Annotated in this window: 216 protein-coding genes (2 of these 216 running past the window's edge); 94 read left to right on the plus strand and 122 right to left on the minus strand. The window is 68.6% G+C overall.

Annotation, left to right across the window (positions count from 1 at the left end; all coding sequences use genetic code 11):
• A protein-coding gene (locus VHAB30_RS14175) for a long-chain-fatty-acid--CoA ligase (protein ID WP_159277443.1) crosses the window boundary here: on the minus strand, positions 1–556 show its 5' portion. The gene continues 1,004 nt to the left of window position 1, outside the view; 556 of the gene's 1,560 nt are visible here — the first part of the coding sequence; its start codon is at positions 554–556; its stop codon lies off the left edge, out of view.
• 139 nt (positions 557–695) lie between these two features.
• On the opposite strand from VHAB30_RS14175, the gene VHAB30_RS14180 reads away from it, so the two are divergent.
• Complete coding sequence (locus VHAB30_RS14180) at positions 696–1,742, plus strand: AraC family transcriptional regulator (protein WP_159277444.1); 1,047 nt, start codon at positions 696–698, stop codon at positions 1,740–1,742.
• Between the two features lie 10 nt (positions 1,743–1,752).
• On the opposite strand, the gene VHAB30_RS14185 is transcribed toward VHAB30_RS14180, so the two are convergent.
• Positions 1,753–8,499: an autotransporter-associated beta strand repeat-containing protein gene (locus VHAB30_RS14185; RefSeq protein WP_159277445.1), complete on the minus strand. Its 6,747-nt coding sequence runs from the start codon at positions 8,497–8,499 to the stop codon at positions 1,753–1,755.
• Between the two features lie 186 nt (positions 8,500–8,685).
• Between VHAB30_RS14185 and VHAB30_RS14190 the strand changes: the two genes are divergently transcribed.
• The gene (locus tag VHAB30_RS14190; RefSeq protein WP_159277446.1) at positions 8,686–9,276 is read left to right on the plus strand and encodes a GbsR/MarR family transcriptional regulator; all 591 of its coding nucleotides are present in this window, start codon (positions 8,686–8,688) and stop codon (positions 9,274–9,276) included.
• Between the two features lie 40 nt (positions 9,277–9,316).
• On the opposite strand, the gene cydX is transcribed toward VHAB30_RS14190, so the two are convergent.
• From cydX to VHAB30_RS14250, 12 genes are all read right to left on the minus strand, one after another.
• Complete coding sequence (cydX, locus tag VHAB30_RS14195) at positions 9,317–9,466, minus strand: cytochrome bd-I oxidase subunit CydX (RefSeq protein ID WP_159277447.1); 150 nt, start codon at positions 9,464–9,466, stop codon at positions 9,317–9,319.
• 18 nt (positions 9,467–9,484) lie between these two features.
• A complete protein-coding gene (cydB, locus tag VHAB30_RS14200; RefSeq protein WP_159277448.1) occupies positions 9,485–10,639 on the minus strand; it encodes a cytochrome d ubiquinol oxidase subunit II in 1,155 nt (384 codons plus the stop codon).
• Positions 10,636–12,255 carry a cytochrome ubiquinol oxidase subunit I gene (locus VHAB30_RS14205; protein ID WP_095947372.1) on the minus strand — a complete coding sequence of 540 codons (1,620 nt, stop codon included), beginning with the start codon at positions 12,253–12,255 and terminating at the stop codon, positions 10,636–10,638. Before VHAB30_RS14205 ends, cydB begins: the two co-directional genes overlap by 4 nt.
• Before the next feature lie 56 nt (positions 12,256–12,311).
• Positions 12,312–14,024: a thiol reductant ABC exporter subunit CydC gene (gene cydC / locus VHAB30_RS14210; protein WP_159277449.1), complete on the minus strand. Its 1,713-nt coding sequence runs from the start codon at positions 14,022–14,024 to the stop codon at positions 12,312–12,314.
• Entirely contained in the window at positions 14,021–15,718 is a 1,698-nt protein-coding gene (gene cydD, locus VHAB30_RS14215; protein WP_159277450.1) for a thiol reductant ABC exporter subunit CydD, read from the minus strand. Before cydD ends, cydC begins: the two co-directional genes overlap by 4 nt.
• A 156-nt stretch (positions 15,719–15,874) precedes the next feature.
• Positions 15,875–16,969: an acyltransferase family protein gene (locus tag VHAB30_RS14220; RefSeq protein WP_062482677.1), complete on the minus strand. Its 1,095-nt coding sequence runs from the start codon at positions 16,967–16,969 to the stop codon at positions 15,875–15,877.
• Positions 16,970–17,043: 74 nt separating this feature from the next.
• Complete coding sequence (locus tag VHAB30_RS14225; protein WP_062482679.1) at positions 17,044–18,006, minus strand: NAD(P)H-dependent flavin oxidoreductase; 963 nt, start codon at positions 18,004–18,006, stop codon at positions 17,044–17,046.
• A gap of 80 nt (positions 18,007–18,086) precedes the next feature.
• Positions 18,087–19,877, minus strand: a complete 1,791-nt coding sequence (locus VHAB30_RS14230) for an acyl-CoA dehydrogenase (RefSeq protein WP_070059450.1) — start codon at positions 19,875–19,877, stop codon at positions 18,087–18,089.
• 86 nt (positions 19,878–19,963) lie between these two features.
• On the minus strand, positions 19,964–20,896 hold the full coding sequence (locus VHAB30_RS14235) for an electron transfer flavoprotein subunit alpha/FixB family protein (protein ID WP_159277451.1): 933 nt from the start codon (positions 20,894–20,896) through the stop codon (positions 19,964–19,966).
• Positions 20,897–20,909: 13 nt separating this feature from the next.
• A complete protein-coding gene (locus tag VHAB30_RS14240) occupies positions 20,910–21,659 on the minus strand; it encodes an electron transfer flavoprotein subunit beta/FixA family protein (protein WP_159277452.1) in 750 nt (249 codons plus the stop codon).
• Positions 21,660–21,796: 137 nt separating this feature from the next.
• Positions 21,797–23,086 (minus strand): mechanosensitive ion channel family protein, encoded by a 1,290-nt coding sequence (locus VHAB30_RS14245; protein WP_159277453.1) that lies wholly within the window; start codon positions 23,084–23,086, stop codon positions 21,797–21,799.
• A gap of 39 nt (positions 23,087–23,125) precedes the next feature.
• Positions 23,126–24,079: a histone deacetylase family protein gene (locus tag VHAB30_RS14250; protein WP_056583365.1), complete on the minus strand. Its 954-nt coding sequence runs from the start codon at positions 24,077–24,079 to the stop codon at positions 23,126–23,128.
• A gap of 89 nt (positions 24,080–24,168) precedes the next feature.
• On the opposite strand from VHAB30_RS14250, the gene VHAB30_RS14255 reads away from it, so the two are divergent.
• From VHAB30_RS14255 to VHAB30_RS14275, 5 genes are all read left to right on the plus strand, one after another.
• Complete coding sequence (locus VHAB30_RS14255) at positions 24,169–25,089, plus strand: AAA family ATPase (protein ID WP_159277454.1); 921 nt, start codon at positions 24,169–24,171, stop codon at positions 25,087–25,089.
• Positions 25,086–26,066 (plus strand): DUF58 domain-containing protein, encoded by a 981-nt coding sequence (locus tag VHAB30_RS14260; RefSeq protein ID WP_159277455.1) that lies wholly within the window; start codon positions 25,086–25,088, stop codon positions 26,064–26,066. Before VHAB30_RS14255 ends, VHAB30_RS14260 begins: the two co-directional genes overlap by 4 nt.
• A 13-nt stretch (positions 26,067–26,079) precedes the next feature.
• A complete protein-coding gene (locus tag VHAB30_RS14265; protein WP_159277456.1) occupies positions 26,080–28,110 on the plus strand; it encodes a transglutaminase family protein in 2,031 nt (676 codons plus the stop codon).
• Positions 28,111–28,175: 65 nt separating this feature from the next.
• Complete coding sequence (gene mltB / locus VHAB30_RS14270) at positions 28,176–29,279, plus strand: lytic murein transglycosylase B (RefSeq protein ID WP_159277457.1); 1,104 nt, start codon at positions 28,176–28,178, stop codon at positions 29,277–29,279.
• A gap of 5 nt (positions 29,280–29,284) precedes the next feature.
• Positions 29,285–29,905 carry an HD domain-containing protein gene (locus tag VHAB30_RS14275; protein WP_159277458.1) on the plus strand — a complete coding sequence of 207 codons (621 nt, stop codon included), beginning with the start codon at positions 29,285–29,287 and terminating at the stop codon, positions 29,903–29,905.
• Here VHAB30_RS14275 and VHAB30_RS14280 read toward each other — a convergent pair.
• From VHAB30_RS14280 to glpD, 16 genes are all read right to left on the minus strand, one after another.
• On the minus strand, positions 29,884–30,399 hold the full coding sequence (locus VHAB30_RS14280) for a hypothetical protein (protein ID WP_159277459.1): 516 nt from the start codon (positions 30,397–30,399) through the stop codon (positions 29,884–29,886). The genes VHAB30_RS14275 and VHAB30_RS14280 overlap by 22 nt on opposite strands.
• Entirely contained in the window at positions 30,396–31,469 is a 1,074-nt protein-coding gene (locus VHAB30_RS14285) for a beta-ketoacyl synthase N-terminal-like domain-containing protein (RefSeq protein ID WP_159277460.1), read from the minus strand. The genes VHAB30_RS14280 and VHAB30_RS14285 overlap by 4 nt, the downstream gene beginning before the upstream one ends.
• Positions 31,466–31,744 (minus strand): acyl carrier protein, encoded by a 279-nt coding sequence (locus VHAB30_RS14290; RefSeq protein ID WP_159277461.1) that lies wholly within the window; start codon positions 31,742–31,744, stop codon positions 31,466–31,468. Before VHAB30_RS14290 ends, VHAB30_RS14285 begins: the two co-directional genes overlap by 4 nt.
• The gene (locus VHAB30_RS14295; RefSeq protein WP_159277462.1) at positions 31,741–32,898 is read right to left on the minus strand and encodes an ABC transporter permease; all 1,158 of its coding nucleotides are present in this window, start codon (positions 32,896–32,898) and stop codon (positions 31,741–31,743) included. Before VHAB30_RS14295 ends, VHAB30_RS14290 begins: the two co-directional genes overlap by 4 nt.
• A gap of 9 nt (positions 32,899–32,907) precedes the next feature.
• Positions 32,908–33,816 carry an ABC transporter ATP-binding protein gene (locus VHAB30_RS14300; protein WP_159277463.1) on the minus strand — a complete coding sequence of 303 codons (909 nt, stop codon included), beginning with the start codon at positions 33,814–33,816 and terminating at the stop codon, positions 32,908–32,910.
• Complete coding sequence (locus VHAB30_RS14305; protein ID WP_159277464.1) at positions 33,816–34,796, minus strand: BtrH N-terminal domain-containing protein; 981 nt, start codon at positions 34,794–34,796, stop codon at positions 33,816–33,818. Before VHAB30_RS14305 ends, VHAB30_RS14300 begins: the two co-directional genes overlap by 1 nt.
• A complete protein-coding gene (locus VHAB30_RS14310; RefSeq protein WP_062476723.1) occupies positions 34,793–35,188 on the minus strand; it encodes a hypothetical protein in 396 nt (131 codons plus the stop codon). The genes VHAB30_RS14305 and VHAB30_RS14310 overlap by 4 nt, the downstream gene beginning before the upstream one ends.
• Positions 35,189–35,190: 2 nt before the next feature.
• Positions 35,191–36,327, minus strand: a complete 1,137-nt coding sequence (locus VHAB30_RS14315; RefSeq protein WP_062476726.1) for a beta-ketoacyl-ACP synthase III — start codon at positions 36,325–36,327, stop codon at positions 35,191–35,193.
• Positions 36,317–37,321: a dialkylrecorsinol condensing enzyme gene (locus VHAB30_RS14320; protein WP_235926656.1), complete on the minus strand. Its 1,005-nt coding sequence runs from the start codon at positions 37,319–37,321 to the stop codon at positions 36,317–36,319. Before VHAB30_RS14320 ends, VHAB30_RS14315 begins: the two co-directional genes overlap by 11 nt.
• Positions 37,322–37,489: 168 nt before the next feature.
• Positions 37,490–39,220, minus strand: a complete 1,731-nt coding sequence (locus tag VHAB30_RS14325) for an ABC transporter substrate-binding protein (RefSeq protein ID WP_062476729.1) — start codon at positions 39,218–39,220, stop codon at positions 37,490–37,492.
• Between the two features lie 88 nt (positions 39,221–39,308).
• Complete coding sequence (locus VHAB30_RS14330; RefSeq protein ID WP_062476731.1) at positions 39,309–39,617, minus strand: DUF2160 domain-containing protein; 309 nt, start codon at positions 39,615–39,617, stop codon at positions 39,309–39,311.
• A gap of 12 nt (positions 39,618–39,629) precedes the next feature.
• Entirely contained in the window at positions 39,630–40,442 is an 813-nt protein-coding gene (locus tag VHAB30_RS14335; protein WP_062476734.1) for a carbohydrate ABC transporter permease, read from the minus strand.
• The gene (locus VHAB30_RS14340; protein WP_062476737.1) at positions 40,439–41,329 is read right to left on the minus strand and encodes a carbohydrate ABC transporter permease; all 891 of its coding nucleotides are present in this window, start codon (positions 41,327–41,329) and stop codon (positions 40,439–40,441) included. Before VHAB30_RS14340 ends, VHAB30_RS14335 begins: the two co-directional genes overlap by 4 nt.
• Positions 41,326–42,396 carry an ABC transporter ATP-binding protein gene (locus VHAB30_RS14345; protein WP_062476739.1) on the minus strand — a complete coding sequence of 357 codons (1,071 nt, stop codon included), beginning with the start codon at positions 42,394–42,396 and terminating at the stop codon, positions 41,326–41,328. The genes VHAB30_RS14340 and VHAB30_RS14345 overlap by 4 nt, the downstream gene beginning before the upstream one ends.
• Positions 42,397–42,398: 2 nt before the next feature.
• Positions 42,399–43,472 (minus strand): ABC transporter ATP-binding protein, encoded by a 1,074-nt coding sequence (locus tag VHAB30_RS14350; RefSeq protein ID WP_159277465.1) that lies wholly within the window; start codon positions 43,470–43,472, stop codon positions 42,399–42,401.
• Complete coding sequence (gene glpD, locus VHAB30_RS14355) at positions 43,472–45,148, minus strand: glycerol-3-phosphate dehydrogenase (RefSeq protein WP_159277466.1); 1,677 nt, start codon at positions 45,146–45,148, stop codon at positions 43,472–43,474. Before glpD ends, VHAB30_RS14350 begins: the two co-directional genes overlap by 1 nt.
• A 122-nt stretch (positions 45,149–45,270) precedes the next feature.
• Here glpD and VHAB30_RS14360 point away from each other — a divergent pair, with 122 nt between their 5' ends.
• Both VHAB30_RS14360 and glpK read left to right on the plus strand, forming a co-directional pair.
• Positions 45,271–46,041, plus strand: coding sequence for a DeoR/GlpR family DNA-binding transcription regulator (locus tag VHAB30_RS14360; protein WP_159277467.1), 771 nt, complete (start codon positions 45,271–45,273; stop codon positions 46,039–46,041).
• Positions 46,042–46,060: 19 nt separating this feature from the next.
• On the plus strand, positions 46,061–47,557 hold the full coding sequence (gene glpK, locus VHAB30_RS14365) for a glycerol kinase GlpK (RefSeq protein WP_159272363.1): 1,497 nt from the start codon (positions 46,061–46,063) through the stop codon (positions 47,555–47,557).
• 12 nt (positions 47,558–47,569) lie between these two features.
• Here the strand turns inward: glpK and VHAB30_RS14370 are convergent, their stop codons facing one another.
• Positions 47,570–48,034, minus strand: a complete 465-nt coding sequence (locus tag VHAB30_RS14370) for an SH3 domain-containing protein (RefSeq protein ID WP_095744792.1) — start codon at positions 48,032–48,034, stop codon at positions 47,570–47,572.
• Positions 48,035–48,076: 42 nt separating this feature from the next.
• On the opposite strand from VHAB30_RS14370, the gene VHAB30_RS14375 reads away from it, so the two are divergent.
• Positions 48,077–49,897, plus strand: a complete 1,821-nt coding sequence (locus VHAB30_RS14375) for a sulfatase-like hydrolase/transferase (protein WP_159277468.1) — start codon at positions 48,077–48,079, stop codon at positions 49,895–49,897.
• A 13-nt stretch (positions 49,898–49,910) separates the two neighbouring features.
• Here VHAB30_RS14375 and VHAB30_RS14380 read toward each other — a convergent pair whose 3' ends face one another.
• The 4 genes from VHAB30_RS14380 to VHAB30_RS14395 all read right to left on the minus strand — a co-directional run bounded on the left by VHAB30_RS14380 (position 49,911) and on the right by VHAB30_RS14395 (position 55,663).
• On the minus strand, positions 49,911–50,519 hold the full coding sequence (locus tag VHAB30_RS14380) for an Lcl C-terminal domain-containing protein (RefSeq protein ID WP_082818172.1): 609 nt from the start codon (positions 50,517–50,519) through the stop codon (positions 49,911–49,913).
• Between the two features lie 112 nt (positions 50,520–50,631).
• A complete protein-coding gene (locus VHAB30_RS14385) occupies positions 50,632–51,588 on the minus strand; it encodes an alpha-E domain-containing protein (protein WP_062476763.1) in 957 nt (318 codons plus the stop codon).
• 11 nt (positions 51,589–51,599) lie between these two features.
• Positions 51,600–53,096, minus strand: coding sequence for a circularly permuted type 2 ATP-grasp protein (locus VHAB30_RS14390; RefSeq protein WP_062476766.1), 1,497 nt, complete (start codon positions 53,094–53,096; stop codon positions 51,600–51,602).
• A 98-nt stretch (positions 53,097–53,194) separates the two neighbouring features.
• Complete coding sequence (locus VHAB30_RS14395; RefSeq protein ID WP_159277469.1) at positions 53,195–55,663, minus strand: DNA internalization-related competence protein ComEC/Rec2; 2,469 nt, start codon at positions 55,661–55,663, stop codon at positions 53,195–53,197.
• A 121-nt stretch (positions 55,664–55,784) separates the two neighbouring features.
• Here VHAB30_RS14395 and VHAB30_RS14400 point away from each other — a divergent pair, with 121 nt between their 5' ends.
• Positions 55,785–59,285, plus strand: a complete 3,501-nt coding sequence (locus tag VHAB30_RS14400) for a transglutaminase family protein (RefSeq protein ID WP_159277470.1) — start codon at positions 55,785–55,787, stop codon at positions 59,283–59,285.
• Between the two features lie 32 nt (positions 59,286–59,317).
• Here VHAB30_RS14400 and VHAB30_RS14405 read toward each other — a convergent pair whose 3' ends face one another.
• A complete protein-coding gene (locus VHAB30_RS14405; protein WP_095947346.1) occupies positions 59,318–59,917 on the minus strand; it encodes an ORF6N domain-containing protein in 600 nt (199 codons plus the stop codon).
• Between the two features lie 129 nt (positions 59,918–60,046).
• Here VHAB30_RS14405 and VHAB30_RS14410 point away from each other — a divergent pair, with 129 nt between their 5' ends.
• The 4 genes from VHAB30_RS14410 to VHAB30_RS14425 are packed head-to-tail and all read left to right on the plus strand — an operon-like array spanning position 60,047 to position 65,116.
• Positions 60,047–62,791 carry a circularly permuted type 2 ATP-grasp protein gene (locus tag VHAB30_RS14410; protein ID WP_159277471.1) on the plus strand — a complete coding sequence of 915 codons (2,745 nt, stop codon included), beginning with the start codon at positions 60,047–60,049 and terminating at the stop codon, positions 62,789–62,791.
• Between the two features lie 40 nt (positions 62,792–62,831).
• Entirely contained in the window at positions 62,832–63,653 is an 822-nt protein-coding gene (locus VHAB30_RS14415) for a basic amino acid ABC transporter substrate-binding protein (protein WP_062476778.1), read from the plus strand.
• 15 nt (positions 63,654–63,668) lie between these two features.
• Positions 63,669–64,661 (plus strand): transglutaminase family protein, encoded by a 993-nt coding sequence (locus tag VHAB30_RS14420; protein WP_159277472.1) that lies wholly within the window; start codon positions 63,669–63,671, stop codon positions 64,659–64,661.
• Positions 64,658–65,116: a RidA family protein gene (locus tag VHAB30_RS14425; protein ID WP_062476784.1), complete on the plus strand. Its 459-nt coding sequence runs from the start codon at positions 64,658–64,660 to the stop codon at positions 65,114–65,116. The genes VHAB30_RS14420 and VHAB30_RS14425 overlap by 4 nt, the downstream gene beginning before the upstream one ends.
• Before the next feature lie 22 nt (positions 65,117–65,138).
• Here VHAB30_RS14425 and VHAB30_RS14430 read toward each other — a convergent pair whose 3' ends face one another.
• Positions 65,139–66,332, minus strand: coding sequence for an ABC transporter substrate-binding protein (locus VHAB30_RS14430; RefSeq protein WP_159277473.1), 1,194 nt, complete (start codon positions 66,330–66,332; stop codon positions 65,139–65,141).
• Between the two features lie 125 nt (positions 66,333–66,457).
• On the opposite strand from VHAB30_RS14430, the gene VHAB30_RS14435 reads away from it, so the two are divergent.
• Positions 66,458–67,519, plus strand: a complete 1,062-nt coding sequence (locus VHAB30_RS14435) for a sensor histidine kinase (protein ID WP_159277474.1) — start codon at positions 66,458–66,460, stop codon at positions 67,517–67,519.
• Positions 67,516–68,148: a response regulator gene (locus VHAB30_RS14440; protein WP_062476788.1), complete on the plus strand. Its 633-nt coding sequence runs from the start codon at positions 67,516–67,518 to the stop codon at positions 68,146–68,148. Before VHAB30_RS14435 ends, VHAB30_RS14440 begins: the two co-directional genes overlap by 4 nt.
• Positions 68,149–68,165: 17 nt before the next feature.
• Here the strand turns inward: VHAB30_RS14440 and VHAB30_RS14445 are convergent, their stop codons facing one another.
• The 6 genes from VHAB30_RS14445 to VHAB30_RS14470 form a co-directional block, all read right to left on the minus strand.
• On the minus strand, positions 68,166–69,920 hold the full coding sequence (locus tag VHAB30_RS14445) for a carboxylesterase/lipase family protein (RefSeq protein WP_159277475.1): 1,755 nt from the start codon (positions 69,918–69,920) through the stop codon (positions 68,166–68,168).
• A 166-nt stretch (positions 69,921–70,086) separates the two neighbouring features.
• Positions 70,087–71,091 carry a hypothetical protein gene (locus tag VHAB30_RS14450; RefSeq protein ID WP_159277476.1) on the minus strand — a complete coding sequence of 335 codons (1,005 nt, stop codon included), beginning with the start codon at positions 71,089–71,091 and terminating at the stop codon, positions 70,087–70,089.
• The gene (locus tag VHAB30_RS14455; protein WP_159277477.1) at positions 71,088–71,840 is read right to left on the minus strand and encodes a hypothetical protein; all 753 of its coding nucleotides are present in this window, start codon (positions 71,838–71,840) and stop codon (positions 71,088–71,090) included. Before VHAB30_RS14455 ends, VHAB30_RS14450 begins: the two co-directional genes overlap by 4 nt.
• 269 nt (positions 71,841–72,109) lie before the next feature.
• Positions 72,110–72,769, minus strand: a complete 660-nt coding sequence (locus VHAB30_RS14460) for an aspartate/glutamate racemase family protein (RefSeq protein WP_159277478.1) — start codon at positions 72,767–72,769, stop codon at positions 72,110–72,112.
• A gap of 40 nt (positions 72,770–72,809) precedes the next feature.
• Entirely contained in the window at positions 72,810–74,264 is a 1,455-nt protein-coding gene (locus tag VHAB30_RS14465; protein ID WP_139703123.1) for an MFS transporter, read from the minus strand.
• A gap of 273 nt (positions 74,265–74,537) precedes the next feature.
• Positions 74,538–75,074 carry a peroxiredoxin-like family protein gene (locus tag VHAB30_RS14470; protein WP_070059485.1) on the minus strand — a complete coding sequence of 179 codons (537 nt, stop codon included), beginning with the start codon at positions 75,072–75,074 and terminating at the stop codon, positions 74,538–74,540.
• Between the two features lie 119 nt (positions 75,075–75,193).
• Between VHAB30_RS14470 and VHAB30_RS14475 the strand changes: the two genes are divergently transcribed.
• Positions 75,194–75,847: a TetR/AcrR family transcriptional regulator gene (locus tag VHAB30_RS14475; protein ID WP_159277479.1), complete on the plus strand. Its 654-nt coding sequence runs from the start codon at positions 75,194–75,196 to the stop codon at positions 75,845–75,847.
• Between the two features lie 6 nt (positions 75,848–75,853).
• Here the strand turns inward: VHAB30_RS14475 and VHAB30_RS14480 are convergent, their stop codons facing one another.
• The 5 genes from VHAB30_RS14480 to VHAB30_RS14500 are packed head-to-tail and all read right to left on the minus strand — an operon-like array spanning position 75,854 to position 82,037.
• Entirely contained in the window at positions 75,854–76,885 is a 1,032-nt protein-coding gene (locus VHAB30_RS14480; protein WP_159277480.1) for an acyl-CoA dehydrogenase family protein, read from the minus strand.
• Positions 76,886–76,906: 21 nt separating this feature from the next.
• Positions 76,907–78,097 (minus strand): acyl-CoA dehydrogenase family protein, encoded by a 1,191-nt coding sequence (locus tag VHAB30_RS14485; RefSeq protein WP_159277481.1) that lies wholly within the window; start codon positions 78,095–78,097, stop codon positions 76,907–76,909.
• A 40-nt stretch (positions 78,098–78,137) separates the two neighbouring features.
• Complete coding sequence (locus VHAB30_RS14490; RefSeq protein ID WP_159277482.1) at positions 78,138–79,106, minus strand: tripartite tricarboxylate transporter substrate binding protein; 969 nt, start codon at positions 79,104–79,106, stop codon at positions 78,138–78,140.
• 39 nt (positions 79,107–79,145) lie between these two features.
• Positions 79,146–81,233, minus strand: a complete 2,088-nt coding sequence (locus VHAB30_RS14495) for an acetate--CoA ligase family protein (protein ID WP_159277483.1) — start codon at positions 81,231–81,233, stop codon at positions 79,146–79,148.
• Between the two features lie 6 nt (positions 81,234–81,239).
• On the minus strand, positions 81,240–82,037 hold the full coding sequence (locus VHAB30_RS14500) for an enoyl-CoA hydratase (RefSeq protein ID WP_070059491.1): 798 nt from the start codon (positions 82,035–82,037) through the stop codon (positions 81,240–81,242).
• A gap of 90 nt (positions 82,038–82,127) precedes the next feature.
• Between VHAB30_RS14500 and VHAB30_RS14505 the strand changes: the two genes are divergently transcribed.
• On the plus strand, positions 82,128–82,889 hold the full coding sequence (locus VHAB30_RS14505; protein ID WP_159277484.1) for an IclR family transcriptional regulator: 762 nt from the start codon (positions 82,128–82,130) through the stop codon (positions 82,887–82,889).
• 24 nt (positions 82,890–82,913) lie between these two features.
• Here the strand turns inward: VHAB30_RS14505 and VHAB30_RS14510 are convergent, their stop codons facing one another.
• Positions 82,914–83,750, minus strand: coding sequence for a MurR/RpiR family transcriptional regulator (locus VHAB30_RS14510; protein WP_062480494.1), 837 nt, complete (start codon positions 83,748–83,750; stop codon positions 82,914–82,916).
• A 160-nt stretch (positions 83,751–83,910) separates the two neighbouring features.
• On the opposite strand from VHAB30_RS14510, the gene VHAB30_RS14515 reads away from it, so the two are divergent.
• Positions 83,911–85,656 carry an ATP-binding response regulator gene (locus VHAB30_RS14515; RefSeq protein ID WP_159277485.1) on the plus strand — a complete coding sequence of 582 codons (1,746 nt, stop codon included), beginning with the start codon at positions 83,911–83,913 and terminating at the stop codon, positions 85,654–85,656.
• Here the strand turns inward: VHAB30_RS14515 and VHAB30_RS14520 are convergent.
• Complete coding sequence (locus VHAB30_RS14520) at positions 85,653–86,720, minus strand: agmatine deiminase family protein (protein ID WP_235926660.1); 1,068 nt, start codon at positions 86,718–86,720, stop codon at positions 85,653–85,655. The two genes, VHAB30_RS14515 and VHAB30_RS14520, sit on opposite strands and share 4 nt — an antisense overlap.
• A 98-nt stretch (positions 86,721–86,818) precedes the next feature.
• On the opposite strand from VHAB30_RS14520, the gene VHAB30_RS14525 reads away from it, so the two are divergent.
• From VHAB30_RS14525 to VHAB30_RS14535, 3 genes are all read left to right on the plus strand, one after another.
• A complete protein-coding gene (locus VHAB30_RS14525; protein WP_159277486.1) occupies positions 86,819–87,712 on the plus strand; it encodes a LysR family transcriptional regulator in 894 nt (297 codons plus the stop codon).
• A 77-nt stretch (positions 87,713–87,789) separates the two neighbouring features.
• A complete protein-coding gene (locus VHAB30_RS14530; protein WP_235926662.1) occupies positions 87,790–88,953 on the plus strand; it encodes an agmatine deiminase family protein in 1,164 nt (387 codons plus the stop codon).
• Between the two features lie 34 nt (positions 88,954–88,987).
• Entirely contained in the window at positions 88,988–90,085 is a 1,098-nt protein-coding gene (locus VHAB30_RS14535) for an agmatine deiminase family protein (protein ID WP_159277487.1), read from the plus strand.
• Positions 90,086–90,097: 12 nt separating this feature from the next.
• On the opposite strand, the gene VHAB30_RS14540 is transcribed toward VHAB30_RS14535, so the two are convergent.
• Positions 90,098–90,745: a response regulator transcription factor gene (locus VHAB30_RS14540; protein WP_139703137.1), complete on the minus strand. Its 648-nt coding sequence runs from the start codon at positions 90,743–90,745 to the stop codon at positions 90,098–90,100.
• Positions 90,746–90,823: 78 nt separating this feature from the next.
• Entirely contained in the window at positions 90,824–91,324 is a 501-nt protein-coding gene (locus VHAB30_RS14545; protein WP_235926663.1) for a hypothetical protein, read from the minus strand.
• A 230-nt stretch (positions 91,325–91,554) separates the two neighbouring features.
• On the opposite strand from VHAB30_RS14545, the gene VHAB30_RS14550 reads away from it, so the two are divergent.
• Complete coding sequence (locus tag VHAB30_RS14550; RefSeq protein WP_159277488.1) at positions 91,555–93,216, plus strand: GMC family oxidoreductase; 1,662 nt, start codon at positions 91,555–91,557, stop codon at positions 93,214–93,216.
• Here the strand turns inward: VHAB30_RS14550 and VHAB30_RS14555 are convergent.
• The 8 genes from VHAB30_RS14555 to VHAB30_RS14590 are packed head-to-tail and all read right to left on the minus strand — an operon-like array spanning position 93,182 to position 99,890.
• Complete coding sequence (locus VHAB30_RS14555) at positions 93,182–94,210, minus strand: LacI family DNA-binding transcriptional regulator (protein WP_159272412.1); 1,029 nt, start codon at positions 94,208–94,210, stop codon at positions 93,182–93,184. The genes VHAB30_RS14550 and VHAB30_RS14555 overlap by 35 nt on opposite strands.
• A 1-nt stretch (position 94,211) precedes the next feature.
• On the minus strand, positions 94,212–95,192 hold the full coding sequence (locus VHAB30_RS14560) for a 2-hydroxyacid dehydrogenase (RefSeq protein ID WP_159277489.1): 981 nt from the start codon (positions 95,190–95,192) through the stop codon (positions 94,212–94,214).
• Complete coding sequence (locus tag VHAB30_RS14565) at positions 95,192–96,145, minus strand: sugar kinase (protein WP_062474731.1); 954 nt, start codon at positions 96,143–96,145, stop codon at positions 95,192–95,194. The genes VHAB30_RS14560 and VHAB30_RS14565 overlap by 1 nt, the downstream gene beginning before the upstream one ends.
• A 10-nt stretch (positions 96,146–96,155) precedes the next feature.
• The gene (locus VHAB30_RS14570; RefSeq protein ID WP_159277490.1) at positions 96,156–96,899 is read right to left on the minus strand and encodes a sugar phosphate isomerase/epimerase family protein; all 744 of its coding nucleotides are present in this window, start codon (positions 96,897–96,899) and stop codon (positions 96,156–96,158) included.
• Positions 96,899–97,654, minus strand: coding sequence for an amino acid ABC transporter ATP-binding protein (locus VHAB30_RS14575; RefSeq protein ID WP_056583293.1), 756 nt, complete (start codon positions 97,652–97,654; stop codon positions 96,899–96,901). Before VHAB30_RS14575 ends, VHAB30_RS14570 begins: the two co-directional genes overlap by 1 nt.
• A gap of 29 nt (positions 97,655–97,683) precedes the next feature.
• Positions 97,684–98,481 carry a transporter substrate-binding domain-containing protein gene (locus VHAB30_RS14580; protein ID WP_159277491.1) on the minus strand — a complete coding sequence of 266 codons (798 nt, stop codon included), beginning with the start codon at positions 98,479–98,481 and terminating at the stop codon, positions 97,684–97,686.
• A 56-nt stretch (positions 98,482–98,537) separates the two neighbouring features.
• Positions 98,538–99,191 carry an amino acid ABC transporter permease gene (locus VHAB30_RS14585; RefSeq protein WP_062474720.1) on the minus strand — a complete coding sequence of 218 codons (654 nt, stop codon included), beginning with the start codon at positions 99,189–99,191 and terminating at the stop codon, positions 98,538–98,540.
• A gap of 27 nt (positions 99,192–99,218) precedes the next feature.
• Positions 99,219–99,890 carry an amino acid ABC transporter permease gene (locus VHAB30_RS14590; protein WP_062474717.1) on the minus strand — a complete coding sequence of 224 codons (672 nt, stop codon included), beginning with the start codon at positions 99,888–99,890 and terminating at the stop codon, positions 99,219–99,221.
• A 135-nt stretch (positions 99,891–100,025) separates the two neighbouring features.
• On the opposite strand from VHAB30_RS14590, the gene VHAB30_RS14595 reads away from it, so the two are divergent.
• Positions 100,026–101,720 (plus strand): magnesium transporter CorA family protein, encoded by a 1,695-nt coding sequence (locus tag VHAB30_RS14595; RefSeq protein WP_159277492.1) that lies wholly within the window; start codon positions 100,026–100,028, stop codon positions 101,718–101,720.
• 300 nt (positions 101,721–102,020) lie between these two features.
• Entirely contained in the window at positions 102,021–102,767 is a 747-nt protein-coding gene (locus VHAB30_RS14600; RefSeq protein ID WP_159277493.1) for a metallophosphoesterase family protein, read from the plus strand.
• Positions 102,768–102,774: 7 nt separating this feature from the next.
• Here the strand turns inward: VHAB30_RS14600 and VHAB30_RS14605 are convergent, their stop codons facing one another.
• Entirely contained in the window at positions 102,775–103,311 is a 537-nt protein-coding gene (locus VHAB30_RS14605) for a cysteine hydrolase family protein (RefSeq protein ID WP_159277494.1), read from the minus strand.
• Positions 103,312–103,465: 154 nt separating this feature from the next.
• Here VHAB30_RS14605 and VHAB30_RS14610 point away from each other — a divergent pair, with 154 nt between their 5' ends.
• On the plus strand, positions 103,466–104,593 hold the full coding sequence (locus VHAB30_RS14610) for an MBL fold metallo-hydrolase (protein ID WP_159277495.1): 1,128 nt from the start codon (positions 103,466–103,468) through the stop codon (positions 104,591–104,593).
• A gap of 115 nt (positions 104,594–104,708) precedes the next feature.
• Here VHAB30_RS14610 and VHAB30_RS14615 read toward each other — a convergent pair whose 3' ends face one another.
• Positions 104,709–104,984: a hypothetical protein gene (locus VHAB30_RS14615; RefSeq protein WP_159277496.1), complete on the minus strand. Its 276-nt coding sequence runs from the start codon at positions 104,982–104,984 to the stop codon at positions 104,709–104,711.
• 175 nt (positions 104,985–105,159) lie between these two features.
• On the opposite strand from VHAB30_RS14615, the gene VHAB30_RS14620 reads away from it, so the two are divergent.
• Positions 105,160–106,107, plus strand: a complete 948-nt coding sequence (locus VHAB30_RS14620) for an ABC transporter substrate-binding protein (protein ID WP_216850718.1) — start codon at positions 105,160–105,162, stop codon at positions 106,105–106,107.
• 22 nt (positions 106,108–106,129) lie between these two features.
• On the opposite strand, the gene VHAB30_RS14625 is transcribed toward VHAB30_RS14620, so the two are convergent.
• The 5 genes from VHAB30_RS14625 to VHAB30_RS14645 form a co-directional block, all read right to left on the minus strand.
• Positions 106,130–106,327 carry a hypothetical protein gene (locus VHAB30_RS14625; protein WP_225617000.1) on the minus strand — a complete coding sequence of 66 codons (198 nt, stop codon included), beginning with the start codon at positions 106,325–106,327 and terminating at the stop codon, positions 106,130–106,132.
• Positions 106,327–108,723, minus strand: coding sequence for a DNA topoisomerase IV subunit A (gene parC / locus VHAB30_RS14630; protein WP_095744758.1), 2,397 nt, complete (start codon positions 108,721–108,723; stop codon positions 106,327–106,329). The genes VHAB30_RS14625 and parC overlap by 1 nt, the downstream gene beginning before the upstream one ends.
• A gap of 87 nt (positions 108,724–108,810) precedes the next feature.
• The gene (locus tag VHAB30_RS14635; protein ID WP_159277498.1) at positions 108,811–109,746 is read right to left on the minus strand and encodes a lytic transglycosylase domain-containing protein; all 936 of its coding nucleotides are present in this window, start codon (positions 109,744–109,746) and stop codon (positions 108,811–108,813) included.
• A 33-nt stretch (positions 109,747–109,779) separates the two neighbouring features.
• Entirely contained in the window at positions 109,780–111,768 is a 1,989-nt protein-coding gene (locus tag VHAB30_RS14640; RefSeq protein WP_062474697.1) for a DNA topoisomerase IV subunit B, read from the minus strand.
• Positions 111,769–111,842: 74 nt separating this feature from the next.
• Positions 111,843–112,754 (minus strand): LysR family transcriptional regulator, encoded by a 912-nt coding sequence (locus tag VHAB30_RS14645; protein ID WP_159277499.1) that lies wholly within the window; start codon positions 112,752–112,754, stop codon positions 111,843–111,845.
• Between the two features lie 90 nt (positions 112,755–112,844).
• On the opposite strand from VHAB30_RS14645, the gene VHAB30_RS14650 reads away from it, so the two are divergent.
• The 8 genes from VHAB30_RS14650 (at position 112,845) to VHAB30_RS14680 (ending at position 120,373) form a co-directional block, all read left to right on the plus strand.
• Positions 112,845–114,038, plus strand: coding sequence for a serine hydrolase domain-containing protein (locus VHAB30_RS14650; protein ID WP_159277500.1), 1,194 nt, complete (start codon positions 112,845–112,847; stop codon positions 114,036–114,038).
• The gene (locus VHAB30_RS14655) at positions 114,031–115,227 is read left to right on the plus strand and encodes an MFS transporter (protein ID WP_159277501.1); all 1,197 of its coding nucleotides are present in this window, start codon (positions 114,031–114,033) and stop codon (positions 115,225–115,227) included. Before VHAB30_RS14650 ends, VHAB30_RS14655 begins: the two co-directional genes overlap by 8 nt.
• Positions 115,228–115,358: 131 nt before the next feature.
• Positions 115,359–116,585 (plus strand): MFS transporter, encoded by a 1,227-nt coding sequence (locus tag VHAB30_RS14660; RefSeq protein WP_159277502.1) that lies wholly within the window; start codon positions 115,359–115,361, stop codon positions 116,583–116,585.
• Between the two features lie 41 nt (positions 116,586–116,626).
• Positions 116,627–116,770, plus strand: coding sequence for a hypothetical protein (locus VHAB30_RS30960; protein WP_167395003.1), 144 nt, complete (start codon positions 116,627–116,629; stop codon positions 116,768–116,770).
• A gap of 43 nt (positions 116,771–116,813) precedes the next feature.
• Positions 116,814–117,386, plus strand: coding sequence for a class I SAM-dependent methyltransferase (locus VHAB30_RS14665; RefSeq protein ID WP_159277503.1), 573 nt, complete (start codon positions 116,814–116,816; stop codon positions 117,384–117,386).
• Positions 117,387–117,457: 71 nt separating this feature from the next.
• Positions 117,458–118,354, plus strand: coding sequence for a 4-hydroxy-tetrahydrodipicolinate synthase (gene dapA, locus VHAB30_RS14670; protein ID WP_370869904.1), 897 nt, complete (start codon positions 117,458–117,460; stop codon positions 118,352–118,354).
• A 157-nt stretch (positions 118,355–118,511) separates the two neighbouring features.
• A complete protein-coding gene (gene bamC / locus VHAB30_RS14675; RefSeq protein ID WP_062474681.1) occupies positions 118,512–119,588 on the plus strand; it encodes an outer membrane protein assembly factor BamC in 1,077 nt (358 codons plus the stop codon).
• Positions 119,589–119,593: 5 nt separating this feature from the next.
• Positions 119,594–120,373: an MBL fold metallo-hydrolase gene (locus VHAB30_RS14680; protein ID WP_159277504.1), complete on the plus strand. Its 780-nt coding sequence runs from the start codon at positions 119,594–119,596 to the stop codon at positions 120,371–120,373.
• A gap of 79 nt (positions 120,374–120,452) precedes the next feature.
• Here VHAB30_RS14680 and VHAB30_RS14685 read toward each other — a convergent pair whose 3' ends face one another.
• The 3 genes from VHAB30_RS14685 to VHAB30_RS14695 all read right to left on the minus strand — a co-directional run bounded on the left by VHAB30_RS14685 (position 120,453) and on the right by VHAB30_RS14695 (position 122,434).
• On the minus strand, positions 120,453–120,701 hold the full coding sequence (locus tag VHAB30_RS14685) for a hypothetical protein (protein WP_056583267.1): 249 nt from the start codon (positions 120,699–120,701) through the stop codon (positions 120,453–120,455).
• 94 nt (positions 120,702–120,795) lie between these two features.
• The gene (locus VHAB30_RS14690) at positions 120,796–121,302 is read right to left on the minus strand and encodes a hypothetical protein (RefSeq protein WP_159277505.1); all 507 of its coding nucleotides are present in this window, start codon (positions 121,300–121,302) and stop codon (positions 120,796–120,798) included.
• On the minus strand, positions 121,292–122,434 hold the full coding sequence (locus VHAB30_RS14695) for a JmjC domain-containing protein (RefSeq protein ID WP_159277506.1): 1,143 nt from the start codon (positions 122,432–122,434) through the stop codon (positions 121,292–121,294). Before VHAB30_RS14695 ends, VHAB30_RS14690 begins: the two co-directional genes overlap by 11 nt.
• A 14-nt stretch (positions 122,435–122,448) precedes the next feature.
• Between VHAB30_RS14695 and VHAB30_RS14700 the strand changes: the two genes are divergently transcribed.
• On the plus strand, positions 122,449–122,973 hold the full coding sequence (locus VHAB30_RS14700) for an FKBP-type peptidyl-prolyl cis-trans isomerase (RefSeq protein WP_095947302.1): 525 nt from the start codon (positions 122,449–122,451) through the stop codon (positions 122,971–122,973).
• Positions 122,974–123,043: 70 nt separating this feature from the next.
• Here the strand turns inward: VHAB30_RS14700 and VHAB30_RS14705 are convergent, their stop codons facing one another.
• The 4 genes from VHAB30_RS14705 to coaBC form a co-directional block, all read right to left on the minus strand.
• Entirely contained in the window at positions 123,044–123,544 is a 501-nt protein-coding gene (locus VHAB30_RS14705; RefSeq protein ID WP_062474665.1) for a glycine zipper 2TM domain-containing protein, read from the minus strand.
• A 189-nt stretch (positions 123,545–123,733) separates the two neighbouring features.
• On the minus strand, positions 123,734–124,180 hold the full coding sequence (dut, locus tag VHAB30_RS14710; RefSeq protein WP_070059522.1) for a dUTP diphosphatase: 447 nt from the start codon (positions 124,178–124,180) through the stop codon (positions 123,734–123,736).
• A gap of 16 nt (positions 124,181–124,196) precedes the next feature.
• Complete coding sequence (locus VHAB30_RS14715) at positions 124,197–124,637, minus strand: hypothetical protein (protein ID WP_159277507.1); 441 nt, start codon at positions 124,635–124,637, stop codon at positions 124,197–124,199.
• Positions 124,637–125,860, minus strand: a complete 1,224-nt coding sequence (gene coaBC, locus VHAB30_RS14720) for a bifunctional phosphopantothenoylcysteine decarboxylase/phosphopantothenate--cysteine ligase CoaBC (RefSeq protein WP_095947300.1) — start codon at positions 125,858–125,860, stop codon at positions 124,637–124,639. The genes VHAB30_RS14715 and coaBC overlap by 1 nt, the downstream gene beginning before the upstream one ends.
• 124 nt (positions 125,861–125,984) lie before the next feature.
• Between coaBC and VHAB30_RS14725 the strand changes: the two genes are divergently transcribed.
• From VHAB30_RS14725 to VHAB30_RS14760, 8 genes are all read left to right on the plus strand, one after another.
• On the plus strand, positions 125,985–127,667 hold the full coding sequence (locus tag VHAB30_RS14725) for a CTP synthase (protein ID WP_139705616.1): 1,683 nt from the start codon (positions 125,985–125,987) through the stop codon (positions 127,665–127,667).
• Positions 127,664–128,521 (plus strand): 3-deoxy-8-phosphooctulonate synthase, encoded by an 858-nt coding sequence (gene kdsA / locus VHAB30_RS14730; protein WP_159277508.1) that lies wholly within the window; start codon positions 127,664–127,666, stop codon positions 128,519–128,521. The genes VHAB30_RS14725 and kdsA overlap by 4 nt, the downstream gene beginning before the upstream one ends.
• On the plus strand, positions 128,518–128,808 hold the full coding sequence (locus VHAB30_RS14735) for a DUF1330 domain-containing protein (RefSeq protein WP_062474654.1): 291 nt from the start codon (positions 128,518–128,520) through the stop codon (positions 128,806–128,808). Before kdsA ends, VHAB30_RS14735 begins: the two co-directional genes overlap by 4 nt.
• Positions 128,809–128,860: 52 nt before the next feature.
• Positions 128,861–130,144, plus strand: a complete 1,284-nt coding sequence (gene eno, locus VHAB30_RS14740) for a phosphopyruvate hydratase (protein WP_062474653.1) — start codon at positions 128,861–128,863, stop codon at positions 130,142–130,144.
• A gap of 15 nt (positions 130,145–130,159) precedes the next feature.
• A complete protein-coding gene (ftsB, locus tag VHAB30_RS14745; RefSeq protein WP_159277509.1) occupies positions 130,160–130,438 on the plus strand; it encodes a cell division protein FtsB in 279 nt (92 codons plus the stop codon).
• A 153-nt stretch (positions 130,439–130,591) separates the two neighbouring features.
• Positions 130,592–131,233 carry a nicotinamide riboside transporter PnuC gene (pnuC, locus tag VHAB30_RS14750; RefSeq protein ID WP_159277510.1) on the plus strand — a complete coding sequence of 214 codons (642 nt, stop codon included), beginning with the start codon at positions 130,592–130,594 and terminating at the stop codon, positions 131,231–131,233.
• Entirely contained in the window at positions 131,230–131,907 is a 678-nt protein-coding gene (locus VHAB30_RS14755; RefSeq protein ID WP_159278357.1) for an AAA family ATPase, read from the plus strand. The genes pnuC and VHAB30_RS14755 overlap by 4 nt, the downstream gene beginning before the upstream one ends.
• Before the next feature lie 52 nt (positions 131,908–131,959).
• Positions 131,960–132,943: a hypothetical protein gene (locus VHAB30_RS14760; RefSeq protein WP_159277511.1), complete on the plus strand. Its 984-nt coding sequence runs from the start codon at positions 131,960–131,962 to the stop codon at positions 132,941–132,943.
• Positions 132,944–132,945: 2 nt separating this feature from the next.
• Here the strand turns inward: VHAB30_RS14760 and VHAB30_RS14765 are convergent, their stop codons facing one another.
• Positions 132,946–133,821, minus strand: a complete 876-nt coding sequence (locus VHAB30_RS14765) for an AraC family transcriptional regulator (RefSeq protein ID WP_159277512.1) — start codon at positions 133,819–133,821, stop codon at positions 132,946–132,948.
• 106 nt (positions 133,822–133,927) lie between these two features.
• On the opposite strand from VHAB30_RS14765, the gene VHAB30_RS14770 reads away from it, so the two are divergent.
• Both VHAB30_RS14770 and VHAB30_RS14775 read left to right on the plus strand, forming a co-directional pair.
• Complete coding sequence (locus VHAB30_RS14770; RefSeq protein WP_159277513.1) at positions 133,928–134,716, plus strand: SDR family oxidoreductase; 789 nt, start codon at positions 133,928–133,930, stop codon at positions 134,714–134,716.
• Between the two features lie 25 nt (positions 134,717–134,741).
• Positions 134,742–135,617, plus strand: coding sequence for an NAD(P)-dependent oxidoreductase (locus tag VHAB30_RS14775; protein ID WP_159277514.1), 876 nt, complete (start codon positions 134,742–134,744; stop codon positions 135,615–135,617).
• 12 nt (positions 135,618–135,629) lie between these two features.
• Here the strand turns inward: VHAB30_RS14775 and hslO are convergent, their stop codons facing one another.
• Both hslO and VHAB30_RS14785 read right to left on the minus strand, forming a co-directional pair.
• Positions 135,630–136,628 (minus strand): Hsp33 family molecular chaperone HslO, encoded by a 999-nt coding sequence (gene hslO / locus VHAB30_RS14780; protein WP_070059530.1) that lies wholly within the window; start codon positions 136,626–136,628, stop codon positions 135,630–135,632.
• A gap of 32 nt (positions 136,629–136,660) precedes the next feature.
• Positions 136,661–137,185, minus strand: coding sequence for a gamma carbonic anhydrase family protein (locus VHAB30_RS14785; RefSeq protein WP_070059531.1), 525 nt, complete (start codon positions 137,183–137,185; stop codon positions 136,661–136,663).
• A gap of 39 nt (positions 137,186–137,224) precedes the next feature.
• Between VHAB30_RS14785 and VHAB30_RS14790 the strand changes: the two genes are divergently transcribed.
• Together VHAB30_RS14790 and VHAB30_RS14795 are read left to right on the plus strand one after the other, a co-directional pair.
• Positions 137,225–138,037, plus strand: coding sequence for a ferritin-like domain-containing protein (locus VHAB30_RS14790; RefSeq protein WP_159277515.1), 813 nt, complete (start codon positions 137,225–137,227; stop codon positions 138,035–138,037).
• Positions 138,034–138,714, plus strand: coding sequence for a pentapeptide repeat-containing protein (locus VHAB30_RS14795; RefSeq protein ID WP_159277516.1), 681 nt, complete (start codon positions 138,034–138,036; stop codon positions 138,712–138,714). The genes VHAB30_RS14790 and VHAB30_RS14795 overlap by 4 nt, the downstream gene beginning before the upstream one ends.
• 9 nt (positions 138,715–138,723) lie before the next feature.
• Here VHAB30_RS14795 and VHAB30_RS14800 read toward each other — a convergent pair whose 3' ends face one another.
• The 9 genes from VHAB30_RS14800 to phnD all read right to left on the minus strand — a co-directional run bounded on the left by VHAB30_RS14800 (position 138,724) and on the right by phnD (position 146,849).
• On the minus strand, positions 138,724–139,176 hold the full coding sequence (locus tag VHAB30_RS14800) for a MaoC family dehydratase (protein ID WP_159277517.1): 453 nt from the start codon (positions 139,174–139,176) through the stop codon (positions 138,724–138,726).
• 39 nt (positions 139,177–139,215) lie between these two features.
• Positions 139,216–140,349, minus strand: a complete 1,134-nt coding sequence (locus VHAB30_RS14805) for a thiolase family protein (RefSeq protein WP_159277518.1) — start codon at positions 140,347–140,349, stop codon at positions 139,216–139,218.
• A 94-nt stretch (positions 140,350–140,443) separates the two neighbouring features.
• Entirely contained in the window at positions 140,444–141,025 is a 582-nt protein-coding gene (locus tag VHAB30_RS14810; protein WP_095947288.1) for a TetR/AcrR family transcriptional regulator, read from the minus strand.
• A gap of 45 nt (positions 141,026–141,070) precedes the next feature.
• Positions 141,071–142,063, minus strand: coding sequence for a Bug family tripartite tricarboxylate transporter substrate binding protein (locus tag VHAB30_RS14815; RefSeq protein ID WP_159278358.1), 993 nt, complete (start codon positions 142,061–142,063; stop codon positions 141,071–141,073).
• 44 nt (positions 142,064–142,107) lie between these two features.
• Positions 142,108–143,076 carry a Bug family tripartite tricarboxylate transporter substrate binding protein gene (locus VHAB30_RS14820; protein ID WP_062482231.1) on the minus strand — a complete coding sequence of 323 codons (969 nt, stop codon included), beginning with the start codon at positions 143,074–143,076 and terminating at the stop codon, positions 142,108–142,110.
• A gap of 74 nt (positions 143,077–143,150) precedes the next feature.
• Positions 143,151–144,254: an iron-containing alcohol dehydrogenase PsrA gene (psrA, locus tag VHAB30_RS14825; protein ID WP_095947286.1), complete on the minus strand. Its 1,104-nt coding sequence runs from the start codon at positions 144,252–144,254 to the stop codon at positions 143,151–143,153.
• Between the two features lie 62 nt (positions 144,255–144,316).
• Positions 144,317–145,135 (minus strand): phosphonate ABC transporter, permease protein PhnE, encoded by an 819-nt coding sequence (gene phnE / locus VHAB30_RS14830; protein ID WP_139705634.1) that lies wholly within the window; start codon positions 145,133–145,135, stop codon positions 144,317–144,319.
• The gene (gene phnC, locus VHAB30_RS14835) at positions 145,132–145,989 is read right to left on the minus strand and encodes a phosphonate ABC transporter ATP-binding protein (protein WP_159277519.1); all 858 of its coding nucleotides are present in this window, start codon (positions 145,987–145,989) and stop codon (positions 145,132–145,134) included. The genes phnE and phnC overlap by 4 nt, the downstream gene beginning before the upstream one ends.
• Positions 145,986–146,849, minus strand: a complete 864-nt coding sequence (gene phnD / locus VHAB30_RS14840; protein WP_062482233.1) for a phosphonate ABC transporter substrate-binding protein — start codon at positions 146,847–146,849, stop codon at positions 145,986–145,988. Before phnD ends, phnC begins: the two co-directional genes overlap by 4 nt.
• Before the next feature lie 250 nt (positions 146,850–147,099).
• On the opposite strand from phnD, the gene VHAB30_RS14845 reads away from it, so the two are divergent.
• A complete protein-coding gene (locus VHAB30_RS14845) occupies positions 147,100–147,984 on the plus strand; it encodes a LysR substrate-binding domain-containing protein (RefSeq protein ID WP_062482221.1) in 885 nt (294 codons plus the stop codon).
• Between the two features lie 14 nt (positions 147,985–147,998).
• Here the strand turns inward: VHAB30_RS14845 and xerD are convergent, their stop codons facing one another.
• Positions 147,999–148,913, minus strand: a complete 915-nt coding sequence (gene xerD, locus VHAB30_RS14850; RefSeq protein ID WP_070059540.1) for a site-specific tyrosine recombinase XerD — start codon at positions 148,911–148,913, stop codon at positions 147,999–148,001.
• A 67-nt stretch (positions 148,914–148,980) separates the two neighbouring features.
• Positions 148,981–149,955: a tripartite tricarboxylate transporter substrate binding protein BugE gene (locus VHAB30_RS14855; RefSeq protein ID WP_070059541.1), complete on the minus strand. Its 975-nt coding sequence runs from the start codon at positions 149,953–149,955 to the stop codon at positions 148,981–148,983.
• Positions 149,956–150,071: 116 nt separating this feature from the next.
• Between VHAB30_RS14855 and VHAB30_RS14860 the strand changes: the two genes are divergently transcribed.
• The gene (locus VHAB30_RS14860) at positions 150,072–150,989 is read left to right on the plus strand and encodes an AEC family transporter (RefSeq protein ID WP_070059542.1); all 918 of its coding nucleotides are present in this window, start codon (positions 150,072–150,074) and stop codon (positions 150,987–150,989) included.
• Between the two features lie 678 nt (positions 150,990–151,667).
• Here the strand turns inward: VHAB30_RS14860 and VHAB30_RS14865 are convergent.
• Both VHAB30_RS14865 and VHAB30_RS14870 read right to left on the minus strand, forming a co-directional pair.
• Complete coding sequence (locus VHAB30_RS14865) at positions 151,668–152,417, minus strand: sulfite exporter TauE/SafE family protein (RefSeq protein WP_062472938.1); 750 nt, start codon at positions 152,415–152,417, stop codon at positions 151,668–151,670.
• Positions 152,418–152,457: 40 nt separating this feature from the next.
• A complete protein-coding gene (locus tag VHAB30_RS14870; protein ID WP_159277520.1) occupies positions 152,458–153,708 on the minus strand; it encodes an MFS transporter in 1,251 nt (416 codons plus the stop codon).
• An 89-nt stretch (positions 153,709–153,797) separates the two neighbouring features.
• Between VHAB30_RS14870 and VHAB30_RS14875 the strand changes: the two genes are divergently transcribed.
• From VHAB30_RS14875 to VHAB30_RS14905, 7 genes are all read left to right on the plus strand, one after another.
• On the plus strand, positions 153,798–154,691 hold the full coding sequence (locus tag VHAB30_RS14875; protein ID WP_235926665.1) for an AraC family transcriptional regulator: 894 nt from the start codon (positions 153,798–153,800) through the stop codon (positions 154,689–154,691).
• A 65-nt stretch (positions 154,692–154,756) separates the two neighbouring features.
• Positions 154,757–155,443, plus strand: a complete 687-nt coding sequence (locus VHAB30_RS14880; RefSeq protein ID WP_159277521.1) for a phosphatase PAP2 family protein — start codon at positions 154,757–154,759, stop codon at positions 155,441–155,443.
• A gap of 165 nt (positions 155,444–155,608) precedes the next feature.
• Positions 155,609–155,851 carry an acyl carrier protein gene (locus VHAB30_RS14885; protein WP_062472943.1) on the plus strand — a complete coding sequence of 81 codons (243 nt, stop codon included), beginning with the start codon at positions 155,609–155,611 and terminating at the stop codon, positions 155,849–155,851.
• On the plus strand, positions 155,848–157,065 hold the full coding sequence (locus VHAB30_RS14890) for a beta-ketoacyl-[acyl-carrier-protein] synthase family protein (RefSeq protein ID WP_159277522.1): 1,218 nt from the start codon (positions 155,848–155,850) through the stop codon (positions 157,063–157,065). Before VHAB30_RS14885 ends, VHAB30_RS14890 begins: the two co-directional genes overlap by 4 nt.
• Positions 157,066–157,187: 122 nt before the next feature.
• The gene (locus VHAB30_RS14895) at positions 157,188–157,640 is read left to right on the plus strand and encodes a DUF2501 domain-containing protein (RefSeq protein WP_159277523.1); all 453 of its coding nucleotides are present in this window, start codon (positions 157,188–157,190) and stop codon (positions 157,638–157,640) included.
• A gap of 59 nt (positions 157,641–157,699) precedes the next feature.
• The gene (locus VHAB30_RS14900; protein ID WP_159277524.1) at positions 157,700–159,430 is read left to right on the plus strand and encodes a SulP family inorganic anion transporter; all 1,731 of its coding nucleotides are present in this window, start codon (positions 157,700–157,702) and stop codon (positions 159,428–159,430) included.
• 31 nt (positions 159,431–159,461) lie between these two features.
• Positions 159,462–160,346: a LysR family transcriptional regulator gene (locus VHAB30_RS14905; RefSeq protein WP_070059579.1), complete on the plus strand. Its 885-nt coding sequence runs from the start codon at positions 159,462–159,464 to the stop codon at positions 160,344–160,346.
• A gap of 10 nt (positions 160,347–160,356) precedes the next feature.
• Here the strand turns inward: VHAB30_RS14905 and VHAB30_RS14910 are convergent, their stop codons facing one another.
• A complete protein-coding gene (locus tag VHAB30_RS14910; RefSeq protein WP_159277525.1) occupies positions 160,357–160,770 on the minus strand; it encodes a GFA family protein in 414 nt (137 codons plus the stop codon).
• A 132-nt stretch (positions 160,771–160,902) separates the two neighbouring features.
• Between VHAB30_RS14910 and VHAB30_RS14915 the strand changes: the two genes are divergently transcribed.
• Positions 160,903–161,409: a GNAT family N-acetyltransferase gene (locus VHAB30_RS14915; protein ID WP_159277526.1), complete on the plus strand. Its 507-nt coding sequence runs from the start codon at positions 160,903–160,905 to the stop codon at positions 161,407–161,409.
• Here the strand turns inward: VHAB30_RS14915 and VHAB30_RS14920 are convergent.
• Positions 161,393–161,974 (minus strand): DUF3299 domain-containing protein, encoded by a 582-nt coding sequence (locus tag VHAB30_RS14920; RefSeq protein WP_159277527.1) that lies wholly within the window; start codon positions 161,972–161,974, stop codon positions 161,393–161,395. The genes VHAB30_RS14915 and VHAB30_RS14920 overlap by 17 nt on opposite strands.
• A gap of 136 nt (positions 161,975–162,110) precedes the next feature.
• On the opposite strand from VHAB30_RS14920, the gene VHAB30_RS14925 reads away from it, so the two are divergent.
• The gene (locus VHAB30_RS14925; RefSeq protein ID WP_159277528.1) at positions 162,111–162,638 is read left to right on the plus strand and encodes a DUF2306 domain-containing protein; all 528 of its coding nucleotides are present in this window, start codon (positions 162,111–162,113) and stop codon (positions 162,636–162,638) included.
• Here VHAB30_RS14925 and arfB read toward each other — a convergent pair.
• The 4 genes from arfB to VHAB30_RS14945 are packed head-to-tail and all read right to left on the minus strand — an operon-like array spanning position 162,607 to position 165,703.
• Positions 162,607–163,014, minus strand: a complete 408-nt coding sequence (arfB, locus tag VHAB30_RS14930) for an alternative ribosome rescue aminoacyl-tRNA hydrolase ArfB (RefSeq protein WP_095744721.1) — start codon at positions 163,012–163,014, stop codon at positions 162,607–162,609. The genes VHAB30_RS14925 and arfB overlap by 32 nt on opposite strands.
• A gap of 16 nt (positions 163,015–163,030) precedes the next feature.
• The gene (locus VHAB30_RS14935) at positions 163,031–164,215 is read right to left on the minus strand and encodes an acetyl-CoA C-acyltransferase family protein (RefSeq protein WP_159277529.1); all 1,185 of its coding nucleotides are present in this window, start codon (positions 164,213–164,215) and stop codon (positions 163,031–163,033) included.
• A 43-nt stretch (positions 164,216–164,258) separates the two neighbouring features.
• Positions 164,259–165,050, minus strand: a complete 792-nt coding sequence (locus tag VHAB30_RS14940) for an enoyl-CoA hydratase/isomerase family protein (protein WP_159277530.1) — start codon at positions 165,048–165,050, stop codon at positions 164,259–164,261.
• Positions 165,047–165,703 (minus strand): TetR/AcrR family transcriptional regulator, encoded by a 657-nt coding sequence (locus VHAB30_RS14945; RefSeq protein WP_235926668.1) that lies wholly within the window; start codon positions 165,701–165,703, stop codon positions 165,047–165,049. The genes VHAB30_RS14940 and VHAB30_RS14945 overlap by 4 nt, the downstream gene beginning before the upstream one ends.
• A 168-nt stretch (positions 165,704–165,871) precedes the next feature.
• Here VHAB30_RS14945 and VHAB30_RS14950 point away from each other — a divergent pair, with 168 nt between their 5' ends.
• From VHAB30_RS14950 to VHAB30_RS14975, 6 genes are read left to right on the plus strand one after another with little or no spacing between them, the layout of a single operon-like run.
• The gene (locus tag VHAB30_RS14950) at positions 165,872–166,711 is read left to right on the plus strand and encodes an ABC transporter ATP-binding protein (RefSeq protein ID WP_159277531.1); all 840 of its coding nucleotides are present in this window, start codon (positions 165,872–165,874) and stop codon (positions 166,709–166,711) included.
• Entirely contained in the window at positions 166,711–167,589 is an 879-nt protein-coding gene (locus tag VHAB30_RS14955; protein ID WP_062472963.1) for a branched-chain amino acid ABC transporter permease, read from the plus strand. The genes VHAB30_RS14950 and VHAB30_RS14955 overlap by 1 nt, the downstream gene beginning before the upstream one ends.
• A 2-nt stretch (positions 167,590–167,591) precedes the next feature.
• Positions 167,592–168,629 (plus strand): branched-chain amino acid ABC transporter permease, encoded by a 1,038-nt coding sequence (locus VHAB30_RS14960; RefSeq protein ID WP_070059585.1) that lies wholly within the window; start codon positions 167,592–167,594, stop codon positions 168,627–168,629.
• 15 nt (positions 168,630–168,644) lie between these two features.
• Entirely contained in the window at positions 168,645–169,832 is a 1,188-nt protein-coding gene (locus VHAB30_RS14965; RefSeq protein ID WP_062472967.1) for an ABC transporter substrate-binding protein, read from the plus strand.
• Between the two features lie 8 nt (positions 169,833–169,840).
• On the plus strand, positions 169,841–170,674 hold the full coding sequence (locus VHAB30_RS14970; RefSeq protein ID WP_095744716.1) for an ABC transporter ATP-binding protein: 834 nt from the start codon (positions 169,841–169,843) through the stop codon (positions 170,672–170,674).
• Positions 170,671–172,494 carry an AMP-dependent synthetase/ligase gene (locus VHAB30_RS14975; protein ID WP_159277532.1) on the plus strand — a complete coding sequence of 608 codons (1,824 nt, stop codon included), beginning with the start codon at positions 170,671–170,673 and terminating at the stop codon, positions 172,492–172,494. Before VHAB30_RS14970 ends, VHAB30_RS14975 begins: the two co-directional genes overlap by 4 nt.
• 17 nt (positions 172,495–172,511) lie before the next feature.
• On the opposite strand, the gene VHAB30_RS14980 is transcribed toward VHAB30_RS14975, so the two are convergent.
• Together VHAB30_RS14980 and clpB are read right to left on the minus strand one after the other, a co-directional pair.
• Positions 172,512–172,841 (minus strand): hypothetical protein, encoded by a 330-nt coding sequence (locus tag VHAB30_RS14980; RefSeq protein WP_228121805.1) that lies wholly within the window; start codon positions 172,839–172,841, stop codon positions 172,512–172,514.
• Between the two features lie 9 nt (positions 172,842–172,850).
• Positions 172,851–175,472, minus strand: coding sequence for an ATP-dependent chaperone ClpB (clpB, locus tag VHAB30_RS14985; protein WP_159277533.1), 2,622 nt, complete (start codon positions 175,470–175,472; stop codon positions 172,851–172,853).
• Between the two features lie 148 nt (positions 175,473–175,620).
• Between clpB and VHAB30_RS14990 the strand changes: the two genes are divergently transcribed.
• Positions 175,621–176,613, plus strand: coding sequence for a Bug family tripartite tricarboxylate transporter substrate binding protein (locus VHAB30_RS14990; protein ID WP_159277534.1), 993 nt, complete (start codon positions 175,621–175,623; stop codon positions 176,611–176,613).
• Positions 176,614–176,718: 105 nt separating this feature from the next.
• Entirely contained in the window at positions 176,719–177,555 is an 837-nt protein-coding gene (locus VHAB30_RS14995) for an acid phosphatase (protein WP_159277535.1), read from the plus strand.
• A gap of 16 nt (positions 177,556–177,571) precedes the next feature.
• Here VHAB30_RS14995 and VHAB30_RS15000 read toward each other — a convergent pair whose 3' ends face one another.
• Positions 177,572–178,057 (minus strand): molybdenum cofactor biosynthesis protein MoaE, encoded by a 486-nt coding sequence (locus VHAB30_RS15000; protein WP_159277536.1) that lies wholly within the window; start codon positions 178,055–178,057, stop codon positions 177,572–177,574.
• A gap of 36 nt (positions 178,058–178,093) precedes the next feature.
• Here VHAB30_RS15000 and VHAB30_RS15005 point away from each other — a divergent pair, with 36 nt between their 5' ends.
• Together VHAB30_RS15005 and dapA (VHAB30_RS15010) are read left to right on the plus strand one after the other, a co-directional pair.
• Complete coding sequence (locus tag VHAB30_RS15005) at positions 178,094–179,119, plus strand: hypothetical protein (protein ID WP_159277537.1); 1,026 nt, start codon at positions 178,094–178,096, stop codon at positions 179,117–179,119.
• Positions 179,120–179,357: 238 nt separating this feature from the next.
• A complete protein-coding gene (dapA, locus tag VHAB30_RS15010) occupies positions 179,358–180,257 on the plus strand; it encodes a 4-hydroxy-tetrahydrodipicolinate synthase (protein WP_159277538.1) in 900 nt (299 codons plus the stop codon).
• On the opposite strand, the gene VHAB30_RS15015 is transcribed toward dapA (VHAB30_RS15010), so the two are convergent.
• From VHAB30_RS15015 to VHAB30_RS15045, 7 genes are read right to left on the minus strand one after another with little or no spacing between them, the layout of a single operon-like run.
• Positions 180,244–180,495: a MoaD/ThiS family protein gene (locus VHAB30_RS15015; RefSeq protein WP_159277539.1), complete on the minus strand. Its 252-nt coding sequence runs from the start codon at positions 180,493–180,495 to the stop codon at positions 180,244–180,246. The two genes, dapA (VHAB30_RS15010) and VHAB30_RS15015, sit on opposite strands and share 14 nt — an antisense overlap.
• An 8-nt stretch (positions 180,496–180,503) precedes the next feature.
• Positions 180,504–181,793, minus strand: a complete 1,290-nt coding sequence (locus VHAB30_RS15020; RefSeq protein WP_159277540.1) for a molybdopterin molybdotransferase MoeA — start codon at positions 181,791–181,793, stop codon at positions 180,504–180,506.
• The gene (gene mobB, locus VHAB30_RS15025) at positions 181,786–182,331 is read right to left on the minus strand and encodes a molybdopterin-guanine dinucleotide biosynthesis protein B (protein ID WP_159277541.1); all 546 of its coding nucleotides are present in this window, start codon (positions 182,329–182,331) and stop codon (positions 181,786–181,788) included. Before mobB ends, VHAB30_RS15020 begins: the two co-directional genes overlap by 8 nt.
• Before the next feature lie 16 nt (positions 182,332–182,347).
• Positions 182,348–183,763, minus strand: coding sequence for a threonine synthase (gene thrC, locus VHAB30_RS15030; RefSeq protein WP_159277542.1), 1,416 nt, complete (start codon positions 183,761–183,763; stop codon positions 182,348–182,350).
• Positions 183,760–185,082, minus strand: coding sequence for a homoserine dehydrogenase (locus VHAB30_RS15035; protein ID WP_159277543.1), 1,323 nt, complete (start codon positions 185,080–185,082; stop codon positions 183,760–183,762). The genes thrC and VHAB30_RS15035 overlap by 4 nt, the downstream gene beginning before the upstream one ends.
• A gap of 14 nt (positions 185,083–185,096) precedes the next feature.
• Positions 185,097–186,134 carry a DUF1176 domain-containing protein gene (locus VHAB30_RS15040; protein WP_159277544.1) on the minus strand — a complete coding sequence of 346 codons (1,038 nt, stop codon included), beginning with the start codon at positions 186,132–186,134 and terminating at the stop codon, positions 185,097–185,099.
• Positions 186,131–187,363, minus strand: a complete 1,233-nt coding sequence (locus VHAB30_RS15045; protein ID WP_070059597.1) for a pyridoxal phosphate-dependent aminotransferase — start codon at positions 187,361–187,363, stop codon at positions 186,131–186,133. The genes VHAB30_RS15040 and VHAB30_RS15045 overlap by 4 nt, the downstream gene beginning before the upstream one ends.
• 100 nt (positions 187,364–187,463) lie before the next feature.
• On the opposite strand from VHAB30_RS15045, the gene VHAB30_RS15050 reads away from it, so the two are divergent.
• The 8 genes from VHAB30_RS15050 (at position 187,464) to VHAB30_RS15085 (ending at position 193,192) form a co-directional block, all read left to right on the plus strand.
• Complete coding sequence (locus VHAB30_RS15050; protein WP_062472996.1) at positions 187,464–187,847, plus strand: Mth938-like domain-containing protein; 384 nt, start codon at positions 187,464–187,466, stop codon at positions 187,845–187,847.
• A gap of 144 nt (positions 187,848–187,991) precedes the next feature.
• Positions 187,992–188,468, plus strand: coding sequence for a peroxiredoxin (locus tag VHAB30_RS15055; protein ID WP_062472998.1), 477 nt, complete (start codon positions 187,992–187,994; stop codon positions 188,466–188,468).
• Positions 188,469–188,685: 217 nt separating this feature from the next.
• Positions 188,686–190,488, plus strand: a complete 1,803-nt coding sequence (locus VHAB30_RS15060; RefSeq protein WP_159277545.1) for a PhoH family protein — start codon at positions 188,686–188,688, stop codon at positions 190,486–190,488.
• Between the two features lie 155 nt (positions 190,489–190,643).
• The gene (locus VHAB30_RS15065; protein WP_159277546.1) at positions 190,644–191,018 is read left to right on the plus strand and encodes a VOC family protein; all 375 of its coding nucleotides are present in this window, start codon (positions 190,644–190,646) and stop codon (positions 191,016–191,018) included.
• A gap of 6 nt (positions 191,019–191,024) precedes the next feature.
• On the plus strand, positions 191,025–191,474 hold the full coding sequence (locus VHAB30_RS15070; RefSeq protein WP_070059600.1) for an EVE domain-containing protein: 450 nt from the start codon (positions 191,025–191,027) through the stop codon (positions 191,472–191,474).
• A 43-nt stretch (positions 191,475–191,517) separates the two neighbouring features.
• Positions 191,518–191,967 (plus strand): GyrI-like domain-containing protein, encoded by a 450-nt coding sequence (locus tag VHAB30_RS15075; RefSeq protein WP_159277547.1) that lies wholly within the window; start codon positions 191,518–191,520, stop codon positions 191,965–191,967.
• Positions 191,964–192,443, plus strand: coding sequence for an MGMT family protein (locus tag VHAB30_RS15080; protein WP_139706141.1), 480 nt, complete (start codon positions 191,964–191,966; stop codon positions 192,441–192,443). The genes VHAB30_RS15075 and VHAB30_RS15080 overlap by 4 nt, the downstream gene beginning before the upstream one ends.
• Entirely contained in the window at positions 192,443–193,192 is a 750-nt protein-coding gene (locus VHAB30_RS15085; protein WP_070059603.1) for a helix-turn-helix transcriptional regulator, read from the plus strand. The genes VHAB30_RS15080 and VHAB30_RS15085 overlap by 1 nt, the downstream gene beginning before the upstream one ends.
• Positions 193,193–193,207: 15 nt before the next feature.
• Here the strand turns inward: VHAB30_RS15085 and dnaB are convergent, their stop codons facing one another.
• The 7 genes from dnaB to ppsA form a co-directional block, all read right to left on the minus strand.
• On the minus strand, positions 193,208–194,614 hold the full coding sequence (gene dnaB / locus VHAB30_RS15090; RefSeq protein ID WP_062473012.1) for a replicative DNA helicase: 1,407 nt from the start codon (positions 194,612–194,614) through the stop codon (positions 193,208–193,210).
• A 172-nt stretch (positions 194,615–194,786) separates the two neighbouring features.
• Positions 194,787–195,239 (minus strand): 50S ribosomal protein L9, encoded by a 453-nt coding sequence (rplI, locus tag VHAB30_RS15095; protein WP_056583114.1) that lies wholly within the window; start codon positions 195,237–195,239, stop codon positions 194,787–194,789.
• A gap of 15 nt (positions 195,240–195,254) precedes the next feature.
• Positions 195,255–195,536, minus strand: coding sequence for a 30S ribosomal protein S18 (rpsR, locus tag VHAB30_RS15100; RefSeq protein ID WP_007830781.1), 282 nt, complete (start codon positions 195,534–195,536; stop codon positions 195,255–195,257).
• Between the two features lie 21 nt (positions 195,537–195,557).
• Positions 195,558–195,872: a primosomal replication protein N gene (priB, locus tag VHAB30_RS15105; protein WP_062473014.1), complete on the minus strand. Its 315-nt coding sequence runs from the start codon at positions 195,870–195,872 to the stop codon at positions 195,558–195,560.
• Positions 195,873–195,876: 4 nt separating this feature from the next.
• Positions 195,877–196,251 carry a 30S ribosomal protein S6 gene (gene rpsF / locus VHAB30_RS15110; RefSeq protein WP_062473016.1) on the minus strand — a complete coding sequence of 125 codons (375 nt, stop codon included), beginning with the start codon at positions 196,249–196,251 and terminating at the stop codon, positions 195,877–195,879.
• Between the two features lie 116 nt (positions 196,252–196,367).
• Positions 196,368–196,826 carry a hypothetical protein gene (locus VHAB30_RS15115; RefSeq protein WP_159277548.1) on the minus strand — a complete coding sequence of 153 codons (459 nt, stop codon included), beginning with the start codon at positions 196,824–196,826 and terminating at the stop codon, positions 196,368–196,370.
• Positions 196,827–197,040: 214 nt separating this feature from the next.
• Positions 197,041–199,437: a phosphoenolpyruvate synthase gene (gene ppsA, locus VHAB30_RS15120; protein ID WP_159277549.1), complete on the minus strand. Its 2,397-nt coding sequence runs from the start codon at positions 199,435–199,437 to the stop codon at positions 197,041–197,043.
• Positions 199,438–199,630: 193 nt separating this feature from the next.
• Here ppsA and ppsR point away from each other — a divergent pair, with 193 nt between their 5' ends.
• The gene (gene ppsR, locus VHAB30_RS15125; protein ID WP_062473023.1) at positions 199,631–200,452 is read left to right on the plus strand and encodes a posphoenolpyruvate synthetase regulatory kinase/phosphorylase PpsR; all 822 of its coding nucleotides are present in this window, start codon (positions 199,631–199,633) and stop codon (positions 200,450–200,452) included.
• Positions 200,453–200,532: 80 nt separating this feature from the next.
• Here ppsR and ahpF read toward each other — a convergent pair whose 3' ends face one another.
• On the minus strand, positions 200,533–202,089 hold the full coding sequence (gene ahpF, locus VHAB30_RS15130) for an alkyl hydroperoxide reductase subunit F (RefSeq protein ID WP_159277550.1): 1,557 nt from the start codon (positions 202,087–202,089) through the stop codon (positions 200,533–200,535).
• Between the two features lie 88 nt (positions 202,090–202,177).
• Positions 202,178–202,741, minus strand: coding sequence for an alkyl hydroperoxide reductase subunit C (gene ahpC / locus VHAB30_RS15135; protein WP_062473036.1), 564 nt, complete (start codon positions 202,739–202,741; stop codon positions 202,178–202,180).
• A 259-nt stretch (positions 202,742–203,000) separates the two neighbouring features.
• On the opposite strand from ahpC, the gene bfr reads away from it, so the two are divergent.
• The 6 genes from bfr (at position 203,001) to VHAB30_RS15165 (ending at position 208,092) form a co-directional block, all read left to right on the plus strand.
• Entirely contained in the window at positions 203,001–203,477 is a 477-nt protein-coding gene (gene bfr, locus VHAB30_RS15140) for a bacterioferritin (protein ID WP_062473038.1), read from the plus strand.
• A gap of 131 nt (positions 203,478–203,608) precedes the next feature.
• Positions 203,609–204,256, plus strand: coding sequence for a PepSY-associated TM helix domain-containing protein (locus VHAB30_RS15145; protein ID WP_095950793.1), 648 nt, complete (start codon positions 203,609–203,611; stop codon positions 204,254–204,256).
• Between the two features lie 98 nt (positions 204,257–204,354).
• On the plus strand, positions 204,355–204,855 hold the full coding sequence (locus VHAB30_RS15150; protein WP_174250258.1) for a DUF2271 domain-containing protein: 501 nt from the start codon (positions 204,355–204,357) through the stop codon (positions 204,853–204,855).
• Between the two features lie 41 nt (positions 204,856–204,896).
• Positions 204,897–205,706: a DUF4198 domain-containing protein gene (locus tag VHAB30_RS15155; protein ID WP_095950795.1), complete on the plus strand. Its 810-nt coding sequence runs from the start codon at positions 204,897–204,899 to the stop codon at positions 205,704–205,706.
• Positions 205,707–205,720: 14 nt separating this feature from the next.
• A complete protein-coding gene (locus VHAB30_RS15160) occupies positions 205,721–206,731 on the plus strand; it encodes an FAD:protein FMN transferase (RefSeq protein WP_159277552.1) in 1,011 nt (336 codons plus the stop codon).
• Positions 206,728–208,092 carry a sulfite reductase subunit alpha gene (locus VHAB30_RS15165; protein ID WP_159277553.1) on the plus strand — a complete coding sequence of 455 codons (1,365 nt, stop codon included), beginning with the start codon at positions 206,728–206,730 and terminating at the stop codon, positions 208,090–208,092. The genes VHAB30_RS15160 and VHAB30_RS15165 overlap by 4 nt, the downstream gene beginning before the upstream one ends.
• A gap of 18 nt (positions 208,093–208,110) precedes the next feature.
• Here VHAB30_RS15165 and VHAB30_RS15170 read toward each other — a convergent pair whose 3' ends face one another.
• A complete protein-coding gene (locus tag VHAB30_RS15170) occupies positions 208,111–208,332 on the minus strand; it encodes a hypothetical protein (protein WP_139140281.1) in 222 nt (73 codons plus the stop codon).
• Between VHAB30_RS15170 and VHAB30_RS15175 the strand changes: the two genes are divergently transcribed.
• The 7 genes from VHAB30_RS15175 (at position 208,331) to hemP (ending at position 214,151) form a co-directional block, all read left to right on the plus strand.
• Positions 208,331–210,712, plus strand: coding sequence for a catecholate siderophore receptor Fiu (locus VHAB30_RS15175; protein ID WP_159277554.1), 2,382 nt, complete (start codon positions 208,331–208,333; stop codon positions 210,710–210,712). The two genes, VHAB30_RS15170 and VHAB30_RS15175, sit on opposite strands and share 2 nt — an antisense overlap.
• A 103-nt stretch (positions 210,713–210,815) precedes the next feature.
• Positions 210,816–211,496: a Fe2+-dependent dioxygenase gene (locus VHAB30_RS15180; protein ID WP_159277555.1), complete on the plus strand. Its 681-nt coding sequence runs from the start codon at positions 210,816–210,818 to the stop codon at positions 211,494–211,496.
• Between the two features lie 111 nt (positions 211,497–211,607).
• A complete protein-coding gene (locus tag VHAB30_RS15185; protein ID WP_062473051.1) occupies positions 211,608–211,880 on the plus strand; it encodes a (2Fe-2S)-binding protein in 273 nt (90 codons plus the stop codon).
• A 104-nt stretch (positions 211,881–211,984) separates the two neighbouring features.
• Positions 211,985–212,674 (plus strand): energy transducer TonB, encoded by a 690-nt coding sequence (locus VHAB30_RS15190; RefSeq protein ID WP_070059744.1) that lies wholly within the window; start codon positions 211,985–211,987, stop codon positions 212,672–212,674.
• 22 nt (positions 212,675–212,696) lie between these two features.
• Positions 212,697–213,413: a MotA/TolQ/ExbB proton channel family protein gene (locus tag VHAB30_RS15195; protein ID WP_062479023.1), complete on the plus strand. Its 717-nt coding sequence runs from the start codon at positions 212,697–212,699 to the stop codon at positions 213,411–213,413.
• An 8-nt stretch (positions 213,414–213,421) separates the two neighbouring features.
• Positions 213,422–213,835 carry an ExbD/TolR family protein gene (locus VHAB30_RS15200; RefSeq protein WP_062479026.1) on the plus strand — a complete coding sequence of 138 codons (414 nt, stop codon included), beginning with the start codon at positions 213,422–213,424 and terminating at the stop codon, positions 213,833–213,835.
• A 103-nt stretch (positions 213,836–213,938) separates the two neighbouring features.
• Positions 213,939–214,151: a hemin uptake protein HemP gene (hemP, locus tag VHAB30_RS15205; RefSeq protein WP_062479029.1), complete on the plus strand. Its 213-nt coding sequence runs from the start codon at positions 213,939–213,941 to the stop codon at positions 214,149–214,151.
• 183 nt (positions 214,152–214,334) lie between these two features.
• Here hemP and VHAB30_RS15210 read toward each other — a convergent pair whose 3' ends face one another.
• Positions 214,335–214,742 (minus strand): GlcG/HbpS family heme-binding protein, encoded by a 408-nt coding sequence (locus VHAB30_RS15210; protein WP_056583078.1) that lies wholly within the window; start codon positions 214,740–214,742, stop codon positions 214,335–214,337.
• Positions 214,743–214,913: 171 nt separating this feature from the next.
• Here VHAB30_RS15210 and VHAB30_RS15215 point away from each other — a divergent pair, with 171 nt between their 5' ends.
• On the plus strand, positions 214,914–215,615 hold the full coding sequence (locus VHAB30_RS15215) for a Bax inhibitor-1/YccA family protein (protein ID WP_062479032.1): 702 nt from the start codon (positions 214,914–214,916) through the stop codon (positions 215,613–215,615).
• A gap of 46 nt (positions 215,616–215,661) precedes the next feature.
• On the opposite strand, the gene rlmD is transcribed toward VHAB30_RS15215, so the two are convergent.
• The 5 genes from rlmD to surE form a co-directional block, all read right to left on the minus strand.
• Positions 215,662–217,098 (minus strand): 23S rRNA (uracil(1939)-C(5))-methyltransferase RlmD, encoded by a 1,437-nt coding sequence (rlmD, locus tag VHAB30_RS15220; RefSeq protein WP_159277556.1) that lies wholly within the window; start codon positions 217,096–217,098, stop codon positions 215,662–215,664.
• A 67-nt stretch (positions 217,099–217,165) separates the two neighbouring features.
• On the minus strand, positions 217,166–218,242 hold the full coding sequence (locus VHAB30_RS15225; protein WP_159277557.1) for a sigma-70 family RNA polymerase sigma factor: 1,077 nt from the start codon (positions 218,240–218,242) through the stop codon (positions 217,166–217,168).
• Positions 218,243–218,246: 4 nt separating this feature from the next.
• Entirely contained in the window at positions 218,247–219,158 is a 912-nt protein-coding gene (locus VHAB30_RS15230) for a peptidoglycan DD-metalloendopeptidase family protein (RefSeq protein ID WP_159277558.1), read from the minus strand.
• A gap of 11 nt (positions 219,159–219,169) precedes the next feature.
• Entirely contained in the window at positions 219,170–219,946 is a 777-nt protein-coding gene (locus tag VHAB30_RS15235; RefSeq protein WP_159277559.1) for a protein-L-isoaspartate(D-aspartate) O-methyltransferase, read from the minus strand.
• 4 nt (positions 219,947–219,950) lie between these two features.
• Positions 219,951–220,709: a 5'/3'-nucleotidase SurE gene (gene surE, locus VHAB30_RS15240; protein WP_159277560.1), complete on the minus strand. Its 759-nt coding sequence runs from the start codon at positions 220,707–220,709 to the stop codon at positions 219,951–219,953.
• Positions 220,710–220,837: 128 nt separating this feature from the next.
• Here surE and VHAB30_RS15245 point away from each other — a divergent pair, with 128 nt between their 5' ends.
• Positions 220,838–221,093, plus strand: partial view of an NADPH:quinone oxidoreductase family protein gene (locus tag VHAB30_RS15245; protein ID WP_070059621.1) — the beginning only. Its footprint extends 731 nt past the window's final position; 256 of the gene's 987 nt are visible here — the first part of the coding sequence; the start codon lies at positions 220,838–220,840; its stop codon lies off the right edge, out of view.

Raw genomic sequence — 221,093 nt, forward strand, 5'->3', positions numbered from 1 at the left:
AGCTGCCCATGTTGGTGTGGCTCAGCATCACGCCCTTGGGAAAGCCCGTGGTGCCGCCGGTGTAGAAGATGCCGGCCAGGTCGTCGTCGCAGCGGCCCGCGTCGGGCACGGGCGAAGCGGCCTCCAGCAGCGCCTCGTAGCCGAGCATGCCGGGCGGCGTCGGGCCGTCGCCGCAATAGATCACCTCGCGCAGGCTGGTCGCCTGCCCGCGCATCTGCTCGACCACCGGGCGGAAGGTGTCGTCCACCAACAGCAGCGTGGAACCCGAGTCGTCCAGCGAGTACAGGATTTCGGCCGCCGACCAGCGGATGTTGCAGGGGTTGAGCACACCGCCGCCCCAGGGCACGGCCATCTGGTATTCGAGGTAGCGCGCCGAGTTGAGCGCCAGCATGGCGACGCGGTCGCCCGGCTGCATGCCGAGGCCCTGCAGGGCGCCCGCCAGGCGCGCGACGCGTTCGGCATAGGCGCGAAAGCTCAGGGTGCGGCCGGCGGCGCGCACGGCGATCCGGTCGGGGTGCTGCTGCACGCTGCGGTGCAGCGACTGGGTCAGGTACATGGCGGTTGTCTCCGTTCGGTTCTTGTGTAGGCGCATGGTAGAAACCGCGCCGTGCCGCGGCGATTGCGCATCGCATCGCCCGCATGGCAGAAAACCTCAATCGACACCCGCGCCGCCGTCGGGTCTGATCCGCTCACGCATGCTGCAACCGCCCGTCACCATCCCGATCGTGTTCGTCCAGGGCATGCTCTCGGGCGTGCGCGCGCGTGGCGACGACGCCCCCATCTGCATCGACACCGCGCTGCAGGACGCCGGCATCGCCCCCGCCCTGCTCGACGCGCCGGGCGCGCGCGTCACGGCCGAGCAGTACGTGGCGCTGTTCGCGCTGCTGATGGAGCGGCTGGACGACGAGGCCCTGTGCTTCCTGTCGCGCCGCCTGCGCCGGGGCAGCTTCGCGCTCATGACGCGCGCCACGCTGGGCGCGCCCACGCTCGAGGTGGCGCTGCGGCGCGTGGCCCGCGCCTTCAGCCTGTTGCAGGACGACCTCGAGATGGTGCTGCTGCGCGAGGGGCCGCTCGCGGGCTTCGGCCTGCGGGTGCAGCAGCTGCCGCGCACGCCACTGAACTTCTTGCACGAACTGATGCTGCGCGTGTACTGGCGGCTCTTCGCCTGGCTGCACGGCGGGCGGCTGACGGCGCGCCGCTTCGACTTCGGCTTTGCGCAGCCGCCCTACGCGGCCGGCTACACCAAGGTGTTCCCCGCGCCGCTGCAGTTCGGCCAGCCGCTGTCGGCCGTGTGGTTCGACGCGAGTGCGCTGGCCACGCCGATCCACCGCGACGCGCGGGCCATGCGCGACTTTCTGGCCGCCGCGCCGGCCCATGTGATCCTGCCGCCGCTGGGCGAACTGGCCGTGAGCGCGCGCGTGCGCACCGTGCTGCAACAGCACCGCCCGGCCTGGGCCGACCTGGCCACGGCCGCGCGCAGCCTGCACATGTCGGTGAGCACGCTGCAGCGCCACCTGGCGACCGAGGGCACTTCGTTCCAGTCGCTCAAGGACCAACTGCGGCGCGACGTGGCCATCGTGCGCCTGAACACCAGCACCGTGCCACTGGCGGCACTGGCCGAGGAGCTGGGCTTCTCGGACAGCGCGGCATTCCAGCGCGCGTTCAAGACCTGGACCGGTGGGGCGCCGGGGTCGTATCGAAGGCGACCCAATCCGGAGCCGGACTCGGACCCCGAGGCTTGAAGCTACCCGCCTACCACTTGACCCGCACGCCGAGCGAGCCGTTGATCGAGCTCTTCACCTTGGCATCGCCACCCGACGACCACAGCTTGCCGATTTCGCCGTACAGGCTGGTCGCCTGGCTCAACGCCAGCGTGAAGCCGCCCGCGAGTTCGGTGCTGGTACCGCCGGTCGGTGCCGCGATGTCGGTCGTGGTCGCGCCGTTCACGAAGCGCGCGATGTCGGTGCCGCTCGAGGTCTTGTAGATGTTGACGCGGCCGTAGGGCTGCAGCACGCCCAGGCCGGTGTCGATCTGGCCCTTGACCCGCACGCCCGCGCGGGCGATCCAGCCGCTGTCGGCTTGGGGTTGCGCGATGGCACCGACGATGGCCGAGTTGCCCAGGTCCATGTGGTGGTGGATCAGCTGCAGCTGAGGCTCGACGCTCCAGCCGCTGCCACCGATCGCAAAGGACTGGCCCACTTCGATCGAGCCCAGCAAGCTGTTCCCCTTGCCGCCCACGCCCGCGCCAAGCATCGGCTCGACCGTGTAGCGGTGACGGCCCGACTGCACCACGGCATCGGCATAGAAGCCGCTGTCGGCGGTGTAGGTGCCGTACACGCCGACGTACTGGCTGCGCAGGTCGTTGCGGCCCACCGCGAGGTTGCGGATGCCGCTGGCAAAGCCGCTCACGCGGGCATCGCCGTCGAGCTGGCCCACGTACAGGCCGGCGCGCCAGTTCGGCGTGCCGAGCAGGTCGGTGCCGGCCTGGAAGCCGGTGAGGCGCCCCTTGCTGGTGGGCGAGACGGTGCCGCCCTGCTGGATGTCGATGTCGGTGGAGAGCACGCGGGCCCAGGCGCGGCGGTCCGATCCGGTCGATGTGCCCTTCACATCGTCGTCGCCCACGCGCTTGCGCACGTCGCCCAGCATCGCGAGGTTGCCCTGGCGAAGCTGGCCCGGCAACGCGGCGTACAGCGCGGCTTCCGGGCGGTAGGTGACGACGGGCAGGCCCACCGGCTGACCCGGCGCCACCGCGTCGGTGGTGGAGCGCAGGTACCAGTTCTCGCCCGCGCCGCTCGCATCGGCGGCGTGCAGGCGGTACTCGTAGGCGCCTGCGTCGACGTGGCCGCCGGCCAGCGAGAAGGCGTCCTTGCTCGTCTGCGCGGTGGTGGTCGCGCCGTTCTGTGCAGTGATGACCTCGATGCCGTTGCCGCTCGTGAGTGCGCCCAGGCCGCCGAGGTTGCTGATCTGCACCTGGGTCTTGCCGCTGGCAATTGCCGTGGGGCCGTCGAGCACGAGGCGGTCGGAGGGGCCGGTGCCGTTGAGCGTCGTGCTCAGCTTGAGCACGCCGTTGTTGCCAACGTAGGCGCCCTTGACGGTCAGCGTCGTACCTGCGGTCACACCGGCCAGGGACACGGTGCCGCTGTTCGTCAGCGACGCGACGGTCTGATTGAAGCCCGCGAGATCGAGCGTGGCACCTGTGGCCACGCTGTGCGCCGAAGCAGCGCTCAGCGTGTTCACCGCGCCCGCCTTCAACGTGCCCTGCGCCACGTTCGTCGCGCCGGTGTAGGTGTTGGCGCCCGACAGCGTCAGCGTGCCCGTGCCCTGCTTGGTGATGAAGCCACCACCGCTGATCGCGCCGCTCAGCGTGCCGCTGAACGCCCCGGTGTCGATGACGGGGTCGTTGTTGCCCGTCAGCTTGATCGTGTTGGCGATCGTCAGTCCGTTCGCGCTGAAGCCCAGCGTGGTGTCGTCGTCCATCGAGAGCGTGCCGGTGCCCAGCGCCTGGTTGTGGCCCACGTTCAGGCGGCCCTGGCGCAGGGCCGTGCCGCCGGTGTGGGTGTTCTCGCCCGACAACGTGAGCGCGCCCGTGCCGACCTTGACGAGCGAGCCGCCGACGCCGGAGATCACGCCCGAGATTTCCGTGTCGGTGTTGAGAGCGCCCGTTGTCAACGCCTTGGCGCCAAGCAGCACGCGGCCCGCCCCGTCCAATGCGCCGATGCTCGTACCAGCACCAGAGAGTCGGGCGATGCGAACCGTGCCGCCCGCCTTGTTCACCACGCGCGCCTGAGCGGCCGTCGCGTCATGCTGCATGTCCAACGTGCCGCGGTCCTCGTTGACGATCGTCGCCTGCCCGGCCGAGCCCTTGTCCCAGAGGTTGGTCCAGCCGCCGGCGAAGTTGGTGATGTGGGCCTTGCCTGCGGTGGCATCGGACGAGACGGTGACTTCGCCACCGCGGTTCTCGATGGTGGCGTTGGCGGCGGTCGCGTTGCCGCGGAATTCGATCGAGCCGGTGGCGCCCGCAACGAGCATCGCGCTGCCGGCCGAGGCGTTGTCCTGGAACTGGACGAAGCCGCCGCTGGCCTGCGGAACATTGCCCGCCGTGATCTGCAGGCTTTCCGCCTGCGCACTGCCGCTGAAGATCAAACCAGCACCGCCGCTCACCGACACCGGGCCGGTTCCGACCGCGCCGGTGGCGCCCACGTTCAAACTGCCGCCATCGACCTGCGTGCCCCCCTTGTAGCTGTTGGCCGCCGTGAGCAGCAGCTCGCCGCTGCCGATCTTGCGCAGGCTGCCCGCGCCGCTCATCGTGCCCGCGAAGCTGCCGCTGGCCACCTGGTCGAAGGCCACCCGGGCGTCGTTGACGATGGGGCCGCGCAAGCTGGTGGTGTCGCCCTGCAGCGTGCCGGCGCGCACGAGCGTCCCGCCCGTGTAGGTGTTGGCGCCCTGGAGGACCAGCGTGCCCAGGTCGTCCTTCGTGAGGCCGCCCGCGCCGCTCAGCACCGACGCGATGGTGGCCTGCATCTGCGCCCCCGAGGCCGTGCCGTCGCCGACCTTGATGACGGTGCTGGCATTGCCCAGCGTCAGTGCGTCGCCGTTGACGACATAGCCGCTGGTGGAGAACTGCGCGCCATCGATGCTGATCGCGCCGCCCTTGTTGTCCACGGTGACCGTGCCGGCCGCGCCGCCGAACAGCGCGAACTGGTTCTGCTGCCAGCCGGTGTTGGTCTTGCCGTTGGCGCCGGTCCAGCTGTCGGACGGGTCATTGAGCTTGGAGTTGCCGATGCGCCAGGTGCCGGAGCCGCCGCTGATCTTGCCGTCGTTGTACTGGGTGGCGTCGCCGCCCGCGCCGTCCCAGAAGCTGAGCGACACGCCCTTGCTGTTGATCAGGTTGATCTCGCCCAGCACCGACGACTGCACGTGCAGGTCGCCGGCCGCCGTGCCCGCGGGCGCCGTACCGATGTTCAAGCCGTTGTCGATCAGCGAGCCGGAGTAGCTGATCAGGCGGTACAGGCCGGGCCCGAAGGTGCCGCCGGCCGATTGCGCCACGTTGAGCGTGCCGTCGAGCACGAGGCCGCCGTTGACCTTGACGAGGTCGTTGAGCGGGCCGCCTACCGTGCCCGCCTGGCCCAGCTCGTAGCTCAGGAAGGCACCGGGGTCGAAGCGCAGCATGCCGGTGGTCAGCGTGCCGAGGTTGCTGCCCGGTGCGAGCGTCGCGCCGTTGGCGATGGTGACCTGGCCCGCGATGCTGCCGCCGCCGCTGAGCGTGGCGCCGTTCTTGACCTGCACCGTGCTCGTGCCCGTGGCGCTGCCGGTGGTGTTGTTCACGCGCAGCGTGCCGGCGTTGACCTCGGTCGCGCCGGTGTAGGTGCTGGCGCCCGTCAGTTCCAGCACACCCGTGCCGTTCTTGGACAGGGTGCCGGAGCCGCTGATGACGCCTGCGTAGCTCAGCTCGCCCGCGCGGTCGAAGACCAGGTCGCCGTCGTTGCTGATGTTCCCCGTGATGCTGCCGGTGGTGCCACCCGCGCCGATCTGCAGGATGTTGCCGACCACGACGGTGGTGGTGCCCGTGAAGGTGTTGTCGCCGGTCAGGGTCAGCTTGCGCGCGCCTTTCTGCAGAAGGCTGCCGGAGCCGCTGATGTTGCCGGCGAAGGTGGTGTCGGCGCTGCGGTTGAACACCAGCGCGGCGTTGTTGGCAATGCTGCCGAGGATGCTGCCGCTGTCGCGGATCTCCAGGGTGCCGCTGTCGATGGTCGTGCCGCCGGTGTGCGAGGCATTGCCGGTGTAGACCAGCGCGCCCGCGCCGGTCTTCGTCACGTTGCCGCTGCCGGTGATGTTGCCCGCGAAGGCCGCATCGTTCGATCGGTTGAAGACCAGTGCCGCGTTGTTGGTGACGTTGCCGGCGATGCTGCCGACGGTGCCGCCATCGCCGATCTGCAGGGTGCCGCCGTCGATGGTGGTGCCACCGGCGTGCGTGGCGCTGCCGGTGTAGACCAGCGTGCCCGCGCCGGTCTTCGTCACGTTGCCGACGCCGCTGATGTTGCCCGCGAAAGCGATGCCGTTGGCGCGGTTGAAGACCAGCGCCGCGTGGTTGGTGACGTCGCCGGTGATGCTGCCGTTGTTGCCGCCGCTGCCGATCTGCAAGGTGCCCGCGCTGACCGTCGTGCCGCCGGTGTAGGTGTTCGAGCCCGAGAGCGTCAAGGTGCCCGAGCCCTCCTTGACCAGCGAGCCCGTGCCGTCGATGCTGCCTGCAAACGTGGTACTGGCGTTGGCCGACCCGACGGTCAGGGTGGCGCTGCCCAGCTGAACGGCGCCTGCGGTGCCCGACAGGCTCGAGGCACGCAGGTTGAAGCTGCCCAGGTCCAGCACGCCGCCAAGCACGGTGTACGCCGTGTTCTGCGACAGGGCCGATGCGGCGCCGGACCGCAGCGTGCCGCCGCGAACGGTGGTGCCGCCCTGGTAGGTGTTGTTGCCCGAGAGCGTGACCGCGCCGGTGCCCCATTTCGTCACGTCGCCCGAGCCGCTGATGGCGCCGGAGAAGGTGCTGCTGTCGGTGCGGTCGAAAGCCAGCGTGCCGTGGTTGACCACGTTGCCGATGAGGCTGCCGCCGTCGCCGATCTGCAGCGTCCCCGCGCTGATGGTCGTGCCGCCGGTGTAGGTGCTGGCGCCCGTCAGGGTCAGCGTGGACGCCGTTGTCTTCACGAGCTGACCCGTGCCGGTGATCGCGCCGGAGAAGTTGCCGGACTGCACCGTCGTGGCCTGGGCCGCGCCGGCGCCGGTCCGGGTGTTCAGCGTGCCGGCGCCCTGCAGGTTGCCGATGGTGATGGTGTAGCCGTTCAGGTCGAGCGTGGCCCCCGCCTCCACGGTGGTCGACGCCACGTTGGCGAGGATCGTGCCGGCGCGCGCCGTGTCCGACACCTGCAGCGTGCCGCCGGCCACGACGACCGCCGCATTGCTGGTGACGGTGGTGGTGCCGCTGCCCAGGCGCACCGTACCGTTCTCGGCGGCGCTGCCGAAGACGGCGGTCGCCCCGGCGCCCAGCCACAGACTGCCACCGATCCCGAGTGATTTGCCGCCTGCGGCGGCTACCGTGCTGCGCTGGCCGGTCGCGAAGGTCAGGTTGTTGGTCAGGTCGAGGCTCGAGGTGGCGGCCAGCGTGCCGCCGTCGAGCGTGACCGTGCCGGCGCCGAGCGCGCCGGCCGTGCCGATCTGCACCGTGGTGCCTGTCTTGATCGTGGTTCCGCCGAGGTACGCGTTGGGACTGCCCAGCGCCAGTGTGCCGCCGCCGTCGACCGTAAGGCTGCCGATGCCGGAGATGAAGCCGTTCATCGCCAACTGCGCGGGCGTCGCGCCGCTGCCGTCGACGGTGACCGCGAGATTGCCCGCGGGCAGGAATCTGCCGGCCAGCCTCCAGTTGCTGCCGCTGGCGGCATGGATGCGCGAGAAGCCCTGGAACGCGTCGTCCTCGATGTTCGTACCTTCCAGGCGCAGCGTGTTGCCCGTGCCCTGGGCGACCACGCCGCCGTTGAGCACGGAGCCTGCCTGGAGCGTGAGCGAGTTGTTGCTGCCGCCCAGCTGGAGCGAATTGGCGCGGGTCACCCCGTCGCCTGCGAGTCCACCGGAAATGATGCCGCTGTTGACGATGGTGAGATTGCTGCCGACGATGCCCGCGCCGCCCTGCGCATACGCACCCAGTTGCGTGCCGCCCTGCGCGCCGCCTTCACCGTTGCCGCCGGCACCGCCATAGACCGTCACGTTCACAATCGGATGGGTTCCTCGGGCGGCCAGGCCCTTGCCGCCGTTGCCGCCCGCGATTGAGCCGGCGTTGGTGATCGTCACGCCGCCCACAGGCACCACCAGCACGCCTGCGCCGCCGCCGCCGCCAGTCCCCTTCAGGGACGAAGTGCCTGTGAACGCATCGCCGCCGTTGCCGCCATCGCCGCCGAGGAGCGCCCCCGTCGTCTTGACTTCGAATGATTGGGTGGCGAGCACACTGCCACCACCGCCGCCGCCGCCTGCACCGCCAGGGTCTATTGAGCCGGCGTAGCCGCCGGTCCCCCCGTTGCCGCCGCTACCGGCCTTGATCAAGGTGGTGACAGGCGCGGCGCCGGTCCGGGCGGAACCGCCGCCGCCGCCGCCACTGCCGTCGAGCCTGTCCGGGTTGTTGCCGCTCGACGCCGCAGCCCCGTTCGTTCCGTTGGCACCGAGGGCGCCCCCGGCGGCACCCGCGGCGGACTGATCGCCCTGCCCCCCATGACCGCCTTCACCGGTCGTGCTGTTGCCCGCCGTGTGCCCCGCGCCATAGCTGCCGTTGATAAGGAAACCCCCTCCGCCCCCATCGCCCCCCGCGAACGACGCCGCGGCCAGCATCAGCAGAAACGCCGCGCCCGCCGCCCGCGCCACCGCCCGGCGGCTCTTCTTGCCGCGGGCGTGGGTGTTCTCGGAAACAGCCACCCAGGCCCCCAACGACGAGTTCCAGAGGCTGCGATGTGCTTTGTTCATGGGGAGAAAAACCTTGAAATAAGAGGCCGGACGCACCAGAAATGGGCAAACCGTCAGGAAACGTTTATTTTTGTAAATAATTTGTTTCTCACCCATCACCGAAACTAGTTATTCATGCACCCCGCCGCCTTGCTGGGTTTTCGGAAACTTCCGTACGTCCAGCAATCCGGCGCGACAATCCGCCGCATGGCTTCCGCACCCGACCTCCCTCCCCTCAACCGCCAGTTCGTCGCCCACTTCGGCGAGATGGGCAGCAAGTGGGGCATCAACCGCACCGTCGGCCAGATCTACGCGCTGATCTTCCTGTCGGAGCGCGCGCTCAATGCCGACGAGATCGCCGAGATGCTGGAGTTCTCGCGCTCCAACGTGAGCATGGGTTTGAAGGAGCTGCAGGCCTGGCGCCTCGTGCACCTGCGCCACCACGCGGGCGACCGGCGCGAGTATTTCGAAGCGCCGAAGGACGTGTGGGAAATCTTCCGCGTGCTGGCCGAGGAGCGCCGGCGCCGCGAGATCGAGCCCACGCTCTCGATGCTGCGCAACGCCCTGCTCGAATCGCCCACCAGCGACGCCGAGCGCCATGCGCAGGCCCGCATGCGCGAGATGCACGACCTGATCGACCGACTGATGAAGTGGTTCGACGACGTGCAGCGCCTGGCGCCCGAGACCGCCATGCAGCTCATGGGCATGGGCGCGACGGTGACGAAGGTGCTGACGCTCAAGGACCGCCTCACGGGCGGTGCGTCGAAGAAGAGCAAGGGCCCCGCGGGCGAAAGCTGAATCGCGCCGCGGGGCTGGATGAACGGCTATCCGCTGCGCGTCAGAGCCGTTCCTTCCCCTGCGGGGCTTCCGGCGTGCCGAGCTTTTCCTTGCGGATGGCCTCGTCGTCCATCAGCTCGTACCACATGGCGTTGAGCACGGCGAAGGCGGCGGCCAGCGGCAGGCCGAGGATCCAGGCGAAGTACCACATGTCTTTTTCCTTCCCGTTTCAGTAGGCGTGTCCGCTCTCGTCGCGGATGGCTTGTTCGTCGACCTTGCCCCACAGCACGTGGTAGACCCAGGTGGTGTAGGCCACGATGATCGGGATGAAGATCGCGGTGACCACCAGCATGATGAACAGCGTCAGGTGGCTCGAGGACGAATCCCACACCGTGAGGCTGGCGCGCGGGTCGATCGACGAGGGCAGGATGAACGGGAACATCGATGCGCCCACGCTCAGGATGATGCCGGCGATGCCCAGCGCCGCGGCCAGCAGCGCGAACCCCGGCCGGCGCAGCACCAGCCCGAGCAATGCACCCAGCGTGCCGACGAAGCCCGCCGCCGGCGCGGCGATGGTCCAGGGGTGCGCCGCGTAGTTGCCCATCCAGGCGCCGGCATGCAGCTCGACGGTCTTGAGCATCGGGTTCGACGGGCCCACCGCGTCGACCACGCTGCTGATGCGAAAGCCCCCGATGCCCATGGCCAGCCACACACCGGCCAGCGCGTAGAACACGAGCGTGAGCACCGCCGCGACCATGCCGTAGCTGCGCGCACGCTCGGCCACCGGCCCGGCGGTCTTGAGCAGCAGCCAGGCCGCGCCGTGCATCACCAGCATCGCCACCGACACCAGTCCGCAGAGGATGGCGAAGGGGTTCAGCAGGCCGAAGAAGCTGCCGTCGTAGAAGATGTGCATGTCGGCGCCGAAGCGGAACGGCACGCCCTGCAGCACGTTGCCCACGGCCACACCGCAGATCAGCGCGGGCACGAAGCCGCTGAAGAACAGCACGCCGTCCCAGCGCGCGCGCCACTGCGGCGACTCGCGCTTGCTGCGGAACTTGAAGGCCACCGGCCGCAAGATCAGCGCCGACAGGATCACGAACATCGCCAGGTAGAAGCCCGAGAACGACACGGCGTACAGCTGCGGCCAGGCCGCGAAGACGGCGCCGCCGCCCAGGATGAGCCACACCTGGTTGCCCTCCCACACCGGGCCCACGCTGTTGATGACCACGCGCCGTTCGATGTCGTTGCGCGCCGCAAAGGGCAGCAGCATGCCGGCGCCCAGGTCGAACCCGTCGGTCACCGCGAAGCCGACCAGCAGCACGCCGATCAGCAGCCACCAGATGAAGCGCAGGGTGTCGTAGTCGAGGAGTGTGTGGAGGATCATGCGGCGCTCCCGGTCGAGGCAGAAGAGGAAGACGTGGCGGCACGCGCCGGCGGAATGTGCGAGCGTGCATCGCCCTCGGTGGGCGCATGCTCGACCTCGGGGCCCTTGCGGATGGCCTTGAGCATCAGCTTCATCTCGATGATGAGCAGCGTGGTGTAGATCGCGATGAAGCCCGCGAGCGTGATCAGCAGCGTCGTCACGCCCAGGTTCGACACGGCCACCGCGGTCGGCAGCACGCCCTCGATCACCCAGGGCTGGCGGCCGAACTCCGCCACCAGCCAGCCGGACTCGATGGCGATCCACGGCAGCGGAATCGCCCACACCGCGACCTTCAGCAGCCAACGGTGGCGGTCGAGCGCACGGCGCGCCGACAGCACGAAGAAGGTGCCCGTCAGCAGGATCAGCAGCATGCCGATGCCCACCATCACGCGGAACAGCCAGAACAGCGGCGCCACCTGCGGCACGGTGTCCCACGCGGCCTTGGCGATCTGTTCGTCGGTGGCCTGGCGCGGATCGTCCACGTAGCGCTTGAGCAGCAGCGCGTAGCCCATGTTGATGCCGTTGTCCTCGAAGTCGCCGCGCACGCCCTGCGTGACCTTGTCGGCGCCGCCGGCCTCGCGGATCTTCTGCAGCGCGTCGTAGGCCTTCAGGCCCTCGCGGATGCGGGCTTCGGCGCGCTTCACGAGCTCGTCGATGCCGGGCATCACGGTGTTGAGCGAGCGCGTGCCGATCAGGCCCATCACCGCCGGGATGTGGATCGCGTAGTGCGTCTCGCGCGCCTTCTGGTCGGGGAAGCCGATCACGGTGAAGGCGGCGGGCGCGGGCTGCGTCTCCCACATGCCTTCGATGGCGGCCAGCTTCATCTTCTGGTGTTCGCCCGAGAGGTAGCCGCTCTCGTCGCCGAGCACCGCCACCGACAGCGCGGCGGCCAGGCCGAACGACGCGGCCACGGTCATCGAGCGCTTGGCCAGTTCGATGTGGCGGCCCTTGAGCAGGTACCACGCCGACACGCCGAGCACGAACACCGCGGCGCACACATAGCCGGCCGACACGGTGTGCACGAACTTGGCCTGCGCCACCGGGTTGGTCAGCACGGCGGCGAAGTCGGTCACCTCCATGCGCATGGTCGCGGGGTTGAAGGCCGCGCCCACGGGGTTCTGCATCCAGCCGTTGGCAATGAGGATCCACAGCGCCGAGAAGTTGGAGCCGATGGCCACGGCCCAGGTGGCCGTGAGGTGGCCCACCTTCGAGAGCTTGTCCCAGCCGAAGAAGAACAGGCCCACGAAGGTCGCTTCCATGAAGAAGGCCATGAGCCCTTCGATGGCCAGCGGCGCGCCGAAGATGTCGCCGACGTAGTGGCTGTAGTAGCTCCAGTTCATGCCGAACTGGAACTCCATCACGATGCCGGTGGCCACGCCCATCGCGAAGTTGATGCCGAACAGCACGCCCCAGAACTTGGTCATGTCGCGCCAGATGACGCGCCCGGTCATCACGTAGACCGTCTCCATGATGGCCAGGATGATCGACAGTCCGAGCGTGAGCGGCACGAACAGGAAGTGGTACAGCGCCGTCACGGCGAACTGCAGGCGCGAGAGCGCGACGATGTCAAGGTCCATGGGGGCTTCCTTTATGTGTTCTGTTCGTTCGTTCGGTCGGTCGGTACGGGCTCGGGTCAATCGGGGCGCAGGCTGCGCAGTGCGGCCTCGAAGGCATCGGTGCCACGGCGCAGGTCGGCGACGATGCGGCCCTGCGCCATGCACACGAAGCGGTCGGCCAGCTCGGCTTCGCGGCGCAGGTGCGTGGCGATCAGCAGCGTGCGCGGGCCGGCCTCTTGCGCCAGCCGCTGCAGCACGTCGTGCGCGGTGGCGGCGTCGAGCGCCTCGGTCGGTTCGTCGAGCAGCCACAGCGGCACCGGGCGCAGCAGCAGCCGCGCGAGCGCGAGCCGGCGCGACTGCCCGCCCGAGAGGCCCAGGCCGCCTTCGCCCAGGCGCGTGTCGAGGCCGGTGGCCAACGCGCGCACATCGGCGTCGAGGCCGGCGGCGTGCAGCACGGCCCACAGGCGCTCGTCGCTGGCTTGGGGATCAGCAAGGCGCAGGTTGTCGCGCAGGCTGTCCTGGAAGAGTTCGGTGCGCTGGGTCAGCAGGCAGGCCGGTTGCGCCTGCACCTGGCCGGCGCGCGGCGTGAGGTCGCCGGCAATCACGGAGAGCAGCGTGGACTTTCCCGCGCCGCTGGCGCCGACCAGCGCGACGCGTTCGCCGGCGTTCAGGTGCAGCGACACGCCGCCGAGCACTTCGACCAGGCTGCCGGGGTGCATGACGGTGAGATGGTCGACTTGCACCGCCGCCGTCTGCCCGGTGCGAGCGGGGTGCGCGCCCTCTTCCACCGAAGGATCGAGCCGCGGTGCCAGCCGGCGCACGGCCAGCCAGGTGCGTCCTGCATCGAGCGCGCCACGCCGCAGTGCCACGAACGGTTCGGTGGCAGTGAGCGCGATCAGCAACGCGAGCGCCGCGCCGGGGGCGCCGATGACGCCTTCGCTCACCAGCGCGCCGACAGCCAGCAGCACGCCGACCAACGTCAGGGTGCCCGCGCTGCCGTAGGCGAAACCAGCAGCGGCTTCTAGCTTGTTCAGCGCCAGGTCGGCCTGCGCGAGGTGCGCGTCGGCATTCATCAGCGCGGCGCGCTGGGCGTCGAGCCGGCCCGCCATCGCGAGGTCGGCCTGGCCCGCGACCAGGTCGACAGCCCGCGCGCGCAGCGCCTCCACGGCATGGGCGCGCTGCCGCGCCGGTTGCCGCGCACGCCGCGCGATGAGGTACGCCAGCCCCCAGCCGATGGCGCAGAGCCAGAGCGCGATCGCCACGCCCATCCCCACATGCATGAAGCCGAGCACGATGCCCGCCAGCAGCGCCGCGCCCAGCGCCGCCGCAGCGGGCACGAACAGGCGCAGGTAGAGCGACTCGAGCGCGTCGATGTCGGCCGTGAGGCGGAACAGCAGCCGCGCCGGTCGCATGAGCAGGTCGCGTGCGGCCTCGGGACGGGCCCAGCCGCGGAACAGCCGCACGCGCAGTTCGGCAAGCACGGCGAAGGTGGCGTCGTGCGTGACCAGCCGCTCGCCGTAGCGCGACCCCGTGCGCCCGAGCGCCAGCAACCGGATACCGGCCGAGGGCATGAAGACATCGAAGGTGAAGGCCGTGGCCGCATGCAGGCCCGCGAGTGCGGTCGCGGTGATGAACCAGCCCGACAGGCCCATCAGCGCCATGCCCGCGAGCACGGTGACAGCGGCCAGCAGGCAGCCCAGCAACAAGGCGCGCGGCTGGGTCGCGAGGAAGGGACGCAGCACGAGGCGCAGGTCGCGCCAGCGGGGGGAACGGGTCGCGTGGTGGCTCATGCGGCCTTCTCCACCGGCGGTTCGGGGCCGAGGCTCACCGTGCGGTCCATGCGCGCGGCCAGCACCGGGTCGTGGGTCGAGACGATCAAGGTCCGGCCACGGGCGAGCGCCACCAGGGCGTCGGCGACGCGCGCGGCGGTGGCGGTGTCGAGGTGGGCCGTGGGCTCGTCGGCCAGGATCAGGTCGGCATGCGGATGCACCGCGACGCGCGCCAGCGCCAGCCGCACGGCCTCGCCGCCCGACAGGCCGCTGCCGCCCTCGCCCAGCGCGGTGCCGGGGTGGGCCTGCGCCACGTCCTCGAGCGCCGCGAAACGCATCGCCTCGGCGACCTCGGGCGCGCCGATGTCGGCACGGCCCAGCGCCACGTTGGCTTCGACCGATCCGGCGAAGACGTGCGGCCTCTGCCCCATCCACGCCGTGCGCTGGCGCAATGCGGCGGCTGTGTGTTCGGTGAGCGGCACGCCGCCGATGGCGATCTCGCCGCGTGCGGCCGGCATCAGCCCGGCCAGTAGCGAGAGCAGCGCGGTCTTGCCCGATCCGCTCGGGCCGGCCAACGCGACATGCTCGCCGGCGCCGATGCGCAATTCATAGCCATCGAAGAGCGGCGTCGACTCGCCGGGCCAGGAGAAATGCAGCCCGTGGACCGTCACCGCCGGCGCGGCCCCTGCCCCAGCAGCGCCGGTCGCTGCGCGCGCGACCGCGACGCCCGCGCCGGGCAACGGCAGCGCGCCGCCTTGCAGGTCGTCGAGCGCCTGCAGCGCCGCCTCGCCCGCCGCGCGGTCGTGCCAGACCGCCGACAGCTCGCGCAGCGGCTCGAAGAAGGCCGGCGCCAGCAACAGCACAAACAGGCCTTCGCCCAGGCTGAGCTGCTGGCCCCAGGCGCCAAACCCGAGCGAGCCCAGCAGATGAAAGCCGATGTAGACCGCGACCAGCGCCACGCCCAGCGCGGAGAACAGCTCCAGCACGGCGGACGACAGGAACGCGATGCGCAGCACCGCCATCGTGCGCTGGCGCAGTGACTGGGCGGAGGCGCCGAGCCGGTCGGCCGTGGCATCGACCGCGTCGAGCGCACGCAGCGTGGCCAGGCCGCGCAGGCGGTCGAGCAGGAAGGCGTTCATGCCGCCCATCTCGACCATCTGCGCCTCGCTGGCCGCCTTGGCGCGCCAGCCGACGATGGCCATGAAGATCGGGATCAGCGGCGCCGCCACCAGCAGCACCAGCGCCGCGGCCCACGAGAACCAGGCCACCGCGGCGAGCAGGAAGAGCGGCACCACCGTCGCGCGCCAGCGCGCGGGCTGGTAGCGCACGAGGTACGGCACCAGCGCCTCGGCCTGTTCGGCGAGCACGCTGGCCGCAAGGCCGGAGGGCGCGCGTTCGCGGTCCAGCGGCGAACCGGCCGCCAATGCGGACGCGGTCTGTGCACGCAAAGCCGTCAGCTGCGCCCGCGCGCGCCCGAAGGTGCGGCGCACGCCCCAGGCTTCGCAGCCCGCGCGCAGCAGGCCGAGCAAGAGGATGCCCACCGCCGGCCACAGCACGGCGGCCATGCCCTCGCCGCTGGCCAGGCCCTGCACCGCCATCGCCAGCAGCGCCGCCTGCGGCAGCCACGCGAGCGCCGCGACGCCTTGCACCACGCTGCCGATGTCGGGCGACGTGAAAGCCTTCAACGGCGATCGTGGCGGCGATGGTTCTGTCATTCCTTGAGTTTGTGTATTTTCAGTATTTACTGAAAGATTCACAATCATACACAACAGGGGCAGTTCGCGCAGACTGCCCGCTCTGAAGCCCGAAGGCAACAGATTTGCAAAGGAATGGGAAGAAAAAGGGCCGCACCGCAGCGGGTGCGGCGCGCTTCAGTACGACACGATGAGGCCGCTGACGAGCAATGCGGCAAAAAGTGTGCAGACGCTGCGCAGCGACGCCGGCCGGGCTTCGACCCCGCGGTACAGCAGCACCGCCGCGCCCACCGACAGGCCGAAGGTCGCGACCATGCCCAGCAGGTCGACCCATGGCCCGTGCGGCCCCAGGCCCGCCACCAGCGCGTTCACGGCGAGCAGCACCGGGAAATGGATCAGGAACAGCGAATACGAAATGCGCCCCAGCTGCTGCAGCGGCACGGCCGCCGCGGGCCAGTGGGCGGGCGACAGCCACTGCCGGCGCTGCGCCACCGCGATCAGCAGCGCGGTCACCAGCGCGATGGCGATGCGGCTGCGCCAGTCGATGGCGAGCGCACCCGCCCCCACCAGCGCCAGCAGCGCGACGGCGCTGCACCAGGTGCTGGTGCGCGTGGCGCGGCCGACCCAGAAGGCCAGCATGCCGAGCCCGTAGGCACCGAAGAAATAGAACGCCGTTTCGTCCAGCCGCGCCTGCCGGTTGAACAGCGCGAGCGACGCCACGGCCACGATGAACACCAGCGCCACCGGCGCCCAGCGCGCGGCCGAAGTGGGTTGTCGCAGCACGGCGGGCAGCCCGACCAGTGCGAGCGCCAGCGCGAAGAGCTGGAAGTCGATCGCCACATACCAGACGCCGGTCGACAGCGACTCGTAGTTCAGCAGGTCCTGCAGCAGCAGGCCGTGCGCCAGCAGCTGACCGAGGCTCGGCTCGGCCGGCACCACCTCTTCACCCAGCCATGGCCGCGCCACCTCGGCCACCAGCACGCAGACCGTGAGCGCCGCCAGGTACGGCATGACGAGCCGGCCATAGCGCTGGAAGATCCGCGAGAGCGGCCGGTCCACGCGCAGCACGCCGTCGGGCGCCAGGCTCGCCGTGGCCAGGAAGCCGGCGATCACGAGAAAGACCTGCACCGCGAGCCGGCCGTCGTTCGCCAGCCAGCCGAAGAAATCGGGCGCCAGCACCTGCGCGCCGGCCGGCATCGGGCCGTAGCGCGCGAGGTGGTGCCCGACGATCAGCGCACAGGCCAGGCCCTTGACCACGTCGAGCAGCGGCATGCGCCCCTGCCGCGCAGGCACGGCCCCGCCGCCACCGCTCGCAGCGGAGGTCGATGCCGGTGCGTGCGAACCGTTCAAAGTGCCAATCGCTGTCGTGCTTCCTGGTACTCGCGCTTGAGCTTCTCGATGAAGGCGCCCGCGCTCGCCACTTCGGTGATCGCTCCGATGCCCTGGCCCGAGCCCCAGATGTCTTTCCAGGCCTTGGCCTTGCTGCCTTCGCCGCCGCCGAAGTTCATGGTCGTCACGTCGCCTTCGGGCAGGTTGGCCGGGTCCATGCCGGCCTTGACGATGCTGGGTGCCAGGTAGTTGCCGTGCACGCCGGTGAACAGGCTCGAATAGACGATGTCGTCCGAGTTGCCGTCCACGATGGCCTGCTTGTACTCCTCGCTCGCGCGCGCCTCTTCGGTCGCGATGAAGGCCGTGCCGATGTAGGCGAAGTCGGCGCCCATGGCCTGCGCCGCGAGCACCGCGCCGCCGGAGGCGATGGAGCCCGACAGCGCGATCGGGCCGTCGAACCACTGACGGATTTCCTGCACCAGCGCGAACGGGCTCTTCACGCCCGCGTGGCCGCCGGCCCCGGCCGCCACGGCGATGATGCCGTCGGCGCCCTTCTCGATCGCCTTCTGCGCGAACTTGTTGTTGATGATGTCGTGCAAGGTCACGCCGCCGTAGCTGTGCACCGCGTCGTTCACGTCGGTGCGCGCGCCCAGCGAGGTGATCACGATCGGCACCTTGTACTTCACGACCATCTCCATGTCGTGCTCCAGGCGGTCGTTGCTCTTGTGCACGATCTGGTTGATGGCGAAGGGCGCGGCGGGCTTGTCCGGGTTGGCCTTGTTGTAGGCCGCCAGCTCCTCGGTGATCTCGATCAGCCACTCTTCGAGCTGGGCGGCCGGGCGGGCGTTGAGCGCCGGCATCGAGCCGACCACGCCGGCCTTGCATTGCGCGATCACGAGCTTGGGGTTGCTGATGATGAACAGCGGCGAGCCGATGATCGGCAGCGGCAGGTTCGCGAGAACAGAAGGCAGCTTGGACATGTCGTCTCCGGGAAGGGGTTCGGTTTTATAAGAGCAAGGGGCCGCTGCCGCCCGTCAGATGGGCGACAGCAGCAGGTGCGTCAGAACGCTTCGAGCGCCAGCGCCGTGACGCTCTCGGCGCCTTCCACGATGCTGTCGCGGATGCCCGGCACCTTGTTCAGGATGTGCTCGGCGTAGAAGCGCGCGGTTGCGATCTTGGCCTGCATGAAGGCAACGTCGACGTTGTGCGAGGCCTGGTCCTGCGCCACGATCAGCGAGCGCGCGAGCTGCCAGCCGGCCACGAGGTTGCCCGCGAGCATCAGGTACGGCACGCTGCCCGAGAACACGGCGTTGGGCGAGGCCTTGGTCTGGCCGGCGACGAAGTCGACCACGTCGATGAACGCGAGGCGCGCGGCGGTCAGGCGCTTGAGAACGGCTGCGGCTGCAGCGCTGTCGCTCTTGGCGAGCTCGGCCTCGGTCTTCTCGATCTGCGCGGCGATCGCCTTGGCGGTCTGGCCGCCGTCGCGTGCGGTCTTGCGGCCCACGAGGTCATTGGCCTGGATCGCGGTGGTGCCTTCGTAGATCGTGAGGATCTTCGCGTCGCGGTAGTACTGCGCCGCGCCCGTCTCTTCGATGAAGCCCATGCCGCCGTGTACCTGCACGCCCAGCGAGGTCACTTCGAGGCTCATCTCGGTGCTGTAGCCCTTCACGAGCGGCACCATGAATTCGTAGAAGGCCTGGTTCTGCTTGCGCGCGTCGGCATCGGGATGGTGGTGCGCGGCGTCATACGCGGCGGCGGCCACAGAGGCCATCGCGCGGCAGCCTTCGGTGTAGGCGCGCATCGTCATCAGCATGCGCTTCACGTCCGGGTGGTGAATGATGGGCGCGCTGGCGTTGATGGAGCCATCGACCGGGCGGCTCTGCACGCGGTCCTTGGCGTAGGCCACGGCGTGCTGGTAGGCACGCTCGGCGATCGCGATGCCCTGCATGCCCACGGCGTAGCGGGCCGAGTTCATCATGATGAACATGTACTCGAGGCCACGGTTTTCCTGGCCCACGAGGTAGCCGACGGCGCCGCCGTGGTCGCCGTACTGCAGCACGGCGGTGGGCGAAGCCTTGATGCCCATCTTGTGCTCGATGCTCACGCAGTGCACGTCGTTGCGCGCACCGAGCGAACCGTCGGCGTTGACCATGAACTTCGGCACCACGAACAGGCTGATGCCCTTCACGCCTTCGGGCGCGCCGCTCACGCGGGCCAGCACGAGGTGCACGATGTTCTCGGCCATGTCGTGCTCACCATAGGTGATGAAGATCTTGGTGCCGAACACCTTGTAGGTGCCGTCGGGCTGCGGCTCGGCGCGGCTGCGCACCATGGCCAGGTCGCTGCCGGCCTGCGGCTCGGTGAGGTTCATCGTGCCGGTCCACTGGCCGCTCACGAGCTTCTCGAGGTACACGGCCTTGAGCTCGTCGGAGCCGGCGGTGAGCAGCGCCTCGATGGCGCCGTCGCTCAGGAGCGGGCACAGCGCGAAGCTCATGTTGGCCGAGTTGAGCATTTCGCCGCAGGCCGCGCCGATGGTCTTGGGCAGGCCCTGGCCGCCAAAGTCCGCCGGATGCTGCAGGCCCTGCCAGCCGCCCGACACGTACTGCGCGAAGGCGTCCTTGAAGCCCTTGCTGGTGGTGACTTCGCCGTCCTTGAACGACGAGGGGTTGCGGTCGCCTTCGACGTTCAGCGGCGCCACCACGTCCTGGTTGAAGCGCGCGCACTCTTCGAGCACGGCCTGTGCGGTTTCGAGGCCGGCGTCTTCGAAGCCGGGCAGCTTGGCGATCTCGCCGATGTTGGCCAGGTGTTCGATGTCGAACAGCATGTCCTTGAGGGGGGCGGTGTAGCTCATGTCTTCTCTCCAGGGGCCGCGGTGGGAGCGGCAGATGTAAAAAAGGCATCGCGAACGATGCCTTCTGGCTCAATGCGTTGAAGCGATCAGAGCGCCTTCACGAGTTCCGGCACGGCCGTGAACAGGTCGGCCACGAGGCCGTAGTCGGCCACCGAGAAGATCGGAGCCTCTTCGTCCTTGTTGATCGCGACGATGACCTTCGAGTCCTTCATGCCGGCCAAGTGCTGGATCGCGCCCGAGATGCCCGCGGCGATGTACAGCTGCGGCGCGACGATCTTGCCGGTCTGGCCCACTTGCCAGTCGTTGGGGGCGTAGCCTGCGTCGACGGCTGCGCGGCTGGCGCCCAGGCCGGCGTTGAGCTTGTCGGCCAGCGGCGTCATCACTTCATTGAACTTCTCGGCGCTGCCGAGAGCGCGGCCACCCGAGACGATGATCTTGGCAGCGGTCAGTTCGGGGCGGTCGCTCTTGGTGACTTCACGGCCCACGAAGGCGCTCTTGCCGCTGTCGGCGACGCCTTCAGCGGTTTCGATCGCTGCGCTGCCACCGGTGGCGGCTGCGGCGTCGAAGCCGGTCGTGCGCACGGTGATCACCTTGGTGGCGTCGGTGCTTTGCACGGTGGCGATGGCGTTGCCGGCGTAGATCGGGCGCTCGAACGTATCCGGGCTGTCGACCTTGGTGATGTCGCTGATCTGAGCCACATCGAGCTTGGCGGCCACGCGCGGAGCGACGTTCTTGCCGTTGGCGGTCGAGGGGAACAGGATGTGGCTGTAGTTGCCGGCGATCGCCAGCACTTGGGCGGCAACGTTTTCGGCGAGGTTCTCGGCCAGGCTGGCGCTGTCGGCAGCGATCACCTTGGACACGCCGGCGATCTGCGCGGCGGCCTTGGCGGCTTCTGCTGCGTTGGCACCGGCCACGAGGACGTGGACGTCGCCACCGCAAGCCAGGGCTGCAGTCACGGTGTTGAGGGTGGCCGGCTTGATGCTGGCGTGGTCGTGTTCGGCAATGACGAGTGCGGTCATGTTCGTTTCTTCCTCAGATCACTTTGGCTTCGTTCTTGAGCTTGTCCACCAGGGTGGCAACGTCGGGCACCTTGATGCCGGCGCCACGCTTCGGGGGCTCGCTGACCTTGAGGGTCTTCAGGCGGGGCTTCACGTCCACGCCCAGGTCTTCGGGCTTGAAGGTGTCCAGCTGCTTCTTCTTGGCCTTCATGATGTTAGGCAGCGTCACATAGCGCGGCTCGTTCAGGCGCAGGTCGGTCGTGATGACCGCGGGCAGCGTGAGCGTGAGGGTTTCCATGCCGCCGTCGACTTCGCGGGCCACGGTGACCTTGTCGGATGCCAGGTCGACCTTCGAGGCGAAGGTGGCTTGCGGCAGATCAGCCAAGGCAGCCAGCATCTGGCCGGTCTGGTTGGCGTCGTCATCGATGGCTTGCTTGCCCAGGATGATCAGCTGGGGCTGTTCCTTGTCGACCAGTGCCTTGAGCAGCTTGGCCACGGCCAGCGGTTGCAGTTCTTCAGCGGTCTCGACCAGGATGCCCCGATCTGCGCCGATGGCCATCGCGGTGCGCAGGGTTTCCTGGCACTTGGCATCGCCGCAGGAGACGGCGATGACTTCGGTCACGATGCCCTTTTCCTTCAGCCGAACCGCCTCTTCGACAGCGATCTCGTCGAAGGGGTTCATGCTCATCTTGACGTTGGCAATGTCCACCCCGGTGCCGTCGCTCTTGACGCGCACCTTCACGTTGTAATCGACGACCCGTTTGACAGGCACAAGAACCTTCATTGACTTGACTCCATTGGATTGCAAAAAGGGGGGCTTCGAGAGCAGCCGGCCATTTTAGGACGCCGGCCTTGGCTGCCTCTCCATTCTTCTTGTCGGCCTCGAGGGCCATAAAAAAGAACGATCGTGCTTTTCCGTGATTATAAAACAGCGGGAGGCGCTGCGGCCATTCCCGCCGGCAAAGATTCCACTCGCAGCACCCGCTGCGGATAGGGAATGTCAATGCGGGCGGCGCGCAGCCCTTCGAGGATGGCGATGTTGATGGCCGAGCGCACGTTGTCCTTGCCCTTGTCAGGGTCGGCGACCCAGAAGTTCAGGCTGAACTCCAGGCCGTCGGGCGCGAAGGTGACGAGGTAGGCGATGGGCGCCGGGTCGGTCATGACGCGCGGCTGGGCCTTGGCGGCGTCGCACAGGATGCCCTGCACCTGCGCCACGTCGCTCTCGTAGCCGACCACGATGTTGGTCGTGATGTTGAACTTGCGGTCGGCCAGCGACAGGTTTTCGACCCGGCCGGTGATGAGCGATTCGTTCGGCACGATGGCCTCGCGCCCGTTGCCCGCGCGAATGAGCGTGTAGCGCGTCTTGATGTCGGTGATGCGGCCTTCGAAGGTGTCGACCTTCACGTTGTCGCCGATGCGGATCGAGCGCTCCAGCAGGATCACGAAGCCGCTCACGTAGTTGGCCGCCAGCTTCTGCAGGCCGAAGCCCAGGCCCACGCCGAGCGCGCCGCCCAGCACCGACAGCGCCGTGAGGTCGACCCCCACCGCCGACAGCGCGAACAAGAGGCCGATCAGCAGCAGGAAGGCGCGCACCGCGTTCGACGCCACCTTGCGCATCGACAGGTCGCTCACGGCCTCGCGCAGGATGCGTTTTTCGATGGTGCTGGCGATCCACAGCGCGATCATCAGCACCAGCCCGGCGGACAGCGCGCCCTGGATGATGGTCTGCAGGCTCACGCGGGTCTTGCCGAAGGCCAGCGTGATGTCGTCCAGTTCGGCCAGCACCGGCGGCAGCAGCCCGACGATCCACAGCACGGCGGCGATCCAGGCCAGCCAAGAGATGGTGCGCTCGATCAGCCGCACCAGGCTCGAGGTGGGGAACACGGCCCGCAGCACCCGCGCGAACAGCCGGATGACCGCCAGCGACAGGAACACCGGCACGGCGATGCGCAGCACCAGCACCACGGGCAGCAGGTCGAGCGCCAGGCGACGCGCAATGCCGGTGAGCACCAGCGCGAGCAGCGGGAACAGCAGGCCGTCGAAGGTGCGCTCGCCGAACCAGATCGAATCCTTGGGCTGGTCGCGCCCGAACCATTTGCACACCGCCCATGCCATGGCCACGCAGGTCACGAGCACGGTGAGTTCGATGCCCAGGCCATGCGCGTCGACCTGTCGCAGGCGCTGGAGGAAGTCGTCGAAATTGAAATTCATCGGTGAAAGAAACAGGACGCCCCGCGGGCGCCAACCGGGTTACAGGTCCGCCAGCACGCGGATGTGCGCTTCCACGCTGCGCGCCAGGGCGTCCAGGTGGTAGCCGCCCTCGAGCAGCGAGACGATGCGCCCGCGCGCATGGCGCTTGGCGACATCGCGCACGCGGCCAGTGATCCAGGCGAAGTCGTTTTCGTTGAGGCCGAGCTGGCCCAGCTCGTCCTCGCGGTGGGCGTCGAAACCGGCGCTGATGAACACCATCTGCGGCTTGAAGGCCTCGAGCCGGGGCATCCAGATCGCCTCGACCAACTCGCGCACGTCCATGCCCTTGGTGTAGGCCGGAATGGGCAGATTCAGCATGTTCGACGCCGGGTGCTCGGTGCCGCTGTACGGATAGAACGGGTGCTGGAAGAACCCGACCATCAGCACGCGCGGGTCGTTCGACAAAATGTTCTCGGTGCCGTTGCCGTGGTGCACGTCGAAATCGACGATGGCCACGCGGTCCAGGCCATGCACCTCGAGCGCGTGCCGCGCGGCAATGGCCACGTTGTTGAAGAAGCAGAAGCCCATGGCCTGCTCGCGGCAGGCATGGTGGCCCGGCGGGCGCACGGGGCAGAAAGCGTTCTCGACTTCGCCGGCCATCACGGCATCGGTGGCCGCCACGGCGGCGCCCGCGGCGCGGCGCGCGGCCAGCAGGGTGAAGCGGGTCAGCACGGTATCGGGGTCGACCTGCGCATGGTCGGGGCCGCCGGCGGGCGCGTCGGCCACGAGGCGCTGCTGCAACTCCTCGAGGTGTTCGACATGCGCGTGGCTGTGGGCCCGGGTGATCTGTTCCAGCGTGGCCAGGGGCACCTCGCCCCGCGCCAGCGCGTCGCCGACGCCGGTCAACAGCAGCCGGTCTTCGATGGCATCCAGCCGCTCGGGGCATTCGGGATGCCCGTTGCCCATGTCGTGCTTCCAGAAGTCGCGATGCGTGAAGTAGCCTGTCTTGCCCATCTCTCGCCGTGTCTCGTGTCGTCGCGTCTAGACCTCACGCAGCATGGGGCCGCAAGGTCTTACGGTATCGTTTGCATATGGATACAAATATGGACGTTGCTGCGAAGCTAGCCACTTTGCTGAGTCAGCTTAACACGGTGATTGTTGGCAAAGAGGCCCAGGTGCGCGACTGCGTGGCCTGTCTGCTGGCAGGCGGGCACCTGCTGATCGAGGACGTGCCGGGGGTCGGCAAGACCACCCTGGCCCATGCGCTCTCGCACACCTTCGGCCTGCAGTTCTCGCGCGTGCAATTCACGGCCGACCTGATGCCGGGCGACCTGTCGGGCGTGGCGATCTACGACCGGGGCCAGCAGGCCTTCGTGTTCCACCCCGGGCCGATCTTCGCGCAGGTGCTGCTGGCCGACGAGATCAACCGCGCCAGCCCCAAGACCCAGAGCGCGCTGCTCGAGGCGATGGAAGAAAAGCAGGTCACGGTCGAGGGCGAGACCCGCCCCCTGCCCTCGCCCTTCTTCGTGATCGCCACGCAGAACCCGCAGGACCAGCTCGGCACCTTCGCGCTGCCCGAGTCGCAGCTCGACCGCTTCCTGATGCGCATCTCGCTGGGCTACCCCGACCGCGCGGCCGAGCGCCAGCTGCTGGCCGGTGCCGACCGCCGCGAGATGCTCGCCGGCCTGCCCGCCCTGCTGACCGCCGGCGAACTCACCGCGCTGCAGCAGCGCGTGCAGCAGGTGCATGCGGCCGAGCCGCTGCTGAACTACCTGCAGGACCTGATCGCCGCGACCCGCTCGGGCCGCTGGTTCCTGCAGGGCCTGTCGCCGCGCGCGGGCATCGCCGTGCTGCGCGCCGCCAAGGCGCAGGCGCTGCTGGCCAACCGGAACTACGTGGCGCCCGACGACGTGCAGGCCGTGCTGCCGCAGACCATCGCGCACCGCCTCACGCCCGTGGGCGATGCCGGTCGCGGCGCCGTCGAACAGGTGCGCGCCATGATCGCCGAGGTGCCGCTGCCGTGAACCCTGTCGGCGTCCTGCGCTCGCGCATCGACGGCTGGTTCCTCTCGCGCCGGGCCCCGTCGGACACGCTCGAGCTCACCCAGCGCAACGTCTACATCGTGCCCACGCGCGCCGGCTGGACGCTGGCGGCCACGCTGCTGGTGCTGCTGGTCGCGTCGATCAACTACCAGCTCAACCTGGGCTACCTGCTGACCTTCCTGCTGGCCGGCAGCGTCGCGGTGGGCATGCATGTGTGCCACGCCACGCTGCGCGGGCTGGCGCTGCGCATGGTGCCGCCCGAGGCGCAGTTCGCGGGCGCCGCGGCGGTGCTGCGCGTGGTGCTGCACAACGAACGGCGCAGCGTGCGCTACGGCATCGGCATGGCGGTGCGCGGCAGCGGCCAGTGGGCCTGGACCGACGTGCCCGCCGAAGGCACGGCCACGGTGGAGATCGCCTTCCAGCCCGAGCGGCGCGGCCTGCACCCGGTGCCGCCGCTGACCGCCGAGACGCGCTTTCCGCTCGGCACCTTCCGCGTCTGGACGGTCTGGCGCCCGGCCGCGCAGCTGCTCGTGTACCCGACGCCCGAAGCCCATCCGCCACCGCTGCCGCCGGGCGAACCCCTGTCCGGCCCAGCCGCCGCGTCGGCCGCGATGCGGGCGCAGAACGCCGGCGAGTACGACGGCGTGCGGGCCTACCGGCGCGGCGATCCGCTCAAGCTCGTGGTCTGGAAGAAGGCCGCCCGCGCGCAAGCCAACGGCTCCGAAGACCTCGTGAGCCGCGACACGCAGCACACGCAGCGCGAAGAACTCTGGCTCGACGCGCACGCCGCCGCGCTGCCTGACATCGAGGCCCGCCTGTCGCGCCTGTGCGCCTGGGTGCTGATGGCCGACCGGCTGGGCGTGGACTATGGCGTGCGCGTCGCCGGCCGCACGGTGAAACCGTCGCAGGGCGAGGCGCACCGGCGCGCCTGCCTCGAGGCGCTGGCGCTGTGCGCATGAACGGGGTCGCCGCATGAACCGGGTTGTACGCGAACTCACCGCGCTGCCGAGGGACGCACGGGACACGCTGTTCCTGCTGTGCGTCATCGGCCTCATCCTGCTGCCGCAGGTGAACGAGCTGCCCTGGTGGTGCTCGGCCATCACCGCCATGGTGCTGCTGTGGCGCGCCTCGCTGGCGGTGCAGGCGCGCCCGCTGCCCAGCAAGTGGTGGCGCATCGCGCTGCTGGCGCTGGCGCTGGCCGGCACCTACGCCACCCACCGCACGCTGCTGGGCCGCGACGCGGGCGTCACGCTGGTCGTGTGCCTGCTGGCGCTCAAGACGCTGGAGCTGCGCGCGCGGCGCGACGCCTTCGTGGTCTTCTTCCTGGGCTTCTTCGCGATGCTCACGAACTTCTTCTATTCGCAGTCGCTGCTCACCGCCTTCACCATGCTGCTGGCGCTGCTGGGCCTGCTGACGGCGCTGGTCAACGCCCACATGCCGGTGGGCCGGCCGCCGCTGATGCAGGCCGCGCGCATGGCCGGCTGGATGGCGCTGGCGGGCACGCCCGTGATGCTCGCGCTGTTCCTGCTGTTCCCGCGCTTCGCGCCACTGTGGGGCACCCCCAGCGACGCCATGGCCGGGCGCAGCGGCCTGTCGAACACGATGCGGGTCGGCACCATCGCCGAACTGGCGCTCGACGACAGCATCGCCGCGCGCATCAAGTTCGACGGCAACCGCGCGCCGCCGCAGAGCCAGCTGTATTTCCGCGGCCCCGTGCTGGCGCAGTTCGACGGCCGCGAATGGACGGCACTGCCGACCTGGGCGCGCAGCGGGCAGTCGGTGTCGAACCTGCGCACGCGCGGCGAGCCGGTGCGCTACGAGGTCACGCTCGAGGCCAGCCAGCGCCCGTGGCTGCTCACGCTCGACGCCGCGCCACGTGCGCCCGAGGTGCCCGGCTACGAGGTCACCGGCACACCCGACCTGCAGTGGTTCGTGAACCGGCCGATCATGGACCTCGTGCGCTACCGCGCCGAGAGCCATCCACAGTTCCAGAGCGGCCCGATCGTGCGCACCGGTGGCCGGCTCCAGCCCTACCTGGTGCTGCCGCCCGGCAGCAACCCACGCACCGCCGCACTCGCCGCCCAGATGCGCGCCGACCCCACGCTGGCCGGCGCCGATGCACAGGCCTTCGTGCAGGCCGCGCTGCAGCGCCTGCGCACCGGCGGCTACACCTACACGCTGGAGCCCGGCGTGTACGGCAACGAGACCGCCGACGAGTTCTGGTTCGATCGCAAGGAAGGCTTCTGCGAGCACATCGCCTCGGCCTTCGTGGTGCTGATGCGCAACCTGCAGATCCCGGCGCGCATCGTCACCGGCTACCAGGGCGGCGAGCTCAACAACGTCGACAACTACTGGGTGGTGCGCCAGAGCGACGCCCACGCCTGGGCCGAGGTGTGGCAAGAGGGCGCGGGCTGGGTGCGCGTCGACCCGACCGGCTCGGTCGCGCCGGGGCGCATCGGGCAGTTCCAGCGCCTCACGCCGCAGCCCGGCCTGCTGGCCGGCGCCATCGGCGTCATGAGCCCGACGCTGGTGCAGAACCTGCGCGCCGCCTGGGAGGCCGTGAACAACGGCTGGAACCAGTGGGTGCTCAACTACACGCAGAGCCGCCAGCTCGACCTGCTCAAGACCCTCGGCTTCAACGCCCCGAGCCTGGAAGACCTGGGCTACGTGCTGCTGTACCTGCTGGTGGCCGCGAGCCTGGCCGGCGCCGGCTGGACGCTGTGGGAGCGCAGCCGGCACGACCCGTGGCTGCGCCTGCTGGGCCGGGCCCGCGCGCGCCTGGCCAAGGCCGGCCTGCCGCTGCCCGAGACCGCGCCGCCGCGTCAGATGGCCCAGGCCGCCGACGCCCGCTTCGGGCCCGCCGCGCAGGCCGTGCGCGACTGGCTGCTGAAGCTCGAAGCCCAGCGCTACGCGCCCGCCGCGTCCGGCCCATCGGCCTCGCTCGCCGCGCTGCGCGCCGAGTTCCGCCGGCTGCCCTGGCCGCCCACGCCGCCGCGCGCCTGACGCGCGGCTGCAACCACATGTGTCCCCCGAAAGTGCGCATGCGCACGGGCGGCACAATCGTGCCCATGTCACACGCCTTCCCCACGCCCTTGCGCGCCGCAATGGCCGCCACCGCCCTCCTCGCCGCCTGCGTCGCCTGGCCCACGGGCGCCCTGGCCCAGAAGCCCCAGGCCAATGGCCGCCCCGCCGTCACGCCGGTGCGCGGCAGCACTCCGTACGCCACGCGCGACGACGCCATGGCGTTCGCCGACGATGTCGCCCAGCGCCGCAACCTCGACCGCGACTGGGTGCGCGCCACCATCGGTGCCGCGCGCTTTCTGCCCAACGTGCCGCGCCTGATGCTGCCGGGCCCCGTCGGCACCGTGAAGAACTGGCAGACCTACCGCAGCCGCTTCATCGACCCGGTGCGCATCGCGGCCGGCGTGCGCTTCTGGCGCGCCAACGCCGAGACGCTCGCGCGCGCCGAGGCCACCTACGGCGTGCCGCCGGAAATCATCGTCGGCATCGTCGGCGTCGAGACCATCTACGGCCGCAACATGGGCAACTTCCGCGTGATCGATGCGCTGGCCACGCTGTCCTTCGACTTCCCGCAGGGCCACCCGCGCGCGGCCGAGCGCATCGCCTTCTTCCGCGGCGAACTCGAAAGCTTTTTGAGCACCGAAAGCCGCACCGCCGACGACCCGCTCACGCCCGTGGGCAGCTACGCCGGCGCCATGGGCATGCCGCAGTTCATGCCCAGCAGCATCGCCAAGTACGCGGTCGACTTCGATGGCGACGGTCGCATCGACCTCGTGAACAACCCGGTCGACGTGATCGGCTCGGTCGCAAGCTACTTCAAGGGCTTCGGCTGGACGCCGGGCATGCCGTCGATCTATCCGGTGCATTTCGAGGAAGCGCGCTTGAAGAAGGCGCTGCTGCTGGCACCCGACATCCTGCCGACCTTCAGCGCCGACAGCTTCGTGGCGGCCGGCGCCGTGCCCGAGGGCGAAGGCCTGAAGCACAAGGGCCTGCTGGCGCTCATCGAGCTGCAGAACGGCCTCGACGCGCCGCCGACCTACGTCGCCGGCACGCGCAACTTCTACGTGATCACGCGCTACAACTGGAGCAGCTACTACGCGATGTCGGTGCTCGACCTCGGCCAGGAGGTCAAGGCCGCGATGGAGCAGTGACCGCGATGACACCGCAGGCGCTGCACGCGAACTGGAACGCCGCCTGGCACGCGCTGGGCGTGGCCGCGCCCGACGACGCGTTGCGGCTCGAACTGCAACGCCGCTACGGCGAGCCGCAGCGCCACTACCACACGATGCAGCACCTGGGCGAATGCCTCGCGTGGTTCGACCGGGAACAGGCGCTGGCCGAACGCCCCGGCGAAGTCGCGCTGGCGCTGTGGTTCCACGACGCGATCTACGACGTGCATGCGCACGACAACGAAGCCCGCAGCGCCGACTGGGCGCGGCAGGCGCTGCAGGCCGCCGGTGCGAGCGATGCGTCGGCCGACCGCGTCCACGCGCTCGTCATGGCCACGCGCCACGACGCCGTGCCCGAGGGCCGCGACGCCGAGCTGCTGATCGACATCGACCTGTCGATCCTCGGCGCCGAGCGCGCGCGCTTCGACGAGTACGAGCGCCAGGTGCACGCGGAATACGGTTTCGTTCCCGAGGAGATTCGCCTGCCGCGCCGGCGCGCGATCCTCCAGCGCTTTCTCGATCGCCCGGCGATCTACGCCACGCCGCGCCTGCACGCCCTGCTCGAAGCGCGGGCGCGCGAGAACCTTCAACGCTCGATCGCGGGCTGAATCGTCGGCAGCAGCCGCCACCATTCGGAGCGCGGCGGCACGTCGCCGAACGTCTCCTCCACCACACCGAACAGCAGCCCGTCGCGCCCCGCACCGAGCTGCGACAGCGCCAGCGGCCGCGCGAGATCGCGGCACAGCATGAAGCTCGCATCGCCCTGCCAGTCGAGGCTGCGGCCGACCTCGGCCAGCATCAGCGCGGGCTGGCCCTGCATGAAGGTGAAGGGCATCGGCAAGCCCGCGTCGAGCTGCGCCAGCCCCGCGCGCGTGGCCTCCCAGGCACCGCGCCGGCTGGTCACGCGCAGGCGCGCGCCCGCCGGCAGCGCGGCTTCGCCGGCCACGTCGAGGCAGCGCAGCGCGCCGTACATCGCCAGCTCGGTCCACAGGCCGACGCGGCGCGGCCGGCGGCCCAGGCGGGTCGCGAGCGCGTCGCGCCAGTCGTCGGGCGGCGGATGCGCCACGACGTGCGCGACAGTGCGCCAAGTCGGTGTGGTCATGCGGCGTTGCAATCCTTGAGCACCAGCGATGCATGCCCGCCGCCGAAGCCCACCACGTTGAGCAGGATGTGGCGCAGCCGCGCCGGCGGCCCGTCGCTCAGCGCGATGCCCAGCGTCTCGTCCAGTGCGTAGCCGACCGACGGCCAGGCGGCGCCTTCGATGCAGCCGACCAGCAGGGCCAGCTCCGCCGCCCCGGCCGCGCCCAGCGTGTGGCCGATCGCCGACTTGAGCGACACCAGCGGCGGCAGCGGCGCGAACACCTGCCGCAGCGCCTCGACCTCGATCGCGTCGTTGACCGGGCTGCCCGCGGCCTGCACCTTGATGAGGTCGATGTCCGCGGGCTGCAGGCCGCTGCGCGCCAGCGTCTCGCGGCACATCGCGCGCACGGCGCTGGCCTCGGTGCCCGAGGGGTTGCGGCCGTCGACCACGTTGGCGCCGCCCAACAGCGCCCAGCGCGCGGGCTGCGATCCGAGCCGCAGCGCCGCCACCGCTTCACCGAGCACCAGCCCCTGGCGTCCTGCACCGAAGGGCCGCGCGCTGTCGGGCGCCAGCAGCTGCATCGCGCCGAAGCCGGCCACGGTGAAGCGGTTGTCGAGTTCGGCGCCGATCACCAGTGCCTCGCGGGCCTCGCCTGCCCGCACCATGTCTGCGGCCGCCAGCATCGCGTTGAGCGCCGAGGTGCAGGCGGTCGAGACGGTGAAGACCGGGCCCTGCCAGTCGAGCGCGGCGGCGGCGATGTCGGCGAAATCCTGCAGGTCGCCGCTGAGCCGCGCGTCGTGCTGTGCGTGTTCCATGGCCCCGATGTCGAGCGACGAAGAGGCCACGAACAGCGGCCCCTGCCGGTCCAGCCCGTCGCCGGTCTGCGCGACCACGCGGCGCACCGTGTGCTGCACGCGCTGCGCCCAGTCGCCGGGTGGCACGGGCAGCGTGTAGACCGGCCACTGCAGGCCTTCGGCCACGGTCACCGGCGTGGGCGGCACGCCGCCGCGCCGCAGTGCCGCGAGCGCCGACGGCAGATCGTCGCCAAGCACGCAGGCCAGCCCCATGCCGGCCAGGTACACCGGACTCATGCCTTGCCCGCTTGCACCAGGTGTTCCGCCAGGTGCGCGATGGAGGTCATCGCACGGCGCGTGTCCTTGCTGTCGGGCATGCGCAGGCCGAAGTGCTGCTGGATCGCCATCGACACCTGCAGCGCATCGAGCGAGTCGAGGTCCAGCCGCGCCTCGGGGCCGAACAGCGGCTCGTCGTCGCCGAGGCCGCCGGGCGGCGCGTCTTTTTCGACAGCCTCGAGCACGAGGGCCTTGAGGCGGGCGATGAATTCAGGAGAAGAAGCGGTGCTCGTCACGGTGCGCGCCTGCGAAACAGAAAGACAGCCACGAAGAACATGAGGGCCGCGAACGCCACCAGCCGGCCGACCTGCGGCAGCACCTCGGCCACGCCGCCGCCGCGCAGCAGCACGGTGAGCAGCGCTTCGAGCCCCCAGTTCATGGGAGAGATTTCGACCATGCGCTGCATGAAGCCCGGCATGACGAACTTGGGCACCATGATGCCGCCCGCCGCCGCCATCAGCACATTCACCATCGGCCCCAGCGTGGCGGCCTGCGCATGGCTCTTGACGAGGCAGGCCACCGCCAGCGACAGGCTCACCGCCGCCAGGCTCACGGCCGCCAGCGACAGCAGCAGGCCGCCCCAGTGGATGCCCACGAGCGAGAGCGCATCGCCGCCGATCAACGGCATGAACCAGATGCCCGCCGCCAGCATCAGCAGCGCCTGCAGCGCGTTCACACCGAGGTAGGGCAAGGCCTTGGAGGCCAGCAGCATGGAACGCGACACGCCCAGGCTCTGCAGCCGGCCGAGCGCGCCCGAGCCGCGCTCCTGCACGAACAGGCTGGACAGCGAGGCCACCACGAAGAACATGCCGAACACCAGCCAGGCCGGCACGTTCTGCTGCACCGACGTGGGCCGCGGGCCGGCGGTGGCAAAGCGCTCGGCCTGCACCATCGCCTGGATGGACGCATCGGGCGCGGGGCTGGCCGTGCCGGGCACCGCCAGCGCGAGCCGCGCCTTGAGTTCGCCCGAAGCGCCGATGAGTTCGGCGCGCAGCGCGTTGAACAGGTTGGCGTCGATGCCGGGCTCGGCCAGCAGGCGGATGTGGGCGCGCGTGGAGAGCGCGGCCGATTCCAGTTCTTCCGACAGGCCCGGCTCCAGCACGATCACGTACTTGAGCGTGCCGCTGCGCAGCCGCGCCTGCCAATCACTGCCCAGCGGTTGCGGCGCGCCGTGGCTGCGCTGCCAGATCTGCAGCAGCCACTTGGCGGGCGTGCCGCTGTCGCGCGCATCGACCGCGTAGCTCAGTTCGGCCAGCGGCGGGCGGTAGATGTCCTTCAGCGTGAGCGACATCAGCACGATGAACACCATCGGCATCACGAACAGCACGGCCAGCCCATGCATGTCGCGCACGAGGGCCAGCAGTTCCTTCTTGATGAGCGCTAGGAGCATGGCGTTCGGTCAGTCGCGCAGCGAGCGGTGCGTGAGCGCCATGAAGAGCTGTTCGAGGTCGTGCCGGCCGAACTCGGCCTGGCGCACCTCAATGCCTTCGGCTTCCAGCGCGGCCAGCACGGGGCCGGGGCCGGTGCCTGCGTTCAGGTGGATGCGCCAGTGCGCCGCGCCCTGCTCCACCGTGCCGAAGCGCGAGAGCCTCTGCGCGTCGAGCCCGTCGGCGGCCAGGGTCAGCAGCATCGCGCTTTGCGACAGCAGCGCGTCGAGCGGGCCTTCGCGCAGCACGCGGCCCTGGTCGAGGATGGCGACGCGGTCGGCGATGGCCTCGATCTCTTCCATGTAGTGCGAGGCGTAGATCACCGCCGCACCGGCCTGCGCCAGGCTCTTGATCGCGTCGAGGATGAAGGCGCGCGACTGCGGATCGACGCCCACCGTCGGCTCGTCGAACAGCATCAGCTCGGGTTCGGGCAGCAAGGCGATCGCGAGGTTGAGCCGGCGCTTGAGGCCGCCCGAGAGCCGCTCGGCACGCACGCCCGCGAACTGCTCGAGCTGCGCGAACTGCGTGCAGGTGTCGATGCGCGCCTTCTTTCGCGCGCCCGAGAGACCGCCGGCCGCGGCGAAGCAGGCCAGGTTCTCGGCCACGGTGAGCATCGGATAGAAGGCCTGGTCCTGCGGTGCGACGGCGATGCGCGTGGGCGCCTTGGCGCGCACCTGCTGCAACGGCTGGCCGTCGATGCGGATGTCGCCCGACTGCACCGCGAGCGCGCCCGACAGGTGCGAGATCAGCGTGGTCTTGCCGGCACCGTTCGGCCCCAGCAGGCCCAGCACACAACCGCGCGGCACGGCGAGCGACACGTCGGCCAGCGCGGCCTTGTCAGCGTGCGGGTAGCGGTAGCCGAGCTGGTGCAGCTCCAACATCAGGCAACAGCGGCCTTGAGGTCGCGGAAGAAGGTTTCCTCTTGCTGCGCCTGCTCGCGCAGCTTGCCCGCCAGCGCCACCGGATCGACCGGCTCGCGGCCCTTGACCATGCGCGCAGCCTTGAGCGCGAACGCGCGCCAGCCGTCGCCGATGGCGATCAGGCGTTCGGACATCTGCGTGAGTTGCGGCTTGTCGAGCAGCTGCGCCGCCTCCTGCAGGAAGCCCGCGTAGATGAAACGGAAGCCCGCCCCACCCGTGCCGATTTCTTCCTGCATGCGCACCAGGTGGCCGATGAAGTCGACGCTGCGCGGATCGCTGGGCGACAGTTTCTGCATGCGCTTGGCCAGCGTGCGCATGCCGCGCACGCCGACGATGGGCACGGGTGCGAGCATGTTGCGCACGGTCTTGCGGATGGCCCGGGTCACCGAGGCGGCATCGACCGCCTTGCGCTCGATGGCCTGCGGGTAGTACATGAGGCCCTTGGGTGCCAGCACGCCCTTGGCGAAACGGGCGCGCGACAGGTCTTCGCTCGCGCAGCGCACGGGCTCCTCGAACACCGGGTCGCTGATCAGGTAGTCGTCGCCGTCCTTGCCGTAGACCAGCAGGTTGTGCGCGTTGAAGTGAAAGCGCATGTTCGGCGGAAAGTACGGCAGCCAGTAGACCGAGGTCTGCAGGCCCACGAGCTGGCCGTCGGCCAGCAGCGCGTCCAGCCGCTGCTGCCCGGCCTGCGGGCTGCGGAAGGTCTCGAAGCGAAAGCGCGCGGCCATCGGTGCCAAAAGGCCCTTGATGATGGCCTTGGGCGGCATGCGGTACGAGATGAGCGGCAGGCCCGACAGCTTGATGAACGGCAGGTAGGCGAAGGACAGTGCCGACGACAACCCCAGCGCCATCGCCTCGCTCATCGGCGCGCCGTGGTGGCGCATGAGGCTGGAGATGACGCCGCTTTCGCAGTGCGCCGCCTGTTGGTGTTGGAAGTTCACGGCAGGCCTTGCAGGGTGGAAACGGGCAGCCCCAGCGCCTGGCCGTAGCGGGCGAGCTGGGCCGGCGACAGCGCGGCGAAATGGCGCGGCTGCAGGTGGCGGCGCACGCGCCACTGCCAGAAGCCGCTGGTCTGCGAGAGCAGCGCCACGTCCATGCGGCGCTCGTACATCCAGTACTCGAGCGGCGAGGCCAGCCCGGCCTTCACGCGCGCCTTGGCCTCCTGCGCCTGCTCGACCAGCACGTCGACCGCGTGGCTGGTGACGATCTCTTCCGCCTCCCAGCCTTTCGAGGTGGTGGTGACGACGCGGCCTTGCGCGTCGCGGGCATACATCAGCTTGGAATGGCCGGCGAGGGTCGCGTTGCCCTCCTGTGGCACGGCATCGAGGTCCATGGCTACACCGCCTCCAGGTAGATGAAGCCGCTGGAGAAGCGGCCGCTTTCCGGTACGAACATCAGGAGCTTCTGGCCCGGCTTGATGCGGCCCGAGCGGAACAGCTCGTCGAGCATGATGTACGGCGAGGCCGAGCCCGTGTTGCCCTTGGTCGCGAGGTTGCTGAACCAGCGCTCGCGCGGAATCGGCAGGCCCAGTGCGGCGAGGCTCGCGGCCACGGGCTCGACGAAATAGTGCGACGACAGGTGCGGCAGGAACCAGTCGATGTCGTCGGTCTTGAGCCCGCGGCGCTCGATGATGGCCGCCAGCGGCTCGGCCAGCGTGGCGCGCACGATGTTGTCGTTGAGCAGGCGCACGTCCTGCTTGACGGCGAAGGTCGAGTCGCGCTGCCAGTCGGCCGGCGAGGTGCGGGCCCAGCCGTCGAGGCCGCCCTGCTCGTTCTTGTCGGCGCCGGCGTACATGCACACCGGCAGCTCATGCGCCGCCGACGACAGCTCGATCCACTCGACACGCAGCGACAGCGGCCCACGCGGCTCGCGCTCCAGCAGCACCGCGCCGGCGCCGTCGGACAGCATCCAGCGCAGAAAGTCTTTCTCGAAGGCGATCTCGGGGCGCGCTTCGAGGGCCTCGAGCTTGTGCTCGAGCTCGGCCTCGAAGTTGATGCCGCGCATCACGGCCGAGGCCAGCTCGGAGCCCGTGGCGACCGCGCGCCGCGCATCGCCCGCACGCACCGACAGCCACGCATGCTTGAGCGCCGCCGCGCCGGCCAGGCAGATGCCGGCGCAAGCCACCACCTCAAGCCGGGGCCAGCCGAGTTCGCCGTGCACCATCACCGCGTGGTTGGGCATGAGCTGGTCGGGCAGCGAGGTGCCGGTGGCCAGGCAGTCGACCGGGCCGATGTCGTCGCCCAGCGCGCGGATGGCCGCGGCGGTGAGCTGTGCGTTGGTCATGGCCAGCTGGCCGGTGGCGCGGTCGATGGCGTAGTGGCGCGACTGGATGCCGTTGCTGCGCAGGATGAGGCGTCGCGCACGCGACACCTTGCCGCCGATGCGGCCCAACACTTCTTCGATGTCTTCGTTGCTGACCGGAGAAAAAGGCAGGAAGGCAGCGGTGCGGGTCAGGAAAACATCAGTCGTCATAGAGAGGGAGCCGGTCCGTGGCAGAGCCCGACGGGCGCTCGAATTGAGCCGTCATTTTAGTCAGCCACCCTCGGAACAACGGCCGCAGCAGGGCCTGCAACGTCAGGCTCACCGGCACGACGGTGACGATCAGTGCCAGCAGAAACAGCACGTACAGCAAGAGCAGCGGCTTGCGCACCGCCGCGCCCGGCCCGCCGGCCGCCATGATCAGCTTGCCCCAGAGGTAGAAGCTGCGCGTGCCGGCCTTCTCGCTGATGAGCAGCCGCGCCTGGGCGCGCACCGCGCCCAGCCCGGCCAGCAAGGGCGCATCGCCCTGCTCACGGCCTTCGTGCAATGCGTCGCGCAGGGCCCGGCCGAAGCGGCCGCAGCCGCGGATCTGTTCCTCGCTCAGGCCCGCGTCGGGCATGCCCCAGAAGCCGCGCTTGCGGCCCCAGATGAGCCAGGCCGGCGTGGTGAAGAAGGTGGCGAGCGTGGGGCCGGGGTCGGTGAGCACCACGTTGTCGATCAGGCGCGCGCCAGTGGCGGCGAGCAGGCCCTTGAGCTTTTCGTGGGCCAGCAGCCACATGTTGCGGCAGGCAATGACCGTGACCACGGGTTTTCCCTTGAGCAGCCGCGCCGCCACGGGGTGCTGCAGGAAGGCCACGACCGGCTGCGCGGGGGCCAGGAACCAGACCTGGTACGGCAGGATGACGAGGTCGAAGTCTTCATCGCCCGTGAGCGTCAACGGCGCCAGCGGGCCCGGCTTCAGGTGGGCCGACTCGGGGAACGCGTCGAAGAAGGTCAGGAAGGGCCAGGGAAAGGGAAAGCGCTGCAGCGGCCGCAGCGTCTCCACGCGCAGTTCGATGCCCGGGTCGGCGCGCAGCGGCGCGGCGATCTGCCCGGCCACGCGGTCGAGTTGCCCGGTCTGCGAGTACTGGATCAGCAGGACGCGTTTGACACGCGCGCTCGGGGTGGCAGGAGGGCTGGCGGTGGGGCTGGAAGAACTTGGATTCACTGGCGGGCCGTGGCGGGGGCCGTCGAATGTAAGCGAACCTTTTCAAAGGTGCATCTGCCATAGGTCATGGCGTCGCGTGAATCCGACGAACCAGGGCGCCAGAAAGCGAAAAAGGGCCGCACCTCGCGGCGCGGCCCTTGTTTGCAATTGCTGCTGGCGAAGCGCCGGTCAGCGCACCTTGCCGGCCTTCCAGGCGCTCAGCAGCTTGTTGTAGTCGATGGTCTCGCCCTTGGGCTTCTCGTTGGCCAGCTTCTTCCACGGGGCGTGCTGGTCGCTGAGCCACTTGTTCGGGTCGCCCTTGGCATTGAGCTTGGGCGCGCAGTGGGCCATGCCGGCGCGTTGCAGGCGGCCCATCACGTTGTCCATCTCGTCGGCCAGGTTGTCCATGGCTTTTTGCGGGGTCTTCTCGCCCGTGACGGCCTCGGCCACGTTCTTCCACCACAGCTGCGCCAGCTTGGGGTAGTCGGGCACGTTGGTGCCGGTGGGCGTCCATGCCACGCGGGCCGGGCTGCGGTAGAACTCGACCAGGCCACCCAGCTTGGGCGCCATGTCGGTCATGGCCTTGCTCTGGATGTCCGATTCGCGGATCGGGGTCAGGCCCACGATGGTCTTCTTGAGCGAGACGCTCTTGGAGGTCACGAACTGGGCGTAGAGCCAGGCGGCGGCGGTCTTGTTGGCGTCATGGCCGTTGAAGAACGACCACGAACCCACGTCCTGGTAGCCGTTCTGCATGCCCTGCTTCCAGTACGGGCCGTTCGGGCCGGGCGCCATGCGCCACTTGGGCGTGCCGTCCTCGTTCACCACGGGCAGGCCCTTCTTGGTCATGTCGGCCGTGAAGGCCGTGTACCAGAAGATCTGCTGGGCGATCTGGCCCTGCGCGGGCACCGGGCCGGCTTCGCCGAAGGTCATGCCCATGGCTTCCTTGGGCGCGTACTTCTTCATCCAGTCGATGTACTTGGTGAGCGCGTACACGGCGGCCGGCGAGTTGGTCGCACCGCCGCGCGACACGGCCGCGCCCACGGGCGTGCACTTGTCGTCGGCCACGCGGATGCCCCACTCGTCGATCGGCATGCCGTTGGGGGTGCCGATGTCGGCGGTGCCGGCCATCGAGAGCCACGCATCGGTGAAGCGCCAGCCCAGCGACGGGTCCTTCTTGCCGTAGTCCATGTGACCGTAGATCGGCTTGCCGTCGATGGTCTTCACGTCGACGCTGAAGAACTCGGCGATGTCTTCGTAGGCGCTCCAGTTCAGCGGCACGCCCAGGTCGTAGCCGTACTTGGCCTTGAACTTGTCCTTCAGGTCCTTGCGATCGAACAGGTCGGCGCGGAACCAGTACAGGTTGGCGAACTGCTGGTCGGGCAGCTGGTAGAGCTTGCCGTCGGGCGCGGTGGTGAACTTGGTGCCGATGAAGTCCTTGATGTCGAGCCCGGGGTTGGTGTACTCCTTGCCCGCACCGGCCATGTAGTCGGTGAGGTTCATCATCTTGCCGTAGCGGTAGTGCGTACCGATGAGGTCGGAGTCGGAAATCCAGCCGTCGTAGATCGACTTGCCCGACTGCATCGAGGTCTGCAGCTTCTCGACCACGTCGCCTTCCTGGATCAGGTCGTGCTTGACCTTGATGCCGGTGATTTCCTCGAAGGCCTTGGCCAGCGTCTTCGATTCGTATTCATGCGTGGTGATGGTCTCCGACACCACCGAGATTTCCTTGACGCCCTTGGCCTGCAGCTTCTTGGCCGCGTCGATGAACCACTTCATCTCGGCCGCCTGCTGGTCCTTGCTCAGGGTCGACGGCTGGAACTCGCTGTCGATCCATTTCTTGGCTTCGGGCTCTGCGGCCCATGCGCCGTGCGCGGCGACCATCGCCGCCGCCATTGCCAATGCCGTGTAGCGCATCTTCATGAATGTGTCTCCTCGGTTGTGCTTCCCCGGTTTTTTCATCGCGGCTCCGGGGAGGCGGAGAGCCGGACGCGTTGACGAAATCGGTGGGCTAGCCTTTGCGCATCACGAGCGCGAGCACGAACATCGACAGCACGAAGCCGATCCAGATCGAGGGCTCGGCCTCCAGGCTCAGCCACTCCTGCACCTTGCCGGCCAGGCCGACGAAGATCAGGTTGACGTAGGCCGCGGACAAGAGGCCGATGAAGAGCCGGTCGCCGCGCGTGGTGGCAATGGGCAGCCAGCCGCGGCGCATCGTGGTGGGCGACTTGAATTCCCACACGGTCATGCCGACCAGCATGAGCGCGATGCAGCTAAAGAAAACGGCCACCGGGGTGGTCCAGACCATCCAGTCGAACATCTCTCGGTCTCCTTAGACGCGGCCCATCGCAAAGCCTTTTGCGATGTAGTGGCGGACAAACCAGATCACGATCGCGCCCGGCACGATGGTGAGCACACCGGCCGCGGCCAGCGTCGCCCAGTCCATGCCCGAGGCGCTCACCGTGCGCGTCATCGTCGCGACGATGGGCTTGGCGTTCACGCTGGTGAGCGTGCGCGCCAGCAGCAGCTCGACCCAGCTGAACATGAAGCAGAAGAACGCCGCCACGCCCACGCCGGCCTTGATGAGCGGCAGGAAGATGGTGAGGAAGAAGCGCGGGAACGAGTAGCCGTCGATGTACGCCGTCTCGTCGATCTCGCGCGGAATGCCGCTCATGAAGCCTTCGAGAATCCACACCGCCAGCGGCACGTTGAACAGCAGGTGCGCCAGCGCCACGCCCAGGTGCGTGTCCATGAGGCCCACGGTGCTGTACAGCTGGAAGAACGGCAGCAGGAACACCGCGGGCGGCGTCATGCGGTTGGTCAGCAGCCAGAAGAACACGTGCTTGTCGCCCAGGAACGAATAGCGCGAGAACGCATAGGCTGCCGGCAGCGCCACGGTGAGCGAGATCACCGTGTTGATCGCCACGTAGATCAGGCTGTTGATGTAGCCCGAGTACCACGACTCGTCGGTGAAGATGCGCGCGTAGTTGGCCCAGGTGAGCTGCTGCGGGAAGAACGAGAAGCTCGACAGGATCTCCTCGTTCGTCTTGAAGCTCATGTTGACCATCCAGTAGATGGGCAACAGCGCGAACAGGATGTACAGCAGCAGGAAGATGCTGCGCTTGTGGAATCGCTTTTCGTTCATTGTTCTTTCTCCACTTCTTGCGTACCGACCCGCTGCATCCAGTTGTAGAGCACGAAGCAGAACAAAAGAATGATCAGGAAATAGATCAGCGAGAACGCAGCCGCCGGCCCGAGGTCGAACTGCCCCACGGCCTTCTGCGTGAGGTACTGGCTCAGGAAGGTGGTCGCGTTGCCCGGCCCGCCGCCCGTCAGCACGAAGGGCTCGGTGTAGATCATGAAGCTGTCCATGAAGCGCAGCAGCACCGCGATCATCAGCACGCCGCGCATCTTGGGCAGCTGGATGTAGCGGAACACCGCGAACTTGCTGGCGCCGTCGATGCGCGCGGCCTGGTAGTAGGCGTCGGGAATGGAGCGCAGGCCGGCGTAGCAGAGCAAGGCCACCAGCGGCGTCCAGTGCCACACGTCCATCACCAGCACCGTGAGCCACGCGTCGGTCGCGCTGCCCGTGTAGTTGTATTCGATGCCCATGACCTGCAGCGCATGGCCCAGCAGGCCGATGTCGGCACGGCCGTAGATCTGCCAGATGGTGCCCACCACGTTCCATGGAATGAGCAGCGACAGCGCCACCACCACCAGCACCGCCGACGACTTCCAGCCCGTGGCCGGCATCGACAGCGCGAGCGCGATGCCCAGCGGAATCTCCACCAGCAGCACCGACAGCGAGAAGCCCAGCTGGCGCCACAGCGCCTGGTGCAGCTCGTCGTCGCGCATCACGGCGGCGAACCATTCGGTGCCGACGAACACGCGCCGGTCGGGCGAGATGATGTCCTGCACCGAGTAGTTGACCACCGTCATCAGCGGCACGATGGCCGAGAAGGCCACGCAGATCAGCACCGGCAGCACCAGCCACCACGCCTTCTGGTTGATCGGCTTGTTGGTTGGGTTCATGCCACCAGTTCCTCGTCCTTGTAGTAGCAGGTGTGGGTGTCGAGCACCCGCAGCCACACCGTGTCGCCCACCGAGGGCGGCTGTTCGTCCGAATGCATGCGCACCTTGACCACGCCGCCGTCGACCTCGGCGCTGAGCATCGCGTGCGTGCCGACGTCCTGCACCTGCTTCACCACCGCCGGCACGGCGCCGGCGGCGCCCGCGTTCGACAGGCGCAGGTACTCAGGCCGGATGCCGATCTTGAGCGCGCCGGGCGGCAGCTCGCGCGTGGGCACCAGCGGCGTGCCCGCCACTTCGAGCGCGCCGTTGGCACTGTGGGCCGACAGGAAGTTCATGCCCGGCGAGCCGATGAAATGGCCGACGAAGGTGTGGGCCGGCCGCTCGAACAGCGCCTCGGCGCTGCCCACCTGCACGGCCTTGCCGCGCGTCATGACCACCACCTCTTCGGCGAAGGTGAGCGCCTCGACCTGGTCGTGCGTCACGTAGATCAGCGTGAGCTTGAGCTCGCGATGAATCTGCTTGAGCTTGCGGCGCAGCTGCCACTTCAGGTGCGGGTCGATCACGGTGAGCGGTTCGTCGAACAGCACCGCCGACACGTCGCTGCGCACCAGGCCGCGGCCCAGCGAGATCTTCTGCTTGGCGTCGGCCGCCAGGCCCGCGGCGCGCTGGTTGAGCTGGCCGCTCATGTCGAGCATCTCGGCGATCTCGCCGACGCGCTTCTTGATCTGGTCTTCGGGCACCTTGCGGTTGCGCAGCGGGAACGCCAGGTTCTCGGCCACGGTCATGGTGTCGTAGATCACCGGGAACTGGAACACCTGCGCGATGTTGCGTTCCTGCGGCGTGGCGCGCGTCATGTCGCGGCCGTCGAAGCTCACGCTGCCCTGCGAAGGCACGAGCAGGCCCGAGATGATGTTGAGCATGGTCGTCTTGCCGCAGCCCGAGGGGCCGAGCAAGGCATACGCGCCGCCGTCGCGAAAGCTCATCTTCAGCGGGAGCAGCGCGTAGTCGCTGTCCTGCGTGGGGTTGGCGCGGTAGGCGTGGGCCAGGTCGAGATCGATGCGTGCCATGACTAGCTTCCTTTGCGCCATGCCGGCGCGAGCGCCAGCTTTTCGCTGGCATCGAACACATAGGCTTGCGATGCGCTGAAGTACAGCGTGATCGAAGCGCCCAGCTCGAAGCGGTGCACGCCGGTGAGCTGCGCCACCAATTCGCCCACCGCGGTATCGACGTGCACGAAGGTGTCGGAGCCCGAAATTTCGGCCAGCTCCACCTTGCCGGGCAAGGCGATGTCACCCTCCCCCGCGTTCACGTTCAAGGCACTCGCGCGCAGGCCGACGGTGACCGCGCCCGACACGCTGTCAGGCAGGGCCAGCGTCAGCGCGGGCCCGCCCGCGAGCTGCACGCGGCCGGCCGCCGCCGTGCCCGCCAGCAGGTTCATCGGCGGATCGCTGAAGGCGCGCGCCACGCGCAGCGACTGCGGCGCATGGAACACTTCGGCGGTCGGGCCGTACTGCAGCAGCTCGCCGGCGTCCATCACGGCCGTGTAGCCGCCCAGCAGCAGCGCTTCGCCGGGTTCGGTGGTGGCGTAGATGACGGTCGAGTCGCCGGTGGCGAAGAGTTGCGTGAGTTCTTCGCGCAGGCCTTCGCGCAGCTTGTAGTCGAGGTTGACCAGCGGCTCGTCGAGCAGCATGAGCGGTGCGTTCTTGGCGAGCGCGCGCGCCAGCGCCACGCGCTGCTGCTGGCCGCCCGACAGCTCCTGCGGGTAGCGGTCGAGGAACATGCCGATGTGCAGCTTGTCGGCCAGCGCCTTCACCCGCGCGTCGATGTTCGACTCGCCGCGCAGCTTCAGCGGCGAGGCGATGTTGTCGGCCACCTTGAGCGAGGGGTAGTTGATGAACTGCTGGTAGACCATCGCGACATTGCGCTCGCGCACCGGCGTGCCGGTGACGTCCTTGCCATCCACCAGCACACGCCCGGTGCTGGGCGTGTCGAGCCCGGCCATGAGGCGCATCAGGCTGGTCTTGCCGGCCTGCGTGGCGCCGAGCAGCACGGTCACCGCGCCGCTTTTGGGCGCAATGCTCTGCTCGTAGAGCCAGGTTTGCGCGCCGACCTTCTTGGTGACGCGCTCCAGAGTCAGCTGCATCAGCTCACCTCCACTTCCACGGTGTCGTTGTTGTTCTTTGCGTTGGCCTGCAGCCAGATCGCCACCTGCTCGCGCTCGGCGGGCGTGTAGTGCAGGCCGAGCTTGGTGCGGCGCCAGAGCACGTCGTCCGAGCTCACGGCCCATTCGCGCGCCTGCAAGAAGCGCAGCTCGCGCTCGTACAGGCCGGGCGCCACCTCGGCGCCCATGTCGGCCAGCGACTGCGCCTCGCCGACCAGTTCGGCCACGCGTGCGCCGTAGCCGCGCGCCAGCCGCAGCGCGACCTGGGCGTCGAGCCAGGGGTACTTCGCCTGCACGGCGGCCACGAAGCGGGCGAAGTCGTCGTCGGGGCGCTTGGGCGCGCCGATCCAGGCCGACAGGTCGCCGCCGGCCAGGAAGGCGCCGTCGGTCCAGGCCGGGCGCTGGGCGTTCGACTGGCCGAGCATCTTGCCGACCTCGTCGGCCGCGTCCTCGGCCAGCTTGCGGAAGGTCGTGATCTTGCCGCCCCACACCGACAGCAGCGGCGCGGCGGTGGTGTTCGACTCGAGCAGGTAGTCGCGCGTGACGGCCGACGGGTCGCCCGAGGCGTCGTCCAGCAGCGGGCGCACGCCCGAGTAGGTCCAGACCACGTCGGCCGGCACGATGGCCTTGTCGAAGTAGCGGCTGGCCTGGGTGCACAGGTAGTCGATTTCTTCCTGCGCGATGCGCGCGCCGCCGGGGTCGTCGCCGCTGATCTCGATGTCGGTGGTGCCGATCAGCGTGAACGCGCCCTGGTAGGGGATGGCGAAGATGATCCGCTTGTCGGGGTTCTGAAAGATGTAGGCGTGGTCGTGGTCGAACAGGCGCGGCACGATGATGTGGCTGCCCTTCACGAGCCGCAGGCTCTTGGTGGCCAGCGCCTCGCCGCGCGCCGACTGGGCCACGCCGCGCAGGAAGGATTCGGCCCACGGGCCGGCCGCGTTCACCACGGCGCGTGCGCGCACGGTGCGGTGCGCGCCGTCGGGGCCTTCGAGCGTGGCGACCCAGCCGTCGGCGCCGCGCTGCGCATGGATGCAGCGCGTGCGCGTAAGCACTTCGGCGCCCTTCGAACGCGCGTCGATGGCGTTGAGCACCACCAGCCGCGCGTCGTCGACCCAGCCGTCGGAGTAGACGAAGCCGCGCTTGTACTGCGCCTTGAGCGGTGCGCCGGCCGGGTGCTGACGCAGGTCGATGCCGCGCGACGGCGGCAGCACCTCGCGCTTGGCCAGGTGGTCGTACATGAACAGGCCGATGCGGATCATCCAGGCCGGGCGCATCGAGGGGTCGTGCGGCATCACGAAGCGCAGCGGCCACATGATGTGCGGCGCGCTCTTGAGCAGCACCTCGCGCTCCTGCAGCGCCTTGCGCACCAGCGAGAACTCGTAGTACTCGAGGTAGCGCAGCCCACCGTGGATCAGCTTGGTGGAAGACGACGAGGTGTGCGAGGCCAGGTCGTCCTTCTCGCACAGGACCACGCGCCAGCCCCGGCCGGCGAGGTCGCGCGCAATGCCGCAGCCGTTGATGCCACCGCCGACGATCAGCACATCGCAATCGGTGGCGGGTTCGGCCGCTGGAGAGGAGAAATCGGTCACAGGCTGGAGGTCCGTAGGTTCGTGACTTTTGTCAGCAAAGGCCGAGATTGTATTTTCGCGTTTTTTCATTTGTATTCCTTTTGGCGCGATTTTCCTCCGAGTTTTCCCTTACTCGGCTTCGTTTTCTTTCGTTTTAAAGTGACGCGGCCTGTACCCTCGACCCCAGTCTTTCCGCTTTCCACGACGCCTCTGTGAACTCCAACCCGCGCCAGATCAACCTCCTCGACACCGTGCGCGCGCGCGGTTCGGTCACCGTCGAACAGCTCGCCGACATGCTGGGCGTCACGCTGCAGACCGTGCGGCGCGACGTGCAGCGGCTGGCCGATGCGGGCTTGCTCACGCGTTTCCACGGTGGCGTGCGCGTGCCCAGCTCGACCACCGAGAACATCGGCTACCAGCAGCGCGAAACGCTCAATGCCGACGGAAAAGCGCGCATTGCGCGCCGCGTGGCCGAGCTGGTGCCCAACGACTGTTCGCTGATCCTGAACATCGGCACCACCACCGAGGCCATCGCCAAGGCGCTGATGCGCCACACGGGCCTGCGCGTGATCACCAACAACCTGAACGTGGCGACCATCCTGAGCGGCAACACGGCCTGCGAGGTGATCGTGACCGGCGGCTCGGTGCGCCCGCGCGACCGCGCCGTGGTGGGCGAGGCCACCATCGACTTCATCCGCCAGTTCAAGGTCGACATCGCGCTCATCGGCGTGTCGAGCATCGAGGCCGACGGCTCGCTGCGCGACTTCGACCTGCGCGAGGTGAAGGTCGCGCAGACCATCATTGCCCAGGCGCGCGAGGTGTGGCTGGCGGCCGACGCGAGCAAGTTCAACCGGCCGGCCATGATCCAGCTGGGCACGCTCTCGCAGATCGACCGCCTGTTCACCGACGCCGCGCCGCCGCCGCCCTTCCCCGACCTGCTGCACGCCGCGCAGGTGCGCCTCGAGATCGCGCGCGACAACTGAACCCCATCAGACTCATCGAATGACCACCTACCTGCTTGCCCTGGACCAGGGCACCTCCAGCTCGCGCAGCATCGTGTTCGACCGCGAAGGCCGAATCGTCGCCATCGCCCAGAAGGAACTCACGCAGATCTACCCGCAGCCGGGCTGGGTCGAGCACGACCCGATGGAAATCTGGCGCAGCCAGCTGGCCACCGCGCGCGAGGTGCTGGCCAAGGCGAAGCTGCAGCCCGCCGACATTCACGCCATCGGCATCACCAACCAGCGCGAGACCACCGTGCTGTGGAACCGCACCACCGGCCAGCCCGTGCACCACGCCATCGTCTGGCAGGACCGACGCGCCGAGCCCCTGTGCGCGCAGCTGCGCGAGCAGGGCCTGAGCGACACCATCCGCGAAAAGACCGGCCTGGTGATCGACGCGTATTTCTCGGGCACCAAGCTGCGCTGGCTGCTCGACAACGTGCCCGGCGCGCGCGCCCAGGCCGAACGCGGCGAACTGGCCTTCGGCACGGTCGACAGCTGGCTCATGTGGCAGCTCACCGGCGGCAAGGTGCACGTGACCGACGTGAGCAACGCCTCGCGCACGATGCTCTTCAACGTGCACACGAACGACTGGGACGCCGACCTGCTGAAGGCGCTGGACATCCCCGCCGCGCTGATGCCGAAGGTGCAGCCCTCGAGCTCGCACTTTGCCGACACCGACGCCGCGCTGCTGGGCCACGCGCTGCCCATCGGCGGCGTGGCCGGCGACCAGCAGAGCGCCCTCTTCGGTCAGGCCTGCTTCGAGGCCGGCATGGCCAAGAACACCTACGGCACCGGCTGCTTTTTGCTGATGCACACGGGCGGCGCGTTCCAGCCCTCGCACAACGGCCTGCTCGTGACCAGCGCCGCGCAGGTCGACGCGACCCCGCAGTACGCGATGGAAGGCAGCGTGTTCGTCGGCGGCGCCGTGGTGCAGTGGCTGCGTGACGGCCTCAAGGCCATCAAGGGCAGCGCCGAAGTGCAGTCGCTCGCCGAGAGCGTGCCCGACGCCGGCGGCGTGATGATGGTGCCGGCCTTCACCGGCCTGGGCGCGCCCTACTGGGACGCGGACGCGCGCGGCACGATCACCGGGCTCACGCGCGGCACCACGGTCGCGCACATCGCGCGCGCCGCGCTGGAAAGCATCGCGTACCAAAGTGCCGCGCTGCTGCAGGCCATGAGCCGCGACGCCGTGGCCGCGGGCGGCAAGCCCGTGGCCGAGCTGCGCGTGGACGGCGGCGCGAGCGTGAACGACCTGCTGATGCAGTTCCAGGCCGACCTGCTGGGCATCCCGGTGGTGCGGCCCGAGGTGGTCGAGACCACCGCGCTGGGCGCGGCCTACCTCGCGGGGCTGTCGACCGGCGTCTACACCGACGCGCGCCAGCTCTCCAAGCTGTGGAAGGTGGAGCGCCGCTTCATGCCGACCATGGGCCGCGCGCAGGCCGAGGAATCGATGGCGCGCTGGGAGCGCGCGGTGCGCCAGGCCACAGCGACCTGAGCGCCCTGGGCTTCACCAGCCCCAGAGGGAGCGCTTCAGCACCCAGCCGGTGGCGCCGCCTTCGTGGCGCACCTTCACCCAGTCGCCGCGGCGCTCGAGGGTGCGCAGCACGTCGCCGTACACGGCCTTCTTCACGACCGGGCTGCGCGCGCCGGGCGCGCGGCGCAACTGCGCAGTCTTCGCCTTCACGACGTGGTGCGGCGTCTTGCTCGTCATCGAACGGAAGACCCAGGCCTTGTCGTTCTCGAAATCGGTGACGCGCAGCCAGTCGCCCTTGCGGCCGATCACGCGCAGCGGATAACCCCGGCTCACCGTCCAGTGCGCCTCGGCGCGCTGGCTGGGGGCGGTACGCATGTTCAGGGTCTTGACCGCGACACTGACCATCTGCGGCTGCGCGGCAAAGGCGGACGGCAGCACCATCCACGAGAAGAAGAATGCGAGCAGGAGCGCGGGCAGTCGGCGGCTGAATCGGGCCATGGGGCGAGGGTTCCTTTCGAGAAGACACAAGAGGTCCGGCAAATGCCGGTCGAAGCCCCCTCTGGGACGCTGAGCGCCGATAAGTTCCGCGGGGATATCCCTGAGCCGCACTCCAAAGACCCCGCGAGGGTCGGGACACTGGACGCGTGGCCGCAGGGTGCGGGGCAGAATTCGGCCGCCCCTCGACTCCCCGCGCCGCGCTTGACACATCCCGCCACCGACGCCCCGCGTCCTCCCTCCAGCGCCCTGCTGGCCTGCGGCGTGGTCGGCGCGACGCTGCTGGCGCTGATCGCGCTGGGCCACGACGGCCGCCGCATCGCCCAGCTTGCGGTGCTTGCCGCGCCGCCCGTGCTCTGGCTGCTGTGGCCGCTGCACAGCGCACGCCTGCGGCGCTGGCGCACGGCGCTCGTGTGGCTCTGGGTCATGGGCTTCGGCCTGGACGCCGTGGTCCGCGCCTACCTGCTCGACACCTACCAGGCCGCGCCCGACAGCGCCATGGTGCTGGGCGCCGCGGCCAACACCAACGCGCGGGAAAGCGCCGAGTACCTGCGCATGCACTGGCGCTCCGCCGTCGTCTGGTCGGCCGCGCTGGTGGCGGCGGGCCTGCTGGCAGGCCTGTTCGCGCGACGCGGTGCCATGGCGCCGCGTGCGCGGCGGCCGTTCTGGGCGCGCTCGTTGCTGCTCCTCATCCTGCTCGCCGCTTGCGTCGCCTACGTGAGCAAACCCTGGCGCCGGCTGCACCCGGTCGTCTTCTGGACCCAGTGGTCGCAGTCGCTGCACGACCAGCGCGCCGCCTGGGCCGACCAGGAAAAGACCCGCGATGCGCAGATGGCCCAGGCCCGGCAGATCGCCCCGGTGATCACGCGCGAGGGACCGTCCACCGTCGTGCTCGTCATCACCGACAGCATCAACCGCGACAACATGGGCCTGTACGGCTACGGCCGCCCGACCACGCCGCGCCTGCAGGCGCACAAGGCGCAGGAAGGCGACCGCATGGCCGTGCTGCGCAACGCGTGGTCGGTGGACGCGAGCACCCTGCCCGCGCTGCGCAACATGTTCCATTTCGGCCAGCCCGCGAATGGAAACGACGGGAACAGCGGGAACGGCGACAGCCCGCCCCACCTGCTGGCCCTGGCGCGCGCCGCCGGCTACAAGGTCTGGTGGATCAGCAACCACGACGACCTCGCCATCGAGCAGCAGCACGCGCGCTACGCCGACGTGGTCGACATGGTGAACCGCACGCCGGGCCGCGCCAGCGCCTCGCTCGACGGCGAGATCCTCGACTGCGTGCAGGAAGCCTTTGCCGACACCAGCACCGAGCGCAAGCTCATCGTGGTCCACCTGATGGGCGCGCACCCGCACTACAGCCTGCGCTTTCCCGAGAACGCCAACCCCTTCGACGACAGCGTCGACGCGGTCGAGAACGGCCTCGTGAAGGACGGCCGCTCGGCCTGGGTGCGCCACTTCCGCCAGGAGTACGACGCGGCCCTGCTGTACCACGACTTCGTGGTGTCGGAGCTGCTGCAGCAGACCCGCAGCACCGGCAAGCCGGACGACTACCGCGCCTGGATGTACCTGTCGGACCACGGCCAGGAAGTCGGCCACGGCAGCGACCGCGCAGGCCACAGCCCCGCGACCGCCTCGGGCTACCGCATCCCGGCCGTCGTCTGGCGCAACCGCGAGCCGCTGCCCACCGGCGCCACCACGCAGCAGCCCTTTCGCGCGGACTGGGCCGGCTGGAGCCTGATGGACCTGCTGGGCATCCGCTGGAGCGGGCAGAAGGCCGAGCGCAATGTGCTGGGCGATGCCTACCAGTGGCAGGCGCCGGAGATTCCGGTGACCGTCGAGTCGTTCTCGAAGTAGAAGTAGCTGAAGGTCAGCGATCGGCCACCGGCCGCACGGCGTGGGTGGCCTCGGCCGCCTCGTTCTGGCCGATCCATGCATTGCTGAAGTCCACGGCATAGAAGTGCTGCGCGGCCTCGCTGCCCGAGCCCGACCAGAACTTGCGCAGCGGCGTATCGGGAAAGCGTGCGCTGTCGATGGTGGGAACGGAGGTTTCGCGGGCGCACCAACGAGGCACGGTGACGGGCTCCCGTTCGGGGCTCAACTCGAGCGTGAAGGTCTCGTCGACCAGGCCATGGTCGCAACGCCGCAGCGCCGCCAGCTCCACGATGGTCGGCAGCCGCCATTGCGAAATGCCTTCATGGCCCTTGGCGTTGAGCGCCTGCACGCGCTCCTGCGCGTCCATCAGGCTCAGGGCTTCGGCCTCGCCGACGCAACGGCCACCTTGCCAGGTCTGCCCCAGGGCGCAGCGCAGCCAGCGCAATCCGGTGGCGGCATCGACGACGACGGCCGTCGACGCCTGGGGCGAGGAGGCTTGTTTTGTCGGCGGTGCGGACTGGTCGCAGCCGGCGAGCAGCACTGCGGCCGCCCAGGCGGCGGCCCTCCACTTGCCATTGCAGGCAAGCGTTGATTTCTTCTTCATGGAAACTCCCTGCGGTCAGCAACTTGGATCGAGATCGAACTCGAATGCTACCGCCGGGTGCGCGAGGTCCCGGGGCCGGCCCGGGCCCGCAGGACGTCGATTCGATGCGTCGTCAGTGCGCCGGCACCAGGAAGTCCTGGCTGATGCGCCCGCCCAGCTCGTTCACCCGATCGAGGAACTGCGTGAGGTAGGCGTGCAAACCCGTCGCCAGGATCTCGTCGACGCGTGCGTACTGCAGGTCGGCCAGCAGCTTGCCGGCGCGGCGCTGGGTTTCGGCGCTCTGCTCGTTCTGCACTTTGGCGAGGTTGTTGACCACCTCGACCAGGCTGGCGTGCAGCGAGCGCGGCATGTCGGCGCGAAGAATGAGCAGCTCGGCCACGCGCTCGGGCTTGATCACGTCGCGGTACACCTTGCGGTAGACCTCGAAGGCCGAGACGCTGCGCAGGATCGCGCTCCAGTGATAGAAGTCGTACTCTTGGTCTTCCTCGGTGGCGGCGCCGAAGAACTCGCTGTTGAGCGCGTGGAACTTCACGTCGACCAGGCGCGCCGTGTTGTCGGCACGCTCCAAAAAGGTGCCAAGGCGCGAGAAGTAGAACGCCTCATCCTGGAGCATGGTGCCCAGCGTGACGCCGCGCGACAGGTGCGAGCGGAACTTGACCCACTCGAAGAACTGGCCCGGGTCGCGCTCGAAGTCGCCGGCGCGCAGCATGCGGTTCACTTCGAGCCAGGTGGTGTTCTGCGTTTCCCAGGCCTCGGTGGTGAGCGCGCCGCGCACGGCACGCGCGTTCTCGCGCGCGGCCTTCAGGCAGGAGACGATCGACGACGGATTGCTCTCGTCCTTGACCATGAACTCCATGACTTCGTTGGGCGTGATCTGGTCGTACTTCTTGCTGTACCAGGGCAGCAATTCGCTGATCGAGAGCACGCCCTGCCAGCCGTACTTGGCAACCTCGGCCGACTGCGGCAGCAGCGAGGTCTGGTAGTTGACGTCGAGCATGCGCGCCGTGTTCTCGGCGCGCTCGGTGTAGCGCGACATCCAGTAGAGGTGGTCTGCGGTGCGGGACAGCATCGTGGGTGCTCCTACTGCGATTGGCTTTGCGACTGCGTGGCCGCCTTCGGCTTGGCCGTGCGGTCCGCTTCGAGAATCCAGGTGTCCTTGGTGCCGCCGCCCTGCGACGAGTTGACCACCAGCGACCCTTCCTTGAGCGCCACGCGCGTGAGGCCGCCGGGCACCATCTGCACCTCGCTGCCCGAGAGCACGAAGGGACGCAGGTCGATGTGGCGCGGCGCAATGCCGGCGTCGACGAAGGTCGGCGAGGTCGACAGGCTCAGCGTAGGCTGGGCGATGTAGCCGTCGGGCTTGGCGATGACGGCCTTCTTGAAGTCCTCGATCTCGGCCTGCGTGGCAGCCGGGCCGATGAGCATGCCGTAGCCCCCGGCGCCGTGCACCTCCTTGACGACCAGGTCCTTCATGTTGTCGAGCGTGTACTGCAGCTCGTCCTTGTTGCGGCACATGTAGGTCGGCACGTTCTTCAGGATCGGCTTCTCGCCGAGGTAGAACTCGACCATCTTCGGCACGTAGGGGTAGATCGACTTGTCGTCGGCCACGCCGGTGCCCACGGCATTGCAGATCACGACGTTGCCCTGGCGGTAGGCGCGCATGAGGCCCGCGCAGCCGAGGGTGGAGGTCGGGCGGAACACCTCGGGGTCGAGGAAGTCGTCGTCGACGCGGCGGTAGATCACGTCGACCCGCACCGGGCCGCGCGTGGTGCGCATGTAGACGAAGTCGTCCTTGACGAACAGGTCTTGTCCCTCGACCAGTTCCACGCCCATCTGTTGGGCCAGGAAGGCGTGCTCGAAGTAGGCGCTGTTGTACATGCCGGGCGTGAGCACCACCACCGTGGGCTCGGCCGTGGCCGGCGGCGCGCTGGCGCGCAGGGTTTCGAGCAGCAAGTCGGGGTAGTGAGCGACCGGCGCGATGCGGTTCTGGTTGAAGAGCTCCGGGAAGAGCCGCATCATCATCTTGCGGTTCTCGAGCATGTAGCTCACGCCGCTGGGCACACGCAGGTTGTCTTCGAGCACGTAGTACTCGCCGTTGCCCTGGGCATCGGGGGCGCGCACGATGTCGATGCCCGAGATGTTCGAGTAGACGTTGTGCGGCACGTTCACGCCCATCATCTCGGGACGGAACTGGGCGTTGTTCAGGATCTGCTCGGCCGGGATGATGCCGGCCTTGATGATTTCCTGGTCGTGGTACACGTCGTACAAGAAGCGGTTGAGCGCCGTGACACGTTGCACCAGCCCCTTTTCCATGCTCTCCCACTCGTGGGAGGGAATGATCCGGGGCAGCAGGTCGAACGGGATCAGCCGCTCGGTGCCGGAGCCGTCCTCGTCCTTGGCGCCGTACACCGCGAAGGTGATGCCGACCCGGCGGAAAATCATTTCCGCCTCTTCACGCCGCGATCGCATCACCTCACCGGGTTGCTTCGCAAGCCATTGGTCGTAGCGCTTGTAGTGCTGTCGGATTGCAGCGCCCGCATAGGGGAGCTGCTCATACATCTCGTCGAATTTGTGCATGGAACGACCAATCTCCTTGAGCCATAGCTTAGCAAGTTCGAGGCCAGTAGAAGCCCTAGGTTTGGGCCCGATGCGAGGGCATTTCGCGTTTCGGACCTTCATGGCATGCGGTGACGCCAGTAGCGCAGGTCGTGCGCGCGTTCACACTTCAGCTCGGCGGGCAGCTGGCTTGCCCAGTGGGCGGCGCCGCAGCGCGGGCTGTCGACCACCTGAACGCCGCGTTCGACGTAGCGCGCCACCACCTCGGGCGCGGGGTGGCCGAAGCGGCTGCGGTAGCCGGCCTGCACGAGCGCGATGCGCGGGCGCACGGCGTCCAGGAAAACCTCGCTCGACGAGGTCTTGCTGCCATGGTGCGGCACCAGCAGCACGTCGGCCGCAAGCCCAGGCGTTCGCGACACCAGCGCGGCCTCCTGCAGGCGCTCGATGTCGCCGGCCAGCAGCACCGTGGCGCGGCCGTTGCCGATGCGCAGCACGCACGACACGGCGTTGGGCCGCGTGAAGCCGAGGTAGTCGCTGTCATAGGGAAACAGCACCTCGAAGTCGACGCCGTCCCAGGTCCAACGCTGCCCGGCCTCGCAGCGGCGCGCGGGGCGCAGCGCCTGCAGCGGGTGCCCGGCCTCGATGGAGCTCAGCAGTGCCGCCTGCGGCTGCATGGCGAGCACGGCGGGTGCGCCGCCGGTGTGGTCGATGTCGCGGTGGCTCAGCAACAGCAGGTCGAGCCGTTCGCCGCGTGCGCGCAGCAGCGGCACGAGCACGCGGTGGCCCGCGTCGCTGTCGAGCCCGTAGCGCGGGCCGGCGTCGTACAGCAGGCTGTGCGTGGCGGTGCGCACGAGCACCGCGTTGCCCTGCCCGATGTCGGCGGCGAGCAGGTCGAACTCACCCACCGCAGGTCGCGCCGGCTGCCACAGCAGCACCGGCAACAGCAGCGGCAGGCCAAGCGCGCGCACCGACCACGGCAGGCGCATCGCCAGCAGCACGCCGCCCGCCACGCCGCTTGCGGCCAGCCACGGCGGCGGCGCGGCCATCGACAGCGTGGCGAACGGCAGGCCGGCGAGCGCCTGCAGCAGCAGCGCGAACAGCTTCACCGCCCCGGCGGCCACGTCCCACAGCGGCGGCACCGCCACGCCGAGCATCGCCAGCGGCGTGATCACCAGCGTCACCCACGGGATCGCAAGCGCATTGGCCACCAGCCCGACCGCCGACACCTGCTGGAACAGAAGCAGGCTCAACGGCGTGAGCGCCAGCGTGATCGTCCATTGCTCGCGGAAGAAGCGACTCAGCCGCGTGAGCGCGCCCACCCTGCCCTCGCCCTGCACAGCCGTCGCGGAGGCGAACAGCACCGCCACCGCCACGAAGCTGAGCCAGAAGCCGGCTTGCAGCAGCGCCCACGGATCGGCGGCCACCACGACCGTCGCCGTCAGCAGCCAGACGTGCGGCCATGGCCAGCGCCGGCCGGTCAGGCGCAGCAGCGCCACGGCCGCGAGCATCCAGACCGTGCGCTGGGAGGGCACGCCCCAGCCGCTGAAGAGCGCATAGAGCGCGGCCAGCAGCACGCCGCCGGCGAGCGCGGCCTGTTGCGCGGGCAGCCGCAGCATGAGCCGGCTGCTGCGCCGCCAGAGCGCGCCCACGACATGCGCTGCGAACCACGCGAACAAGGTGATGTGCAGGCCCGAGATCGACATCAGGTGCGCCACGCCGGTGGCGCGGAACACGTCCCAGTCGGCGCGGTCGATGGCGCCCTGGTCGCCGGTGACGAGCGCGGCGATCACGCCGGCCTGACGCCGATCGTCCACGCGGGCGAAGACGGCATCGCGCACGGCCTCGCGCGCCCGCTCGATCGGGTGCAGCCACGTCGTACCCAGCAGGCGCGGCGCGGGGTCGCGCGCCCCGGCCCGCACGTGGCCTTGGGCATGCACGCCCTGCTCCCACGCCCACAGCTCGCTGTCGAAGCCATGCGGATTGAGGTTGCCGTGTGGCGCGCGCAGGCGCACGGTCAGTTGCCAGCGCTGGCCGGCGTGCACCTCGCCCACGGTGCGTGCGACGGACGCACGCCGCTCGACAGGCTGCTCCCATACGCCGCTGTGTTCGCCGTACCAGGCGAGCGCGATGCGTGACGGCACCGTCGGTGGCGCAGCGTCAGGCAGGGCCTCGGCCCACTGCGCCGTCTCCACGTCGAAACGGAAGCGCGTTCCGATCTCGCCGGGTTGTGGCATCTGCGAGACCACGCCCGTGAGCCGCAGGTCGCGTCCTTCGAGCTGCGGCTCCAGCGCCCCTTGCGCGTAAGCCGTAGCGCGCCATCCAGCCAGGCTCGCGCCGGCCATCGCACCGCAGGCCAGCGACAGCATCAGCACGAGCAGCCGAGGCCCACGCCACCGCCACAACAGCCATCCGCCGCCGAGCCCCACGAGCAGCAACGCGACGTAAACACCCGCCGCCCACAGCAGCGGCTGGCGCAGCTGCACCGCCGCGCCGAGCAGCGTGCCGCCCAGCGCAACGAAGGCCCCCGACCCACCCGCGACAGCCTCGGACGCACGCCGCGACTGCCCTCCCGACACCCCGGAATCCATGATGCAAACCCTCCCCCAACCCACGCTCGATGGCGCGTTAATTGCTTGGCAACTGGGCTAGTATGCGTCTCACCAGAGACATCTTTTCGATGCAACCTCGCTGCACTGCACGCCCCTACGCATGTCCATCCACGCCGCACTCCACCACGTCACCCACTACACATACGACCGCCTGGTGCAGTTGGGCCCGCAAGTCGTGCGACTGCGCCCCGCGCCCCATTGCCGCAGCAATGTGATCTCGTACTCGCTGCGGGTCGAACCGGCCGAGCACTTCGTCAACTGGATGCAGGACCCGTTCGCCAACTACCAGGCGCGGCTCGTGTTCCCCGAGAAGACGCGCGAGTTCAAGGTCACGGTCGACCTCGTGGTCGAGATGGCGGTCTACAACCCCTTCGACTTCTTCCTGGAGCCGCAGGCCGAGAACTTCCCCTTCAAGTACACGGCCTCGCAGGCCGAAGAGCTGGCGCCCTACCTCGTCACCGAGAAGCCCACGCCGCTGCTGCAGGCCTACCTCGACAAGATCGAGCGCAAGGAACAGCGCACCATCGACTTCCTGGTCGGCATCAACCAGCAGGTGCAAAAGGACGTCAGCTACCTCATCCGCATGGAGCCCGGCGTGCAGACGCCGGAAGAAACGCTGAGCAACGGCAGCGGCTCGTGTCGCGACTCGGGCTGGCTGCTGGTGCAACTGCTGCGCCATTGCGGCCTGGCCGCGCGCTTCGTGTCGGGCTACCTGATCCAGCTCACGCCCGACGTGAAGGCCCTCGACGGCCCCAGCGGCACCACGGTCGACTTCACCGACCTGCACGCCTGGTGCGAGGTGTTCCTGCCGGGCGCCGGCTGGATCGGTCTGGACGCCACCTCGGGCCTGCTGGCCGGCGAAGGCCACATCCCGCTGGCCTGCACGCCCACGCCGTCGAGCGCCGCGCCCATCGAGGGCGGCGTCGACGAGTCCGAGGTCGAGTTCAGCCACGAGATGAAGGTCACGCGCATCTACGAATCGCCGCGCGTCACCAAGCCCTACACCGAAGAACAATGGGCCGAGGTGCTCGCGCTCGGCGACACGGTCGATGCGCGCCTTGTGGCCGGCGACGTGCGCCTGACCATGGGCGGCGAGCCCACCTACGTGGCCACCAGCGACCGCGACGCGCCCGAATGGAACACCGACGCGCTCGGCCCCACCAAGCGCGGCTACGCCACCGAGCTCGTGCACAAGCTGCGCGCCGAGTACGGCCAGGGCGGCTTCCTGCATTTCGGCCAGGGCAAGTGGTATCCGGGCGAGCAGCTGCCGCGCTGGGCGCTGTCGATCTTCTGGCGCGCCGACGGCCAGACGCTGTGGCACGACCCCGAGCTGTTCGCCGACGAGCGCTTTCCCACGCACTACACGAGCGAGGACGCGCGCCGCTTCACCACCGTGCTGGCGCACAAGCTGGGCCTCACCGAGCGCTACATCCAGCCCGGCTACGAGGACACCTACTACTACCTGTGGCGCGAACGCCGCCTGCCGGTGAACGTCGACCCCTTCGACTCCAAGCTGGACGACGAACTCGAACGCGTGCGCCTGCGCCGCGTGTTCACGCAGAAGCTCGACGCGGTGATCGGCTACATGCTGCCCATCGAGCCCGGCAACGCCAACAGCGACACGCCCGCGCTCGCCGGCCCCGGCTGGAAGACCGGCCCCTGGTTCCTGCGCGACGACCGCCTGTTCCTGATCCCGGGCGACTCGCCCATGGGCTACCGCCTGCCGCTCGACTCGCAGCCGTGGGCCAGCAAGGGCGACTACCCGTATCTCATCGAGCGCGATCCGACCGCGCCGCGCGCCGCATTGCCCAGCGCGTCCGACTACCGCGCGCGCTATGCCACCGCCACCCCGGTCGCCGGCGCCGACCTGGGCGAGGTGCCCTACACCTTCGGCGCGCCGCCCGTGGTGGCCGCGTCGCTGCGCATGCAAAGCCCCGGCGATGCGGCGAAAGGCGATGCAGCTGCTCCTGCTGATGCGGCTACACCGGCCACGCGCCAACCGCTGCGCGGCGAATCGGCCCACTGGGTCACGCGCACCGCGCTGTGCGTCGAGGTGCGCGACCCGCGCCGCGCCAACGGCCCCGCGGCCGAGAAAAAGGGCAGCGCCTCGGGCGTGCTCTACGTCTTCATGCCGCCACTGGCGCGCCTGGAGGACTACCTCGACCTCGTCGCTGCCGTCGAAGCCACCGCGCAGCAACTGGGCGTGCGCATCGTGATGGAAGGCTATCCGCCGCCGCGCGATCCGCGCCTGAAGATGCTGGCCGTGACGCCCGACCCGGGCGTGATCGAAGTCAACATCCACCCGGCCCACAACTGGAAGGAACTGGTCGACCACACCGAGTTCCTCTACAACGCCGCGTTCGAGACGCGCCTGTCGGCCGAGAAGTTCATGACCGACGGCCGCCACACCGGCACCGGCGGCGGCAACCACTTCGTGATGGGCGGCGCCACGCCAGCCGACAGCCCCTTCCTGCGCCGGCCCGAGCTGCTGGCCAGCCTGCTGCTGTACTGGCACAACCACCCGTCGCTGAGCTACCTGTTCTCGGGCATGTTCATCGGCCCGACCAGCCAGGCGCCGCGCGTGGACGAGGCGCGCAACGACCAGGTCTACGAGCTGGAAATCGCGCTGAAGGAGATCGCCAAGAACCGCGAGATCTACGGCCAGAACATGCCCGCGTGGCTGGTCGACCGCACGCTGCGCAACATCCTGATCGACGTGTCGGGCAACACGCACCGCAGCGAGTTCTGCATCGACAAGCTCTACTCGCCCGACTCCAGCACCGGCCGCCTCGGCCTCCTGGAACTGCGCGCCTTCGAAATGCCGCCGCATGCGCGCATGAGCATCGCGCAGCAGCTGCTGATCCGCGCGCTGGTCGCCCGCTTCTGGGACGCGCCCTACCAGGCGCCCGTCACCCGCTGGGGCACCGAGCTGCACGACCGCTTCCTGCTGCCGACCTTCGTCAAGATGGACTTCGACGACGTCATCAGCGAGATGCGCCAAGCCGGCTTTGCCTTCGATGCCGACTGGTTCGCGCCGCACTTCGAGTTCCGCTTCCCGCTCGTGGGCCAGATGCAATCGATGGGCGTGGAGCTGTCGCTGCGCAACGCGCTCGAACCGTGGCACGTGATGGGCGAGGAAGGCTCGGCCGGCGGCACGGTGCGCTATGTCGACTCGTCGCTGGAGCGCATCGAGGTGCGCGTGACCGGCCTGAACGAAAGCCGCCACGTCGTCACCGTCAACGGCAAGGTGCTGCCGCTGCAGCCCACGGGCGTGACCGGCGAGTTCGTGGCCGGCGTGCGCTACAAGGCCTGGAACCCGCCTTCGGCGCTGCACCCCAGCATTCCGGCCCACGCACCGCTGACCTTCGACCTCGTCGATACCTGGATGAAGCGTTCGCTGGGCGGCTGCCAGTATTTCGTCGCCCACCCGGGCGGCCGCAACTACGACACCTTCCCCGTCAACGCCTACGAGGCCGAGAGCCGCCGCCACTCGCGCTTCACGCGCACCGGCCACACCCCGGGCCTGCTGCGCACGCCGCCGGCCACCATCGAGCTGCCGGGCAGCCGGGAGTTTCCGTTCACGCTGGACCTGCGGCGCTGAGGATCGAGGTGGGCTCTGTTCGTGCGGGGCGCTTACTGCTTGCCGCGCGCCTTCGGAGCCTTCTTCTCATCGGGCGTCACAAAGCCGATGGGCCGCCTGGGCGGATCGGGTGGTGTCGTCAGCGCCTTGATGGCATCGAAGACCTGGCGCAGCTGGTTGCGCGTGTTGCTGCTGAACGATTCCTGCCGCATGTCGATCAGCTCGGTCTTTTCTTCCAGCTCGCTCAAACGCCTGGCCAGGTCCTGGTGCGTGGTGACCAGCGCCCGTACCCGCACGAAGGTGCGCATGATCTCGATGTTGACCGCAATGGCGCGCGGGCTGCCGAGCACCGAGGACAGCATCGCCACGCCCTGCTCGGTGAACACGTAGGGTGCCGTGCGTCGGCCGCCGCGGCCGGTGTTTGAGGTCACAGTTTGTGACCTCAAAGCCGCCCACTCCTCGGGCGAAAGCTGGAACATGAAATCGGCCGGGAAGCGCTCGGCATTGCGCTTGACCGCCTGCACCAGCACCTTGGTCTGCACGTCGTAGAGCACTGCCAGATCGGAATCCAGCATCACGCGCTGCTCTCGCAATGACAGGATGCGGCTCTCGATATGTGGTTGCAGCGGTGAGTTGGGGGATGCCGCGCTCATGTGAAGAGATGGATTGGTTTTTTTGATTATGGCTACCGCTATTCATGTTCGGACCCTCAACGCCTTCATTTCGCCTCGCCAGACGGTGCGCGGAGGCCCCGGTGACGGTGATGTGACAATCTCCCCCCTGTGGAACCCCTGAACGAATCCCTGTTCGACGCCCAGGCCCCGGAGCATCCGGCGGCGCTGGCGTCTTCGCTCGCGCCGGCGGCCCTGCCTGGGCATTTCGACGAATTGCGGGGACAGGCGACGCCCGCGGCGCCCTCGCGGCCGGTGGCGGGCGCGGCCCCGGCGCCCGCCGCGGCCCCGCTGCTGTACGACGCCGCCGAGGAGCGACCGACCCCGTCGCAATCGCAGTCCCAGTCACAGTCGTCCTCGCAATCACAGGCACAGGAACCTTCACCCTCCAGCGACCAGCCTCCGCTCACCCCCGCCTGGAACGCCTTCTTCGAACAGCTCGGCCCCGGCGGCATCAACGACCTGCCGCGGCGCGCGGTCAGCCTGGAGCGGCAGATCCGCGACAACGGCGTCACCTACAACGTGTACGCCGACGCCAACGGCCCGCAGCGGCCGTGGTCGCTCGACCTGTTCCCGCTGATCGTCTCGCCCGAGAGCTGGGCCCAGATCGAGGCCGGCGTGCAGCAGCGCGTGCGCGTGCTCGACCGCGTGATGGCCGACGCCTACGGCCCGCAGCAGCTGCTGGCCGAGGGCCTGCTGCCGCCGGCGCTGGTGCGCGGCCACCCCGGCTACCTGCGCGCGCTGCACGGCGTGAAGCCGGCGGGCGACACCTGGCTGCACATCGCCGCCTTCGACCTCGCGCGCGGCCCCGACGGCAACTGGTGGGTGGTCTCGCAGCGCACGCAGGCGCCTTCGGGCCTGGGCTACCTGCTGGAGAACCGCCTGGCGATCACGCGGCAGTTTCCGCAGGCCTTCGAGGCGTTGCAGGTACAGCGGCTGGCCGCCACCTACAGCGCCATGATGGAAGGCCTGCAGCGCATGTGCCCCTCGGGCTCGCCGCCGCACATCGCGCTGCTCACACCCGGTCCGTACAACGAGACCTACTTCGAGCACGCCTACCTGGCGCGCTACCTCGGCCTGACGCTGGTCGAGGGCAGCGACCTCACGGTGCGCGACCAGCGCCTGTACCTCAAGACGCTGCAAGGCCTGCGCCCGGTGCACGGCCTCATCAAGCGGCTCGACGACCAGTTCCTCGACCCGCTGGAGCTGCGCCCCGACTCCACGCTCGGCGTGCCCGGCCTGCTGCAGGCGATCCGCGCGGGCAACCTGCTGGTGGCCAACATGCCGGGCTCGGCCTTCCTTGAGTCGCCAGCGCTGCTGGGCTTCCTGCCGGGGCTGGCGCTGCGGCTCATCGGTGAAAAACTCAAGCTGCCGGCGCTGCCGACCTGGTGGTGCGGCGAGCGCGCCGCGCTCGAGGCGGTGCTGCCGCAGCTGGGCGAGAGCGCCATCAAGCCGACCTACCCCGGCTTCCAGGGGCGCTCCAGCTTCGATGCCGTGTTCGGCAGCCAGCTCGGCCGCCGCGAAATCGACGAATGGGCGGGCCGCATCGTGCGCGAGGGCGACGTCCACACGGTGCAGGGCTACCTGCCGCTGTCGCAGATGCCGACCTGGGCCAGCGACCTCGGCCCCGGCCACATCGCGCCGCGCGCGCTGATGCTGCGCGTGTTCGCGGTGAGCGACGGCCCGCAGTCGTGGCGCGTGCTGCCCGGCGGGCTGGCGCGCCTGGCGGGCCCCGACGCACAAATCGCCTCGATGCAGCGCGGTGGCAGCAGTGCCGACGTCTGGGTGCAGACGCACGGCGAGGTCGACCGCACCACGCTGCTGCAGCCGCACGCCACACCGGCCTCGCTCGCGCGGCACCGCGCGCCGGTCACCAGCCGCGCGGCGGAGAACATGTTCTGGCTCGGCCGCTACACCGAGCGCGCCGAGAATGCGGTGCGCCTGGCGCGCCTCACGCTCAACCTGCTGGGCAGCGAAGACCAGTCCTCGCGCCCGCTGCTCGAATGGCTGCACCGCATGGCGGTGCGCAACGCGCTCGTGCCCGCCGAGGCGCCGAGCGCGCCGCAGTCACGCCGCGTGTTCGAACGCGCACTGATCGCCGAGCTGGGCGACGTCGACCACGGCGGCAGCGTCGGCTACAGCCTGCGCAGCATCCGGCAGGCTGCGGCGGCCGTGCGCGAACGGCTGTCGCAGGACAACTGGAACCAGATCGTGCGCGCCGAAAGCGACTTCCTGCGGCGCGCGGCCGAGCAGGCCGGCGAAGGCAGCTTTGCCGCCAGCGCCGCCCTGCGCGCGCTCGAATCCGCCAGCACCGCGCTGGCCGCCATGACCGGCGCGCAGACCGACCGCATGACGCGCGACGACGCCTGGCGGCTGCTGTCGATCGGCCGCCACATCGAGCGGTTGGGCTTCCTGTCGAGCGCGCTCGAGGCCGGCTTCGCCAACGGCGCCGTGCACGAGGTGAGCGGCTTCGAGGCGATGGTGGCGCTGTTCGACAGCACCATCACCTTCCATGCGCGCTACCAGCAGCGCCGCGACGTCGCCACGCTGGTCGACCTGCTGGTGCTCGACGCCGAGAACCCGCGCTCGCTGGCCTGGGTCACGCAGACGCTGCGCGGTCGCATCGCAAGGCTCGCAGGCAGCGCACCAGGCAAGCTCACGGCCCTGTCGTACGAGCTGCCCGACCCGGCCACCTGGACGCTGGAACACCTGTGCGCAGTCGGCCCCGGCGCCGACTACCCCGCGCTGGTCGAACTGCTCGCCACCTGCGAGACGGCGGCGTACCACGTGTCGGACGCCATCGGCACGCGCTACTTCACGCTCACCTCGGAATCGCTGCGCTCCGTCGGCGCCTGATTCCATACCTACACAACGATATTTCGAAGGAGGCATTTCCATGTCCGGCATCGCCCTCAACCGCCGTCTCACACTGACCGCCGCCAGCCTTCTGGTCGGCCTCGCGCTCGCCGGCTGCGGCAAGCAGGAACCCGCCGCGCCCGCGGCCGCTTCGGCACCGCCGCCCGCCGCCGCGCCGCGCGTGCTGGTCGTGGGCACCGACGCGGCCTACACGCCCTTCGAATCGCAGAACGAAAAAGGCGAGGTCGTGGGCTTCGACATCGACGTGGTGAAGGCCGTCGCGCAGAAGGCCGGTATCGAGGTGAAGTTCGTCAACACGCCGTGGGAAGGCATCTTCAACACGCTCGAGCTGGGCGACCGCGACCTGCTGGTGTCGGCCATCACCATCACGCCGGAGCGCCGCCAGACGATGGACTTCTCGCAGCCCTACTTCGAGGCCCGCCAGCTCATCGCGGTGAAGAGCGATTCGACGGTCGCGAAGTTCGACGACATCAAGAAGCTCAAGGTCGGCGTGCAGAACGGCACCACCGGCGACGAGGTGGTGGGCAAGCTGCTGGGCAAGTCGAGCACCGACATCAAGCGTTTCGAATCGACGCCGCTGGCGCTCAAGGAGCTCGAGGCCGGCGGCGTGCAGGCCGTGGTGGCCGACAACGGCGTGGTGGCCCACTACCTGGCCAACAACCCGGGCGGCGGCTTCAAGACCGTGAGCGACGCCGGCTTCTCGACCGAGCAGTACGGCATCGCCGTGAAGAAGGGCAACGCCGAGCTGCTGGCCAAGATCGACAAGGGCCTGGCCGACATCAAGGCCGACGGCACCTACGCGAAGATCTACGCCTCGCACTTCGGCGCCGAATCCAAGTAAACAGCGAGCCGCGCGATGCTGCTGCACGTCACCCACGAAACGCGCTATGCGTACGCGCCGGCGGTCGAGACGGCGCAGCACCTGGCGCACCTGCGCCCGCTGGCCACCGCCTCGCAGGAGCTCGTGAGCCACCAGCTCACGATCGATCCCGCGCCCGCGCAGCGCAACGAGGTGCCCGACCTGTACGGCAACACGCGCGCCTTCTTCGCGCTCGAAAGCACACACGACCACCTCATCGTGACGGCCGAGAGCGTAGTGAAAACCTCGGCGCCCGTGCTCTCGCCCGCCGTGGCGCGCGAGCTGCCCTGGGAGACCGTGCGCGAGCGCTTCCGCTTTCGCAAGGACGCACCGTTCGACCCCGCCTCGGAGTTCGTGTTTCCTTCGCCGTACGTGCCGCGTCACGACGACTTCGTCGCCTACGCGCGCGCCAGCTTCGTGCCCGAGCGTCCCACCTTCGACGTGGCGATGGACCTCACCGAGCGCATGTACCGCGACTTCGCCTACGACGCCGACAGCACCGAGATCAACACCCCCGCCGTCGAAGCCTTGGCGCAGCGCAAGGGCGTGTGCCAGGACTTCGCCCACATCCTCATCGCGTGCTTTCGCGCCATGGGCCTGCCGGCGCGCTACGTGAGCGGCTACCTGCTCACGCAACCGCCGCCGGGCCAGCCGCGCCTGGTGGGCGCCGACGCCTCGCATGCGTGGGTGTCGGTGTATTTGCCCGGCGAGGGCGAAGGCCCCGAGAGCGTGGGTGACTGGGCCGACTTCGACCCCACCAACGGCCGCCAGCCCGGCGAGGACTACGTCACGCTCGCCATCGGGCGCGACTACTCCGACGTCTCGCCGATGCGCGGCGTGCTGCATGGCGGCGCGCGCCACACGCTGCATGTCGGCGTGACCGTGCAACCCGTGGGGGAAGTGGTGCAGCTGCCGGCGTCGGCGGCGCAAACACAGACACAATCACCCCCGTCATCGTCATCACCATCCTCAGATCAGGAGTCTCCATGAGCGTTTACGACAAGCTTTCCAGCCTCGGCATTTCCCTGCCCCCGGTGTCTGCACCTGCCGCCGCCTACGTGCCCTTCGTGCAGACCGGCAACCTCGTGTTCCTGTCGGGCCACATCGCCAAGAAGGACGGCAAGGTCTGGGTCGGCCAGCTCGGCGCCAACATCGGCACCGACGAAGGCAAGCAGGCCGCACGCGCCATCGCCATCGACCTGCTCGGCACGCTGCACGCGGCCGTGGGCGACCTCAACAAGGTCAAGCGCATCGTCAAGGTGATGAGCCTCGTGAACTCGGTCGGCACCTTCACCGAACAGCACCTGGTGACCAACGGCGCCAGCGAGTTCTTCGCCGAAGTGTTCGGCCCCGAAAAGGGCGCGCATGCACGCAGCGCCTTCGGCGTGGCGCAGATCCCGATGGGCGCCTGCGTCGAGATCGAGCTGATCGCCGAGATCGGCTGATCTTCTTCAGGGCGGCTCAGCCTCAATGAATGAGCCGCCCGCCATTTCCGATCATTGAAAGTGTCACGGGGTGCGGACGCACACCCGGATCGTCGCCACTCGACACCGGAATCCCCTCGATCTCACGCCGCAGCATCAGCTTCATGGCGTCCTGCATCGAGCGGCGTGGTGAAGCGGCCAGCGCCGAGCGCGCCGCCTCCACCGTCACCATCGCCACCACGTACCCTTCCAGCGAAAAGTAGCTGAACTCGTCGCGGCCCATGTGGCTGCGCATGTCCTGCTGGTAGCGCTGCACCAGCGGCGAGGTCGCCAGCCGCGGGTTGGGCATGACCTGCGAGATCACGGTGCCGCGCGCCGCCGGCCCCACGCTCTTGGCGAGCACCTCGCCGTTGACGATCGAGAGCATGTACGGCGTCGGCCGTGCGATGCCACTCTCCGCCGCCAGTCCCGACAGCAGCTTCACCCCGCACGGTGTCACACACAGCGCGAACAGCGCATCGGGCTTGGCCGCGCGCACGCTCGCGGCCAGCGCAGCGCCGTCCATCTGCGCCAGCGCCACGCCCTGTTGCCCCACCAGCTCGATGCCCGCACCGCGCAGCGCGACCTCGAGCGCCGCAAAGGCGTCGCGCCCCAGCCCGTCGTCCTGCCAGACCGCGAACACGCGCCGCTGCCGCACCGACACCGCCTGTGCGACCAGCTGGCGCACCTCGTCGGCGTAGCTTGCGCGCAGGTGGTAGATGAGCGCGCGCTGCGCGCCGTGCAGCGCCGACGCGCCGGTCATCGCGCCGATCAGCGGCGTGCCCGCCTCGCGCATCGTCGGGTAGGCCGCGTCGATGTGCGAGGTGCCGGCCGACAGGCCCAGCGCATCGACCTTGTCCTGCACCACGAGCTGGCGGATGTTCTGCGTGTGGCGCTCCACCGAGTAGCCGTCGTCCAGCGCGCGCCACACCAGCTTGTGGCGCCCGAGCAGGCCGTCGCGTTGCACGCGCGCCAGGTAGGCGTCGATGCCGTCCTTCACGTTGCGCCCGGCCTCGCCGAGCGGCCCGCTCAGCGGCAGCGACTGCCCCACCACGATCTCGTCGGCGCGGCCCGGCAGGCCGAGGAGCATGAGGAGCAGAGGCGCAAGCCAGCGGTAGACCATCGTCGTGTCGTCCTTGCCGGCGTCGCCGGCCGTGGGGCAGCCTGAAGCAGGCGGGCCCCGATCTTGGCGGCGCACCGCATGCGGCGGCCATCGGACATTTCCGGCCAGCGCTACGGGGAACCCTGCTGCTCGCAAACCCTCGGGCGCGGCCGTGCGGCGCGGCCCGCGACCTATCATGCAGCGCGCCACCGCCCGCCCCCATGACAGCACCCGCCCGCGAGAGCCTGCAGGACATGCCCTTCGACACCATCGTCGAACAGGCGGTGGCGGGCATCTACGTGATCCAGGACGACCGCTTCGTCTACTGCAACGCGACCTGGGCCGCCATCGTGGGCTACACCGCAGAGGAAATGACCGGCATGTCGCTGGCCGAGATCGTGCCGCCCGACTTCGTGGAAGTCGTGCGCTCGCGCATCCGCATCCGGCTGGCGGGCAATCCGCCGAGCATGCACTTCATCACGCGCGGCCTGCACCGCGACGGGCGCGTGCGCTTCGTCGAAGTCCACGGCTCGCGCATCGAGCACCGGGGCCGCCCGGCCGTGATGGGCGTGGGCGTCGACGTGACCGACCGCCTGCGCAACGAAGAAGAACGCCAGCGCTCGCGCGAACAGCTGCAGGCTCTGGCCGCCTACACCGCCAACAAGCTCGAAGAGCAACGGCTGGCACTCTCGCGCGATGTGCACGACGTGCTCGGCGGCATGCTGACCTCGATCAAGATGGACGTCACGCGCATCCAGCGCCGCGCCGACAACCCCGAGGTGCAGGCACTCACGCAGGACTTGATCGCGCTCACGCAGCAGACCATCGACACGGTCAAGCAGATGTCCGAAGCACTGCGCCCCAGCGCACTCGACCATCTCGACCTGTCGGTGGCGCTCGCGAACGAGCTGCAGGCTTTCACGCGCCGCTCCGGCGTGCCCCATGCGCTGGACACCGACGCACCCGCACTGCGCCTCGCACCCAAGCACGCCACGGCGGTCTACCGCATCTTCCAGGAAGGCCTGACCAACATCTCGCGCCACTCCAAAGCACAACGCGTCGACGTGCGGCTGCGCGTGGACCGCGAGCGCCTGCAGCTCGCGCTGCACGACGACGGCTGCGGCTTCGACGCCGATGCCCCCGAGGGCAGCGCGCTGGGCCTATTGAGCATGCGCGAGCGCGCGCGCGAGATCGGCGGCGAGCTGCACATCCGCTCGGCACCCGGTGCGGGCACGCGGCTCGCATTGAGCGTGCCGCTGCACCAGGAGAACGGCCCCGCATGATCGACATCCTGATGGTCGACGACCACACGATCTTCCGCTCGGGCCTGCAGCGGCTGCTGCTCGACGAGACCGACCTGCGCACCACCGCCGAGGCCGGCAACGGCGCCGAGGCGCTCGAGCTGGTGCGCCAGCGCCGCTTCGACGTGGTGCTGCTGGACATCAACATGGAAGGCCGCAACGGCCTGGAGGTGCTGGCCTCGATCCGCGCGCTGCAGCCCGCGCTGCCGGTGCTCATGCTGTCGATGTATGCCGAGGAGCAGTACGCGCTGGTCGCCATCCAGGCCGGCGCGCGCGGCTACATCGCGAAAGACGCGGAGCCCGCCGAGCTGGTGCGCGCGATCCGCTGCGTGGCGGCCGGCGGCCAGTACCTCAGCGCGCGCGCCGCCTCGCAGGTCAGCGGCCAGCTCGAAGGCCGCGACGACCGCCCCGCGCACCAGCGGCTCACGGTGCGCGAGCACCAGATCATGTTGATGATGCTCAAGGGCCTGTCGCTCACGGCCATCGGCGACGAGATGCTCATCAGCGTGAAGACCGTGAGCACGCACCGCAGCAACATCCTGGACAAGCTGGGCGTGGCCAGCACGGCGGAGCTGGTGCTCTATGCCGTGCGCCACGGGATCATCCAGTAGCTGGATTCTTCAGGAACTCAGCGGGTACCGTTGCGCAGCGGGTCCACCGAGTCGGGCAGCGCGTTGAAGTCGATCTGCTGGAACAGGAACTCGCGCTGCTGCGGCGACAGCAGCGAATAGCGCGGCCAGAAGAACAAGTAGTCGTCGGCCGACATGCGCGGCTGGTTGTCGAAGATCATGCGCTTGCTGCACAGCAGGCACACGAAGTTGGTCCAGTTGTTCCAGGTCGTCTGGCCGTCGAACATGCGGCTCGGTGCGCCGTAGCGGGCAAAGCTCGCCGCGTGGCCGATGAACTTGTCCGACAGCGCCTTGCGGCTGCTGGCGTTCGCGGGGCTCCAGGCAAAGCGCATGAAGTTCGGCTCGTCGGTCACGAAGTTGCCGAACAGCGCCCCCACGTCGATGCCGTGGAACGCGCCGAAGGTGTCCTTCCAGGGCTGCGGCGTGTCGTCCCAGTTGTAGTTGTAGCGGTAGATGTCGCCGTTCTGCAGGCGCAGCACGCGGATCACGTTGTCGATCACGTTGTCCAGCGCGTAGCTGATCACTTCATGCGTCTGCGTGTAGATCGGCCGGAACTCGGGCTTGATCAGCTGGTTGAAGGTGACGCTGCCGGGCGCTGCGTAGTTGGTCAGGTTCCACAGCTCCTGCTGCGAGGGCTGGCCCATGCCGAACAGGAAGGCGAAGTACGAGCCCTCGTCGTGCGTGGAGCCGATCATCAGCGGCATCTTGTTGTAGTTGCCCGCGAGCAGGCCGGGCAGCCCGCTCGCGCGGATCACGGTGCCGTCGGTGAAGTGGCCCGGCACCACAGGGCTGGGCGTGAACTTCATGATCTGCGCCGCGCTCGCACCGCGCAGCAAGGCGGCGATGTCGGCGGCGCTCATGGTCACGCGCTGCGCCGCGGCCTGCAGCGTGGTCGAGGCGCGGCCGGTGTCGACCAGCAGGTTGTCGATGAGCGAGTCGGCCGCCAGCGTGCCCACCACCGGCGGGTACGCATTGGGTACGCCCGACATGCACAGCGCGCGGTGGAACTTGCCGTCGGCCAGCGGCGACTGCAGCAGGCCCCAGGTGTTGATGCAGCCGGCCGACTGGCCCGCCACCGTCACCTGCCCCGGGTTGCCGCCGAAGGCGCGCGCGTTGGCCTTCACCCAGTCGAGCGCGCGCACCAGGTCCAGCGTGGTGAAGTTGCCCGAGTCGTCCAGCGCGTTGCCGGTCTTCATGGCCGGGTGGTTCAGCCAGCCCAGCATGCCCATGCGGTACTGCACGGTGACCACCACCATGTTGGCCTTCTGCGCCAGGTAGGCGCCGTCGTAGGCCGGCTCGCGCGCCGAGCCCTTGGTGTTGCTGCCGCCGTGGATCCAGAAGAACACCGGCAGGTTCTCGGCGCTGGAGTTCGGCCGCCACACGTTCAGGTACAGGCAGTCTTCCGTACCCACGGGCTGGCCGAAGGTGGCCGGGTCGGGCTCGCCGAAGGGGTTGCCGACCTGCGCGCACATGCCGGCCAGCGTGGTCGCGGCACGCGCGCCGCTCCACGGTTGCGGCGGCTGCGGGGCGCGCCAGCGCAGGTTGCCGACGGGCGGCTGCGCGAAGGGAATGCCCAGGAAGGCGTGCGTGTTGTTGGCCGCGACCTTGCCGTAGATCTGGCCGGCGTCGAGTGTGCGCGTGAGGCTCTGGTTGTAGGCGGCCAGCGCGGGCGCCGCGAGCATCGCGAGCGCCCACAGGACCGTGGTGCGAAGCAGCAGGCGGATGAGGCCTGCAAGAGAACGGGAGCGTTGCATGGTGGTTGTCTCCTCGAGGTGGATGCGGCGGGCTCTGACGGCCTCGGTCATGCATCGATTCTCGTGAGCACCCTGCCCCGCCCGCCTCGGTGTCATCGCAGGGGGGCGGCAAGAATCCTCCGATTGACATCCGCCCCACAAAGGGCCATGCAACGCTTGGCGGCTGCTACTTGCGCTTCCAGCTCGCCACGGTGATGTACACGCCGGTTTCCTTCGCGTCGCGCAGGCGCACGCTGTAGCGGCCCGCGCCGTCGGTGCCGTTGAAGACGACCTCGCGGCCCTCCTCGTCCAGCGTCGCGCCCTTGGCGAGTTCGCGGTAGGCGTCGACCAGCTTGGCGATCGGCTCGTAGCTGCGCAGCGTGACCTCGGCGTCGGGCAGCCGCGCCTCGGGGCGCTGGGCGCTCTGGTAGGCCGTGCGCATCGGCAGGCCGGCCAGCCCCTTGGGCAGCACGATCTTGCCGGCGCTGGCGGTGCTGTTCACCTCGGCCGTCTGCACCAGCAGCGGATGCAGCGACGCCGGGAAGCCCGGCGGCAGCTGCTCGGCGCGCCAGCCCGGCACGCCCGGCTGGCCGGTGATGTATTCGACGCTGGCGATCTTCTGCGCGGCGGCCACATCCGCCGGATCGTCGCTGTCGGCCATGGCCGCGAGGAACGACGGCAGCTGCTTGCTCCAGGCCACGAGCGGAGCCGCGTCGGCCTGGCTGGCACCGGCACGCTGGAAGACCGACAGCACGGTCTGCGGCAAGGGGTTGCACACCTTGGGCTCGTCGCGCTTGGCGGCCGCGCGGCAGTGGCCGTTGACCAGCCCCACCGCCTGCACGCGGCCGTCGGCGTCGATCAGCATCGCCGCACGCTCTTCGCCGTGGCCGCCGCCGCTGACCGACGCGATCACCTGGCGGCCGTCGGGCCACACGGTGCGCGTGACGTCGAACTTCGAGCGCATGCCTTCGAGCAGCTGCTGCGCGATCAGCGTGTCGGGTTCGGTGTAGCTGCCGCGCGCGTAGCCGACCAGGCCGATCACGGCGCTGCGGATGCGCGTCTGCTCGCTGAGGCGCAGCGTGGGCGGCGGCAGTTCGGTTGTGACGGGCGCCGCAGCGTCTTGTGCGTGGGCGGTGAGCGCGCAGGCGAACGCCAGCGACGCCAGCGCCGACTGAATCAAGGTCTTCTTCATTCGGAAATTTCCACTTCGATGTTCGTGATCGCGGGCATGTCGCGCGGGACCGTCGTTTCGACGGAGAAGCGCAGGCCGTTGCGGCTGCCGACGATGAAGCCGTCGCCGAACTCGATGTCCTTCAGCGGCGGCGACAGCTGCTTGTAGAACGCCAGCACCTGCTGCGGCGTGTCGACGGTCTGCAGGCGCAGCACGCGCTTGGCCTTGGCGTCGCTCAGTGCGTCCTGCGCGGTGCCGTAGATCAGCGCCTTGGGGTACAGCGGCACCTGCGCGGAGAAGGCCTTGTTGGGCCGCACGATGGGACGCGCCGTGGTGCGCGCGGCGTCCATAGTGACGTACTCGGTCGTGGCGATCTTCTCGCCCACACCCTCACCGCCCTGCATGCGGTCGGGAACCTGCTGGCTCCATGCGACCAGCGGTTGCGCCTTGGTGCGGTCGAGGCCGGGACGCAGGAAGACCGAGAGCACGGCATGCTGGTCGTCGAGGCAACCGCTCGACGACGAGTCCTTGCCGCAGCTGCGATGCACCAGTGCGGCGGCCAGCACGTCACCGCTGCGGTCGTCGACCAGCACGGCCGCGCGCTCGCCGCCGTCGTAGGGCCGGCGATACGACGAAAGCAGTCGTTGGCCGTCAGGCAGCGCCTGCTGCTTGCGGTCGGGGCGCGAGGCCAGGCCCGAGATCAGCTGCTCGGCCAGCAGGCCTTCGGGCCAGTAGTACGAGCCCGACGCCATGCCGGCGAAGCGGGTCACGGCAAGGTCGAGTGCGGGGGCGTTGGATGTTTCCGGCGTGCGCTCGTGTTGCGGCACGAGGACCAGCTGGGGTGTCGCGGTTTGTGCGACGGCGCCGAGGGAAGAAAGGAGAAGAAAAGCGAGGAAAGCGGAACGCGGTCGAAGGTGAGGCATGCAAGAAAGAAAACGAACGATGCGGCTTGCCCGAGGTTTGCGGACAAGTGTGTCGTTTCATTCTAGAAGGCGTTCATTGCCAAAACGCCTTGCCTCTCATCGCCGCGACGAACGTCTTAGGGTGTGACCGCGAGCTTCGAACACAGCAGCCGCATCGCCGCACCGATCGGCGCGATCACCGGCACCTCGAAGCGCGGTGCGAGCGCGAGCGCGGCCTGCCCGAGCGGACCGCCGCCGATGATCACGGCCTGCGCGCCGTCGTCGTCGATGCAGCGTTGCACGGCCTGCGCCAGCGCCTCTTCGAGCGCCTTCGCATCGGCCGCGAGCGCACGCGGATCGCCCTGCGTGAGGCGGATGCCGCTGAACTGCGCGCCCAACCCGAGCGCAGCCGCGCGCGCCTCGATGGGCGCCACCAGGTCGGGCGTGACGGTGGCGATGCCGAAGCGCCGCCCGCCCTCGCCCGCCGCGAGCATCGAGGCTTCGGCGATGCCGACCACGGGCACGCCGGCCTCGCGCCGCAGCAGCGCCACGCCGGGGTCGCCGAAGGCGCTGACGATCACGCCGTCCCAGCCCCCGCCCGCTGCGGCGCGCCACACCTTCAGCACCTCGTGCGCGGCCGCGTTCAGCTCGTCTTCGTTGACGATCATCGGCGGGCCTTGCACCGCCGTGCGGCCAGTCACGCGGCAACCGGCGGGCGCTTCAGCGGACGCGATGCCGACCATCATGTCGGTGGTGGCGACGGAGGCGTTGGGGTTGATGAGCAGGATGTCGGGCATGCGGAAAAACGCTTTCTTTGGAGATCGTTCGTTGCGTGGCTCAGTTCGAGCGGGCCAGCGTCGCGCCCGGTGCGCGGTCTTCGGCCTCGGCCTCGCCGGGCAGCGGCAGCGCATCGGGCGACTGGCCGTAGGTCTCGGGCACGCACTGCACGCTGGCGACGAACACCGCGTACATCGCGGCGGCCAGGCCGAACACGCCAACGAGCCCGAAGCTGTCGAACAGGCGACCTGCCACCAGCGGCATCAGCGCGCCCGCGGCCGTGCCCGTGGCGAGGATGAAGGCCGTGCCGAAGGCGCGCACGCGCGTCGGGTACAGCTCGGGCGCGAAGATCCAGATGGTGGTGTTCAGCAGCAGCACGAAGAACTGGAACACCGCGCCCGCAATGAGGATCACGACGATGCTCTTGGCCACGAAGCCGATGGTCAGCGCCGCGAGGCAGGCGCACACGGCGCCGGCCGTCAGCACGCGCTTGCGCGGAAAGTGAAAGCCCAGCAGCGAGGCCGCGATGGCGCCCAGCAGGCTGCCGCCCTGCATCACCATCGTGAACAGCAGGCTCTTGGACATGCTGTAGCCCAGCGTCACGAGGATGGTCGGCATCAGCGTGAGCACCGAGATCTGCGCACCGTAGGTCATCCAGATCGTGATGCACAGCGGCACCGTGCGCCGCGCCAGCGCGCCGCGGAAGATCTCGGTCACGCGCACTTTCGGCCGGGCGGCCTGCGCCAGCGTGCCGTCGTCGGTGATGTAGGGGTGAGGCGCCGCCGGCTTGCCCGACAGCCGCCCCGAGGCGAGGCGCGACAGCACCGCGTTGGTCTCCTTCACGCGGCCCTGCGACAGCAGGAAGCGCGGCGTCTCGGGGATGTAGCGGCGGTAGAAGGCGCCCAGCAGCGCCGGCACCATGAGGCAGGCGAACAGCCAGCGCCAGGCGTTGTCGCCCGGGAACATCCAGAACACCAGCAGGCCGAAGCCCGGTGCGAGGAAGTTGCCGAGCCCGCCCGCGCCCACGTTCACCATCCCCACGGCCGTGCCGCGGAACTTGGTCGAGCAGAACTCGGCCAGCATCGTGACCGCAATGGCGATCTCGCCGCCCAGCCCGAAGCCCACCACCGCGCGGCCCAGCGCCATCACCGTGAAGTTGGGCGCCATCGCGCAGATGCCCGCGCCGAGCGTGAACAGCAGCAGGTCGATCGACAGCATCACGCGGCGGCCGTAGCGGTCGGCGATGAAGCCCGAAATGATCCGTCCGATGGCCGCGCAGGCGAAGGTGACGGTGTTCAGGAAGCCGATGTCGGAGGCGCTCAGCCCCCACTGCTCGCGCAGCATCGGACCGACGATGCCGACCGCGTTCTGCTCGAAGGCATCGAACAGGCAGCCGATGAGGATCAGAAAAATGATCGTGTGGTGCGAGCGCGTGACGCCGATGGTGTCGAGCGCGCGATCGAGCTCCGCGACTCGGGGCGAGTCGGGCCCGGAGGAGAGTGCAGGTCCAGCCATGGAAAAACCCCTTGAGAAGGAATGAAGTGCTTGCTTGCGCGGTGCAGCCCGGTGTCGCGGATCGCATCGTAGGCGGCATCGCGCCTGAATGGCATATGGATTTCACCTACTTCAAATAGTTGAAATTCAAATTTCATTCAGTTGCGAGCGTTTGCAAGCTTCATGCCGGGTGGTTTTCAGGCCTGGAAGACGGGTTCTCCGGGGTCGGGCTGAAAAGCGGCGCCCGAGCGCACCTGCAGCGTGCGCTGGCGCACCGCGGGCGTGCGCCTCTGCCTAGGAACTCGCGGCGCCGGCCAGCGCCAGCAGCTCGTCGACCTCCCAATGGTCGTCCGCGTGCCCGCCGTACTTGACGGCGACCACGGTGCCCCGCGCGTCGATGAGCACGTCGGCCGGCAAACCTGTGATGCCGTTCTCCGCCTTCCTGTAGAAGCGGCCCGTCGCGAGCACCCAGCGCAGGCCGCTCCAGAAGACGCGCGGATGCAGGAACGCCAGCCGCGAGGTCTCCACGCCGAAGCGCCGGTAGTGCGCCTTGGCGGGGTCGGCCACGCAGTCGAACGGCAGCTGCGCCTGGTACTTGCGCATCTCCTGCGCGGACGAGTGAAAGAGCACGACCTCGCGGATGCCCGCCGCCGCCAGCTCGCCCTGCCTTCGGGCGAAGGTCAGCAGATGGAAGTTGCAGACCGGGCAGCCCGCGAAGCGGCGAAACTGCAGGTGGACCCAGCGCGAACCGGCGTCCGGCAGCTGCAAGGGCTTTCCGTGGATCGTTTCCAGGGCCGTGGCGGGCACCACATCGCCGGGCGAGAACTGCATCGATGATCCTTCAGGAAGGGTTGCGAAGACGCCGGGCCGGGTGGCTGGAAAGCGTCTTATGATTTTTAAGTACACTGTACGCTTATTACTTTACAACCCCTTCGAGAACGGAGTCAAGCGTGGGACGTCCCGCCAAATTCACCCGTGAACAGCTCCAGCAGGCCGCGCTGGCGCTGGTCGATGCGGACGGCCTCTCCGGCCTGACCATGCGCGCGCTCGCGAGCCGGCTGGAAACCGGCGCGATGACGCTCTACAACTACGTCTCGCAGCGCGAGGAGCTGGAGATGCTGGTGGTCGAGGCGGTGCTGGGCAAGGTGCACTGGGAAACCGACGACCGCCTGCCCTGGCACGAAGCGCTGGAGGACATCGCGATCGCGCTGTGGCGCGTGATCCGCGACCATCCCCATGTGATTCCCCTGATCCTCACGAAGCGCAGCCGCTCGCCCGCGGTGTTCGAAGTGACCGAAGCCCTGCTGCGCACGCTGGCCCAGAGCGGCCGCAGCGGCGCGCGCCTGCTCGTGGGTTTTCGCGCCGTGTCCGCGCTCATCATGGGCGCCGCGCAGGCGGAACTGGCCGGGCCGCTCACGCTGCAGGCCGATGAATCGCCCGACGACACGATCGCGCGCTTCCAGGCGCTGCCGCCGGACCGGTTCCCGCACCTGATCGAGATCGCGACCGCCGCCACGGCCAGCGATGCGGAGACCGAGTTCCGGGCGAGCCTGTCGCTGCTGATCGATGGCCTGCGCGCGGACGCTGCCGCGCCGCAGGCCTGACGCCGCTCAGGCCAGGGCCAGCGCCTCGACCTGGTCCAGCGCGCGCGACGCACCGCCCAGGCGCGTCGCCAGGTGCTGCGCGCGCTTCAGGTACAGGTGCGCGTCGTGCTCCCAGGTGAAGCCCATGCCGCCATGCACCTGGATGGCCGTGCGCGTGGCCTGCTGCGCGCCTTCGATGGCGGTGAACTCGGCGGCGGCGCAGGCAAAACGCCAGTCCGGCAGGCCGCCGTCGAGCGCGGCGGCAGCGTAGCGCACGGCCAGGCGCGCGTTGTCCACGCCCATCCAGGCGTTGGCGAGCTGGTGCTTGATGGCCTGGTAGCTGCCGATGGGCTTGCCGAACTGCACGCGCTCGCGGGCATAGGCGCTGGCGAGGTCGAGTGCAGCCTGCGCGACGCCGACGAGTTCGGCCGACAGCGCGACGCGATGCGCGGCGCGCACGCGGGCACGTGCTTCGGGGGCGATGGGCAGCGTCTCCCACGCGAGCGATGGCGCGGGAGCCGCCGGCGCTTGTCGCAACGTGGGATCGAGCGCATCGGATGCCGCGCCCTCGGGCATCGGCCGCAGCGCCACGCGCAAAGGCGCCGCATCGTCGTGCCAGCCCTGCACCACCACGAGGTCGGAGGCTTGCCCCGCGTGATCGATCCAGCCATCACCCTCCGCGACGCAATGGAAAGCACGCTCGCCCACCATCGCCGCACGCACCCCCTCGCGCAACGCCTCGGGCGGTGCCTCACCACACGCCTGCAGCCACAACGGCAACAGCACCGCACTACTGGCCAGCGGCAGGTTCACCAATTGCTGGCCTGCGGCCTCGGCCACGATGCAGGCCTCGCTCATGCCGAGCCCCAGGCCGTCGTGCGCCTCGGGCACCAGCAGTGCCATCCAGCCCATGCCGGCCATGTCGGCCCACAGCGACTGCTGCATGGCATCGGCCCAGGGCAAGGCGCGCCGTGCGCGCGCGAGCGGGTGGTGGTCGGTGAAGAAGCGGTGGGCCGACGCGTGCAGCATCTGCTGCTCGTCGTTCAATGCGAAATCCATGGCGGGTCGTGTCGTCGTCAATCAGTTCTTGGGCAGGCCCAGCATCTGCTCGGCCAGGATGTTGCGCTGCACTTCGGAGGTGCCCGCCAGGATGGTTTCGGCGCGCGTCCACAGGTAGTCGCGCACCCAGGCCGCACCCTGGGGGTCGGCGCCCGTGGGCTCGGGGCCGGCCAGCGCGCGCTCGCCCAGCACCTCCATGGCGGTGGCGAGCAACTTCTGGTGCGACTCGCTCCAGTGCAGCTTGGTCGACGAGCCCTCGGGCCCCGGGGGGCCGCCGCGCATCGCGTGCGTGAGCGCGCGGTACGACTTGAGCTTGAGCACATGGCTGTCGACCGCCAGCCGCGCGAGGTCGCGCCGCAGGTGCGGGCAGTCGAGCGCGGGGCGTCCGCCCCTTTGCACGCCGGCCGCCAGCCGCGTGAGCGCACCCAGCTCCTGCGTGAAGCGCACCTGGCGCGGAATGAAGTAGGTGCCGCGCTCGAAGCTCGCGGCGGCCATCGCCAGGCGCCAGCCGCCGTTCTCCTCGCCCACCAGCGCGTCGAGCGGCACCTTCACGTCCTCGAAGAAGACCTCGTTGAAGTCCGACTCGCCCGTGATCTGGCGGATGGGTTCCACGCGCACGCCGGGGCTCTTCATGTCGACCAGCAGGAAGCTGATGCCCTTGTGCCGTGCGGCCGCGGCGTCGGTGCGCGCGAGCACGAAGCAGTGGTCAGCAATGTGGGCGAACGAGGTCCACACCTTGTGGCCGTTGAGCACGTAGTGGTCGCCGCGCCGCTCGGCGCGCGTGGACAGCGCCGCGAGGTCGGAGCCCGCGCCGGGCTCGGAGTAGCCCTGGCACCAGATCTCGCGGTTGCTCAGGATGCCCGGCAGGTAGCGGGCCTTCTGCGCCTCGCTCGCGAAGTGGATCAGCGTGGGCGCCAGGATGCCGTGGCCGATGATGTTCACGCCCAGCGGCGCGCCGATGCGGGCCTGCTCCTCGTGGAAGATGGCCTGCCGCGTGAGCGGCCAGGCCTTGCCCCCGTGGGCCTCGGGCCAGCCCAGGCCCGACCAGCCGGCCTGGCACACGTGGTCTTCCCAGGCGCGGCGCCAGGTCAGCTCGTTGGCGTCGGGCGCGCCGCCTGGCCAGGCCGCGACGAAGCGCGGATAGTGCGTCTCGAACCAGTCCCGCAACGTGAGGCGGAAGGCTTCGTCTTGCGCCGAGTAACCCACTTGCATGCTTGTCTGCTTTCTCGTTCTTGCTGATGGATCGCGGGTGTCAGTCGGCCTTTGCGCCAGAGTCCTTGATGACCTTGGCCCACTTCACGATGTCCTTGCGCAGGAACGCAGCGAACTCCTCGGGCTTGTTGCCGATGATGTCCAGGCCCAGGCTGCGGAACTTGTCCTTCACCTCGGGTTCCTTGAGCACTTCCTGCAGTTCGTCGTGCAGCTTGTTCACGACCGCTGCAGGCGTCTTCGCCGGCGCGACCACGCCCAGCCACGGCATGGCTTCGTAGCCGGGCAGGCCCGACTCGGCAACGGTGGGCGTGTCGGGCAGCGACTGCGAGCGCTGCGCCGTGGTCACGGCCAGCAGGCGCACCTTGCCGTCCTTGATGAAGGGGCCCGAGGACGCGTACGCATCGAACATCACCTGCAACTGGCCGCCGATCATGTCGGTGAGCGCGGGCGCGCTGCCCTTGTAGGGGATGTGCTGCATCTTCACGCCGGCCACGCTGTTGAAGAGCTCGGCCTCCAGGTGCGTCGACGTGCCCGCGCCCACCGAGCCGTAGTTGGCCTTGTTGGGGTTGGCCTTGAGCCAGCTCACGAGCTCGCCCACGTTCCTGGCCGGAATGCTCGGATGCACCACCAGCACGTGCACCACCGAAGCCACCTGCGAGACCGGTGCGAAGTCTTTCACCGGGTCGTAGTTGACCTTGCTGTACAGGCTGGGCGCGATGCCCAGCGACGAGGCCGCGAGCAGCAGCGTGTGGCCGTCGGGCGCGGCCTTGGCGACGTACTCCGACGCGATCATGGTGCCGGCGCCGGGCTTGTTCTCCACCAGCACGGGCTGGCCCAGGCGCTTGTGCAGCCGCTCGGCCAGCAGGCGCGACATGATGTCGGCCGCGCCGCCGGGCGAGAACGGCACGACGAGCGTGACGGGCTTGGTCGGGTAGGTCTGCGCCACGGCGGTACCGCCCGCGAGCGCGGCGGCGGCCAGGGCCACGCAGGCCAGTGCTTTTTTGAACATGGGATGTCTCCTGTCTCTGTCGATAGTTGTGGTTGTGTCTTACGAAGTCAGGACCAGCGCGTCGAGCGCGCGCACGCCCTGGCCCTGTTCCTTCACGAGCAGCGGGTTGACCTCGACCTCCTCTGCCTGTTCCTGCAGCGCCAGCACGGCGCGTGAAAATCCGGCGATGGCGCGGCACGCGGCCTCGACGTCGCCCAGCGGCCGGCCGCGATACCCCGTGAGCAGCGGAAAGGCCTTGAGCTCGCCCAGCATGTCGCGCGCCATGGCCTCGTCGACCGGCAGCACGCGATGGCTCACGTCCTTGTACAGCTCGGTGAGCACGCCGCCCAGGCCCACGGTGAGCGTCATGCCGAACACCGGGTCGCGCGTGGCGCCGAGGATGAGTTCGGCCTGCCCTGCTTCCATCTTCTGCAGCAGCGCGCCGTCGATCTGCGCCGTGGGCGCGTAGGCGCGCGCCGAGGCCATCACTTCGTCGAAGGCCTTGCGCACCTCCTGCGCATTGCCCAGGCGCAGGCGCACGCCGCCGGCTTCGGTCTTGTGCGCGATGTCGGCGCTGAGCACCTTCAGCACGACTGGAAAGCCCAGCCGCGCGGCCACGGCCGCGGCTTCGTCGGCCGTGCGCGCCACGGCCTCGTCGACCGGTTGCACGCCGAACTCCGCGAGGTAGCGTTTGGTGGTGTGCTCGTCGCCCCGGCCCGCCAGCGCGGCGCGCGCGGGCGCGGGCTGGCTGCGCACCTGCAGCCAGGGGTTGTGCTTGCGCCGCTCCTGCCACAGCAGGAAGGGCGACAGCGCCGACACGGCCACGCCGATGTCCTCGAACACTGGCACGCCGCCCGCGCGCAATTGCTCGCGCGTCTTCGCGGCGCCGGTGTCGATCGCGACGATCAGGCGCGGGTGCTTCTCGGCCACGACGCACAGGTCGTCGGCCATGCGGTCGAGCATGTAGCCCGGCGCGTAGACCACGATGGCGTCGATGGCGTCGGACACGGCCAGCGCTTCCATCGCCGTGCGCACGAAGCCGGGGTCGTTCACCACGTTGCCTGTCACGTCGACCGGGTTGGAGACCATGCCGTAGTCGGGAATGCCGGCGCGCAGCTGGTCCTGCAGCGGCTGCGGCAGCGTGGGCACGTCGAGCCCCTGGCCGATGAACTTGTCGGCCAGGATCGCGCCCAGCGCGCCCGAGATGGTGATGATCGCCACGCGCTTGCCGGCGCTTCGGTGCCGGTAGCCTGCCAGGTGCGCGAGCTGCGCCATCTGCGCGAAGTCGTGGCTCTGGATGATGTTGAGCTGGCGAAACGCCGCCTGGTAGATCTGCTGGTCGCCGGCCAGCGCCGAGGTGTGCGAGCGCACGGCCTCGGAGCCCTTCTCGGTCTCGCCGGCCTTGTAGAGGATGAGCAGCTTGTCGCGCCGCACGAACTCGGCCGCGGCCTCCATGAAGCGCGGGCCGTCGCGCAGCTCCTCGATGTAGCCGATGCCCACTTCGGTCGCGTCGTCCTGCGCCAGGTACTCGAGGTACTGCGCGAAGTCCACGCAGGCTTCGTTGCCGGTGTTGATGAAGTGGCTGAAGTCCACGCCCAGCCGGCGCGCAATGGCGTACACCGCGGCGCAGACGTTGCCGCTTTGCGTGAGCAGGCTCACGCGGCCGGGGCCCTGCTGCATCGGCGCGGTGTTGAACACCGAGGCGAAGTTGGTGTGGGCCTGCGTGTTGAGGTTGGCGAAGCCCATCGCGTTCGGGCCCGCGACCACCATGTCGGTGGTGGCCACGAAGGCCTCCAGCTCGGCCTGCAATGCAGCGCCTGCCGCACCGGCTTCGGCAAAGCCCGCGGCATAGACGATGACGGCGCGCACGCCGCGCGCCTGGCAGCGCCTGAGCATCGGCGTGACCTCGGCCGCGGCCAGTGCCAGCACCACCAGGTCGGGCGCGGCAGGCAGCGCTTCGAGATCGGGCCAGCAGCGCAGGCCGAAGACTTCTTCGTACTTCGGGTTGATCGGGTAGATCGCGCCCCGGTAGCCGAATGTCGTGAGGTGCGCGAGCGGCATGCCGCCGATGCGCGCGGCATTGCCGCTGGCGCCGACCACGGCGATCGAGGCCGGGTTCAGCAGGGGTTCGAGACGGTGCAAGGTCATCTTGATTCAGGCGGAGGCGGGGTTCTTCTGGATGGCCGAAGCCAGGCCGCGGTCGCGGGCCGTGAGAAAGCCCTCGCTCAGGTGCGAGAGCTGGTGCGTGTCGAAGTGCGCGGCCAGCGCGGTGCGCAGGCCCTGCGCGTCGAGCGTGCGGTTGATCGAGCGCTTGATCAGCCGCAGCCCGAACGGCGGCGCCTTGGCGATCTGCTGCGCGAGCGCCAGTGCGGCGTCGGCCAGTTCGGCATCGGGCACGACGCGGTTCACCATGCCGATGGCATGCGCCTCCTGCGCCGACAGCTTGCCGCCGGTGTAGAGCATTTCCTTGGCCTTGCGCGCGCCCATCACCCACGGGTGGATCAGCACCTCGGTGGCCGCCGCGCCCAGCGTGTGGCCCACGGGGTCGCTGAAGAAGGCCGACTCGCCCGCGACCACCAGGTCGCACATGTTGGCGATCATGAAACCGCCCGCCACGCAGGCGCCCTGCACCTGCGCGATGGTGGGCTTGGGAAAGTCCCAGATGCGCATCGAGTAGTCGAAGTAGCGCAGCTCTTCGTAGGCCCAGCGCTCTTCCACGGTGAAGTTCGCACGCTCGGCCTGCGCCTGCTTGAGGTCGTGGCCGGCCGAGAAGTGCGCGCCCTTGCCGCCGAGCACCACGGCGTTCACCGTGTCGTCGCGCGCGGCGTCGTCGAAGGCGGCCATGAGCTCGTCCAGCATCTGCTGGCTCTGGGCGTTGCGCTGGGCGTCGCGTGCCAGCAGGATGCGGCGCACGGCGCCGTGGTGTTCGATTTCGAGGGTGTCGTACGCCATCGTGTGTCTCCGGGTCGGTGTCTGGGGCGGGGGCAGTTTAGACTTCGAAATTCCTGCATCCCAAACACTAATTCCGATTTTTCCCACTATATGGACGAACCCAGAGAGACCGCCGGCGCCCAGAGCCTGCGGCGCGCCCTGCAGCTGCTGCGCCTGCTGGCCGAGCACCACGAGGAAGGCATCAAGCTCACCGAGGTGATCGCCGCCTCGGGGCTGGAGCGCTCCACCGTGCACCGCCTGCTGTCGTGCCTGGCCGAAGAGCAGTTCGCCGAGCGCGACCCCGACGGCAAGGCCTACCGCCTGGGCATCGACGCCATGCAGCTGGGCTTCGCCTCGATGCGGCGCGTGCCGCTGGTGGACTCGTGCCGCGCGCTCATGCAAAAGCTCGCGCGCATGTCGGGCGACACCGTGTTCCTCGTGATCCGCCAGGGCGACTACTGCGTGTGCCTGCACCGCGAAGAGGGGCACTTTCCGGTGAAGGTGTTCACCACCGACGTCGGCGGGCGCCGCCTGCTGGGCCTGGGCGCGGGCGGGCTGGCGCTGATGGCCGCGCTGTCCGATGCCGAGATCGACCGCATCCTCGAGCGCCACACCGCCGAGTACGCGCAGGCCGGCTTCACCCGCGAGCGCATGAAGCAGGCCGTGAAGCGCACACGCGCGGCGGGCCATGCCGACATCGTGGACACGCTCACCGAAGGCGTGTCGGGCGTGGGACGCACGTTTGCGGCATCGGCCACGACGCTGGCCGCGATCAGCTTCGGCGCGATCACGCCGCGGCTGCCGCCGGCGCGCAAGAAGGAGATGGCGCTGTTGTTGAAGGCGCAGTTGCCGCGCAGCGAAGCGGCGAAGTAACCGGCGCGGGAGCCGTGCGGCCTCTTACAGCTCGCCGTTTTCCTCGTGCCCCAGCTCGATCGCCGCCAGCCGCTTGCGCCCGGCCGAGCCCGCGGCCTCGATCACCATCGTGGCGATCAGGTCGCACACGCCCATCACGGCCGCGTGGTTGTCGAGCAGCCCCGGGCCGCGGCAGTCGCATTGCAGCGACCACGTGGCGCCCGCGAAATCGGGCGAGGCGCGGTCGCTGATGTAGACGATCTTCGCGCCGACGCGCTGCGCGCCCGCGAGCAAGGTGTCGAGCTGGCGGGTCTGGCGGCGCGTGCCGAACACGATCACGCAGTCGCGCTCGCCCAGCCCCGCCAGGTGCTCGGCCAGCGTCTCGCCGGGGCCCGGAATGGCCGTGACGCGCGGCACCACCTGGATGATCTGCCAGCGCAGGTACAGCGCGAACGCGTGGCTGCTGCGCGTGCCGAAGATCAGCACCTGCCCCGCACCGATGATCGCCTTCACGATCTCGGCCATCTGCTTGTCGCTCAGGCGCTCGAAGGTGCTCGCGAGGTTGGCTTGCGACTGCTGGAAGTGCGTGGCCACGAGGTGCCCGCGCTTGGAGGCTTCGGTGGCGTTCTGGAACAGCGGCGAGCCGGTCTGCTTCTCTTCGCGCACCTGGCGCCGCGCCTCTTCGTAGTTCTCGTAGCCGATGCGGCGGATGAAACGGCTCACCGTGGAAGGCGACACGCCCGCCAGCTCCGCCAGTTCGTTGCCCGCATAGCTGGCCAGCTCGCCGGGAAACTCCAGGACGAAATCGGCAAGCTGGCGTTCGGTCGCGGACAACTGGTCGAGCTGGCTGCGAACGCGGCGGACGAAGGAATCGGCGGACATGGGTGGGCGGTGGGAAGCGGCGCACGATGATGCCATGCCGCCTGCGCGGCCTCGGGCAAGCGCGGGCATTGGACTAAAGTCCCATGACGCCCCCCACGCCACGCGTTACCTTGGGATCGCCACCTTCGGCGATCCCACCTCCCCCTCCGTCCACACACCGATGAGCGCCACCCCACCCACGACGCCCGCCGACCCCGTCTTTGCCGCGCGCATGGCTGCCTTGCGGCGCAACTTTCCGTTCTCGCTGCTCGGCGTGATGCTCACGGCGGGGCTGGTGGTGGTGGCACTGTGGGGCGCGGTTGCGCACGAGCAGTTGCTGGCCTGGATCGGCGCCAACGCGGTGCTGACGGCAGCGCGCGCCTGGCAGGTCGCACGCTACCGGCAGGCCGAGCACGACCCGGGCGCGCTGCGGCGTTGGCGGCGCGGCGCGATGGGGGGCGCGGTGCTCGGCGGGTTGTTGTGGGGGCTGCCGCTGGCGGGGTGGATGCTGCAGGTGTCGCTGCCGCAGCAGATGTTCATCGTGGTGGCGATGCTCACCATGGGCACGGGCGCGATCTACGCCTACTGCATCGACCTCGGCCTGCTCTACGGTTTCCAGGTGACGTACTTCGCGCCCGCGATCCTCGCGATGGGCACGCTCGACGACGTGCTGCTGCGCGTGATGTCGGCGGCCGGCGTGCTCTACCTGTTCGTCACGCTGGCCTTCGCGCAGCGCATGTACCGCACGCAGGTCGACTCGCTCGAGCTGCGTTTCGAAAACCTCTACCTGCTGCGGCAGCTGCGCCTGGAGAAAGACGCGGCCGAGCGCAGCGACCTCGCCAAGTCGCGCTTCCTTGCCGCGGCCAGCCACGACCTGCGCCAGCCGGTGCATGCGCTGAGCCTGTTCGTGGGCGTGCTGCGCGGGCAGGCGCTACCGGCGGCGAGCCGGCACGTGGTCGACAGCATCGGCCGCGCCGCCGCGGCGATGGGGCTGCTGTTCGAAGGCCTGCTCAACATCTCGCGGCTCGACGCGGGCGTGGTGCGCGTGAAGGCGCGGCCGTTTGCGCTGGCGCGCCTGCTCGACCAGATCCAGCTGGAGTTCGCGCCGCAGGCGGCGGGCAAGGCACTGTCGCTGCGCTTGCGCGCGGGCGATGCCGTGGTGCACTCCGACCCCGCGCTGCTCGACCGCGTGCTGCGCAACCTGGTGGAGAACGCGATCCGCTACACGGCGCGCGGCGGCGTGCTCATCGGCTGCCGCCGCGCGGGCGCCGACGCGCTGCGCATCGAGGTGTGGGACACCGGCCCCGGCATTCCACCCACCGAGCAGGAGCAGGTGTTCTGGGAGTTCCACCAGCTCGGCAACCCCGAGCGCGACCGCACCAAGGGGCTGGGCCTGGGCCTGGCCATCGTGCGGCGCACCGCCGCGCTGCTCGGTCACCCGCTGGCGCTGCGCTCGCGCGTCGGCCGGGGCACGGTGTTCTCGGTGACGGTGCCGCTGGCGCGCCAGGCGCTGCCCGCGCCCGAGGCACCGCCCGCGCCGCTGCCGGCCGACACCGGCCGCCTCGTGCTCGTGGCCGAGGACGACGGCGAAAGCCGCCTGGGCCTGCAGCTGCTGCTCGAAAGCTGGGGCCTGCGCGTGATCGCGGCCGAAGGCGGCGACGAGCTGCTGGCGCTCGCCGCGCGCGAGCCCGGCAAGCCGGCGCTGATCGTCAGCGACTACCGCCTGCGCGCGGGCGAGACCGGCATCGACGTGGTCGACCGCCTGCACGAGGAATACAACGACGACGCGATTCCCGCGCTGATCGTGAGCGGCGACACCGATCCGCGCCGCCTGAGCGACGTGGCGGCCCGCGGCTGGCAGATGCTGCACAAGCCAGTGGACCCGGCGCAGCTGCAGGCGACGGTGTCGCAGCTGATCGCGCCCTAGAAACCGCGCACCGCCAGGCGATTCCCCTGCATCGGCTGCTGCTGCGTCGAGCAGTGCACGGCGCCGCCGCCCAGCGAGATCGCATCGATGGGCAGCAGCTCGACGCGACGGTCCGGGAACGCACGCGCGAACACCTCGCGCGCCTGCGCATCGCGCGGCACGCCGAAGGCGGTCGAGATCACCGCGCCGTTGACGAGGATGTAGTTCGAATAGAGGTCGCAAAAGCGCGCGCTGCCGTAGTTGTGCACGTCGCGCGGCACGGGCAGCTCGAGGATCTCGAAGCGACGGCCGCACGCGTCGGTCGCCAGTTCGAGCGCGCGGCGGTTCTCCTGCATCGCGCGAAAGTAGTCGCCCTGGTCGGGGTCGGCCGCATTGAAAAGAATGCGGGCCGGCGCAATGAACGACGCGATGCCGTCGATGTGGCCGTCGGTCTCCACCTCGGCCGCATGGCCCGGCAGCCAGACGATCTTCTGCACGCCCAGCATGCGTCGCAGCTCGGCCTCGATCTGCGGCTTGCGCAGGCCCGGGTTGCGGTTCGGGTGCAGCAGGCAGCTCTCGGTGGTGAGCAGCGTGCCCTGCCCGTCCACGTAGAAGGCGCCGCCTTCGAGCACCATGTCCGAACGCACCAGCGGCACGCCGGCCAGCGCGGCGATGTCGGCGGCGGCGCGCTGGCAGCCGTCGTGCGGGTGGTACTTCTCGCCCCATGCGTTGAAGCGGAAACCCACCGCGGTCTGGCTCGCCTGTTGTTGGTCGACGAGAAAGATCGGACCGCAGTCGCGCAGCCAGTTGTCTTCGGCCGCGATGGGCACCACGCGCACCTGCGGACCGCAGACCGTGCGGGCCGCGTCGGCCAGCGGTGCATGCGCGGCCACGATGCAGCGCTGGTAACGCGCGATGGTGCGCGCCAGCAGGCCGAACGCGCGGCAGACCGCGTCGTAGTGCGCGCCCCACAGGGCTTCGCGGTGGTCGAGCACCGGCCAGCCCAGCCAGGTGGCGGCCATCGGCTCCCATTCGGCGGGCATGCGCAGGCCGGCGCGGCGAGCGTCGAAATCGTTGGAAATCAAAGGGTCCTTCAGAAGAAATTGCAGGGACGCTCACTCTGACTTGAATTCTTTCGATGAAAAAGCGACATTTCTTGGCCGAATTCATCGATCTCATTCATATGTCCAACACCCGGCTGCCCTCTTTCAAGTTCCTCATCGGCTTCGAGGCGGCGGCGCGCCTGGGCAATTACTCGCGCGCGGCGGAAGAGCTGTTCGTCTCGCAGTCCGCCGTCAGCCACCAGATCTCGCAGCTGGAGCAGCAGGTCGGCCAGCCGCTGTTCCGGCGCAAGGGGCGCGGCGTGGAGCTGACGGTGGCGGGCAGCCTGCTGCTGGACAGCGTGGGCAAGTCGCTCGAGCACATCCGCAACGGGCTGGCCCGCATCGAGACCTACATGGACGACCGGCTCGTCACGCTGGTGTGTCCCGCGCCCGTGGCCAGCGGTTGGCTGCAGCCGCGGGTCGACCGGCTGCTGCAGGCGCATCCGGACCTGTGCCCGATCATCTCGGTCGACGAAAGCGCGCGCTTCATCGACGAGCTCGACGTGGACATCGCCATCACCCGCGCGCCGCTGCGGCAGGAAGGCGTGTTCGAGGTGCCGCTGCTCACCGACGAACTCGTGGCTGTCGGGCCGCCTGCCCAGAACGAAGACGCCAAGCTCGGCCTGCTGTGCCTCGAAGAAGACCTCACGAGCGACCGCATCGGCCCCTTCATCCGCGCGCATTTCGGCGGCCTGCGCAAGGCCGCGATCTACGACGACCCGCGCCTGGTGCTCGACGCGGCCTTGCGCGGCCGGGGCATCGCGCTGGTGTCGCGCCTGCTGGCCGACGACGCCCTGCGCACCGGGCAATTGCGGCGGTTGCCGGACCGCCCGAGCCTGCCGCTGGGCACCCTCTGGATCGCGTGCGCCGAGGGCCCCTCACGCCTGCCGCTGGTGCGGGAGGTGTTCGACAGCCTGCGGCTGTTTGCGCAGGAAGACGCTGGCAATATGAGGCAGATCGATCAATCCCTTTAAAAGACATCAATTGTGTAGATAGATAGGCATCGACAGAATCCGGGGCTTCCTAGAACTTAGTAGTAACCCTGATTCCAATGACAACGCGACGCACTCTCCTGGGCCTGGGCGGCCTGGGCCTTTTCGGTGGACTCGTGACCGCTTGCGGCGGCGGCGGTGGTGGGAGCGGCGGCGGCATGCTGCCGCCCTTCCCCGTGCCCATGCCGACCCCTTCGCCTGCACCGGCCCCGGCACCTGCGTCCGGCTGGCGCATGCCCGACGAAGGCGACGCCCACCGCGCCGTGTGGATGGCCTTCGCCGCGCGCGAATCCATCTGGACGGCCGAGATGCGCCAGCCGGTGTTCCAGGCGCTGGCGCGCATCGCCAATGCCATCAGCGTCTACGAACCGGTCAAGATGCTGGTGAATCCCGCGGATGCTTCCACGGCCCGCCAACTGTGCGGCTCCAACGTGCACCTGATCGAACACGCCATCGACGACCTCTGGATGCGCGACACCGGCTGCGTCTTCGTGCGCAACGCCCGTGGCGAGCGCGCCGCCGTGAGCTTCAACTTCAACGGCTGGGGCAACCAGCAGGCCCATGCACGCGACGCCACGGTGGCCGCGCGCATGGCCGAACTCACGGGCGTGCCGCTGCTGCGCAGCAGCCTCGTGATGGAAGGCGGCGGCATCGAGGTCGATGGCCAGGGCACGGCGATCATCACGGAGAGCTGCGTGCTCAACAAGAACCGCAATCCGGGCGTCAGCAAGGCCGACGCGGAGGCCGAACTCAAGCGCATGCTGGGGCTGGACAAGATCATCTGGCTGCCGGGCATCGCGGGCCGCGACATCACCGACGGCCACACCGATTTCTATGCGCGCTTTCTCAAGCCCGGCGTGGTCGTCGCGGCGCTGGACACCGACCCGAAATCGTACGACCACGCCGTGACGCACCGCCACCTGGAACTGCTGACCGGCGCCACCGATGCGCGCGGGCGCCCCTTGCAGATCGTCACGCTGAAGACGCCCAGCCAAGTCCGCCCCACCTTTGCGCGCAAGGAGTTCGCGGCCGGCTACGTCAACTTCTTCCTCACCGACAAGGCGGTGTTCATGCCCGAGTTCGGCGACGCCGTGGCCGACAGCGCGGCCCGCGCGGCGCTGGCCGCGCACCTGCCCAGCCACCAGATCGTGCAGCTGGACATCGACGCCATCGCCGCGGGCGGCGGCGGCATCCACTGCACGACGCAACAGGAACCGGCGTGATGCCGCGCCCCCTCCCCTGATTCCGGAGACCGACATGCACCTTCCCCTGACCCGCCGCCGCCTGCTGCACGGCATGGGCGTGGCCCCACTGGCGTGGGCCACGTCGTCCATCGCCACCGCCGCAGCACCCGACACCTGGCACATGCCCGACGAGGGCGACGCGCACCAGGCCACCTGGATGTCCTTCGGCCCCAGCGAACGCGTCTGGGGGCGGCGCCTGCTGAAGCCGGCGCGCGAGCATCTGGCGCAGATCGCCCGCACCATCGCCGCCTTCGAGCCCGTGCACCTGCTGGTGCGCGAGCAGGAGCACGACCTGGCCGCGCGGCTGTGCGGCAACCGCGTGACGCTCGAGGTGCAGCCGGTGGACGACCTCTGGATGCGCGACACCGGCCCCGTGTTCGTGCGCAACGGCGCGGGCGAATGGGCCGGCGTCGATTTCAACTTCAACGGCTGGGGCAACAAGCAGTCGCATGCGCGCGACGCCGAAGTGGCCGAGTACGTGACCGACGCCGCCGAGGTGCAGCGCCTGCGCACGCGGCTCGTGCTCGAAGGCGGCGGCATCGAGGTCGACGGCGCGGGCACGGCCATCATCACCGAGAGCTGCGTGCTCAACCCCAACCGCAACCCCGGCCTGCGCAAGGAAGCCTGCGAGGCCGAACTCAAGCGCCTGCTGGGCCTGCGCAAGATCATCTGGCTGCCCGGCATCGCGGGCCGCGACATCACCGACGGTCACACCGATTTCTATGCGCGCTTTGCCGCGCCGGGCGTGGTGGTCGCGGGCCTGGACGACGACCCCGATTCCTACGACCACGCCGTGACCCGGCGCCACCTGGAGATCCTGCGCCAGGCCACCGATGCACGCGGCCAGCGCCTGCGCGTGGAAGTGCTGCGCGGCCCGGAGACGGTGCGCAGCACCTTCGAGTCGGACGAATTCGCGGCGGGCTACATCAACTTCTACGTCTGCAACGGCGCCGTCATTGCGCCGCAGTTCGGCGATGCGCGCGCCGACGGCAACGCCCGTGCGCTGCTGCGCGAGCTGTTCCCCAAGCGCGAGGTGGTGCAGCTCGACATCGACGCCATTGCCGCCGGTGGCGGCGGCATCCACTGCACGACGCAGCAGCAGCCGCGCTGATGCGTTGCGGCGCTAGCGCGGGCGCCCGAGCATCCCCGCGCGCCGCGCCGCGATCACGGCCTGCGTGCGGCTGGTCACGCCGAGCGCGCCGAAGATCGCCGAGATGTGCGCCTTGATCGTCTTCTCGCTGGTGGCCAGGCGCAGCGCGATCTCGGCGTTGCGCAGCCCTTCGCACAACAGCTGCAGCACCTCGGCCTGCCGCGCCGTGAGCGTGCTCAGCACGTCGGTGGGCGTCGACAGCACGGGCAGCGACGCACCGCCCGCCGGCGAGGCCTGCACCACGTTCTGCTCGCCCGCCATGACGCGGCGCAGCGCGTCCATGAGCTGCTGGCTGTCGGCCGACTTGTGCACGAAGCCCTGCGCGCCGGCGTCGAGCGCGGTGTCGATGTCCTGCGGGTCTTCGGAGGCCGACAGCACCAGGATGCGCAGGCCGCCGCGCCGACGGTGCAGCTCGGCCAGCAGCGCCGCGCCGCCGAGGTCGGGCAGGTAGTAGTCGGTCATCACCGCGTCGAGCCGGGGCAAGGTGGCGAGCGCCTCGAGCGCTTCGGCGCCGTTGCGGGCGGTGGCGACAGTCATCGTCGGCTCGGCTTCGCGCAGCGCGAGGAACAGGCCTTCGCGAAACATCGCGTGGTCGTCGATCAACAGGATGGTGGCGGGCATCCTTCGATTCTGGCGGCAACCGGCGTCGAACCCCACGGTTCCCCGTGGGCGCCGGAGGAAGCCCGCCGGGTATCGCCCTCAGCGGTCGGCGGGCGGACGGCGCGCCGCCGCCGTGCGCGAGCCCGGCCGGGGCGACATGCGCGATGCCACGCGACGGTGGCGCAGCACGCGCGAACCCCGGCGCCCTGGCGGTGCTGGCGTCGGTGCTTGCCGGTGGGCCTCGAAGCGCGCTTCCTTCTGCTTCAGGTAGTGCATGAGCACGTGCGACACCATGTTCAGCCCGAGGGTGCCGAACGCCGCCGGAAAGATGTACAGCGCGATCGACAGCTCCGACGAGAAGACGAGGTCGTCCGCCAGCGAGGGCGTGGCCTGCGCCAGCCGCGCCAGTGCGCGCAGCAGGAAGATGTCCGCGCCCGCCAGCGCGATCAGGAGCAGGCCGAAGGCCAGCACGGTGGTCTTGGAGAACTCGCGCCGCACGAACAGCGTGACGAAGATCGCGGCAGGCAGCACCAGCGAGCACAGCACCAGCGCCCAGAAGCGGACCTCGGTGAATATCGTCGCGTCTGAAAGCAGGTGCATGGGCAGAGCGTTGAAAGGCGGGCGCGGGGTCGACCGCTCCGAAGGCGCATTGGGCCACGGGCGGCGCGTTGCAATTTGTCCGCTGGGTGAAGCCGCAGTAAAGCCCCGGGGTGCGCTCACGGCAGGGGAAACCCGCTGGGCCCGAACCCGGGGTCGCTGGCCACAATGCCGGTGCGCGCATCGGCGCTTCGGCGCCCCCCAACATCCAACGACAAGAAGGACCAGATGCCATGGCGGAATTCGACTACGTGATCGTGGGCGGCGGCTCGGGCGGCGCCACACTGGCCTCGCGCCTGAGCGAGGACCCGTCGGTGACGGTCTGCCTCATCGAGGCCGGCGGCGACGGCCGCGGCATCCTCGTGCGGGCGCCGGCCGCCGTGGTCGCGATGCTGCCGGGCCGTCCGCGCATCAACAACTACGCCTACCAGACCGTGCCGCAGCCCGGCCTGAACGGGCGGCGCGGCTACCAGCCGCGCGGGCGCTGCCTGGGCGGCTCCAGCGCGATCAACGCCATGCTCTACGTGCGCGGCCACCGCGAGGACTACGACGACTGGGCACGTTCAGGCTGCGCCGGCTGGAGCTTCGACGAGGTGCTGCCGCACTTCCTGCGCGCCGAAGGCAACCAGCGCGGCGCCAGCGCGCTGCACGGCGCCGACGGGCCGCTGCAGGTGTCGGAGCAGCAAAGCCCGCGCGCCATCAGCGAGGCCTTCGTGCGCGCCGCCGCCGAGTGCGGCATTGCGCGCAACGACGACTTCAACGGCCCCGAACAGGAAGGCGCGGGGCTCTACCAGGTCACGCAGTTCCACGGCGGCGCGAAGAACGGCGAGCGCTGCTCGGCCGCCGCGGCCTACCTGCACCCGGTGATGGACCAGCGCCCCAACCTCTCGGTAATGACCGGCACGCAGGCCCTGCGCGTGGTGCTCGAAGACCGGCGCGCGGTGGGCGTCGAGGTGCGGCGCGGCGGCAACGTCGAAACCATTCGCGCGCGCCGCGAGGTGGCGCTGTGCGGCGGCGCCTTCAACTCGCCGCAGCTGCTGATGCTCTCGGGCATCGGCGACCCCGACGAACTCGCGCGCCACGGCATCGAAGTGCGGCATGCGCTGCGCGGCGTGGGGCAGAACCTGCAGGACCACTGCGACTTCATCGTCGCCTACAAGTCCAAGCAGACCGACATGTTCGGCATCGGCCCGGTCGGCGGGCTGCACCTGCTGAAGGCCATCGGCCAGTGGCGCCGCGACGGCACGGGCCTGGTCGCCACGCCGTTCGCGGAAGGCGGCGCCTTCATCAAGTCGTCGCCCGAGCTGCGCCGGCCCGACCTGCAGCTGCACTTCGTGATCGCGATCACCGACGACCATGCGCGCAAGCTGCATGCGGGCTTCGGCTTCTCATGCCATGTGTGCGTGCTGCGCCCCAAGGGCCGGGGCGACGTGCGGCTGAACGACGCCAGCCCCGACTCGGCGCCGCGCATCGACCCGCGCTTCCTGGCCGACCCGGAAGACATGGCATTGCTGCTGCAGGGCGTGAAGAAGACGCGCGAGATCATGCGCGCGCCCGCGCTCGAAAAATACCGCCACCGCGAGGTCTACACCGCCGACGCCCACACCGACGCGCAGCTCGAAGAGCACATCCGCGCGCGCGCCGACACCATCTACCACCCGGTGGGCACCTGCAAGATGGGCGTGGATGCGATGGCGGTGGTCGACCCGCAACTGCGCGTGCACGGCATCGCGGGCCTGCGCGTGGTCGATGCCTCGGTGATGCCGACGCTGATCGGCGGCAACACCAACGCGCCGACGATCATGATCGCGGAGCGCGCGGCCGGCTGGATGCGCGGGCCGGCCTCCTTCGCGGCATCCGCTACGGCAGTGCCGTCGATGAGCCTCGCACCATGAGTTCACCGGGCAGCAGCAGCTGACGCGGCGCCGCGTCGAGCCCACGCAGGCGCTCGATGAGGCAGGTGGCCGCCGCGCGGCCGATCTCGTCGGTCGGCTGCGCCACGGTGCTCAGACCCGGACCGATGAGCGACGCCCATTCGGGATCGTCGAAGCCCACGAAGCCCAGGTCGGCGCCGAAGCGCCAGTCGAGCCGCGCCATGGCCTGCGCCACGCGCAGCGTGACCACGGCATTGCCCGCGACCACCGCCGCGCGGCGACCGCGCTTGGCGCGCTGGCGCAGTGCGCGCAAGGCGTCGTCGAGCGCGTCGTTCTCGCCCTCGACCGATTCGAAGACCTCGCCCGCCACGCGCGGCTCGTGCGCGGCCACGCAGGCCCCGAAGGCGGCCGTGCGCTCGCGCCGCGAGCTCACGCCCTTCTGCGGCTCGGTGACGTACAGCAGCTCGCGATAGCCGCCTTCGACCAGGTGGCCGCAGGTGTCGCGCATGGCGGCGTGGTTGTCGAGCGAGACGAAGTCGGTGTGCATGCCCGTGTGCCGGCGGTCGACCAGCACCGCCGGCTTGCCGTGCAGCGTGACCGCATCGACCACGTTGCTGCCGCGTCCCAGCGTGTTGAGGATGAAGCCGTCGACCTGGTAGCCCGCGAGCGCATTGATGGCCTCGCGCTCGCGTTCGCTCTCGTTGCCGAGGTTGAACAGCATCACGAGGTAGCCCGCGTCCTGGCAGGCCTTCTCGGCGCCGCGCAGCACGGCCACCGAGTACGGGTTGGTGATGTCGGCCACGATCAGGCCGATGAGCCGCGAGCGGCCGTGGCTCAGCGCCTGCGCCATCGGGCTGGGCGAGTACGCGAGCTTGGCGATGGCGGCCTCGACGCGCGCGGCGATGTCGGGACTCAGCAGGCGCTCGCGGTGGTTCAAAAAGCGCGAGACGGTGGCCTTGGAGACGCCCGCGGCTTCGGCGACGTCGGCGATGGTGGCACGGCCTGTGGGCTTCATGTCAGGCCGCGGCGGTGTCGTAGGGGGCCGTGGGCTTCTGGCCGGCCAGCACCTGCAGCAGGTTGGTCGTGGCCAGCTCGGCCATCGCATGCCGCGTCTCGTGCGTGGCCGAGCCGATGTGCGGCAGCGGCGTGACACGCGGGTGCGTGCGCAGCGGCGACTCGGCCGGCAGCGGCTCCTTCGCGAACACGTCGAGGCCGGCGGCGCGCAAGGTACCGTGGTCCAGCGCGTCGAGCAGCGCGGCTTCGTTCACGGTGGCGCCACGGCCGCCGTTGATGAACGACGCGCCCGGCTTCATGCGCGCGAAGAAGGCGGCGTCGATCATGCCGCGCGTGGCGTCGGTCAGCGGCAGCATCGCGAGCACGATGTCGGCGCGCGCGAGCAGGTCGTCCAGCGGCGTGTGCGTGGCGCGGCCTTGCAGCTCGGGCGCCTGCGCGGCCAGGTCGACCGGGCGGCGCGCGTGGTAGAGCACCGGCATGCCGAAGCCCAGCGCGGCGCGGCGCGCCACGGCCTGGCCGATGCGCCCGAAACCGAGGATGCCCAGCGTCTTGCCGTGCACGTCGGTGCCGAAGAATTCCTCGCCGATGTTCTTGGTCCAGCGGCCTTCGCGCACCATCGTCGACAGCTCGACCACGCGGCGCTGCGTGGCCATGAGGATCGCGAACACCGTGTCGGCCACCGTCTCGGTGAGCACGTCGGGCGTGTGGCACAGCACGATGCCGCGGCGGTGCAGCTCGGCCAGCGGGTAGTTGTCGACGCCGACCGACACGCTCGAAATCACTTCGAGCTGCGGCGCCGCATCCAGCAGCGCAGCGTCGACGTTGTAGCTCGAACCGATCAGCCCGTTCGCGGTGGCAAGCGCGGCGGCAAAGGCCTCGGGCGCCTTGCGCGGATCGGCCACGGTGACGTGGTGCACCGCCTGCAGCCGCGCCAGCTGGTCTTCGGGCAGCGCCCGGAACACCAGCACATTCTTCTTGGTCATCACAGTCCCGCTTCTTCGAGTTGCGCCCGCGTCGGCAGGCCTTCGGTGTCGCCGAGCACCTGCACGGCGCGCGCGCCGATCCAGGCGCCGCGGCGCACCGCGTCGGGCACGCTGCGGCCTTCGAGCAGCGCGCTCACCACGCCGGCCGCAAAGCCGTCGCCCGCGCCCACGGTGTCGATCACTTCCTTCACCGGGAAGCCGTCGACATGGCCGGTGCCGGCCACGTCGCTGTCGTAGTAGGCGCCGGCCGCGCCGAGCTTGACGACGACCAGCTTCGCGCCGCGCTCGCGGTAGAACTTTGCCACGTCTTCGGGCTTGTCGTGGCCCGTGAGCAGCAGGCCCTCTTCGATGCCGGGCAGCACCCAGTCGGCGCGCGACGCGAGTTCGTTCACCCAGTGGCGCATCGTCTCGGTGGACGACCACAGCGTGGGCCGCAGGTTGGTGTCGAACGAGATGGTGCGGCCGGCCGCGCGCATCACGTCCATCGACTTGAGCGCGGCCTGCAGGCTGGTCTCGGAGATGGCGGCGAACACGCCGGTGGCGTGCAGGTGGCGCGCCGAGCGCAGCCAGGCTTCGTCGACGTCGGCCGGGCCCATGTGGCTGGCGGCCGAGCCCTTGCGGTGGTATTCGATCGGCGGGTCGCTGCCGTCGGTGACGCGGCCCTTGAACTGGAAGCCGGTGCGCTGCGTCGCGTCGGTGATCACGTGCGAGCAGTCGATGCCTTCGGCGCGCATCGCTGCCAGCAGCGCACGGCCCATGGAGTCGGTGCCCAGGCGGCTGGCCCAGCCCACCTTCAGGCCCAGGCGCGACAGGCCGATGGCCACGTTGGTCTCGGCGCCGGCGGTGCGCTTGTGGAACGCCTCTGCGTCTTCCAGCGGGCCGGGCCGGTCGGCCACGAGCAGCAGCATGGCTTCGCCGAACAGCGCGACGTCGAAGGCGGTGGGTTGCGTCATGTGTGTGTTCCTACGCCCGTGCGGCGCGGATGAAGTCGATCTGCGTGCGGGTGACGGCCAGCAGGTCGTCGCCCACCAGAGGGTATTCGATGGCGTGGGGCACGTCGGCCGGCAGTGCACGCAGCACCGCGCGCCACGGCGCGACCGAGTCGCCCAGCGGCACCGCCACCCACTTGTGCGGCAGGCGCTGCGCGCCCTTGCAATGCACGTAGCGCACGCGTTGGCCGAGCGCCTGCGCGGCCTGCAGCGGGCACTCGCCGAGCCAGTGCCAGTTGCCCATGTCGAAGGTCATGCCCAGCGGCACGCCGGCGCGGTCGGCCACGTCGAAGAAAGTCTGCAGCGCGGCCAACGTGCCGGCGCGCGCCGTCTGGTCGTTTTCGATCAGCAGCTCGACGCGGGTCTCGGCCAGCGCGACCTTCAGGCCCCAGAGCGAGCCGTGCGACGAGGGCTGGAAATCGCCGATGGCCATCTTGAGCCGCTTCGCGCCCACGCGCGTGGCGGCGGCGATGCCGCGTTGCAGCGCAGCGCTGTCGAGCCAGCCGCCTTCGGCCCACAGGCCCTCGGGGCTGGAGTACACGGAAGCCAGGCCGTTGAGCGCAGGCAGTTCGGCGTCGGCGTCGCGCAGCATTTCGCCGCGCACTTCCACCGAGTCGGCACCGGCCGCGCGCGAGAGTTGCGAGCACCAGAGCTGGCCGTGCCGCCCCACCTCGGCCGCACCGAAGGACGACAGAGAAATCAGGACTTCGAAGGCCATCAGTGGGCTTGGTGCGAGCTGAGAATTTGCCCGAGGAACTGGCGCGTGCGCTCGTCCTTGGGGTTGCCGAAGAACTCCTGCGGCGGTGCCTGCTCGACGATCTTGCCGTCGGCCATGAAGATCACGCGGTCGGCCACGCTGCGAGCAAAGCCCATTTCGTGCGTCACGCACAGCATGGTCATGCCGTCTTCGGCCAGGCCGATCATGGTGTCGAGCACTTCCTTGACCATCTCGGGGTCGAGCGCGGAGGTGGGCTCGTCGAACAGCATGATCTTGGGCGACATGCACAGCGCGCGCGCAATGGCCACGCGCTGCTGCTGGCCGCCCGAGAGCTGGCTCGGGTACTTCTTCGCCTGCTCGGGAATGCGCACGCGCGTGAGGTACTTCATGGCCACCTCTTCCGCCTGCGCCTTGGTCATGCCGCGCGAGCGCATCGGCGCCAGCGTGCAGTTCTCCAGGATGGTGAGGTGCGGGAACAGGTTGAACTGCTGGAACACCATGCCGACTTCGGCACGCACCGCGTCCACGTTCTTGCCGCCGGCCGTGAGGTCGATGCCGTCGACCACGATGCGGCCCTTTTGCACCGTCTCGAGCCGGTTGATGCAGCGGATGAGCGTGGACTTGCCCGAGCCCGAGGGCCCGCAGATCACGATGCGCTCGCCCTGGCGCACCGACAGGTCGATGCCGGTCAACACCTGGAATTCACCGTACCACTTGTTGACCGCTTCCATGCGGATGATCGATTCCGTCGTCATGCCAGGATTCCTTCTTCAGCCACGGGGGCTCACTGCATCTTGGGCAGGTCGGCCTGCAGCCACTTTTGATAGAGCTTGTTCAGCTCGCCATTGGCGGTGTTCTTCTGCACGAATTCGTTCACGGCCTTGTGCAGCTCTTCCTGGCCCGGACGCATCGCGATGCCCATCGACTGCTGCACCAGCGTGAACTTGTTTTCGAAGGTGTTGGCCGGCACGCGCTTGGCGATCTGCGCCGCCACGGTGACCGAGCAGCCAATGGCATCGACCTGGCCCGAGATCAGCGCCTGCATGGCCGAGGCGTCGTCGTCGAAGCGGCGGATCTCGGTGCCTTCGGGTGCGGCCTTGGTCACGGCCACGTCTTGCGTCGAGGCGCGGGCCACGCCCACGCGCAGGCCCTTCAGGTCGCCTGCTGCCTTGATGGAGGTCTTGGTCGCGCCGTACAGCACGATGGTCGCGGCCGCGTAGGGCTGCGAGAACTGCACCTGCTTGGCGCGCTCGGGCGTGACGGCCAGCGAAGCCACCAGCAGGTCGACCTTGTTGGTCAACAGGAACGGAATGCGGTTCGGGCCCGTGACCGGCACGATGTTGGCCTTGACGCCCCAGTCTTTCGCCAGCAGCTTGGCCACGTCGGCGTCGTAGCCGTCGGGCTGGTTCTTCGCGTCGGTGGTGCCGTAGGGAGGGAAGTCGACCAGCATGCCGATGGTGATCTCGCCCTTCTTCTTGATGTCGGCCATGCTTTGTGCCGAAGCGAAGGGAGCGAACACGGTCAGCGCGGCGCCGAGGCCCAGGGCTGCGATGGCAGCGCGGCGGGTGGTGGTAACGGTCATTGGATGTGTCTCCTGAATAAAGAAAGGAAGCGACGAGAAAGGAAAAGCGAAAAGGGTCAACGTGCGAGCGCCTGGGCGCGCTTGCGCTCCATGCGCGCCGCCAGCAGCGACAGCGGCCAGCAGATCACGAAGTAGATGGCGGCCACCACCGAGAACACGATGAGCGGCTGGAAGGTGGCGTTGTTGACGATCTGCCCGGCGCGCGTGACCTCGACGAAACCGATGATGGCCGCGAGCGACGTGCCCTTGATGATCTGCACCAGGTAGCCCACCGTGGGCGCCAGCGCGATCTTGAAGGCCTGCGGCAGCACCACGTCGCGCATGCGTGCCACGTAGTGCAGGTTCAGCGCCTGCGCCGCCTCCCACTGGCCGCGCGGAATGGCCTGGATGCAGCCGCGCCAGATTTCGCCCAGGAAGGCCGCGCTGTTCAGCACCAGCGCCACGCCCGCGGCGACCCACGGGTTGATGTCCAGCCCCAGCACCGGCGCGCCGAAGAACACCAGGAACAGCTGCAGCAGCAGCGGCGTGCCCTGGAAGATCTGGATGAAGGTGGTCGACACGGCGCGCGCCCACGTCGATTCCGACGTGCGCATCAGCGCGATGAGCAGCCCCAGGATGGCGCCGCCCACGAAGGCGATGGCCGACAGCGCCAGCGTCCACTGGGCCGCTTCGAGGATGAAAAGGAATTCGGGAAAACCGAAGGTGCGCATGGTGTGTGCTCCGTCCGTCGTGGTCAGTTACCGGCGGTCCGGGTAGTTGAGCGTGCGCTTGTAGATCAGCTTGAACATGGCCGAGAAGGCCAGCGCCAGCGCGAGGTAGATGGCCGCGACCACGATGTAGATCTCGAAGCTGCGGAAGGTCTGTGACTGCAGGTTGGCGGCCACCGAGGTCAGGTCGTCGGCCGAGATGACCGACACCACGGCCGAGCTCAGCATCAGCAAAATGAACTGGCTCGTGAGCGCCGGGTAGATCGCCTTCAGTGCGGGCTTGATGATCACGAAGCGGAAGATCTCCCAGGGCTTGAGGTTGAGCGCGCGGCCCGCCTCGATCTGGCCCTTGGGAATCGACTCGATGCCCGCGCGGATGATCTCCGTGGCGTAGGCGCCCAGGTTCACCACCATCGCCACCAGCGCGGCCGTCTGCGGCGACCAGCGCAGGCCGATGGCCGGCAGTGCGAAGAAGAAGAAAAACAGCTGCACGAGGAACGGCGTGTTGCGGATCACCTCGATGTAGGCATTGACGATGAAGCGCAGCCAGCCCGGCCCCGAGGTCTTGCCCCAGGCACAGAAGATGGCCACCACCAGCCCCAGCAAGGTGGCGGTGAGCGAGAGCTGCACCGTGATCCACGTGCCCTTGAGCAGCAGCGGCCAGGCGGCAAAGACGGCGTCGAATTGGAACTGGTAGTTCATGGCGGAGCGTGCACGGCCAAGCCGTGCGCAGACCCTGAAAGGAATGCTTGCAGCTTAAATGAAACCGGTTTCAGACCTAGCTAGGGATTCCCCTAGGTGGGCGTTTTGCCCTACCCGCCTGCCTACACTGGCGCGATGCCGAACCCCCACGCGGACCCCACTTCTTCCCCGGCAGGCACCCCGGCCACCGGCCCCGTCGTGCAGCATTTCCGGCAGGCGCTGCTCTGGCCCTTGCGCCTCGTGCCGGCGCCCGGCGCGGCGCCCACGCACCACGGCCCCTGGCACGTGCTGCGCGACTTGGGCGAGGCCTCGCCCTGGCGCGAGGAGGTCGACGAATACACCGGCGAGAGCGGCCGCTTCCACGAGCGCCACTACAACGAGTTCGTGAGCTTCCTGCCCTACGTGCAGCGCTTCCTGTACGGCGAAGGCCGATCGCGCGGCAGCACCGACGCCGCGGACAGCGACGGCGACTCGCCGATGCGCGTGTTCCGCCGCCGCGACATCGCGGCCGTGCGGCTGGTGGCCCACCCCGGCGAGGCGCCGATCACGCTCGACGTGATTCACTGCGACCTGTACTTCTTCTTCGACATCGACGTGGTGCTGCTCAACCTCGAGGTCGGCACCGACCACCTGAGCCTGGCGCAGGCGCAGGACATCCTCTACCGCTTCGGCCGCGCCTACCCTTCGGGCTGGGAGCCCGACGGCGCCGCCCTGCACTGCATGGCCAGCGTCGAGTGGCTGGACGCCGATGGCCGCGTGCTCGCCGCCTCCGACGCGCAGCAGCGCGACGCCTTCCTGTCGCACGTGGCCCAGCACCGCGCACCGCGCATCGCCGCGCACTGGGCCTACCTGATGCAGCCGCTGGTGAGCGACCATTCGGACGACCCCGGCGTGCTGCGCTACCGCCAGATCGAGTACTACCGCATGCCGGTGATGGCCTATCTGTCGCTGGACGATCCGCGCCGCCTCACGCGCGACGACTTCGTGCGGCTCGCGCTGGTCACCGGCGCGGGCGGCGCCGATGCCCACCTGCCCTATGCCGAGCACCACCTGGCCGACTTCGAGCACAAGTACTGCTACGACCGCTTCTGGGTGAACACGGGCGCGGCGCCTAACACGCGCTACCTGTGCAACGGCCACGCCCTCATCGTGGTGGGCGACGCGCGCTCCGAGTTCTTCTGCTGCCGCGACCGCGGCGTGCTCGCGCAGTTCAGGCACCAGCACTTCCTGCTGTTCCTCATCGCGCATTTCCAGAAGGCCTCGCTGCTGATGTTCTCGGACCAGCTGGTCGAAGCGCTCAAGAAGCTCGACATCCGCAGCACGCCGAGCGTGAAGCAGTTCAAGCGCGCCATCCGCGCGAGCTTCGAGCGCTTTCTTCGCTTCACGCACCGCTATTGGTTCCACGAGATTTCGGAGCAGGCGCAGGTGCGCGCCCTCTCGCACATGTGCGCCGCACACCTCGGGCTCGACCCGCTGTACGACGAGGTCAAGTCGCGCATCGCCGACATGAACACCTACCTCGATGCCGACAGCCTGCGCCGGCAGGCCAGCACCGTGGTGCGGCTCACGGTGGTCACGCTGTTCGGCCTCATCGGCACCGTCACCACCGGCTTCCTCGGCATGAACCTGCTGGCCGAAGCCGACGCGCCGCTGTGGCGCAAGGCGATCTGGTTCGGCGTGGTGTTCGTGTTCACCACCTGGCTCACGATCTACACGATGGTGAAGTCGCAGCGGCTGTCGGACTTCATCGATGCGCTGTCGAACGACCGGCTGAGTTTTCGGGGCAAGCTGGCGGCGTTGGCGCGGGTGTGGCGGGCGGGGGCGGACTGAAGGGTTTTGTTCGGGGCGACGCTCCCGCCGACGCGGTACCTTGCTCCGCGAATGTCCCCCGGGGCTTCGCCCCTCCTCCTTGATTTCGCTGCGCAAGGCACCGCGTCGACGTGAGCGTTGGGCAGTGCAGTCGTTGATCGGCGAGCACCTGCAGCGCGTCCCGTGCGCAGGACACTGGGTGCTTCCCGCAGCGAAATCAAGGAGGAGACCGCAGGCCGGGGGACATTCGCGGAGGGAAGTACCCGGTGGCCTGCGCAAGCACCCCGAACTAAGATCACCGCCCTCACAAAGAAGCCACGCATGCGCATCGCCCTCGTCTCCGACATCCACGGAAACCTCCCCGCACTGAAAGCCGTCGTCGAAGACATCGCACGCCGCAAGGTGGATGCCACCGTCAACCTCGGCGACAGCCTCTCAGGCCCACTGATGCCGCTGGAGACTGCGCAGTTCCTGATGGCGCAGGACTGGGCCCAACTCGCCGGCAATCACGAACGGCAACTGCTCACGTTGCCGACCTCCGGCCAGCGCGGCGAGTCCGACGCCTTCGCACACGCCCGACTCGGCGAGGCAGAGTTCGCATGGATCGCCTCGCTCACGCCACGCCTGCGCTTGAGCCCCGAGGTGCTGCTGTGCCACGGCACGCCCGACAGCGACCTCACCTACTTCCTCGAAACGGTCGAGCCCACGCAACTGCGCATGGCCACTGCGGCAGAGATCGATGCGCGTCTCGGCACTGTGGAAGCCGGCACGGAACTGGTCGCCTGCGGCCACACGCACCTGCCGCGCGTGATGCGCGCATCCAACGGCACCTTGATCGTCAACCCGGGCAGCGTCGGCCTGCAGGCCTATGGCGACGAGCATCCGTACCCGCACAACGTGGAGACCGGTTCGCCCGATGCGCGCTACGCGCTGGTCGAACGACACCACGGACAGTGGACCTGCACGCTGCTCACCGTGCCCTACGACCACGCCGCCATGGCGGCACTGGCTGCTGCCAATGGGCGTGCGGACTGGGCCCACGCACTGGCCACCGGGCACATGCCCTAGCGCCAGATCAATCGCCGAAAGCGATGTCCGCGCTGTCGACCGCGCGGATCGGCACGCCGAAGCTCGTGATGGCCGACAGCGTCGCGTTGTGGTGCGCGCGGATGAAGGCGCCCTTGGCATGCGGCTTGTCGTGCGAGGTGTGGGCGTCGGCCGCCAGCACCACCTCGTAGCCCAGCGCGGCGGCGCGGCGCACGGTGGTGTCCACGCAGAACTCCGACGAATAACCGCAGACCACCACGCGCCGAACGCCCTGCCCCGACAGCCAGGCTTCGAGCGGCGTGCGCAGGAACGAATCGGGCGTGGTCTTGCGCAGGCGCGCGTCGGCCGGTGTCACCTGCAAGGCATCGGCCAGCTGCCAGCGCTCGGAATCGAATTCCAGGTCGATGGCGTTCTCGTGCTGGACGAAGGCCACCGGCACGCCGGCCGCGCGGGCCCGTGCCGTGAGCGCGTTGATGCGGCCGATGACTGCTTCAGCCTCGTACGGCCGGGGCGGATCGTCGCAAAGGCCGCGCTGCATGTCGATGACGAGGATGGCAGTTTTCATGGCGATGAAGGGCTGAAGCCGTGGATCGCCGCAGTATGCCGCCGGCCCGCGGATTGCCCCCGCTCGCCGAATGTTTCTGTCGCTGAAACCATTGAAAAGCCAACTCCCGCTAGTCTCGCGCCTCAAGACCAACACACACGCAGAGGGCTTTCCCATGGCTGACGAATCGGATTCGCAAGGCGCTTACTTACCCCGGCTGCTGCGCCGCAGCGCGGTGCTCGCCACGGCGGGCTGCGCGTTCGTGGCCGGCTGCAGCAGCGCCGGCGGCGGGGAGACGCGCTACGAGAACTCGCCGCAGTTCAAGGGCCGCGTGTTCCAGAACATGCCCAACCCCGAGCTGCAGCCCGCCGCCAGCACCTGGCGCATCTGGTCGCGCTTCATCGTCGGCAGCAAGGTCGACACCGTGCCGGTCGACCCCATTCCGGTGCGCGCCCTGACGCCCCAGGCGCTCGACGCGCTCGCGGCCGACGCCAACCATGTGGTGCGCCTGGGCCACTCGTCGCACCTGCTGAAGCTCAAGGGCAAGTACTGGCTCATCGACCCCGTGTTCAGCGAGCGCGTCTCGCCCTTCACCTGGGTCGGGCCGAAGCGCTTTCACAAGCCGCCGATCCAGCTGGAGCAGCTGCCGCCGATCGAGGCCGTGATCCTCTCGCACGACCACTACGACCACCTCGACGTCGCCACCATCGAGTACCTGGCCACGCGCGTGCAGCGCTACTTCGTCCCGCTGGGCGTGCGCGCCCGGCTCGTCGAGATGGGCGTGCCCGCCGAGCGCGTGACCGAGCTCGACTGGTGGCAGGGCGGCGAGCACGCGGGCGTGAAGCTCACCGCCACGCCCGCGCAGCATTTCTCGGGCCGCGCGGTCACGCTGACCGACCGCGACCGCACGCTGTGGGCCTCGTGGGTGGTGCAAAGCGGCGACCAGCGCATCTTCTACAGCGGCGACTCGGGCTACTTCCCCGGCTTCAAGCAGATCGGCGAACGTTTCGGCGGCTTCGACCTGGCGCTGATGGAAAACGGCGCCTACGACGCCTACTGGCCCGGCGTGCACATGACGCCCGAGCAGAGTGTGCAGGCCTTCGAAGACCTGCGCGGCAAGGTGCTCTATTCGGTGCACAACAGCACGTTCGACCTGGCCTTCCACACCTGGCACGACCCGCTGGACCGCATCGCCGACCTGGCGCAGGCGAAGAAGATCGACCTGGCCACGCCGGTGATCGGCGAAGTGCTCACGGTGGGCCAGGCGCGCACCAACGTGCGTTGGTGGGCCGGGCTGAAGTAAGGAGCGCACCGTCCGCGCGGCGGTGTGTATTTCAAATGTTGCTCGCCACTTTTGGAAGGTTTACAGACAGTTAACCAGCGGCCGGTTCAATCGCCGTGTCGCCGCGACGAATCCCTCACCGGACGCCGATCGCGGACGACACCGTCATCTGCAAGGCAGCAGCCACAGGGAGCAAGGTGATCACAAGAAGAACCGGCAAGAAAGGAGGCGGCATTCCCGCCATCTCGACGCGCGCCCCGAGGCGCCGCCTGGCGCGCATCGCCAGGGGTTTCGCCACGGGGCGCGTGCTGGCATCGATCGCGGGCGCACGGGCCGTCGCACCCTCGATGCGCCGCACATCGGCCTGATCGTCAGCGACCCGGGCAACCCCTTCTTCCTCCAGGTCTGACACTGCTGCCGCCCACGCTGCTGACCCGCGACAACATCGGCACCGACCGGGGCCGGCAGGTCCGTCCATTCCCCCACGCTTGCCCCGCAGATCGCGGATGCGAGGCGGTGCGGAACATGTCATCATCCCCACCCCTTCACCGGCCCCCTCTCGCAACGAGGCCCTCGCACCCATGCCCATGAAACGTCCCTGGCGCACCTGGCTGCTGGCCCTCCTCCTCGCCGTGGGCCCCGTGGGCAGCGCGCTCGCGACACATGCCAACCATGGCAAAGGCCCGCGCGTCGGCGTGCTCGTGAGCGACCTGCGCAACCCCTTCTTTGCCTACATCGCGCGCGCAGTGGAAAGCACGCTGGCCGCAGACAGTCGCAACGCGGCGCACATCACGGTCGTGTCGAGCGGGTTCGATCCGCAGCGGCAGGACGAACAGCTCAAGGAAATGATCCGCCAGCGCGTGCAGCTGGTGATCGTGACGCCGGTCGATTCGACCACCCTGCACGCCCGCGTCACGGAGGCGCGCGCCGCCGGCATCAAGGTGGTGGCGGTCGATGCGCTCGTGCAAGGCGCGGACGCGGCCGTGGTGACCGACAGCCGCGCGGCCGGCAGGCTCTCTTGCGAACACCTGGTGCGCACGCTCGGCGGCAAGGGCGAAGTGGCGATCATCGACGGCCCGCCGAACACGGCCGCGGTGGGCCGCGTCAACGGCTGCCGCGAGGCATTGAACGCCGCACCCGGCGTGCGCGTCGTGTCGATGGCGCTCAATGGCGGCGCCACCAAGGACGGCGGCGTCGAACAGATGACGCGGCTGCTCGCGCGCCATCCGAAGCTGTCGGGCGTGTTCGCGATCAACGACCTGTGCGGCATCGGCGCGGAACTGGCGGCCCAGGTCGCGGGCCGGCGCGACATCGTCATCACGGCGATGGACGGTTCGCCGGAGGTGGCGCAGCGGCTGCAGGACCCGGTCACCTTGATCGTCGGCAGCGCCACGCAGTCGCCCACGTTGATGGGCCAGCGGGCGGCCCAGATCGGGCTGAAGCTCCTGAAGGGCCAGCCCCCGGCGCAGCGCGTGCTGCTGTTGCCGTCCAAGCTCGTGACGCGCGAGAACGTCGACGGCTACGGGGGCTGGTGAGCCAGCCGCTCGGCCTGCCTGCCTACTTGCCTTCCTGCTCGCGCCGCTCGCGTGCGCGACGCACCTGGCGCGTCTCGTTGGCCTGCGCGATGGCGCGGTCTTTCGCGCGCCGCTTGCCCTGGCGCTTCTCGCGCATGCGGCGCCCCAGGATGTAGCTGCCGAAGCCCGTGACCACGGCGAGGATCACGCCGAGGATGCTGATGTCGATGCCGCCCAGCATCAGAGCACCCGCACCACGCTCGCCGGCGTGAATCCGAGGTCTGCCACCTTGCCCTTGCGCGCGCGGGCACCCATCGCGTTGTTGAGCGAGCGGATCTCGAGCGTTTCTTCGCGCTCCTTGCCGCCGCGGGCGACGCCTTCGATCCGCACGCTGCGCGTGTAGGCCACCGCACCGGCCAGCGATTCCTTGGCCTCCAGGTCGATCAGCATCAGGCCGCGTCCGCCCTTGGGCAGGCTCTTGAGCTCGGCGATGTCGAAGGTCAGGATGCGCTTGCCGCTCGAGGCGCAGGCCACGTGCGTGGCGGCCGGCATCGGCTCGGCGCCGCTCGCGCCACCCACCAACGACGGCCGGCACAGTTGCTCGCCCTCGCCCACGTCGATGAAGGCCTTGCCGCCGCGCTGGCGCGACATCATGTTCTCGATGGTGGCCATGAAGCCGTAGCCGCCGGTGTTGGCCAGCAGCAGGCAGGCACCCACCGGGCCCGCGAAGAAATGCGTGACGTGCGTGCCGGCATCGAGCTCGATGAGCGTGGTGACGGGCTGGCCGTCGCCGCGCGCGCCGGGCAGCGAGGCCACGGGCACGGTGTAGACGCGCACGCTCTTGTCCTTGGCGCTGCCGAAGACCAGCAGCGTGTCGACGCTGCGGCATTCGAAGGCGCCGTAGAGCGTGTCGCCCGACTTGAAGCTGTACTCGGGCGCGGTGCCCCCGTTGCCGGCGGCCTTCTCGCTGGCCCAGCCCTTCTGCGCGCGCACCCAGCCCTTCTGCGACACGATCACGGTGACGGGCTCGTCGACCACCTTCACTTCGGCCACGGCGCGCTTCTCGGCCTGGATGAGCGTGCGGCGCGGGTCTTCGAAGGTCTTGGCGTCGGCTTCGATTTCCTTCACCAGCAGGCGGCGCAGCGTGGCCGGGCTGGAGAGGATGTCTTCGAGCTTCTTCTGCTCGTCGCGCAGACCGGCCAGTTCCTGCTCGATCTTGATGGCCTCGAGCCGCGCGAGTTGGCGCAGCCGGATTTCAAGGATGTCCTCGGCCTGGCGTTCGCTGAGGTTGAAGCGCGCGATGAGCGCCGCCTTCGGGTCTTCCGCCGCGCGGATGATGGCAATGACCTCGTCGATGTTCAACAGCACCAGCTGCCGGCCTTCGAGGATGTGGATGCGGTCCTGCACCTTGTCCAGGCGATGGCGCGAGCGCCGCTCGACGGTGATCTCGCGGAACGCGATCCACTCGTTGAGCATCTGGCGCAGCGACTTCTGCGTGGGCTTGCCGTCGATGCCGACCATCGTGAGGTTGATCGACGACGAGGTCTCGAGCGAGGTCTGCGCCAGCAGCGTGGTCACGAACTCGTCCTGGCTGATGCGCGAGGTCTTGGGTTCGAACACCAGGCGCACGGCGGCGTCCTTGCTCGATTCGTCGCGCACCACGTCGAGCACGGACAGCATCGCGGCCTTGAGCTGGGTCTGGTCGGCGCTCAGCGCCTTCTTGCCGGCCTTGACCTTCGGGTTGGTGATTTCCTCGATTTCCTCGAGCACCTTCTGCGTGCTCACGCCCGGCGGCAGTTCGTTGACCACGAGCTGCCACTGGCCGCGCGCGAGGTCTTCGATCTTCCAGCGCGCGCGCACCTTGAGCGAGCCGCGGCCGGTGCGGTAGGCGTCGGCGATGTCGCTCGCGCTGCTGATGATCTGCGCGCCGCCCGGGTAGTCGGGGCCGGGCACGAGGGCGAAGAGTTCTTCTTCGCTGAGCTTGCCGTTGGACTTGATCAGCGCCACGCAGGCGTCGGCGATCTCGCGCAGGTTGTGGCTCGGGATTTCGGTGGCCAGGCCCACGGCGATGCCGCTGGCGCCGTTGAGCAGCGTGAACGGCAGCCGCGCGGGCAGCAGGCGCGGCTCTTCGGTGCTGCCGTCGTAGTTGGGAATGAAGTCGACCGTGCCTTCGTCGATCTCGTCGAGCAAGAGGCTGGTGATGCGTGCCAGGCGCGCTTCGGTGTAGCGCATGGCCGCGGCGCCGTCGCCGTCGCGGCTGCCGAAGTTGCCCTGGCCATCGACCAGCGGATAGCGCTGCGAGAAGTCTTGCGCCATGCGCACCAGCGCGTCGTACGCGGCCTGGTCGCTGTGCGGATGGAAGCGGCCGAGCACGTCGCCGACCACGCGTGCGCTCTTCACGGGCTTGGCGCCCACGGTGCCGTTGGTGCCGCCGAAGCCCAGGCCCATGCGCGACATCGAGTACAGGATGCGCCGCTGCACCGGCTTCTGGCCGTCGGACACATCGGGCAGCGCGCGGCCCTTGACCACGCTCAGGGCGTATTCGAGGTAGGCGGTCTGCGCGTAGTCGGCCAGCGTGAGGGTGGTGTCGCCGTCGGTGGGGCCTGCAAGGTCGAGCGGAGGTTGAGAGTCGTCCATGAAGAAGAGAGAAAGAAAAACAGTGACGGGCGGCGTGCGTTCGCGCTCAGCCCAAAATGAAAGTGGGGTGCATGGCGGCCTGCGGGATCACGACAGCGGCGACGGCGGCGAAGCGTCGCCCGGCTCCGCCGCGCTGGTGGGCACGTCGGACGGCTCGGGAATATCGGGCATGGTCGGCACGTTGCGCGGCGACTCGGACGGCATGTTGCCGCGCCCGATCGCGCCGCCCTTGGGCACCGACATTTCCATGCGGATGCGCCCGGGCGTCCTGCCACCACTGCTGCCGCTTCCGCTGCGCAGGTTGCCGCCCGCGGTCACGGCCGAGGGCTTGAGGTACGCATACAGCTGCAGCACGGTCTGCACGTAGTTCTGCGTTTCCTTGTAGTTCGGGATCTTGTTGCCCGCGCGCTGCACCGCGCCCTCGCCCGCGTTGTATGCGGCCAGCGCAAGCTCGATCTGGCCCGGGAACATCGCGATCAGGTCGCGCAGGTAGCGCGAGCCGGCGGCGATGTTGATGTGCGGGTCGAACAGCTTTTTCTCGATCGTGCCGCGCTTGTCCGTCGCCACGCCGTAGCGCTGCGCGGTGGCCGGCATGAGCTGCATGAGCCCCATCGCGCCCTTGGGCGAGACAGCCTTGGCATCGAAGCCCGACTCGGTGGCGACCAGCGCCTGCAGCAGCTCGTAGTCGATGGCGTGCTTGCTCGACGCGTCGCGCAGCGCCGCCTTGGCGGTCTTGTAGCCGGGCGAGGCCTCGAACATGGCGAGCAGGTTCTGCGACGCCGGCGACACCTTGCCGTCGAGCCGGCGGTTGATGCTGCCGCGGCCCATCGGTGACAGGCCCTTGGCGGTGTCGAAGCTCTGGCCGCCCTGGAAGAAGAGCTTGTAGCGCTCGTCGACCTTCTCGGCCGCGAAATGCGCCACGCCGTTGCTGTCGATGTAGCCGTAGATGTCGGTCGCGTGCGCGAGCCCCTGCTGCATGCACAGCAGAAGGGCCAACCACAGCGAACGCTTGAAAACCGACATGCGTGTGAGAAGAAGGAAAGAAAAAGGAAACTGTCAGACGTCGATGTCGACGTCGTCTGCGCGCAATTCCATGAGCTCGCGCCGCGCCGCCGCTTCGCCCTTGCCCATCAGCTTGGTGATCTCGCCCTGGGTGGACGAAAAATCGAACCGCCCCAATTGGACCTTCATCAGGCGACGGGTGTCCGGATTGAGCGTGGTTTCCCACAATTGTTCCGCGCTCATTTCGCCCAGGCCCTTGAAGCGGCTGATGCTCCAGGCGCCTTCGCGCACGCCATCCTTGCGCAATTTGTCGAGCGTGGCGGTCAGTTCGCCCTCGTCCAGCGCATAGACCTTGGAGGCCGGCTTCTTGCCGCGCGCGGGCGCATCGACCCGGAACAATGGCGGCTTTGCGACATAGACGTGGCCGGCTTCGATGAGCTTGGGAAAGTGCCGGAAGAACAGCGTGAGCAGCAGCACCTGGATGTGCGAGCCGTCCACGTCGGCATCCGACAGGATGCAGATCTTGCCGTAGCGCAGCCCGCTCATGTCGGGCGTGTCGGCGGGGCCGTGCGGATCGACGCCCACGGCCACCGAGATGTCGTGGATTTCGGTGTTGGCGAACAGCCGGTCGCGCTCGACTTCCCAGGTGTTGAGCACCTTGCCGCGCAGCGGCAGGATGGCCTGGCTTTCCTTGTCGCGGCCCATCTTGGCGCTGCCGCCGGCGGAGTCGCCCTCGACCAGGAAGACCTCGTTGTGGCTGATGTCCTTGCTCTCGCAGTCGGTCAGCTTGCCGGGCAGCACGGCGACGCCGGAGCCCTTGCGCTTCTCGACCTTCTGGCCGGCGCGCTGGCGGGTCTGGGCGGCCTTGATGGCCAGCTCGGCCAGTTTCTTGCCGTAGTCGACGTGCTGGTTGAGCCACAGCTCGAGCGTGGGGCGCACGAAGCTGGACACCAGGCGCACGGCGTCGCGCGAATTCAGGCGCTCCTTGATCTGGCCCTGGAACTGCGGGTCGAGCACCTTGGCGCTGAGCACGTACGAGGCGCGCGCGAACACGTCTTCGGGCAGGAGCTTCACGCCCTTGGGCAGCAGCGAGTGCAGCTCGATGAAGCTCTTCACCGCGTTGAACAGGCCGTCGCGCAGGCCGCTTTCGTGCGTGCCGCCAGCGCTGGTGGGAATCAGGTTGACGTAGCTCTCGCGCACCGGCTGGCCGTCTTCGGTGAAGGCCACGCACCAGTCGGCGCCCTCGCCTTCGGCGAAGTTGTCGGCGTTCTTGTCGGCATGGCCGCTGCCCTCGAACAGCGGAATGACCGGGTCGCCGTTGAGCGTCTGCATGAGGTAGTCGCTCAGGCCGCCCTTGTAGAGCCACTGCTGGCTTTCGCCGGTCTTCTCGACGGCCAGCGTGACGCTCACGCCGGGCATCAGCACGGCCTTGCTGCGCAGCAGGTGGGTGAGTTCGCCCATGGGCAGCGCGGCGGTCTCGAAGTACTTGGCGTCGGGCCAGGCGCGCACGGTGGTGCCCTGCTTGCGTTCGCCGGCCTCGAGCTTGCGGATTTCGAGCGCCTCGATCACATCGCCGGCGCTGAAGGCCAGCTTGGCGACCGAGCCTTCACGGTGCGAGCTGACTTCGAGGCGCTTGGACAGCGCGTTGGTCACCGACACGCCCACGCCGTGCAGGCCGCCCGAGAAGCTGTAGGCGCCGCCCGAGCCCTTGTCGAACTTGCCGCCGGCGTGCAGCCGGGTGTAGACCAGCTCGATCACGGGGGCCTTTTCCTCGGGGTGCAGGCCGAAGGGAATGCCGCGGCCGTCGTCCTCGACGCTGACCGAGCCGTCGGTGTGCAGCGTGACCTTGATCTTCTTGCCGTAGCCCGCCAGCGCTTCGTCGGCGGCGTTGTCGAGCACTTCCTGGATGATGTGCAGGGGGTTGTCGGTCCGGGTGTACATGCCCGGGCGCTGCTTCACGGGCTCGAGGCCCTTGAGCACGCGGATGGAGCCTTCCGAATAGCCGGAAGCGGAGTCTGAAGATGTCTTAGGGGAAGTCGCCATGGGGGCGGATTGTAGTCAGTTGGGTTGAAATGACTGGATACCCATACAGGCACCGGCTTCGGTCTTTTCGCACATCAGGCGTGAGTTTCTGCGGGCGGACCGAACATCCGCGCGCCCAGGAAATCGATGAACGCGCGCAGCTTGGGCGACGGATGGCGCCCCGAAGGCCACAGCACGCGGAACGCGATGGTACGGGGCCGCAGCAGGTGGTCGGCCAGTACGGGCTGCAGCGCCCCCTCGGCCAGCGCGGCGCGCACGCTGAAGTCGGGCAGGCAGGCGATGCCGCGCCCGCGCAGGGCAAAGCACAGCCGGGTCTCGATGTTGTTGCAGATCATCGAGACCGGCGGGCGCACCTCGACGCCGTCGGGCCCGGGCGCGAGCGGCCAGACCTCGACCTTGCCGGTCGCCGGGTAGCGGTAGTGCAGGCAGGCGTGGCGGGCCAGGTCCTCCGGCGAGGCGGGCGTGCCGTGGCGCGCCAGGTACGCGGGCGAAGCCACGAGCAGCTGCGAGAACTCGCCGAGCTGGCGCGACGACAGCCGTGAATCCGCCGGCTCGCCGGTGCGCACCACGGCGTCGAAGCCTTCCTCGATGACGTCGACGAGCCGGTCGCTGAAATCGAGGTCGAGCTCGATCGCCGGGTAGGCGGCCATGAAGTCGGCCAGCACCGGCAGCACCAGCGAACTGACCAGCGGCAGGCTCACGCGCAGGCGCCCGCGCGGCGCCTCGGCGGCATGCGACAGCTCCTGCTCGGCGGCCTCGATCTCGGCCAGCACGCGGCGGCTGCGCGCCAGGAACAGCGCGCCCTCGGCGGTGAGCGTGATGCTGCGCGTGCTGCGGTGGAACAGGCGCACGCCCAGCCGCTCCTCGAGCCGCGCCACGCGCTTGCCCACGGCCGAGGCCGACACGCCGAGCGCGCGCCCGGCCGCGACGAAGCTGCGGGTTTCGGCGACCTGAACGAAGACGGCAAAGCCGCTGAGGCTGTCCATGAGGATTCTCCATTGCGGACTTCAACGTCCGCATTGAGCGGAACTGTAGCCGTCTTTATCCGAAGTCGGCTTCTTCCTATCGTGGGCCGCATGACCTTTCTCCCCGATATTTCCCCCACTTTCACCCCTGCGTGGCAGGGCCCAGACCCGTCGCGCATCGACGCGGCCATCGACCGCGCGCTGGCCGAGCAGCGGCTGGTTGGCGCCGTGGTGCTGGTGCGCCACGACGGGCGCCTCGTCCACCGGCGCGCCGCCGGGCTGGCCGACCGCGAGGCCGGCCGGCCGATGCGCGAGGACGCGCTGTTCCGGCTGGCCTCGGTGTCCAAGCCCATCGTCTCGACCGCCGCGATGGTGCTCGTGGACCAGGGCCGGCTCGACCTGGAGGACCCGGTGACGCGCTGGCTGCCGGACTTCCGCCCGCGCCTTCTCAATGGCGGCGAAGCGGTCATCACGCTGCGGCAGCTGCTGACCCACACGGCCGGCCTGGGCTACCGCTTCCTCGAAAGCACGGACGACGGCCCGTACGCGCGCGCCGGCGTGTCGGACGGCATGGACCGCGACGACGGCCTCACGCTGGCCGCCAACCTGCAACGCCTGGCCGGCGTGCCGCTGCTGTACCCGCCCGGCACCGGATGGCTCTACTCGCTGGCCATCGACGTGCTCGGCGCGGTGGTCGAGACGGCCAGCGGCCTGCCGCTGCCCGAGGCGGTGCGCACGCTGGTGACCGGGCCGCTGCAGATGCACGACACGGGCTTCGCCGCCGTCCCCGGCGACCCGCGGTTGGCCACGCCCTACGTGAACGGCCCCGGCGCCACGCCGCCGCAGCGCATGGACGGCCCGGTCGTCGCCACGCCGTTCGAGGCCGCCGTCGGCATCCGCTTCGACCCGGCGCGCGTCTTCGACGCCAACGCCTGGCCCTCGGCCGGCGCCGGCATGGTCGGCAGCGCGGACGACTTCCTGCGCCTGCTCGACACGCTGCGCACCGGCGGCGCTCCGCTGCTGGGCGCCGCCACCGTCGACACCATGGGCCGCAACCACACGGGCGCCTGGGGCCCCGCGGACGCGCCGGGCTGGGGCTTCGGCCTGGGTTTCTCGGTGCTGCACGACCCGCAGCCCACGCAGACACCCGAATCGCCCGGCACCTGGCGCTGGGGCGGCGCCTACGGCCATGCCTGGTTCGTCGACCGGGCGCGCGGGCTCAGCGTGGTGGCCTTCACGAACACGCTTTACGAAGGCATGTCGGGCCGCTTCGTCACCGAACTGAGGGACGCCGTCTATGCGTGACACGACCTCTTCCTCCCCCCTGCCCCTGTCCGGCCTGCTGGCGCTGGCGGCCGGCGGGTTCATCACCATCCTCACCGAGGCGATGCCGGCCGGCCTGCTGCCGCAGATCGGCGCCGACCTGGGCGTGGCGCCCGCGCTGGTCGGCCAGCTCGTCACCGTGTACGCGCTGGGTTCGCTGGTGGCGGCCATTCCGCTGGTGGCCTTCACGCGCGGCTGGCGGCGCCGGCCGCTGCTGATGGGCGCGATCGGCGGCTTCGCGGTGGTCAACACGGTGACGGCGATGTCGCACGACTACACGCTGACGCTGGTCGCGCGCTTCTTCGCCGGCGTGTTCGCGGGCCTGCTGTGGGCGCTGCTGGCCGGGCACGCGGCGCGCATGGTGGCGCCGTCGCAGCAGGGCCGGGCCATCGCCGTGGCGATGCTGGGCGCGCCGCTGGCGCTGTCGCTGGGCATTCCGGCGGGCACGCTGCTGGGCGCGAGCGTCGGTTGGCGGCCGGCCTTTCTGATCATGTCGGCGCTGTCGGTGCTGCTGCTCGGCTGGGTGCGCTGGCAGGTGCCCGACTTCCCGGGCCAGGACGCCGGACGCCAGCAGAGCGTGCGCCGCGTGTTCCTGCTGCCGGGCGTGCGGCCGGTGCTGGCGGTGATGTTCGCCTTCGTGCTGGCGCACAACATCCTCTACACCTACATCGCCCCCTTCCTGGCGCACGCCGGGCTCGGCGCGCAGGTCGGGCGGGTGCTGCTGGTGTTCGGCGCGGCGTCGCTGGGCGGCATCTGGCTCACGGGCGTGCTGATCGACCGCTGGCTGCGCACGCTGGTGCTGGCCGGCACGGCGGCCTTCGCACTGGCGGCGCTGATGCTCGCCGCGGCGGGCGGGTCGGCGGCGGGCGTGTACCTCGCGATCGCGGTCTGGGGCCTGGCCTTCGGCGGCGCGGCAACGCTGTTCCAGACCGCCTCGGCCCAGGCCGCCGGCGACGCGGCGGACGTGGCGCAGTCGATGGTCGTGACGACCTGGAACCTCGCCATCGCCGGCGGCGGGCTGGCGGGCGGCCTGCTGCTGCAGGGCGGCGGCGCGGGCAGCCTGCCCTGGTCACTGCTGGCGCTGCTGGTGCCGGGGCTTGTGCTGGCGTGGCGGGCCTGCGAGCACGGCTTTCCGGGCGCGCGTGGCGCGGCAGCGGCACCGGCGCGCTGACCCCGAAGGCAGGTCACGCGCCTGCCTTCTTTCTTTGATGCCGTGCGCGCATCGAAACCGCGCCCACAAATCATCAATGGCCTTGGCCGCCACGCCACCTGCCGCAGCATCCATTTCGCTACATTCGAAGGATGCAAGCCTCCCCCGCCCCCACCCTTTCGATCAAGCAGGTGCTGTTCTGCGGCGCCATGATCGTCACGCTCTCGATGGGCATCCGCCACGGCTTCGGCCTCTGGCTGCAGCCCATCACGCAGGCGCAGGACTGGAACCGACAGACCTTCTCGTTCGCGCTGGCGGTGCAGAACCTGTCGTGGGGCATCTTCGGCGTGTTCGCGGGCATGCTGGCCGACCGCTTCGGCGCGTTCCGCGTGCTGATCGGCGGCTCGCTGCTGTACGCGGCAGGCCTCTTCGGCATGGCACATTCGCCGACGCCGCTGCTGTTCACCCTGAGCGCGGGCGTGCTGATCGGCGCGGCGCAGGCGGGCTCGACCTATGCCGTGATCTACGGCGTGATCGGCCGGCAGATTCCGGCCGAGCGCCGTTCCTGGGCCATGGGCGTGGCCGCGGCGGCCGGCTCGTTCGGCCAGTTCCTGATGGCGCCCATCGAAGGCCGCCTTATCGGGGCCTTCGGCTGGCAGACGGCGCTGGCCGTGGTGGCGGTGCTGGTGCTGGTGATCGTGCCGCTGGCCTTCGGCCTGCGCGAGCCCAAGACCGCGGCGCTGGCCGGCCACCGTGACCAATCGGTGCTGCAGGCCGTGGGCGAGGCCTTCCGCTACCCGAGCTTCGGCTTGCTGATGGCGGGCTACTTCGTCTGCGGCTTCCAGTTGGCCTTCATCGGCATCCACATGCCGACCTACCTGCGCGACAAGAACCTGTCGCCTGAGGTCGCGGGCTACGCGCTGGCGCTGATCGGACTGTTCAACGTGTTCGGCACCTACACGGTCGGCCTGCTGGGGCAGAAGCTGTCCAAGCCCAAGATCCTGGCGGCCATCTACTTTGCGCGGACGGTGTCGATCGCCCTCTTCCTGCTGGTGCCGATCTCGCCGCTCAGCGTGTACGTCTTCTCGGCGGCGATGGGCTTCCTGTGGCTGTCGACCGTGCCGGCCACCAACGCCATCGTCGCGGGCATCTTCGGCGTGGCGCACCTGTCGATGCTCAGCGGCTTCGTGTTCCTGAGCCACCAAGTGGGTTCGTTCCTGGGCGTGTGGCTGGGCGGCTTCCTGTACGACACGACGGGCAGCTACAGCATCGTCTGGTACATCTCGATCGCGCTGGGCGTGTTCGCGGCGCTGATCAACCTGCCGGTCAAGGAAAGCGCCATTGCGCGCGCGGTCCGGCCGGTCGCCGTGGCGGGCTGACGGCCCGCGCTTTTCTGTCTTGTTTGCAAGGAGCCATCGCCATGACGCCCCGCACACGCAACCACTACCTGGCCCAGGCCGCCTGGCTCGCCGCCGTGCTGGCGGCGCTGGGCGGCGTGTTCGCGCTGTACGTGCATCCGACGTTCCTGGTCACGCTGGTCGACCAGGTGTGGTCCTGTTTCTGAACGACTTCGACCCGAACCGCCCGCAAACCGGGCCCAGGCAGCTATGAAAGATGTAGCAATTCCCGTGCATGCGAACACGGCGCCCTCCGAATGGGTCGTGCGCTGGTCGCACCTGCTCGCCCCGAACGCCACGGTGCTCGACGTGGCCTGCGGGTCCGGGCGGCACATGCAGTGGTTCGCCGGGCGCGGGCATGCGGCGACCGGCGTCGACCGGGCGCCCGAAGCCGTCGAGGCGGCCGGCGCCTTCGGGCGCGTGGTGGCGGCCGACATCGAGTCGGGCCCCTGGCCCTTCGCGGCCCAGCGCTTCGGCGCGGTGGTCGTCACGAACTACCTCTGGCGCCCGCGCATGGCCGACATCGTGGCCGCGGTGGCGCCGGGCGGCGTGCTGCTGTACGAGACCTTCGCCGCCGGCAACGAGACCGTCGGCAAGCCCTCGCGGCCCGATTTCCTGCTGCAGCCGGGCGAACTGCTCGGGGCCTGCGCCAGCCTGCAGGTGATCGCCTATGAAGACGGCTTCCTGCCGGAGCCGGCGCGCTTCGTCCAGCGCATCGCCGCCGTGCGGCCCGGCGAAGCGGCCGCGGGCGCCCCGCCGCGCCACTTCCTGAAGGCCAGCTGAGCTGGCCGACACAACTGTCTCCGGCCCGGCCGGAGTCAGTAGAATGGCCGCTTTCGTCCACCGACAAAGAGATTCCCTTGGAGCAACTGACAGGCAGCATCGTCGCGCTCGTCACGCCGATGCACGACGACGGCAGTGTCGACTACCCCGCCCTGCGGCGGCTCATCGACTGGCACATTGACGAAGGCACCGACTGCCTTGGCGTGGTCGGCACCACCGGCGAATCGCCGACGGTCGATGTGGAAGAGCACTGCGAAATCATCCGCGTATCCGTCGAGCAGGCCCGGGGCCGCGTGCCCGTGATGGCCGGCTGCGGCGCGAACTCGACCAAGGAAGCCATCGAGCTCGCCAAGTTCGCCAAGGGCGTCGGCGCCGACTCGCAACTCCAGGTCGTTCCCTACTACAACAAGCCCACGCAAGAGGGCCAGTACCAGCACTTCAAGGCCATCGCCGAAGCTGTCGGCGACCTGCCCGTGGTGCTGTACAACGTGCCCGGCCGCACCGTCGCCGATATGGCGCACGACACCGTGCTGCGCCTGGCGCAGGTGCCCGGCATCATCGGCATCAAGGAAGCCACCGGCAACATCGAGCGTGCCCAGTGGCTCATCCGCGACCTGCCGAAAAACTTTGCCGTCTACTCCGGCGACGACCCGACCGCGGTCGCGCTCATGCTGTGCGGCGGCCAGGGCAACATCAGCGTCACGGCCAACGTGGCGCCGCGCAAGATGCACGAGCTGTGCGTGGCCGCACTGGCCGGCGACGTCAAGCGCGCGATGCAGCTGCAGTTCGAACTGATGCCGCTGCACCGCAACCTGTTCGTCGAACCCAACCCGATCCCGCTCAAGTGGGCCATGGCCCGCCTGGGTCTGTGCGGCGGCGCCCTGCGGCTGCCGCTCACGGAACTCGGCGAAGCGAGCCGCCCGGCGGTCGAGGGCGCCCTGCGCGCCACCGGCCTGCTCAAGGACTGACCGAGCCCGGGTTTCCCCACCGATCACACCGGCTCCCGTCCGCCCTTTCCCCCTGTTCGCAGCAAGGTCAAGCAACCTTTTGCCGCAACAGTGCTCAGAGAGGGCGGGGCGCTGGGGCCCATCGATTGACCGAACCATTCCACCAAGGAAGACGACGTTGAAGAACATTTCGCGACTTGCACTGCTGGCCCTCGTTGCCAGCCTCGCCGCCTGCTCCGTCCTCGAGAGCGACAAGATCGACTACAAGAGCGCAGGCAAGGCCCCGACGCTCGAAGTCCCACCCGATCTCTCCCAGCTCTCGCGCGACAACCGCTACGCAGTGCCGGGCGGCGCCGTCACCGCCAACGCCTACCAGGCCGGCATCGCGAACGCACCGGGCATCCCCACCGCCGTGGCCAACATCGGCGACGTGCGCATGGAGCGCTCAGGCACGCAGCGTTGGATCGTCATCAACCGCACGCCCGACCAGCTCTGGGAGCCCGTCAAGGACTTCTGGCAGGAAAACGGCTTCCTGCTGACCACCGACCAGCGCAACCTGGGCATCATGGAAACCGACTGGGCCGAGAACCGCGCCAAGCTGCCGCAGGACATCATCCGCGGCACGCTGGGCAAGCTGGTCGACTCGGTCTACTCGACCGGCGAACTCGATCGCTTCCGCACCCGCCTGGAGCGCAGCACCAACGGCACCGAGATCTTCGTCAGCCACCGCGGCATGCAGGAGGTCTACAACAACTCCCGCCAGGACCAGACCGTGTGGCAGCCCCGCCCGAGCGATCCTGAGCTCGAGACCGAATTCCTGCGCCGCCTGATGGTCAAGCTCGGTGTGTCGCAAGAGCAGTCGAAGATCCTCGCCGCGACCACCGCAGCGCCCAAGACCGCCACCGTGGCCACCGTCGGCAACCAGCCGGTCGTGCAGATCAGCGAAGGCTTCGACCGCGCATGGCGCCGCGTCGGCCTGGCCCTGGACCGCACCGGCTTCACCGTCGAAGACCGCGATCGCAGCGCCGGCACCTACTACGTGCGCTACGTGACGCCGAACCCCGACAAGAAGGACGATGGCTTCTTCGGCAAGCTGTTCAGCTCCAAGAAGGACGAAGCGCCGATCAAGTTCCGCATCTCGGTCAAGAGCCAGGGCGAAGCCACCACGGTCTCGGTCCTGAACGACGCCGGCGCACCCGAAACCTCGGCCAACGCGCAGCGCATCGTCAAGGTCATCGCCGACGACCTGAAGTAAGCCCCATGCTCCGCTTCCGAAGCCTCGGCAGCGGCAGCACGGGCAACGCCGCGCTGGTCGAAGCAACGACCAGCGCCGGCCGCACCACCCGCCTCCTCGTCGACTGCGGCTTCGGCATCCGCCAGCTCGACCGGCGCCTGGCCCAAGCGGGCCTGGCTGCCGCAGACCTCGACGCCGTCTTCATCACCCACGAGCATGGCGACCACATCGGTTGCGCCCACGCGCTGTCGCTGCGCGACCGCATTCCGGTCTGGATGAGCGAAGGCACGTGGCTTGCCACCGGCCGCCGCGACTACGAAGGCCGCCTGCACCTGGCGCGCGACGACGCCGAGTTCACGGTCGGCGACCTCTGCCTGCAGCCCTTCACCGTGCCCCACGACGCCCGCGAGCCGCTGCAGCTGCGCTGCACCGACGGCAACCGCACGCTGGGCGTGCTGACCGACCTGGGCCACGCCACCAGCCACGTGCTGGCCCGGCTGCGCGGCGCGCACGCGCTGCTGCTGGAGTTCAACCACGACAGCGACCTGCTCGCCGGCTCGGCCTACCCGTCATTCCTGAAGCAGCGCGTGGGCGGCAACTACGGCCACCTGTCGAACACCGCGGCCGCCGAGATCGCGCGCGCCGTGCTCCACGACGGGCTGCGCCACGTGGTCGCGGCGCACCTGAGCGAGCAGAACAACCGGCCCGAGATCGTGCGGCGCCTGATGGCCGAGGCGCTGGGCGGCGATGAAGCCGAGATGCTCACGGCGACCGCCGCCGAGGGCTCGCCCTGGCTCGACGTCTGAACAGGCGGGGCATCGCCCTCCCCCAATGAAAAAGCCGCCCGAGGGCGGCTTTTTTGCATGGTGCGGACCTGCAGCGAAATTACTGCTTCGGTGCCTCGCCCTTCTTGGCGGCTTCGGTCGCGGCGTTGGCGGCGTCCAGGGCCGACGAGGCGGCTGCCGACGGTGCCGACGCAGGCGCGGCGGCTGGCGGTGCGGCGGGTGCGGGTTCGGTCACGGGAGCGGGCGGCGGGGTCACGACCGCGGGGGCGGCGTCCTCTTTCTTTCCGCAGGCCACCAGGGCGGCAGCGGCGATCAGCGAGGCAATCAGGACGGACGACGACTTCTTCATGAGGACTCCTTTGGCAATGAAGGTCTGGAACCAAAAAATTCTAGACCGCCAACCCCGCCCGGATATGTCGCGGGGGTGTATTTGCGGCATTGGCTTACAAGCCGAGCGTGGAGGCGGGAAAGGCCGGCCGGCCCTGGCGCCAGCGCTCGTCGAGGCTTTCGCGCAGGTCGCGCCGTGCACGCGCGTCGCCGCTGCAGACGCCGCGGCTGCGTTCGGGGTCGATGCGGTGCAGGCACCAGGTGGGCGTCCACAGGGCGCTGGGCACCTCCTCTGCCGCGCCTGAACGGCCTGCCGCGCGGCATTCGACGATGTGGTCCCAGGTGCGGCGCCACGTCACGAAGCGCGCATGGCCGCGCTCGATCAGGTCGAAGCGCCCTGCCAGCAGCAACAGGCGGCGCCCGCTGGCCGACCAGGCCTGCAGCGCCTCGATGCTGGCGCGCTCGCCCAGGGGCCAGTCGGCGAAGTCGGGGTCGCTGAAGACGATCTCGCTCCAGCCCTGGCGTGCGGCAGCGGACAACGCCCCGCGAACGAGGTCGGCAAACGCCTCGCGGCCGTCGAATCGGCCTTCGCTCAGGACCGGTATGGCGCCTTCACCCGGCATGCAGCCAGCCCGCCTCGCACCACTCGCCCAGCAGCGCCCGCGCGCCCTCGCTGGCGCGGGCCAGTTCGCGCGCACCGAGCGCGCGCTGGTCGGCCAGCCGCCGCATCAGCGTGGCGTCGGCCCCGCCGGCGCGGAAGCTCTCGCCGTTGATGTAGACGTGCCGCGCGTCGTAGAGCATGCGCGTGCGGCGGTCGAGCGCGACTTCGCGCAGCACCGCGGGCACTTCATTGCCTTCGCCGAACCAGACGTTGGCCTTCGGCTCGGTGAGCGATTCGCCCAGCGCGCGGTCGATGGCGTCGGGGTCGCGCAGCGCGGCTTCGACGGCCTTGCGCGCGAAGTCCTGCAGCGCGGCCGGCATCGCGGCCGGGGCCTCGACGGCAGGTTGCGACGGATCGCGGTAGCGCGCCAGTTCGGCCGGGCCTGCGTCTTCCAGGTCTTCCGCATAGGCCTGCGCCACGCGCGCCAGCAGGTCGGCGCCCAACTCGCCCACGGCGGACGAGCGCAGCCCGATGGAATACGTCATGCAGTCGTCGCCCACCGCCACGCCGTCGTGGGCGTACTTGGGCGGCAGGTACAGCATGTCGCCGGGCTCGAGCACGAAGGTCTGCTCGGGCTCGAAATGCTCGAGCACCTTGAGCGGCACGTCAGGCTGCAACCGCAGGTCGGATTGCTTGCCGATGGACCAGCGGCGCCGCCCCTGCGCCTGCAGCAGGAACACGTCGTAGCTGTCGAAATGCGGGCCGACGCCGCCGGTGTCGCTCGCGTAGCTGATCATCAGGTCGTCCAGGCGCGCGTCGGGCAGGAAGCGGAACTGCCGCAGCAGGTCGTGCACGCCGTCGTGATGCAGGTCGACCCCCTGCACCAGCATCGTCCAGCCCGGCTGCTTCAGCGGCGGCAGCGCGCGGCGGGGCAACGGGCCGTGCTTGAGCGACCAGCCGCCCTTCCCATGCCGGATCAGGCGCGACTCGACGCCCTCGCGCTCCGCCAGCGCGAAGAGCGCTTGGCGGTCGATCGGTGGCACCATCGAGGGAACGGCCTGCCGGATCAGCAGGGGTTTCTTTTGCCAGTACCGGCGCATGAACTGCGCGGGCCTCAGGCCGCCAAGCAAGGGCAGCGGTTGATTGATCTCCATGGGAGAATTCTGCAATGGAAATCTCTGAACAATGCGTGGTCGGCCTGACCTGGACCATGAAAGACACGCTGGGCGATGTGCTGGACGTGCTCGACGAGCCGGTGGAATTCATGGTGGGCGGCGACGACCTCTTCGACGTGATCGAGGCCGCCCTGCAGGGCCATGAGCCCGGCGCGCGCGTGCAACTGCAGATCGAGCCCGAACAGGGCTTCGGCGACTTCAACGACCAGCTGCTCTTCCTGGAGCCGCGCGCGCTGTTCCCCGAAGGCACCGAGGAAGGCATGACCTTCGACGGCTCCGCCCTGCCCAAGGGCGTGAGCGAGGCCATGCCCAAGGACGCGATCTACACCGTGGCCGAGATCTACCCCGACCACCTCGTGCTCGACGGCAACCACCCGCTGGCGGGCATCGCGATCCGCCTGGACATCACGGTGCGTTCGGTGCGTGAAGCCACCGAAGAAGAAGTCGGCCGCGGCTCGGCCGGCACGGCCTTCTTCAAGGTGCCGCCGATGGCGCCGGGCGGCCAGATGCTGCACTGACACCCAGCCATCCCACAAAGCAAAAGCCGGGCAGTGCCCGGCTTTTTTCTTTGCGCGCGCGGCCGACCGCTTACATGCGCGAGATGTGCCCGTTGTCGATGCGCACGCGGTCGCCGATGCGCAGGTCGCCCGGGTTTTGCACGTCGAAGGCGCGGTAGCCGCCGCGGTCGGTCTGCACCGAGACGCGGTAGCTCTCGTAGGCGCGCGGGCCGTTCTGCTGGGCCTCGATGGTGTTGCCCAGCAAGGCGCCGCCCACGAGGCCGAGCGCAGTGGCTGCGGCACGGCCGTTGCCGCGTCCGAACTGGTTGCCCACCACGCCGCCAATGAGGCCGCCCGCGATGGCACCGCCACCCGTGGTGCCCACGCCCGCGGTTTCGCTGCGCAGCACCTCGATGTTGGCGACGTGGCCGTACTCGACGTAGGCCGCTTCCTGGTACTGGATCGCCCGCGGCGGGGCCTGGTAGGGATAGCGCGAGGTCTGGTAAACCGGGGCCGGCGCGACACAGGCCGTGAGCGTGGCCAGTGCGAGCACGGACGCCGTGACGGAAATGAAGCGCATTGAGATGTTCATGAAAGAGGCTCCTCGAAGAAAACAGCACGCGCCCGGACGGGCTGCATGCCTGCCTGTGTCTAACGTTTCAGCCGAAGCCGCGATGACGAAAGACACACGCTGAAACCTTCGAGACGAACCGCACGCCGGCGGTTCCGTTCTTTACGCCTTGGATACTCAGGTGCCCTTCAGCTTTGCCGGGGCAAAGGCTCAGTGCTTGCCGGTCGAACCGTAGCCGCCCTCGCCGCGTTGCGAGGCCTCGAACTCGGCGACCACGCGAAACTGCGCCTGCACCACCGGCACGATCACCAGCTGCGCGAGCCGCTCCATCGGCTGCAGCACGAAGGGCGTGTTGCTGCGGTTCCAGGCGCTGACCTTCAGCTCGCCTTGGTAGTCGCTGTCGATCAGGCCGACGAGATTGCCCAGCACGATGCCGTGCTTGTGACCCAGGCCCGAGCGCGGCAGGATCAGCGCGGCATAGGCCGGATCGGCCAGGTGGATCGCGATGCCGGTGCCCACCAGTTGCCAGGCATTGGGTTCGAGCGTGACCGGGGCATCGAGGCAGGCCCGCAGGTCGAGGCCGGCGCTTCCGGGGGTGGCATACGCGGGCAATTGATCCACCATGCGCGGATCGAGGATTCGGACGTCTACGTTCACTGACTTGCTGCCTTGTTTATTTCTGTTGCTGTTCTTTTTGCCTGCGGGCGGCCTCTTCGAGCACCTGCTGCCACTTGGCGACCCCGGGCCTCAGGCTGAGTCCCTTGAGAAAACGCTTGCCGAACCAGGCCGCCGCGGCGGCGCCCAGGACCAGCACGGAGAGCGGCACGCCGATGGCCCACAGCACCAGGAACACCATCGCCCCCATGCCGGCCAGCACCTTGAGCGTGCCCAGGGGGATGGCCTTGGTGCCGTCTGCCTTCGCGGCCTCGCCAGCCGGCGATTCGCGCCGCGTGGCGACGGTCCCCTGCGCGCCGGGCGAAGGCGTCATGCCGACGTCCAGCCCGTGCTCGGACTCCTTGCCCGGGACGCGGGCGGACTGGCCAGCCCGCGCCGACAGCTGCTCCACGTAGCGGGCGAAGTCGCCGTTGGGTGGTGTGTTGGATTCGGTGTTCATCAGGCCCTCCAATCAGGAAGTCGCGCGGCAATCTCCGTCATCAACTCGCGCGCCAGCCGGAGCTTGGGCGCGCGGGGCAGCTCGCGCACGCCCTTCGCGTCCACGAGCAGCAAGGCGTTGTCGTCCTGCCCGAAGGTCAGGGGGCCGATGTTGCCCACCAGCAGCGGAATGCCTTTGCGTTCGCGCTTGGCCTTGGCGTGCTCGGCGAGGTTCTCGCTCTCGGCGGCGAAGCCCACACAGAACAGCTTCCTGGCCTGTGCGCGTTCGCTCTTGGCCACCGTGAGCAGGATGTCGGGGTTCTCGACGAAGTGCAGCACCGGCGTCTGGCCGCTGCCGTCTTTCTTGATCTTCTGGTCGCTGTGCGTCGCCGGGCGCCAGTCGGCCACGGCGGCCGTTGCTACAAAAATGCTAGCTGCCTGCGCAGCGCGGGTGGTGGCTTCGAGCATCTCCTGCGCCGACAGCACGTCGATGCGGCTCACGCCGCGCGGGGTCGGCAAGTGCACCGGGCCGGCCACCAGCGTGACCTCGGCACCGGCCTCGCGCGCCGCGCGGGCGATGGCGAAACCCATCTTGCCGGACGAATGGTTGGTGATGCCGCGGATCGGGTCCAGCGCCTCGAAGGTCGGGCCGGCCGTGACCAGCACCTTCTGCCCCGCCAGCAGCTTGGGCTGGAAGAAGGCCGTGATGTCCTCGAGCAGTTGCGCCGGTTCGAGCATGCGCCCGTCGCCGGTTTCGCCGCAGGCCTGCCAGCCGCTGCCCACGCCCAGCACGGTCGCGCCGTCGGCCGACACCTGCATCAGGTTGCGCTGCGTGGCCGGATGGGCCCACATCTCGCGGTTCATGGCGGGGGCGATCAACAGCGGCACGCGGTCGGTCGGACGCGCCAGGCACAGCAGGCTCAGCAACTCGTCGGAGCGGCCCTGTACCAGCCGCGCGATGAAATCGGCGCTGCAGGGCGCCAGCACGATCGCGTCGGCCTCGCGGCTGAGGTTGATGTGCGGCATGTTGTTCGGCTCGCGGGCGTCCCACTGCGAGGTGTAGACGGTGCGCCCCGAGAGCGCCTGCATGGTGACCGGCGTCATGAACTGCTCGGCCGCCTCGGTCATCACGACCTGGACGGTGGCGCCCGCCTTCACGAGCAGGCGGCACAACTCGGCCGATTTGTAGCAGGCGATGCCCCCTGTGAGTCCGAGGACGATGTGTTTGCCGGCGAGATCTTGCATGGGACATATTGTTGCTCACATACCGACAAGATCAGGAACCGGATGGCCTTCGGCCGTGGAGGCACAAAGGGGACACCTATAATCGCAATTTCCCACTGCCCGGATTCACGCGTCCGGAACTGGCATGACCAAATTTGTCTTCGTCACCGGTGGTGTCGTATCTTCCCTTGGCAAGGGAATCGCCTCCGCCTCGCTCGCCGCGATCCTCGAATCGCGCGGCCTCCAAGTCACCCTCATCAAGCTCGATCCGTACATCAATGTCGACCCCGGCACGATGTCACCGTTCCAGCATGGCGAAGTGTTCGTCACCGATGACGGCGCCGAGACCGACCTCGACCTCGGCCACTACGAGCGCTTCATCAACACGCGGATGCGCAAGGCCAACAACTTCACGACCGGCCAGATCTACAAGACCGTGCTCGAGAAGGAACGCCGCGGCGACTACCTCGGCAAGACCGTCCAGGTCATTCCGCACATCACCAACGAGATCCAGGAATACATCAAGCGCGGCGCCGGCATCGGCACGGCGCATGAAGTGGACGTGGCCATCGTCGAAATCGGCGGCACCGTGGGCGACATCGAGTCGCTGCCCTTCCTGGAAGCCGTGCGCCAGATGAGCCTGCGCATGGGCCCGAACAATTCGGCCTTCGTGCACCTGAGTTACGTGCCCTGGATCGCCGCCGCCGGCGAGCTCAAGACCAAGCCCACGCAGCACACCGCCAAGGAACTGCGCGCCATCGGCATCCAGGCCGACGCCCTGCTGTGCCGCGCCGACCGCCCGATCCCCGACGACGAGCGCGCCAAGATCTCGCTGTTCTCGAACGTGCCCGAATGGGGCGTGATCTCCATGTGGGACGTGGACACCATCTACAAGGTGCCCCGCATGCTGCACGAACAGGGCCTCGATGGCCTGATCTGCGACAAGCTGCGCATCAACACCCCGCCGGCCAAGCTCACGCGCTGGGACGAGCTGGTGTACGAGGTCGAGCATCCGCAGCAGGAAGTGTCGATCGCCATGGTCGGCAAGTACGTCGACCTGTCGGACAGCTACAAGTCGCTCAATGAAGCGCTGCGCCACGCCGGCATGAAGAACCATGCCCGCGTGAAGATCGACTACATCGACTCCGAGACCATCTCGGCGCAAGACGTGTCGCGCTTGGCCAAGTACGACGCCATCCTGGTGCCCGGCGGCTTCGGCCAGCGCGGCGTGGAAGGCAAGATCTCGGCCGCCCGCTTCGCCCGTGAATCGAAGGTGCCCTACCTGGGCATCTGCCTGGGCATGCAGGTCGCCACCATCGAGTACGCCCGCCACGTGGCCGGCCTGAAGAACGCCAACAGCACCGAGTTCGACCCGGAGACGCCCACCCCCGTGATCGCGCTGATCACCGAGTGGAAGGACCGCGACGGCACCGTGAAGACGCGCGACGAGAAGTCCGACCTCGGCGGCACCATGCGCCTGGGTGCGCAAAGCTCCGACGTCACGCCGGGCACGCTGGCGCACAGCATCTACGGCGACGTGGTCACCGAGCGCCATCGCCACCGCTACGAAGCCAACGTCAACTACCTGGACGAGCTGCGCAACGCCGGCCTCGTGATCTCGGCGCTCACGCAGCGCGAGCACCTGACCGAAATCGTCGAGCTGCCGCAGAACGTGCACCCGTGGTTCATGGGCGTGCAGTTCCACCCCGAGTTCAAGTCAACGCCGTGGGGCGGCCATCCGTTGTTCAACGCCTTCATCAAGGCGGCGCTCGACCACAAGGACAAGGGCGCGGGCAGCACCAACAAGACGCTCAAGGCAGTGGCATGAAGCTTTGCGGATTCGACATCGGGCTGGACCAGCCTTTCTTCCTGATCGCCGGCCCGTGCGTGGTCGAATCCGAGCAGCTGCAGATGGACACGGCCGGCACGTTGAAGGAAATCACCGCGTCGCTGGGCATCCCGTTCATCTTCAAGAGCAGCTTCGACAAGGCCAACCGTTCCTCGGGCACGAGCTTTCGCGGCCCGGGTCGCGACAAGGGCCTCGAAATTTTGGCCAAGGTGAAGCGTGAACTCGGCCTGCCCGTGCTGACCGACGTGCACACCCACGAGGACATCACCGAGGCCGCCAAGGTGGTCGACGTGCTGCAGACGCCCGCCTTCCTGTGCCGCCAGACCGACTTCATCCATGCCGCGGCGCAGTCGGGCAAGCCGGTGAACATCAAGAAGGGCCAGTTCCTCGCACCGCACGACATGAAGAACGTGATCGACAAGGCCCGCGCTGCCGCCAAGGAAGCCGGCCTGGACGAAGACAGCTTCATGGCCTGCGAACGCGGCGCCAGCTTCGGCTACAACAACCTCGTGTCGGACATGCGCTCGCTGGCGATCATGCGCGAGACGAAAGCACCCGTGGTGTTCGACGCCACCCACTCGGTGCAACTGCCCGGCGGCCAGGGCACCAGTTCGGGAGGCCAGCGCGAAATGGTGCCGGTGCTCTCGCGCGCGGCCGTGGCCGTGGGCGTGGCCGGTCTCTTCATGGAGACGCACCCCGACCCGAACAAAGCCCTGAGCGACGGCCCCAACGCCGTGCCGCTCAAGCACATGAAGGCCCTGCTCGAGACGCTCATCGCGCTCGACCGGGTCACCAAGAAAAACGCATTCCTCGAGGACAGTTTTCAAGCATGAGCAGTGGTTACGTCATCGCCCACGTCGAAGTTACCAACCCGACGCAGTACGAGGAATACAAGAAGTGGTCGAGCGTCGCGATGCAGGCGCACGGCGCCGAAGTCTGCGTGCGCGGCGGCCAGGTGCAGCCGCTCGAGGGCGACTGGAAGCCCACCCGCGTCGTCGTGCTCAAATTCCCCAGCTTCGAGAAGGCCAAGGCCTTCTACGAGACGCCCGAATACCTGAAAGCGCGTGAAGCGCGTGCCGGCGCCGCCATCATGAACATGATCGCGGTCGAAGGCCTTTGATTCCGTTTTTTGCCAGTCCACTCCACCAAGAGACCCAGAGAAAGAGATAGAGATGAGTGCAATCGTTGACATCGTCGGCCGCGAAATTCTCGACAGCCGAGGCAACCCCACCGTCGAGTGCGACGTGCTGCTCGAATCGGGCACCATGGGCCGTGCGGCCGTGCCCTCGGGCGCTTCGACCGGTTCGCGCGAGGCCATCGAGCTGCGCGACGGCGACAAGAGCCGCTACCTCGGCAAGGGCGTGCTGAAGGCCGTCGAGAACATCAACACCGAGATCTCGGAAGCCGTGCTGGGCCTGGACGCCAGCGAACAGGCCTTCCTCGATCGCACGATGATCGACCTGGACGGCACCGACAACAAGGCCCGCCTGGGTGCCAACGCCACCCTCGCCGTCTCGATGGCCGTGGCCCGCGCCGCGGCCGAAGAGTCGGGCCTGCCCCTGTACCGCTACTTCGGCGGCATGGGCGGCATGCAGCTGCCGGTGCCGATGATGAACGTCATCAACGGCGGCGCGCACGCCAACAACAGCCTGGACCTGCAAGAGTTCATGATCATCCCCGTGGGCGCCAAGAGCTTCCGCGAGGCCGTGCGCTACGGCGCCGAAGTGTTCCACGCCCTGAAGAAGATCCTGGGCGACCGCGGCATCAGCACCGCCGTGGGCGACGAAGGCGGCTTCGCTCCCAGCGTCGAGAGCCACGAAGCAGCCATCCAGCTCATCCTGGAAGCCATCGACAAGGCCGGCTACACCGCCGGCGAGCAGATCGCCCTGGGCCTGGACTGCGCGGCCAGCGAGTTCTACAAGGACGGCAAGTACGTGCTGTCGGGCGAAAACCTGTCGCTCACGGCCGAAAGCTGGACCGACATGCTCGCCACCTGGGTCGACAAGTACCCGATCATCAGCATCGAAGACGGTATGCACGAAGGCGACTGGGACGGCTGGAAGCACCTGACCGAACGCCTGGGCAAGCGCGTGCAGCTGGTGGGCGACGACCTGTTCGTCACCAACACCAAGATCCTGCAGGAAGGCATCGACAAGGGCATCGCCAACTCGATCCTGATCAAGATCAACCAGATCGGCACGCTGACCGAAACCTTCGCCGCCATCGAGATGGCCAAGCGCGCGGGCTACACGGCCGTCATCTCGCACCGTTCGGGCGAAACCGAAGACAGCACCATCGCCGACATCGCCGTGGGCACCAATGCCGGCCAGATCAAGACCGGCTCGCTGTCGCGTTCGGACCGCATCGCCAAGTACAACCAGCTGCTGCGCATCGAAGAAGACCTCGGCGACATCGCCGTCTACCCGGGCCGCGGCGCGTTCTACAACCTCAAGTAGCGCCTCGCAGCCTGCATGCGCGCGCGCTTCGTCCCTCCTCTCATCCTGGTGCTCCTGCTGGTCATCCTGCAGTGGCAGCTGTGGAACGGGCGCGGCAGCGTGCGCGAGGTCGCCCAGCTGAGGACCCAGCTGGCCGACCAGAAGGACGCCAACGCCAAGGCCTCCCTCAACAACGAGCGGCTCGCGTCCGAAGTCAATGACCTGAAAGACGGCCTCGAGATGGTCGAGGAACGCGCCCGCGCGGAACTCGGCATGGTCAAACCGAACGAAGTCTTCGTGCAGATCGCGAGGTAATCGGATGACCCCCAGTCTCCGCGCACTTCGTGTCGCTTCGCCAACCCCCTTCCAGGGGGCGACACCAGCGGCCCGGCAAAGCCGGTTCCGCGGTGTCGCACGACCAGACCGTGTGAGGTTCACAGAGCGACCCGAAAGACGCACAGCCTCGGTGTGAACCTCCTCCCCGAGTTCCTTTCGGCCTCCGCCTTTGCGCTGTGGGGCTCTCCCGTCACCTGGCTCGAACTCGTCGCGGCCGTGCTCGCGCTCGCGATGGTCGGCTGCAACATGCGCGAGATCCATTGGGGCTGGCCGCTGGCGATCGTCAGCTCGCTGCTCTACGTGGTGGTGTTCGCCAACGCACGCATCTACGGCGACGCAGCCCTTCAAGTTTTCTTCGCTTTCGTCGCCCTGTGGGGCTGGGCGCAATGGCTGCGCGGCTTTCGCGCCGACGGCAGCGCCTTGCGGGTCAGCCGGCTGTCGCCGCGCGGTACCGCGTACGCCCTCCTGGCCTGCGCCATTGCGTGGCCCGTGGTCGCCCTCTTTCTGCGTCGCTTCACCAACACCGACGTGCCCTGGTGGGACGGCTTCGTCACCGGCCTGAGCCTGGTCGGGCAGTTCCTGCTCGGACGCAAGTTCATCGAGAACTGGCTCATCTGGCTGGCCGTGAACGTGGTCAGCGTGGGCCTGTTCATCCACAAAGGCCTGTGGCTCACGACAGCGCTGTACGCGGTGTTCGCCGTGCTCAGCGTGGCCGGCTTCCTGGCATGGCAGCGACGCCTGCCGAAGGCCACGACGAAGGCGGTGCCGGCATGACGCCGAACCTGCCGACCGGCTGCGTCATCGCGCTCGTGGGCGCCGAGAGCACGGGCAAGACCGAGCTCTCGTGCGCCATCGCACAGCGCCTGCAGGACCGCGGCACGCCCGTCACGCTGGTGGGCGAGTACCTGCGCGAATGGTGCGAACGCGAAGGCCGCACGCCGCACCCCGACGAGCAGCAGGCCATCGCTGACGAACAGATGCGCCGCATCGACGCCGCTGCCGCCACGGGCGTGGTGGTGGCCGACACCACGGCACTCATGACAGCGGTCTACAGCGAGCAGCTGTTCGCCGACACCTCGCTGTACGACAGCGCCCTCGCCGCACAGCGGCGCTATGCCATCACGCTGCTCACCGCGCTCGACCTGCCCTGGGTGGCCGACGACATGCGCGACGGCCCGCATGCGCGCCAGCCGACCGACACGCTGGTGCGCGCCGCGCTCTCGCGCGCCGGGCTCTCGTACGCCGTGGTGCATGGCAGCGGTGGAGAACGGCTGGCGAACGCCTGGAATGCGATCAACACCATCGCCGGCAACGAAGGCCGCGCCCGCACGCGCACCCGCCGCGATGCCAAGCCCGCCTCGTGGACATGGCCTTGCGAGAAGTGTTCCGACCCGGAATGCGAACATAAGCTCTTCAGCGACCTGATGGCGCGCCGCGACCCGCCCTGAGCCTTCCGGCTCCTGCGCGTTCGCGCGCCCTCTCCCCTTCACCGGAGACCCGATGCCCGTTTCGACCGCTGCGCGCCTTGCCTCGCGCGCTCCCGCCGCCGCTTTCCTCGCCCTGCTGCTGACCACCGGTGCCACTTCTGCAGCCCCCGTGGCCGCCACCGTCGAGAACGCCACCACCCCCACGGCCTGCGCCGAGGAAGACAACGTGTCGATGGTGCTGCGCGGCGACGGCATCCGCCGCCTGCGCATCGAAGCGCTGCAGCCCAGCTACCTCGGCACCATCGGCAACGACGTCACCGCGCCCGACTTCTCGGGCTGCAACTTCGACGGCGGCGCCCACCCCACCGACCCGGCGCACCGCTTCAAGCAACGCACCGTCGTGCTGCTCGACAACGCGCAATGGCGCATCGTCGGCATGACGCTGCCGACCTTCTGGCGTCCGGCGCGTGTGCCGGTGCAGGTCGGCGCGCGCCACGACCGCGGCTTTCACTTGCTGCAGGTGTTCAAGAAGGAAAACGGCAAGGCGCTCGAGGCCATCGTGCTCTACCCCTCCGACGGCTACTGGCGCCTCAAGCCGCTGCCTGAGGCGCGCTTCGGCGACGGTGTGTACGGCTCGTCGTTCCTGCTCGGCCCGGTCGTTCAAGCCGGGCGGCCGGTGGTGAACATCGCGTCGATCCGCGTCGTACCGAAACCGCTGGCCATCCACCTGCGCTTCGCCGACGGCGGCAGCGCTGTGGCGCGCGTGACCGAGATCAGCCGCACCCGCACCGCGCTCGACGTGACGCTCTCCAAGCCCACGGCGAGCGCCAAGCAGCCCTTCGCGGTGCTGCGTTCGATGTACGTGACGCGCGACAACGCCGACATGAGCGAGGTGCGCTGGCAGGCCTCGCCGCAGGCGGCCGAGCAGGCGCTGCCGCTGCCCGAGGTGAAGACGCTGAACGCCACGCAAGTGCGCTTCGGCCGCACCCTGCCCTCCAAGCACAACACGAGCGCGCCCGACATCGCATTCGGCGGCTTCGACGACGAAGCGCGCTGAGCTCAGGCCGCGCGCCGCACCTCGCCGGGCGTGAGGCCCAGCACGCGGCGCATGCAGCGCGCCATGTGGCTCTGGTGCGAGAAGCCGCTCTCGAGCGCCACGAGGCTCGCGGGCAGCTCGCTGTTCAGCAGCAGGCTGCGCGCGCGGTCGACGCGGCGATGCACCACATACGCATGCACCGCCTGGCCGGTCGAGCGCTTGAATTGCGTCTTCAGGTGCGAGGCGCTCAGGCCCGCGACCTCGGCCAGCGCGGCCAGCGACAGGTCGCCGTCCAGGTGCGCCTCGATGAATTCCGTCACGCGTTTCAGCTGCAGCCGCGTCAGCCCCTGCGCGGGTGACGGCGCCACCTGCGGGCCCGCCGCGATCAGCTGCACCGCGAGCGCGGTGCCCAGGCTGTCGGTGTAGAGCCGACCGTTGGGAAAGCCCGCGCGCCGCTCGGCGTCGAGCGCCCAGGCGATGTGCTCGATCTGCGGGTCGCGGAACTGGTGACGTTCGCCGAGCACCGCGCGCTCGGCCGGCAGGCCCATCTCATCGGCCGTGCGCACGAGCAGCGCGGGCGCCATGCGCACCACGACCGAGGTGCTCGGCGACTCTTCATGCCAGATGTCGGTGCTGCCAGCCGGCAGGATGTCGAGGTCGCCGCGCGTGTAGAGAAAACGATGGAACTGGCAGGCACCCGCCACCGGCGCGCCCACGTGCAGCTTGAGACGGTGGTCGGGCAGCGCCTCGTAGCCGACCACGCCGCCGGGGGTCTGGCGCACGTCGACGCGCAGGCTGTCGGTGGCGGGCGGCGCGACGAAGCTGTCGGCCGACAGCGCCACCTCGGACGCCGCACCACCGTGCCCGTGCAGATCGGTGTCCAGATCGGTATCGCTCATCGAAACATTATGGGCCGCGCGCGGCGTGCATGCCGTCGGCCGTTTGTGCTCCCCCACGGCTGAACGTGCGCGACCGCAAGCCGTGCGATCCGGATCATCGACGGCCATGAACACCACACCCCACACCCCCTACGCAGGCAAGAAGGCCGTCATCACCGGCGGCACCCTCGGCATGGGCCTGGCCACCGCGCAGGCGCTGCTCGACGGCGGCGCCGACGTGCTCGTGACCGGCCGCAACCCGCAGAACCTGGAGGCCGCGCGCCGCGTGCTCGGCCCGTACGGCGCGCGGGCGCACGTGCTGGCATCCGACACGGCCTCGCTGACCGACATCGATGCACTGGCCGCCACCGTGCGCGAGCGCTTCGGCCGCATCGACCTGCTGCACATCAACGCGGGCATCTCGTCGCTCGAGCCCTTCGAGCAGGTGACCGAGGCCGGCTACGACCGCGCCTTCGCCGTCAACACCAAGGGCCCGTTCTTCACCGTGCAGCGCCTGGCGCCGCTGATGCCGGCGGGCAGCGCGATCGTCTTCACCTCGTCCATCGCAGACGAAGGCGGCATGCATGGCATGAGCGTGTACAGCGCCACCAAGGCCGCACTGCGCTCGATGGCCTCCGGCTTCGCGGCGGAGCTGGTGACGCGCGGCATCCGCGTGAACGTGGTGAGCCCCGGCTTCATCGACACGCCCACGCTCGGCGTGACCGACGCGAGCGCCGAAGAGCGCGCCGAGTTCATGCGCCTGGGCGACCAGATCACGCCGATGCGGCGCCACGGCACGTCGGCCGAAGTGGCGCGCGCGGTGCTGTTCTTCGCCTTCGAGGCGACCTTCACGACGGGCGCGCGCCTCACCGTCGATGGCGGGCTGGGCCAGGGCCTGACGCCGGCTGCCGCCTGATCCGATCTCTCACCAAGGACCTCACATGACCGACGTTTCCCTCATCGGCCTCGGCCCCATGGGCATCGCCCTCGCGCGCGCCCTTCAAGCATCGAAGTTCACGCTGACGGTGTGGAACCGCACCACCGAGCGCGCGACGCCCCTCCTGAACCAGGGCACGGTGCTCGCACCGACAGCTCTGGCCGCCGTGCAGGCAAGCCCCATCGTGCTGGTCTGCGTGGCCGACTACCCGGCGTCGCGCGCCATCCTCGCCGCGCCCGGCGTTCACGACGCGCTGCGCGGCAAGGTGCTGGTGCAGCTGAGCACCGGCACGCCCCAGGACGCACGCGACGACTGGGCCGCGCTCAGCGGCGTGGCGTACCTCGACGGCGCCCTGCTCGCCACACCGGGCCAGATCGGCCGGCCCGACACGCCGCTCTTCATCTCGGGCGAGGCACGCGCCCTCGCCGCCTGCCGGCCGCTGCTCGAAGCCATCGCCGGCAACATCCAGCACATGGGCGAGCCGATCGGCAACGCAGCCGCCTGGGACCTGGCCACGCTCTCTTGCATGTTCGGGGCGATGAGCGGGTTCTTTCACGGCGTGCGCATCTGCGAAGCCGAAGGGCTTCCGGTGGACGGGTTCTCGCAGATGATCGGCGCGATCTCGCCGGTGCTCGGCGAAATGATCCAGGCCGAAGGCGAGGCGATCCACGCCGGCCGGTACGGCGAGCCCGAGAGCTCGATGGCCACCTGCGCGGGCTCGGGCCGACTGTTCGTGAAGCAGGCGCGCGAGGCGCAGCTCGACGCGGGCTTTCCGGATTTCCTGAAGGGGCAGTTCGACCGCGCGCTGGGCGCGGGCCTGGGCAACGAGCGCCTGGCCGCGATGGTCAAGGTGCTGCGGCAACCGCCGCAGCCCGCTTGAACCGCGTCGCGCCTACTGGACGACCGGGCTGCCCGGCAGCTGGTCGCCCAGCGGCTTGAACAGCTGCGCGGTGTCGACCGCGTCGAAGCGGTACTGCTTGCCGCAGAAGTCGCAGCCGACCTCGATGTCGCCGCGCTCGGCGAGGATTTCCTCGGCCTCTTCCACGCCGAGGCCGCGGATCATCTGCGCCACGCGCTCGCGGCCGCAAGTGCAGGCGAAGTGCGGGCCCAGGAGGCCGGCTTGCGGTTCAAAGCGCAGCAGCTTCTCTTCCCAGAACAGGCGGCGCAGGATGGTCTCGACGTCGAGCGTGAGCAGCTCGTCGCGCGTGAGGCTCGACGCCAGGATCGAGATGCGGTTGTATTCCTCGTTGCGGCCGATCTGGTCCTGGTGCGCCTCGTCGTGCACCTGCTGCGAGGTGCCTTCGAGGTTGCCCTCGCCCTTGATGGGCAGGCGCTGGATCAGCAGGCCGGCCGCCACCTTGTCGTCGGCGGCGAGCACCAGCGTGGTGTCGAGCTGTTCGCTTTGCAGCATGTAGTGCTGCAGCACGTCGCTGAGCTTGCCCAGCTTCTGGCCGTCGTCGCCGAACAGCGGCACGACGCCCTGGTACGGCGTGGTGCCGGGCAGCTTGTCTTTCGGGTCGAGCGTGATGGCGCAGCGGCCCTTGTTGTTCACGTTGACCATGTCAGGCAGGCGCGCGTCGGCCGGCAGGTCGCCGATCACCTTGGCAGTGGCACGCAGGCTCAGGTCGGGCTTGGCCTCGGCCACGGCCACCTTCACGGGGCCGTCGCCGAAGATCTGCAGGATGAGTGCGCCGTTGAACTTGATGTTGGCCTGCATCAGCGTGGCCGCGGCCGTCATCTCGCCCAGCAGCTCGGCCACCGGCGGCGGGTAGGCGCCGGTGGCGGTGTTGGAGGCGCGCCGCGCAAGGATCTCCTGCCACGCATCCGTCAGGCGCACGATCATGCCGCGCACCGGCAGGCCATCGAACAGGAATTTGTGCAGCTCGCTCAAAACGGAATCTTTCTCTCTGTGCCTGCGCGGAGTCAGGCGATTTTCTTGAGGCCCTTCGCGAAGCGATGGGCGTTTTCTACATAGTGCTCCGCACTCTGGCGCAGCTTGGCGGCGGCCGCATCGTCGAGCGTGCGCACCACCTTGGCGGGCGAGCCGATGATGAGGGAGTTGTCGGGAAACTCCTTGCCCTCGGTCACGACGCTGCCGGCGCCAACGATCGAATTGCGGCCGATCTTGGCGTTATTCAAGACCACCGCCTGGATGCCGATCAGCGAGTTGTCGCCGATGGTGCAGCCGTGCAGCATCACCTGGTGCCCCACAGTCACGTTGTCGCCGATGGTCAGCGGGCAGCCGATGTCGGCGTGCAGCACCGACAGGTCCTGGATGTTGCTGTTGCGCCCGATGGTCAGCACCTCGGTGTCGCCGCGCAGCACGGCGCCGAACCAGACGCTCGCGTTCTCTGCCAGTTCGACATTGCCCATGACCTGGGCGCTGTCCGCGACCCATGCGCCTTCGCCAAGGCGCGGTGCAATGCCATCCAATTCGTAAATCGCCATCGTGGTTGTCTCCGGAGGGGCAAAACTAGAATTGTAGGGATGCACCCCCGATTGAGCGCGCTGGCCGCGCTGCGCCTGACAGACCCCGACGACAAGGTGGCCGCCACGCGCGCCACGGCTGCACAGGCAGCTACTGTTTCCATAGCACTCGAGCCCCTGCGCACGCCCGGCGACGATGAAGGCGTGCCCGGCCGTCCCGAGCGCCCGCTGCGCGTGGCCGCCACCGCCGTGCAGAAGCGTTCGCCCTTCACGCCGGAAGGCCGCGCCGCGCTGATCCATTCGATCTGCCACATCGAGTTCAACGCGATCAACCTCGCGCTGGACGCCGTGTGGCGCTACGACGGCATGCCCGAGGCCTACTACCGCGACTGGCTGCGCGTGGCCGACGAGGAGGCGCAGCACTTCACGCTGCTGCACACGCACCTGCAGGGCATGGGCTGGCGCTACGGCGACTTTCCGGGCCACGACGGCCTGTGGAACATGTGCGAGAAGACCAAGGACGACGTGCTCGCGCGCATGGCGCTGGTGCCGCGCACGCTCGAGGCGCGCGGGCTCGACGCCACGCCGCTGATCCAGTCCAAGCTCAAGCGCGTGAACACGCCCGACGCGCTGCGTGCCGTGGAAATCCTCGACATCATCCTGCGCGACGAAGTGGGCCACGTGGCCATCGGCAACCACTGGTACCGCTGGCTGTGCGAGCGCGCCGGGCTCGACGCCGAAGCCAACTACCCGGCCCTGGTCGCGCGCTACGACGCGCCGCGCCACAAGCCGCCTTTCAACCTCGAAGCACGCGGCCGGGCGGGCTTCAGCCCCGCAGAGCTGCGCGCGCTGACCGATTCCCGCCCCGAATGACCGATGTGATTTCCGACCAGACCTGGTCACGCGCCGAGCTGCAGGCCTGCCTGCAGGGCCGCGACACGCCGCCGCATTTCGAACGCTGCCATTTCGACGAGGCCGACCTGTCGCGCCTCGACCTGCGCGGCGCGCAGTTCACCCTGTGCAGCTTCGCCGAAACCTCGTTCGAGCGCGCCCAGCTGGCGGACACGCGCTGGGTTGGTTGCCGCGCGCGCCAGGCCGACTTCGGCCTGGCCGACCTCACGAACGCGCGCTTCCAGGACTGCGACCTGAACAACACGCAGTGGGCGCGCGCCAAGCTGGCCTCGGCGCTCTTCACGGGCGTGAAGCTCACGGGCGCGCACTTCGGCGAGGTGTCGGCGCTGGGCGTCGTGTTCAAGGACTCGTTGCTGATCGACGCGCACCTGCGCGGCCTGTCGTTCCGCAAGCAGACGCTCGCGCAGCTCGACCTGTCGGAGGCCGACCTCTCGGGTTGTGATTTCCGCGAGACCATCTTCGAAGGCGGCAGCCTGCGCAACGCGCACCTGAAGCTGGCGCGCTTCGAAGGCGCCGACCTGCGCGACGTGGACCTGGGCGGCCTGCGGCTGGCCAACGCCGCGCCGTTCAAGGGCGCGACCATCTCCAACCGGCAGGCGGCCGCGCTGGTCGAGGAACTGGGCCTGCGCGTCGTCTGAGTTTGAGAGTCAGGACGTCGCGGTGCGGCTGTGCACCACCAGCTTGGGCGTGAAGTACTGCAGCACCTCGCCGCGCTGGTTGCGCGTCTGGCAGCGCATCGAGACCATCGCGCGGCCGGGCTTGGAGCGTGAGGGCGTGATGTCGACCACCTCGCTCACCACATGCAGCACGTCGCCGGGCCGCGTGGGCTTGGGCCACTGCAGCTCGCCGCCCGAGCCGATGATGCCGTCGGCCAGCGGAATGCCGCTGTCGACCAGCAGCCTCATCGTAAGCGCCGCCGTGTGCCAGCCGCTCGCGGCCAGCCCGCCGAAGAAGGTGTTCTTGGCGGCCTCTTCGTCGGTGTGGAAGGGCTGCGGGTCGAACTGCTGTGCGAAGGCCTTGATCTGTGCCGCGTCGAGCAGGTGTTCGCCGCTCTGAAAACGGTCGCCGACCTTCAGGTCTTCGAGATACAGCTTGTCCATGGGAGTCTCCTTGTTGCGTTGCCCGTCATTCTCGGGCGATCAGACGCGCTCGAGGATGGTGGCGATGCCCTGCCCGCCGCCGATGCATTGCGTGGCGAGCGCATAGCGGCCGTTCTCGCGCGCCAGCAGCGCCGCCGCCTTGCCCGTGATGCGCGCACCGGTCGCGCCCAGCGGGTGGCCGATGGCCAGGCCGCCGCCGTCGAGGTTGACGGTGGCCGGGTCGAGCCCGAGGTCGCGGATGCAGGCCAGCGCCTGCGACGAGAAGGCTTCGTTGATCTCGACCACGTCGAGGTCGGCCACGCTCAGGCCCGCACGTGCGAGCGCCTTGCGCGTGGCGGGAATCGGTCCGATGCCCATGACGGCCGGGTCGACGCCCACGGTCGCGAACGAGCGGATGCGCGCCAGCGGCTTCAGGCCGTGCTTGGCGGCGAAGGCGTCGCTGGTGACCAGCACGGCCGCCGCACCGTCGGTCAGCGGCGACGAGGTGCCCGCCGTGACCACGCCGTCGGGGCGGAACGCGGGCTTGAGGTTGGCCAGCGCCTCAGCCGAGGTCGAGGGGCGGATGCAGCCGTCGGCATCGATCACCTCGCCGGAGGCCAGGCGCACCGGCACGATTTCGCCAGCCAGCCGGCCCTGTGCGCGCGCCTCGGTCGCCTTGCGGTGCGACTCGACAGCCAGCGCTTCCTGGTCGGCGCGGCTCACGTTCCAGCGCTGCGCAACGTTCTCGGCGGTCTCGCCCATCGAGATGTAGGCATCGGTGCTGGCCAGCAGCTCGGGGCTGGGCGAGAAGTTGAAGCCGCCCTGCGGCACCATCGTCATCGACTCCACGCCCACGCACAGGAAGGCGTCGCCCATGCCCGCCTCGATCTGTGCGGCGGCGATGTGCACGGCCTGCATCGACGAGCCGCAGAAGCGGTTCACCGTCATGCCGCCCACCTCGTGCGGCAGCCCGGCCAGCAGCCCGACGATGCGCGCCAGGTTGTTGCCCTGCGACGCCTCGGGGTAGGCGCAGCCCAGGATGATGTCTTCGAGCAGCGCGGGGTCGAGGTCGGTGCGCTGCAGCAGGCCCTGCACCACGCCGGCGGCGAGCGTGTCGGGACGCACCTCGGCCAGCGCGCCCTTCTTCGCGAAGTGGAACGGGGAACGGGCATAGGCGGAAATCACGGCTTTCATGGGAACACTCCTTGGAGAAAAACTACCTTCCAATCGGTAGGCTTCGGGGTTCAAAAAAAGGCACGCCTGGCGTGCCCGTGGTGAAACGGATCGGTCAGTCCAGCGGCAGTGCCCGCCGCAGTTGCGCAATGGCGTCGTCGAAGTCTTCGACGCGGCCTGTCATGCGCGACGCGAGCAGCGCGCCCTGGCACGACGAGAACACGAAGGCCGCGAGCGAAGCCACGGGGTTGTCTTTCTGCGCCTGCGCCGGCACCAGCGCGCCGAGCACGCCGGTGAGCCACATCACCTGCGTGTTGCGCAGGGCCTGCACGGCCTGGCGCAGGTCTTCGTTGATGCAGTCCCAGCCCGGCGCCAGCGCGCCCGCCGGGCACAGGCCCGAGCCGGCCTTCAGCGTGTTGCGGTACATGCGGAAATAGGATTCGAGCGCGTCCTTGGGCTCGCGCGCGCGCGCCGCCACCCAGTCCTTGAAGCCCTGCGTGGCGCCCTGGATCACCGCGATGCCCAGCGCTTCCTTGGTGGGAAAGTGGTGGTACAGGCTCGCCTTGCGCACGCCCACCGCGTTGGCCACGTCCTGGAAGCTGAAGCCCAGGTAGGAACGGGTTTCGATGAGCCCACGCGCCACCGCGAGGATCTGATCGCGGGTGCCGCCGGGGGCCAGGGTGGAAGCGTCGTGCATCTACCTACTATAAGGTAGGGAAACCCGGCCCTGCAAGCGCCGGGGTCAATCGGCCTTGATGCCCGCGGCCTTCACGATGCGGCCGTTGCTCTCGAACTCGCTGGCGATTTCCTTGGCGAAGGCGGCCGGCGTGCCCGGGGCGGGCACGTTGTCGGTGGCCGTGAGCTTGGCGCGCAGCTCGGGGCTGGCGAGCGCCTTGTTGATCTCGGCGTTGTACTTCGCGACCAGCGCCGCCGGGGTGCCCGCGGGCGCGAACACGCCGAACAGCGAATGGATGTTGGCCGCGCTGTAGCCCAGCTCGGCCAGCGTGGGCACCTGCGGCAGGCTCTCGAGCCGCGCGGGCGCGCCCGCCGCCAGCGGGCGCAGCTTGCCCGACTGGATGTGGGCCGACAGCGTCGGGCTGGCGTTGGTCGACAGGATTTCGAACTGCCCGCTCAGCGCATCGTTGAGCTGCTGGCCGCCGCCCTTGTACGGCACGTGCGTGATGTCCACGCCGGCCGCCGCGCGCACCTGCTCGAGCACGATGTGGCCGAGCGAGGCCGGCCCCGATGTCGCCCAGCGCACCGCGCCGGGCTGCGCCTTGGCCTCCGCAATCAGCGCACGGAAATCTTTCGCCTTGCTGGCGGGCGTGGCCACCAGCAGCACGGGCGAATACATCACGCTGGCCACCGGCACGATGTCCTTCAGCGGGTCGAACGGCAGCTTGCCCAGGTGCGGGCTCAGCACCAGCGGGCTGATGGCCGAGAAGCCCAGCGTCGCGCCGTCGGGCGCGGCCTTGGCCACGGCGTCCATGCCGATGGCGCCGCTCGCGCCCGCGCGGTTGTCGACGATCACCGTGGTGCCCAGCTGCACGGCGAGCCGGTCGCCGAGCGCGCGGGCGACCACGTCGCTCACACCGCCCGCCGGGTAGGCCACGATGAGCCGCACCGTGCGCGGCACGGCCTGCGCATGCGCGCCGCTGGCCGCGCACAGCGCCGCGGCGGCGAGCAGCCGGGTCGTGGTCCGGCGCGAAGGCTTGGAGGCGGCGAGGAAGTTCATGGTGTCGATGAAAGGCATGCGTCGAGGAGAAGAAGAAAGATCGGTCAGTCCAGCTGCAGCTTGCGCTCGCGGATCAGCTTGGACCACTTCTCATTGTCCGCCTTGACGAAAGCCGCAAAGGCCGCCGGGCCGAGCGGATGCACCTCGGCGCCGGCCGTCGCGAACTTGGCCTTGATCTCGGGCGTCGCCAGGGCCTTGGCAAGTTCACCCGACAGGCGATCGACCACCTCCTTGGGCATGTTGGCGGGGCCCACCAGCCCCTGGAAGCCGACTGCTTCCATGCCTGCAAGGCCCAGCTCCTTCACGGTCGGCACGTCGGGCAGTTGCGGATCGCGCACCGGCCCCGTCACGGCCAGCGCCTTGAGCTTGCCGCCCTTCACCTGCGGCAGCAGCACGCTGCCCGCGTCGATGAGGATCTGCGTCTGCCCGCCGAGCAGGTCCTGCACCGCAGGCGCGCTGCCCTTGTACGGCACGTGCGTCATGTCCAGGCCCGTCACCTGGTTCATGAGCTCGCCGTTCAGGTGCGTCGAAGTGCCGTTGCCACCCGAGGCGAAGTTGACCTTGCCAGGCTGGCCCTTGGCCCACGCCACGAACTCCTTCAGGTTCTTCGCCGGATGGTCGGGCCGCGTCACCGCGATGTAGCTGCCCTGGCTGATCTGGCCGATGTAGGTGAACTGCTTGATGGGGTCGTACGGCGGCTTGCTCTGCAGGTACGGCGCGATGGCGAAGGGGCCGGTGTTGGCCAGCAGCAGCGTGTAGCCGTCGGCCGGCTGGCGCGTGAGTTCGGTGGCCGCGATCATGCCGCTGGCGCCCGGCTTGTAGTCGACCACCAGCTGCTGCTTGAGTGCTTCCTGCAGCGGCACCTGCACCGTGCGCGCCGCGAAGTCGATGCCGCCGCCGGGCGGGTAGCCGACGATCAGGCGGATGGGCTTGGCGGTGGGAAAGCCCTGGGCGATGGCGAGGCCGGCGGTCGTGGCCAGTGCGAGGCCGGTACAGAGTCTGCGAAGGTTCATGGATGTCTCTGGATCTCTCTTGAAGGGGAGCGTCCATTTTGAAACATCCCGGGCCCGTGCAGCCCCCGCGCAGCTCAGGCTTCTTGCACCTGCACGTCGTTGCCGATGAAGTTGCGCCCGCGCGCCCCGCCCTGCGCATGGCGCAGCATCTCGCGCGCCTCGTCCTCGCCCACGCCGTAGTCGGCGAAGCGCGTCTTCACGCCCAGCGATTCAATGAAGGCCGCGAGCTGCGCCGGCGCGTCGGCCAGCGGCATGCGCAGCGCCTGCGCCAGCACCGCGTCGCGGTCGGGCCGGCGACCGATCGCGCGCGCCAGCACCATCGGCAGCGGGAACGAACAGGCGATGCCGTGCGGCAGGCCATAGCGCAGCGTCATCTCGTACGAGATGGAATGCGCGAGCGCGGTCTTGGTGTTGGAGAACGCCATGCCCGCCTTCAGCGCGGCGAGTGCCATGCGCCCGCGCAGTTCGACGTCGTCGAGCCGGGCCATGAGCTGCGGCAGCACCTCCAGCGTGTCCTGCACGGCCGCCACGGCGAAGGTGTCGGACAGCGGATTGGCGTTGACGTTCCAGATCGCTTCGAGCGCGTGCGACAGCGCATCGAGCCCGCTCTGCAGCGTGACCGCCGCGGGCAGCGACAGCATCAGCTCGGGGTCGATGACGGCATAGGTCGGCCAGGTCTGCGGCAGGTGCAGCGAATATTTCTTCTGGCGCTCGCGGTCCCAGATGGTGGCCCAGGGCGTGACCTCGCTGCCCGTGCCGGCCGTGGTGGGCACGGCGATGAGCGTCTTGTGGCGCGTTGCCACGAAGGGCCGCTCGCCCGCGAGGCCCGCCACCAGGTCCGCGAAGCGCCCGTGGTCGTCGGCCACCATCAGCGCCTTCGCGGTGTCGATGGCGCTGCCGCCGCCGACCGCAACGATCACCTCCACGTCGGCATGCGTGCGCCAGAACCATTCGTAGGTCTCGGCCAGTTCCGCCACGTCAGGGTTGGGCCGCGTCTGGTCGAGCGTGCAGGCCAGTGCGTCGCCGAGCACCGACGCCAGCCGGTCGAGCAGGCCCAGCGCGCGCGCCTCGGGAAAGGTCACCAGCGCGGCGCGCCGGCCTTCGAGCAGCTTCGGCAGGGACAGCAGGGCCCCTGCCCCGTACACGCTGTGCACGGGGTTGTGGTAGTTGGCGCTCATGGAGGGGTTTCTTCAGGAGGCGGCCAAAGCCGCGGGGACAGACGCGAGGAGCGATCGATTCATCAGCGCGCACCCTGCTGGATCCAGCCGCGCAGCCGGGTCGAGAGGTAGTCGGCCGTCATGACCATCACGACGATCACCAGGATGCAGGTGGCCGTGTCCTGGTACTGGAACAGCTTCATGCTGCCCACGAGCTCGAAGCCGATGCCGCCCGCGCCCACCATGCCCAGCACGGTGGCCTGGCGCAGGTTGGTCTCGAAGCGGTAGACGATCACGCCGATCCACGCGGTGACCACCTGCGGAATCACGCCGAAGATGATGGTCTGGATCGGTCCCGCGCCGGTGGCGCGCAGCGCTTCGATCGGGCCCTGGTCGATCTCCTCGATCGACTCGGCGAAGAACTTGCCGAGCATGCCAGCGCCATGCAGCGCCAGCGCCAGCACGCCGGGGAACGGACCGAGGCCGACGGCCGCCACGAAGATCAGCGCCAGGATGATCTCGTTGATGCCGCGCGTGATGTTCAGCACCTGCCGCATCGCGTGGAACACGGCGACGTTCGGCGAGATGTTGCGCGCCGCAAAGAAGCACAGCGGTACCGCGAGGATCACCGCCAGCAGCGTGCCCCACAGCGCGATCTGCACGGTCTCGATGGCCGGCTTCACGAGCTTGCCCATGAACTCCCAGTTGGGCGGCAGCATGCGCCCGAGGAAGTCGGCGATCCAGGGCATGCCCTTGCCGAGTTCGCTGAAGCTCACCTGGCTGCCGATGGCCGCCCACCAGAGCACGCCGATGCCGGCGAGCACGGCCACGGCGTACTTCCACCAGCCGGGGTTGCCGGCGCTCTTGGCGATCAGCAGGTTGTAGCGTCCGAGGGCGATCATGATTGCTCCATGGCGAGTTGCGGGGCGGTGCGCACCGGCGCCGCATGAAGGGCCGCGGCGGGCACGCTCGGCGTTGCGGTGTCGGGCTCTGCGCCTACAGCGGCGGCCTCGGTGCCCTCTTCCACGCCGCCCGGATAGATGAGGTGCAGCACCTCGTCGGTCAGTTCGTCGGGCCGACCTTCGAACACGATGCGTCCGGCCGCCACGCCGATCACGCGCTGCGCGAACTCGCGGGCGTAGTCGACCTGGTGCAGATTGCAGATCACCGTGATGCCGTCCTGCCGGCTGGCCTGCTTCAGGTAGTTGAGCACCTTGCGCGAGGTCTTCGGGTCGAGGCTGGCCACGGGCTCGTCGGCCAGGATCACCTTGGGCTTTTGCGCCAGCGCGCGCGCAATGCCCACGCGCTGCTTCTGCCCGCCCGAGAGCGTGTCGGTGCGCAGGTCGGCCTTGGGGTCGAGCTCGACGCGGCGCAGGCATTCGCGGGCGATGGCGATGTCCTTCGAGGGGAACACCTGGAACCACGACAGCATCGCGGGCATGGAACCCAGCCGCCCTGTCAGCACGTTCTTGAGCACCGACAGGCGCGGCACCACGTTGTAGTGCTGGAAGATCATCGCCACGTCGCGGCGCACCTTGCGCAGCCCGGCGCGGTCGCCACGCGAGCGCTCGCCGTCCACGTGGATCTCGCCTTCGCTCGGCTCGGCCAGGTGGTTGATGCAACGCAGCAGCGTCGACTTGCCCGCACCCGACGCGCCGAGGATGACGACGAACTCGCCCTTGGCCACCGTGAGGTCCACACGATGGAGCGCGGTGAAGTCGCCGTAGCGCTTGCACAGCCCGCGGATCTCGATCATTTCATCTTCCTCAGGTCGAGGTTCAGCACCTTGGCCGTGTCGCGGATGATGTTGTAGGCCGCGTCGTTGGTCGGATGGAAACCGTTGAGCAGGCCCTGGTCGGACCAGGGGATGTCCTTCACCTGCAGGAAGGCGGCCTGCACGCGCGTCTTCAGGTCGGCGGGCAGGTCCTTGCGCCACACGGTGGGCGACTCGGGGATCGGGTCGGACTTCCAGACTTCGACCAGGTCTTCGCGCTTGACCAGGCCCTTGGACACGGCGGCATCGAGGATGCGGTCGGCGATGGCCGCGGCATCGACCTTCTTGTTCTGCACCGCGATCGCGCTCGAGTCGTGCGAGCCCGAGAAGATCACGCGGCCGAAATCCTTGTCGGGGTTGAAGCCCGCCTTCAGCAGGCCGGCCTTCGGGAACAGATGGCCCGAGGTGGAGCTCGGGTCGACGAAGGCGAAGGTCTTGCCCTTGAGGTCGGCCACCGTCTTGATGCCGGTGTCCTTGTGGGTCACGATCTGGCTGTGGTACGAGGTGCGCCCGGCCTTCTTGGTCTCGGCCACCGCGAAGGCCTCGATGTCGGCCACCGTGGTGCCCAGCACATACGAGAACGGGCCGAGGTAGGCCACGTCGAGCCGCTTGGAACGCAGCGCTTCGATCACGCCGTTGTAGTCGGCCGCCACGAAGGGCTTGACCGCGAAACCGAGGGCCTTGGACAGCATGTCCATCATGGCCTGGCTGTTGGCAATCATGGCGCGCGAGTCCTCGGAAGGAATCAGCCCGACAGTGAGAACCTGCTGTGCCCGTGCCATCGGCACGAAGGCGGACGCTGTCACGGCGGCAGTGCCGAGCAGCAGCTTTCTACGCTTCATCATGGTTGTCTCCAGTGGTCTGCGTTGCATGGAATCCTCAGGTCGTTTCGAAGGGCAAAAGTACCCGTCTCGAGTCTTCCAGTTGCGCGTGTCATGGTCATGACAGCGTGAGGATTCGGGACGTCCGGCGTGTTTCTGTCGAGGCCTGGTCCGTCTTGAGCGCGAGTACATCACTGGTACTCATATCGATCAAATTCAAATTTTTTCGATGATCTATATACTGAACCTATAGATCAGAAAGGCTCCCGCGATGCGCCTCACCCAGCTGCGTTCCTTCTATGCCGTGGCCCGCGAAGGCAGCTTCACGCGGGCCGCCGAGCACCTGCACGTGAGCCAGCCCACCATCACCACGCAGGTGCGCTTTCTCGAAGAGGCCTACCAGGTCGAGCTCTTTCACCGGCGCGGCCGGCGCGTGCAGCTCACCGAGATCGGCGAACAGCTGATGCAGCTCGCGCAGCAGATCTTCAGCCTCGAAGGCGATGCGGTGGCGCTGCTCGGCGACGCCGGCAAGCTGCGCACCGGCCACCTGCGCGTGGCGGCCGTGGGCCCGTACCACGTGACCAAGATGCTGGTCGACTTCAGCCTGCGCTACCCCGACGTGAAGGTCACGGTAAGCACCGGCAATTCACAGGACGTGCTCGACCGCCTGCTCGACTACAGCGCCGACGTCGGCGTGCTCGCGCAGCTGGTGCGCGACGACCGGTTTCTGTCGGTACCCTTCAGCCAGCACCCGGTCGTGATGTTCGTGCCCTCCACACACCGCTTCGCGAAGCGGCGCAACATCCGGCTCGCCGAGCTGCAGGGCGAGCGGCTCATCCTGCGCGAGCAAGGATCGACCACGCGCAAGGCGCTCGAACTGGCGCTCGCGAAAGCCAAGGTCGAGGTCGACGTGGTGATGGAGATCAGCAGCCGCGAAGTGATCCGCGAAGCCGTGGCGCAAGGCCTGGGCATCGCGGCCGTGTCGGGCGTGGAGTTCGTGCCGGGGCCCAACCTGCACATGGTCGGCTTCAGCGACACCGAAATTTTTACCTACGCCCACGTGCTGTGCCTGGCCGAGCGGCGCGAGATGCGCATGGTGAGCGCCTTCTACGACACACTGGTGCCCGCCATCGAAGCGCGCAAGCGCAAGAGCTGAGAACGAAGGCTGCGTCAGCCGCGCGGATGGTGCGCCGCGTGCAGCTGCTTCAGGCGCTCGCGCGCCACGTGCGTGTAGATGGTGGTGGTCGAGATGTCGGCGTGGCCCAGCAGCAGCTGCACCGCACGCAGGTCGACGCCGTGGTTCAGCAGGTGGGTCGCGAAGGCATGGCGCAGCGTGTGCGGCGACAGCGGCACGTGGATGCCGGCAGCCGCAGCCTGCTTCTTCACGATGACCCAGAACATCACGCGCGTCATGCCCGCGCCGCGTGCGGTCACGAACAGGTCGGGCGTCTGCTGGCCGTCGAGGATCACGGGGCGCGATTCGTCGAGGTAGCGCTCGATCCAGCGCCGCGCCTCGCCGCCGAAGGGCACGAGGCGCTCCTTGTTGCCCTTGCCGAGCACGCGCAGCACGCCGTCGTTGAGGCTCATGTCGATCGCCTTCAACGCCACCAGCTCGCTCACGCGCAGGCCGCTCGCGTACATCAGCTCCAGCATGGCGCGGTCACGCAGGCCGAGCGGGCTCTCGACATCGGGCGCGGCCAGCAGGTCGTCGACCTGCTTCTCGGACAGCGTCTTGATCGCGCGCGGCATCTGTCGCGCGGGCATGAGGCGGATGCTCGGGTCGGCCGTGATGCGCCGCTCGCGCAGCGCCCAGCGGTAGTAGCGCTTGAACACCGTGAGCCGGCGGTTCGCCGAGGTCGCCTTGCCCTTGGTGGACAGGCGCACGCCCATGTAGGCCTGCAGGTCGGTCTCGCGCGCGGCGTCCAGCCCCATGCCTCCGCGCTGCTCACGCAGCCACTGCGCGAACAGCGCGAGGTCGCGGCGGTAGGCGGCCAGCGTGTTCTTCGACAGCCCGTCCTCGAGCCAGAGGGCGTCGATGAAGGTGTCGATGTCGGCGGTGGGGGGAGCGGCGGCGGCCTCGGTCATGCGGTGCAAGATAACAAAAGAAAAAGCCGCCCGGAACGCGGGCGGCCTTTGTGGGAAGCGAAGCCGGTCAGTCGAGCTTGAGGTTCTGCTTCTTCACGACCTGCTTGTACACGTCGAACTCGGCCTTGATCTGCGCGGCGAACTGGTCGGGCGTGTTCGCCACGATCAGCGAGCCGGTGTCTTCGATGCGCTTCTTCACGGCCGGATCTTCCACCGCCTTCTTCACGCCGGCGTTGATCTTGTCGACCACTTCCTTCGGCAGGCCCTTGGGGCCAAGGATGCCGTAGTAGGCCATGCGGTTGACCGGCTCCAGGCCGACTTCCTTGAAGGTCGGCACGTTCGGCAAGCCCGCCACGCGTGTCGGCGCCGACACCACGATCGGCACCAGGCGGCCGCTCTGGATGAAGGGCATCGCCGAGGGCAGGTTGTCGAAGATGATCGGCACCTGGCCGGCCACCACGTCGTTCAACGCCGGGCCCGCGCCGCGGTACGGGATGTGCGTGACGAAGGTGGTCGTCAGGCTCTTGTACAGCTCCATCAGCAGGTGGCCGATGCCGCCCGTGCCCGACGAGGCGTACGAATACTTGCCCGGGTTCTTCTTCAGCTCGGCCACGAACTCGGCGTAGTTCTTGGCCGGGAAGCTCGGGTTCACCGCGATCACGTTCGGCGTGGCCGCGATGTTGATGATCGGCGTGAAGTCGGTGATCGGGTCGTACGGCGTCTTCGGGTTGATGGCCGGGTTGGCCGCCGTGCTCGACACCGTGGCCACGCCCAGCTTGTAGCCGTCGGCCGGTGCGCGTGCCGTTTCGGCCGCGCCCACGATGCCGCCGCCACCGGCGCGGTTGATCACCACCACCGGCTGGCCCAGCACCTTGCCCAGCGGGTCGGCGATCACGCGCGCCACGATGTCCGTCGTGCCGCCGGGTGCGAACGGCACGCTCAGTTCGACCGGCTTGGTGGGATAGCCCTGCGCGAAACTCTGGCCTGCCACTGTGACCAGCGCGGCAGCGCCCACGAACGCGCTCCATTGACGACGTTGCATCGATAACTCCTTGACTTGACGGAACCGGCCGGGGCGGCCGGAAAAAAGCGAAGCCCGGATGCTAGCGGGTCGGGGCTTTCCGTCATGCTGTGGAATACCCACGGTTGTGCCGGTTTATGCTCGAAGCGGTGAACTACGCGCAGCTGCTCTTCCCCGATTTCTCCCTCATCGCCATCGGCTGGCTCCTGTGCCGCTACACCGCGCTCGACCGCCGCGTGTGGGACCAGGTCGAGAGCCTGGTGTATTACTTTCTATTTCCCGTCCTGCTGTTCCATTCGATCGTGCGCAGCCCGCTCGACTTCGGTGCGACCTCGAGCCTGCTGACCGCGGGCGTCGGCGTCGGGCTGGCCGGTATCGCGATGGCCTACGCCCTGCCCTTCGTGCCGGGCCTGCGCTCGCACATCGACCGGCACGACCACGCCGCCAGCGCGCAGATCGCGTTCCGCTTCAACTCGTTCATCTGCCTGGCGCTGGCCGAGCGGCTAGCCGGGCCCGAGGGCCTGCTGCTGATCGCGGTGCTGATCGGCGTGTGCGTGCCGATGTTCAACATCGCCGCCGTGTGGCCGATGACGCGGCATGCGCAGACGGGCTTCGTGCGGCAGCTGGTGCGCAATCCGCTGATCGTGGCGACGCTGGCGGGGCTGCTGGCCAATGTGCTGGGGCTCACGGTGCCTGGCTGGTTGACGCCGACGCTCACGCGGATCGGGGCTGCGTCGCTGGCGTTGGGGCTGCTGGCGGCGGGGGCGGGGATGCAGTTCGCGACGTTGGGGCGGGGGAAGGTGTTGGCGGTGTCTGTGCTGGCGATACGGCATTTCTTCTTGCCGCTCGTGGCTTGGGGGTTGTCGCTTGCACTGAAGCTGGACGCTACGCAGGCTTCGGTGTTGATGGCTTTTTCTGCTGTGCCGACCGCTTCGAGTGCTTATGTGCTGGCGGCGCGGATGGGATACAACGGGCCTTACGTGGCGGGGCTGGTCACGCTGTCTACGATCTTGGGGGTGGTTAGCTTGCCATTTGCGCTGGCTCTGCCTCGGTAGTTGGTGGTCTTTTGGGTTTGCTTCCCGGGGCCGGGTCTCGCCCCGGCGGGCGACCTACTTTTCTTTGCTTCGCCAAAGAAACGTAGGCAAAAGAAAGGCGACCCTGCTGTCTGCGTCCCTACGCTTCGCTTCGGGCAACCTGCGGTGCTCGCGTTTCGCGGGGTCTCGCCCAAACTCGCTTCGCTCAAACAAGGGCGAGCCCTGATCCGCGAAACGCTGCGCTCCTCGGCGCATACAGAAGGGGTTGGGATACCAGCGGGCCATCGCTTCGCTCGGCCAGTGGGCCGCAGCAGGCGCTTCGCGCCTGCTGCGGCTGGGATTGGTGGCGGTGCGTGCGCAGCGCGTGTGGTTGCGAGCGCAAGCGCGGATACAAGCACGGGATTCGGCTGTTGGAAATTCCCGGGCCGAGCGAAGCGACGGCCCGCCCGGTGTCAAAGCCCCTCTGGCTGCGCCGAGGAGCGCAGCGTTTCGCGGATCAGGGCTCGCAGCTGTTTGAGCGAAGCGAGTTCTGCGAGACCCCGCGAAACGCGAGCACCGCAGGTTGCCCGCAGCGAAGCGAAGGGTCGCAGACAGTGGGGTCGCCTTTTCTTTGCTTACTTTCTTTTGGCGAAGCAAAAGAAAGTGAGTCCGCCGCCGGGCGGAACTCCCGGCCCCGGAAAGCAAACCCACGCGCCAAGTTCAACGAGCCAGCAAGGCAGGCAAAGCCGAAGCCAACATAGCAACCCCAGACAACGTCAACAAGCTCAACACGATCTTGCGAAACGCCGCTTCACTGATCCCGATGTAAAGCCGCGCCCCCAGCAACACCGGCACAGCAACAGCCGCCGCGACCAACACCAGCAACGGCAAAACCGACCGCCCGATGCTCCCGCTCGCCACATGCACCGCAAAGGCCACAGCCAGCATCGAGAGATTGAAGTTCTGGATCACAGCACGTTGCGTGTCACGCTGGAAACCCCGCAGCGTGCACCACAACGTAGGCACGACACCCGAGAAGCCGCCGATGCCCGCCATCACACCGCCGATGGCACCCGCAACGCCGTCCGCCGCGCGACCGCCAAAAGTGATCTTCGGCAAGTGCTGCGACATCAGCATCGCCGGGCACCACAGCACCAGCAGCGTGCCCAGGCACACCTTGAACAGCACGATGTCCAGGTGCGGCAGCAGCCAGACACCGAAGGGCACGCCGACCAGCCCGCCAAGCACGAAGGGCCAGAGGATGCGCTTGTCAAAAGTCCGCCGCACCGTGAGCGCCGCGATCACCTGCCCCGTCAGCGCCCCGAACAAGGCGAGCACGGCGGCCAGTTGCGGCTCCAGCGTCCAGGCCCACACAGACATCGCGACCATGCCGAAAGCAAAGCCCGACAGGCCCTGCACGAACCCCGCCAGCACAGCGCCGACGATCACATAGACATACAAGGCTTGCATGCGGCCGATGATAGGGGGCCGCCCCTCGCGCCCAAGTGGCTTACGCCGACGCAGGCACCAGCGCCGTGCGCCGCACGCGCCGCACATTGAAGGCGCTGGCGATCAGCACGCCCTGCACCAGCGCCAGTCCCACGATCACGCTCGTGTACTGGCCGTGGTCCATCAGCCGACCGAACACCAGCGGCGCCACGGCCTGCCCGATGTCCAGGCCCGCGTACACCACGCCGTAGACGCGCCCGGTCGCATTGGGCGGCGTCGACTTCTTCACCAGCAGGTCGCGCGACGGGCCGGCGATGCCCGAGACGAAACCCATCGCGCCGAACAGCACCGGCACCATCACCGGCGGAAACTGTGCAAAGGCCAGCACCAGCGCCAGCGCCGCCGCCACGCCGAAGCCCGCGCCCACGATGCGCTCGCAGCGCGACGGATCGGAGGCCAGGAAGCCGCCCACCACCATGCCGGCCGCGCTCGCCACCATGTAGACCGTGAGGCACACCGCCACCAGCGCCACAGGCACGGCGTGCAGATGGCCGGCCGCCACGGGCGCGAAGGTCTGCACCACGCTGATCACGGCGGCGTAGAAAAAGAAGAAGCCGAAGCACATCCACACGGCCGGGATGCGCAGGAAGTCGAACTCGCCGCCCACCGGTGCGGGCTCGCCCTGCCCCGTGGCCTTGTGCACGGCCGCAGCATCGAGCGCCAGCACGCTGCGGTAGATCCACAGGATCAGCAGCACCACGATCGCCACCACGCCGGCGGAGGCCAGCGCCACGCGCCACGAGAAGGCGATGGCGATCGGCACCACGAAGGCCGGCGCCAACGCCCAGCCCAGGCTGCCGGTGATGCCGTGCACGCTGTAGGCATGGCCCAGGCGCGTGGGCGCGACCTTGCGGTTGAACAGCGTGTAGTCGACCGGGTGGAACACGCCGTTGCCGATGCCGCCGACCACGGCGCAGGCCAGCAGCATCCAGTAGCTCTGCGCCATGGCATAGCCGAAGGCCGCGAGCCCCAGCGCGCCCAGCCCGACGAACAGCACCGGGCGCGGGCCCAGCTTGTCGACGATGAAGCCCGAGGCCGCCTGCACGATGCACGAGACCACGAAGAACACGGTGAGCACCGCGCCGAGCTCGACATAGCTCACCTGGAACGCGTCCTTCAGCCACGGGAACAGCGGCGCCAGGATGAGCTGGCTGAAATGGCTCACCGCATGCGCCAGGCCGACCAGTCCGATCAGTTGGGCGTCGGTGCGCAAAGTGGTGGCGGGAACGGCTGTCGAGGAAGTGGATGACATGGATTGCTACAAAAAACCGGTGCGGGCACCGATGCTATGCGGCACCGACGCGGCAGAATGGCGATACAGCGACAACATTTGTCGAAACCATGCCAAGCGCCGTTCCCCCTCACGCTCCGCCCGCTCCCGAGCCAGCCACTCCCGCCAAGGCGCGCGGCACGCCCACCGCGCCGACCAACAGCGTGGGCCCGCTCACGCCGCACCTGTACGCCCCCGACGCGGTGCGCCCGCTGCGCGCCAAGGAACATTTCCTGAGCGCCGACACGCTGGTCGAACTGCACGAGCACCCGTGGCCGCAACTCACGTTCTCGACGCGCGGCGTGATCCGTTTGAGTACGCAGGACGGCAGCTACATCGTGCCGCCGTCGCGCGCGCTGTGGGTGCCGGCCAACATGCCGCACAGCATCACGCTGATCGAAGACGCCGAGCTGCGCACCGTCTACCTGCACGCCTGGATCGCGCCCACCTGGGAGAAGTGCGAGGTGCTCGAGATCAGCCCGCTGCTGCGCGCCCTGATGCTCGCGCTCGACACCACGCCCGATGGCCTGCCGCCGGCCGACCCGCACGCGCCGCAGCGCGAACGCATGATCGCGCCGCTGCTGGTCGACGAGGTCGAGCGCGCCACGCAGATCCGCATCGACGTGCCGCTGCCCTCCGACAAGCGCCTGCGCCAGCTGTGCGAGACGCTGCTGCGCAACCCGGCCGACCGCGCCACGCTGGCCGAACGCGCCGCCGCCATCGGCGCCAGCGAGCGCACGGTGGCGCGGCTGTTTCGCGACCAGCTCGGCATGAGCTGGCAGCAATGGCGCCAGCAGGCCGTGATGGCGCACGCGCTGCCGCTGCTGGCGCGTGGCATGGCCGTGAGCCAGGTGGCGTCGGCCAGCGGCTACGCCACCGACAGCGCCTTCTGCGCCATGTTCAAGGCAGCCACGGGGCGCTCGCCCACCTCGTTCCAGCACCGCAAGCGACCGGCCACCCTTTGATGCCGCAGGGCATGGGCGGGGCACGCCATGGTGCTCTGGCAAGATCGGCGACCGACACCGACACCATGCACTCACCGATCCCCCTGCACATCGCGGCCGAGGCCAGGCCTGCAACGTGGACCGCCGACATCTGGCTGCGCATCCGCCGCCATTTCCTGCTGAAGGCGGTCGGCACCACGGCCTTCACCTGGCTGTTCTTCATCGGCTACTTCCACCTGCTGCGCAACCCGGCCTTTCCGGTCACGGTGATGCCGCTGACGGCGCTGGACCACCTGATTCCGTTTCAGCCCTACACGCTCGGCGCCTACCTGTCGCTGTGGGTGTACGTGGGCGTTGCGCCGGGGCTGCAGCTCACCTTTCGCGAGCTGGTGGTCTACGGGCTGTGGATCGGCGCGCTGTGCCTGAGCGGCCTGGGCCTCTTCTACTTCTGGCCGACGCAGATCCCGCCGCTGGACATCGACGTCTCGGGCTACCCCGGCTTCGCGATGCTGCAGGGCGTGGACGCGGCAGGCAACGCCTGCCCCTCGATGCACGTGGCGGTCGCCATCTTCACCGCCGTGCGCCTGGCCGACGTGCTGCGCGCGGCGCGCACGCCGTGGCTGTTGCAGGCGATCAACTGGGCCTGGTTTGCCGCCATCGCCTATTCCACGCTGGCCGTCAAGCAGCATGTGGTGCTCGACGCGGTGGCCGGCGCGCTGCTCGGGCTGGCCTTTGCGCTGCCCTCGTTGCGCTGGCGCCCCGGCCCCCGTTGATCCGGGGCCGCCCCGAGGATTTCCCTAAGGTCGAAGCGGATATCATCAATCACCATTGATCATCAACACAGGCCGAACGAGGAAGGGATCGACCCCGTGGCCCGCCACCCGCAAGGGACAGGCAGCCCATCGATCAACGGCGGCACAAGACGACAGGCATCGCAGATGAGTTCGCTGAAGGAATTGCAGGACCTGATCCACGAGAAGTACGGCATCGAACCGTCCAAGCTCGACCCCCACGCCTCGATGCGTGAAACCGGCGGACTCGATTCGCTGGCACTGGCCGAATTCCTGTTCGCCATCGAAGACCATTTCGGCATCACCATGCCCGACGACGACGCGAGCATCGACACCCTGGCCGAGCTCGCGCAGCTGGTCGACAAGGTCCGGGCCGCCAAGACAGCGTGAGCACGCACGAAGTCGCCGTCACCGGGCTGGGCGTCATGGCGCCGCATGGCGACGCGCCCGACGCGCTGTTCGATGCGCTCTTGCAGGGCCGCTCGGCCATCGCACCGGTCTTTCCCGAACTCCCCAAACCCGCCGCCGCCGCCACGGTCGCCTTCGACGAAACGCGCTGGTTCACCAAGCTGCAGCTCGCGGGCGTTGACCGCGTGAGCCAGCTGGCCGTGGCCGCCGCCGACCTCGCCCTGCGCGATGCGGGCCTGGCGATGAGCGATGCCGGCATCGATGCCGAGCGCGTCGGCGTCTACGCCGGTTGCGGCATGGGCGGCGCCGCCGCGCTCGAGGCCGCCTACCGCGGCAACGGGCGCGTCTCGCCGCTCACCATTCCCGCCTTCATGCCCAACGCGCCGGCCGCCCACGTGGCGATGCGCAACGGCGTGCTGGGCCCGGTGCTCACGTACTCGGTCGCCTGCGCCTCGTCGTCGGTGGCCATCGCCGAGGCCGCCAAGGCGGTGCAGCGCGGCGAGGTCGACATCGCCATCGCGGGCGGCAGCGAAGCACTCATCGTCCCGGGCGTGGTGCTGGCCTGGCAGGCCATGCAGACGCTGGCCGGCTTCCAGCCCGGCGAAGCGGCCGGCGCGGTGCGCCCCTTTGCCACCGACCGCAGCGGCTTCGCACTGGGCGAAGGCTCGGCCTTCCTCATTCTCGAATCGGCCGAGCGCGCCCGCGCGCGCGGCGCCCGCCGCTACGCCACGCTGGCCGGCTGGGGGCTGAGCAGCGACGCCACCCACCTCACCAAGCCCGACGCACCGGGCCAGGCCCGCGCCCTGCGCGCCGCGCTGCGCCAGGCCGGCCTGCAGCCGCGCGACGTGGGCTACTGCAACGCCCACGGCACGGCCACGCGCATCGGCGACGTGGTCGAGCGCAACGCGCTGGCCGAGGTCTGGGGCGCCGACTTCGACGCCCTGCGCGTCAGCTCGACCAAGGCGCTGCACGGCCACATGCTGGGCGCGGCCGGGGCCATCGAGGCGCTGATCACCGTGCTGGCGCTGCACCGGCGCGAGCTGCCGCCCAACGCGAACTGCCATGAGGTCGACCCCGACTGCCGGATGAACCTCGTCGCCCCCGGCGACAGCGCCGCCCCCGGGCTCGAGGCCGCCATCAGCAACTCCTTCGCCTTCGGCGGCACGAACTCCGTGCTGCTGTTCCGCCGAGGCTGAACTGCGTGCTCTTGCGGGCCGTGCGCCCCCTGCGGCGCTGTGCCCCGCGCGATAGAGACATTCCGGGCTCTCCGGTATGCTGGTGGGCGCTTCTCCCCCCATGTCCGTCCCAGGAGGCCACCATGCACGTTCGCTCCACATTCGTCGCCCTCGCCCTGCTCGCCGCAGGCGCTTCGGTGCAGGCCAACAACCTGCTCGACCAGCTGAAAGAACAGGCCGGCGCGGCGGTCAACTCGCAGGGCAGCAACAGCAGCGGTGGTGGTTCGGCGCTCAGCAACCTCAGCCTCGGCGGCTTCAAGATGCCCGCCATCGGCTCCAGCACCATCGGCAGCGCGGCCGGCGTGCTCGAGTACTGCGTCAAGAACAACTACCTCGGCGGCGATGCCGCCTCCGTCAAGGACAAGCTGCTCGCCAAGATCACCGGCCAGAAGAAACAGGAAAACGACTTCGCGAGCGGCGCCAAGGGCCTGCTCAAGGGCGGCGACGGCAAGTCGCTCAACCTCAAGGGGCTGTCGTCGAAGGTCAAGGAAAAGGCCTGCGACTACGTCCTGAAAAACGCGACCTCACTGATCTAGGCTCTTTCTCTCTCCCGCTCTCCGCGCGCGGCGTGCCCGCCGTGCGCGCGCCCCGCTTCATGAATCCGGCTTCCCCCTCCTCTTCCCCCGCTCCGTCTCTTCGCCAGCGCCTCGCACGCTGGGTTCCCTGCCTCGGCTGGCCCCGCCCGTCCGCCGCGCTGCTGCGCAACGAGGCCATGGCCGGCATCACCGTCGCGCTGATGGTGCTGCCGCAGGGCGTGGCCTATGCGGCGCTGGCCGGCATGCCGCTGGTCACGGGCGTGTATGCGGCGCTGTTCCCGGCGCTCATCGCCGTGATGTTCAGCTCGTCGCAGCGGCTATCGGTGGGGCCGACCGCGCTCACCAGCCTGCTGGTGGGCGCGTCGCTCGCGCCGCTGGCGGTGGCGGGCAGCGACGAATGGGTGGCGATGGCGGTGTGGCTCACGCTGATGTCGGGCGCGATCCAGATCGTGCTCGGCGCGGGGCGCTTCGGCTGGCTGCTGCGGCTGGTCAATTCGCCGGTGCTGATCGGCTTCACGCAGGGCGCGGCGGTGCTGATCGCGATCTCGCAGCTGCCCGCGCTGCTGGGCTTCACGGGGCGCACCATCCCGCAGGTGCTGCAGGGTGGGCCGCTGCCCGACCTCACGGCCATCGCCTTCGGCCTGGGCAGCATCGCCGTGCTGTGGCTCGGCAAGCGCTGGGTGCCGCGCTTTCCGACCACGATGGCGCTGGTGGCCGGCGCCGCGGCCATCAGCTGGAGCATCAACTACGCGCTGCGCGGCGGCGCCGTGGTGGGCGCCCTGCCCTCGGGCCTGCCCTCGTTCTACTGGCCCGGCCTGCTGCCGGCGCACACCTTCAGCGCGCTGGTGCTGCCCGCGCTGATGATCACGCTGGTGAGCTTTCTCGAAACGGCGTCGAGCGCCAAGGTCGACAACGGCCGCGCCGGCACGCTGTGGAACGAAAACCAGGACCTGATCGGACAGGGCCTGGCCAAGCTGGCCTCGGGCTTCACGGGGTCGTTCCCTACCAGCTCGTCGTTCTCGCGTTCGGCCATCACGCTCTATGCGGGCGCGCAGACCGGCTGGGCGGCGCTGTTCAGCGTGGCGGTGGTGGCCGGCGCACTGCTGTGGCTCATGCCGCTGCTGTACCACGTGCCCCAGGCGGTGCTGGCGGCCGTGGTGGTCACGGCCATCCTCGGGCTGGTGAAGCCATCGAGCTTCACGGCGCTGTGGCGCATCTCGAAGCTGGAAGCCGGCATCGCCTTCGGCACTTTCGTGCTCACCATCGCCACCGCGCCGAGCATCTACTGGGGCGTGCTGGGCGGCCTGCTCGCCAGCCTGGCGCACTACATGTACCGCCACCTGCACCCGCGCATCATCGAAGTGGGCCTGCACCCCGACGGCAGCCTGCGCGACCGCCACCTCTGGAAGCTGCCGCCGCTCGCGCCGCAGCTGTATGCGGTGCGCATGGACGCCGAACTCGACTTCGCCTCCGCCTCCACGCTGGAGCGCGCGCTCACGGTCGCGCTGGCCGAGCGCCCCGACCTGACCGACGTGTGCCTGTTCGCACAGCCGATCAACCGCATCGACATCACCGGTGCCGAGGTGTTCGGCTCGATCCGCCGGATGATGGAATCCAAGGGCGTGCGCCTGCACCTGAGCGGCATGAAGCTGCCGGCCATGCAGGTGCTGGAACGCGCGGGCCTGCTGGCGCCGGGGCCGATGCTCTTCAGCTACCGCACCGACGCCGAGGCGCTGGCCGCGCTGATGCCGCGCATCGACATGCCCGAAGAGGCCGAAGCCGCGGCCTGACCGCGTCCTTCTCTTCGCAGACGCGGGCGCCATGAAAACCACCATCGAAGAACTGGTCGCCTTCCGCGCCGTGGTGGACACCGGCTCGATCACCGCCGCGGCCGACCAGCTGGGCCAGACGGTGTCGGGCATCAGCCGCGCACTGAGCCGGCTCGAGCAGAAGCTCGGCACCACGCTGATGCGCCGCACCACGCGGCGGCTCGAGCTCACCGAGGAAGGCGCCGCCTTCCTGCAGCGCACGCGCGCCATCCTCGACGCGATCGACGACGCCGAGGAGCACATGGCCGCGCGCCGCCAGCAGCCGGCCGGCCGGCTGCGCGTGAACGCAGCCTCGCCTTTCATGCTGCACGCCATCGTGCCGCTGGTGCCGGAGTTCCGCCGGCTCTATCCGCAGATCAGCTTGGAGCTCGACACCGACGACCTGCCCATCGACCTGCTGGAGCGGCGCACCGACGTGGCGATCCGCATCGGCCCGCTGCGCGACTCCACGCTGCACGCGCGCCCGCTCGGCACGCACCGGCTGCGCGTGCTCGCAAGCCCCGCCTACCTCGAGGCCCACGGCAAGCCGCGCAAGGTGGACGAGCTGGCCGGGCACGCGCTGCTGGGCTTCACGCAGCCCGAGTCGCTCAACCGCTGGCCGCTGCGCGGCGTGCACGGCGACGAATGGACCATCGCGCCCACCGTGGTCGCGTCCAGCGGCGAGACGCTGCGCCAGCTGGCGCTGGCCGGCGTGGGCATCGTCTGCCTGTCGGACTTCATGACCGCCGCCGACCGCGCCAGCGGCGCGCTGGTGCAGGTGCTGCCCAAGGACACGGTCGACGTGCGCCAGCCCGTCAACGCCGTGTACTACCGCAACACGCAGCTGTCGGCGCGCATCACTTCGTTCCTCGATTTCCTGTCGCAGCGGATGGGCTGACCGGCTGAGTTCAGCCCGGCGGCATCCGCTCGAACTTCGGCAGCGCCGGGTCGAGGAAGTCCCAGGCGTGCCCGCGCACCGCGTACGTGACCGCCTGCGGCCGGTAGCGTCCTGGGTCGTCCAGGCTGGCGGCATGCACGGTGAAGACGCCGGGCATCGCCGCGAAGGTCATGTACACGGGCGAGCCGCAGGTCGGGCAGAACGCGCGCGTCTTGATGTTGCCGCTGTCGCCCTTGAGGCTCCACAGCGTGGCCTCGCCCGTCTGCTTCACCTCGGCGCCCGCGAAGCTGAGGTACGAGCCGTGGCCCGTGCCGCTCTTGCGCTGGCAGTCCAGGCACTGGCAGTCGTTCTGGAACACGGGTTCCCCTGAAATCTCGTAGCGGATGGCGCCGCATGCGCAACCGCCGGTGTAGGCCGGGTTCATGGTTCTTGTCCTTTCGAAGTGGTGAAGGGCAATCTAGCCGCGCGAGGACTGGAGCGGGGAGTAACAAGATCGTCGTGAATCCGGAGCGGGCCAGAATCCGGCAGTCACGCAGCCCCATCCGAAGGAAATGCCATGCACGTCGATCTGGTGTCCGAAGCCCAACACGATTCGCTCATCGAGCTGCTGGCCGAGCTGCACGCCTTCTACAACGAAGGCGCGCGCGTGCCGCGCGAGCTGGTGCGCGAGCACCTGCTGGGCAATCTCCTGGCGCCCGGCTCGCCGCACCAGCTCGTGGTGGCATCGACAGACGCGCGCACCGTGGTCGGCCTGGCCGCGATCACCTGGGTCTTCTCGCTGGTCGACTTCGCACCGGAACAACGCAGGCACTGCCAGCTCAAGGAGCTCTATGTGAAGTCGGGCCACCGCAGCGCCGGGGCGGGGCGCGCCCTCATGGCATGGGTGGCCGCGCAAGCCATCGCCAAGGGATGCCACCGCATCGACTGGCCCGTGAAGGCGACGAATGCGCGCGGCATCGCGTTCTATGAAGGGCTCGGCGCGTTCCAGGTGGCCGAGCGGCTGAGCTACCGGCTGCTGCAGCCGGCCCTGGGCGAACTGGCGGCCTTCACGGCCCCTGCGTGACCGCCACCCGCTCCACCGCCGCCGACGCGATCTCGTAGCCGCTAACGCCCATGTCGGCCGACGCGTAGCGCGCTGCCTTCAGCGTGCCGCTCACGCGCACCGTGTCCATCGCGTGCAGCCCCTTCACGGGCGCGGGCGCGATCACGTGGACGATCTGGTTGGCGGGCGGTGGCGGGGTGTGGATGCAGGCGCCGAAGTACGGCACCAGCAGGAACTCGCGGATGCCGTCTTGCGTGGCATCGAGCGGCACGACGAAACCCGAGAGCTTCGCGGGCTTGCCGTCGAGCGCGACGTTGACCGGCGCGTTGTCCCAGACAGCGCGCATCTCGTCGAGCATCTGGATCGCGCGCGGGTCGTTGTCGCGCAGCGCCTCGAGGCTGATGTTGCGGTAGCGCTGGGTCGGGTCCCACTCCTTGGGCACCAGCGCGTCCCAGGCCATCTCCTGCGCGGCCGGCGCGCTGGCCACGCCCTGCCCCTGGGCCGCGTCCGGGCTGCAGGCGGACAGCAGGCTGCCCGCGACAGCCATCAGCAGCACCATTCCCGTGCGACGAACAAAAACACTCATGGCCCCGATTGTGCTTGCCGAAGGTGACACAGCGCTCGGGGCGGGCCGGAAGACCTGCCCTGAAACGAATGGGCACACATGGCAAAAAGGCGGGCGCCGCGCCAGAATGCCGCACCACGACCACGAGGAGATCCGCATGGCACCCACAGGATGGCTTGGATTGACGTCACTCGGCACGGTTCACACCGCGATCAGCCTGATCGCCGTGTTCGCAGGCATCTGGGCCCTGCTGCGCTACAAGGAAATCACCCTGCGCACCGGCCTGGGCCAGGTCTTCGTCTGGACCACGGTGCTGACCTGCCTCACGGGCTTCGGCATCTTCCAGCACGGCGGCTTCGGCAAGCCGCATGCGCTGGGCATCATCACTTTGGTGGCGCTGGCCGTCGGCGCGCTGGCGGGGTATGGGCGGCTCGGGCCGAAATCGCGCTACATCGAGGCGGTCGCTTATTCGGCGAGCTTTCTCTTCCACTGGATTCCGGCCTTCACCGAAACGCTGACGCGCTTTCCGCTGGGCGCGCCGCTGCTGCCCAACGCCGAGGCGCCCGAACTGAAGGCGATCACCGCGGTGCTCGGCGCGCTGTCCGTGGTCGGCGTGACGCTGCAGATCAAGCGGCTGCGCGGCGACAAGCCCGTCAGTCCTGCACCCGCCCGCGCAGGCTCTTGATCTGCGAGCGCTGGCTCTTGCCTTCGAGCCGGCGCTGCTTCGAACCGTAGGTGGGCTTGGTGGCGCGCCGCACGCGCGGCGGCGTGGCCACGCTGTCGATCACCGCCTGCAACCGCGCGAGCGCGTCGGCGCGGTTCATCTCCTGCGTGCGGTGCTGCTGCGCCTTGAGCACGAACACGCCTTCCTGCGTGATGCGGCTGTCGCGCAGGGCGAGCAGCCGCTCCTTCACATCGGCCGGCAGCGAGCTGGCATGGATGTCGTAGCGCAGGTGTACCGCGCTCGACACCTTGTTGACGTTCTGCCCGCCCGCCCCCTGCGCGCGGATGGCGCTGAAGTCGACCTCGTCGGGATCGATCAGGAGTGGGGGGCGGAGCATGCCCGCGAGTGTGCCCTCAAACGCGTTCGAAGACAGCGGCGATGCCTTGGCCGCCGCCGATGCACATCGTGACCAGCGCATAGCGGCCGCCCGTGCGGTGCAGCTCGGCGATCGCCTTCGTCGTGATGATCGCGCCGGTCGCGCCCACCGGATGACCGAGCGAAATGCCTGAGCCGTTCGGGTTCACCTTGGCGGGATCGAAACCCAGCTCCTTGATGACCGCGCAAGCCTGCGCGGCGAAGGCTTCGTTCGACTCGATCACGTCGAAGTCGCTGACCTTCAGGCCCGTGCGCTCCAGCACCTTGCGCGTGGCCGGCACAGGGCCGATGCCCATGTACGCCGGCTCGACGCCCGCATGCGCGTAGCCCACGAGGCGCGCCAGCGGCTTCAGGCCCAGCGCCTTCACGCGGCCGCCTTCGGCCAGCACCACGGCGGCGGCGCCGTCGTTGATGCCCGAGGCATTGCCGGCGGTCACGAGGCCGTCTTTCTTGAACGCGGGCTTCATCTTCGACAGCGTGTCGACGGTGGTGTCGGCGCGCACGTGCTCGTCGGTGTCGAACAGCACGACGCCCTTGCGCGTCTTCACCTCGACCGGAACGATCTGCTCCTTGAAGCGGCCCGCGGCAATGGCGGCGGCGGCGCGCTGCTGGCTGGTCACGGCCAGTTCGTCCATCTGCTCGCGCGTGATGCCGTAGCGCGCGGCCACGTTCTCGGCCGTGATGCCCATGTGGATCTTCTCCCACGGGTCGTGCAGGATGCCCAGCATGTAGTCGACCAGCACCGCGTCGCCCATGCGCGCGCCGTAGCGGGCCGAGGTATCGAAGTACGGGCCGCGGCTCATCGATTCGGAGCCGCCGCCGATGGCGACGTCGCAGTCGCCCAGCGCGATGGCCTGCGCCGCCGACACGATGGCCTGCAGGCCCGAGCCGCACAGGCGGTTCACGTTGAAGGCCGGCGTCTCGATGGGGCAGCCCGCATCGATGGCGGCCACGCGGCTCAGGTACGCGTCCTTCACGTCGGTGGGAATCACGTTGCCCATGACCACATGGCCGATGGCGTCGGCGGCCACGCCGCTGCGCTCGATGGCGGCCTTGACGGCGGTGGTGGCCAGTTGCGTGTTGGGCACGTCCTTGAGCGCGCCGCCGAAGGTGCCGATGGCGGTGCGGGCGGTGCCGACCACGAAGATGTCGCGTGAAGTCATGGGATGGATCTCCTGGATTGAAAAAACGAAAACAGCGAATTCTTCAGCGGCCCGTGAAGGCCGCGGGCTTCTTGCCGAAAAAGGCATCGAGGCCGATGCGGAAATCGGCAGTGGCCGCGCACGACTGGAACGCGGCCGACTCGGCATCAAGCTGGCTCGCGAGGTCGCGGTCGAGCGACCCGCGCATCAGCCGGCGCAGGTGGCCCAGCGCCACGGTCGGGCCCTTGGCCAGCCGCTGCGCGAGCGCCATCGCTTCGGATTCGAGCTCGGCCGCCGGTACTACGCGGTTGATGAGGCCCATGCGTTCGGCGGCGGCGGTGTCGTAGGTATCGCCGAGCATCGCGATCTCGAGCGCGCGGCGCGTGCCGACGAGGCGCGGCAGCGCCCACGAGGCGCCGACGTCACAGCTGGTGCCGACGTTCACGTAGGCCAGGTTGAAGCGCGTGCCTTCGGCCGCGAGCACGAAGTCGGCCTGCAGCATCAGGCTCAGGCCCGCGCCGGCCGCCACGCCGTGCACCTGCGCGACCAGCGGCGCGTCCATGGCGTCGAGCACGGTCAGCGCCTCGTGCAGCGGGCCGATGAGATCGGCCGCGCCCTGCTTCGGGTCGGCGCTCAGCACGCCGAGATCGCCGCCGGCCATGAAGCCCTTGCCCGCGCCGCTCACCAGCACGGCGCGCACGCTCTTGTCAGCGGCCAAGGTGCGTGCGGCAGCGAGGAAGGCGGTCGCCATCGGCACGTCGATGGCATTGAGCGCGGCCGGCCGGTTGAAGCGCAGCGTGGCCACCGCGCCTTCGCGGCCCACCAGCAGGGGCGAAGAAGAAGTCTCTGAAGTCATGGGTTCGCTTTCGTCGGGGCGCGCTGCAGCACGCCGTTGAGCAGCAGCTCGATGCCCTGGTCGGCGATCTGGTCGGGCGTGAGGTCGCCGTCGGGGCGGTACCAGCGGCCGATCCAGCTCAGCGCGCCGGCCAGCATGAAGGCGGCCATCTTGGGGTCGCAGGGCGCGAGCGCGCCTTCGGCCACGCCCTCCTCGATCAGGCGGCGGAAATGCCCGTCGATGCCGGCCTTGAGGCGGCGCAGTTCCTTCTTGAGCGGATCGGGCAGCGGGTCTTCGCCGATGCGGATCACGCACATGCCGAAGTCCTGCGTGACCACGCCCGAGTAGATGCGCATGCAGGCCTTGAGCTGGTCGATGGCGCTGCCGCCCGCGGCGCGCACCTCGCCGATGCCGGTCTGCATGAGGTCGAGCGCCATCTTCACGCACTCGAGCAGGATCTGGTCCTTGTTCTCGATGTAGTAGTACAGCGTGGGCTTGCTCACGTTGAGCCGCTCGGCAATGTCGTCGAGCGAGGTCGCGTGGAAGCCGCGTTCGTTGAAGAGCTGGGCGGCCGTGCGCAACACGGCCATGCGCTTGACCTCGCGCTGCTGCGCACGGCGGTCGGCAGGCGCCCACGGGGAGGCTGAAGCAGGAACGGCGGTGGAACGGGGCATGGGGTTTGTGCGGGCGGGGAAAGTCCCGATGCCGCGAACTGCGGCGAACACGGACATTACCGGCCAGTAGGAATTTTACGGGCCAGTAGCATTTCGCTGCTGGACACAAACCCTGACCTTGCGGCGCGCCCCTTAGCCATGCCTGACGAGACTCGACGGGATACCTCCATGTCCGCACCTTCCGCCACGGCCCCGGTGCTGCAGGCCGAGGCGTTGACGCTGGCCTTCGGCGGGGTGAAGGCGCTCACCCACGTCGGCTTCAGCGTCGCGCCCGGCTCCATCACCGCGGTGATCGGGCCCAACGGCGCGGGCAAGACCTCGCTGTTCAACACCATCTCGGGCTTCTACAAGCCCTCGCAGGGCCGCGTGCTGTTCGAGGGCGCGGACATCACCCGCCTGCCCGCGCCCAAGCGCGCCGCGCTGGGCCTGGCGCGCAGCTTCCAGAACATCGCGCTGTTCCGCGGCATGACCGTGCTCGACAACATCAAGCTCGGCCGCCACGCGCACCTGAAGAGCAACGTGTTCGACGCCCTCTTCTACCTGGGCCGCGCGCGCCGCGAAGAGGCAGAGCTGCGCCGCGACGTGGAAGAACGCATCATCGATTTCCTCGAGATCGACCACATCCGCCACGCCTCGGTGGCCGCCCTGCCCTACGGCCTGCAAAAGCGCGTCGAAATGGCGCGCGCCCTGGCCATGCAGCCCAAGGTGCTGATGCTCGACGAACCCGTGGCCGGCATGAACCGCGAGGAGACCGAAGACATGGCGCGCTTCATCCTCGACGTGCGGCGCGAATGGGGCATCACGGTGCTGATGGTGGAGCACGACATGGGCATGGTGATGGACCTGTCGGACCACGTGGTGGTGCTCAACTTCGGCCAGGTCATCGCGCAAGGCACGCCCGCGCAGGTGCAGGCCGACCCGGAAGTGATCCGCGCCTACCTCGGCGCGGGCGACGTGGGCGAGCTGCGTCGCCGGCTGCGCGGCGAAACTGCCGTGGGAGCCGCCTGATGGATTGGGCCTACCTCTTCGAGATCGCGCTCACCGGCATTGCCGGCGGCGGCCTGTATGCGCTCGCGGCGCTGGCTTTCGTGCTGGTCTACAAGGCCACGCGCGTGGTCAACATCGCCATCGGCGAGATGCTGATGGTCGGCGCCTACCTGTTCTTCACCTTCGCCGCGAGCTTCTCGCTGCCGATCTGGATGGCGGTGCTGGGCTCGGTGATCGGCACCGGCCTGCTGGGCGCCGTGATCGAGCGCACCATGATCCGCCCGCTGCTGGGCGAACCGCCGATCTCGGTGTTCATGGTGACGGTCGGTCTCGCGTCGATCCTCGTCGGGCTGGTCGAGATCATCTGGACCGCCGACCAGCGCCGCCTGCCCGAGTTCCTGCCCAACACGCCCGTGATGATCGGCGAGGCCTTCCTGGCGCCCAAGATCGCCTACGGCGCATTGATCGCGGTGGTGCTGATCGGGCTGGTGCTGCTGCTGTTCCGCTTCTGGCGCGGCGGCGTGGCGCTGCGGGCCACCGCTTCCGACCAGGCGGCCGCGTACTCGATGGGCATCCACGTGCCGCGCGTGTTCTCGCTGGCCTGGGTGGCCTCGGCCATGATCGCGGCGGTGGCCGGCATCATCGTCGGCGCCATCGGCGGCATCTCGTCGTCGATGGGCGTGTTCGGGCTGTCGGTGCTGGTGGTGGTGATCGTCGGCGGGCTCGACAGCGTGCTCGGTGCACTCGTCGGCGGCGTGCTCATCGGCCTGATCGAAGCATTGGCCGGCTCCTACCTCGGTGGCGAGTACAAGCTGCTCGCCACCTTCATCGTGCTGGTGTTCGTGCTGATGGTGCGGCCGTACGGGCTCTTCGGCACGCACGAGATCGAGAGGCTCTAGCCATGCGCATCGGCACCCTCAAGCAAAGCTACATCGCCGACGCGGCGCTGTTCGATTCGCGTACGCAGAAGGTGTGGCTCGCGATCGGCGCGGCGCTGCTCGTGCTGTTCCCCTTCATGGCCAGCGACTACTGGCTGTACCTCGCATGCCTTGTCGCCATCAACGTGGCGAGCGCCACGGGGCTGAACATCCTCACGGGCTACACGGGCCTCGTGAGCCTCGGGCAGGCCGCGTTCATGGGTCTGGGGGCGTACACCGTCGCGATCATGCAGACACGGCTGGGCACGCCCTTCCTGCTGAACATCCTCGCGGGCGGCGTGGTCGCCATGCTCGGCGGGCTGGTCGTCGGCATCCCGTCGCTGCGCGTGAAGGGCCTGTACCTGGCCATCGCGACCATCGCCGCGTCGTTCATCACGCACTTCCTGTTCGCCAACCTCAAGCTCACGGGCGGCACCACCGGCATCTCGCTGCCGCCCGCGCAGCTCTTCGGCCTGCCGCTGGACACGTCGTTCCGCCTGTACTGGGTGATCGTTCCGGTGATGGTGCTCATGGTGCTCGGCGCAGCCAACCTGTTCCGCACGCGCGTGGGGCGCGCCTTCATCGCCATCCGCGACCGCGACATCTCGGCCGAGGTGCTGGGCATTCCATTGCTGCGCTACAAGCTGCTGTCGTTCGGACTCTCGTCGTTCTACGCGGGCGTGGCGGGTGGCCTGTGGGCCTACTTCTTCCGCGTGGTCACGCCCGAGAGCTTTCCGCTGCTGATGTCGATCTTCTTCCTCGCGGCCATCATCGTCGGCGGCATGGGCACCATCCTGGGCGGCATCTTCGGCGCCGTGTTCATGACCATGGTGCCCGAGCTGCTCAAGCTGGTGGTCGACCTGCTGCCGGGCGGCGTCGAGATGACCGTGTTCCTCTCGCCGGTGCGCACCGTCGTCTTCGGCCTGCTCATCGTCGGATTTCTGGTGTTCGAGCCGCACGGGCTCGCAGAAGTGTGGCGGCGCCTGCGCCGCTTTTTCCATCTATGGCCGTTTCGTAACTAGAACCAGGAGACACACATGCCCAAGACAACGAAGAAGCTTTCCCCCCAGCGCCGCGCCCTGCTGATCGCCGCGGGCCTGGCCGCCACCGTGCCGTTCGCGGCGAATGCGCAAGGCAACGAGGACATCGTCATCGGCGGCTCGATCCCGATGACCGGCGTGTTCGCCTTCGCGGGCGTGGGCATCAACGCCGGCATTGCCGACTACGTGAAGATGGTCAACGACGCGGGCGGCATCAAAGGCCGCAAGCTGCGCTACGTGCCGGAAGACACGGGCTACAAGGTCGACGTGTCGGTGGCGGCCTTCAAGAAGATCACGAGCCAGAACAAGGTCAACCTCTACTACGGCGACTCCACCGGCTTCTCCAAGACCATCAACCCCGAGCTCGACCGCGGCGGCCAGATATTGATGGCGGGCGCCTCGTTCGCCACCGAGCTGAACGACCCGGCCAAGTACCCGAACCAGTTCCTGGTGGGCCCCGACTACACCGAGCAGATCGGCATTCTTCTGCGCCACATCGCCAAGGAAAAGCCGGGCGCCAAGGTGGCCTTCGTGTACTCCGATTCCGAGTTCGGCCGCGACCCCATCGAGGCCAGCGAAGCCGCTGCCAAGAAGCTGGGCCTGAGCGTGCCCGTAAAGCTCATGACGCCCGCGGGCAGCGTCGACGTGTCGACCGAGGTCATCAAGCTGCGCCGCGCCGCGCCCGACTACACGATCTTCCACGGCTACATCCTGGCGCCCATTCCCGAGTTCGTGCAGCAGGGCAAGCAGATGGGCATGACCAGCAAGTGGATGGGCACCTTCTGGACCATGGACAGCTCCACCGTCATGAAGATGGGCGAAGGCGGCGACGGCTTCATGGGCGTCATGCCCTACCGCTACTACTACGACACCTCGGCCAAGGCGCCGATGCTCGACAAGATCCGCGCGCTGCGCCCCGAGTACCAGAGCACGGCCTACACGCAGGGCTTCCTCACGGCGATGCTGTTCACCGAGGCCGCCAAGCGCACGCTCGACGCCGGCAAGCCGCTGGACGGCAAGAACCTGAAGGCCGCGCTCAACACCATCAAGGACTTCGACACCGGCGGGATCATCGGCACGCCGATCACCATCAAGGGCAACTCCATTCCCGTGGGCCGCGTCTACAAGGCCGACATGAAGGCGCAGAAGATGGTGCCGGCCTCCGACTGGATCGCACTGAACTGATCGACACGATGGACGCGCGCGCGGCACCGCCCGACCTCGTACTGGAGGTCAACAACATCGAGGTGGTCTACAACAAGGTCGTGCAGGTGCTGCGCGGCCTGTCGCTGGCCGTGCCGCGCGGGCAGATCGTGGCGCTGCTGGGCAGCAACGGCGCGGGCAAGTCGACCACGCTGAAGGCGGTGTCGGGCCTGCTCGCGCTGGAAGACGGCGAGGTCGAGGCCGGTCGCATCGTGTTCGACGGCGCACCAACCGAGCGGCTCGCGCCGCAGCAACTCGTGCGGCGCGGCCTGAGCCATGTGATGGAAGGCCGGCGCGTGTTCGAGGACCTCACGGTCGAAGAGAACCTGGTCGCTGCGACCTACGCGCTGACCGGTCGCACGGGCGTTGCGCCCGCGTCGCGCAACTTCGACGACGTCTACGCCTACTTCCCTCGCCTGCACGAGCGCCGCAAGGGCCTCGCGGGCTATCTCTCGGGTGGCGAGCAGCAGATGCTCGCCATCGGCCGCGCGCTGGTGGCGCAGCCTCAATTGATATTGCTCGACGAGCCCTCGCTGGGCCTCTCGCCCAAGCTCGTGGAGGACATCTTCACGATCATCGCGCGCATCAACGCCGAGCGCGGCACCTCGATGCTGCTGGTGGAACAGAACGCCAGCGTGGCACTGGCCATCGCCCACACGGGCTACATCATGGAAAGCGGCAAGGTCGTGATCGACGGCAGCGCCGAGCGCCTCGCGGCCGACCCCGACGTGCGCGAGTTCTACCTGGGCGTGGGCGGCAGCGGCGAATCGCGCAGCTTCCGCGAGCTGAAGCACTACAAGCGCCGCAAGCGCTGGCTGTCATGACGACGAACCCGCTCCCTTCGCTCACGCTGCCGCAGATGCTGCGCGAGCAGGCACGCCTGCAGCCGCAGCGCATCGCGATCCGGCAGAAGGACTTCGGCATCTGGCATCCGCTGGACTGGGCCGGCTACCTGCAGCGCGCCAGCCGCTTCGGCCTGGGCCTGCACGCGATGGGCCTCGCGCCCGGCGGGCACCTGGGCGTGATCTCGGAGAACCGCGTCGAGTGGCTGCTCGCGCAGATGGGCGCGGGACTCATCGGCGCCGTGACCGTGGGCGTGTACCCCACCAGCCCGAGCAACGAGGTGGCCTACGTGGTCGGCCATGCGGACATCGAGGTGATCGTCTGCGAGGACCAGGAGCAGACCGACAAGGTGCTCGACGCCCTCGACCAGCTGCCGCGCCTGCGCAAGATCGTCGTGATCGAGACCAAGGGCCTCGCGAGCTACCCGCCCGAGGTGCGCGAGCGCATCGCGACCTTTGCCGAAGTGGAGCAGGCCGGCGCCGAGGTGCTGGCACGCGACGGCACCGCGCTCATCGACGCCGCGCTGCAGCGCCAGACACTGGCCGACATCGGCTTGATGATCTACACCTCGGGCTCCACCGGCAAGCCCAAGGGCGCGATGATTTCGTACCGCAACATCCGCGGCGTCGTGCCGGGCATCGTCGATCGGCTCGGGCTCGACGGCAGCACCACGCACCTGTCGTACCTGCCGCTGTGCCACGTGGCCGAACAGATGCTCACGGCCTTCGTGCCGCTGTACCTGGGCTCGCAGGTCAACTTCGGCGAATCGATCCGCACCGTGCAGGAAGACCTGCGCGAGGTGGCGCCCACCATGTTCCTCGGCGTGCCGCGCATCTGGGAGAAGCTGCACGCGGGCATCAGCATCAAGATGCAGGAAACCGGGCGGCTGCAGCGCGCGCTGTTCCGCAAGGCCATCGAGGCCTGCGCGCCGCTGGCCGAGAAACCGCGCAGCGCCTGGACGCTGGCCGAGCGCGGCCGCTTCGCCCTCGCCTACTGGACCGTGCTGCGCGCGCTGCAGAACTTCATCGGCCTGCGCCGCGCGCGCATCGCGCTCACGGGCGCGGCGCCGATTCCCGCCGACGTGGTGCGTTTCTTTCGCACGCTGGGCGTGCCGCTGGTCGAGGTGTACGGCCTCACCGAATCGACCGGCATGGTCTCGGGCCACCGCGCCGACGCTGTGACCATCGGCACCGTCGGACCGCCCACGCAGGGCACCGAGCACCGCGTGGGCGAAGCCGGCGAGCTGCTGGTGCGCGGCGACATGGTGTTCGAGGGCTACTACAAGAACCCCGAGGCCACGGCCTCATCGATCCGCGATGGCTGGCTGCACACGGGCGACGTGGTGCGCGAGGAAGCCGGCGGGCAGCTGCGCATCGTCGACCGGCTGAAGGACATCATGATCACCGCCGGCGGCAAGAACCTCACGCCCTCGGAGATCGAGAACACCATGAAGGGCAGCCCCTTCATCAAGGAATGCATCGTGGTGGCGGACGGCCGCAAGTTCGTCGGCGCGCTGCTGCAGATCGACTACGAAACGGTCGGCAAATGGGCCGAAGCCCAGCGCCTGCCGTTCACGCATTTCCGCTCGCTGGTGGAAGAACCCAAGGTGCGCGCGCTGATCGAGGCCGAAGTGGCGCGCGGCAATGGGAAGCTGGCGCAGGTGTCGCAGATCAGACGTTTTCATCTGCTCACCAAAGAGTTGGACCATGACGACGGTGAAGTCACCGCGACCATGAAGGTGCGGCGCTCCAGCATCTACAAGGCCTACGCCAACGAGATCGAGGCGCTGTACAGCGCCTGATCGGGGAAGAAAAAGGCTCAGTCGCCGCGCACGGGACGGGCCCGCACGTCGGTCACATCGTCGGCCGGGCCCAGCACGACCGGGCTGCGCACCGACTCGCCGCGCGCACGGGCGCTGACCACGTCGGCCGCCGTGGGTTCGGCCGGCTGTTGTGCCGCATGGCGAAATCGATCGAAACCCGAGCGCGGGTTGAAACGCATGACCCAGGGCGTCACGGGCTTGCCCGTGACGCGCCCCCAGGCGTAGCGCACACCCCACACCGCCGCCAGCAGCAGGGCCGCCACGGCCAGGCTGGCCGCGAAGACCAGCCCCAGGAGCAGAAGAATGACGCGAAGAATGAAGTTCATCATCCGACTTTAGGCCGATGCAGCCGCCGTTGGTTCCCCGCCCTTGCGGAACGAGAACTGGCCCGGCGACTGGATCGGGTCGGTTTCGACCTCGATCGTGTCCTTCGGCCCGAAGCTGCCGTCGAGCAACAGCCGCGAGAGCGGGTTCTCGATGCGCTGCTGGATGGCGCGCTTGAGCGGACGCGCACCAAACACCGGGTCGAAGCCGACCTTGGCGATCTCGGCCAGCGCCGCGGGCGACACCTGCAGGCCCAGGTCCATCTTCGCCAGGCGCGCCTGCAGCACCTTGAGCTGGATCGCGGCGATCGATTCGATGTTCTTCGCGTCGAGCGCGTGGAACACGACGGTCTCGTCGATGCGGTTCAGGAACTCGGGGCGGAAGTAGTTCTTCAGCTCGTCCCACACCGCTTCCTTGATCTCCTCGCTCGGCTGGCCCACCATCGCCTGGATGATCGGCGAGCCGATGTTGCTGGTCATCACGATCACGGTGTTCTTGAAGTCCACGGTGCGGCCCTGGCCGTCCGTGAGGCGGCCGTCGTCGAGCACCTGCAGCAGCACGTTGAACACGTCGGGGTGGGCCTTCTCGACCTCGTCGAGCAGCACCACGCTGTAGGGCTTGCGGCGCACGGCTTCCGTGAGGTAGCCGCCCTCTTCGTAGCCCACGTAGCCCGGCGGCGCGCCGATCAGGCGGGCGACCGAATGCTTCTCCATGAACTCGCTCATGTCGATGCGGATCAGGTGGTCTTCGCTGTCGAACAGGAAGCCCGCGAGCGCCTTGCACAGCTCGGTCTTGCCCACGCCCGTGGGGCCGAGGAACAGGAACGAGCCCGTGGGGCGGTTCGGATCGCTCAGGCCCGAGCGCGAGCGGCGGATCGCATTGGCGACCGCACCGATGGCCTCGTCCTGCCCGACCACGCGTTCGTGCAGCTTGTCTTCCATGACGAGCAGCTTGTCGCGCTCGCCTTGCATCAGCTTGGCGACCGGGATGCCAGTGGCGCGCGCCACGACCTCGGCGATTTCTTCCGAACCGACCTGCGTGCGCAGCAGCGTGGGCGCGCTGGATTTGCCCTTGCTCGCCTCGCTCTCTTCGGCTTCCTTCAGGCGCTTCTCGAGCGCCGGCAGCTGGCCGTATTGCAGCTCGGCGACCTTGTTGAAGTCGCCCTTGCGCTTCCACTCTTCGATCTGGAACTTGATCTTGTCGATGTCTTCGCGCACGTGCGCGCTGCCCTGGGCCTGGGCCTTCTCGGCCTGCCAGATCTCGTCGTAGTCGGCGATTTCCTTTTGCAGCTTGGTGATCTCGTCCTCGATGAGGCCGAAGCGCTTCTGCGAGGCTTCGTCCTTTTCGCGGCGCACGGCTTCGCGCTCGATCTGCAGTTGGATCAGGCGGCGGTCCAGGCGGTCCATGACCTCGGGCTTGGAGTCCATCTCGATCTTGATCTTGGCCGCGGCCTCGTCGATCAGGTCGATGGCCTTGTCGGGTAGGAAGCGGTCGGTGATGTAGCGGTCAGACAGCTCGGCCGCGGCCACGATGGCCGGGTCGGTGATCTGCACGCCGTGGTGCACTTCGTACTTTTCCTGCAGGCCGCGCAGGATGGCGATGGTGGCCTCGACGCTGGGCTCGCCCACGATGATCTTCTGGAAGCGGCGCTCCAGCGCGGCGTCCTTCTCGATGTACTTGCGGTATTCGTCGAGCGTGGTGGCGCCCACGCAGTGCAGCTCGCCGCGCGCGAGCGCGGGCTTGAGCATGTTGCCCGCGTCCATCGCGCCTTCGGCCTTGCCGGCGCCAACCATGGTGTGCAGCTCGTCGATGAAGACGATGGTCTGGCCTTCGTCCTTCGCGAGTTCGTTGAGCACGGTCTTCAGGCGCTCTTCAAACTCGCCGCGGAACTTGGCACCGGCCAGCAGCGCGGCCATGTCGAGCGACAGCACGCGTTTGCCCTTGAGCGACTCGGGCACTTCGCCCGCGACGATGCGCTGGGCCAGGCCTTCGACGATGGCGGTCTTGCCCACGCCGGGTTCGCCGATGAGCACGGGGTTGTTCTTGGTGCGGCGTTGCAACACCTGGATGGCGCGGCGGATTTCCTCGTCGCGGCCGATGACCGGGTCGAGCTTGCCCAGGCGGGCGCGCTCGGTGAGGTCCAGGCAGTATTTCTTGAGGGCTTCGCGCTGGCCTTCGGCGTCGGCGCTGTTCACGCCCTGCCCGCCGCGCACGGCCTCGATGGCGGCCTCGAGCGACTTGCGGCTCAGGCCGTTGTCCTTGGCGATCTTGCCGATGTCGGCCTTGCTGTCGGCCACGGCGAGCAGAAAGAGTTCGCCCGCAATGAACTGGTCATTGCGCTTGATGGCTTCCTTCTCGGTCGCCTGCAGCAGCTTGCCCAGCTCGGGGCCGACCTGCACGATGTCGTGGCCCTGCACCTGGGGCAGTTTCTTGATGGCGCCTTCGGCGGCCTGCAGCAGCCCGGGCACGTTGACGCCGGCACGCTCCAGCAGGGCACGCGGGCCGTCGTCCTGGCGCAGCATCGCGACCAGCAGGTGCGCTGGTTCGATGTAGGCGTTGTCGTTACCGAGCGCCAGCGTCTGGGCGTCGCTCAGTGCTTCCTGAAATTTGGTGGTGAGTTTGTCTTGTCGCATGGTGGTATTCCTGCATCCAAAATAGGGCTGTTCGGGCACGATTCAAGGTTGCGAATCGGATTTGCACCCTGGGCACGGGTATTGCACCGGGCCCCGCACCTTCCCGCCGTAGGCATTTCTCTCTTTCTTTCTTCGAATGGAGTCGATCATGGTTTTTTCAATGCAGCGCGTCCGACCGATGCGCCGCGCGTTCAGCGTGGGTCTCCTGGCAGCGGCCCTGGGCATGGCCGGCCTGGCGCAGGCCCAGAGCGGCACGCCGGTGCGCCTGCTGGTGGGCTTTCCCGCCGGCGCAGGCACCGACGCCATTGCCCGCACCCTGGGCGAAAAGCTCAAGGACGTGCTGGGCGTGCCCGTGGTGGTCGAGAACCGCGCGGGCGCGGGCGGCCAGATCGCGGCGCAGGCGCTGAAGGCCGCGCCGGCCGACGGCCACACGCTGTTCCTGTCGCATGACCACTCCATCTCGATCCTGCCGCAGGTGGTGAAGAACCCGGGCTTCAACCCCGCGACCGACTTCGTGCCCGTGGCCGGCTTTGCCACCTTTGCCAACGTGCTGGCGGTGTCGGGCGGCACGCCGGCCAAGAGCATCGACGAGTACGTGAAGTGGATCCGCACGCAAAAGGGCGGCAAGGAGACCATCGGCGTGCCGGCGCCGGCGTCGATCCCCGAGTTTCTGGTGAAGATGATCTCGGACAAGTACAAGATCGACGTGCAGCCCGCGCCCTACCGCGGCAGCGCGCCCATGACGGCCGACATGCTGGGCAACCAGATCACGGCGGGCATCGCCTCGGTGCCCGACTTCATCGAGAACCACCGCGCGGGCAAGGTGCGCATCGTGGCCTCGATCGGCGCCAAGCGCCAGGCCCTGCTGCCGAACGTGCCGACCTTCACCGAGCTGGGCTTTGCGAACCTGGAAGACCTGCCCTACTACGGCATCTTCGCGCCGGTGGGCACGCCGCAGGCCGTCATCGACAGGTACGGCGACGCGCTGCAGAAGGTGCTGGCCATGCCCGACGTGAAGCAGAAGCTCACCACGATGGGCCTGACGGTCGGCTACGAGCCCCAGGGCCAGTTCGCGGGCCGCGTGCGCACCTACACGCAGACCTGGGAAAAGATCATCCAGGCGAGCGGCTTCAAGCCCTGAGCTGCACGGCCTGGCACGGTCGTCACATGAGTGATCTTCCGGCCCGGCGAGGCCCCTCTACGATGGGCCCTCGCTTCCAACAACAAAGCCGGAGACACATCCCTCATGCGATTCACGACCCTCGCCGCCTCGCTGGCGGCCGCGCTGCTGCTCGGCGCCTGCGGCAGCACCGCGCCCATTTCTCCTGCCGACGTCGGCGAATTGCGCCCGGGCTCGGGCTACCTCAAGGGCTACCTGCCCGCGGTCGAGCTGCCCGACAGCCTTGCCCTGCTGCCGGCGCCCCCGGCTGAGGGCTCGGCCGCGCTGGCGGCCGATGGCGCCACCTTCCGCGCGCTCACGGCCCTGCAGGGCACGCCGCGCGGCGCACTGGCGGTGCAGGACGCCAACCTCAAGTTTCCGAAGGCCGCCGAGGTGTTCTCGTGCGCGCTGGGCATGCCGATCTCCGAGCAGGCCACCCCGAACCTGAACATGCTGCTGCGCCGCACGCTGGCCGACGCCGGCTCGGCCACCTACAAGGCCAAGAACACCTACAACCGCACGCGCCCCTTCGTGGCCTTCAAGACCGGCAGCTGCACGCCCGCCGAAGAAGCCTCGCTGGCCAAGGACGGCTCGTACCCTTCGGGCCATTCGGCCGTCGGCTGGGCCTGGGCGCTGGTGCTGACGGAACTCGCACCCGAGCGCGCCGATGCACTGCTGCAGCGCGGCCGGGCCTTCTCGCAGAGCCGCGCGATCTGCGGCGTGCACTGGCAGAGCGACATCGAGAACGGCCGGCTGGTCGGCGCAGCGACGGTAGCCAGGCTGCACACGAACCCGGTGTTCCAGGCGCAGATGGCGGGTGCCCGGTCAGAGATCGCGAAGGCACGCGCAGCAGGCGCGGTGCCCGCTCAGGACTGCGGTGCGGAAGCCAAGGCACTGGCGGCCTCGGCACTGATCGCGCCCTGAGCCTCGAACGCGCCGCTCAGGTGGCGCTGTTCGAGGCGGCGATGCCCCAGCGTGCCAGCGCTTCGTCGTCGGTCACGCGGGCATCGACCCAGCGGGCGCCTTCGGGCGTCTGCTCCTTCTTCCAGAACGGGGCCTGCGTCTTCAGGTAGTCCATCAGGAACTCGCAGGCCTGGAAGCTCTGGCCGCGGTGGGCGGACACCACCGCCACCATCATGATCTGGTCCAGCGGCTGCAGCAGCCCCACGCGGTGGATCACGCGCGCGCCCAGGATGTCGAAGCGTTTGTGGGCCTCGTCGATCATGGCCTCGATGGCTTTTTCGGTCATGCCGGGGTAGTGCTCCAGCTCCATCGAGGCGATGGTGCTGCCGTCATTGCGGTCTCTGACCGTGCCGATGAAGCTGCAGACAGCGCCGACGCGCGCGTCGGCCGCGCGCAGAGCGGTGATCTCGGCACCGGCGTCGAAGTCGGCCGTCTGGATGGAAACGCGAGGGAGCGAGGACATGCCCAAATTGTGGCACTGCCGCCCTACACTGCGCCGATGCCGGCCCCCACGTCGCAGCCCCTGACACCCGACGATGTCGAGATGCTGCGGCGCGTCGACCTTGCCGCGCGCACCCCGGCCGCCGGCCTGGCGGTGCTGGCCGTGCTGCTGGCGGGCTGCGCCCTCGTCTTCGTGGTGATCGGGCGGCTGCCCGGCGCCCCGGCGGGCCTGGCCCTGGCGATGAACGCGGCGGCACTGGTCACCTTGCTGCTGGGCGTGTGGCTGTTCACCCATCGGACGCGGATCGACCGGCGCCGGGCCCAGACCACCCGCGAGGCCCTGGCGAAGAACAGCAAGTTCACCGTGGCCGGCACCGTGGACCACGTGGCCGCCCTGCCCGGCGGCGCGCTGCGCTACACGGTCGACGGCCAGTTCCACATCGACGTCGCGCCGGTGCTGGGCCTGGACGCGCCTCGCAGCCACGCCACGGGCCGGCCGCTGACGGCGGTGCGGCACCTGGCACAGGCGCCCGTCGAGATCGAATGCGTGGCGCGCGACAACGACGTGCATCTGCTGCTGCGCACGCGTTATCCGATGGCGCGCCAGGCTACGCGCACCGAGCGGCCGGCCACCTCGCGCGACCGTCGGCGCGCCGGGCGCTCGGACCGCCGCTTCATGGGCGTCGTGCTGGCGGGCGGCGCGGTCCTGGCGATCGGGACGGCGTGGGCCGACGGTTTTCGCCCGGGCTTCGGCCTGTTCATGGCGGGGTACGCAGCCGCCATCTGTGCGCTGGTGTTCGCGGTCGGCGTGCTGCCGCAGCTGCTGCGCGCACGCCGGTTCACGCACCTGCACACGGTGAGCGGGCCGGTCACCGAAATCCTCACGGCCCAGGTGCCGCAGGGCAAGCACACGGCGGAGGTGCGCTGGTTCCGGGTCGACGGCCAGCTGTTCGGCGCGCTCGACCTCAAGACCGACGCGCAGCTGGGCAACCAGGTCACCGTCGAGTTCCTGGGCAATGCCCGCGCCGCCGATGGCGGCCGTGTCGTGAGCCTGCAACGCAGCGCCACCGCACCGCCGGCCTAGGCGCGACAATGCAGCCCATGCCTTCGCGCCGCACGCCCACCCGCCTTTCGCCTTCGTTCGAAGGCCAGGCATGCGCGCGCCAGGGCAACAAAGCCAAAAAACCAAAGCTCGTCTGACCGGAGCCGAGGTTCCGTCGTCGGATGAGCGACGGAACCTGCCAAGGCTTTGGCCCCTCTTGGGTTGCGCGCGCATCGGACGGTGGTTCTTTCCATCGGTCGATTCCTGAAAGGAAGCCTGCGTGCCACATCAACAACCAACCGCCGACACCGCCACCGATTTCTCGGGCCTGTGGGTCGCCCTCGTCACCCCGTTCCGCGACAGCGCCGTCGACCACACCGCCCTGGCGGCGCTCGTGCGCCGGCTCGCCGACGACGGCGTGACCGGCTTCGTGCCCTGCGGCTCGACCGGCGAAGCCGCCGCGCTCGACGAGGCCGAACAGCTCGCCGTGCTCGACACCGTGCTGACCGCCGCCGGCGGCCTGCCGGTCGTGATGGGCGTGTCGGGCTACCACCTGGGCAAGGCCACGGCGTGGGCGCGCAAGCTCTCGGAACGCCCGCTGGCGGGCCTGCTGGTGGCCGCGCCGCACTACATCCGCCCGTCGCAGGCCGGCGTGCTCGAGTGGTTCCACGCCATCGCCGATGCCAGCACGGTGCCCGTGCTGGTCTACGACATTCCCTACCGCACCGGCGTGACGATCGCGCGCGAGACGATGCTGGCGCTGGCCGAACACCCGCGCATCCGCGGCATCAAGGACTGCGGCGGCGACATGGCCAAGACGCGCGCGGTGATCGCCGACGGCCGGCTGCAGGTGCTCACGGGTGAAGACCACCAGATCTTCGCCACCATGGCCGAGGGCGGCGTGGGCGCCATCGCGGCCAGCGGCCATGTGCAGACGAAGCGCCTCGTGCGGCTGGTGCGCCTGCTGGCCGAGAACCGGCTGGCCGAGGCGCGCGCCGAATGGCAACCCCTGCAACCGCTGCTGGAGATGCTGTTTGCCGAACCCAACCCGGGCCCGCTGAAGGCGCTGCTGGCGCACGCGGGCGAACTGCGTGACGAGCTGCGCTCGCCGATGACCCGCGCGTCGGACGGCCTGCGCGAGCGCCTCGTGGCGCTGGACGCGCGGCTCAGCCGCCCGTGACGGGCGGGAAGAACGCGACTTCGCAGTCGTCGTTCAGTGCGGCGGCTTCGTCGCTCATGGCCTGGTCGAGCGCCATGCGCACGGCCTTGCCGCGCGCGAGCGCGCTGGCGTAGGCGCCGCCGCGGGCGATGAGCTCGTCGCGCAGGGCTGCGAGCGTGCCGGCGGCCGTGTCGACGGTTTCACCGCTGCTGGACAGTGCCTCGCGCACGGAGGCGAAATAACGGATGCGGACCTTCATGGGGTGGTTCAGCCGAGCAGCGATGCGAGGGGAATGAAGTTCACGGTGTCGCCGGCCTGGATGGTCCGGCCCGCCGGGTTGTCGACCAGCCCGTCGCCCCAGACCATCGAGGTGAGCACGCCCGAACTCTGGTTGGCGAACAGGTCGAGCCCGCCCGCCGCGTTGCGCCGCACGCGCAGGAACTCGCGGCGCTTGTCGGCGCGTGGCCAGTCGAAATCGGCACGCAGCGGCACGGCCACGGGCGCCACGCGCGTGGCCCCCTGCAGCGCGAGCAGGAAGGGCCGCACGAGCATCAGGAAGGTCAGGAAGCTCGACACCGGGTTGCCGGGCAGCCCCGTGACGTGGCACACGCCCTGCCCGTTGCTCCGTGCGATCGAGCCGTAGGCGAAGGGCTTGCCGGGCTTCATCGACAGCGACCACAGCTGCAGCTCGCCGAGCGACTGCAGCGCGGCACGGATGTGGTCTTCTTCGCCGACCGAGACGCCGCCGGTGGTGATGATCAGGTCGTTCGCCTCGGCCGCCTCGCGCAGCGCGGCGATGGTGGCCTCGCGGTTGTCGGGCACGATGCCCAGGTCGTTCACCTCGCAGCCCAGGCGGTGCAGCAGCGCGCGCATGAAGAAGCGGTTCGAGTTGTAGATCGCGCCGGGCTTCATCGCGTCGGGCGCGACCTCGCCGGGCATCACCAGCTCGTCGCCGGTGGAGAACATGGCCACGCGCGGCTTGCGCGCGACCTGCAGGCGGTCGAAGCCGACGCTGGCGGCCAGGCCGAGCGCGGCGGGCGTGAGGCGTTCACCGCGCTGGAGGACCACGTCGCCCGAGGCCACGTCTTCGCCTGCGCGGCGCACCCACTGGCCGGCCACGGGTGCGATGGCGATGCGCACCGACCCCAGTCCGCCCTCTTGGGGCGTGGCGGTCGTGTCTTCCTGCATGACGACCGCGTCGGCGCCTTCAGGAATCTGCGCGCCCGTGAAGATGCGCGCCGCCGTGCCGGCCGCGAGCGGCGTGCCGACGGTGCCGGCGGGAATGCGCTGCGTCACGGCCAGCTCGGTGCCGGGCGTGGCGCAATCGGCCGCGCGCACGGCGTAGCCGTCCATCGCGCTGTTGTCGCGCGGCGGCACCGTGAGGCCCGAGACGAGGTCCTGCGCCAGCACGCGCCCGTCGGCGTCGAAGGTGCCGACGCTTTCGGCCGGCAGCAGCGGCCGGGCCTTGGCTAGCAGCACCGCGATCGCTTCATCGAGCGGCATCAACGGCGGGCGCGAGGACGAGGCGGCGAAGGGAACGGGAGAGGAATCAGCCATGGTGTCCGGGGTTGTAGTCGAAGCGCTCGCCGCTGTCGATCAACCACGTGGCAATGGCCTCGGCGTCGTTGAGGTCGAGCACCGGGCGCGCCGTGGCCTCGGGCAGGCCGGCCGGCGCATCGGTGGCGATGGCGGTGACAAAGGGGTCGTCGATGTAGAGCGCGGGGCGCGGCGCCTCGCCGTCGCCGCTCGGGCGCCAGACCTCGATCTTGAGCACGTCGCTGTGCCGGAAGCCCTCGACCAGCGCCCAGTCGACCGCCGGGTGCAGCTCGGCGAGCAGCTGGTGCACCGTGAGCTCGACCGGCACCTCGAACTCGCGCATCAGCGCCAGCCGCTGGTCGGACGCGACGACCACCTCGAAGGCCCCGGCCTGCCGATGGCGCCAGGTGTCCTTGCCGACGTGGTCGATGTCGAAGCGGTGGTGCGCATGCTTGACCACCGACACGCGCAGCCCGCGCTGCTTGAGCACGGGAATCAGGCGCTCCACCAGCGTGGTCTTGCCTGCGCCGGAATACCCGGCGAAGCCGACGACCTTCATGCCTCGGCGGCCCCGGTCAGTCGCAGTGCTGGGCGATGTAGGCCTTGACGGCCTCGGCATCGGCCGGCAGCTGGACCACGCGCTTGGGCAAGGCTTCGATGCCTTCGAACTTCTTCGGGCGCGCGGGCTCCTCGCCCAGCGCCTCGACCACCGTGGCCGCGAACTTGATCGGCAGCGCGGTCTCGAGCACCACCATCGGCACGCCGGGCGTGAGCTGCTCGCGCGCGGCCTTGAGGCCGTCGGCGGTGTGCGGGTCGATCAGCGTGGCGAAGCGCTTCTCGGTGTCGCGGATCATCGCGAGCCGGTCGGCGTGCGTGCTGCGGCCGCTGCGAAAGCCGAAGCGCTCGGCGGCCTGCTTGAACGCCGGGTCGGCGCTCAGGTCGAAGCTCCCCGTCAGGCCCAGGTCGTCCACGAACAGCTGGCGCAGACGGGCGGGATCGCGGCCGACCAGGTCGAACACGAAGCGCTCGAAGTTGCTGGCCTTGCTGATGTCCATCGACGGGCTGGAGGTTTCGTGCGTGTCGACCGCCGCGCGCACGCGGTACACGCCGGTGCGGAAGAACTCGTCGAGCACGTCGTTCTCGTTGGTGGCGACCACCAGCGTCTGGATCGGCAGGCCCATCATGCGCGCCACGTGGCCCGCGCAGACGTTGCCGAAGTTGCCCGAGGGCACGGTGAAGCTCACGGGCTTGTCGTTGCTCGCCGTGGCCTGGAAGTAGCCCGCGAAGTAGTAGACGACCTGCGCCAGCAGGCGCGCCCAGTTGATCGAGTTGACCGTGCCGATGCGGTACTTGCGCTTGAAGGCCAGGTCGTTCGACACCGCCTTGACGATGTCCTGGCAGTCGTCGAACACGCCGGTGATGGCGATGTTGTGGATGTTGGCGTCCTGCAGGCTGAACATCTGCGCCTGCTGGAACGGGCTCATGCGGCCGTCGGGCGAGGTCATGAAGACGCGCACGCCCTTCTTGCCGCGCATGGCGTACTCGGCCGCGCTGCCGGTGTCGCCACTGGTGGCGCCCAGGATGTTGAGCTCGGCGCCGCGGCGGGCCAGTTCGTACTCGAACAGGTTGCCCAAGAGCTGCATCGCCATGTCCTTGAAGGCCAGCGTGGGGCCGTTGGACAGGGCTTCGAGGTACACGCCATCTTCGAGCTCGCGCAGCGGCACGATCTCGTCGGTGCCGAACACCTCGGCCGTGTAGGTCTTCGCGCAGATCGCCTTCAGGTCGGCCGCAGGAATGTCGTCGATGTACAGCGACAGGATTTCGAAGGCCAGCTCGGCGTAGGGCAGCGTGCGCCATTTGGCGAGCGTGGCGGTGTCGACCTGTGGGTACGTCTCGGGCAGGTACAGGCCGCCATCGGGCGCCAGGCCTTCGAGGAGGATTTCGCAGAAGCGCTTGCGGTCGGCGTGGCCGCGGGTGCTCAGGTAGTTCACTTCAACTCTTCCTTGCGGATGCGCACGATGGGCTCGAGCACGGTAGGCAGCGCCTGCAGCTCGGCCATGACGTCGTCGACGGTGCCTTCGCGCGCGTCGTGCGTGAGGATGATGAGGTCAGTCTGCGTCGAACCCTCGCCGCCCACTTCGTCGGCTTCGCGCTGCAGCACGGCGTCGATGCTGATGCCGGCGGTGGCCAGCAGGCCCGTCACCTTGGCGAGCACGCCGGCCTGGTCGGCCACGCGCAGGCGCAGGTAGTAGCTGGTGACGACTTCCGACATCGGCAGCACCTTCAGGTCGCTCATGGCGTCGGGGTGGAAGGCCAGGTGCGGCACGCGGTGTGCGGCGTCGGCGGTGTGCAGGCGGGTGATGTCGACGAGGTCGGCGATCACGGCGCTGGCGGTCGGCTCGCTGCCGGCGCCCTTGCCGTAGTACAGCGTGGTGCCCACGGCGTCGCCGTGCACGACCACGGCGTTCATGGCGCCTTCGACGTTCGCCAGCAGGCGCTTGGACGGCACCAGCGACGGGTGCACGCGCAGCTCGATGCCCTGGGCAGTGCGCTTGGTCACGCCCAGCAGCTTGATGCGGTAGCCGAGCTGCTCGGCGTACTTGATGTCTTGTGCAGCGAGCTTGGTGATGCCTTCGACGTGGGCCTTGTCGAACTGCACGGGAATGCCGAAGGCGATGGCGCTCATCAGCGTGACCTTGTGCGCGGCGTCGACGCCTTCGATGTCGAAGGTGGGGTCGGCTTCGGCGTAGCCCAGGCGCTGGGCTTCCTTCAGCACGGTGGCGAAGTCCAGGCCCTTGTCGCGCATCTCGGACAGGATGAAGTTGGTGGTGCCGTTGATGATGCCGGCCAGCCACTGGATGCTGTTGGCCGTGAGGCCTTCGCGCAGCGCCTTGATGATCGGGATGCCGCCGGCCACCGCGGCCTCGAAGGCCACCATCACGCCCTTGGCATGCGCGGCCGCGAAGATTTCGGTGCCGTGCACGGCGAGCAGCGCCTTGTTGGCCGTGACCACGTGCTTGCCGGCCGCGATGGCTTCGAGCACCAGCTGCTTGGCGATGCCGTAGCCGCCGATGAGTTCGATGACGATGTCGATGTCGGGGTTGGCGATGACTTCGCGCGCATCGGCGACCACCTTCACGCCTTCGCCGGCCACTTCGCGGGCGCGGGCGGTGTCGAGGTCGGCCACCATGGTGATCTCGATGCCGCGGCCGGCGCGGCGCTTGATTTCTTCCTGGTTGCGCTGGAGCACCTTGAAGGTGCCGCTGCCGACCGTGCCTGCGCCGAGCAGGCCTACTTGGATGGATTTCATGGGAGGGGTCGCGTTCATGGTTTGGATGAGGTAAGAGACGGTGCTGCGGCGTCCACGAGGCGGCTGACGTAGCGCGGCAGGCTCCAGGCGCCACCCGCGAAACCGCGGCACATGCCGTCGCCGTTCGCACCGGTGCGCACGAAGGTCGTGCCGTTGAAGTGCCAGGTTTCGCTCGACCAGCAGTCGCCGATGCCGCGCCCCTTCATGGAAGAGGTGACGCTGGCGTCCTTGTCGTCGAACTCGCCGCTCGCCTCGAGCGACACGGGCGCATAGGGCGGCTTGTCGTTGGCGGTCCAGAGCAGCGTGGTGTAGTTGTACGCGCCCACGCCGCAGCCCAGCGCCAGGAGCACCTTGCGGTCGCTCAGGCGGTGAACCTCCACCGACTTGGCGTTGACCTGGTCCTGGTTGTTGCACCGCTCGCGCGCGTCTTTCAGGTCGAGCGACGGAAAGATGCGCGCGGCCAGCGCGTCGTCGCCAAGCCGCGCCTTCGGCGGCTTGACCACATGGACGACGGGCATGGGCACCGGCGGCAGCACGGAAGATTCGGGCTTGGCGCCCTTGCGCACCAGCGCACCCGGGGTGCCGACGCGGCCTTGCGTTTCGTCCATTTTCAGCAGCACGGCGTTGAGGCCGGCGAGCGACAGCGTCCACTTCTTGCCACCGTTGGCCGTGACGGTGGCGTCGTCGCTCTTGAGCAGTTCGGGCAGCACGGCGCGGATCTGGCCCTGGTCGAAGCTGGCGGTTCCCGCGTCGAGGCCGGACAAGGCGGCCTTGCCGACCTTGAAGCGCAGCGGCCCCTTGGCACTGCCGTCATCGCCGATCTGCAGCTGGATGTCGAGGGCCGTGTTCGGCCCGGCCGCGCGGGTGATCAGCATCGACACCTGCTGGTGCTCCCCGCCGTCCGCCTGGTAGCCGGCGGCGCGGCAGGTCAGCGTGTTGTCGCAGACCAGTTCCCAGTCGTTGTGCGAGAACGAAATGGGCTCTTTCTTCCCGGCCGCGCCGACAGACAGTGCGCCCAGCAACAGCGCGACAGCGACGCAGGCGGATTTCATGGTCCCGTCTTGCGACGCAACCGGTACTGCTCCAGGAACTTGGCGATGCGGTTGATGGCCTCGCGCAAGTCGTCTTCGTGGGGCAGGAACACGATGCGGAAGTGGTCCGGCGTGGCCCAGTTGAAGCCGGTGCCCTGCACCAGCATCACGCGGGTTTCCTTCAGCAGCTCGAGGAAGAACTGGCGGTCGTCCGCGATCGGATAGACCGCGGGGTCGAGCTTGGGAAACATGTAGAGCGCGGCGCTGGGCTTGACGCAGCTCACGCCCGGGATGGCGGTGATCAGCTCGTAGGCCAGGTCGCGCTGGCGGCGCAGGCGCCCGCCTTCGCACACGAGGTCGTTGATGCTCTGGTAGCCGCCGAGCGCCGTCTGGATGGCCCACTGGCCCGGCACGTTGGCGCACAGGCGCATGTTCGAGAGCATGTTCAGGCCCTCGATGTAGTCGCGTGCGCTGCGCTTGTCGCCCGACACCACGAGCCAGCCGGCGCGGTAGCCGCACGAGCGGTAGCTCTTGGAGAGCGAGTTGAAGGTCAGCGTGAGCACGTCGGTCGACAGGCTGGCGATGGCCGTGTGCTTGACGCCGTCGTACAGCACCTTGTCGTAGACCTCGTCGGCGAAGATCACGAGGCCGTGCTCGCGGGCGATCTCGACAAGGCTCTTGAGCAGGTCGTCGGAATAGAGCGCGCCGGTCGGGTTGTTCGGGTTGATGACCACGATGCCCTTGGTGCGCGGCGTGATCTTGGCGCGGATGTCGGCCAGGTTCGGCATCCAGCCGTTGTCCTCGTCGCACAGGTAGTGCACCGGCGTGCCGCCCGACAGGCTCGTGGAGGCGGTCCACAGCGGGTAGTCGGGGGCCGGCAGCAGCAGCTCGTCGCCGTCGTTGAGCAGCGCGTTGGTGGACATGGCGATCAGCTCGCTGGCGCCGTTGCCCAGGTAGATGTCGTCGAGCGTGACGCCCGCGATGCCCTGCTTCTGGGTCTCGTGCATCACGGCCTTGCGCGCCGCGAAAACGCCCTTGCTGTCCGAGTAGCCCGCCGAGGTCGGCAGGTTGCGGATCATGTCCTGCTGGATCTCCTCAGGCGCATCGAAGCCGAACACGGCCAGGTTGCCGATGTTGAGCTTGATGATCTTCTGGCCTTCTTCCTCCATCTGCTTGGCGGCGTCCATGATGGGGCCGCGGATGTCATAGAGGACGTTGGCCAGCTTGGCCGATTTCTTGAGCTGCTTCAAAGGGGCCCTCCCGGGCGGGTTTACTCGAAGGTCAAAGGCCCCTGCGGGCCTCGTGTCACTAGGGAAAACCTATAATTTGACCACAGTTCCCAGTGCCCCGATGAAGCTCCAGCCCGACAAATCCGACGTTCAGACCCTCACCGCACACGGCCCCGGCTGGGTCGCGATCAACAACGAAAAGGTGGAGGGCAGCGTCGTCGTGGGTTCGCGTGGCGAACGCTTTGCCTGGGATTGCACGCGTTTCGACCAGCTGGGCCCCGAACAATTCGCGCAATTGGCGTCGTTGGGCGCCGAATTGGTCATTTTCGGCAGCGGCAACCGCATCCGATTTCCCCAACCCGCATGGCTGCAGCCCCTGATGGCGCAACGCACCGGCGTGGAGACCATGGACACCCCGGCGGCCTGCCGCACCTACAACATCCTGGCCGGCGAAGGCCGGCACGTCATCGCCGCCCTGCTCGTCGAGAGCCCGGCGGGTGGCTGAGAGAGGGGTTTTCGAGGTAAAATACCGGGTTGCGAACCGGCCAGCTACCCCAAGTTAGCAACGACCAATCCTCCGTTCATCGAGCAAGCCCGAAAAAGGCTGAGAGGGCTCGGAGAACGGAATCTAACGGAGAAAACAAGTTTCATGGCGATCGTTGTCAACAAACCCATTCCTGAATTCGACGCCAACGCCACGGGCGGCATCAAGGTTTCGAACACCTCGCACCTCGGCCACGTCATGGTCATGTATTTTTACCCGAAAGATAACACTCCGGGTTGCACGACCGAAGCGATGCAGTTCCGCGACCACTACAAAGACTTCGAAAAAGCCGGTGCCACGGTCTTCGGCGTCTCGCGCGACAACATGAAGTCGCACGACGAATTCAAGGCCAAGCTCGAACTCCCCTTCGAACTGATTGCCGACACCGAAGAAAAAATGTGCCACATGTTCGGCGTGGTCAAGAACAAGATCATGTACGGCAAGAAGGTCAAGGGCATCGAGCGCAGCACTTTCCTGATCGGCGCCGACGGCATCCTGAAGGCCGAATGGCGCGGGCTCAAGGTTCCGGGCCATGTCGAAGACGTCCTTAAGGCCGTCAAGGCACTCAAGAAGGCCGCCTGATCGCGCCGCAAGGCACCGGGCGTGCGCTTTTGCATCAAGTCGTGGGAATTGCCCCACGCGGTGTGCAAAGAGCCTCTGGTGCGTCTTTTGCGGTGTGCATAATGGCCTCATGCCGTTGAGCTCCACGACCGCATCCTCCGAACGAAGCCGCCTGGGTCTACAGGCGGCTTTTTCGTTTTCCGGCCCTCCTCTTTCTTCCTTGCGAGCGACCTGACCCATGCCATTGCCTCCCGCCCCCACGAAACGCGCCGCATTGCTCTCGCCGGACGCGATCGACGCACCCGCCCGTCCCTCGCACAGAAACTCGCGCCGTTCCGGCGATTCGCGCGACGACGCCCCCGCCAAGAGCGGACCGCAGCCGCTGGAGCTGTTCGACAACCTCGGCACGGAAGGCGGCGGCGATGCGCCTGTCGCGCGTCCGGCACGCCGCGCGAAAACCAAGGCTGCACCCGCCCCGGCACCCACGTCGGCACCGGTGAGCGCACCGCAGCAGCAACAACCCGCGATGGTGCAGGTCGAGACGCGCGTGCCCACGCCTGCCCCGGCAGCCGCCTCGCCCGTCGCGGCGCCCCAGCAGGCCCCTGCACGCCCCAAGCGCAAGTCCACCGGCCCCGCCAAGCTGTTCGTGCTCGACACGAACGTGCTGCTGCACGACCCGATGTGCCTGTTCCGCTTCGAGGAGCACGACATCTTCCTGCCGATGATCGTGCTGGAAGAGCTCGACGGCCACAAGAAGGGCACGACCGAAGTCGCACGCAACGGCCGCCAGACCAGCCGCACGCTCGACGCGCTGGCCGCCGCGCAGGACGCCGACATCGACAAGGGCCTGAAGCTGGACACCACCGGCCACCGCGAAGCCGGCGGGCGCCTCTTCTTCCAGACCGCCCCGCTCGACTACTCGCTGCCGATCAGCCTGCCCCAGGGCAAGGCCGACAACCAGATCCTGGGCGTCGTGCACGCACTGCGCGACGAGTACGCCAAGGACCGCCCGGGCAAGCCGAAGCAGGAAGTGGTGCTGGTGTCCAAGGACATCAACATGCGCGTCAAGGCGCGCGCGCTGGGCCTGGCGGCCGACGACTACCAGAACGACAAGACGCTGGAAGACGGCGACCTGCTCTACGCCGGCTCGCTCGCCCTCCCGCCCGACTTCTGGACCCGCCAGAGCAAGACGGTCGAAAGCTGGCAAAGCGGCAGCAACACCTTCTACCGGATCAGCGGCCCGCTGGTGCCCAACCTGTACATCAACCAGTTCGTCTTCTTCGAGGCGCCCGGCGAGCCGAGCATGTATGCGCGCGTCACCGAAATCCGCGACAAGACCGCGGTGCTCAAGACGCTCAAGGACTACAGCTCGGGCAAGAACGCGGTCTGGGGCGTGAACACGCGCAACCGCGAGCAGAACTTCGCGATGAACTTGCTGATGGACCCCGAGATCGACTTCGTCACGCTGACCGGCACGGCCGGCACCGGCAAGACCCTGATGGCGCTGGCTTCCGGCCTCACCCAGGTGCTCGACGACCGCCGCTACACCGAGATCATCATGACCCGCGCCACCGTGAGCGTCGGTGAAGACATCGGCTTCCTGCCCGGCACCGAGGAAGAAAAGATGGGCCCCTGGATGGGCGCACTCGACGACAACCTCGAGTTCCTGGCCAAGGGCGACGGCGGCGGTGCCGGCGAGTGGGGCCGCGCGGCCACCAACGAGCTGATCCGCAGCCGCATCAAGGTCAAGAGCATGAACTTCATGCGCGGGCGCACCTTCCTGAACAAGTACGTGATCATCGACGAGGCGCAAAACCTCACGCCCAAGCAGATGAAGACGCTGATCACCCGCGCCGGCCCCGGCACGAAGATCATCTGCATGGGCAACCTCGCGCAGATCGACACGCCCTACCTCACCGAAGGCTCGTCGGGCCTGACCTTCGCGGTCGACAAGTTCAAGGGCTGGCCGCACGGCGGGCACATCACGCTGGCGCGCGGCGAACGCTCGCGCCTGGCCGACTTCGCAAGCGACGTGCTCTAAGCTCATCGGCACCGACCGACCCAAGCCCGCGCATGCTCCCGGAGCATCGCGGGCTTTTTTTCGCCCGCCATGACAGGCTACTGACAAGACGTTGTCAGGAGGCGGCTCGCACCATCCAGGCTCCTTCCAACGCAACGAACGAAAGAGAGCTCTTCATGACCACCCATGCCATCACCTGGTTCGAGATTCCGGTCGCCAACCTGGACCGCGCCCAGGCCTTCTACGAAACCGTGCTCGCGCGCAAGCTGCGCCGCGAAGACTTCGGCGGCAACCCGCTGGCCGTGTTTCCCTACGACGACCCCGCCACTGGCGGCGCGCTGAAGCCCGGCGCCGACACCAGTGCGCAGGCCGGCAGCGGCATCCGCGTCTACCTCGACTGCATGCCCAGCATCGATGCCGTGCTCTCGCGCGTCGAAGCGGCCGGCGGGCAGATCGTGGCGCCCAAGTCGGCGCTGCCACCGGGCATGGGCTTCATCGCCCACCTGCGCGACACCGAAGGCAACGAAGTCGGCCTGCACGCCCCGGCCTGAGACACCATGGCACAGCGCAACTGGATTGCGGTCGCCAGCGCCGAGCATGCCCGGCGCGGTCGGGACCACCGGCCGCTCGGGTTCATGCAGGTGGGCCACGGCAAGCTCGCACCGCTCAAGCGCGTGGCGGCGGGCGACCGCGTGGCCTACTATGCGCCGGCCACGGTGTTCGGCGGCACGGACAAGCTGCAGAGCTTCGTGGCGCTGGGCATCGTGCAGCCCGGTGATCCCTACGAGTTCGACATGGGCAACGGCTTCGTCCCATGGCGTCGCGACGTGGCCTATGTCGCCGCGCACGAGGCGCCCATCGCCCCGCTGATCGAACGCCTCGCCTTCATCGAAACCCCGAAGCAATGGGGCTACAAGTTCCGCTTCGGCCTGTTCGACATCACCGACATCGACATGAAACTGATCGCGCAGACGATGAAGGCCGAACCGAAAGCGCTCCTGTTTTGAGCGCTTTCGCCCTCCTCATCCGCCACTTCCGGAGAAACAACGCATGGACCCCATCCGCCAACACCACGACGCCTTCCGCGTCTGTGGCCTCACGGTACGCACCACCAACCGCGAAGAGATCGACCCCGCCACCGCACGCATCGGCGCGCTGTGGAACCGCTTCTTCGGCGAACAGACCTACGAGTCGACGCCGCACCGCACCAGCGACACGCGCATCTTCAGCGTCTACTCCGCCTACGAATCGGACGCGCACGGCGCCTTCGACATGACGGCCGGCGTCGCCGTCTCGGATGGCGCCAACAGCGTCGCCATCGAAGCCGGCGACTACCTCTTGTTCACCGGCCGCGGCGAGATGCCGCAGATGGTGATCGCCACCTGGCAGCGCATCTGGCAGTATTTCGAGGCGCACCCGGAAATCGTGCGCCGCTACCGCAGCGATTTCGAAGCCTACGAGGGGCCGGACGCAGTGGCGATCCACATCGGAGTCTCATGAGCACACGCAAGGGCTGGCGCGACAGGCTGGCCGGCTACCCGAACCTGCCGAACGTGAAGGCCATTCCCCCGGCCATGCGCGCGCGGCATGGCGAGGGCACCATCGCCACGCCCTCGCCCGCCGAGGTCGAGGAGGCCATGCGCGGCGTGCCCGAAGGCCGGCTCGCGACCGTGCTCGGCATCGGCGAAGACATCGCGGCGCGCCACCAGGCCACCATCGGCTGCACCGTGACCACGGCCATCTTCGCCCACATGGTGGCCCATGCCACCGAGGAAGCCATGACGACCGGCGCCGGCCGCGCGCCAGGCACGCCGTACTGGCGCACGCTCAAGATCGGCGGCGAGCTCAACCCGAAGTACCCGGGTGGCATCGAGGCCCAGATGTCGCGCCTCGAGGCCGAAGGCCACACGGTGGTCCAGCGCGGCAAGCGCTACTTTGTCGAGGACTTCGCCAGGAAACTCGTCGGAACGCGTTGATGCGCCGCGCCGACCGCCTCTTCCAGCTCGTGCAGCTCATCCGCGGCCGCCGGCTCACCACGGCCGCCTTCCTGGCGCAGCGCCTGGAGGTGTCGGAGCGCACGGTGTACCGCGACGTGGCCGACCTGCAGCACCAGGGCGTGCCGATCGAGGGCGAGGCCGGCGTCGGCTATCGGCTCGGCGCGGGCTTCGAGCTGCCGCCGCTGATGTTCACGCAGGACGAAGCGTCGGCGCTCGTGGCCGCCGCGCGCATGACCCAGAGCTGGGTCGATCCGGCGATGGCGCGCAACATCGAGACGGGCCTGGGCAAGATCCTGTCGGTGCTGCCGCCGGCGGCGCGCGTGTCGGCGGAGGCGCTGGCGCTCTATGCACCGGCACTCGGACTCGACGATGCCCTGCGCACGCGGCTGCAGACGCTGCGCGAGGCCGTGCAGGCGCACCAGAAGCTGCGGCTGCACTACCGCGACGTCTCGGGCGACGCCAGCGAGCGCACGGTGCGTCCGCTGGGCTGCTTCTATTGGGGCAAGGTCTGGACGCTCTCGACGTGGTGCGAGCTGCGCAACGATTTCCGCGGTTTCCGGGTCGACCGCATGGAGGCGGTGGAGGTGCTCACCACGCGCTTCCAGGACGAACCGGGCAAGACACTGGCCGACCTGCTGCGGCAGGTGAAGGCCGAGGCACAGCGCCACAAGGTGTGGGAGCAGAAGCCGCCGGCCTCGACGTCCGAACCCGGCAGCGATGCCGGCTGACGAGCTGGCCTGCGGTCAGTACTCGTCGTTGTTGCTGTAGCCGACGAGGTTCTCGAACTTGGTGATCGGCTTCAGGAAGGCCAGCTTCACCGTGCCGGTCGGGCCGTTCCGGTGCTTGCTGATGATCACCTCGGCCACGCCCGGCTCCTTCGACTCCTTGTTGTAGTAGTCGTCGCGGTAGATGAACATGATGATGTCCGCGTCCTGCTCGATGGCGCCGGATTCACGCAAGTCGCTCATCATGGGGCGCTTGTCGGTACGCGCTTCCACGCCGCGGCTGAGCTGCGACAGCGCGATCACCGGGCACTTCAGTTCCTTGGCCAGCATCTTCAGGCCGCGCGAGATTTCGCCCACGGCCGTGGCGCGGTTCTCGTCGCCCGAGCTGCTGGTGGACATGAGCTGCAGGTAGTCGACCACGATCAGACCCAGGCGCCCGTACTGGCGTGCCAGCCGGCGCGCATTGGCGCGCAGCTCGCTGGACGAGAGGCCCGGCGTCTCGTCGATGTGCAGCGACACCGTGCGCAGTTTCTCGATGGCCTCGGTCAGGCGCGGCCACTCTTCGTCGCTGAGCTTGCCGGTGCGCAGGTGGCCCTGGTCGATGCGGCCGATGGAACCCACGATACGCACCGCCAGCTGGGCGGCGCCCATTTCCATCGAGAACACCGCCACCGGCAGCCCCTCTTCGAGCGCCACGTGCTCGGCGATGTTGATCGCCAGCGAGGTCTTGCCCATCGACGGACGCGCGGCCAGCACGATCATGTCGCCCGGCTGCAGGCCCGAGGTCATCTTGTCGAAATCGTTGAAGCCGGTGCGCACACCCGTGATGTCGTTCGGGTTCTCGGCCATCTCGGTCACGCGGTCGAGCAGCTCGACCACCAGGGAATCCATGCTCTGGAAACCCTGCTTCATCCGCGTGCCTTCTTCGCCGATGTTGAAGATCTTCTGCTCGGCTTCGTCCAGGATCTTGTCGACCGGCTTGCCCTGCGGATTGAAGGCGTTGGTCGCGATCTCGTCGGCGGCGGTCACGAGCTTGCGCAGGATGGAGCGCTCGCGCACGATCTCGGCGTAGCGCCGGATGTTGCTCGCGCTCGGCACGTACTGCGCGAGCGAGTTCAGGTAGACCAGCCCGCCGATGTCGTCGGCCTTGCCGAGGTTCTGCAGCTGCTCGAAGACCGTGATCACGTCGGCCGGCTTGCTGGCATTGATCAGCCCGCCGATGGCCGCGTAGATCAGCTTGTGTTCATGGCGGTAGAAGTCGCCGTCGACCAGCAGGTCGCCCATGCGGTCCCAGGCACCGTTGTCCAGCAGCAAGCCACCCAGCACGCTGGATTCGGCCTCGATGGAGTGAGGCGGAATGCGCAGTTGCGCGATCTGGCGGTCGGCCGACGAATCATTGTCGGCATAGGAGAAAACGGCGGACATGGACTTCCCTTGCAACCCTGCATGCTAAGCCGCGCAGGGCGCGGCGTGTGTGGACAAGGTTGTTAATAAACAGTGAACTTCCGGTGCGGCGAGGTGGACAACTCGCGCGCAGAAAAGAAAAAGCCGCCCGAAGGCGGCTTTCTTGCGTCAGCGCACCGGGCGCTGCGAACGATCAGGCGGTTTCGCCGTAGACCGTGACGGTGATCTCGACGACCACGTCGGTGTGCAGCGAGACGCTCACGGTGTTGTCGCCAACAACCTTGATCGGGCCGTTGGGCAGACGCACTTGCGACTTGGCAACCTTGTAGCCTTGCTTGTTCAGCTCTTCGGCGATGTCGCCGTTGGTGACCGAACCGAACAGACGGCCGTCCACGCCAGCCTTTTGGGTCAGCTTGACGGTCGAGCCGGCGAGCTTCTCGCCCTGGGCTTGCGATTCGGCCAGCTTGGCGGCCGCAGCCTTTTCGAGTTCGACGCGCTTGGCTTCGAATTCGGCCTTGTTGGCAGCGGTGGCGCGACGGGCGCGGCCCGAGGGGATCAGGAAGTTGCGTGCGTAGCCGTCCTTGACCTTGACGATGTCGCCCAGGCCGCCGACGTTCAGAACCTTGTCCAGAAGAATGATTTGCATGGTGTGTGCTCCTTCTTAGACGCGGTGCTGGTCGCTGTACGGCACCATGGCCAGGAAGCGCGCGCGCTTGATGGCGGTGTTCAGCTGACGCTGGTAGATCGCGCGCGTGCCGGTCAGGCGTGCGGGGATGATCTTGCCGTTTTCGCTGATGAAGTCACGCAGCGTGTCGATGTCCTTGTAGTCGATTTCTTCGACGCCAGCGACGGTGAAACGGCAGAAGCGCTTGCGCTTGAACAGCAGCGACTGGGTGTTGCGCTTCGGGCGCTTGTCTTTGTTGAATTTCTTGAACGTGGCCATTGGGGGACCTCTTGTCGAAAATTAATCTTGCTGAAAATCCTGGATGTGCAGGACCGGATGCTTGCCGTTGCCCGGTGTCGCGAGAAACCCCTGGAATCGCCAGAGACTTCCCATCGACTGCGCTGCGAGCCGCTCGGCGATGGCGCCGAACGCAACGGCCTTGAGGGCCGTCTTCACCTGCCGGGGCTTTCCCGCCTCCTGGAGCGTCGACTCATGGTCGAGCTTCAGATCGAGGGCGGGCAGGCCGGCTGGCGTGTATCGCAGGGTTCCGAGTTCGGCGACAGAGGCGGTCAGCAGAAGCTGGTTGACCCCGGTCGCCGCAGCGGCAGCCGTCACGCCATCAGTTGTTGTTGGCGGCGTATTCGGCCTGCTGGGCCTTGCGGGCCTCTTCGCGCTCGACCGTCTTCATCATCGACGAAGGACCGGTGTCGGCCTTCTTCTTCTGAACGGTCAGGTGACGCAGCACGGCATCGTTGAACTTGAACGCGTGTTCCAGTTCACCCATCACGGCTTGTTCAGCTTCGATGTTGACGCACAGGTAGTGGGCCTTGTTGAGCTTGTTGATCTGGTAAGCCAGCTGACGACGGCCCCAGTCTTCAACGCGGTGGACCTTGCCGCCGCCGGCCGTGATCAGGCCCTTGTAACGCTCCAGCATGGCCGGAACTTGTTCGCTCTGATCCGGGTGGATGAGCAAGATGATTTCGTAGTGACGCATGGCACTCCTTGTGGATTCTTCCGTGGAAGAGGAAAAGCCACCCGCAGCGTCGGGCGCGGTATGGCAAGGCAAAGCCGGCGATTATAGCCCTGTGTTGCGCGATCCGACAAGGCACCTCAGTCGTTGAGGGCCTTGTCGAGGGCGGCGGCCTTCTCCGCGCCAACGGCGGCGCGGATCTTGGGCGCCAGTGCCAGGAGGTCTTCGTAGCTGGTCGTGCCTTCGACCTGGAGGTTGAGCCGGAAGCCCATGAGGCCTAGGCCGCCGGTCAGCTGGGTGGCGATCGGGTACGCGTCCTTGTAGCGCTGCTGCCGGCTGCGGCCGGAAGGTGCAGCCGGCGCCGGGGCCGCCGAAACTGCGGGCGCCGCGGCTGGCGGCTGGCCGGCCAGAGGCGCCAGCAGGCCCAGCGCGACCATCTGCTCGACCTCCTCGCGCCCGATGCCCAGCCCTGAGGCCAGCACGTCGTCGATCGAGCGCTTGCCGTCGAACTGAATGAAGGCCGAGCGCTGGCGCGGCGTCAACGGCACCGAACGGTCCTTGAGGACCTGCTGTCCGGCTTCCGTCTTGACAAGAATCATGGGGGTCTCCGGCGAAGTGCTGACACGGGCCCTGACGGGCCCGCATCACCTCAGGCAGGCAGCCGGATTGCGCCGCCTGCGAATGTCACGAGTCTGACACCGGAAACGCACTTTGTTTCATTTGCACGGGCAGGCACGGGGGGAATCCCCCATGGGGATTTCCGCCATCCGTCGCGCTGCACCACGCGGCGGGGCATGCCCGCCGCGTGCAGGCTCAGCCTCTTTGGGCCAGCTGCTGCCAGGTGTCGATCACGCTGTCCGGGTTCAGCGAGATCGACTCGATGCCCTGCTCCGCCAGCCACAGCGCGAAGTCCGGGTGGTCGCTGGGGCCCTGGCCGCAGATGCCGACGTACTTGCCTTCGGCCTTGCAGGCCTTGATGACGCGGCTCAGCAACGCCTTGATGGCCGGGTCGCGTTCGTCGAAGTCAGCCGCCAGCAGCTCGAGGCCGGAGTCGCGGTCCAGGCCCAGCGTGAGCTGGGTCAGGTCGTTCGAACCGATCGAGAAACCGTCGAAGAACTTCAGGAACTCTTCCGGCAACACGGCATTGCTCGGCACTTCGCACATCATGATCAGCTTGAGCGCGTTTTCACCGCGCTTGAGGCCATGCTCGCCCAGCAGCGTGGTCACGCGCTCGGCCTGGCCCAGGGTGCGCACGAAGGGCACCATGATCTGCACGTTGGTCAGGCCCATGTCGTTGCGCACGCGCTTGAGCGCCTCGCACTCCATGGCAAAGGCTTCGCCGAAGTCGGCGCTCAGGTAGCGCGCCGCGCCGCGGAAACCCAGCATCGGGTTTTCTTCTTCCGGCTCGTAGCGGCTACCGCCGATCAGCTTGCGGTACTCGTTCGACTTGAAGTCCGAGAGGCGCACGATGACGGGCTTGGGCCAGAACGCGGCGGCGATGGTCGCGACGCCTTCGGTCACCTTGTCGACGTAGAACGCGCGCGGCGAGGCGTGGCCACGGGCCACCGACTCGACGGCCTTCTTCAGGTCGTTGTCGACATTCGGGTAGTCGAGGATCGCCTTCGGGTGCACGCCGATGTTGTTGTTGATGATGAACTCGAGGCGGGCCAGGCCCACGCCGTGGTTCGGCAGCTGCGCGAAGTCGAAGGCGAGCTGGGGGTTGCCCACGTTCATCATGATCTTCAGATCGATCTCGGGCATCACGCCGCGCTGCACTTCGGTCACTTCGGTCTCGAGCAGGCCGTCGTAGATGAAGCCGGTGTCGCCCTCGGCGCAGCTCACGGTGACGAGCGTGCCGTCCTTGAGCAGGTCGGTGGCGTCGCCGCAGCCGACCACGGCCGGAATGCCGAGTTCGCGCGCGATGATGGCCGCGTGGCAGGTGCGACCGCCGCGGTTGGTGACGATGGCGGCGGCGCGCTTCATCACCGGCTCCCAGTTGGGGTCGGTCATGTCGGTGACGAGCACGTCGCCGGCCTGCACCTGGTCCATCTCGCTGATGTTGTGCACGATGCGCACGGCACCGGTGCCGATCTTCTGGCCGATGGCACGGCCTTCGGCCAGCACGGCACCCTTGCCCAGCAGCTTGTAGCGCTGCTCGGCTTTGCCCTGCTGCTGGCTCTTCACGGTCTCGGGACGCGCCTGCAGGATGTAGAGGTGGCCGTCGGTGCCGTCCTTGCCCCACTCGATGTCCATCGGGCGGCCGTAGTGCTCTTCGATGACCAGCGCGTAGCGGGCCAGTTGCTCCACGTCGGCGTCGCTCAGCGAGTAGCGGTTGCGCTGCTCGGCCTTGACGTCGGTGGTCTTCACCAGCTTGCCGCTCGCCTTCTTCTCTTCGGGAGTGGCGAACTCCATCTGGATCAGCTTGGAGCCGAGGTTGCGGCGGATGACGGCCTTCTTGCCGGCCTTGAGGGTCGGCTTGTGGACGTAGAACTCGTCGGGGTTCACCGAGCCCTGCACCACCGTCTCGCCCAGGCCGTAGCTCGAGGTGATGAACACGACCTGGTCGAAGCCCGACTCGGTGTCGATGGTGAACATCACGCCGGCGGCGCCGAGGTCGGAGCGCACCATCCGCTGCACGCCGGCCGACAGCGCGACCACGTCGTGCTCGAAGCCCTTGTGCACGCGGTAGCTGATGGCGCGGTCGTTGTACAGGGAGGCGAACACCTCCTTCATCTTGTGCAGCACGTCGTCGATGCCGACCACGTTCAGGAAGGTTTCCTGCTGGCCGGCGAACGAGGCGTCCGGCAGGTCTTCGGCGGTGGCCGACGAGCGCACGGCGAACGAGGCGGACGGGTTGCCGGCGCTCAGCGTGGCAAAGGCCTCGCCGATGGCTTTTTGCAGGTCGGCCGGGAACGGCTGGGCCTCGACCATGGCGCGGATTTCAGCGCCGGCCGCGGCCAGGGCGCGCACGTCTTCGGTGTCCAGCGCGGCCAGGCGCTTGCTGATCTTGTCGGCCAGGCCGTCGTGCGCCAGGAACTGGCGGAACGCGTGGGCCGTGGTCGCAAAACCGGTCGGCACGCGCACGCCCTGTGGCAGCTGCGAGATCATTTCGCCGAGGCTGGCGTTCTTGCCGCCAACCGACTCGACGTCGGTCATCCTCAGGTTTTCAAATGGCACGACCAGTGCGGTCGCCTCGAAAAGTGCAGACATGGGGAAGCTCCAGAAGTTGAAACCGGCGCTGCATGCAGACGGCGCAGCACGATCGTTGTCGTTGCTTTGGGTGCGGTCGCGGTGTGCATGGAAAGAATTCGAGGGGGTGGGGAAAGCGGATTCCCGATAATGGCCCGGATTGTAGGCGTGGCAGGTCGCGCGCGCCGCAGGACTCCGTCGCAAAAGCAACACCATGCATACACGCACCGTTTTCTTCGTCTCCGACGGCACCGGCATCACCGCCGAAACCTTCGGCAATGCCGTTCTGGCCCAGTTCGAGATGAAGCCGCGCCACGTGCGGCTGCCGTTCACCGACACGGTCGACAAGGCGCACCAGGCGGTGCGGCAGATCAACCACACGGCCGAAGTCGAGGGCGTCCGGCCCATCGTCTTCACCACGCTGGCCAACATGGACGTGCTGGGCGTGATCGAAACCGGCTGCAAGGGCATGCTGCTGGACATGTTCGGCACCTTCGTGCGGCCGCTCGAGATCGAGCTGGCCATGAAGTCGAACCACCGCATCGGCCGCTTCAGCGACGTCAGCAAAAGCAAGGCCTACAACGACCGCATCGCGGCCATCGACTTCAGCCTGCAGCACGACGACGGCCAGAGCCACCGCGACCTGGAAGGCGCCGACGTGATCCTGGTCGGCGTGAGCCGCAGCGGCAAGACGCCCACTTCGCTCTACCTGGCGATGCAGCACGGCCTGAAGGCGGCCAATTACCCGCTGATTCCCGAAGATTTCGACCGCCGCCAGCTCCCGCCGGCGCTGAGCCCGCACCGCAAGAAGATCTTCGGCCTGACGATCCAGCCCGAGCGGCTGAGCGAGATCCGCAACGAACGCCGGCCCAACTCGCGCTACGCCAGCCTCGAGAACTGCCGCCACGAAATCAGCGAGGCCGAGGCCATGATGCGGCGCGCCGGCATTCGCTGGCTCTCGACGACCACCAAGTCGATCGAGGAAATCGCGACGACGATCCTGCAGGAGTTGCGGCCGGAGCGGCTGGTCTACTGACCCGCCCCACCTGCTCGCACGACAAAAAAAGGGGTGCTATCTGTTCGATAGCACCCCTTTTTATTTCAAAGCCCCTGAACTCAGGCCGGCGCCGTCGTGCGGATCAGGTGGTCGAACGCACCGAGCGCCGCCTTCGCGCCGTCGCCGGCCGCGATGATGATCTGCTTGAACGGCACCGTGGTGACGTCACCCGCCGCGAACACGCCGGGCACCGAGGTCTGGCCGCGCGCATCGACAACGATCTCGCCGTGCTTCGTCAGCTCGACCGTGCCCTTGAGCCAGTCGGTGTTGGGCACCAGGCCGATCTGGATGAACACGCCTTCGAGCTCGACCTTCTTCAGCTCGCCCGATACGCGGTCCTTGTAGACCAGCCCGTTGACCTTCTGGTCGCCGGTGATCTCGGTGGTCTGCGCGTTGGTGAAGATGTCGACGTTCTTCAGGCTCTTGAGCTTGCGCTGCAGCACGGCGTCGGCGCGCAGTTGCGTGTCGAACTCGATCAGCGTCACGTGGCCGACGATGCCGGCCAGGTCGATGGCCGCTTCGACGCCCGAGTTGCCGCCGCCGATCACCGCCACGCGCTTGCCCTTGAACAGCGGACCGTCGCAGTGCGGGCAGTAGGCCACGCCCTTGTTCTTGAACTCGTGCTCGCCGGGCACGTTGATGTTGCGCCAGCGGGCACCGGTCGAGATGATGACGGTCTTGCTCTTGAGCGACGCGCCGCTTTCGAGCTGCACCTCGATGAGGTCCTTGCCCGGCACCAGGGCCTTGGCGCGCTGCAGGTTCATGATGTCGACGTCATAGTCGCGCACGTGCTCTTCGAGGGCGTGGGCGAACTTCGGTCCTTCGGTTTCCTTGATCGAGATGAAGTTCTCGATGCCCAGCGTGTCGAGCACCTGGCCGCCGAAACGTTCCGAGGCAACGCCCGTGCGGATGCCCTTGCGTGCGGCGTACACCGCGGCAGCGGCACCGGCGGGGCCACCGCCGACGATCAGCACGTCGAAGGCGTCCTTGGCGGCGATCTTCGCGGCTTCGCGCTCGACGCCGCTGGTGTCGATCTTGGCGAGGATTTCTTCCAGGCTCATGCGACCCTGGCCGAACTCGGTGCCGTTCAGGAACACGGTCGGCACGGCCATGATCTGGCGTTCCTTCACTTCGTCCTGGAAGGTGCCGCCCTCGATCATCGTGGTGCGGATGCGCGGGTTCTGGATGGCCATCAGGTTCAGCGCCTGGACCACGTCGGGGCAGTTGTGGCAGGTGAGCGAGACGTAGATCTCGAACTCGAAATCGCCGTCGAGCGCCTTGATCTGGTCGAGCACAGCCTGCTCGACCTTAGGTGGGTAGCCGCCGATCTGCAGCAGCGCAAGGATCAGCGACGTGAATTCATGGCCCATCGGCAGGCCGGCAAAGCGCGGGCCGTGGTTTTCGCTCGGGCGGTTGACCGAGAACGAGGGCTTGCGGTGGCTGTCGTCGCGGCTTTCGGTCAGCGTGACCAGCGGCGAGACTTCGGCAACGTCCTTCAGCAGCGACAGCATTTCGCCCGAAGCCTTGCTGTCGTCGAGCGAGGCAACGATCTCGATCGGCTGCGTGGCGCGTTCGAGGTAACTCTTCAATTGGGCTTTGGTGCTGGCGTCAAGCATGGCGGACTCTCTTTCGATAACTGGAAACTATCAACTGGGGACAAAAAAGCCCGGGGCCTCGTGAGCGCCCGGGCTTTGCGCGGGGCGCTTAGATCTTGCCGACGAGGTCGAACGACGGAGCGATGGTCTTGTCGCCGTCATTCCACTTGGCCGGGCAGACTTCGTTCGGGTGCTCGGCGGTGTAGACCGCTGCCTTCAGCTTGCGCAGGGTTTCCTTCACGTCGCGGGCGATTTCGTTGGAGTGCACTTCGGCGGTCTTGATGATGCCGTCGGGGTTGATCACGAAGGTGCCACGCAGTGCCAGGCCTTCTTCGGGGATGTGCACGCCGAACGCGTTGGTCAGCGTGTGGGTCGGGTCGCCCACCAGGGGGAACTTGGCCTTGCCGACGGCCGGCGACGTGTCGTGCCAGACCTTGTGCGAGAAGTGCGTGTCGGTGGTCACGATGTAGACCTCGGCACCCAGCTTCTGGAACTCGGGGTAGTGGTCGGCCGCGTCTTCGACTTCGGTCGGGCAGTTGAAGGTGAAGGCCGCCGGCATGAAGATCAGCACAGACCACTTGCCCTTGAGCGTCTCGTCGGACACATCGATGAACTTGCCGTTGAGGTAAGCCTGGGTCTTGAAGGGTTGGACTGCGGTGTTGATCAGGGACATGTGATTCCTTGGATGCTGCGGTTGGAAAAATAAGCGTGAGCCATGAGTATAACTACCAATATATCATTTTTGATAGATATCAACTATTGAAAGTATTGGAACCCGCTATGTTTGCCATCACCTCGCGCGTCGCCTTGCGCCAGGTCAATACGAACGTGTATCACCATCACACGCATGCAGACCGGCGCAGCATGGGTTTGCTTGCAAGCGTGTGTTCGCCCCTCCGACAATCACCGCTTTCAGAACAAGGAAAATAATCATGAAGGGCGACCCCAAAGTCATCGAACACCTGCAGGCGCAGCTCAAGAACGAGCTGACTGCGATCAACCAGTACTTCCTCCACTACCGCATGCTCAAGCACTGGGGCCTGGACAAGCTGGCAAAGAAGGAATACGAGGAATCCATCGGCGAGATGAAGCACGCCGACAAGCTCATGGACCGCATCTTCATGCTCGACGGCCTGCCCAACCTGCAGGACCTGGGCAAGTTGAACATCGGCGAAGACGTGCCCGAGCTGCTGCGTTGCGACCTCGGCGCCGAAACCGGCGCGCAGGCGACCATCAAGGACGGCATCGCGCATTGCGAATCGGTGCGCGACTATGTCTCGCGCGACCTGCTGCAAGAGATCCTGGACGACACCGAGGAGCACATCGACTTCCTCGAGACGCAGATCGACCTGATCGACCGCGTCGGCCTGCAGAACTACCTGCAGTTGCAAGTGGGCGAGCTCGAGTAAGCACAACGCAACGCCGCCACGGCATTGCAAACAAACGGGGCCTCGGCCCCGTTTTTTATTGCTCTTTACTTAACTTCATAGCCACTGAATAGCAGTCATTCTCATTCGCGCGACTACAATTCGCGCTTTCGATGACTGCCCCCGCCCGTTCCGACAACCGCCGCCGCGCCTATTGGCTCAAGACCCTCCACGAGTGGCATTGGGTCAGTTCCGCCATCTGTCTCGTCGGGATGATCCTGTTCAGCGTCACGGGCTTCACGCTCAACCACGCGGGCCAGATCGAGGCCAAGCCGGTCGTCACCACGCACAACGGCACGGTCGACGACGCGCTGCGCGCCCGCCTCGAACAGCAGCTGCCGGCCGCCAAGGCCCAGCAGGGCAAGGCCCCGCTTCCCACCGAACTGCAAGCCTGGCTGCGCAAGCAATGGGACATCGACACCGCCGGCCGCGAGGCCGAGTGGTCCGACGACGAAATCTACCTCTCGCTCCCCCGCCCCGGCGGCGACGCCTGGCTGCGCCTGAGCCTGCCCGAGGGCGAGGTCGAATACGAGCGCACCGACCGCGGCTGGCTCTCCTACTTCAACGACCTGCACAAGGGCCGCAACACCGGCACGGCCTGGAGCTGGTTCATCGACATCTTCGCGGCCGCCACGCTGGTCTTCTCGGTCACCGGGCTGTTCATTCTCAAGATGCATGCGGGCAACCGCCCCTTCACCTGGCCCATGGTGGGCATGGGGCTGGTGGTGCCGGTGCTGCTCGCGTTGCTGTTCATTCACTGACCGATCCGATCGACGGATCGGCCCGTGCGTCGTCTTTGCTGATTCAGGAAGAAAGAGGTTTTCCCGTGCACCTTCGTTACTCGCTCGCACCGATCGCCATGTCGGCGCTGTTCGCGGCCCCGGCCCTTGCCGCCGGCCTGTCGGTCAACATCGAGATTCCCCGGCTCAACGTGTCGGAGTACCACCGCCCCTACGTGGCGACCTGGATCGAGCGCGCCGACAGCACGATGGCCGGCACGCTGGCCGTCTGGTACGACGTGCGCACCAAGACCAACAACCCCGAAGGCGAAGGCACCAAGTGGCTCAAGGACATGCGCCAGTGGTGGCGCCGCGGCGGCCGTGAACTGGCAGTGCCGGTCGATGGCGTGACCGGCGCCTCCAAGCCCGCCGGCAAGCACCAGTTGAGCTTCACCGAAGGCACGGGCGCGATGCCCAAGCTCGCCCCCGGCGCCTACAAGCTGGTGGTGGAAGCCGCCCGCGAAGTCGGCGGCCGCGAGGTCGTGACCATCCCGTTCCAGTGGCCGCCCACCGCCGCCGCGCAACCGGTCGCAGCCGGCAAGGAAGAGCTCGGCGAAATCAAGCTCGAACTCAAGCCCTGACTTCCGACCGATCCGCCCCCTCTCTCATTCCAAGGACCACCATGACCCGCTTCACCCTGCGCGCCGCCGGCCTCGCCCTCGCCCTGTCCGCCGTTGCTTCCGTGACCCAGGCGCACAACGCCTGGCTGCTGCCCTCGACCACCGTGCTGTCGAAGGCCGACACCGTGAGCGTCGACGCCGCCGTGTCGAACGACCTGTTCGTTGCCAACCACGCGCCGCTGCGCCTGGACGGCCTGCAGATCACCGCGCCCGACGGCAGCACGGTCAAACCGGAATCCGAAGCCAAGCTCAAGCTGCGCAACGTGTTCGACGTGAACGTCGCGCAGCCGGGCACCTACCGCATCGCGGTGGTCAACAACGGCGCGTTCGCCGCCTGGAAGGACAAGGCCACGGGCCAGAACAAGCGCGCCCGCGGCACGGCCGAAACCATCGCCAAGGAAATCCCGGCCGACGCGCAGGATGTGACCATCACCCAATCGGCCGGCCGCATCGAGACCTTCGTGACCGTCGGCAAGCCCTCGGCGCTCAAGCCCATCGGCCAGGGCCTGGAGCTGATCGCCGCCGGCAGCCCGACCGACCTCGCCAAGGGCGAAAAGGCCACCTTCACGCTGCACCTGGACGGCAAGCCCGCCAAGGACCTCGAAGTGACCGTGACCGCCGGCAACACCCAGTACCGCGACAAGCTTGACGAGCTCAAGCTCAAGACCGACGACAAGGGCCAGTTCAGCGTGACCTGGCCGGCCGCCGGCATGTACTGGCTCGACGCCAGCACCAAGGACAGCAAGACCACGGTGCCCCAAGCCAAGGAACGCCGCCTGAGCTACGCGGCCACCCTGGAAGTGATGCCCTGACCCTGCGTTTTTCCTTGGGCCTTTCCTTCAGCACCTGGCGCTCGGGCGGCTACGCCAACGCGGCCGTTCCCCGCCTCGCCGATCCCGCCAGCCTCCAGCAGCTCGGCGGGCAGACGATGGGCACGACCTGGTCACTGCGCTTCGACAACCCGCGGATGCTGCCGCTCGCACAGGTGCGCGAGGCGGTCGAGGCCGCGCTCGCGCGCGTGATCGCGCAGATGAGCCATTGGGAGCCCGACTCCCTCATCAGCCGCTTCAACACCGCGCCCGCCGGCTCGCGCCATGCACTGCCGACGGAGTTCGCACAGGTGATGCAGTGCGCCCTCGCGTGGGCGCAGGCCAGCGGCGGCGCGATCGATCCGACGGTCGGTGCGCTGGTGGCGCGCTGGGGCTTCGGCCCCGCAGCGTCGCAGGACAACGCCCTGCCCTCGCCCGACGCGCTGGCCGCGATCCACTCGAACGTCGGCTGGCAACGGCTGACCTTCGATGCGACCGACCACACGCTGCTGCAACCCGGCGGCGTGCAGCTCGACCTGTCCGGCATCGCCAAGGGCTTCGCGGTGGACCATGGCGTCGACGCGCTGCGTGCGCTCGGCCTCACCGACCTGCTGTTCGAGATCGGTGGCGAGCTGCGCGGCATCGGCCGACGACCCGGCGGCGCGCCGTGGCAGGTGCAGGTCGACACCGAGATGCCGACGCCGCAACGCATCGCCCTGGCCGACATGGCCGTGGCCACCTCTGGCGACCGCTGGCACCGACGCGCCATCGACGGCCGCAGCTGGTCGCACACGATCGATCCGCGCGACGGCGAGCCCGTGGCGCATGCGCTGGCCAGCGTCACGGTGCTGCACCCGCAGTGCATGCAGGCGGATGCGCTCGCCACCGTGCTGACCGTGCTCGGCCCCGTCGAGGGCCTGGCCTTCGCACAGCAGCGCCACATCGCGGCCCTGTTCATCGCCCGCGCCGACGACGGGTCGCTCTCCGAGCGCGCCACGCCCGCGTGGCAGGCGCAGGCGGGCGCATGACCGAGACCCTGTGGCGTGCGCTGGGCGCCAGCGCGACGGTCGCGGCCTATGCCGCGCTGTGCCTGGGCATCTACGCACGCCAGCGGCGGCTGCACGCCACGGCCGCCCGCGAAGCCGCGGCGCTGTCAGCCGGTGACTGCGAGCAAACGTCGCCCACCCTCGTGCTGTTCGCCAGCCAGACCGGCCAGGCGGAAACCATCGCGTGGCAGACCGCGCGGCGGCTGCGCGCGGCGGGCACCGCCGTGCGCGTGATGGCCCTCAACGCCCTCGACAGCGCCACGCTGGCCTCGGCCCGCCGCGCCCTCTTCGTGGCCAGCACCTACGGCGAAGGCGATGCGCCCGACGGCGCCAGCGTGTTCGCCGAGCGCGTGATGGGCGCGCCGCTGGCGCTGCCGTCGCTGCGCTACGCCGTGCTGGCGCTCGGCGACCGCCAGTACGCCCACTTCTGCGGCTTCGGCCGCGCGCTCGATGCGTGGCTCCACACGGCCGGCGCCGTGCGCGACTTCGAACCCATCGAGGTCGACAACAGCGACCCCGCCGCGCTCGCCGATTGGCACGCCCGCTGGGGCGACACGCCGGAGGGCGGCGACGACGCCCCGGCAAGCTTCGCGCCCTGGCGGCTCACGCGGCGCGAACTGCTCAACGCCGGCAGCACGGGCGGACCTGTCTTCCATCTCGGACTCACGCCGCAAGCCGGCGCCCTGCCGCACTGGGCATCGGGCGACCTGGTGCAGGTCGCCATCGCAAGCGACCCGGCGCGGCCGCGCGACTACTCGATCGCCGCCCTGCCCGCCGACGGCGAACTGCAGCTGCTCGTGCGGCAGGAACAGCATCCCGACGGCTCGATGGGCGCCGCGTCGGGCCTGCTCACCTCGACGCTTTCTGTCGGCGACTCCGTGGCGCTGCGCCTGCGGCCGCACCGCGGCTTCCGGCTGGAGGGCAACGAGAACCGTCCGCTGATCCTGATCGGCAACGGCACCGGACTGGCCGGCCTGCGCGCCCACCTGCGCGCGCGCGCCGCGGCCGGCCGCAAGGACAACTGGCTGGTGTTCGGCGAGCGCCAGTCCGCCCACGACTTCCTCTGCCGCCAGGAAATCGAAGCCTGGCAGGCCGACGGCACGCTCGCGCGGCTCGACATGGTGTTCTCGCGCGACCAGGCCGAGCGCTTCTACGTGCAGCACCGCCTGCTGCAGGTGGCCGACACGCTGCAAGCCTGGCTGCGCGATGGCGCCGCCGTCTATGTCTGCGGCAGCCTGCAGGGCATGGCATCGGGCGTCGACGCAGCGCTGCGGCAGATCGCCGGCGACGACCTCTGGGCCGAACTATCGGCCAGCGGGCGCTACCGCCGCGACGTCTACTGAACGGCCCGCGCGGCCTCGTCAGTTGCGCGCCGGCAACGGAGCAGGCGAAACTTTCTGGTTAAAAGCGGCCAGTTGAGCACCTTGGTATTGAGAAGCAATATCATTTGCATCGATTTGCAAAAACCCTTCGCAAATCAGCTCACCCAGCCAGTCTTGCCGCCCTTTTTCTCCCCGAGAGTGCGCCGCCCGGACCCAGCCAGTCGAGCTCTGCCCGCCCGCCCTTTCTGGAGAAAACAACATGGCCTATATCAAGAGCCGCAAACACGCCGTCGCACGCGCCGTTCCTCACCTTTCGGGTGCCGCCGCAGCCACGCTGCTGGCCATCGCAGCCCCCGCCGCCTTTGCCCAGACCGGGCGGGCCCTGCCTGAAGTCCGCGTGCAGGATTCGAGCGCCGCCGACTACAAGACCGACACCTCGGCCAACCCGAAGTTCACGGCCCCGCTGGTGAACACGCCGCAGACCATCCAGGTGATCAAGGAACAGATCATTCGCGAACAAGGTGCGACCACGCTCACCGAAGCGCTGCGCAACACCGCCGGCGTCGGCACCTTCTTCCTGGGCGAGAACGGCAACACGAACACCGGCGACGCCGTCTTCATGCGCGGCTTCGACAGCTCCAGCAGCATCTTCGTGGACGGCATCCGCGACCTGGGCTCGGTCTCGCGCGACATGTTCAACATCGAGCAGGTCGAAGTCGTGAAGGGCCCGTCGGGCACCGACGTGGGCCGCACCTCGCCCACCGGCTACATCAACCTCGTCACCAAGAAGCCGAAGCTCGAAGACAGCTTCCTGGGCTCGCTCGGTTTCGGCAGCGCCGACTACAAGCGCGGCAGCATCGACTGGAACAAGTCACTCAGCAGCGCCAACGGCATCGGCGCCGCCTTCCGCCTGAATGCGGCGATGGAAGACTCGGGCGTGCCCGGCCGCGACTTCGTCAAGAACAAGCGCACGGCCATTGCACCGTCGATCGCGCTCGGCCTGAATTCGCCCACGCGCTTCTACTTCGACTACCTGCACGTCGACCAGGACAACGTGCCCGATGGCGGCGTGCCGACCATCGGTCTGCCCAGCTACTCGAACCCCGATCCGGTCGCTCTCGGCGCACGTCGCCGCAGCTTCCTGAACTACGCAGCACCGGTCGATCCGAAGAACTTCTACGGCACCGCCTACGACTTCAACAAGGTGACGGCCGACATGTTCACAGCGCGCGTGGAGCACGACTTCACGCCCGACGTCACGCTGCGCAACACGACCCGCTACGGCAAGACGAAGCAGGACTACATGCTGACGGCGTTCATGCTCGGCGGCCTGGGCGCCAACGGCAAGGCGCCGCCTTCGAGCAACACCGCGTTTCTCGACACGCCGATCCCGGGCCTGCCGTCCACCTGGACGACCACGCGCAACCTGCCGACCAACAAGAACCAGGAAAACACGATCTTCGTCAACCAGACGAACGTGACCGCCAAGTTCAACACCGGCAGCCTGAGCCACTCGCTCAGCGCGGGCGTCGAGCTGATCCGTGAAGAGCAGTCGAGCCTGGGCTACTTCAGCCCCGGCGCCACGTTCAACGGCAAGGTCGTGCAGAACGGCGCATGGCCCGTGGCCAACCTGTACGCGCCGAACCCGTACGTGAACGGCTACAACCGCATGCTCAGCGGCGCCGACAGCAAGGGCGTGACCAACACGGTCGGCCTGTACGCCTTCGACACCATCAAGCTCAACGAGCAATGGCAGATCACCGGCGGCCTGCGCTTCGATCACTACAGCACCTCGTTCCAGAGCGCGACGCTGTCGACCGCAACGACCAACCCCGGCCTGCCGGTCGGCACGCTGGTGCCCTCGTCGCTCAAGCTCTCCGACAACCTGTTCACCGGCAAGATCGGCGTGGTCTACAAGCCCGCGAAGAACGGCAGCATCTACGCGGCCTACGGCACCTCGGCCCAGCCCCCGGGCGGCGCGAACTTCTCGCTGTCGGCCGCCGGCACGGGCAACAGCGCGGCGCGCACCGACTTCCTGCCGCAAAAGGCCAAGACCTTCGAAGTGGGCACGAAGTGGGATGTGCTGGACGACAAGCTGTCTCTGACCGGCGCGGTCTATCGCACCGACGTGACCAACGAAGTCGTGCAGGACCCGACCAACACCGCGCTGTACTACCAGAGCGGCAAGAAGCGCGTGCAGGGCATCGAGCTGGGCGTGGCGGGCACCATCACGGAACGCTGGGGCATGAGCGCCGGCTTCACGACGATGGACACCAAGGTGCAAAGCGGCCCCAACGTCACCGCCGACGGCACCAACGTGCTGACCTACACGCCGAAGAACTCCTTCACGGCCTGGACCACCTACCAGTTCCCGTTCGGCCTGACGGTCGGCGGCGGCGCGCGCTACAACGGCAAGCTGCACCGCGGCACCGACGGCGCGGTGGGCACGCCGGCGTACATCGACTCCTACTGGGTGTTCGATGCCATGGCGTCGTACCGCATCAACAAGAACGTCGACATCCAGCTGAACATCGCCAATGTGTTCGACAAGCAGTACGCGGCCGCCATCAACAAGAGCGGCTACCGCTACACGCCGGGCATCCCTCGCTCGGCCAAGATCACCGCGAACTTCGCGTTCTGATCCCGACGACCGCGTCGCCTCCGTGCCGGCCCTTGCGGCAGGCACGGTGCGACACTCGAGCCCCGGCCTGCGCCGGGGCTTTTTTCTTGTGGAGTTCGCCGAAATGATGCTGCATGTGCCCGACGTGCTGAGCCCGGACCAGGTGCGCGAGATGCGCGTCGCACTCGACGCCACCCAATGGGTCGACGGCCGCGAAACCGTGGGAGACCAAGGCGCGCAGGTGAAGCGCAACCGCCAGTTGCCGGAGTCTTCGCCGGTCTCGCGCGAACTCGGCGCGACCATCCTGGCGGCGCTCTCGCGCCACGCGCTGTTCTTCTCGGCGGCGCTGCCCGCGCGTTTCGTGCCGCCGCTGTTCAACCGTTACGAGGGTGGCGAGCACTACGGCGTGCATGTCGACGGCTCGGTGCGCGCCGTGCCAGGCAGCAGCCAGCAGCTGCGCACCGACCTGTCGTGCACCCTCTTCCTGAGCGATCCAGAGGATTACGACGGCGGCGAGCTGGAAGTGATCGACACCTACGGCTCGCACGAGGTCAAGCTGCCGGCCGGCGACCTGATCCTTTACCCGGCGAGCAGCCTGCACCGCGTGCACCCGGTCACGCGCGGGGCGCGGGTGTGCTCGTTCTTCTGGCTGCAGAGCATGGTGCGCAGCGACGCCCAGCGCGGCATGCTGTTCGAACTCGACCAGACCATCCAGAAACTGCGCGCCCGCCTGGGCGAATGCGAGGAAACCGTGGCGCTCACCGGCCACTATCACAACCTCTTGCGGCTCTGGGCCGAGGTGTAACACCGGCTTGCAAAGTCCGGTGGCATGTCAGTCATAGTGATTGCAAATGCGATGGATTCTTATTTATAATGAGTCACATCCAACAGCCAGCCAACTGCCGCTTTCACCGCCATGATCGTTTGCGTCTGCCGCCGAGTCTCTGACCGTGAAATCGCACGTCACGTGCGCGCGGGCATGACTTTCGACGAAGTCCAGTTCGAGCTCGGCGTGGCCACCCAGTGTGGCCAGTGTGAAGGTTGTGCCCGCGACATCGTGGCGCAGTGCAGTGTCTCTCACCCGGTCGCCGCCCTGAACTGCGAATCGGCGCCGAGAGCGATCCAGCTTGCCAACTCCATCAAGGAAAGCAAAGCATGGAACTCGTCTCGGCTCTCGGCGGCAGCCTGATCCTCGTCGCCGGCTCTGTCTGGTGGATTTTTCGCAAGTAGCGTCTCTGTAGCGGTTTTGCTGCAATCGGGGCACGATTTGTAGTGCCCGCATTCGAATGGTTGATCGTGTCTGACCGCTTTGCCCCCCCTCCCTCCTTTCTTGGCCTGTCGCGCACTGTCGTCATTGCCGGCGGCGTGATCCTGTTTCACGGCGCCGCGCTGTGGGCGCTGCAAAGCGGCCTGCTGCGCCGGGCCGCCGAAGTGGTGATTCCCGTCGAGATCCTGAGCCAGTTCGTCGAACCGCCGAAACCCAAGGCCGATCCGCCGCCCCCGCCGCCTCCGCCGCCGCAACCCAAGGTGAGCAAGGCGCCGCCGCCGCCGCGCCCGCAGGCCATCCGCGAACCCAAGCCGACGCCCGCGCCGAACGCGACCTCGGGTACCACCGAGCCGCCGCCCCCGCCTGCGCCACCGGCACCGCCCGCGCCGCCGGCCCCTCCCGCACCGCCGCCGTCGCCCCCGGCGCCGCCCGCCGTGCAGTTGCCGTCGAGCAATGCCGACTACCTGCAGAACCCGAAGGCGGTCTATCCCGCCATGAGCAAGCGGCTCGGCGAGCAGGGCAAGGTGATCGTGCGCGTGCTCGTGGGCGCCGACGGCCTGCCCAAGAGTGCCGAGGTCAAGAAGTCCAGCGGCTTCGACCGCCTCGACGAGGCCGCCGTCGAATACATCATGAAATGCCGGTTCGTGCCCGGCAAGGTCAACGGCGTGGTGCAGGCCATGTCTTACGACGCCCCCGTCAACTACGTCCTGAACTAATTTTTCTCTGGAGCAACTTCGTATGGATTCCCAATTTGGCTTGATGAACGTCTGGAATCAGGGCGACTTCGTCACCAAGGCTGTCGCGGTTCTGTTGATCGGCATGTCCCTCGCATCGTGGATCGTGATCATCGTGAAGGCGCTCGACGTCATCAAATACAAGCGCCTGGCCAAGCACTCGCAGGACTTCTGGCACAGCGAAGACTTCGCCACTGCCCTGAACAAACTGGGCACCGACGACAGCAACCCCTTCCGCGCCCTGGCACTCGAAGGCCGCGAAGCCGCCGCCCACCACCGCAACACGAAGGCGCACCTGCATGACGCGCTCGACGTGAGCGACTGGATCACGCGCGCCCTGCGCAACGGCATCGACGCCTTCACGGCGCGCCTGCAGACCGGCCTGGCCATCCTCGCTTCGGTGGGTTCGACGGCACCCTTCATCGGCCTGTTCGGCACCGTCTGGGGCATCTACCACGCGCTGATGAGCATCGGCTCGGCCGGCCAGGCGACCATCGACAAGGTGGCCGGCCCGATCGGCGAAGCGCTGATCATGACGGCCCTGGGCCTGGCGGTCGCCATCCCCGCCGTGCTGGGCTACAACGCCCTGGTGCGCGGCAACAAGTTCGTGCTGACCAAGCTCAACAGCTTCGCCCACGACCTGCACGCCTACTTCGTGACCGGCGCCCGCGTGCAAAGCGGCAGCGGCGAAGCCGTCGTGGTTCCGCTCAAGAAGGGCTGAGCAGCATCATGGCTTTCGGAACGCAAGACGAACCCGATGAGGTGATGAACGAGATCAACATGACGCCGCTGGTCGACGTCATGCTGGTGCTCCTGATCATCTTCATCATCACCGTGCCGGTCATGAAGCATGCGGTCAACATCGACCTGCCCCGCGCCAGCAGCGAACCTGAGCAGCCCAAGCCGCAGAACATCCTGTTCAGCGTCACGGCCGACGGCGCCTACTACTGGAACGAACAGAAGATCGACGACAGCGAGTTACCGAACCGCCTGGCCGCTGAAGCGGCCAAGGAGCCGCAGCCCGAGCTGCACATCCGCGGCGACAAGGCCGTGCGCTACGAGCGCGTGGCCAAGGCCATGGCCGAGGCGCGTGAGGCCGGCGTGCGCAAGATCGGCTTCATCACCGAGCCCGACACGAAGTGATCTGAACGGGGAATGACGAATCGAAAAAAAGTTGATCGCGACGATTGACTTTATATTGAGAATCATTATCATTCACTCATCGCTTCCATAAAGGGAACTCCAGATGCCAGCCACCCCGAATGCCTTTTCTGTCCTGAACCACCCTTCGCTCGACCAATCGGGTGGCGGTCATGCATCGATCCAGGCAGCGCGTCCGGCGCCGATGGTCGAAAGCACGGAGCTTCTGAAAGGAAGCAAGACCGTGGGCATCATGCACAACGGCTCGCTCTACCGGCTTCAAGCCACCAAACTCGGCAAGCTGATCCTGACCAAGTAGGTCGTTCAGCCCGCCCCTCGCGCAAGTTTCATCGTGGGGCGACTCGAGGAGATTCATCTCCGAAGGGTCGTTTTTTGCTAGCCAACGGTTCGCCGACTAGCCAAGCTTTTTTTCACGCTGAAGCCCCGAAAAAGAAAACGCCGACCATCTGGTCGGCGTTTTGCTTTGGGCGAATGAAAAGGCTTACAGGCCGAGCGCGGCGATGCCGGCCTTGGCGATCTGCGCATCTTCGTTCGACTTCACGCCGCTCACGCCCACGGCGCCGATGACGTGGCCGTCCTTCACGATCGGCACGCCGCCTTCGAGCAGGCCTTCCACCAGGGGCGCCGTCAGGAACGCGGTGCGGCCGCCGTTGATGATGTCTTCATAGACCTTGCTCTCGCGACGGCCCATGGCGGCGGTGTGCGCCTTGGCGGGAGCGATGTGCGAGGACAGCGCGGCGGCGCCGTCCAGGCGCTGCAGCCAGAGCAGGTTGCCGGCGTCGTCGGAGATGGCGATGGTCACGGCCCAGTTGTTCTTCAGGGCCTCGGCTTCCGCTGCAGCGGCGATGGCCTTGACGTCGGCGAGTTCGAGGAAGGATTTGGTCTTCATGGATAGGCTCAGGTTGCGTCGAAACCCGACAGCATAACGGCGGGGCGCCGTAGCGTCCCGCGGGGGCTTAAGAACAACGGGCATACGGTCTTTGCAAGGCCCCCTCTTGCAGCCCCCTAGAATGCGCCCAACTGCGTGTCATTGCATGCAGCAACCTCAGGAGCTTCGGCCATGAACGACCGTGTGACCACCCTCGACACTTCCACCGGCTACGGCCAGACACTGCCGCAGGCCGAACGCCAGCGCGTGCTGCGCAATACCTACTGGCTGCTGGCGCTGAGCCTGCTGCCCACCGTGCTCGGCGCCTGGATCGGCGTGAGCACCGGCATCACCCGCTCGCTCACCGGCGGACTCGGCCTGATCGTCTTCCTGGGCGGCGCCTTCGGCTTCATGTTCGCGATCGAGAAGACCAAGAACTCCGCCGCCGGCGTGCCGGTGCTGCTGGGCTTCACCTTCTTCATGGGCCTGATGCTGTCGCGCCTGCTCGCGATGGTGCTGGGCTTCAAGAACGGCCCCGAGCTGATCATGACGGCCTTCGGCGGCACCGCCGGCGTGTTCTTCGTGATGGCCTCGCTGGCCACGGTCATCAAGCGCGACCTGTCGGGCATGGGCAAGTTCCTGTTCGTCGGCGCCCTGGTGCTGATGCTCGGCGCCGTCATCAACGTCTTCGTGGGCTCGAGCACCGGCATGCTGGTGATCTCGGTGGCGGCCATCGGCATCTTCTCGGCCTACATGCTCTATGACCTGAAGCAGATCATGGACGGCGGCGAGACCAACTACATCAGCGCCACGCTGGCCCTGTACCTGGACATGTTCAACGTGTTCCAGAGCCTGCTGGCCCTGCTGGGCATCTTCGGCGGCGAGCGCGACTGAGCGGCTTGCTCCGAACCCAAGAAAAAAGGCCCCGAGGGGCCTTTTTTCATTCCAGCTCGAAGACCGCGATCGACTCGACGTGCGCGGTGTGCGGGAACATGTTCACCACGCCCGCGAAGGTGCAGCGGTAGCCCGCCTGGTGCACCAGCAGGCCGGCGTCGCGCGCCAGCGTCGACGGGTTGCAGCTCACGTACACGATGCGCTTGGGCGGCGTCCAGCCACCGGTGCGCAGTTCAGGCTGCTGGTGCAGGTCGGCCATCGCCTTGGCCAGCGCGAAGGCGCCTTCGCGCGGCGGGTCGACCAGCCACTTGTCGGCGCTGCCATCGGCCACCAGCATCTCGGGCGTCATGTCGAACAGGTTGCGTGCAACGAACCGGGTGGCCGACAGCGCACGCCGCTCGGGCGTTGCAGGCTGGTTTCTCTGGAAGTTGTCGGTCGCGCGTGCCACCAGCGTGTCGCTACCCTCGATGCCGAGCACCTCGCGCGCCTGGCTCGCCAGCGGCAGCGTGAAGTTGCCCAGGCCGCAGAACCAGTCGATCACGCGCTCCTCGGGCTGCACGTCGAGCAGGCGCAGCGCCTTGCCGACCAGCGCGCGGTTGATGTGCGGGTTGACCTGGGTGAAATCGGTGGGCTTGAACGGCATCGTCACGCCAAACGCGGGCAGGCGATAGGCCAGCGGCGTGCCGCCCTCCTCCAGCAGCTTCACGGTGTCCGGGCCCTTGGCCTGCAGCCACCATTGAACGCCCTCGTTCTCGGCGGCGAACGCCTTGAGCCGCCCGATGTCGGCGCCCGACAGCGGCTCCAGGTGACGCAGCACCAGGGCGATGGTGCCCAGCGCGGTCGAATCCGGCGCGTCGCCGCAGGCCAGCTCGATCTGCGGACAGGTGTCGCGTGCGTCCATGGAACCGATCAGCGCGCGCAACGGCATCAGCATGGCGCTGACCTGCTTGGGCAGCACGGGGCAGACCTGCATGTCGGCCAGGTAGCGGCTCTTGCGCTCGTGGAAGCCGATCAGCACCGTGCCCTTCTTGACCACGTGGCGCACCGACAGGCGCGCGCGGTAGCGGTAATGCCAGGCCGGGCCTTCGAGCGGGCGCAGCACGTTCTCGGGCTTGACCTTGCCCAGGTGCCAGAGGTTGTCTTCCAGCGCACGCTGCTTCACCGCCACCTGGGCGGCGGCGTCCAGGTGCTGCATCTTGCAGCCGCCGCACGCGCCCGTGTGCAGGCCGAAGTGCGGGCAGCCGGGGCGCACGCGCTGCGAGGATTCGCGGCGGATCTGCGTGACCGTGCCCTGCTCCCAGTTGTTCTTGCGGCGGTGGACGTTGAACTGCACTTCCTCGAAGGGCAATGCGCCTTCGATGAACACGACCATGCCGTCGGACTTGTGGGAGACGCCTTGCGCGTCCAGGTCGAGCGACTCGACCTGGAGCCATTCATCGGCGGGGCTCGCGGGGACTTTCTTTTCTTCGATGGATTCCGTCATCCCCCGATTGTCTCAGCGTGGCCGGGGCGGTCCGGCCGCGACGGGTTACCTTCTTTTCTTCACACCGCTAGAACAGCGCGTCGCGGCCGACGCCGGAGCGCGCCAGCTGCTTGCGCATCTTGGCCAGGGCCTCGTTCTGGATCTGCCGCACGCGCTCGCGTGTCAGGCCCAGCCGCACGCTCAGCACCTCGAGCGTCTCGGGCTCCCGGTCGTGCAGGCCGTAGCGACCTTCGAGCACCTCGCGCTCCCGCGCGTTGAGGGCCTGCACCCACTGGTCGAGCAGGCGCTCCACCTCGTGCGTGTGTGTCACGCCGGCGGGGTTGCCCTGCTCGTCGTCAGAGGCCACGGTGTCGGCCAGCGTGAAGCCTTCTTCGCCGCGCGCGTCGCCCGCATCGAGCGAACGCGGCGCCTCGGCTAGCGCCAGCAGGTCGGCCACCGCCTGCACCTCGCGGCCGAGCAGCGCGGCCACGTCCTCGACGCGCACGCCGTCCGGCCGGCTCGCCAGGAACTCCGCGTCGCCCTCGAGCGTGCGGCGCGCCCGCAAGACCTGCTGCAGCTCGCGCACGACATGCACCGGCAGGCGAATCGCCCGCGATTGCGTGATGACGGCGCGCTCGACCGACTGGCGGATCCACCAGGTCGCATACGTGGAGAAGCGAAACCCGCGTTCGGGCTCGAACTTCGTGATGGCATGCATCAGCCCGAGGTTGCCTTCCTCGATGAGGTCGGACAGCGGCATGCCGCGCCCCAGGTAGTTCTTGGCGATGTTGACCACGAGCCGCAGGTTGTGCTCGATCATCGACTGCCGCGCCGCGAAGTCGCCGGCGCGTGCGGCGCAGGCGGTGGTGTATTCCTCGGCGGGAGTGAAGAGCCCGGTGCGCCGGACCTGGCGCAGGTAGATGGTCAGGGCATCGGCGCCCTCGCCGCCCATGACCTCGGCGGCGGTGCCGTGAGGCGGGGCCGATGCTGCGGAGGAAGTCGATGGGTCCGCTGCGGGGTCGTCGGGAAGAGAGTCCGTGCTCAGCGGCTCGTCGCCGCTGTCCTGATGACCATTGCGGCCACCGCCGTTGCTTCGAGGTGAAGGGCTGCCCTGCCCCGCCAGCCCGCGCACGGGCAGTGTGCGGAGAGGGCGGGAGGCAGCCATGGCATCACCGATTGGGCAGGTAGCGCGACGGGTCGACGGGCTTGCCCTGGCGGCGGATCTCGAAATGCAGCTTCACGCGATCGGCGTCGCTGTTGCCCATTTCGGCGATCTTCTGGCCCTTCTGAACCGACTGGTCTTCCTTCACGAGCAGCGTCTGGTTGTGCGCATACGCCGTGAGGTAGGTGTTGTTGTGCTTCAGGATGATCAGGTTGCCGTAGCCGCGCAGGCCGGCACCGGCGTAGACCACGCGACCGTCGGCCGCGGCCAGCACGGGATCGCCGGCCTTGCCGCTGATGTCGTAGCCCTTGTTCTTGGCTTCGTCGAAACCGGCGATCAGCGAACCGCTGGCAGGCCAGATCCAGCCCAGGTCGTCGTCACCCGAACTGCTCGGGCCCGAAGGCGAGGCCGTGACAGGCGGCTTGGTGGTGCCGCTCGCGCCGCTGGCCGGCACGGCCGGCGTGACAGACGCCTGCGGGGCCACAGCTTTGGTCGTCGCCTCGGTGGGCGCAGCAGGCGCAGAGGTGGACGGTGCCGTGGCGACCGCGGTGCTGCCACCGGTCGGCGGAATCACGCGCAAGACCTGGCCGACTTCGATCAGGTCGGGGTTGTCGAGGTTGTTCCAGCGCACGATGTCCTGCCAGCGCTGGCCCGTTTCGCTGCCGATGCGGCGGATGGAGTCACCGGGTCGCACGGCGTAGTAGCCGGGCTTGCCGTAGTTCTCGATACCGGGGAGCGGTTTGCCGGACGCATCGGTCGTGATGGGAGGACCGCCGGGCGTCGTTGCCCCGGGAGCGCGCGTCATGGTGCCCCGGTCTTCGACCGGTGCGGGACCGCGCGGTGCGGAGCAGCCCGCGATCACGAGCACAACAGCCAACGTGATGCCTGCGAACAAACTCCGATTGCCAAAACCCTGCATTTGTTATTCCTTCAAGCGATGCCCGATTTTAGGGGGACAAAGTGAACCGCCTCAAGAATGCGCCGCTCGAGCCCACGGGGGGTCTTGTCGATCACGACAAGGGCCTGTCCACCGGTGGCGGAATGGGTCGGCGCGACGATGCGCCCGCCCACCGCGAGCTGCGCGATCCAGGCCTCGGGCACGGCCTCGCCGCCTGCCGCGGCGATGATGCCCGCGTACGGCGCGCCCTTCGCGTAGCCGATCATGCCGTCGCCCAGCATCAGGTGGACGGTGGCCAGGCGGAAGTGCCGCAGATTGGTGCGCGCGCGCTCGTGCAGTCCGCGCAGGCGTTCGATGCTGTAGACCTCGGTGGCCACTTCGTTCAGCACCGCGGCCTGGTAACCGCAGCCGGTGCCGATCTCGAGCACGCGGCCCAGCCGTTCCTGCGGCTTGCCGACCAGCGCCGGCGCGCCCAGCAGCAGCTCGATCATGCGAGCCACCACATTGGGCTTGGAAATGGTCTGCCCCAGCCCGATCGGCAGGCTGGTGTCTTCATAGGCCTGGTTGACCAGCGCGCTGTCGACGAAGCGATGCCGCTCGACGGCGCCCATGGCGCGCAGCACGCGCGCGTCGGTGATGCCCTGCGCCGCGAGCTTTTGCACCATGCGGGCTCGCACGGCGTCGGACGCCATCGAGGGCGTGGACGGGACCATCGGCTTGACCGGCACGGCGGGCATGCGCCCGCGCGTGGCGGCCGAGGCGGTGGGGGTCAGTCGAACCGGGAAACTGGGCCGCGGAGGGGTCGCCATGTCGTCAATTGCCGAGACGGGCGACCGTCTCGCGCCATTGGCCCAGGTTGGCATGGTCGGTCAGGTCGATCTGCAAGGGCGTCAGCGCGATGTGGCCGGCCGCGGTCGCGTGGAAGTCGGTGCCCTCCCCGCTGTCCTTGGCGCTGCCTGCACCGGCGATCCAGTACATGGTTTCGCCGCGCGGGCTGTCCTGCGTGATCACCTTTTCGGCCGCGTGGCGGCGCCCGAGCCGGCACACCTTGACCGGTTTCAGTTCGTCGAACGGGCGGTTCGGCACGTTCACGTTGAGCAGGAAGGCGGGGCCACCGAGCATCTTCTCGCGCTCGATCTGCTGCACCAGCCGTCGCGCCACCTGGGCCGCCGCATCCACGTGTGCCCAGCCTTTTTCAATCTGCGAGAAGGCGATGGCCGGGATGCCGAACAGGTAGGCCTCCATCGCCGCGCCCACGGTGCCTGAATAGATGGTGTCGTCGCCCATGTTGGCGCCGTTGTTGATGCCCGAGACCACCAGGTCGGGCCGGTAGTCGAGCAGGCCCTTGAGCGCGATGTGCACGCAATCGGCCGGCGTGCCCGTCACGTAGCGGAAACCGTTGTGCGCCTTGTGCACATACAGCGGTGCGGCCAGCGTGAGGGCGTTCGACTTGGCGCTGTTGTTGTGCTCGGGTGCCACCACCTCGACGTCGGCGATGTCCTTGAGTGCGTCGTGCAACGCGACGACGCCCGGCGCCTGAAAGCCATCGTCATTGGAAATAAGTATCTTCATGGTGCTTCTGGGTGCAGCGGATTGTAGGTGCGGGGTGCGTCGCAGCAGGGACAACGCCGCACCACAGCGCCGCCTATCATCGCCCCGAATTCATTGCCCACACGACTCATTCGAAGGAGACCCCGAGCATGCACGCATGGCTTTGCGAAAACCCCACCGGCGTCGACGCGCTGACCTGGAAAGAACTGCCCACCCCCACGCCGGGCCCGGGCCAGGTGCTGATCGAGATCAAGGCCGCCAGCCTGAATTTCCCCGACCTGCTGATCGTGCAGAACAAGTACCAGATGAAGCCGCCGCTGCCCTTCGTTCCCGGATCGGAATATGCGGGCGTGATCCAGGCGGTGGGCGAAGGCGTGACGCACCTCAAGGTCGGCCAGAACGTGG

Source organism: Variovorax boronicumulans, assembly GCF_009811375.1.
Classification (GTDB): Bacteria; Pseudomonadota; Gammaproteobacteria; order Burkholderiales; family Burkholderiaceae_C; genus Variovorax; species Variovorax boronicumulans.

Excerpts from the sequence above, each read along its gene's own strand:
- VHAB30_RS14180 (WP_159277444.1), top strand. The coding sequence starts at position 696 with ATGCTGCAACCGCCCGTCACCATCCCGATCGTGTTCGTCCAGGGCATG.
- VHAB30_RS14185 (WP_159277445.1), bottom strand. The coding sequence starts at position 8,499 with ATGAACAAAGCACATCGCAGCCTCTGGAACTCGTCGTTGGGGGCCTGG.
- VHAB30_RS14190 (WP_159277446.1), top strand. The coding sequence starts at position 8,686 with ATGGCTTCCGCACCCGACCTCCCTCCCCTCAACCGCCAGTTCGTCGCC.
- cydX (WP_159277447.1), bottom strand. The coding sequence starts at position 9,466 with ATGTGGTACTTCGCCTGGATCCTCGGCCTGCCGCTGGCCGCCGCCTTC.
- cydB (WP_159277448.1), bottom strand. The coding sequence starts at position 10,639 with ATGATCCTCCACACACTCCTCGACTACGACACCCTGCGCTTCATCTGG.
- VHAB30_RS14205 (WP_095947372.1), bottom strand. The coding sequence starts at position 12,255 with ATGGACCTTGACATCGTCGCGCTCTCGCGCCTGCAGTTCGCCGTGACG.
- cydC (WP_159277449.1), bottom strand. The coding sequence starts at position 14,024 with ATGAGCCACCACGCGACCCGTTCCCCCCGCTGGCGCGACCTGCGCCTC.
- cydD (WP_159277450.1), bottom strand. The coding sequence starts at position 15,718 with ATGACAGAACCATCGCCGCCACGATCGCCGTTGAAGGCTTTCACGTCG.
- VHAB30_RS14220 (WP_062482677.1), bottom strand. The coding sequence starts at position 16,969 with ATGCCGCTGCTCGACGTGGTCAAGGGCCTGGCCTGTGCGCTGATCGTC.
- VHAB30_RS14225 (WP_062482679.1), bottom strand. The coding sequence starts at position 18,006 with ATGTCCAAGCTGCCTTCTGTTCTCGCGAACCTGCCGCTGCCGATCATC.
- VHAB30_RS14230 (WP_070059450.1), bottom strand. The coding sequence starts at position 19,877 with ATGAGCTACACCGCCCCCCTCAAGGACATGCTGTTCGACATCGAACAC.
- VHAB30_RS14235 (WP_159277451.1), bottom strand. The coding sequence starts at position 20,896 with ATGACCGCACTCGTCATTGCCGAACACGACCACGCCAGCATCAAGCCG.
- VHAB30_RS14240 (WP_159277452.1), bottom strand. The coding sequence starts at position 21,659 with ATGAAGGTTCTTGTGCCTGTCAAACGGGTCGTCGATTACAACGTGAAG.
- VHAB30_RS14245 (WP_159277453.1), bottom strand. The coding sequence starts at position 23,086 with ATGAATTTCAATTTCGACGACTTCCTCCAGCGCCTGCGACAGGTCGAC.
- VHAB30_RS14250 (WP_056583365.1), bottom strand. The coding sequence starts at position 24,079 with ATGGGCAAGACAGGCTACTTCACGCATCGCGACTTCTGGAAGCACGAC.
- VHAB30_RS14255 (WP_159277454.1), top strand. The coding sequence starts at position 24,169 with ATGGACGTTGCTGCGAAGCTAGCCACTTTGCTGAGTCAGCTTAACACG.
- VHAB30_RS14265 (WP_159277456.1), top strand. The coding sequence starts at position 26,080 with ATGAACCGGGTTGTACGCGAACTCACCGCGCTGCCGAGGGACGCACGG.
- mltB (WP_159277457.1), top strand. The coding sequence starts at position 28,176 with ATGTCACACGCCTTCCCCACGCCCTTGCGCGCCGCAATGGCCGCCACC.
- VHAB30_RS14275 (WP_159277458.1), top strand. The coding sequence starts at position 29,285 with ATGACACCGCAGGCGCTGCACGCGAACTGGAACGCCGCCTGGCACGCG.
- VHAB30_RS14280 (WP_159277459.1), bottom strand. The coding sequence starts at position 30,399 with ATGACCACACCGACTTGGCGCACTGTCGCGCACGTCGTGGCGCATCCG.
- VHAB30_RS14285 (WP_159277460.1), bottom strand. The coding sequence starts at position 31,469 with ATGAGTCCGGTGTACCTGGCCGGCATGGGGCTGGCCTGCGTGCTTGGC.
- VHAB30_RS14295 (WP_159277462.1), bottom strand. The coding sequence starts at position 32,898 with ATGCTCCTAGCGCTCATCAAGAAGGAACTGCTGGCCCTCGTGCGCGAC.
- VHAB30_RS14300 (WP_159277463.1), bottom strand. The coding sequence starts at position 33,816 with ATGTTGGAGCTGCACCAGCTCGGCTACCGCTACCCGCACGCTGACAAG.
- VHAB30_RS14310 (WP_062476723.1), bottom strand. The coding sequence starts at position 35,188 with ATGGACCTCGATGCCGTGCCACAGGAGGGCAACGCGACCCTCGCCGGC.
- VHAB30_RS14315 (WP_062476726.1), bottom strand. The coding sequence starts at position 36,327 with ATGACGACTGATGTTTTCCTGACCCGCACCGCTGCCTTCCTGCCTTTT.
- VHAB30_RS14325 (WP_062476729.1), bottom strand. The coding sequence starts at position 39,220 with ATGAAGATGCGCTACACGGCATTGGCAATGGCGGCGGCGATGGTCGCC.
- VHAB30_RS14330 (WP_062476731.1), bottom strand. The coding sequence starts at position 39,617 with ATGTTCGACTGGATGGTCTGGACCACCCCGGTGGCCGTTTTCTTTAGC.
- VHAB30_RS14335 (WP_062476734.1), bottom strand. The coding sequence starts at position 40,442 with ATGAACGAAAAGCGATTCCACAAGCGCAGCATCTTCCTGCTGCTGTAC.
- VHAB30_RS14340 (WP_062476737.1), bottom strand. The coding sequence starts at position 41,329 with ATGAACCCAACCAACAAGCCGATCAACCAGAAGGCGTGGTGGCTGGTG.
- VHAB30_RS14345 (WP_062476739.1), bottom strand. The coding sequence starts at position 42,396 with ATGGCACGCATCGATCTCGACCTGGCCCACGCCTACCGCGCCAACCCC.
- VHAB30_RS14350 (WP_159277465.1), bottom strand. The coding sequence starts at position 43,472 with ATGCAGCTGACTCTGGAGCGCGTCACCAAGAAGGTCGGCGCGCAAACC.
- glpD (WP_159277466.1), bottom strand. The coding sequence starts at position 45,148 with ATGAAAAAACGCGAAAATACAATCTCGGCCTTTGCTGACAAAAGTCAC.
- glpK (WP_159272363.1), top strand. The coding sequence starts at position 46,061 with ATGACCACCTACCTGCTTGCCCTGGACCAGGGCACCTCCAGCTCGCGC.
- VHAB30_RS14370 (WP_095744792.1), bottom strand. The coding sequence starts at position 48,034 with ATGGCCCGATTCAGCCGCCGACTGCCCGCGCTCCTGCTCGCATTCTTC.
- VHAB30_RS14375 (WP_159277468.1), top strand. The coding sequence starts at position 48,077 with ATGCCGGTCGAAGCCCCCTCTGGGACGCTGAGCGCCGATAAGTTCCGC.
- VHAB30_RS14380 (WP_082818172.1), bottom strand. The coding sequence starts at position 50,519 with ATGAAGAAGAAATCAACGCTTGCCTGCAATGGCAAGTGGAGGGCCGCC.
- VHAB30_RS14385 (WP_062476763.1), bottom strand. The coding sequence starts at position 51,588 with ATGCTGTCCCGCACCGCAGACCACCTCTACTGGATGTCGCGCTACACC.
- VHAB30_RS14390 (WP_062476766.1), bottom strand. The coding sequence starts at position 53,096 with ATGCACAAATTCGACGAGATGTATGAGCAGCTCCCCTATGCGGGCGCT.
- VHAB30_RS14395 (WP_159277469.1), bottom strand. The coding sequence starts at position 55,663 with ATGGATTCCGGGGTGTCGGGAGGGCAGTCGCGGCGTGCGTCCGAGGCT.
- VHAB30_RS14400 (WP_159277470.1), top strand. The coding sequence starts at position 55,785 with ATGTCCATCCACGCCGCACTCCACCACGTCACCCACTACACATACGAC.
- VHAB30_RS14405 (WP_095947346.1), bottom strand. The coding sequence starts at position 59,917 with ATGAGCGCGGCATCCCCCAACTCACCGCTGCAACCACATATCGAGAGC.
- VHAB30_RS14415 (WP_062476778.1), top strand. The coding sequence starts at position 62,832 with ATGTCCGGCATCGCCCTCAACCGCCGTCTCACACTGACCGCCGCCAGC.
- VHAB30_RS14420 (WP_159277472.1), top strand. The coding sequence starts at position 63,669 with ATGCTGCTGCACGTCACCCACGAAACGCGCTATGCGTACGCGCCGGCG.
- VHAB30_RS14425 (WP_062476784.1), top strand. The coding sequence starts at position 64,658 with ATGAGCGTTTACGACAAGCTTTCCAGCCTCGGCATTTCCCTGCCCCCG.
- VHAB30_RS14435 (WP_159277474.1), top strand. The coding sequence starts at position 66,458 with ATGACAGCACCCGCCCGCGAGAGCCTGCAGGACATGCCCTTCGACACC.
- VHAB30_RS14440 (WP_062476788.1), top strand. The coding sequence starts at position 67,516 with ATGATCGACATCCTGATGGTCGACGACCACACGATCTTCCGCTCGGGC.
- VHAB30_RS14445 (WP_159277475.1), bottom strand. The coding sequence starts at position 69,920 with ATGCAACGCTCCCGTTCTCTTGCAGGCCTCATCCGCCTGCTGCTTCGC.
- VHAB30_RS14450 (WP_159277476.1), bottom strand. The coding sequence starts at position 71,091 with ATGAAGAAGACCTTGATTCAGTCGGCGCTGGCGTCGCTGGCGTTCGCC.
- VHAB30_RS14460 (WP_159277478.1), bottom strand. The coding sequence starts at position 72,769 with ATGCCCGACATCCTGCTCATCAACCCCAACGCCTCCGTCGCCACCACC.
- VHAB30_RS14465 (WP_139703123.1), bottom strand. The coding sequence starts at position 74,264 with ATGGCTGGACCTGCACTCTCCTCCGGGCCCGACTCGCCCCGAGTCGCG.
- VHAB30_RS14470 (WP_070059485.1), bottom strand. The coding sequence starts at position 75,074 with ATGCAGTTCTCGCCCGGCGATGTGGTGCCCGCCACGGCCCTGGAAACG.
- VHAB30_RS14480 (WP_159277480.1), bottom strand. The coding sequence starts at position 76,885 with ATGGATTTCGCATTGAACGACGAGCAGCAGATGCTGCACGCGTCGGCC.
- VHAB30_RS14485 (WP_159277481.1), bottom strand. The coding sequence starts at position 78,097 with ATGCAAGTGGGTTACTCGGCGCAAGACGAAGCCTTCCGCCTCACGTTG.
- VHAB30_RS14490 (WP_159277482.1), bottom strand. The coding sequence starts at position 79,106 with ATGTTCAAAAAAGCACTGGCCTGCGTGGCCCTGGCCGCCGCCGCGCTC.
- VHAB30_RS14495 (WP_159277483.1), bottom strand. The coding sequence starts at position 81,233 with ATGACCTTGCACCGTCTCGAACCCCTGCTGAACCCGGCCTCGATCGCC.
- VHAB30_RS14500 (WP_070059491.1), bottom strand. The coding sequence starts at position 82,037 with ATGGCGTACGACACCCTCGAAATCGAACACCACGGCGCCGTGCGCCGC.
- VHAB30_RS14505 (WP_159277484.1), top strand. The coding sequence starts at position 82,128 with ATGGACGAACCCAGAGAGACCGCCGGCGCCCAGAGCCTGCGGCGCGCC.
- VHAB30_RS14510 (WP_062480494.1), bottom strand. The coding sequence starts at position 83,750 with ATGTCCGCCGATTCCTTCGTCCGCCGCGTTCGCAGCCAGCTCGACCAG.
- VHAB30_RS14515 (WP_159277485.1), top strand. The coding sequence starts at position 83,911 with ATGAGCGCCACCCCACCCACGACGCCCGCCGACCCCGTCTTTGCCGCG.
- VHAB30_RS14525 (WP_159277486.1), top strand. The coding sequence starts at position 86,819 with ATGTCCAACACCCGGCTGCCCTCTTTCAAGTTCCTCATCGGCTTCGAG.
- VHAB30_RS14530 (WP_235926662.1), top strand. The coding sequence starts at position 87,790 with ATGACAACGCGACGCACTCTCCTGGGCCTGGGCGGCCTGGGCCTTTTC.
- VHAB30_RS14535 (WP_159277487.1), top strand. The coding sequence starts at position 88,988 with ATGCACCTTCCCCTGACCCGCCGCCGCCTGCTGCACGGCATGGGCGTG.
- VHAB30_RS14540 (WP_139703137.1), bottom strand. The coding sequence starts at position 90,745 with ATGCCCGCCACCATCCTGTTGATCGACGACCACGCGATGTTTCGCGAA.
- VHAB30_RS14545 (WP_235926663.1), bottom strand. The coding sequence starts at position 91,324 with ATGCACCTGCTTTCAGACGCGACGATATTCACCGAGGTCCGCTTCTGG.
- VHAB30_RS14550 (WP_159277488.1), top strand. The coding sequence starts at position 91,555 with ATGGCGGAATTCGACTACGTGATCGTGGGCGGCGGCTCGGGCGGCGCC.
- VHAB30_RS14555 (WP_159272412.1), bottom strand. The coding sequence starts at position 94,210 with ATGAAGCCCACAGGCCGTGCCACCATCGCCGACGTCGCCGAAGCCGCG.
- VHAB30_RS14560 (WP_159277489.1), bottom strand. The coding sequence starts at position 95,192 with ATGACCAAGAAGAATGTGCTGGTGTTCCGGGCGCTGCCCGAAGACCAG.
- VHAB30_RS14565 (WP_062474731.1), bottom strand. The coding sequence starts at position 96,145 with ATGACGCAACCCACCGCCTTCGACGTCGCGCTGTTCGGCGAAGCCATG.
- VHAB30_RS14570 (WP_159277490.1), bottom strand. The coding sequence starts at position 96,899 with ATGGCCTTCGAAGTCCTGATTTCTCTGTCGTCCTTCGGTGCGGCCGAG.
- VHAB30_RS14575 (WP_056583293.1), bottom strand. The coding sequence starts at position 97,654 with ATGACGACGGAATCGATCATCCGCATGGAAGCGGTCAACAAGTGGTAC.
- VHAB30_RS14580 (WP_159277491.1), bottom strand. The coding sequence starts at position 98,481 with ATGACCGTTACCACCACCCGCCGCGCTGCCATCGCAGCCCTGGGCCTC.
- VHAB30_RS14585 (WP_062474720.1), bottom strand. The coding sequence starts at position 99,191 with ATGCGCACCTTCGGTTTTCCCGAATTCCTTTTCATCCTCGAAGCGGCC.
- VHAB30_RS14590 (WP_062474717.1), bottom strand. The coding sequence starts at position 99,890 with ATGAACTACCAGTTCCAATTCGACGCCGTCTTTGCCGCCTGGCCGCTG.
- VHAB30_RS14595 (WP_159277492.1), top strand. The coding sequence starts at position 100,026 with ATGCCGAACCCCCACGCGGACCCCACTTCTTCCCCGGCAGGCACCCCG.
- VHAB30_RS14600 (WP_159277493.1), top strand. The coding sequence starts at position 102,021 with ATGCGCATCGCCCTCGTCTCCGACATCCACGGAAACCTCCCCGCACTG.
- VHAB30_RS14605 (WP_159277494.1), bottom strand. The coding sequence starts at position 103,311 with ATGAAAACTGCCATCCTCGTCATCGACATGCAGCGCGGCCTTTGCGAC.
- VHAB30_RS14610 (WP_159277495.1), top strand. The coding sequence starts at position 103,466 with ATGGCTGACGAATCGGATTCGCAAGGCGCTTACTTACCCCGGCTGCTG.
- VHAB30_RS14620 (WP_216850718.1), top strand. The coding sequence starts at position 105,160 with ATGAAACGTCCCTGGCGCACCTGGCTGCTGGCCCTCCTCCTCGCCGTG.
- VHAB30_RS14625 (WP_225617000.1), bottom strand. The coding sequence starts at position 106,327 with ATGCTGGGCGGCATCGACATCAGCATCCTCGGCGTGATCCTCGCCGTG.
- parC (WP_095744758.1), bottom strand. The coding sequence starts at position 108,723 with ATGGACGACTCTCAACCTCCGCTCGACCTTGCAGGCCCCACCGACGGC.
- VHAB30_RS14635 (WP_159277498.1), bottom strand. The coding sequence starts at position 109,746 with ATGTCGGTTTTCAAGCGTTCGCTGTGGTTGGCCCTTCTGCTGTGCATG.
- VHAB30_RS14640 (WP_062474697.1), bottom strand. The coding sequence starts at position 111,768 with ATGGCGACTTCCCCTAAGACATCTTCAGACTCCGCTTCCGGCTATTCG.
- VHAB30_RS14645 (WP_159277499.1), bottom strand. The coding sequence starts at position 112,754 with ATGGACAGCCTCAGCGGCTTTGCCGTCTTCGTTCAGGTCGCCGAAACC.
- VHAB30_RS14650 (WP_159277500.1), top strand. The coding sequence starts at position 112,845 with ATGACCTTTCTCCCCGATATTTCCCCCACTTTCACCCCTGCGTGGCAG.
- VHAB30_RS14655 (WP_159277501.1), top strand. The coding sequence starts at position 114,031 with ATGCGTGACACGACCTCTTCCTCCCCCCTGCCCCTGTCCGGCCTGCTG.
- VHAB30_RS14660 (WP_159277502.1), top strand. The coding sequence starts at position 115,359 with ATGCAAGCCTCCCCCGCCCCCACCCTTTCGATCAAGCAGGTGCTGTTC.
- VHAB30_RS30960 (WP_167395003.1), top strand. The coding sequence starts at position 116,627 with ATGACGCCCCGCACACGCAACCACTACCTGGCCCAGGCCGCCTGGCTC.
- VHAB30_RS14665 (WP_159277503.1), top strand. The coding sequence starts at position 116,814 with ATGAAAGATGTAGCAATTCCCGTGCATGCGAACACGGCGCCCTCCGAA.
- VHAB30_RS14680 (WP_159277504.1), top strand. The coding sequence starts at position 119,594 with ATGCTCCGCTTCCGAAGCCTCGGCAGCGGCAGCACGGGCAACGCCGCG.
- VHAB30_RS14685 (WP_056583267.1), bottom strand. The coding sequence starts at position 120,701 with ATGAAGAAGTCGTCGTCCGTCCTGATTGCCTCGCTGATCGCCGCTGCC.
- VHAB30_RS14690 (WP_159277505.1), bottom strand. The coding sequence starts at position 121,302 with ATGCCGGGTGAAGGCGCCATACCGGTCCTGAGCGAAGGCCGATTCGAC.
- VHAB30_RS14695 (WP_159277506.1), bottom strand. The coding sequence starts at position 122,434 with ATGGAGATCAATCAACCGCTGCCCTTGCTTGGCGGCCTGAGGCCCGCG.
- VHAB30_RS14700 (WP_095947302.1), top strand. The coding sequence starts at position 122,449 with ATGGAAATCTCTGAACAATGCGTGGTCGGCCTGACCTGGACCATGAAA.
- VHAB30_RS14705 (WP_062474665.1), bottom strand. The coding sequence starts at position 123,544 with ATGAACATCTCAATGCGCTTCATTTCCGTCACGGCGTCCGTGCTCGCA.
- VHAB30_RS14715 (WP_159277507.1), bottom strand. The coding sequence starts at position 124,637 with ATGAACACCGAATCCAACACACCACCCAACGGCGACTTCGCCCGCTAC.
- coaBC (WP_095947300.1), bottom strand. The coding sequence starts at position 125,860 with ATGCAAGATCTCGCCGGCAAACACATCGTCCTCGGACTCACAGGGGGC.
- VHAB30_RS14725 (WP_139705616.1), top strand. The coding sequence starts at position 125,985 with ATGACCAAATTTGTCTTCGTCACCGGTGGTGTCGTATCTTCCCTTGGC.
- kdsA (WP_159277508.1), top strand. The coding sequence starts at position 127,664 with ATGAAGCTTTGCGGATTCGACATCGGGCTGGACCAGCCTTTCTTCCTG.
- VHAB30_RS14735 (WP_062474654.1), top strand. The coding sequence starts at position 128,518 with ATGAGCAGTGGTTACGTCATCGCCCACGTCGAAGTTACCAACCCGACG.
- eno (WP_062474653.1), top strand. The coding sequence starts at position 128,861 with ATGAGTGCAATCGTTGACATCGTCGGCCGCGAAATTCTCGACAGCCGA.
- ftsB (WP_159277509.1), top strand. The coding sequence starts at position 130,160 with ATGCGCGCGCGCTTCGTCCCTCCTCTCATCCTGGTGCTCCTGCTGGTC.
- VHAB30_RS14755 (WP_159278357.1), top strand. The coding sequence starts at position 131,230 with ATGACGCCGAACCTGCCGACCGGCTGCGTCATCGCGCTCGTGGGCGCC.
- VHAB30_RS14760 (WP_159277511.1), top strand. The coding sequence starts at position 131,960 with ATGCCCGTTTCGACCGCTGCGCGCCTTGCCTCGCGCGCTCCCGCCGCC.
- VHAB30_RS14765 (WP_159277512.1), bottom strand. The coding sequence starts at position 133,821 with ATGAGCGATACCGATCTGGACACCGATCTGCACGGGCACGGTGGTGCG.
- VHAB30_RS14770 (WP_159277513.1), top strand. The coding sequence starts at position 133,928 with ATGAACACCACACCCCACACCCCCTACGCAGGCAAGAAGGCCGTCATC.
- VHAB30_RS14775 (WP_159277514.1), top strand. The coding sequence starts at position 134,742 with ATGACCGACGTTTCCCTCATCGGCCTCGGCCCCATGGGCATCGCCCTC.
- VHAB30_RS14785 (WP_070059531.1), bottom strand. The coding sequence starts at position 137,185 with ATGGCGATTTACGAATTGGATGGCATTGCACCGCGCCTTGGCGAAGGC.
- VHAB30_RS14790 (WP_159277515.1), top strand. The coding sequence starts at position 137,225 with ATGCACCCCCGATTGAGCGCGCTGGCCGCGCTGCGCCTGACAGACCCC.
- VHAB30_RS14795 (WP_159277516.1), top strand. The coding sequence starts at position 138,034 with ATGACCGATGTGATTTCCGACCAGACCTGGTCACGCGCCGAGCTGCAG.
- VHAB30_RS14800 (WP_159277517.1), bottom strand. The coding sequence starts at position 139,176 with ATGGACAAGCTGTATCTCGAAGACCTGAAGGTCGGCGACCGTTTTCAG.
- VHAB30_RS14805 (WP_159277518.1), bottom strand. The coding sequence starts at position 140,349 with ATGAAAGCCGTGATTTCCGCCTATGCCCGTTCCCCGTTCCACTTCGCG.
- VHAB30_RS14810 (WP_095947288.1), bottom strand. The coding sequence starts at position 141,025 with ATGCACGACGCTTCCACCCTGGCCCCCGGCGGCACCCGCGATCAGATC.
- VHAB30_RS14815 (WP_159278358.1), bottom strand. The coding sequence starts at position 142,063 with ATGAACTTCCTCGCCGCCTCCAAGCCTTCGCGCCGGACCACGACCCGG.
- VHAB30_RS14820 (WP_062482231.1), bottom strand. The coding sequence starts at position 143,076 with ATGAACCTTCGCAGACTCTGTACCGGCCTCGCACTGGCCACGACCGCC.
- psrA (WP_095947286.1), bottom strand. The coding sequence starts at position 144,254 with ATGAGCGCCAACTACCACAACCCCGTGCACAGCGTGTACGGGGCAGGG.
- phnE (WP_139705634.1), bottom strand. The coding sequence starts at position 145,135 with ATGATCGCCCTCGGACGCTACAACCTGCTGATCGCCAAGAGCGCCGGC.
- phnC (WP_159277519.1), bottom strand. The coding sequence starts at position 145,989 with ATGATCGAGATCCGCGGGCTGTGCAAGCGCTACGGCGACTTCACCGCG.
- phnD (WP_062482233.1), bottom strand. The coding sequence starts at position 146,849 with ATGAAGCGTAGAAAGCTGCTGCTCGGCACTGCCGCCGTGACAGCGTCC.
- VHAB30_RS14845 (WP_062482221.1), top strand. The coding sequence starts at position 147,100 with ATGCGCCTCACCCAGCTGCGTTCCTTCTATGCCGTGGCCCGCGAAGGC.
- xerD (WP_070059540.1), bottom strand. The coding sequence starts at position 148,913 with ATGACCGAGGCCGCCGCCGCTCCCCCCACCGCCGACATCGACACCTTC.
- VHAB30_RS14855 (WP_070059541.1), bottom strand. The coding sequence starts at position 149,955 with ATGCAACGTCGTCAATGGAGCGCGTTCGTGGGCGCTGCCGCGCTGGTC.
- VHAB30_RS14860 (WP_070059542.1), top strand. The coding sequence starts at position 150,072 with ATGCTCGAAGCGGTGAACTACGCGCAGCTGCTCTTCCCCGATTTCTCC.
- VHAB30_RS14865 (WP_062472938.1), bottom strand. The coding sequence starts at position 152,417 with ATGCAAGCCTTGTATGTCTATGTGATCGTCGGCGCTGTGCTGGCGGGG.
- VHAB30_RS14870 (WP_159277520.1), bottom strand. The coding sequence starts at position 153,708 with ATGTCATCCACTTCCTCGACAGCCGTTCCCGCCACCACTTTGCGCACC.
- VHAB30_RS14875 (WP_235926665.1), top strand. The coding sequence starts at position 153,798 with ATGCCAAGCGCCGTTCCCCCTCACGCTCCGCCCGCTCCCGAGCCAGCC.
- VHAB30_RS14880 (WP_159277521.1), top strand. The coding sequence starts at position 154,757 with ATGCACTCACCGATCCCCCTGCACATCGCGGCCGAGGCCAGGCCTGCA.
- VHAB30_RS14885 (WP_062472943.1), top strand. The coding sequence starts at position 155,609 with ATGAGTTCGCTGAAGGAATTGCAGGACCTGATCCACGAGAAGTACGGC.
- VHAB30_RS14895 (WP_159277523.1), top strand. The coding sequence starts at position 157,188 with ATGCACGTTCGCTCCACATTCGTCGCCCTCGCCCTGCTCGCCGCAGGC.
- VHAB30_RS14900 (WP_159277524.1), top strand. The coding sequence starts at position 157,700 with ATGAATCCGGCTTCCCCCTCCTCTTCCCCCGCTCCGTCTCTTCGCCAG.
- VHAB30_RS14905 (WP_070059579.1), top strand. The coding sequence starts at position 159,462 with ATGAAAACCACCATCGAAGAACTGGTCGCCTTCCGCGCCGTGGTGGAC.
- VHAB30_RS14910 (WP_159277525.1), bottom strand. The coding sequence starts at position 160,770 with ATGAACCCGGCCTACACCGGCGGTTGCGCATGCGGCGCCATCCGCTAC.
- VHAB30_RS14915 (WP_159277526.1), top strand. The coding sequence starts at position 160,903 with ATGCACGTCGATCTGGTGTCCGAAGCCCAACACGATTCGCTCATCGAG.
- VHAB30_RS14920 (WP_159277527.1), bottom strand. The coding sequence starts at position 161,974 with ATGAGTGTTTTTGTTCGTCGCACGGGAATGGTGCTGCTGATGGCTGTC.
- VHAB30_RS14925 (WP_159277528.1), top strand. The coding sequence starts at position 162,111 with ATGGCACCCACAGGATGGCTTGGATTGACGTCACTCGGCACGGTTCAC.
- arfB (WP_095744721.1), bottom strand. The coding sequence starts at position 163,014 with ATGCTCCGCCCCCCACTCCTGATCGATCCCGACGAGGTCGACTTCAGC.
- VHAB30_RS14935 (WP_159277529.1), bottom strand. The coding sequence starts at position 164,215 with ATGACTTCACGCGACATCTTCGTGGTCGGCACCGCCCGCACCGCCATC.
- VHAB30_RS14940 (WP_159277530.1), bottom strand. The coding sequence starts at position 165,050 with ATGACTTCAGAGACTTCTTCTTCGCCCCTGCTGGTGGGCCGCGAAGGC.
- VHAB30_RS14945 (WP_235926668.1), bottom strand. The coding sequence starts at position 165,703 with ATGCCCCGTTCCACCGCCGTTCCTGCTTCAGCCTCCCCGTGGGCGCCT.
- VHAB30_RS14950 (WP_159277531.1), top strand. The coding sequence starts at position 165,872 with ATGTCCGCACCTTCCGCCACGGCCCCGGTGCTGCAGGCCGAGGCGTTG.
- VHAB30_RS14955 (WP_062472963.1), top strand. The coding sequence starts at position 166,711 with ATGGATTGGGCCTACCTCTTCGAGATCGCGCTCACCGGCATTGCCGGC.
- VHAB30_RS14960 (WP_070059585.1), top strand. The coding sequence starts at position 167,592 with ATGCGCATCGGCACCCTCAAGCAAAGCTACATCGCCGACGCGGCGCTG.
- VHAB30_RS14965 (WP_062472967.1), top strand. The coding sequence starts at position 168,645 with ATGCCCAAGACAACGAAGAAGCTTTCCCCCCAGCGCCGCGCCCTGCTG.
- VHAB30_RS14970 (WP_095744716.1), top strand. The coding sequence starts at position 169,841 with ATGGACGCGCGCGCGGCACCGCCCGACCTCGTACTGGAGGTCAACAAC.
- VHAB30_RS14975 (WP_159277532.1), top strand. The coding sequence starts at position 170,671 with ATGACGACGAACCCGCTCCCTTCGCTCACGCTGCCGCAGATGCTGCGC.
- VHAB30_RS14980 (WP_228121805.1), bottom strand. The coding sequence starts at position 172,841 with ATGAACTTCATTCTTCGCGTCATTCTTCTGCTCCTGGGGCTGGTCTTC.
- clpB (WP_159277533.1), bottom strand. The coding sequence starts at position 175,472 with ATGCGACAAGACAAACTCACCACCAAATTTCAGGAAGCACTGAGCGAC.
- VHAB30_RS14990 (WP_159277534.1), top strand. The coding sequence starts at position 175,621 with ATGGTTTTTTCAATGCAGCGCGTCCGACCGATGCGCCGCGCGTTCAGC.
- VHAB30_RS14995 (WP_159277535.1), top strand. The coding sequence starts at position 176,719 with ATGCGATTCACGACCCTCGCCGCCTCGCTGGCGGCCGCGCTGCTGCTC.
- VHAB30_RS15000 (WP_159277536.1), bottom strand. The coding sequence starts at position 178,057 with ATGTCCTCGCTCCCTCGCGTTTCCATCCAGACGGCCGACTTCGACGCC.
- VHAB30_RS15005 (WP_159277537.1), top strand. The coding sequence starts at position 178,094 with ATGCCGGCCCCCACGTCGCAGCCCCTGACACCCGACGATGTCGAGATG.
- VHAB30_RS15015 (WP_159277539.1), bottom strand. The coding sequence starts at position 180,495 with ATGAAGGTCCGCATCCGTTATTTCGCCTCCGTGCGCGAGGCACTGTCC.
- VHAB30_RS15020 (WP_159277540.1), bottom strand. The coding sequence starts at position 181,793 with ATGGCTGATTCCTCTCCCGTTCCCTTCGCCGCCTCGTCCTCGCGCCCG.
- mobB (WP_159277541.1), bottom strand. The coding sequence starts at position 182,331 with ATGAAGGTCGTCGGCTTCGCCGGGTATTCCGGCGCAGGCAAGACCACG.
- VHAB30_RS15035 (WP_159277543.1), bottom strand. The coding sequence starts at position 185,082 with ATGAAATCCATCCAAGTAGGCCTGCTCGGCGCAGGCACGGTCGGCAGC.
- VHAB30_RS15040 (WP_159277544.1), bottom strand. The coding sequence starts at position 186,134 with ATGAAATCCGCCTGCGTCGCTGTCGCGCTGTTGCTGGGCGCACTGTCT.
- VHAB30_RS15050 (WP_062472996.1), top strand. The coding sequence starts at position 187,464 with ATGAAGCTCCAGCCCGACAAATCCGACGTTCAGACCCTCACCGCACAC.
- VHAB30_RS15055 (WP_062472998.1), top strand. The coding sequence starts at position 187,992 with ATGGCGATCGTTGTCAACAAACCCATTCCTGAATTCGACGCCAACGCC.
- VHAB30_RS15060 (WP_159277545.1), top strand. The coding sequence starts at position 188,686 with ATGCCATTGCCTCCCGCCCCCACGAAACGCGCCGCATTGCTCTCGCCG.
- VHAB30_RS15065 (WP_159277546.1), top strand. The coding sequence starts at position 190,644 with ATGACCACCCATGCCATCACCTGGTTCGAGATTCCGGTCGCCAACCTG.
- VHAB30_RS15070 (WP_070059600.1), top strand. The coding sequence starts at position 191,025 with ATGGCACAGCGCAACTGGATTGCGGTCGCCAGCGCCGAGCATGCCCGG.
- VHAB30_RS15075 (WP_159277547.1), top strand. The coding sequence starts at position 191,518 with ATGGACCCCATCCGCCAACACCACGACGCCTTCCGCGTCTGTGGCCTC.
- VHAB30_RS15080 (WP_139706141.1), top strand. The coding sequence starts at position 191,964 with ATGAGCACACGCAAGGGCTGGCGCGACAGGCTGGCCGGCTACCCGAAC.
- VHAB30_RS15085 (WP_070059603.1), top strand. The coding sequence starts at position 192,443 with ATGCGCCGCGCCGACCGCCTCTTCCAGCTCGTGCAGCTCATCCGCGGC.
- dnaB (WP_062473012.1), bottom strand. The coding sequence starts at position 194,614 with ATGTCCGCCGTTTTCTCCTATGCCGACAATGATTCGTCGGCCGACCGC.
- rplI (WP_056583114.1), bottom strand. The coding sequence starts at position 195,239 with ATGCAAATCATTCTTCTGGACAAGGTTCTGAACGTCGGCGGCCTGGGC.
- rpsR (WP_007830781.1), bottom strand. The coding sequence starts at position 195,536 with ATGGCCACGTTCAAGAAATTCAACAAAGACAAGCGCCCGAAGCGCAAC.
- rpsF (WP_062473016.1), bottom strand. The coding sequence starts at position 196,251 with ATGCGTCACTACGAAATCATCTTGCTCATCCACCCGGATCAGAGCGAA.
- VHAB30_RS15115 (WP_159277548.1), bottom strand. The coding sequence starts at position 196,826 with ATGATTCTTGTCAAGACGGAAGCCGGACAGCAGGTCCTCAAGGACCGT.
- ppsA (WP_159277549.1), bottom strand. The coding sequence starts at position 199,437 with ATGTCTGCACTTTTCGAGGCGACCGCACTGGTCGTGCCATTTGAAAAC.
- ppsR (WP_062473023.1), top strand. The coding sequence starts at position 199,631 with ATGCATACACGCACCGTTTTCTTCGTCTCCGACGGCACCGGCATCACC.
- ahpF (WP_159277550.1), bottom strand. The coding sequence starts at position 202,089 with ATGCTTGACGCCAGCACCAAAGCCCAATTGAAGAGTTACCTCGAACGC.
- ahpC (WP_062473036.1), bottom strand. The coding sequence starts at position 202,741 with ATGTCCCTGATCAACACCGCAGTCCAACCCTTCAAGACCCAGGCTTAC.
- bfr (WP_062473038.1), top strand. The coding sequence starts at position 203,001 with ATGAAGGGCGACCCCAAAGTCATCGAACACCTGCAGGCGCAGCTCAAG.
- VHAB30_RS15145 (WP_095950793.1), top strand. The coding sequence starts at position 203,609 with ATGACTGCCCCCGCCCGTTCCGACAACCGCCGCCGCGCCTATTGGCTC.
- VHAB30_RS15150 (WP_174250258.1), top strand. The coding sequence starts at position 204,355 with ATGTCGGCGCTGTTCGCGGCCCCGGCCCTTGCCGCCGGCCTGTCGGTC.
- VHAB30_RS15155 (WP_095950795.1), top strand. The coding sequence starts at position 204,897 with ATGACCCGCTTCACCCTGCGCGCCGCCGGCCTCGCCCTCGCCCTGTCC.
- VHAB30_RS15165 (WP_159277553.1), top strand. The coding sequence starts at position 206,728 with ATGACCGAGACCCTGTGGCGTGCGCTGGGCGCCAGCGCGACGGTCGCG.
- VHAB30_RS15175 (WP_159277554.1), top strand. The coding sequence starts at position 208,331 with ATGGCCTATATCAAGAGCCGCAAACACGCCGTCGCACGCGCCGTTCCT.
- VHAB30_RS15170 (WP_139140281.1), bottom strand. The coding sequence starts at position 208,332 with ATGTTGTTTTCTCCAGAAAGGGCGGGCGGGCAGAGCTCGACTGGCTGG.
- VHAB30_RS15180 (WP_159277555.1), top strand. The coding sequence starts at position 210,816 with ATGATGCTGCATGTGCCCGACGTGCTGAGCCCGGACCAGGTGCGCGAG.
- VHAB30_RS15185 (WP_062473051.1), top strand. The coding sequence starts at position 211,608 with ATGATCGTTTGCGTCTGCCGCCGAGTCTCTGACCGTGAAATCGCACGT.
- VHAB30_RS15195 (WP_062479023.1), top strand. The coding sequence starts at position 212,697 with ATGGATTCCCAATTTGGCTTGATGAACGTCTGGAATCAGGGCGACTTC.
- VHAB30_RS15200 (WP_062479026.1), top strand. The coding sequence starts at position 213,422 with ATGGCTTTCGGAACGCAAGACGAACCCGATGAGGTGATGAACGAGATC.
- hemP (WP_062479029.1), top strand. The coding sequence starts at position 213,939 with ATGCCAGCCACCCCGAATGCCTTTTCTGTCCTGAACCACCCTTCGCTC.
- VHAB30_RS15210 (WP_056583078.1), bottom strand. The coding sequence starts at position 214,742 with ATGAAGACCAAATCCTTCCTCGAACTCGCCGACGTCAAGGCCATCGCC.
- VHAB30_RS15215 (WP_062479032.1), top strand. The coding sequence starts at position 214,914 with ATGAACGACCGTGTGACCACCCTCGACACTTCCACCGGCTACGGCCAG.
- rlmD (WP_159277556.1), bottom strand. The coding sequence starts at position 217,098 with ATGACGGAATCCATCGAAGAAAAGAAAGTCCCCGCGAGCCCCGCCGAT.
- VHAB30_RS15225 (WP_159277557.1), bottom strand. The coding sequence starts at position 218,242 with ATGGCTGCCTCCCGCCCTCTCCGCACACTGCCCGTGCGCGGGCTGGCG.
- VHAB30_RS15230 (WP_159277558.1), bottom strand. The coding sequence starts at position 219,158 with ATGCAGGGTTTTGGCAATCGGAGTTTGTTCGCAGGCATCACGTTGGCT.
- VHAB30_RS15235 (WP_159277559.1), bottom strand. The coding sequence starts at position 219,946 with ATGGCGACCCCTCCGCGGCCCAGTTTCCCGGTTCGACTGACCCCCACC.
- surE (WP_159277560.1), bottom strand. The coding sequence starts at position 220,709 with ATGAAGATACTTATTTCCAATGACGATGGCTTTCAGGCGCCGGGCGTC.